The following is a 230686-nucleotide window of genomic DNA, read 5'->3' as shown; positions in this document are numbered from 1 at the left end:
GTCGTGGTTTTGACCAATATGTGAATTTACGTCCAGTGCGCTTAATGCCAGGTGTGAAATGTCCATTAGTAGGTAAAAAACCAGGCGACATCGATTTTTACGTAGTTCGTGAAAACAGTGAAGGTGAATACTCAGCCATTGGTGGTAAAGCTTTTGAAGGAACAGACCGCGAGTTTGTTTTACAAGAAGCCGTATTTACACGTCATGGTGTAGACCGAATTTTGCGTTATGCATTTGAGTTTGCAAATCAGCGTGATGCGAAAAAAATTACCGCAGCGACCAAGTCAAATGGTATTGCAGTGAGCATGCCGTACTGGGATGAACGCGTTGATGCGATGGCAAAACAATATCCACAAATTCAGGCTGATAAACAGCACGTTGATATTTTAGCGGCTCGTTTTGTTTTACAACCTGAACGTTTTGATGTGGTTGTGGCATCGAATTTATTTGGTGACATTCTTTCCGATTTAGGCCCTGCATGTACTGGAACTATTGGTTTAGCGGCATCGGCAAATTTAAATCCTGAAAGAAAATTCCCATCGTTGTTTGAACCTGTACATGGTTCAGCTCCAGATATTTACGGTAAACAAATTGCCAACCCAATCGCTGCAATTTGGTCGGGTGCCATGATGTTCGAATTCTTTGGTGAAGAAGATGAACGCTGCATTCAAGCAGGTCAGGACATTATGCAGGCGATTGAGAATGTCTTAATTAATGGGCCAAAAACAGCCGATATCGGCGGTCAGGCAAAAACTTATGAGGTAGGAAATGCAATTGCATCGTGTGTAGCCCAAATTAAAATGGACGTGTTCGCTATGGAATAACGCCATCCAAAAATGGATGTATGGATATGGATAATCAAAACACAAAAATTTATACGGATAAAGTTCTTGCCGTAACCAGCTTACTGTTTGTATTTATTTCAGTTGCTGGTTTGGCGATTTATTCGCAAGAGTCGATCAAGATTGCTGCAACATGGATGCAGTGGACGACATCGGTATTTACAACCCCAGTATTACTGTTTGCTTTTTTAGCTATCATTTTTACTTTTGGTCTGGCCTTTAGTAAATACGGCAAAATCAAACTAGGTGAAGGGAAACCCCAATACACCACGATGTCATGGATTTTTATGTTCATCTTGTCAGGTATTGGGTCTTCTACGCTGTATTGGGGCTTCTTGGACTGGGCTTACTATTATCAAACTCCGGGTTTGAGCTTACCGCCTGAGTCAGCAGAAGCATTGAAATATAGTGTGGCTTACTCGTTTTTTCATTCAGGTTTAAGTGCTTGGGCAATTTATGCATTAGCATCAATTTCTTTGTGCTACAGCTACCATGTGAGAAAAAACAAAGGGTTGAGTTTAGCTTCCGTGATTGAAGCGGTAACAGGCTTTAAATCAACTGGCGTGGTTGGACGTTTAGTTGACCTTATGTTCTTGCTTTGTATGTTTGGTGCATTGACCATTTCGTTGGTACTCACCGCCGTGACATTTACCAATATTTTGTCGCAGCTCACAGGTATCCCAAATACCTTTATGACCAAGGTCATCATTATTTTAGGTGTTTCGGTTCTGTTCGCACTCAGTTCGTATGTGGGTATGGATAAAGGCATGCAACGTTTAAGTCACATGGTGTGCTTGGGCGTGGTGTTATTTGCAATTTATGTACTTTGCTTTGGTCCGACTCAATTCATTTTGAATAATTCATTAATGAGTTTCGGGTTAATGGCAACCAACTTTGTTGATATGAGCCTGTTTACCGACCCAATGGGTGATGGCAAGTTTACCCGTGAATGGACTGTATTTTACTGGTTGTGGTGGATTTCATATGCACCGGGTGTGGCACTGTTCGTAACGCGTGTTTCTAAAGGCCGTACGATTAAAGAGGTCATCTTTGCCATGGTAATTGGCGGCAGTGTTGGTCTTTGGTTCATCTTTGGCGTGTTTGAAAGCTACAGTGTTTATAGCTTTATTCATGGAGCTGTGAATGTACCGCAAATCTTAAGCCAACAAGGTGGTGAGGTTGCGATTGGTCAATTACTCAGTCTGTTACCTGCCGGAAAGCTCATGATGTGGATTTTCCTAGGCATTATGGTGGTGTTCTTAGCGGCACACATGGATGCAGTAGGGTATGCAGTTTCAGTAACATGTACACGTGGTTTAAGTGAAGGACAAGATCCATCACCAAATGCTCGTTTGTTCTGGTGTGTCATGCTGACTTTAGTTCCAATTGCTATGATCTTTAGTAAAGCACCTTTGGACACCATGAAAACAGCAACCATTGTGACAGCTTTACCATTCATTGTGATCATTCTGATTCAAACCTATGGCTTAGTGAAATGGTTGATTCAGGATTATGCCAAAGTCCCATCGCATTTAATTGAGCAACAAGGTTATGATGATTCGGAAATTGGTTTAAACCAGTCTCAAGATGAACATGCAAAAAGGATGCAGCTTGAGCTTGCAAGCTCAATCAAACTGGATAGAAAAACCAGCTAGAGGGAACGGTAATGACGACACATGAACAGACCACTTATGCCTTAAGTGAAGAAATGCAAAGCCTTGTGTATTGGAACAGCATTTATTCACCAGCAGATACCGATATTGACTCAGTCCGTGCGGCTTATGACGCGATGTGCCGACACTACACTTTGCCACGTGATGGCAAGATTGAAGTGGAAGATCGCTTTGTTGCAAATGATGAGCATCAAGTTCCTGTTCGTGTGTATTTACCAAAAACAAATCGACCTGAGTCTGGTTGGCCATGTGTGTTGTATCTACATGGCGGCGGTTGGATGGTTGGTGGGCTCGATTCACATGAGTTTATTACCAGCTATTTGTGTCATGACTTAAATGCAGTTGTCATTAGCGTAGATTACCGCATGGCACCAGAGCATCGCTTTCCAGCAGCTTATGAAGATTGTTTAGCAGTTTATCAATGGCTTAAAAAGCATGGTTCAACTTGGCAAATCGATAGTGAAAATATCGTTCTAGCAGGGGATAGTGCTGGCGGTAATTTAGCAGCAGCCCTTGCAGTGCATCTACAGCATAGTGGTATGCAAGCTCAAGGACTGGCTTTGGTTTATCCGTGTTTAACTACAGCGCTTGATACACCAGCCGCACAAAAGCATGCCCATGCGCCGTTGTTAACGACAGAAGATATGCATTTTTATTTAAAGGAATATGCACCTAACTCTCAAGATTGGCAGGATTTACGTCTAGCGCCTTTATTGGCAACGGACTTTTCAGATATGCCGGCCAGTTTTGTTGCAGTTGCTGAGTATGACCCTTTAAGTGATGACGGTTATTTCCTTACCCAAAAATTGGAACAAGCAGGAATTTCGAGTGAGTTCCATTTAGGCAAAGGTTTATTACATGGCAGTTTACGTCTTATGCGTGACTGCCCAGAAGTTCAACAGTTATATCAAAACATGCTGAGTGCGATACGTCGCATGTTTGGCAGTGTCGAAAAGACATCAATTTAATATCGAGTCATTTGGACGAAAAGAATTTAATGGAGTAATAACATGAGTGCAGTTGAAAAATTACCTGAAGATTTTTGCGCAAACCCAGATGTTGCATGGACTTTCCCTAAAGTTTTCTATACTTCATCACAAGTTTTTGAGCACGAGAAAGAATCAATCTTTGCTAAAAGCTGGATTTGTGTTGCACATGGCAGTGAATTAGCACAACCGAATGACTATATTACCCGTAAAGTAATTGGTGAAAATATTGTCATAATTCGTGGTAAAGATAGCGTTTTACGTGCGTTTTATAATGTGTGTCCGCATCGTGGTCACGAGCTTTTAAGTGGCAGTGGTAAAGCAAAAAATGTAATTACCTGCCCATACCATGCTTGGACTTTTAAGCTAGACGGTAGCTTGGCTTTGGCACGTAACTGTGACCACGTTGAATCTTTCGATAAAGAAAACTCAAGCATGGTGCCTTTAAAAGTTGAGGAATATGCTGGTTTTATTTTCATTAATATGGATGAAAATGCAACTTGTGTCGAAGACCAACTTCCGGGCTTTGCAGAGCGTTTAAATCAAGCATGTAGCGTAATTAAAGATTTAAAATTGGCAGCACGTTTTGTGACAGAAACGCCAGCAAACTGGAAAGTGATTGTTGATAATTACATGGAATGTTACCACTGTGGTCCGGCACATCCTGGCTTTGCTGACTCAGTACAGGTTGATAAATATTGGCACACAACGCATCAAAACTGGACATTACAGTACGGTTTTGCGCGTTCATCAGAAAAGTCGTTCAAACTTGATCCATCGATAACAGATCCTGAGTTTCATGGTTTCTGGACTTGGCCTTGTACCATGTTCAACGTACCACCGGGCAGCAATTTCATGACTGTGATCTATGAGTTCCCAGTGGATGCAGAAACGACTTTGCAGCATTACGATATTTACTTCACGAACGAAGAACTCACTCAAGATCAGAAAGACTTAATTGAGTGGTATCGCAATGTATTCCGCCCTGAAGATTTGAACTTGGTCGAAAGCGTACAACGTGGTTTGAAATCACGTGGTTATCGTGGTCAAGGCCGTATTATGACGGATAAGCAACGCTCTGGAATTAGTGAGCATGGTATCGCTTACTTCCAGCATTTAGTGGCGCAGCATCACAAATAAAACAAATGGATTTATTCAGGTGTAAAGATGACTTGCACCTGATTCTTCAGTTAGGAAGATGATATGTCGAGTTTACAAAGTACTGAATTATTTCAGCAACAAGCCTATATTAACGGACAATGGCTAGCTGCACAGTCAAATGCAACGGTTCCAGTGACTAACCCTGCAACAGGCGAAGAAATTGGCACAATTCCAAATATGGGAGCGGCTGAGGCTACTCAAGCAGTTGAAGCTGCTTATACTGCTTTACAAAGTTGGAAAGCTTTAACGGCTCAAAACCGTGCAGATATTTTATTGGCTTGGCATAAACTGGTTCTCGATCATACCGATGAACTTGCTCTCATTATGACTATTGAGCAAGGCAAGCCTTTAGCAGAAGCGAAAGGTGAGGTGCGTTATGCTGCATCCTTTATTCAATGGTTTGCAGAAGAAGGCAAGCGTATTTATGGCGATGTGATTCCAACCGTCAATAATCAACAGCGATTTATTATTAGTAAAGAACCTGTTGGTGTGGTGGCTGCAATTACGCCGTGGAATTTCCCAATTGCCATGATTACCCGTAAAGCAGCGCCAGCTTTAGCAGCTGGATGTACGATAGTGATTAAGCCAGCAAATGAAACACCTTACTGTGCTTTAGCGATTGCGAAACTTGCAGAAAAAGCAGGTATTCCAGCTGGTGTAATTAATGTTGTTACCGGTAAATCTCAAGAAATTGGTTCTGTATTTACTTCGCATGAAAAAGTGAAGAAATTGACCTTTACTGGCTCAACTCCAGTGGGCCGTTTACTGATGCAACAGTGTTCAAACACTATTAAAAAGTTAGCACTTGAGTTGGGCGGAAATGCACCTCTGATTGTATTTGATGACGCCAATTTGGATAAAGCTGTACAAGGTGCGATTTTTGCCAAGTTCCGTAATGCAGGCCAGACCTGTGTTTGTGCTAACCGCATTTATGTACACGACAATATTTATCAAGCTTTTGCCGAGAAGTTTGTACAAGAAGTACAGAGGTTTAAAGTCGGTAATGGACTTGAAGATGGTGTACAAATTGGTCCATTAATTAATGAAAAAGCAGTTTTGAAAGCACAGCAGTTGATTGATGATGCAGTGAGCAAAGGCGCTAAAATTGCTTGCGGCGGTAAACAGCATGCTTTAGGACAAACCTTTTATGAACCATCAGTTTTAACTAACGTTGACCGTACAATGGAAATTGTCCAAGAAGAAATTTTTGGTCCAGTTGCGCCGCTTATTCGCTTTACAGATGAAGCAGATGTGGTTGCTCAAGCCAATGACACCATTTTTGGTTTGGCTGCTTATGTTTATAGCGAAAATATTTCACGTTTATGGCGAGTGTCAGAACAGCTTGAATATGGAATGGTCGGTATGAATGCCACAGCAATTTCAAATGAAGTTGTACCATTCGGTGGTGTGAAGCAATCAGGTGTTGGGCGTGAAGGCTCAAAGTATGGTCTTGAAGAATTCATGACCATTAAATACATGTGTTTAGGGCTTTAAGGATAAGCCCTAACAACAAGAATATGCGGTAAAAGAAGGATTCTAATATGGCTAGTCATTATGAAATGTTCCCGGCAGTTGTTACTCATGTGGAACAGCTAACCCCTTTAATCAAACGGTTTACGTTCAAACGTCAAGATGGGCAGAACTTTCCTCGATTTAGTGGGGGAAGCCATATTATTGTCAAAATGAATGAACAGCTTTCAAATGCCTATTCATTAATGAGCTGTACGCAAGATCTATCGACTTACCAAGTCTGTGTTCGTAAAGACGTGGAAGGTAAGGGCGGTTCGGTTTTTATGCATGATCAATGTAATGAAGGCTGTGAAATTCAGATTTCAGAACCAAAAAATTTATTTCCATTAGCGGAAACAGGCAATAAACATATCTTAATTGCAGGTGGTATTGGCATTACACCATTCTTGCCTCAAATGGATGAGCTTGCAGCACGTGGGGCAGACTTTGAGCTACATTATGCTTATCGCTCGCCTGAACATGCGGCTTTGTTAGATGAATTAAAGCAGAAACATGCCGAGCATGTATTTAGCTATGTTGACTCAGAAGGTTGCTCATTGAAGCTGGATGAACTGATTTCATCACAACCTAAAGGCACACACGTGTATGTTTGTGGGCCGAAACCCATGATTGATGCTGTGATTGATTGCTGTAATAAGCATCGTTATCGCGATGAGTACATTCACTGGGAACAATTTGCTTCAACAGTTCCTGAAGATGGGGAAGCTTTTACGGTTGTACTTGCTAAATCTAATCAGGAAATTGAAGTACAAAGTAACCAGACTATTTTACAAGCCATCGAAACATTAAATATCGATGTGGAATGTTTATGCCGAGAAGGGGTTTGCGGTACATGTGAAACTGCTATTTTAGAAGGTGAAGCAGAGCATTTTGATCAATATCTCAGTGATGCCGAAAAGGCTTCACAGAAGAGCATGATGATTTGTGTATCAAGAGCAAAAGGCAAAAAATTGGTATTAGATCTTTAATATATTTCTGTGGCCGATCAATTGTTTAAAGTAAGAATTTGCTAAAAAATGAACAAATAATGATGATCTGAATCATATTTGTTCATTTGGTGGACATTAAGAGTTTTGAAGTATTGACCTGCTATACAGAACTATAGATAATGCGCACACAGTTTACGGCTATGTAGCTCAGTTGGTTAGAGCACCGCACTCATAATGCGGGGGTCACAAGTTCAAGTCTCGTCATAGCCACCATTTTAAAAACCACGCTCCTGCGTGGTTTCTTTTTATCTATTTTTTACTCATTAAAATGTTTTTCAATCATATCGAGTGTTTTTGAGCTTTGATAAAAAGGAGCTAAGAGCGCTTGAAGTAATGGTTCTAAAATACCGTGCTCATTGAAGGCATCCATAACTTTCGGATAAAAGCGTAAAGCTTCAGTTTGCAAGTCGGTTTCGGTTAAACCAATCTCACTTAAAACTTCAAATAAACTTTGATCTTTATAAAAATCATAAAAAACTTCGACGCCATACAAAATAAGATCTTGCATAAATTGCGACTGGCGTAGCTCTTTCCAGTACTCATAAATTAAAACAAAGAACTCCTCAACATCGAGAGGAGTGAGCTGTTTCATAAACTCATACATTTTTTTATGCCTAATATCTTCCCAGATATGACGTACTAGGCTTTCTAAATCTTCAGCCGATAAAAGGCTTAATTCTGTAAGTTGTTCATGAATAAAACTGGCAATCCACGTTTCAAGTTTATGTTCGAGACGTTGCTGCTGTAAAAAAGAGAATTTTTTGAGTTTATGTTGCCATTCAAAATGGTAGTCATTTACTGTCGAGGTAGTTAAAAATTTTGGTAATTTTTGTTCTAGAGTTGATGTCGCAATATATTGGCAAAGCTGTTGAACAGAAGGGCTGGTTCTTAAAAACTCATTCAGATAATGAGGGATATGCTCCATTTCCAAAAACTTGGAAAGCCACATTTCAAACTGGTGATCAGAGACCAAGTCTTGTAGCTGAATTGGAGATTTCATCGCAGATAAATAAATACGCTGTGCAATTTCCCCAATAAACTCAAGTAAGCCAGCGCCAAGCTGCATTTCAAAAGCATAACGTTTCACAACGGCTTGTAATTGTTCTAAATCTACAACTTCATGAAGCTTGATTTCATCAGCATGTTGCATAAATAACTGAATGAACTGCTGGAAATAAATAGGTGAGTTTTCTATCGATAATTGTTTTTTGAAAAATTCCACCTGCTCAAGCAAAAGTGCTTGAGCAAGTGCTGTGGTTTTTGATGAGTTTTTCTGCTCAGTCATTCGCTGTCCAACCGTTGACAATCGGATAACGTCGTTCGCGACTAAATGCACGAGAAGTAATTCTCGGGCCAATCACACCTTGACGACGTTTATATTCATTACGATCAACTAAACGGATGACTTTTTCAACAACTTCTTTATCAAAACCTTTGGCAATAATGTCGGCTTGACCTAAATCTTCTTCAATATATGCATAAAGGATAGCATCCAATACATCATATGCTGGCAGAGAGTCTTGGTCTTTTTGATCTGGACGAAGTTCTGCTGAAGGTGGGCGAGTAATGACACGCTCAGGAATAACAGGTGTTTCACTTAAGCTATTACGGTATTTTGCTAGTTCAAACACGATTGTTTTATAAACGTCTTTTAGAACAGCAAAGCCACCGACCATGTCACCGTAAAGTGTGCAGTAACCAACTGAAAGTTCAGACTTGTTGCCAGTAGCGAGTACTAAATTACCAAACTTGTTAGATAAGCCCATAAGCAATGTGCCACGAGCACGTGCTTGTAAATTTTCTTCAGTTGCATCGGCTGGTGAATTACCAAAGAACGGATAGAGCGTTTGCATGAAGCTATTTACGATTGAGTGAATTTCAGCAATACCAAAAGTTACACCCATACGACGAGCTTGTTCAGCCGCATCTTCTACACTAATTTGAGAAGTGTAAGTATATGGCATCATTACAGCTTGTACTTTTTCTGCACCAATTGCATCAACCGCAATTGCAAGTGTGAGGGCAGAGTCAATACCGCCAGAAAGACCTAAGATCACACCAGGGAAACCTGAACGCTCTACATAGTCACGCGTTGCCATAACTAAGCCTTGATAGATCTCTGCAAAAGTTTCTAATGCAGGCGCAGACTCGGTAACTTTATAGAGTTTTGTGTCACGGTCAAATTCAGCAATGTAGAGGTCTTCTTTAAAGCTTGGTGCTTGTAAAGCAATTTCACCATTTTGGTTGCTGACAAAACTTGTACCATCAAAAATTAAATCATCTTGTCCACCAACTTGGTTGACATAAACAATATTTAAATGAAGCTGTTTTGCAAGTTCACTTAATGTTTGTATACGATGCTGTGGTTTGCCCACTTCATATGGCGATGAATTAAGCACAAGTACAGTATCAACATTTAATTGGCTTAATTGTTTAACTGTATTGATTGACCAGATATCTTCACAAATAAGTACACCAAACTTATGGCCTAAGTATTCGAACACCAAGTGCTGATGGCCTTTTTGGAAATAACGTTTTTCATCAAAAACGCCATAGTTTGGCAAGTTGTGCTTATTGAAGACACCTAAAACCTGACCGTCTTTCATGACAGCAGCTGAATTATAACGTTGGCCGTCTTCTGTTTGGTTTACGAAGCCGAAAACCATCACAATATCTTTAACTTCACTAAGTTGAGCAAAAGCTTTTTGCATACGTTTATTTAAATTTGGACGTAACAATAAGTCTTCAGCTGGATAACCAATCACAGAAAGCTCAGGAAAAATAATCAGGTCAGCGTCTTGTTTTTTCGCCTGATTTGCTTGCTCAATCATCTTTTGGGTGTTTGAGTCAATATTGCCAATATGCGGAGAAAACTGAGCAAGGGCAACTTTAAAACTTTTCATTCAAACCTAATCCTAGATCATAACGAATATAAATACACATAGTGTTGATTTTTATGAATATAATTTTTCAACGATGTGTATGGCACGATAATAAACAAGTAAAATAGTAAACAAAAATGTCAAGATCAATAATATATACCAATCACATATTTTCTGCGTAAAAATAACGAGATTTTCTGTATACAATAGAAACAAGCTTCATTATTTTTATTGTTTGTATACTGCCTTAACACTCCAAAATTTGGAATAAGTTTTTATACTTATTTTCAATAATTTGACATTAATAAAATTAGATCTCAACTTTATTTTCATATTTTTTTGTTTATAAATTTTCTACCAGTAAGTTAGCAAAAAAATTACGTAGAAGACGATCTTGATTATTTAGTTACAAATCAAAGTGAGGTGAACAAATAATATTTGGCAGTTTACCTGAGCAGATATCTCTAGCAATTTCTCCTTGCTGCTCAATATTGTAAGAGCTAAAAGCTTTCTGAGGATGGTAAGTGTATTTATATGGGTTGTAATATTTAAAACTCAGATAGTAGGCCGTTTGCAGTAAGGCACCTTTTAGTAGTACATGAATACCTCGTTGGTATTGCATGACATGAGCCAACTCATGAATAAAAATGCCTTGAATGAATTTAGATTCTAGCGCGTAATTACTACTGTAGTCAGAAATGTTGACATAAATATTTCCATTTGGCGCCATCAAAATTCCATGAGATTGCCAAGGTAAGTAACGAGTAGCAATAATTTTAGGTCGTTCGCAATCTAGCAAATCCCCAAACACCCTTTGCGCCAAAACCTTTTCTTCAGGCGTAAGAAATCGAATTGGATAGCTTTTTAAGTGACGAAAAATAAAAAGGGTGAAAATAATAAATTGTCGATATATGACAAGTTTAAAAGCGTTGAGAGTGAACATAGTTTTGCTAGTAAATAAGTTCATCTATTGATTTGTAGCATAACATACATCAACTATGTTGAAAGACAGACACAAATAACTGTCATTCGTTTATCATGCGGCAGTTAGGCTGTTTTACTTGGTAAATCTTCCATTTTTAATATCATCATAGGCTTGTAAAATCTCATCATAAGTATTCATTACAAATGGACCATGACCATTAATCGGTTCTGTGATGGGTTGTCCAGTCAAAATAAGTAATTTGCAGCTTTGCAGGGCAGTAATAGAGAAATGCTCTCCTTGGTTTGACATGACTGCTAGGCCTTGTTCCTCTAAAACGTCTTCATCTTTTTGAAATTGTGCCCGACCTGAACGTAAATAAACTAAAGCTGTTTCACCAGATTGAGCAGGGAAGGCAGTTTGTTGACCTGCCTGAAGCTCTACATCTAATACGGTAATAGGAGTATGAGTAAGTGCAGGGCCCATAACATGCTTAAACTGCCCTGCAATAATACGTACAAATCCAGCCTCATTTTCCAGTTTCACCATCGGTATTTCAGCTTTCTTTAAACTTTGATAGCGCGGAGAATTCATTTTATTTGCTGCTGGTAAATTGACCCAAAGTTGAATCATTTCAAAAGGACCACCAGATCGAGAATACTCTTCACTAAACAATTCCCGATGAATCACACCAGAGGCTGCGGTCATCCATTGCACATCACCAGCACTTATAAATCCACCTCCACCAGATGAATCTTTGTGTTCCAGTTCACCTGCATAAACAAGTGTTACCGTTTCGAATCCACGATGGGGATGATCATTAACTCCTCTACGTTTCATAGAAGGTGCAATTTTTCCGGGACCTAAATGGTCGAGTAGTAAGAAGGGGGAGAGGGTATTGCCTAACTCATGGTAGGAAAAAACAGAAAGAACTGGATAAAAATCACCGACCGCAAAGCGAGTATCGTTACGATGAATAAAAGCCAGACTTTTCATGCTTTATCCTTTCTGTTGATTGAATTTATAAAAAAGATCAGATGTTTTTATAAGAATGTATTAAGGGTGGTGTAAAAGTCTTTTGCTCTGAATAATAAATTATGAATAGGTTGGGTCAGTAAAATGCTTAAGAGAAGGAGATGAGAGTCCTAGATAATAAAAAACCCCAGTTAAAACTGAGGTTTTACAACAACTAAAATCACAACAGCAAATAAAATTAAGGTTGGCATTTCATTGAAGAAGCGCCAGAACTTATGTGATTTATAGTGAGCATTTCCAATAAGCTTTTTGCGATAGTAACCACAAACAAAATGGTAAACCACTAATAAGGCCACTAATCCAACTTTTAGATAAAACCAAGTGGCTTCATGGTAATGTCGAGTTGCATCGCCCCACTCTACAAGAAAGTGTGCGGTAATTAATGTGGCAATCATAGACGGCCACATAATACCTCGATACAACTTACGTTCCATCACTTCAAAGCGCTGATGACTTGCCGCATCATCACTCATTGCATGGTAAACATAAAGACGTGGTAAGTAGAACAAAGCAGCGAACCAACAAACCACAGCAATAATATGTAATGCTTTTACCCACAAAAAAGCATCAGAAGGTGCATCCATTGTTAATCCTAGGTGGGATTATGCATCCCACTTCTTGAAAATTAGGCAAGCGTTTACACCGCCAAAGCCAAAACTGTTACTCATTACAGTATTCAATTTTGCATCACGTTTTTCAAGCACAATATCAAAGCCTTCAGTACCTTCATCAAGCTCAGTCACGTTAATGTTTGGAGCAATAAAGTCATTTTGAAGCATTAATACAGAGTAAATTGCTTCATGAACACCAGCAGCACCCAAGCTGTGACCAGTCATAGATTTAGTTGAGCTTAAAGGTGGAACTTTACCTTCACCAAAAGCACGTTCCATTGCTTTAAGTTCAGTAACGTCACCAGCTGGTGTAGAAGTACCATGTGTATTTACATAGTCAATTTTTTCTACGCCGTGTTGTTTAGCTTCTTCAAGAGCCATCAAGATACAACGAGTCGCACCTTCACCGCTTGGAGCAACCATGTCTGCACCGTCACTGTTCGCAGCATAAGCAACAACTTCAGCAAGAATTTTTGCACCACGTGCTTGAGCGTGTTCAAGAGATTCAAGAACAACGAAACCGCCGCCACCAGCAATAACGAAACCGTCACGGTCTTTTGAATATGGACGAGATGCAGTTTCAGGTGTGTCGTTATATTTAGAACATAAAGCACCCATAGCATCAAACAATAAGCTTTGAGACCAATGATCTTCTTCACCACCACCAGCAAGCATAAGATCTTGTTTGCCTAATGCGATAAGGTTATATGCATAGCCAATTGCATCTGCAGAAGTTGCACAAGCACTTGCAATTGAGTGAGCAATACCTTGAAGTTTAAATGCAACACCAACGTTTGCAGTAATTGTGTTCGTCATGTTGCGTGGAACGAAGAAAGGTCCAACTTTACGAGCGCCTTTAGTTTCTAAAAGCTCAGTCATTTCTACAACAGAAGCAGTTGAACCACCACCTGAACCGCCAGCAATACCATAACGTGGATTATCTGCTAAATCTTCTGCTTTTAAGCCAGCATGTTCAACAGCGGCAACAGCAGAGTTATAAGCGTACATTGCACATACGCCCATGAATCGTTTTAATTTACGATCAATATTGTCAAAATCTTGTTCTGCAGCAGCGCTGACATGACTCTTAAAATTGAGTTCAGCATAAGTTGGGTTAAAACGTGTCCCGGAGATTCCATTTTGAAGTGAGTGAGTAACTGCTTCTAAAGAGTTACCGATACATGAGTTAATACCCATACCAGTGATTACAACACGTTTCATCTACAGGTCCCTTTATGGTGATATTTAAAGTCTATGAACATAAGCAGCTATTAAATGATAGGAGAATATAGCTGTAAGAACATTAGACATATGTTTTCGTTGTTACCATGATAGCAGAAAGGTTTTTTATTTCTTATGGCAAATCTTTATGTCAATTTTGCATTTAAAAAAAATAACCAAATACATAGTATGTTGCATTTAGGGTTAACTAAAATACACACATTCAAGTTGAGATAAATCCACATTCCACCTAGTATTTATCTCTAATTAGATAAATTAAAAAATCGAGGTACTGGATGACAAAATTTAATAATAATCAATCTGACAATTTGTTTTCTCAGGTCTTCGGAGTGGCTAAAAAGCTCAGTTCTACTGGTTTAAACATCTTGCAGCAAAGCCAAATAGGTGAGGTTAGTAAGCTAGTTGAGCCACTTGCAAGTGGTAAAACAGTAGAAGGAAATGCTAGAAGTAAAAGTCCGTTTGAAGTGGAACAGTATGAAAGTCCACAACAAATGTTACGTGAACATTTACCTAAAGTTACTCGTCAGGTGTTTGGCCGTCATTTTAGAAAGGTCAATGGTATTGCGACATTTATTTCGCCTGACTGGAATGAAAAAATATCGAGCTATTTATTTGATTGGCTAAATGACTTTAGTTCAAAAAGCACGCTGACTGAAAAAATCTTAGAAGAGGCGGGTGCAAAAGACCTATTTGAGCTGACTAAAGACACTTCACGTTCACAACGTTTAAGTCAGGCTTTAATTGAACAAAATAAACTAATTGCAAGTATTCAAGGTGCGATTACGGGTGTATCGGGTATGATTGGTGCAGCCGTAGATATTCCAGTTTCTTTAGTATTGGTTTTAAGAACAATTTATCAAACAGGCAGATCACACGGTTTTGATTTAACTGAAGCCACTGACCAAGATGTCGTTGAATTTATTTTTAAAGAAGTTGATATCAGCCTAATTGCAGAGAAGCAGACGGTGCTTTTAGCACTTAAAGCTTTACGTAATATGTTAGAGACCCAAGACATTCAACAGTTTCAGCAGGTACTTGGGTCTTCAAATGACATTGAGACTTTAAAAAGCTGGTTAGTCGATGAAAGTGGTGAGTTCAAATGGAGCTGGTTAAATAAAGTTCCTCAACTTGCTGCGGTGGGTAAGTTTACTCCAGTAGCAGGTGCAATACTTAGTGCTGTTTATAGCTGGAAGTTACAAGAAGATGTAGGCCATAAAGCACAAGCTATTTTTGGTGCAGCACGACATTATTTAAATGAGCACCCAAGTGAACATTTATCACCATTACAAGCTTATTATGCTGCGGTAACTCTCATTCAAAAGGCGAGTCCTCGTCTGTTAAATGTTGGAGAAAATGGCAGTGTTCATGCAGCACAACATCATAAAATTGAAAATCATGATGTAATTTCAAAAGTATCTGTTGTGGTTAAGTCGAATACTTCTGAAAAAAGTGAAGAAAAAGTGCAAGAAAATGTTCATCAAGGTATCGAACAGCTTGCAGAAAAACATGTTGTCGAACATGAGCACAGTGAACAAAAACCAGCATTAGAAATTGAAAATGATGATGTTGTAGAGGATCAGAAGTACTCTTAACAATACAATTACAAAGATAGGGTTTGAAAATTAAGTTTCACCCTTATTTAAATTTGTAAATCATCCTGTCAAACATTGATATGGTCAACATTTGGTAAGTATTGCCATGTTGACCATTTTTGCATCTTGGCTTACAATTATGTGCCCTTAAAAAGAGGTGTTTTCTTTTTAAGGTTTTTTAATAACGGGAGAATTGCCATATGGCAACAACGAATCAGTTGATCCGTAAGGGTCGTACGACTTTGGTTGAAAAATCCAAAGTTCCTGCGTTGAAGGCTTGTCCACAACGTCGTGGTGTTTGTACACGTGTTTATACAACTACACCTAAAAAACCTAACTCAGCTATGCGTAAGGTTTGCCGTGTTCGCTTAACTTCAGGTTTTGAAGTATCTAGCTACATCGGTGGTGAAGGTCATAACTTACAAGAGCACAGTGTTGTTCTTATCCGTGGTGGTCGTGTTAAAGACTTACCAGGTGTACGTTACCATACCGTTCGTGGTTCTTTGGACTGTGCTGGCGTTAAAGATCGTAATCAATCACGTTCTAAATACGGTACTAAGCGTCCTAAGAAGTAATTCTAGGAAACTAGTCTAAAAGCCCTTTAGCGTTTCGCTTGTTTGAATTCTTCATAGATTTGTAATTCAAGCGACGTATAGTAAGGCCAGCGTCGTGTACATGACACTTGTACAAACTGCTGGATTATCCTGAAGTGTCATATTATTAGGTGTATTAAAATGCCAAGACGTCGCGTAGTCGCTGCTCGTGAGATCCTTCCAGATCCAAAATTTAGCAGCCAAACAATCGCTAAATTCATGAACCACGTAATGCAAGATGGTAAAAAATCTATTGCTGAAAGTATCGTTTACGGTGCTTTAGAACGCGTTCAAGAAAAAAACAAAGTAGACCCAGTTGAATTTTTCGAGACTACTCTTGAAAAAGTTCGTCCTATGGTCGAAGTAAAAGCACGCCGTGTTGGTGGTGCTACTTATCAAGTACCTATGGAAGTACGCCCATCCCGTCGTACTGCCTTAGCAATGCGTTGGTTAGTAGATGCTGCTGCTAAGCGTTCTGAAAAAACTATGGCTTTACGTCTTGCTGGCGAGTTGCTTGATGCAGCTGAAGGCAAAGGTGCCGCGATCAAAAAACGTGAAGACGTGCATCGTATGGCAGAAGCTAACAAAGCCTTCTCTCACTACCGTTTCTAAGCGGATAAAACAGTCCCTAATCAGGAGAATACTCATGCATACAGTAGCTAGATTCAACATTGCTCTCTACCAAAGTGGGGGCTTTGCGGGTATTTAAGTTGCCCCGTTTGAGTATTCGTGCGCATCAATTTAATTGATGCGTCCTGTTTTAAAGATAACATTTAGGAATGTAGACATCATGGCTCGCCAAACCCCAATTACTCGTTACCGTAACATCGGTATCTCTGCGCACATTGACGCAGGTAAAACAACTACAACTGAACGTATTTTGTTCTACACAGGTGTATCTCACAAAATTGGTGAAGTACACGACGGTGCAGCAACAATGGACTGGATGGAACAAGAGCAAGAGCGTGGTATTACAATTACCTCTGCTGCTACAACTTGTTTCTGGTCTGGTATGGCTAACCAATTCCAACAACACCGTATCAACGTAATTGATACACCGGGACACGTAGACTTCACAATCGAAGTTGAACGTTCTATGCGTGTTCTTGACGGTGCGTGCATGGTTTACTGTGCAGTTGGTGGTGTACAGCCTCAGTCTGAAACTGTATGGCGTCAAGCAAACAAATATAAAGTGCCTCGTTTAGCATTCGTGAACAAGATGGACCGTACTGGTGCAAACTTCTTCCGTGTTGTTGAACAAATGAAAACACGTTTGGGCGGTAACCCTGTGCCAATCGTTGTGCCAATCGGTGCTGAAGACACATTCCAAGGTGTTGTTGACCTTATCGAAATGAAGGCAATCATCTGGGATGAAGCTTCTCAAGGTATGAAGTTTGAATACGGTGATATTCCTGCTGACCTAGTTGATACTGCTCAAGAATGGCGTACTAACATGGTTGAAGCAGCTGCTGAAGCTTCTGAAGAATTAATGGACAAGTACCTAGAAGAAGGTGATCTTTCTAAAGAAGACATCATCGCTGGTTTACGTGCTCGTACATTAGCTTCTGAAATTCAAGTAATGCTTTGTGGTTCTGCGTTCAAAAACAAAGGTGTTCAACGTATGTTGGACGCTGTAATTGAATTCTTACCATCACCTACAGAAGTTAAAGCGATCGAAGGTATCCTTGACGACAAAGACGAAACTAAAGCGTCTCGTGAAGCATCTGACGAAGCTCCGTTCTCTGCGCTTGCGTTCAAAATCATGAACGACAAATTCGTAGGTAACTTAACATTCGTACGTGTTTACTCTGGTGTTCTTAAACAAGGTGATCCGGTTTATAACCCAGTTAAATCTAAGCGTGAACGTATCGGCCGTATCGTGCAAATGCACGCGAACGAGCGTCAAGATCTTGAAGAAATCCGTGCAGGTGATATCGCAGCGTGTGTAGGTCTTAAAGACGTTACAACTGGTGATACATTATGTGATGAGAAAAACATCATTACTCTTGAGCGTATGGAATTCCCAGAGCCAGTAATTTCATTGGCTGTTGAACCAAAAACTAAAGCAGACCAAGAAAAAATGTCTATCGCTTTAGGTCGTTTGGCGAAAGAAGATCCATCGTTCCGTGTACGTACTGATGAAGAATCTGGTCAAACAATTATTGCTGGTATGGGTGAGCTTCACCTTGACATCATCGTTGACCGTATGAAGCGTGAATTCGGTGTTGAAGCGAATATCGGTAAACCAATGGTTGCTTATCGTGAAACGATTAAGAAAACTGTTGAGCAAGAAGGTAAATTCGTACGTCAAACTGGTGGTAAAGGTAAATTCGGTCACGTATATGTTCGTTTAGAACCGCTTGACGTTGAAGCTGCTGGTAAAGAATACGAATTCGCTGAAGAAGTTGTTGGTGGTGTAGTACCTAAAGAATTCTTCGGTGCAGTTGATAAAGGTATTCAAGAACGTATGAAGAATGGTGTCTTGGCTGGTTACCCAGTTGTAGGCGTTAAAGCTGTTCTTTTCGATGGTTCTTACCACGATGTCGACTCTGACGAATTGTCGTTCAAAATGGCTGGTTCTTATGCCTTCCGTGATGGTTTCATGAAAGCGGATCCTATCCTTCTTGAACCTATCATGAAAGTTGAAGTAGAAACTCCAGAAGACTACATGGGCGATATCATGGGTGACTTAAACCGTCGTCGTGGTATGGTTCAAGGTATGGACGATCTTCCTGGTGGAACAAAAGCAATTAAAGCAGAAGTTCCTCTTGCTGAGATGTTTGGTTACGCGACTCAAATGCGTTCTATGTCTCAAGGTCGTGCGACTTACTCAATGGAATTTGCTAAATATGCTGAAACTCCACGTAACGTGGCTGAAGGCATCATTGCTAAATTCCAAGCTGGCGGTAAAAAAGGTGACGACGAGTAATCTTTCGATTACTATAAGCCCTAACTAATTCTTAGTTGAAAACCAAGTGCTCATGGGGTGACCCTCCATGAGTAGTTAATAAAGGAAGATCATCATGGCTAAAGCCAAGTTTGAACGTAATAAACCACACGTAAACGTGGGTACAATCGGTCACGTTGACCATGGTAAAACAACTTTAACTGCTGCGATTGCAACTATTTGTGCAAAAACTTACGGCGGTGAAGCGAAAGATTACTCACAAATCGACTCAGCACCTGAAGAAAAAGCACGTGGTATTACAATTAATACTTCACACGTAGAATACGATTCTCCAATTCGTCACTACGCACACGTTGACTGCCCGGGCCACGCCGATTACGTTAAAAACATGATCACTGGTGCTGCTCAGATGGACGGCGCGATCCTTGTATGTGCTGCGACTGACGGTCCAATGCCACAAACTCGTGAACACATCCTTCTTTCTCGTCAGGTTGGTGTACCTTACATCATCGTATTCTTAAACAAATGCGACCTTGTTGATGACGAAGAATTACTTGAATTAGTAGAAATGGAAGTTCGTGAACTTCTTTCTACTTACGACTTCCCAGGTGATGACACTCCAGTAATCCGTGGTTCAGCTCTTGCTGCTCTTAACGGTGAAGCAGGTCCTTACGGTGAAGAATCAGTTCTTGCTCTTGTAGCAGCTCTTGACTCTTACATCCCAGAACCAGAACGTGCTATCGACAAAGCATTCTTAATGCCAATCGAAGACGTATTCTCAATCTCTGGTCGTGGTACAGTAGTAACAGGCCGTGTAGAATCTGGTATCGTTAAAGTTGGTGAAGAAGTAGAGATCGTTGGTATTAAAGATACAGTTAAAACAACTGTAACTGGCGTAGAAATGTTCCGTAAACTTCTTGACGAAGGCCGTGCAGGCGAGAACTGTGGTGTATTACTTCGTGGTACTAAGCGTGAAGACGTACAACGTGGTCAAGTACTTGCTAAACCAGGTACAATCAAGCCGCACACTAAATTCGATGCAGAAGTATACGTACTTTCTAAAGAAGAAGGTGGTCGTCACACTCCATTCTTAAATGGTTACCGTCCACAGTTCTATTTCCGTACAACTGACGTAACTGGTGCGATCCAGTTGAAAGAAGGCGTTGAAATGGTAATGCCTGGTGACAACGTTGAAATGTCAGTAGAATTAATCCACCCAATCGCAATGGACCCAGGTCTACGTTTTGCGATCCGTGAAGGTGGTCGTACTGTAGGTGCTGGTGTTGTTGCGAAAGTAACTGCATAATCACTTTTCAGTGAAAAAAGCGCTCCTTTTGGGGCGCTTTTTTTATGCTTAATTGTTCGACAATTCAATAGAAAGCTGGCCTTAACTGATACTTCAATGTCCCTATTTGCACTTAAGCCTTTTTATTAAGTTTGTATGATAAGAATCAAGAAAACGAACAATAAAGTTTAAGTAACTATGGTTACTAGCAAGGAGCTTTCACTATGAACGCTAAAGTAAATATTACGAATCGTGCTGGAGCAAGCTTTCCTGTACGTCGTATGAACTTTGACTTTAATGATGTACCAGAATACTGGATGGATGGTTCTGCTGGGCTTACGCATTTTATGACAGCATTATCGGCGCTATTTCCTGCTGGTGAGAAGTTCTTTATAGATAGCGTACGTGCGGTGCGTTATCACCCAGCGATTAAAGACAATGAAGAGCTACAAAAAGAAATTAGTGCTTTCATTGGTCAAGAGGCGATGCATACCCAAGAGCATGTCAATTTTAATGCATCTGCACAAAAGTTTGGCCATGATGTCGAAACGTTGGAAAAATTTACTGATACAGCTATTCAGACTGCGCGTAAGACTTTTGCAAAGATCGTAAAACCATTTGGTATGACGCAAGAAATGGTAGATTTAACTGCGACTACGGCTCTTGAGCATTTTACTGCAACGATTGCATCTCAGCTTTTAGTTAATACCCATATTCAAGAGCTTATGACAGATAAAACAATGTCAACCATGTGGTATTGGCATGCAATAGAAGAAAATGAGCATAAAGCCGTTGCTTTTGATGTGTACGAGGGTGTATTCGGTAAAGGTGTTAAAGCTTATGCATTACGCACAAGCTCACTTGTATTTGCGATGGCGCTTATTTTCGCAATTCAATCTTCGTTTGTGCTACGTCTTTTAAGACAAGATAAAAAATTAAACTTAGACGAATTGTCTGTGATTTATAAATATGGTTATAGCCCATCCAAAGGTATTATTACGGGCATGGCTAAAGAGATGTTGGCTTATTTTAAACCAGGCTTTCATCCTAATGATTTAGACACAGTGGGTCTATTAAAAACATGGAAAGCCAAACTGGGGCTTTAAGTGAAAAACAACGTGAAAAGGACTGTTAGCAGTCCTTTTTTGTTGTCTTGAATCTACTGCTCATTTTTAAAAATGATAGGTATTCATTTTGCTCCAGAAAGGGGCTAGTAATGACCTCATCTGATAATTTGCTGTCCTCATCTGCACTTAAATAGCGCTTTTAAAGGCGTATTATTATAAATATTAAGAAAATAAATAAGGATATAAGTGAATTGATGGTTCACTTAAAGGAGTCTGACATGAATGCTAAAGTAAATATTTCTAATCGTGCTGGAGCAAGCTTCCCTGTACGTCGTATGGACTTTGAATTTGCTCAAGTCCCACGCTATTGGGCAAATTACGATGCAGGATTAACTCACTTTATGACAGCATTATCGGCTCTTTTTCCTGAAGGCGAGCAGTTCTTTGTAAATAGTACGCGTGCAGTGCGAAATGATCCTAAATTAGCTGACCCAGCTCTTCAAAAAGAAATAAGTGCTTTTATTGGTCAGGAAGCTATGCATTCTAAAGAACATTTAGCTTTTAATGCTTCTGCGCAAGCATATGGATATGATGTTCGCAAAATGGAAAAGCAAACAGGTACAGTCATTAAAATGGGGACAGCAGTTGTAACCAAGTTAATGAAACCTTTTGGTTATACTAAAGAGATGATTGATTTAACCGGTACTTGCGCTTTAGAACATTTTACATCGACGATTGCAGCTGAACTTTTACAAAATCCTGAAATTCAAGCCATGTTCCAAGATGACACCATGTATCACTTATGGATGTGGCACGCGGTAGAAGAAAATGAACATAAAGCTGTGGCATTTGATGTGTATACAAGTATGTATGGGCAAGGGCCAAAAGCTTATTTTATGCGCTCAACTGCTTTAATTATTGCAATGGCTTTAATCTTCGCAACTCAATCTTATTTTACTGCTAAATTACTCAAGACTGATGACAAATTAACTTGGAAAGACACCAAGTACATGCTTAAGTTTATGTATGGCCGTAAAGGTTTTATGACACGTCAAATTCCAGAGTTACTTGATTTCTTAAGACCAAAATTTCATCCAAATGATTCGGATACAACGGCTTTATTAGCAACTTGGCGTGAAAAGTTAGGGCTTTAACAAACGTATTAAAAAAAGAGCAATTTAATTGCTCTTTTTTTTGCTCGTTTTTTCTATTTAAGTTTCTATAATACGTTTACTTTGAAATCTGAAAGTGTGTTGAAACTCATGATTCGTACTATGCAAGCCTCCGATATTGATAGTGTTGCTCAAATTGAGAAGCTTGTTCAGACACATCCATGGTCTAGGCAGCAATTTGTAGAGTCTGTGAACTCTTATCAATGTACGGTAATTGAGTTAAATAATAAGGTTGTTGGTTTTTGTATTTTACAACCTGTGTTAGATGAAGCGAATTTATTGCTTATGGCAATTCATCCTGAAATGCAAGGTAAAGGCTTGGGATATCAATTGTTAGATGCATCGATTGAGCGCTTAGAAAATCAACCTGTACAGATTTTTTTAGAGGTTCGTGAAAGTAATAAAGCAGCCATTGGTTTATACGAAAAAACAGGTTTTCATCAAATTGATGTGCGTCGCAATTATTACCCAACTCAAGAGGGTGGGCGTGAAAATGCCGTTATTATGGTAAAAAGCTGTACCGACGATTTTGCGTCTTTATTTTAAAATGGCTGTCTTGCTGCGGACTTAACAACAAGACAGAATCGAGCTATTTAATAATTAAATTATTCCACTCAGAAGGTAATGTCGTCATGAGTGAATTACCTAACTGGTTGATCTCTTCAGGCGATAATGATCGATTTAAGCGGCGCCATTGTCCGTCTAGTAAAAGTTCTAGGGGTGTATATTGAGATTTATAATTCATTTTGGCTGAGTGTGGCACCCAATAGCCTAAGTAAAGATATTCTAAACCAAGTGATTTTACATATTCGATCTGATTCAGAATCGAATAAACACCTAAAGATCTTCGGTGTTCATCAGGATCAAAGAATGTATAGACCGCAGATAATCCATCATCCATTAAATCACAAGTAGAAACGCTAATAAGACGGTTATCTTTCCATAGTTCCAAGAAGAAACTATCTGTACAGCTATGAACTAGAAATTTTTCAAACTGATCTAAACTTGGTGGAAACATATCACCATCGGCATGGCGCTCGTTAATGTAACGTTCATATAAATCATAATGAATTTGTGCAGCTTGCCGTGTTGGCAGAACAGTCATGGTAAGGTCTTGATTTCGTTTCCATGCTTTTTTTTGCATACTGTTCATTTGGAAGTCGGCAACTGGTACACGACAAGACAAACACTGTCTGCATAAATGACATTCAGGACGATATACAAAGTCACCACTACGACGAAAACCTAATCGCGATAACTCTGAAAGAGTCACCACATCAATTCGGTGAATCGGGTCTAAAAAGACCATACGTGCTGACTTATTTTCTAAATAGCTGCAATCGTGAGGTGGGGTAATATAATATTGCAGATCATTTAAAAGGGACTTCGGGTGATATGATTTCATGATTGGTCCCTCCTGTTATCATTCCATTAATTTTGCATTTAATGCTATTGTTTTACTTGAAAATACACGTTCTTGATACTTTTTCCAATTGATAGAGGGGTGAATAATTACATCTTGTAACGATTTAAGATATTCCTGCCGAGAAAGTGTACAAGCCCCAAGACTAATTAAGTGACTATTTACAAGTTGGCAGTCAACCCAAGGAAGCTGATTTTCTTTACCAATTAACATTAAAGTATAAAAAGCCATTTTAGAAACATCGGTTTGGGTACTAAACATAGACTCGCCAAAGCAACCCTTACCGATCGTTACCCCATATAAACCACCTACGAGCTGTTCGTCTTGCCAAACTTCTACGCTATAGCCATAACCTGCATTAAACAACGCACAATATCCCTGAATAATATCTTCGCTAATCCAAGTTTCATTGGCATAACTTCGAGGTAGTGAACATGAACGTATGACCTGTTCAAAAGCACGATTTACCGTAATAGTGTAATCATACTTTTTCATATTCCGAATGAGCGATTTACTTGGTTTATAGTTTTGAGGATAAATCACACAGCGTGGTTGAGGGCTCCACCAACAAATAGGTTCATCTTCATTAAACCAAGGGAAAAGTCCATGGGTGTATGCTTCATAGAGCGTAGAAGGGGAGAGGTCAGCACCAATACAAATTAGACCATGACCATCTGGATCGGCTTCCTCTGGATCTGGGAAAATATATTGAGATAGAGGTAGTGTGTTCATAAGACTAAAATAATGTGTGCTTAAGGGTTATGCTATAAAAATTAATTTGACGCAGCCACTAATTATTATAAATTATAAAAAAACAGCCGTTTTAAAACGGCTGTTTGAAATATCTAAACTTAAAGATTATCTAGATATTTTTCTGCATCTAATGCTGCCATACAGCCTGAACCAGCTGAAGTAATGGCTTGGCGGTAGATACTGTCAGCCACATCACCCGCAGCGAAAACACCTGCTACAGAAGTTGCTGTTGCATTACCTGAAGTACCGCTTTGTACTTGAATATAACCATCACGTAAGTTTAACTGGCCTTCAAACATTCCAGTATTTGGCTTGTGACCAATGGCAACGAATAAGCCTTGAACTTGTACATCTTGTTTGCTTTCATCTTTTGTAGATTTTAAGCGAACACCTGTTACACCAGTATTGTCGCCAAGAACTTCTTCAACTTCATGGTTCCAAACGATGCTGATTTTGCCTTCTTTTTCTTTAGCAAATAAGTGATCTTGCAAAATCTTTTCAGAGCGTAAAGAATCGCGGCGATGAACTAGCGTTACATGTTCAGCAATATTTGATAAATAAAGCGCTTCTTCAACAGCGGTGTTACCACCACCTACAACCATTACTTTTTGGTTCTTATAGAAGAAACCGTCACATGTTGCACATGCGCTCACGCCTTGGCCCATAAACTTTTGTTCAGACTCTAAACCAAGGTATTGAGCTGTCGCTCCAGTTGCAATAATTAATGCATCACAAGTGTACTCATCCATATCACCTTTAAGAACAAAAGGACGTACATTTAAGTCCACTTCATTAATATGGTCATAGACGAGTTCAGTACCGAAGCGTTCAGCATGTGCTTGCATACGGTCCATTAAAGCAGGACCAGTCAAACCTTCAGGATCGCCCGGCCAGTTGTCAACTTCGGTTGTCGTTGTAAGTTGGCCGCCAAGTTGTAAACCAGCAATAAGTGTTGGTTTAAGATTTGCACGTGCTGCATATACAGCTGCACTATAACCCGCAGGACCAGAACCGAGAATAATTAACCGAGAATGACGAGCACTCATTGAGGGTATCCTTATTTATTTCGAGAATTTTGAAAATTATACGTGAAATTGCCGACCAATAGCGTGAAATCAATGTGGATAATATTGATCAGGACAATCGAATTAAGTTATATAACAATATAGAAGAGCCTTATGTTAACAACAACTGTAAAGAATCATGCACCTTTTTTGTAAGAACAGGTGCATAATATAAAGTTCATTCGTTGAAGATCTGAAATGTAGATCTTCACATCTCTAAACCAATAATTAAATGGGTTACAGGACAGTATATGACTGCGGTGTCAAGTGTTTATGCACAGCGCTTATTGATGACATTATTCTTGGTCTCTTTTGGTATTTATATGTTTCTGGCGACAGTAACATATACGCCATTTGATCCGGGCTGGATGCATATTTCAAGTGATACTCAGCAAGTATCCAATGCAAGTGGTATTGCCGGTGCATGGATTGCAGATTTGCTGTTTGGCTTTTTAGGTTGGGCAAGTTTACTTATTCCAATTTTTCTATTTGTTGAAGCCATCCAAGTATGGTGGCCGCATAGTTTTCTAAACCGTCCATTCCGTTATGCTGCTCAATTCTTCTTAATTCTTGTTGTGTCGAGTTTGCTTTACTTACATTGGAATGTACCCGCAGATACTTTAGATAATGCGGCAGGCGGGATTATTGGTTATGAATTGGGACAAAGCTTATCTCAACTGTTAACGATTTATGGTGCGACCTTATTTTTATTGGTTTTCGGAGTGGTATTGTTCACTTTGGCATTTGGGGTGCAGTGGAGCAAAACATGGGTTACGCTCAAAGCGATGCCAAGTTATTTACAAGATTTATTCTATAAGAACGTATCGCCAAATGAATCTGCTTATGACTTAACTACACAGCCTGCAAATAAAACAGCAACGGTAAAAGTTGCCGAGATGCCTAAAGCTGAAGTTAGTGATGAAGCAGAGCTAAATGTTCAGTCAGAAAAAACTCAAGCCAAAGCTAGCTCTACACGACACGATGAAATGGCGGAGCGTTTATTTGCCGATGTGTTAGCGAAAGAGCAAAGTCAGCCTGAAACTTTTGAAGAAAAACCAGCTCCTCAGACAGAAAACTTTGAGCGTACACTTGAACAAGCTCAACAGCTTAAAAAAGACAGTGAGCGTTTAGTGGCGACAGGTGAGGTTTGGCGTGCTTTACAGCGCGATGATGCCAGTCATAAGCAAGAAATTGATGCGTTGTTAAGAGCTGCGGATGATTCAAACGAACATCCAAGTCATGAGCAATTCCAAGAAATGGCTTATCAGGCTAAACAAGCACAACCTCAAGCATCGAATAGTCATCAAGGTTTAGATTGGAATGATGATGAGATTTTTGATGAATTACTTGCTGCAGTTCCAAACAGTAAAACTGCTACCGATGTGCATACGCCGTTCGTTCAAGATCATCATGTTGAATCAGCAGTAGCACCGCAAACACCTCATCCATCAGTTGAAACATCTGTACCTGTATCAAATTTAAATCAGTCACCTAAAAACTTATCAAATGAACAGGTGTTTGATGATTTCGATGACTTATTAATTGATGAAGATATCGCTCCAGCAACTCAACCGATCAAAGCAAGTAGCTATGCGCAGTCTTCAGCATTTGTAAAAGCACCTATTCAAACTACGATTGGTGCAGAGAAGCTTTCAAAAGAAGAATTTATTGAAGCTTGGCAAGAAACTGCCGGAAAGCCAGAAGACAATCTTGAAGATGAGTTCGATTTTGATGCGCCATTAACTGATGCATCAGGCCGACCAATGTCTCGTGCAATGCAGGTAGCCAAGAAGCGTTTAGATTTGCCAACATTACCGGGCTTTGAACTGCTTGATAAGGTTGATCCAAATAAGAAAGTTAACTTTACTGAAGAGCAGCTTTCTCGTTTGTCTGAATTGCTTGAGATTAAATTACAAGAGTTTAATGTTAAGGCTCAGGTGGTTGAAGCTCAGCCAGGACCAGTTGTTACGCGTTTTGAATTAGATTTAGCACCGGGTGTTAAAGCATCTAAAGTGACTAATATTTCCCGTGACTTGGCGCGTTCAATGTCTATGGCTTCTGTGCGTGTTGTAGAAGTTATTCCGGGTAAACCATATATTGGTATTGAAGTACCAAACAGTGCCCGTGAAATGGTACGTTTGATCGAGCTATTGGAAACTCCAACATATCGTGACCCAAGTGCACTCATTAGCATGGCAATGGGTAAAGATATTTCGGGTAATCCAGTATTAACCGATTTAGCAAAAGCACCGCATATGTTGGTTGCGGGTACTACAGGTTCGGGTAAATCTGTTGCAGTTAACTCGATGATTTTGTCGATGTTACTTAAGTATACGCCAGACCAATTGCGTCTGATTTTAATTGATCCGAAACAGCTTGAATTGGCTAACTATAACGATATTCCGCATTTATTAACGCCTGTAGTCACTGACATGAAAGATGCAGTTAGTGCATTAAACTGGTGTGTAAATGAAATGGAACGCCGTTATAAACTTATGTCGTTCCTTAAAATTCGTAAGTTAAGTGACTACAACCGAAAAGTTGAAGAAGCAATTGCGAATGGGGAAGACTTGATTGATCCAACATGGAAGCCAAGTGATTCAGCGACACAAGAGCGTGCACCTCGTTTAACGCCGTTACCATCAATTGTAATTGTGGCGGATGAGTTTGCCGACATGATCATGCAGGTAGGTAAGAAAGCAGAAGAAATGATTACGCGTTTGGCGCAAAAATCTCGTGCTGCCGGTATTCACCTTTTACTTGCAACTCAGCGTCCATCGGTAGATGTTATTACGGGTCTTATTAAAGCCAATATTCCAACGCGTGTAGCTTTACGTGTAAACAGTAAAATCGACTCACGTACTATTTTGGATGCAGGTGGTGCAGAAGACTTGTTAGGTCATGGTGATATGCTGTTCTTAGGGCCAGGTAAGATTGAGCCAGAACGTGTACATGGTGCATTTATTAGTGATGATGAAGTTAACCGCATTTGTGACGCATGGCGTGAACGTGGTGAACCAGACTACGTAGATGAAATCTTAACGCCATTTGATGAAGAACCTGCATCTCGTGGCTTTGAAGAAGGTGAGGGTGGTTCAGACCGTGATGCACTTTATGACCAATGTGTATCGTTTGTCCTAGAAACTCGCAAAGCATCTACATCTTCATTACAGCGTAAGTTTAGCCTAGGTTATAACCGTGCTGCCCGTATTATCGACCAAATGGAAGAGAACGGTATTGTGAGTGCTATGGGTGCCAATGGTAAGCGAGATATTTTAGTTTAATATCTTCACTTGAAATTAAGCCTCTTCGGAGGCTTTTTTTGTGGTTAAAAATAATAGCTCTGAACTGAGAGTTTGAGATTTTATCAAATAGTAAAAAATGCTAATGTGTGCTTCTAAATAAAAAACAATGAAACAAATCAGGAGGACAACATGTTAGTCGCGTTAATTACGTTAGCTTTTATTCATTTTTGTGCGCTTATTACTCCAGGGCCTGATTTCTTTCTGGTATCGCAGACCGCAGTGAGCCGATCTCGTAAAGAAGCCATGCTGGTTGTTGCAGGAATAACAGCAGGCGTTATGTTTTGGGCATCTTTAGCACTGATGGGCTTAAATATTATTTTTGAGAAAATGGCTTGGTTAAAGCAAGGTTTACTCATCGCAGGTGGTTTGTACCTATGTTGGTTAGGTTATCAAATGTTGCGTTCAGCATTTTCAAAAAATCAGCAGGAAGAGGTTACGGCTGTTGAGTTGCCTAAAGCACCTTACTTATTTTTTATGAAAGGATTACTCACCAATTTATCGAATCCGAAAGCTGTGATTTATTTTGGTAGTGTGTTCTCTTTATTTTTAGCTAACCCTCAGCTTGATCAAGTTCATTGGTTGCTTTTTATTATTGTGTCAGTTGAAACGATTTTATGGTTTTGCTTTGTGACGTTTATTTTCTCGTTACCGAGTTTCAGAGTGGCTTACCGTAATTTTTCAAAATGGATTGATGGTATTTCCGGTGGTATTTTTACTGTATTCGGTATTTTCCTGATTGGAAACCGATAAATCCAGACAATAAAAAAAAGCCTCTTTAAGAGGCTTTTTTTAATTACTAAATTTTAGATCACTTATATAGGAATGATATAACAAAACCGATAAAAATCAGTAGCCACATAATAGAACCTATAATAATTAAAATGATTTGAGAGGTATTGAATTTCTCTTGCTCAATTGTCGTTACTATTTGTTTTTGTGCATAGTTCAGTGCTTTAAATGCGGGTATTAAAAATATAATGTCGCAGAGAGAGATGAGCCAATAAGGATCAGGTAAGTAAACCAGTAAAGTTGTAATGAGATATGCTAAATACATCCAGCCTGACGAGAAGTCATTAATATACCCTTGTTCTTTTGCATAGTTTTTTATGCGATTAAATAGTGAATATAAAAAGAATATAGAAAAAACTGCACGAGCAGCAGGCATAATATTTAATTTATCTTTGATTAGAAAAAATCGCCATGCTTTAAATATCCACCAAATTTGGTATAGACCAAAAGAAATAAAGGATAGAAAGATAAACTTATTAACGCTAATAACTTTTAAATTTTCTATATGATTTGATTGGATAGATTGTGTTTGATTTAAATTAATAGGTTCTGGATTCATGAATTTATATTTGGAATGAAATAGTGCTGATGACTTTAAGATTATTTTTTATAAAAGTAAATAATTTAGATATTTGAATAAACCACATAATCTATCTACTAAGTTTTACAAGATAGATTATGCAGTCTTATTCAAATAAAAAGCTTAAGCAAACTTTGCTAAAACTTCTAAAAATGGGGCTGATTGACGCGGAAATTTAGCAATCACGTCATGAATACGTTCGCCTTCAGGGTTTGTTGCATTAATGTCTCGTCCATCTGCAACAAATTTAGTCAAAAGACGCTCATAGTCATTTGGACGCATATGTTTGAAAGCATGGTAGAGCACGTGAAAATCTGCGTTCACACCATTTGGAGGAAGTTGGTTGAGGTAGGCAAAAACACGCTCATCGGACCATTCTTCATTGAAAGTTGCTGGCTGTGATAATGCCATGACAATCTCCTCATTTTAAAAAAGGCAAAATAACTTGCGTTATTTTGCCTTGATTCTGATTTGTTGAATAGTCAGAAATAGAATTATCGTTCTTCAGGTAAATTGATATTCATTTCTAACATTTCGATATTTGCTTCAGAACGAACTTGCATTTGGATATGCTGTTCGCCTACACCGCTTACATAACGACTTACCACCTGCATGATTTCTTTCTTCATTTGGTCAATCTTGTCTTGGCTTAAACGACGGCCTAAACCTTGTTCTGATGCAACAATAACTTTTAAACGATCTTTGGCAGTTTGAGCACTTGATGGTTTTTCTTCACTGCTAAATAATTTACTCCAGAATCCTGCCATATCTACGCTCCAAATAGTCGTGCTAACCAGCCTTTAGGTTGAGCTGTGATGTGTCGATAAGGGCGGTCTTCGCCAAGAAAGCGAGCAACCAAGTCATCATACGCTTGTCCAGCTTTAGTTTCTGAATACAGAATAACTGGCTTACCTTCGTTTGATGCTTGTAATACACTTGGACATTCCGGAATAACACCTAATGTCGGTACGCGTAAAATATCTTTAGAAATATCATCAATCGTCAGCATTTCCTGACGGTCAGCACGTTCAGGGTTAAAACGTGTAATACATAAATGCTTACGTATACGTCCTTCGTTGTGTTCAACTTTTTTAGTTTTGCTGTCTAACATTCCGATGATGCGGTCAGAGTCACGTACTGAAGAAATTTCAGGGTTTGTCACAATGATTGCTTCATCTGCATGGTACATTGCTAAAATTGCACCACGCTCGATCCCCGCAGGTGAGTCACAAATAATGTAATCAAATTCTTGAGCAAGCTCATCAATTACACGAGCAACACCTTCGTCGCTCAAAGCATCTTTATCACGGGTTTGTGAAGCCGGCAAAATATAAAGGTTTTCGATATCTTTATCGCGAATAAGGGCTTGTTGCAGACGTGCTTCATTGTTAATTACATTGACGAAATCATAAACAACACGACGCTCACACCCCATAATTAAATCAAGGTTACGTAAGCCTACATCAAAGTCAATCACAACAGTTTTATGACCACGAAGGGCTAAACCTGTTGCAAAAGATGCACTCGTTGTAGTTTTACCTACACCACCTTTGCCTGATGTTACGACAACAATTTTGGCCACCGAATCCACTCCTATTATGGTCATACATACACCCTTAAAAGGGCTGTTTTTTGGTGATTTGTTTAATAAACTAAAGTTCTAGAGCTTCAAATTCAAGCTCTTGCTTTTCATTTAAATAAATATGTACTGGCTTTTTTAGCACATGTTTAGGGATATCATCTGCGACACAATATGTTCCGGCAATGGAAACGAGTTCAGCCTCTAAAGATTGGCAAAAAATGCGTGCAGCAGCGTGCCCACCCGCACCAGCAATGACTCTACCACGAACCGTGCCATAAATATGTATATTTCCTGAAGCAATCACTTCAGATCCACTATTCATGCCAGCTTTTAAAATAATATCGCCTTGGTCTTGTACAAGAGATTGGCCTGTACGCAAAATTTCATCATGATAAGAGGTAATATGGGCAACTGCATTATTATTTAGTGGTTTTTTTGTTTCTGGTGAAGCTTGAGCTGGTGCTGGTTTCTCTACAATTGCAACTTGCTCCGCAGTTGCTTTAATGCGTTGTAATGGCTGGTCGGCTGGTAATACAGGGAACTGAATGGCGCGTGCTTCATCACCTAAAATGCCGTCAATGACCGCCATAGGTTGCAAACCTAAGCTAACTAACAGCTGAATTAAAGCAATAAGCTCTTGCTCAACTGTACTATCTATAATAACGACAGTTCCCTGATAGGAACCTTCATTTAGAATATTTGATAATTGCTGGCGGATCACATCATGATCATTCGTATCGAAGGTTATCCTGCTAAAGTTAACCATTCTGCCGGTAATCCGGATATCAGCCATAAGTCTTCCTTCAAGGCGTTAAAACGAGCTGTAATATCGTTAAGTTTATTGTAAATAGAGCAAATGCTAGAACAAATCGTGCCAATTCTCTAGCGTGTTTCATAAAAAATTAAGTAAATGCTTATTCTTTGATTCGATCACGCTCCGCAAGGGTTTGTTGCCATTGTTTGACTTTAACTTGTTTACGAATTGCTTCAAGACTTTCAAATACCACAGACTCGACAAGTTGCTCAAGCTCACGGTTATTAATATTCACGTTACTTATTTTTTCTGAAATTAATTGATACGTCGCATTGGGCTGATCTTTTGATCCTTCAATTAAAGGTTCAATTAAACCGGCACTGATATTTTCACCGAGTCGCTGACCAATACTTTGAATTTGCTGTTCGATACGGCTACCCACTAAAGGAATTAAGCGTAATAATTGGGTTAACTCCGGCGTATCTTCTATTGCCTGATCAACAATTTGTCCCACACCTTTTGTGATTACAGGTTTTTGTTCTTTTAGAGCAGTTGCTAAAGATTCTTGCAATATAGAGGTTAGGGTAATCGTAAATTGTTCGCGATGATGATTAACCAACTCATGAATAATTTGCTTATGTGTTGAGCTAGTTTGAAGCTCATTACGAATGCCATCAATAACCGTAATAACAACACGGTCAGATAGCTCTTCCATAACAACACGATAATAAAATAGCCCAGTTTTTCTCCAGCTTTCCGGAATAACAGGATAGCCTAGTTCATATAAGCGATACGCGATAATGCCAGCACGAAATAAACGTAAAAAACGTAACTGAGGAATGATGGCTAAAATTTCATACCAGTGAATGAATGGAAAGAAAAACCAACGTTTATGATGTTTATAAACAATAGAAATGCCCCAGCGGACAACAAATTCAGTGATTAAAAAGCCAATAAACCAAGCTTCAGTTGTAATTACCCAAGGGTGTAAATAAGTTTTATAAAAGATGAGTACTTGGGGCAGGTGAATATGTTCAAAAAACCATGCCCCAATACTGCTCATTAAAAAGAAATTTGCTGCAAGACAGAACAGATTGAAAATAATGATAAACACCATAAAGATGTCATAAATCAAAAACAGCTTAAATGAAGCGCTGCTTGGGTCCATATGGTAATATTTTGCTTGTTTTCTGGAACTGTTTTGCATAGCTATAAATGCTTTTAATGAGTTGAAGTAGTATATCGAGCTTTCATTTGTTCGATGAGTTGATCTTTTTCAGTCCAGAGTTCATGTACCCATTGTTGAAAACGTTCACGGTACACTGGGTCATCTTCATAGTTACCACCGAGTACCCAAGCTGGTATTTCAATTTTACGAAGATTTACCGCAATTTGTGAAACATCACCTAACCAGAAATCACCATAACCCGGTACACCGTCAGGGTAGACAATGGTCATATCAACTAAAGCATCAATTTTGTCGCCCAAAATATTTAGAGCCAGCGCCAAACCACCTGCTTTAGGTTTCAATAAATGTTTATATGGCGAATTTTGTTGGTCATGTTTTTCCTGAGTAAAACGTGTACCTTCCAAATAGTTTAATAAAGTAAAAGGTTGGCTCAAGAGCTGTTCACACGCTTTACGTGCTTCCATCATATCGCGGTCTTTAAGCTCAGGGTTTTTCGCAATTTGCTCTTTGGTATGACGCTTCATCATTGGGAAGCCTAAAATTTTAAAGGCTTGACCAACGAAAGGAATAAAGATGAGTTCCCACTTGGTAAAAAAGCGGGTAAGGGGCATACGGGTTAAACCGAAATACTGATTTACGGTAGTATCAACCCAGCTTTGATGGTTACAGGTCATTAAGTAACGGCCTTGCATACTTAAATCAAGACCTTCGTCAATCGTAATATCCCATTTTAAATTAGGTAGAACATGGTCAATTAGCCAATTATTGACACTGAGCCAGCTGTTTGTAATTTGAATGTTGGTTTCATCTACTTTGGATGATTTTTTAAATAACTTGGTTAAGCCCAAAGCCAATACAGGTGGTCCATGAAAAAAGGTGCTACCTGTGATGACTGTACCTACAGTGAGTCCACGTGTAATTTTTTTTAGCGCAGATTGCTTATTGGGTGCAGTTGACATATAAATGGCCCCGAATATCCAAAATCCATAGAAAGTTGTTCAACTATAACTATCGTGAAATGAAATACAACGATATCTTAGACAACAATGAAGAAATTGTGATGAGTGCACGTCTTAAAGTGCATCAAAATATTACAAAAAACTAACTAAACTGTTTATTATTAACAAAATATCAATGTTTTATACTTCCTTTTTGTTTCATTATTCACTCAACAACAAAACACTCAAAGTGAGGAGGCATGCAATGCGTGCATTAGTTATTTCAACAGTGGTAGGGGCAGCAGTAGTACTTTCTGGTTGTCAAACAACAGGTAACAACCTTGGTGGCGTTGAATACGATAAAGCCGCATTAGGTACATTAATCGGCGCAGCAGCTGGTTACGGTATTTCTAAATCAAGTGCAAACTCTAGCCGTCAAAACAACCGTGCTGCGGCAATCGGTGCAGTTCTTGGTGCAGCTGGTGGTTTATACCTTGACCAAAAAGAGAAAAAATTACGTCAACAAATGGCTGGTACTGGCGTAGAAGTTGGTCGTAACCCAGATGGTTCTGTTCAATTGATCATGCCTGGTAGCATCACTTTTGATACAAACAAATCAAACATCAAGCCAAACTTCTATGCAACTTTGGACAAAGTAGCGCAAACATTGGCTGAAGATAACAAGAGCGCGATTTTGGTAACTGGTTATACAGATAACACTGGTAATGACTCTATCAACATCCCATTATCTCAATCACGTGCTCAATCAGTTAAAAGCTATTTAGCTGGTAAAGGCGTTCCATCTAGCCGTATCGATGCACAAGGTTATGGTTCTTCTAACCCAATCGCAGACAACTCAACTGCTTCTGGTCGTGAACAAAACCGTCGCGTAGAAATCAGCATTTATGCTAAACAATAAAATTTAGTTTATTGTTTCAAAAACCACCTTCGGGTGGTTTTTTTATGGGTGCAGTACAAGAAATAATCACGACATTCTGCGGCGCATAAATTGCATTATTAGACATCATTTATACATATCCGTAGATTTACTATTGGGATTCTAAAAAAGAGATGACTATAATCATGCTCGAAAAATTAAGAGGTAATACACGATGTCATCTGCCAGTCAACTGAACAACAAGCAAGAAGAAGCCATGAAATATACTCAAGGCCCTTTATTGGTGCTTGCTGGCGCTGGTTCAGGTAAAACATCGGTAATTACGCGTAAAATTGCCTATTTGGTGCAACATTGCCGTATTCCTGCGCATCGTATTACAGCGATGACCTTTACCAATAAAGCTGCACGTGAAATGAAAGAGCGTGTGACCAAGCTTTTATCACGTGAAGAAGCAAAAGGTTTATCCGTTTCGACTTTCCATACTTTTGGTTTAAATCTTTTACGTTTAGAACTTAAAAATTTACCTTTAAAAGCTAATTTTTCGATTTTGGATGCAGATGACTGTAAACGTATTTTGATGGATTTGATGCATCGCGATAATTTGTCGGGTGCAGAGAGTAAAGAGTTAATTGCCAAGGCAATGAAGAAAATTTCGGATTGGAAGAACGATCTGATTTTGCCTGAACAAGCACATTCGACGTGTGAAACTCCTGAAGATGTCCAGTTTGCACACCTTTACCAACTTTATGAACGTAATTTACGTGCCTACAATGCTGTCGATTTTGATGACCTCATTGTTATGCCAACGCGATTATTGCAAGAAAATGCAGAAGTACGTGACAAGTGGCAAAACCGTGTTCGTTATTTATTGGTCGATGAATATCAAGATACCAACACCGCGCAATATATTTTAGTGAAACTGTTGGTTGGTGTAATGGGGCAGTTTACAGCTGTGGGTGATGATGACCAGTCGATTTACGCATGGCGTGGAGCGAAGCCTGAAAACATGGCTTTGCTTAAACAGGATTTCCCAAATTTACATATTATTAAGCTTGAGCAAAATTACCGCTCAACCAGCCGTATTTTGAAAGCTGCAAACTGTGTAATTCAAAATAACCCGCATATTTTTGATAAGAAATTGTGGAGTGATAAAGGTCATGGCGAGGTCATCCGAATTATTACCTGTCGTAATGATGATGATGAAGCAGAACGTGTAGTCAAAGACTTACTGACTCATAAGCTCATGAACGGTAAGAACTGGAAAGATTACGCTGTGTTATACCGTGGAAACTTTCAGGCACGTGTATTAGAAACCCAGCTTCGCCAAATGCAAATCCCGTACAAACTCTCTGGCGGTACATCGTTCTTCGCTCGTGCAGAAATTAAAGACGTGATGAGCTATCTGCGTTTGATTATTAACCCTGAAGATGACAGTGCTTTCTTACGTATTATTAATACCCCTAAACGTGCGATTGGCCCAGTTACTCTTGAGAAGCTAGGTTTATTTGCCCAAGAAAATAATTTGTCTTTACTTGGTGCTTCTTCTGACCAACGCTTAAGCATGGTCCTTCCTAAAAAAGCAGAAACTCAATTGCATGAGTTTGCGGACTTTATCGCGACGTTTACGCGTGAGTTGCTAGAAGATGATGAGCCTGTGCCTAAAGTTCGTCAAATGATGAATGAAGCGGGTTATATCGACTATATCCGTGAACAGTCAGCAACACCTGCTCAAGAGAAAAGTAAACTCGATAATATCGAGAATTTATTTACCAGTATTCAAAATCTGATTAATCGTGCAGAAGATGTTGATGAAAAGAATATTGAAAGTGTTATTCGCAAACTGGTTTTACTTGACCTGTTAGAACAGCAGCAAGAAGAAGAGGACACTGACAAAGTAAATCTACTTACTTTGCATGCAGCAAAAGGTTTGGAGTTCCCATATGTGTACATTATGGGACTTGAAGAAGAGCTTTTACCACATAAAAACTCGATCGCAGCTGAAACCATTGAAGAAGAACGCCGTCTTATGTACGTGGGTATTACCCGTGCACGTCAAGGCTTAACTTTGACTTTGGCAGAACAGCGTAAAAATGGTGGTCAAATGAAACAAATGACCCCAAGCCGTTTCCTTGATGAGCTTCCACAAGACGAACTCGAATGGTTAGGGCGTAAAAAGAAAATTGCAGCAAATGTTGATCCTAAAGAACAGGCTCAACAATATTTGGCAAATTTAAAGGCTTTATTAAAGCGTTAATTTTTTTAATTTTTAGGAAATCCCATGAAAGTTCAAGTTAAATTGCTCGATCCGCGTTTAGGTAAAGAATGGCCTTTACCTTCATATGCAACAGCAGGATCAGCAGGTTTAGATTTACGTGCCTGTTTAGATGAAGCAATTGAAATTGAACCAGGCCAAACTGTATTAGTTAAAACAGGTATGGCAATTTATATTCATGATGTGAATTTTGCTGGTTTAATTTTACCGCGTTCAGGTTTAGGCCATAAACACGGTATTGTTCTTGGTAATTTAGTTGGGTTAATTGACTCGGACTATCAAGGTGAATTGATGGTTTCAGTTTGGAACCGTGGTCAGACGACATTCCGTTTAGAGCCAGGTGAGCGTTTAGCACAATATGTTTTAGTTCCAGTTGTTCAGGCTGAGTTTGAACAAGTAGAGGAATTTGAAGAAACTTTACGCGGTGCGGGCGGCTTTGGTCACACTGGTAAACAATAATTAACTTATAAAAAATAATGAAAAGAAACGCCTGTTTTACAGGTGTTTCTTTTTATACCTTGAATGTTACAATGAATTATATTACAACACGCTTTACTCATACTCTTTTAACTTTTTTAGCAAATACCCTTTTGAATACTCTATGTTTTTGCGATAGATCAGATTGATCTTTAAATAGAAGATACGCTATGAATGTAAGACACTCATTCCCAAAAAATATTTTCCGTGCTTACGATATTAGAGGCAAACTTTCTTATTTAACTACGGACGTCGTCCGTTCAATTGCCTATGGATTGGCACAACAATATAAACAAGCAGAACAAACTCAACTGGTCATTGGTTATGATGCCCGCCTTACCAGTCCCGCTTATGCGCATTTAATCGAAGAGATATTAGTAGAGCAGGGTTTAACTGTTACAAACATTGGTTGCTGCTCGACTCCGATGATGTATTACATTGCACGTGAGTTTGGTGGTAACGGAATTATGGTAACCGCTAGCCATAATCCGAAATCAGATAATGGTATTAAATGGATTTTAAGAGCTGAACCTCCGTCTCCTGAAATGATTCAGCAAGTCGGTGAGTTTGCCCAAACTTATGTTCCAACTCATCCAATTTCATTATTAGAATTATCAACTCCTCAATTTAAATCAGAATTTTGCAAAAAATACCAACAGGCTCTCTTTAACGATATTCAACTCAAACGCCCATTAAAAGTCGTATTAGATGGTTTACATGGTTCGGCAGGGCATTGTGCGAAACTGGTACTTGAAAAAATGGGTTGTGAGGTAATTGCCTTACGTACTACTCCAAATGGCGAGTTCCCTGACCATGCGCCAGACCCTTCACATGCTGCCCATTTAAAAGAATTACGAAAAACGATTATTGAGCAAGCTGCCGATATTGGTATTGCGCTTGATGGTGATGGCGATCGTGTCGTATTACTTGATGAGAAAGCCAACATACTTACAGCTGACCGTTTATTGTCACTATTTGCACAAATGTGTCTGGAACAACAAAGAGATAAAGAAATCGTCTTTGATGTGAAATGCTCGTTGATGGTTCAAAGAACCGTAGAGCGACTCGGTGGTAAACCGAAAATGATTCGTACGGGTAGTAGTTTCCTCCGTTCTTATTTATCTAAGTCCAAAGGGCAAGCCATTTTTGGTGGTGAATATGCTGGCCACTATGTGTTTAATGACGGACGTGGTTTTGGATATGACGATGGTATATATGCTGCACTACGTGTAATGGAATATTTCACCGAGTCTAGTGCGGCAACAGTTTCTGATTTATTTTCTATTTATCCTGAAAGATGCTGTACCGAAGATACCTATATCAGTACTCACCAATCAGACCCTAAGCATGTATTGCAAGATATTGAAATTTTGAGCCATCGTTTAGGCGCTCATATTAGTAAAATTGATGGAGTACGTCTTGATTTTGATGATGGTTTTGGCATTATTCGAGCATCAAATACGGGTGAGTATTTTACCGTAAGATTTGATGCTGATAGTCCTTTGCGTTTAAAGGAAATTCAGCAAAAATTTATTGATATGTTGCAAGAGCGTTACCCGCAAATTGCACAAGAACTTTCTGAGGCCTAATAAGGAGAGGCGCAATGCCACAACATCAGCATCTTGGCGTCGACAAAGCAAAAATCTTGATTGAAGCTTTGCCATATATTCAACGTTTTTCTGGTAAGACGCTGGTGGTGAAATACGGTGGTAATGCAATGACTGATCCGGAATTGGAAAGTTCATTCGCTCGCGATATCGTTTTACTTAAAACTGTGGGTTTAAACCCGGTTGTTGTACATGGTGGCGGCCCACAAGTTGACTCTTTCTTAAAACAATTAGGTCGTGAGTCTGATCGTATTGATGGTATGCGTGTGACCGATCAAGCTACTATGGAAGTGGTTGAAATGGTATTGGGCGGTAGCGTAAACAAATCTATTGTTAATTTAATTAATAAACACGGCGGCCGTGCGATTGGCTTAACAGGTCAAGATGGCAATCTATTACGTGCCCGTAAATTATTAATGGAAAAGCACGAAGAAGACGGTTCTATCAAACATATCGACTTAGGTATGGTGGGTGAAGTGACTGGGGTAAAAACAGACGTATTAGAGATGTTTACTCAAAGTGACTTTATTCCGGTTATTGCACCATTAGGTGTCGATGAAAAAGGTAATACCTACAACATTAATGCTGACTTGGTCGCTGGTAAGGTTGCTGAAGCATTAGGTGCAGAAAAATTAATTCTGCTTACCAATATTACTGGCGTATTAGATGAAAACAAAAATCTTTTAACTGGTTTAACTACACAAGAAGTTGACCGTTTAATCGAGACAGGCGTGATTTACGGCGGAATGATTCCTAAAGTAGGTTGTGCGCTTGATGCTGTAAAAGGCGGTGTTGTGAGTGCACACATTGTAGATGGTCGTGTACCACATGCGACATTACTTGAAATCTTTACAGATCACGGTGTGGGTACACTCATTTCTAACCGTTCAAATGCATCTCACTAAAGTGAGTATTTTGATTAAAAGACCACGCTAAGTGGTCTTTTTTTATGTCATTTAATTTTGGTCATTTTTTTGTCATGAGCTTTGACTAGTGTAAGGGGAGTCACTAGGAGCGTTCATTATGCTGGAAAAATTTAATCAATATCGCCAAACGTGGACTTTACCTCTAAATCGTCATAAGACTACGAATCAAACACAATTTCGCTTTGAATGGGTTGATAATTTAAAAGAATTACAAGATGTACAACGGTTTCGCGCACAACAATTTAGTAAACAATTCGGCATTCATTTTGAAGATAACTTAGATCAAGATATTTACGATTTTAGCTGTGAGCATGCAGTATTACGTGAGAAATGGACGGGAGAGATTGTGGCTTATACACGACTCAAGCTCTTCCAAGGCCATGAAATAGCGCAAAGCTATAGTGCTCATGAGTTTGATATTGTTCCTCACTTATCGCATTTGCCAAATGTATTAGAAATAGGGCGTACCTGTGTACATCCACGTTTTCGTAATGGTAAGGCACTTTCAACGTTATGGCTGAATCTAGCACCTAAAGTGTTGTGGTCAATGCGAGCTAAATACTTGATGGGCTGTGTAAGTATTCACCTGCAAGATAATTTGGCCAGAGCGTACTATACGCACAGCCAGATTCAACAATTACCAGACAGTAAAACCATCGATATTCGTTCTAAAAAGATTTATGAACCAGAATATCCAGAGTTCAGCTTTCCTCAAGATGAACGTATGCCAAAACTGTTCCAAATGTATTTGAGTATGCAATCTAAACTGTCTAAAGATGCCTTTTTTGATGCTGAATTTAACTGTCTCGATTATTTTGTATTTTTGGAAGTAAATAAAATTGCCACTTCCTTTGTAATGAACAAAATGGCTCAACGATAAAGATATCTTATATTTTGTAATAGCGAGCGCATATTGGGATTTACAAGCTATTTTACTCTCATGCACAATAGTATGTATGAGGTAATGAAGCAAAAGTTTAGAACAATATGTGCCAGCTATTAGGAATGAATTGTGCAACACCAACGGATATCACTTTTTCTTTCCGTGGTTTTTCACAGCGCGCAGGAATTACCTCTGACCATAGTGATGGTTTTGGTATAGCCTTTTTTGAAGACAAGGCATGCCGTTTATTTGTAGACAACCAATCTGCGGTTGAATCTCCAATAGCTGATCTTATTCGTAACTATCCCATCAAATCACGTAATGTAATCGCCCATATTCGTAAGGCGACCCAAGGCAAAATCACGCTTGAGAACTCACATCCTTTTATTCGTGAGTTATGGGGACGTCACTGGATTTTTGCCCATAATGGCGATTTACATGATTTTAATCCACCTTTGAGTGGACGTTTTACACCTGTAGGAAATACAGATAGCGAAAGAGCATTTTGTTATTTACTCGATCAACTGGTAGAAGTATTTGGCTATGAAGAGCCAAGCCTTGAACAGATATTTGAAGTATTAGAGAAAATTTCTCCGCAAATTGCAGAATATGGCACATTTAATTTCTGTTTATCTAATGGTAAAGCTTTATTTAGTTATGCCATTACTAAATTACATTGGTTAGTTCGCGAATATCCATTTAATAATGCACATTTAATTGATTTAGATGTCGAAGTTGATTTTAGTCAGGTGACTACTCCTGAAGATCGTGTGGCAGTAATTACTACTGAGCCTTTAACACATAATGAAACTTGGACAGCTTATCAACCCGGTGAAATGATTTTATTTCAACATGGTCAGCCTATAAAAAAATCAATAACACATGTTGAAAGATTAATACGTGAAGAGAAAAACCCTGAACTTAAACGTATTACTCGGGCAGACCAATATTAATTTTTAAGTAAATGAGTGTAAATGCTTAATTAATATATATATTTACTTAATTAATAATAAAGTATTTTGTTTAAAAAATACTTTATTGTTTTAGTCGGTTAATATTAATTAATTTTTTAAAAATCATATACTTAATTCATTATCTATTTTTATTTATATAAAGCCGACGAAATAGGTTTGTTTTTATTTATACCCTTTAAAGATAAGATGCGGCTTATGCAACAGTCATTGAACATCATTGGGGGTGGTGTATGAAAATGAAATGGGCTTCAGAATATAATACGGGTATTGATGTTATTGATGAGCAACACAAACGAATACTTGATTATATTAATGAGATTGATGATGTAAAAGATGATGAGGATAGACGTCGTATTAAGGATGTTTTAGATAATATTATCGATTATACGCAGTCACATTTTACCTTTGAAGAAAGTTTGCAAGAAGAAGCTGATTATAAATATAGAGTACCGCATAAACGTGTACATGACTTGTTTATTAAGAAAATAGAGTTATATCGTGAACGTTTTGAAATGGGACATACAATTGAAGCTGAATTACAAGAGATTTTGGCTAAATGGTTAATTAATCATATTCAACATGATGATGCTGATTATGTGGGGGCAGTAAAAGAAAATATGATGGGGATTATTAGAGAAAAAGAAAAGAAGAAAGGAAAGAACTGGTTCGCCCGTTTTTTCTCATAACTTTAAGTCGAAAAACTCTAATATACAGTTAGCGCGGCAAACTATCGTTTCGGTGGTTTGCTTTTTTTTATGGCGCAAACTTTGATTTTCATGCATGAGACGGGCAAAATATCTAAAGACTTTTTCAAGGAATGCATAATGCAGGACATACCTATGTCACGTTGGTTATCGCCTCTTATGGCGTTTTGCTTATCTTTTGTCATCATGGCCACTTTGGCACCAACCATGGGCATCCAGATTGATCGTCAGCTCGATTTCTGGTTATTGTGGTTTGGCACAATGTTGTTATTGGCATTACCAGTTTGTTATTTGGAAATTGCTTTAGCAAAACGATCTAAAACAACCGCTTTAAATGCGTTATCGAGTTTAACTCGTGAAGCAGATAGCTCGCCTAAATGGCGCGTGGTTGGCTGGCTTGCTGTTGTTTTTATTCCTTTCTTGGCGGGTAATGTGCTGAGCACTGCAAGCAATATATTAGTTGCGCAGTTTGCTCCAAGCATTTCAGGTCAAATCATTTTTGCAGGCCTTGCAGTTGCTGCCTTGGTCTTATCATTTATTCCTCGTCAAATTCTTGTTTTGTTAATGACCTTAGGGGTAATTGCTTCTATTGTGTTAGCAAACATGATGGGTACGACTTTACAGCCTTGGCATTGGACCAATGTAGAGTTTAAAGAGTGGGGTAATGCAACCGTACTTGCGCTTGTAGCGAGTGGTTTAGGTTTAGGACTTTACTGGCAAAATAGTGTCGGCACTGTTCAGGCTCAAGATGGTGCAACTAAAACTGTTCTTCCAATTTGGTTGGCTCAACTCATTGCTGTAATTGCTTTTGGTTTCTTCTCGCTTCAAGCTCAATTACCTGTCCTTACGTGGATATTTACAGGTGTGATGACATCAGCGTTATTTGTGCAATTGGCAAGAGAGCAACTTGCTCAGCGTCAGCTCATGCCTGTTTTACAATGGCTGATTCTTGTTGTTGCGATTGCAGTTTGGGCGGTACCTGAACTTCATCACTTATTTACGCTTGTTCTTATGCTTTGGGGCTTACTCATTAGTTTGATCTATGCAATTTTTGCAGGTTGGATTATGAAAATTAGTCACTTACGTAAATCAATGAATTTCAGCAATGAGCTTTTCTATAATTTATGGCGTATTGCTGTACGTATTGTATTACCACTTTCAATTATTGTGGCAATGATTGCTGTAATTGGGCAAAGTATCTAATGGAACGCATTCAACAAGTTTGGGTGGCATTTGCGGCGCCAGAGCAACAGTTTCTAATCTCTGTTCCATTTGAACAGGGAATGACTGCTTCACAGGCAGTTCAAGTCAGTGGTTTATCAAGTCAAGTTGATTTGCCTGAACCACTTCAGCTTGGTGTTTTTGGTGTAAAAGTAGAAGCTGATGCAGTACTACATGCGGGTGATCGAGTTGAGGTTTATAGACCTTTAACGATTAATCCAAAAGACATTCGCCGGAAACGTGCCGCGAAGAATCCTGTAGGCAGATACATTAAAGGCAATCGCTTTAAGCAATCAGCTCAATAAGCAAAACCCCTCAAGTTTTTTCACTTGAGGGGTTTCTTTTTATTAGAAAAAACGATTATAGTGGTGGGGCAGTTAAGATCGCTTCTTTAGAAGCAGGTAAACCTGGTTGCGATTCTGGAATAGTTTCTAAACCTTCAATTTTAGTTACAGTTCCAGTTCCATCAAAGTAAATTTTTAAATGCTGACCATGTGCTGCGGGGATTTTCGCTTTTTTAGCATATGTTCCCGGGATATAGTTGTAGATATAGTCCCAACGTTGTGGATTGAGGGGATCAGTCACTGTTGGGCTACCAAGCAAAAAGCGCACTTGCTGGAAATTCATGCCGACTTGTACTTGAGAGGCTTGAGCTTTAGTCAATGGAGTCCCTTGAGGAATATCAACCTTATATACACCAAAGATTGAACAACCAGCTAGGAGTGAAGTGACGAATAACGTCAGCACGAGTTTTTGCATTTTGCTACACTATCCCAATAAATTATGATGCATTTGATCAAAGGATAGATCATACTTCATATAAATTCTATTGCCTATTCCAACTTGAGATTTGTTGAGAGACCTTTTTTCATGCCTATTTCCAATCAAGATTTGCGCAAAGCTGGACTTAAAGTTACCCTTCCACGAATTAAGATTTTGGAATTATTAGAAAATTCAAAACAGCATCATCTTAGCGCTGAAGATATTTACAAGACTTTGTTAGAGCAAGGGGAAGATGTCGGACTTGCGACAGTTTACCGTGTGTTAACACAATTTGAAGCTGCGGGCATTATTCAACGTCATCATTTTGAAAATAACCATTCTGTTTTCGAAATTATGCAAGAAGATCACCATGATCACTTGGTTTGCCAAAACTGTAACAAAGTTATTGAATTTACTAATGATGTTATCGAGAAAGAACAGCATTCTGTAGCAGAACAACATGGGTTCACCTTAACAGGTCACTCATTAAATCTCTATGGTTACTGTAATGAACCTGAATGTCAGGATGCACTGCGCAAGAAATAATCGTTTTCACATAAAGAAAACAAATAAAAAAGGAAGGTTACGTTTAACCTTCCTTTTTTTATGAAGAAATTACTGACGGTCAAAAGTTAAATGCTGTTTTTCGTCTGTAATTTGATCAGGGCCTTCATTTGCAAGCTTAATCGTTAAACGTAAATCGTTTGGTGAGTCGGCATGCTTAAGGGCATCTTTATAAGTAATTTGGCCTGCTTTATATAAATCAAATAAAGCTTGGTCAAAGGTCTGCATACCAAGTTCACGTGAGCGTTTCATTAAATCTTTAATTTCATGAATTTCGCCTTTACGGATATAGTCTGAAATTAATGGTGAGTTAATTAAAATCTCAATCGCTGCACGACGTGAATTACCATCCGGCGTTGGAATAAGCTGCTGAGCAATCATGGCTTTTAAGTTAAGCGACAAGTCCATGTAGAGCTGGCTATGTCGGTCACTTTCGAAGAAGTGGATAATACGGTCGAGCGCTTGGTTGGCATTGTTGGCGTGCATGGTAGCTAATACAAGGTGACCTGTTTCAGCAAAGCCAATTGCGTAGTCCATCACTTCACGAGAACGGATCTCTCCAATTAAGATGACATCGGGTGCTTGTCGTAACGTGTTTTTTAAAGCAATTTCGAATGAGTCAGTATCAATACCGACTTCACGTTGAGTAATAATGCAGCCTGCATGTTCGTGAATAAACTCAATCGGGTCTTCAATGGTAATGATATGGCCTTTAGAGTTATGGTTACGATGGCTGATCATTGAAGCCAATGAAGTCGATTTACCTGTACCTGTTGCACCTACGAAAATAATAATGCCACGTTTGGTCATCGATAAATCTTTAAGTACAGTGGGTAACTGTAAGTCATCAATTGAAGGAATTTTAGTTTCAATTCGACGTAGAACCATGCCAGGCATATCGCGTTGCTGAAAAGCACTCACACGAAATCGCGCCGTTTTATCGCGGTTCATAATGGCAAAGTTACATTCACGAGTGTCTGCGAATTCTTTACGCTGTTTGTCACTCATGATGGAATGTAAGAGTTGACCAATTACTTCGCCTGAAAGACTATTTTTTGAAATTGGAACAATTTGCCCGTTAATCTTCATCGATGGTGCAACGCCATCTGTAATAAAAAGATCCGATGATTTTTTCTCAACCATCAGGTTGAGCAAGTCATTAAAATCCATAATTGTATTCTCGCTATTTTGTTATTTTTATAGGAATGATTCAGGCTGTTTCGCCGCTGTACGAGCCGTTTGCGGGCTAATTACACCACGAGACACCAAGTTTTTTAAGCTTTGGTCGAGGGTCGTCATACCATGGTTGGCACCTGTCTGAATAGCTGAATACATTTGTGCGACTTTGTTTTCACGAATTAAGTTACGAATGGCAGGAATACCAATCATGATTTCATGTGCTGCCACACGACCACCGCCATTCTTTTTAAGCAGGGTCTGCGAAATAACGGCTTGTAAAGATTCAGACAACATGGCACGAACCATGTCTTTTTCTTCGGCCGGGAATACGTCAATTACACGGTCAATGGTTTTTGCAGCTGACGTGGTGTGAAGCGTACCAAATACCAAGTGACCTGTTTCGGCAGCAGTAAGTGCTAAACGGATAGTTTCAAGGTCACGCATCTCGCCGACTAAAATAATATCGGGGTCTTCACGCAGTGCCGAACGAAGTGCTTCGTTAAAGCCATGTGTATCACGATGTACTTCACGCTGGTTAATCAGGCATTTCTTGGACTGATGTACAAATTCGATTGGGTCTTCAACCGTTAAAATATGGTCATAACGGTTTTCATTAATATAGTCCATCATTGCCGCAAGCGTGGTTGATTTACCCGAACCTGTTGGCCCTGTCACCAGTACAATCCCGCGAGGATAGTCGCAAATATCTTTAAAGATTTGACCTAAGCCTAAATCTTCCATGGTGAGTACTTTAGACGGAATGGTACGAAATACTGCGCCAGCACCACGGTTTTGGTTAAATGCATTCACACGGAAACGTGCAACATTAGGTACTTCAAAAGAAAAGTCAGTTTCAAGTTTTTCTTCATAGTCACGGCGCTGTTTATCGTTCATGATGTCATAAACAAGACGGTGGACATCTTTATGTTCTAAGGCTGGTAAGTTAATACGACGAACTTCACCATCGACACGAATCATTGGTGGCATGCCAGCAGATAAGTGTAAATCGGACGCGCCATTTTTCACAGAGAAGGCGAGTAGCTCTGTAATATCCATAATTTCCCCAAGTAAATCAAAATATGTCATTATTTTGTAGAATAATATACGGCTTTCACCGAGGCTTACCAACACTTCGCTTTAGGTGAAAAGCAAAAAAGTTTTTTGAAAATGAGAACCTTGTCAATGAATTACCTGCAAGATGCGCGACAGCACGTATTACAGCAAATCAGAACTGCTTGTGAACATGCTCAGCGTGCGCCTGAAACTGTGCAACTTTTAGCCGTATCAAAAACACATCCAAGTGAAAGATTGCGTGAAATGTATGCAGCAGGGCAAAGGGCATTCGGCGAAAATTATTTACAAGAAGCTTTAGATAAAATTGAAGCTCTGCATGATTTAGACATTGAATGGCATTTTATTGGGCATGTTCAACGCAACAAAACTAAGCATTTGGCTGAAAAGTTTGATTGGGTACATGGTATAGATCGTTTGATTATTGCAGAGCGATTGTCTAACCAGCGTGGTGATGACCAAGCTGCACTTAATATTTGTTTGCAAGTGAATATTGATGGGCAAGACAGCAAAGATGGTTGCGCACCAGAAGAAGTTGCTGAATTGGTTGCTCAAATTAGTCAACTGCCGAAAATTAAACTACGTGGCTTAATGGTCATTCCGGCACCAGACAATACCGCTGCTTTCGCAGATGCCAAAAAGTTATTTGATGAGATGAAAGGGCAACATGCTCATGCGCAGGACTGGGATACATTAAGCATGGGAATGTCGGGCGATTTAGATGCCGCAATTGCCGCAGGTTCAACCATGGTCCGTGTAGGTACAGCTTTGTTTGGTAAGCGTGACCCGATTGAGAAAAAATAACTTTTAAGGGTTAGTTAAATATTTTGTGGTGGAACTGTAATCAGTTAATTTAAATTTAATTTTCCTCATTTATAAACCAGATATTTTAATATTTGAGTGTGTAATGTATGGATTTGTTGCATGTTTTCATTCTGGCAATCATTCAGGGCTTTGCTGAATTATTGCCAGTTTCTAGTTCCGCACACGTTATTTTAGCTGAAAAGTTAATGGGGTATGATCCATCTGCACCTGACATGACATTCTTACTTGTAATGTTGCATACAGGTACGATGTTTGCAGTGATCGTTTACTTTTGGAAATCTTGGCGTAAGACCTATTTTTCTTCTTGGGAAAGTTTTAAAAAACAAGCCTTCTATATTATTTTGGCAACCCTAATTACTGGTGTACTTGGTTTAGCGCTCCAATCTATTATTAAACATGTATTCTTCGGCGGCGCGAGCAGTTTCGAAATTGAGCATTTGTTTAGTAACTCAAAACTCATGGCAGCTGCACTAATTTCGGCAGGTGTTCTGATTATTTTATCTTCGCGTTTAGATCGTGGTCAGCAGGGTGAAATCAGTTTGCGTAGTGCTTCTATTATTGGGGCAGTGCAGGCGTTATGTTTACCTTTCCGTGGTTTTTCACGTTCAGGTGCAACCATATCTACAGGTTTATTTTTAGGTGTATCTCGTCAAAAGGCTGAAGAGTTCAGTTTTGCGTTGGCTGTGGTATTAACACCAGCAGTGATTTTAAAAGAATTATATCGTTTAGTTCACGCTCAAGGCTTACAAACAGTTGCTCATGGGCAAGTGTTTCATTCGATAGTTCCAAGCTTGTTGGGTATGTGCTTTAGCTTTGGTGCTGGTCTTTTGGCATTGAAATGGTTGTCTTCATGGTTAGAACATGGCCGCTGGCATTTATTTGGTCTGTACTGTATTGGTTTCGCAATTGTCGTACTCTGTGTGAATTAATTTTTTGATGTTTTAAAAATAAAAATTATTGCAATACCATACAAGAAAGGGGTGTAAATGATACGCCCCTTTGTTATATAAGATTCAATCAAATTTAAGATAAGTACCTACATTAAATTAACCTACGACTTCAATGGTGCTCGCACCAGCACCCAGTGGTTTCACTTGTATTTGTACAGGAATACGTTCATGCATTTCTTGAATGTGTGAAATGAGAATGACCTGACGACCCTGATTTTGCAATTGATCTAAAGCATTCATAACCATGTGCAAAGAAGAAGCATCCAAAGTACCAAAGCCTTCATCAATAAACAGCGATTCAATTTTCATTGAACCCGAGGCCATATTGGCAATCGCTAAAGACAAGGCAAGGGCAGTTAAGAACGACTCACCGCCAGATAAAGAAGCAACAGAGCGGGTTTCTCCATCCATGTCATGGTCAATAATCGCAAGACTTAGAGACTGATCTAGGCGTTTTAGTGTATAGCGTTGAGACAGCATTGCCAGTTGTTGGTTGGCATGCTCTACTAAAATATCTAGGTGATATTGCTGGGCATAGTCGCGGAACTCTTTACCTTTTGCATCACCAATCAAGCCTGAAATTTTGCTCCAGCGATGTTCTTCTTGCTGAATATTTTGAATTTGCTCAGCGTATTGTTGCTGTTTAACCAGATTTTGCTGATGGACTTCAAGCTTAAGCTTAAGCCGATCACGTACTTCAAGCTGGGCTTTGAGTTCTGCAATATTGTCTTGAATAAGGCTAACAAGCTTTTCATATTCAATATCTGGCTGAGTTTGTAAGTGCTCGCTCAATTGCTCTTGCATGGTTTTAAGGGCAGAAGAGGCTTCACTTAATAAACGCTCGGCATGATTAAGACGGTTACGAATGTCTTGCTCTTGGGCGGAATTGATTTGCATGAGCGCCGTAAGATCAGATGCCTGAAAATCAGCATGGGCTTTTAACCAGTTTTGAATTTGCCCATCAATTTGCTGCTGGTACTCCGCAGTGTGTTGATGTTGATGCTTGAGCTGATCGAGCGCCTGTTTTTGCTGCTCAAAGTGCTGTCTGGTTTGTTCAAAACGTTGTTTAGCCTCATGATACGCCGTTTGTTGTTGCTGACGTTTAACGTCATGCTCAATTAGCCATTCGTGCGGTTTAATGTCAGCGTGGCCCGTCATTTGCTGAATGAGCGACACCGCTTTTTCATTATTTTGTTGGCCTTTAAGCGTAATCTCTTGGAGATTTTGATCGATCTCATCAATTTGCTTGGTCATTTGTTCAAAGTTAGCAGTCAACATTTTAAGTTCTTGTTGCTGCTGTTCAAAACGATGTGAAAGCTGTTCTTGTTGCTCAAGCTGCTTAGCGCGTGCATCAAGAATAGTCCAAGTCTGCTTAGCCGTTTGGCTACTCGACTGCTGCCATGCATGCTGTTCGGCTTCAGATAAACACTCAACAATATGTTGAACTTGTTGTTGCCATTGCTGTGCTGTATTAAGCAAACTTTCATTACGTTGAATCGTTTGAACAAGCTGATTGTGTTGTTTAATCGCTTGGGTTAAACGCAAGTTTTCTGAGTCAAATGAACTTATAGCAGTTTGCGCAGCTTGTCTAAGCTCATTAAGTGTTTGCAAGATCTGCTCAGGAGCTTGATTAAGCTCAATGTGTAACTCATTGAGGCTGAATTGCTGCTCAAGTTCTTGCTGTAAGTGCGTCTGTTTTGCCTGAAGTTGAGCTAGGTATTTCTGAACTTGTTCAAGCTCGGCCCGGCACTGAGTAAGTGCATGTTGCTGGGTTTGCCATACATTAAACTTAGTTTGCTCGAGTGCAATAGCTTGGTGCTCTTGCTGTTGCTGTAAATCGAATAAGGCCTTAGAAACTGCACTGTCATCAATACGGTAAGGGTGATGGGTGCTTCCACAGACCAAACACGCTTCACCTTCTTTAAGATTGGCACGTAACTGTTCAATATTTTCGGTGTGTAGTAAACGTTGCTGTTGCAGGATGTGCTGTAACTTTTCACGTTCAGTTTTTGCTGTTTGGTAGTCTTGTTCAGCTAACTGGCAAATGGTTTTAAGTTGCTCTTCTTGCGCGGAGGCTTGAGTATGTTTTTCGGTGAATTGCTGAAGCTCAGCATATAGCTCATGATAAATTTTTATTTTCTGTTGAATCAGATCTAACTGCGTGACTTGAACAAGTTTCTGATCTTTATCTTTACGCTGCTGTTCAAGCTTTAACTCAATTTGTTCAACTGTGCCGAGTGAAGCTGTGAGTTGTTCGAGTTCACTTTTAGCTTCCGATAATTTTTGGCGGGCAAGGGTAGGATTGCCAAGCTGTTGTTCAATCGCTTGGTAATTTTGAATAAATTGCCCGAGCTGATGCAGATGTGCTGAAAGGCCTTTGTCTAATACCGCATATTGCTGAGTCTGGATCAGCTGCTGTTGTAAATGAATTTTGTTCTGCTCAAGCTGTGTAATCTGCTGTTGCACAGTATTTTGCTGCTGGTGCAGTGGACTCAGTTTTTGTTCAAGTACATGTCTTTTTTCTTTGCACTTTTTATATTCATCGGCAATAAAAGCACGTTCTTGAATGGACTGTCGAACTTGATTTAAAGCGTGTTGATGCTGTTGCTCAAAGTCGAGCGTTTGTTTGAGCTCTTGCTCTGCAAGTTGATATTGTTTTTGTCCCGTTTCAAAAATTTGAACCAACTCATTAAACTTGGTTTGAGCTTGCTGAATTTGAGGCTCAAGCTGTTGTAGTGTTTGTAAATTTTGAGCTTGCTGAAAAACTTGTGGTCGTATTTCAGAGAAAACTTCGAGTCGTTTTAATTGCTCACGCTCACCAGCCAATTGTTGATGATGATTTTGCTGTGCTTGAAACTGTTGCTGTTTAGCTTGAACTTCTTGCTCAAGTTTTGCCTTACGCTCAAACCATTGTTGCTGTTTGTCTAAGATATTTTTTTGTTGTTCTAAATGTTGATGATTTTGTTCAGCTTGCTGATATTGTGCAGTAAAAGCTGCAATCTCTTCATCAGACAAAATTTCAATGTGGCCTAAGAACTCTTCAAGCTGTTTACGCTGCTTTGCAATATCTGCGGTTTTACGAAAAGCCAGCTCACCAATTTTGGCGAAAATGCTGGAGTTAGTTAGGTACTCGAGTAACTCACCGCGTTCGCTATCTCGTGCTTTTAAAAATGCGGTTACTTCTGATTGGGCAAGTAATACGGCACGCGTAAATTGTTCAAAAGAAAGCTGTGTAATTTGTTTAACTTTTTCATCAACTGCTTTGGCTTTGTCGGCAAGTACCACGCCATCGGTCAGGCATTTTAAGTGGCGCTGTACACTTTGTAATTTACCATTTGGGTTTTCACGGGCACGTTTAATTTCCCAACGTGCCAAATAGCGTTTTTGATCTTGTGCAATAAAGCAAAGCTCAGCAAAACCATGTCCTGTACCACGGCGTAATACAGTCAAAGGTGAGTTAGTGAGTAACTCTGAACCATCAACATCTTTTAATTTGCCATCACTGTCTTTCAAGCGAGGCACCCGATTAAACAAAGCCAGACACATGGCATCTAAAATGGTCGACTTACCTGCACCCGTTTTCCCCACAATCGCAATGAGACCCGCATGGGCTAGAGGGGCACTTTCAAAATCAATAAAGTGTTCATCAGAAAGAGATGCCAGATTTTTTATTCGAATGGATAAAATTTTCATGACATATCCTTAAGGGGTTGCATCATTTTCAAGATTTTTTTGTGCTTCTTGTACCAGACTCAGAAAATCTTTTAAGACCGCATCATCGGCGCTGTAACCTTGTTTTTCCCAGATATTTTGAAAGAGTTTTTCTGGTGTTGGTGGTTCAAGAGCGATTTGCTGAGTGGTATTTGAATCGGTGGTGTCTTTATTCACATATTGACGTGAAATACGTACTAAACGGTAGCGGTCAGGTGGTAGAGCCGCTTCAAACTGCTGACGTAAATTCGGCTGTGGTGGCGTTAAACTATAATATTCAATATCGACATATTCACGGTGGTCAATATTCTCAATCACACCGTTTGGCAATGCTTTGAGTTGTTGCAGCACTTCGTTTAATTCACCACGAATACGGTGCAATTGTATGCAACGTGGAATTTCGACAGCTTCAAATTGCAAACGGTTGTCTGTCTCTTGAGCTGGGTCAATTTTGACTTCAACCACTTGGTGTTTATAGTTAATTTCACTAAAAGAAAGCGGAATTGGCGAGCCACTATAACGAATGTGCGGCTGACCCACTTTTTGTGGTTTATGTAGATGCCCTAAAGCCACGTAGTCAACAGCATCTTCAAACAACGTCGTTGAAAGTGCCTCTTCATTACCAATAATAATTGGACGTTCAGAGTCAGATGTTTCTCCACCTTGCATGTGGGCATGCGACATTAAAATAAGGGCTTGGTCTGGTGTTTTACGACGTTTGGCTTCTGCAATGAGTTGCTGGTGCAAATAGGCAATCGCATTTTTACTGTTAGTGGTATGTTCATTAAAGCCCGTAATTTCGGCCGAGCGTAAAAAAGGCAAGGCAAGGCACCACGCTACAATATCTTGATTTTGATTATAAATAGGTAAAAGTAGTCGATCGAGGTCTAGGGTTTTGTCTTCATTCCAGCGAACCACGCCCACGGTTTTTGCGTTGTATTTTTCTAATAGTGGCTCGACCTGTTCAATACGGTAGCCTGAGTCATGGTTACCCGCAATCATGAGTGTTTGCATGTGTGGTGCAATACGGTGTGCATCTGCTAAAAATTGGTAGAGTTGTTTTTGTGCTTGAGAACCTGGGTTAATGACATCAAAAATATCGCCAGCAATGAGTAGGGCATGCGGTTGTTTTTCTTGAATTTGAGTGAGTAACCAGCTTAAAAATTGTTGGTGTTCGTAGTGGCGTGAATGATTATAAAAAAACTGCCCCAAATGCCAGTCAGAAGTATGTAGAAAATGTACGGACATAGAAACAGACATCAAGCCAAAATAAACACAGATACGTTAGCATAAATTGGCAGGAGATTTTATCAAGACATTTTAAAGTGCTCGTTATTTAAGCCAGCAATGAAATCTGAATTATTTTGTCTCCTTAAGCTCTGCTTTGTTACTATCGACTTAAACCATGAACTTTGAGAACAAAATGACCATTCATAAATATGAAGTAAAAATACAGTGGGAAGGCAATACGGGTACAGGTACTTCATCTTATCGTTCATATAAACGCGATTTTAGTATTCAACATCCTCAAAAAGTTACTATTCAAGGTTCATCAGACCCTGCTTATTTGGGCGATGTGACCAGATGGAATCCAGAAGATTTATTGGTGGCTTCTGCTTCAGCTTGTCATAAGCTTTGGTATTTACACCTGTGTGCAGTCAATCATATTCATGTGTTGAGTTATGTCGATCATGCACTTGGCTTTATGGAAGATGTAGATCCAGTTAAACGCGGTCACTTTACCCAAATTATTTTAAGGCCCGAGGTTGTTTTAGAAAAAGGTGCTGACCCAGAGCTTGCTGCAAAATTGCATGAAGAAGCGCATCATGAATGCATGATTGCCAATTCGGTAAATTTTCCAATTACATGTGAAGCCAGCTTTAGCTTTGCCGAATAATCAATATGAAATAGCCACCGATAAAAAGGTGGTGGCTATACATTAAAAAATAAATAGAGCCGTTAAATAAGATCTTTAGGCTGCATTTTCATCGACCTGAAAAATACCAAAAACGTTGTGATCCAAATCGACAAAATAACCATGCCAAGCACGACCGGGAATCGCGAATTTATCCATCGCGACAATACCACCTTGCGCTAAAATTTTTGAAGCTACTTCATCGAAGTTTTTGACTTGAATCGAACAGGTAAATGCATTGGTGCCATATTCCATTGGAGGCGTTTGGGCAGGGCGTTTTAATAGTCCACCCATTATTGATGGCGTTTCGATACGGTAATATTCAATCGGTAAATTTTCATCGAGTTTAAATTGCCAGCCAAACACAGCTTGGTAAAACTGCGCATCGCGGGCAGGGTTTGAAGACTGGATTTCAAAATAGGCAATGTTGTTCATATTATTTAAAACATATTTTTATGGTGTAAAAAGTATAGGCATGGCTTTCATGGCTATGAAATAACGATTGTGTATGTTGAGCGTAAAATGAACGTGCTAGAAAATAAAAACCGACGATTCGAGTGATGAGAGAATCGTCGGTCAAAGACTTCATCAAGGGTTTGGCTGCTAACAAAACCTAATCTGAAGGAAGAAAGAGTCGTAATGAAAGGTCACCGAAACAATTTTGCGGATGCCGTGCAAAGGAAGTATTCGGTTGCTGCGACCTTGTTACCCTATATAACGTCGAGAGATTCGGATTGGTTGACAGAAAAATGAAAAAAAATCGAAAAAAATTTATAATTATTTTTTGAACCCATAAATTAGGCAAAAATATGACCAAATTACGTTCTTACTTTCTCTGGTTTTTTGCTATATGCATCGTACTTACCTTAATAGTCGGTGTAGTTGCAGCACTATTGCCAGCGAGTGTAGGTGGTATTTTAACAGCCGTTCCATATTTAGGTGCAATGATTTTTGTCTTGTTTAGATTTTTAAAAAAAGAACGCCGTGCTCCGACTGTACCAGAAAAAAAGAAATTTACTTTAGGCTTTACCCTGATTTTTTGGGGCTATAACTTGTGTGGTGTTTTGTTTGGTCTGTTTTTATTTTCAAGACAAGACCCTGAGATTTTGCAAAACTTTATGCTTTACCTCAAGCAGCCTCAGTTCTTAAGTATTATGGTGATTATGATTTTAATGTTGGCTATTCCGCTTTATTTAATTACTTACTGGTTCTATGGCAAACAGGCACAGCGCATGGCAGACAAAATGTTGAATGTGCAATAGAACACTACAAAAACAGCTAAGATTAGATCTAAATGATCCTTATATAATGAAATAAAACTGCCGTCCTCGTTTTGGAGGAAATATGAATAAGAATGTATTAATCACTGGTGCTAGTGGTTTTATCGGAACACATTTAATTAAGTTCCTATTACAAAAAAATTATAACGTGATTGCTGTGACACGGCAGGCTGGAAAGGAATCTGACCATCCTGCCTTACAGTGGGTACAAAAGTTTGAAGATATTTCGACACGTCAAATTGACTATGTAGTGAATTTGGCTGGGGCAAATATTGGTGAGAAACGCTGGACCGAGTCACGTAAAAAACAACTCATTGAAAGTCGAGTAAACACGACCCGAAAGTTATATGCATGGCTCAAACAATCTGAAATTTTTCCAGAAGTGATTGTCTCGGGTTCGGCCATTGGTTATTACGGTATAGACGATCAAGAAAAGTGGGCAGAGGTGTGCACCGAACAAAGCCCACCACAACCTATTTTTATATCTCGACTTTGCCAAGAATGGGAACAAGCAGCTTTAGCAGACGCTCAGCAAAACACTAAAATTATTCGCTTAGGTGTAGTGTTTGGTAAGGGTGGTGGCATTTTGCCTAAAATGTTATTTCCTATTCGACTCAATTTAGTGGGGCAAATTGGTCACGGACGTCAGCCTGTGGTTTGGGTACATATTGAAGACGTATTAAATGCCATCGAGTTTATATTTAAGCATCCTCAATCTGCTCAAATTCATAATGTCGTGGCACCAGAAAACGTGACTCAAAAGGTATTTGTTGAGCAAGCTGCTGCGGTACTCAATAAGAAACCAATGTTGTCAGCACCAAGCACAGTTTTTCGCTGTTTGTTAGGGGAACAGTCGCAATTGATTTTGAATGGGCAATACGTTAAACCCGCTGCCTTACAAGCAGAAGGATTTGAGTTTGCTTATCCTCAATTAAAAATGGCTTTAGAGAATATATTGGCGTCAGGCTAAGATTTTATTTTGCAAACGCTCTGGAGAATATGCTTTGGCATCCACTAATGTCGGTTGATCCAGCATAAGCTGACGGAGCAATTGCGCAGAGCCTGCGCCCATACATAACCCATTTCTAAAATGACCAAAGTTTGCCCAGAGGTTATCCATTTCAGGCATTTTGCCAATGTAGGGAACGCCATTTGGTGAACTTGGTCTGAGGCCTGCCCAGCGCTGTACAATCGGGAAATCGGCCAGTTCAGGCACCATTTCTAAACACGCTTCTAAAATATTGTGCTGGGTGGTTTCGTCGGTAGACGTGTCAAAACCACGATGTGCCATGCTTGATCCACACACAATATGACCGTCCATACGTGGAATCAGATACATGACTCGATTCATACACATGGTCGGTAGCCAGTGAGCAGGGGTTTTAAATAACAGCATCTGACCTTGCACAGGTTCGACTGGAATTTCGAGTTGTAATTGTGAGTTCCAGTAATGGCTCCAAGCGCCTGAAGTTATTACAAAATGGTCTGCTGTATGTTTGCGACCGTCTTCGGTTTGGAGTGCTTGTATGGCATCACCTTGTTGAATCAGTTTTTTAACAGCAGAGTGCTCAAAAAACTCAACATTTGGATGTTGTTTTAAATAGCTAATCAGGGACTGTAATACACGCGGGTTGCGAATATTAGACAGTTCAGGAAAATAAATGGCTTCTTGAAAATGATCAGAGATATGCGGATTGACTTGCTCTAACGCATCTCGCTGTAAATATTCGCAGCGTTGCATCGGTTCTTGATGTTGCTCTGCGTAGGACAAACCAACGTCAAAATCTTCTTCATCAAAAATTAGCATGCCTGTGTCATGGATTTCAAAATCAATCCCTGTAATAGGGTAGAGCTTTTGGTTCCATGCTTGATAAGAGGCTTTACCAAATTGAGCAAGTTGGTTCACTGCATGCACATAGCGCCACGGGTACATCGGAGAGAGAATGCCTCCGCCAGCCCAAGAGGCTGCTTGTCCCGCTTGTTGTTGATCAAAAATACTGATGGTACAGCCTTGTTCAACCAACTCCAGCGCAGACATTAATCCACTTATGCCCGCGCCAATGATTGCAATATGCATGCAGTGTTATCCTTTCTCTGCGAACTTAGTTCATTTCCTTGAGTTTTTCAGCAGCGGTTTCTGCAAAGTAAGTCCAGATTCCGTCTGCACCAGCGCGGCGGCAGCACATCAGTGATTCTAAAATCACAGAGTCTGATAACCAGCCATTTTGAATTGCGCCAGCTAACATTGCGTATTCACCACTCACTTGGTAAATGAATGTCGGAATACCAAAGGTATCTTTCACTTCACGTACCACATCCAGATATGGCATGCCCGGTTTTACAATCACCATGTCAGCGCCTTCTTGAATATCAAGCGCGATTTCATGTAATGCTTCGGCACGGTTGGCAAAGTCCATCTGGTAGTTATATTTATTACCACCTTTTAGGTTGGATGCAGAGCCAACAGCATCACGGAACGGACCATAGAAGCTAGATGCATATTTTGCAGAGTAGGCCATGATGTTGGTGTAGATGTGACCATTGGCTTCTAAAGCTTGACGAATTGCGCCAATACGGCCATCCATCATGTCACTTGGAGCAATCACTTCGGCACCTGCTTCTGCGTGACTTAAGGCTTGTTTAATCAAGCATTCTACAGTCTCGTCGTTTAGCACATAGCCAGTTTCATCAATAATGCCGTCTTGACCATGCGTCGTGTATGGGTCGAGAGCACCATCAGTGATTAACACCATTTCTGGTAATTCTTTTTTAAGCAAACGGCAGGTGGTTTGTACTAAACCATCTTCGTGCCATGCAGCTTCTGCGGTGAGGCTTTTATCTTCTTGCGGGGTAACTGGAAAAAGAGCCAGTTTTGATACGCCCAATTCTAGAAGTCTTTCAGCTTTTTTCAGTAACAAATCTGCCGACAAACGCTGAATGTTCGGCATACTTGGAATATCTTGGGTCTGATTTTGTCCTGGTAATACAAATACTGGATAAATCAAGTGATTGGTAGTGAGCTGTGTTTCGCTGACCATCGCACGCAACTGGTCATTTTTACGGATACGGCGCATGCGAGTAGCTGGAAATGCAGGACGATTGAACGTATAAGTCATAACAATCTCGATGTTCGGTATTACACTAGGATAGGTTGGCGGATATTCCATTACTGTCAACCGACTGCTGTATTGTAGCCCCATAATGCTGTATTTGTACAAAATTATGGGTGTTTATCATGCTTTTAAATTTAGGCAACGTATGAGTGATGAAAAGAAAAATTGGACGGGGAACATACAATTAGGTGCAAAAACTGACCTAAATGTGGTGCTCAGCCAATTATGTAAGGCGTTTAATAGCTCTCCTTTTTTTAAGCATAGTGGAATGATTATGCGTGTGGTAGATGGCCACATTGAAGGCTATATCGAGATGCAACCTAACCTGATTGGTAATCTGGCATTTCAGATTTTGCATGGCGGCGTTGCTGCAACTTTGCTCGATAGTATTGGTGGAATTGTGGCAATGGAACATCTCTATCGCCGTTCAACACCTGAAACTCTGCCTGAGACTATTAAGCAAGTATCGCGATTGGCAACCGTTGATATGCGTGTAGATTATTTAGCGCCGGGACGCGGTAAGTATTTTATTGCACGCGCGGAAGTGTTACGTTTAGGTCGTAAGGGCTGCACTATGCGTATGACGATGGTCAATGATGAAGATAAAGCCATCGCTGCGGGTATCGCTTCATATGCCTATTAGGCGATGAATTGAACACTTTAAAAGCGCCATGTGCGCTTTTTTTAGTGCTTGAAAAGCTGGAATTTTCATAAAAATCTTGAGATAAACATTAATTTAATTAGAACGAACGCATGAGTTATATTTTTTTATTCTCATATCATGAGGTTTTAGCGTTAAAATTGACTGCTTTGACAATGCGATATGTCTTGTTCATAGAATAATAAAAACTCTATAACAAGGTGTAGTGCGAGATTGATGGCAAAGCCAACTCATCTTTAGGAACATACCATGACTGATGCACAAAGCAATGTACAAGAAACAGTGCCAACAACATCTGCCTCGGATGACAACAACCAAAACAAGCGCAAAAAATTTCTTGGTTTTTTTGCGCTGATTTTATTGATCGCCGCTATTTTATATGCAATTTGGGCATTATTTTTAAATCACTCGGTGAGTACAGATAATGCTTATGTCGGTGCAGAAACCGCGCAAATTACCTCAATGGTGAGCGGTCAGGTCGCTCAGGTTTTGGTAAATGATACTCAAACAGTACATCGGGGTGATGTGCTGGTTCGTATTGATGACCGTGATGCCAAAATTGCATTGGCTCAAGCCGAGGCTGAACTTGCTAAAGCAAAACGCCAATACAAACAGACTGCGGCAAACAGTAGTTCATTAAATTCTCAAGTTGTAGTTCGTGCCGACGAAATTAACAGTGCCAAAGCACAAGTTGCACAAGCACAGGCCGACTACGACAAAGCTACTTTAGAGTTAAACCGCCGTGCGCAGCTTGCTGCTTCTGGTGCAGTGTCTAAAGAAGAACTGACTAAAGCACAAAGTGCGGTTGAAACAGCTAAAGCAGGGCTAGAGCTTGCCAAAGCTGGTTTAGCGCAAGCGTCTTCAAGCCGTAAAGCTGCTGAAAGTACTTTAGCTGCAAACGAAGCTTTAATTCAGGGTGTAAGTGAAACATCGACTCCAGATGTACAAGTTGCACAAGCGCATGTTGAACAAGCTCAGCTTGACTTAGAACGTACGGTCATTCGTGCCCCAGTCGATGGTGTAATTACCCGTCGTAATATTCAAGTTGGACAACGCGTTGCACCGGGTGCCAGCATGATGATGATTGTGCCGCTGAACGAGTTATATGTAGACGCTAACTTTAAAGAAAGTCAGTTGAAAAAAGTCCGTCCAGGTCAACCCGTGACACTGACTTCAGATTTATATGGCGATGACGTTGAATATCACGGCAAAGTGGTAGGCTTCTCTGGTGGTACAGGCTCTGCCTTTGCCTTAATTCCGGCTCAAAATGCAACAGGTAACTGGATTAAAGTGGTTCAACGCTTACCGGTTCGTATTGCACTTGACCCGAAAGAACTTGCTGAACACCCACTACGTGTTGGCTTGTCGATGGAAGCAAAAGTCGACTTATCTGCGAAGTAAACGCTTATGAAAACGCAAACACCTTTTGCCGAGTTAAGCGGTGGCCGTTTATTACTGGCAGCGTTTGTTATTGCCTTGTCGAACTTTATGGTCGTGCTTGATACGACCATTGCCAACGTCTCTGTACCACATATTACCGGTAACCTTGCTGTTTCAAGTACACAAGGCACATGGGTCGTTACTTCATATGCAGTTGCAGAAGCGATTTGTGTACCTTTAACAGGCTGGCTAGCAGGCCGCTTTGGAACGGTGCGGGTCTTTATATTTGGTTTAATTGGCTTTACGGTCTTTTCTTTCTTGTGTGGTTTAGCAACATCTTTAGAAATGTTGGTGTTTTTCCGTATTGGGCAGGGCCTTTGTGGTGGTCCACTTATGCCACTCAGCCAAACCTTGCTTATGCGTATTTTCCCTCAAGAAAAGCATGCACAGGCAATGGGTCTATGGGCAATGACCACAGTCGTCGGACCAATTTTAGGACCAATTTTGGGTGGTCTGATTAGTGATAATCTGTCTTGGCACTGGATCTTCTTTATTAACTTACCGGTTGGTATTGTCTGCGTATTAGCAGCAATGCGCTTGTTAAGAGTGGCTGAAACAGAAACCATTTCTTTAAGAATTGATACCGTTGGTTTAGGTCTGTTAATTCTGTGGATTGGTGCACTACAGCTCATGCTCGATTTAGGGCACGAACGCGACTGGTTTAATAGCACCAGTATTGTGGTATTAGGCTTAACTGCCGCCATAGGCTTTGTGGTGTTCCTCATATGGGAGCTGACCGATAAGCATCCTGTCGTGGATGTCAAAGTCTTCAGGCATAGGGGCTTTGCAATTTCAGTACTGGCCTTGTCGCTCGGCTTTGGAGCATTCTTTGGCAGCATTGTACTGATTCCACAGTGGCTGCAAATGAACCTTTCCTACACTGCCACGTGGGCCGGATATTTAACCGCAACCATGGGCTTTGGTAGTTTGACCATGTCACCGATTGTGGCAAAGCTTTCGACTAAACATGACCCACGCGCACTGGCGAGTTTCGGTTTAATTTTACTGGGTATAGTGACCTTAATGCGGGCATTCTGGACCACAGATGCCGACTTTATGGCACTGGCTTGGCCGCAAATTTTGCAAGGTTTTGCTGTACCATTCTTCTTTATTCCATTGTCGAATATTGCGCTTGGTTCGGTACTCCAGCAAGAGATTGCATCTGCTGCGGGCCTTATGAACTTCTTGAGAACCATGGCAGGGGCGATTGGCGCTTCAATTGCAGTGACCGTATGGGACGACCATGCCAAAGTTGCACGTAGTGAAATGGTATCAAACCTGAACCCGACTGAAGTACAAAACAACCTTCTGCAAAATGGTTTTACGACTGACTCGACCTTAGGAATTATTTCTAACCTTGTCGATAAAGAAGCTATTACCATGTCGGCAAACCATGTATTTTTGCTATTTGCGATTGTGTTTGTCTTTGCGGGACTGGTCATTTGGCTGTGTCCAAAACCCAAACAGGTCAGCGGTATGCCTTCTCACTAATCATCAAAAAGCATCTCTTCGGAGGTGCTTTTTTTAGGCCTGCTAAAAAATGAGTGGGTTTATAAATAGCAGATTTTGCCTGTATTTAAAGAAATAAAGCATGCCAGAATTGGGCAAATCAGTTATAAAAGAGTGTGATATCAAGCAAGGAGACATAACACAGGGCACAAAATAAACACCCTTAATCATTTAATATTATTAAAACTTTATTTTTATCAAAGATTAAAAAACTGAAGACCTGAAAACAAAGAAGCTTGCATGGCAATTGCATGGATAGGCAGGCGTATATATTGGAGTTATCACGTGAATAAAAGATATTCATTTTTGTTCAGTAGTTTATTAGCAGTCGGTTTATTACAAGGATGTGGAGATGACTCCTCGTCAGATCAGCCCAAGGATGATTCAAATACAACCCCGCCCAATTTAATTGTAGATAATGACCCGACCAGTTGTAACAAACTGGCCCAAGACGGTTCAAGCGTGGTGGTTGGTTCAAACCAAAATGGTGACCCCGCCGCGCCAGAGGGTGCTTCGGGTTATAGACTCGGTAACACGGTTAAATACGCAGATAAATATATGGTGGTGGCAAACACGCCACTTGCGGTAAAAGCAGGTTGTGATGTGTTAAAAGCAGGCGGTAGTGCAGTCGATGCAGCCGTAGCAGTACAAGCCGTACTTGGTTTGGTCGAGCCACAGTCGAGTACCATTGCCGGTAGTGGTTTTATGATGTATTACGATGCCAAAACCAAACAGGTCACGGCTTATGATGGCCGTGAAACCGCACCAGCAGCAGCCAACGAATTTTATTTAATTCGCCAAAATATATATGACCCCAATTCACCTCCGCCTGTACCAAGTGCGCGCCGTAGTGGTCGCTCGATTGGTGTGCCGGGTGTGATGCGTTTGCTTGAACAAGCACAAAAAGAACATGGCAAGCTTGAATGGAAACAGCTTTTTGGTGAAGCGATTGGTTTGGCTGATAACGGTTTTCGTATTCCGGGGCGTTTGGCAGATGCCATTGCAAGTAATGCAAGCAATTTAGCACTTGATGCAAATGCGATGGCAACCTATTTCTACCCAGATGGATCACCACGTAAAGTCGGCGAGACCATGACCAATAAAGCCTATGCCAGAACACTTGAAGCACTGGCTTCACAGGGAGCAAATGCATTACACACTGGGCCGATTGCGCAAGCCATTGTGGCAAAAGCAGGGCAAACCGTGGGTGATGACCCAGCACGGACTCCAATTACCCCAAGTTTGATGACCTTGCAGGATTTATCGAACTATCAGGTTAAAAAACGCGACCCGATTTGTACGACGTACCGTGACCGTTACTATGTATGTACCATGCCACCTCCATCTTCGGGAGGGATAGCAGTTGCGCAAACGCTGGGTATTTTAGAAAACTTTGATATGTCGCTCTATCCACCTAAAAACCCTGAAAATGAAGGTGGTGTACCTGATGTCATGGGCGTGCATTTAGTGTCTGAAGCAGAGCGTTTGGCCTACGCCGACCGTGACAAATATGTCTCAGATACCGACTTTGTTCGTTTGCCGGCACAGGGTATTGCAAGCTTTATTGATAAAAATTACTTAAAACAACGTGCAGCACTAATTAACCCGAACCAAAGTATGGGCGTTGCTCCAGCGGGTAATTTCAATACAGCAGCAGGTGTCGACACGACTGTTGAACATGGTACGACTCAGTTCACGATTGTAGATGCCTATGGCAATGTGGTTTCAATGACATCGACTGTTGAATCGAGTATGGGTTCATTCCACATGGTGGATGGTTTCTTGCTGTCAAACCAGTTAACTGACTTTAGTGCGAACCCTTATGACAGCACTGGGGCACCAGTTGCCAACCGTGTAGAAGGGGGCAAACGCCCACGTAGTACTATGGCGCCAACTTTAGTGTTTAAAGGCACCACGCCAGATGAGTTTTATATGGCAACAGGTTCACCAGGTGGCGGCACGATCATTCAATATGTGGTTAAAACTTTGGTGGGTGCACTGGACTGGAATTTAAATGCACAGCAGGCCACTTCACTTGTTAACTTTGGTGCGACCAATAGTAAAAACACCAATGTAGATAGCTCGAATGTGCAGCTTTCCTTAGTTGACCTGATTGAAGGTTTAAAAGCAAAAGGGCATGGCATCTCTAACACTGCGCAAACCAGCGGTATTTCAACGATTATGAAAGTAAATATAAATAATCAAAGTAAATACGCAGGTGGAGTAGACCCACGCCGTGAAGGGATTGTGTTAGGCAATGGTGCTTTATAGAGCAAACTTTAAAAAAAGCTGTCATTTTTGGCAGCTTTTTTATGTGGCCCTTGAAAAAAACAAAAGGCTCTCCATTATGTAAATATGTTCATCAGTAGCAGACTGTTGATAAATTGCACAGCATTTTATTTTAGTTATGCTATGATGTTCAGACATTCATGGGGATGTTATTGGCTTCGACGCCGGTGATGAAACTCATAGATGCATGCCGAGAGCGCATTTTCTCTCGTAAATAAAATTTGCATTTTAATAGTCGCAAACGACGAAACTTACGCTCTAGCTGCCTAAGGGCAGTTTGTCCGCTTCCTAGAATACTTGTGGTTTAGGAACCCGACCGTAGCGCACGCACACAAGTCCGTATAGAGTCAAGCCTCGGGGCTTTATACCAAACTTAGAGGATCGCACCTTGTACCCTGTTCGTCGGGTCACTTGGTGTTAAAACAATAGACGATATCTAAGCATGTAGTATTCTCGAGCGTAGTGCTGGCGGACGCGGGTTCAACTCCCGCCATCTCCACCAAGATTCGAAAAAGCCCTGAAACGTAAGTTTCGGGGTTTTTTATTAGCATTTTAAATAGCATTTAAATTGGTTTTTTTATTTAAATATATCCTCAGTTTTTAAATTAAAAATTAATAGTGATATCATTATCTTTAATACTTTATAAATCTTAAAAGAAGAGGTTTACGTGCGAAAGTTTAATGAAGATGCTCGTGTAAAAATTCCAACAATTCTTCATTTAACAAGGCTGGGTTATAAATATCTTTCTTTAAAAGAACATATATGGGATATGGAATCTAATATTTTTCCAGACATCTTCATTGAATCAATTAGTAGGATTAACCCCTCTTTTGATAAGGATGATATTTATAGGGAATTACAAGATCTTAAGCTAAATTTGGATAACGAAGATCTAGGTAAAGGCTTTTTTAATAAGTTGGTTAATCGCTCTGGAATAAAGTTAATTGATTTTGAAGATATAAATAACAACACTTTTAATGTTGTTACAGAGCTAACTTGTCAAAATGGAGATGACGAATTTCGCCCTGATATTACTATTTTATTGAATGGTATGCCTTTAGTATTTATTGAGGTCAAAAAACCAAATAATAAAGATGGTGTCTTAGCTGAACGAGACAGAATAAGTAAGCGATTCCAAAATTCTAAATTTAAAAGATTCATCAACATCACACAGTTTATGATCTTTTCAAATAATATGGAGTATGACGATGATGCTATTCAACCAATTATGGGTGCCTTTTATGCAACACCGTCTTATCACGAACCGAGTTTTAACTATTTCCGAGAAGAAGAGATATTCAATTTAACTCATTTATTGAGTCCTTTAAATGAAGCAGAAGAGATTCGAGTCCTTAAGGATAATAACTTAGAAGTTATCAGAAATAGCCCTGAATTTATTACAAATAAAGATCATAATCGCCCTACTAATCGAATCTGTACTTCTTTGCTTAGTAAAGAGCGTTTAGTGTTTATGCTGCGTTATTCAATTGCTTATGTAGAAGCAGAAAATGGTGTGCAAAAGCATATCATGCGCTATCCACAACTATTCGCAACTAAGGCAATTGAAAGAAAACTTGATGAAGGAATTCGGAAAGGAATTATTTGGCATACCCAAGGTAGTGGTAAGACAGCACTAACTTATTATAACGTAAAGTTCTTGACTGATTATTACCAACGAAACAACGTAATCCCTAAATTTTATTTCATTGTAGATCGCCTTGATTTACTTCAACAAGCACAGAGTGAATTTGCTAGTCGTGGGCTGGTTGTACACACTATTAACTCTAGAGATGAATTCACTAAAGATATCAAGGCGACTAAGGTCATTCACAATAATAGTGGGAAGCCAGAGATTACTGTAATCAATATCCAAAAGTTTGCAGATGATCCATCAATTGTTTCAACAAAGGATTATAGTGTTGAGATTCAGCGTGTTTATTTCTTAGATGAGGTACATCGCAGCTATAATCCCAAAGGTAGTTTTCTTGCAAACTTAGATGTATCAGACCGTAATGCAATCAAAATAGGTCTCACAGGCACACCATTACTGGGAACAGATTATAACTCTCGTTCGTTGTTTGGAGATTACATCCATAAGTATTACTACAATGCTTCGATTGCTGATGGTTATACATTGCGTTTGATTCGAGAAGATATCCAAACAAACTACAAAATTGCATTACAAGAGGCATTGGCGCAAGCAGAAGTTAGGCAGGGGGATGTAGATAAAAAAATAATTTATGCACATCCAACTTTTGTAGAACCAATGCTCGATTACATTATTCAAGATTTTGAGAATAGTCGTGGGGCTTGTAACGATTCAACAATAGGTGGAATGGTAATCTGTGACAGCTCAGAACAAGCAAAAAAAATGTTCGAGATATTTAATACAAAATATAAAAAAGAGAATGATGCTGTTATCACTGATATAGCTTATACGGAGCATATAAGAGAAAAAAATAAAGTTAAATCTGCTGCACTTATTTTACATGATATAGGTGATAAACAAGAGCGTAAAGATTGGATTGATGCTTTTAAAGGAGGGAAAATAGATTTACTGTTTGTCTATAACATGTTGCTAACAGGTTTTGATGCTCCCCGCTTAAAGAAGCTTTATATTGGTCGTGTGATTCGAGAGCATAACTTACTTCAGTCACTAACTCGTGTGAACCGTACATACAAAGGTTTTAGGTATGGTTATGTTGTTGACTTTGCAGATATTAGACAAGAATTCGATGCAACAAATAAGGCCTATTTTGAGGAGTTACAGGCAGAATTAGGTGATGAGATGGAAAGTTATTCCCATCTGTTTAAATCTAAAGAAGAAATTGATGAAGAAATTAATCAATTAAAAGATTTGTTATTCCGTTTCGATACGGAGAATATGGAAAATTTCTCAGAGCAAATCCAAAAAATTGCTGACCGTAAACAAGTATTAGAACTTAAGAAAAGCTTAGCTGATGCAAAAAGCTTATATAACCTCATGCGGTTACAAGCGGACTATGAGCAACTTCGATCTTTAGATTTTGAAAAAATTAATATCATGTTTAGAGAAGTAAGTAATCATTTAGATATGCTCAATTTAAAAGAAAGTATTGAAAATGGTGAAGACACAACGAATCTATTGAATTTAGCTCTTGAAGACGTGATTTTTAAGTTTAAGAAAATTGCTGAAGAAGAGTTGGTTCTAGCAGATCAACTGAAAGATACTTTGCGTAAAACAAGAGAGGCTTTAGCTAGTAATTTCGATCAGCAAGATGAAAAATTTATCAGCTTAAAAGAAGAGCTAGAGCGCTTATTTAAAAAGAAAAAACTGAGTGAAGTTACTCAACAAGAAATGGTGACTAACATAGGCACACTCGAAAAGATTCATGAAAGGATTAAAGAACTAAATCGTGCAAATAAGCAATTGAGTGATAAGTATAAAGGGGATGTTAAGTTTACTCGGGTTCATAAAAGATTGCATGAACAAGGGGGGATTTCTAAATCAGAAAGGCAAATCCATGAAGCTTTGATTGGACTTAAACAGGATGCAGACGAACGTGTTTTAGATAGTGAAAACGTATTAGATAATGAAGCATATTTTGCTAGAGTGATGATGCCAAATATTATCAAGCGATTTAAAAATGAACAGAACATTGCATTAAATCCAACGACAACAAGGTATATTAATCGACTTGTGGTAAATGAGTACCTCAAAGAGTTCAATGGTGGTTCAGGGCAATGGTAGAAATTCAGTTTCAGCAAAAAGTTAGAGAACTTATTGATGGTTTAAAAGCTATCTGTGCCAACTATGGACTTGGTAATGATGGTAATGAATTTAAAATTATCACGCAGACTTTCTTGTATAAGTTTCTAAATGATAAATTTGCTTATGAAGCAAAAAAAGTTGATTCTAATTTAGCCCAAGCTAAAAAATGGGAAGATGTGCTCTCAAGAATGTCTGATGACGAGTTAGAAATGCTTGCATTACAGATGCCTGCAGATACTGCGATTCTTAAGCCTCAACACTTTATTAGTTATCTATTTAGCCAACAGAATGAACCAGATTTTTCTAAACTCTTTGATGATACGTTAAGAGATATTTCTATTCAGAATAATGAGATTTTTGCAGTCCAAACAGATGGTAGCGTAAAAATTAAGTTATTTGATGAACTTAGCCAATTTATTAGTAATCCTTCAAAACGTGATGAGTTTTGTAAGGCTATTATTAACGAGTTAGTTGAATTTAGTTTTGAACGTATTTTTGATCAGAAGTTCGATTTTTACGCTTCTATTTTTGAATATTTGGTTAAAGACTATAACTCAAATAGTGGTGGTAAATATGCTGAATATTATACCCCTCATGCAGTAGCACGAATTATGGCAGAGATTCTTGTCCCTAAGGATCAACAGGGCAAGGTAAAAAATGTGACATGTTATGACCCAGCAGCAGGATCAGGCACACTGCTAATGAATGTAGCCCATGTTATTGGGGAAACACGCTGCGCTATTTATACACAAGATATTTCACAAAAGTCATCTAATTTGCTACGACTAAATTTAATTTTAAACAATTTAGTACATTCAATTCCTAACGTTGTACAGGGAAATACAATACTTCATCCTTATCATAAGGAAGGGACTGAGCTGAAAAAATTTGATTACATTGTTTCAAACCCTCCTTTCAAACTAGACTTTAGTGACTTTAGAGATGATTTGGATACAAAGGCGAATAAAGAGCGTTTCTTTGGTGGTCTCCCAAAAATTAAGCCAAAAGAAAAGGACAAAATGGAAATATACCAATTGTTCTTGCAACATATTATTTTCTCGCTAAAAGAAAATGGAAAAGCAGCTATTGTAGTACCTACAGGTTTTATTACGGCTCAATCAGGAATTGATAAGAATATTCGTAAATATTTGGTTGATAATAAAATGTTAGCAGGGGTTGTATCTATGCCCTCTAACATTTTTGCAACTACAGGGACTAATGTTTCAATTTTATTTTTAGACAAGAAAAATAAACATGAAATTATTCTAATAGACGCTTCTAATTTAGGTGAAAAGATTAAAGATGGAAAAAATCAGAAAACTGTTCTGAGAGAGTATGAAGAACAAGAAATAGTGAATCTATTTAACTCGAAACAAGAGGTAGAGAATTTCTCCATCAAAGTTACTTACGATGAGGTTTCCAATAAAAACTATAGTTTTAGTGCAGGTCAGTATTTTGATATAAAAATTGAATATATTGAAATGACTCCTGAAACATTTAAGTCTCAACTAAATAATTCAATATCAAATATTAAAGAGCTATTTATTCAGTCTAGTAAACTTGAAGCTAATATTGAAAAAAAATTGGAAACTTTGAAGTATGACTAATTCAAACCAATATAAATTTAGGAAATTTTTAGGAAAAGTAGTAAAGCTAGAAGATCTCTGTTTATCTATTACTGATTGCCCTCACTCCACACCAAAATGGACAGATAGTGGAAAAATTGTAGTAAGAAATTTCAATATAAAAAATGGGGAACTCGATTTACATAGCCCATCTTTTACGGATGAGGATTCATTTAAAAATAGAATATTAAGAGCTAAACCTGAGGCAGGAGACATTATTATTACCCGTGAAGCTCCAATGGGCGAAGTATGTATAATTCCAGAGGGTCTAGAGTGTTGCTTAGGGCAACGAATGGTTTTATTAAAGGTCGATAGTTCTAAAATCACTAGTCAATATTTAGTCTTTGCCCTCCAATCTGAATTTGTACAAAAACAGATTAAAAAGAGTGATAAAACGGGGTCTATTGTCAGCAATTTATGCTTGCCAGATCTTAAAGCTCTTCAAATTCCAATTTTTAACGATATGGAGCAACGTGCTGAGGTCCTAAGGACTATTGTTGAGAAAATACGCATCAATAATAAAATTATTGATGAGCTGGAAAAAATGGCTCAACAGATTTATCAATATTGGTTCATCCAATATGATTTCCCTATTGAGAGTAATCAGCCTTATAAACTTTCAGGTGGTGAGATGGAATTTAACTCTATCTTGAAGAACTATATTCCCAAAGGTTGGTTGGTAAAGCAGCTATCTGAAATTGCGAATATAACGATGGGGCAATCACCTGATGGAAGTTCTTACAATGATTATGGTGAAGGAACAATTTTCTATCAAGGTTCTACAGATTTTGGTGATGTTTTCCCAAAAGTGCGTCAGTACACTACAGAGCCTGCTCGTATGGCAAAAAAAGGCGATATTCTTTTGAGTGTACGTGCACCAGTCGGGGATATGAATATAGCGAATACCGATTGTTGTATTGGACGAGGTTTGGCAGCACTCAATAGTAAAGATGGGTTTAATGGTTTTCTTTTTTATGTGATGAAATACTTCAAACAGGTGTTTGATAGAAGAAACTCAGAGGGAACAACTTTTGGTTCAATTACGAAAAATGATCTTTATTCTTTAAAGTTAGCTTATCCTCCAAAAGAGCTTCTTGAGAAATACGATAGTATCGTCTCAAAATACAATGAGATGATATTTGTCAGGAGTATGGAAAATCAGAAGTTGGAGGAGTTAAGAGATTGGCTCTTACCGATGTTGATGAATGGCCAGATTTCTATTCGAGATGCAGAAGAGCATATAGCTAAAACTTCTGAGCAAGACGAATAAAGATTCATGCGTCAAGTTGTGTCTCTTTATGCTATGAAATGGGATAAAAATTAAGCACAATACACTTTGACTGCAGATGGAGATTTAGCATGAAACATGTATTAAATATAGTTTTGACTGCTATTTCCATCGCCTTAGCAGGATTAATTTTCATTATCTTTACAGCTACCTCAACTCGATCTTTATCTTATCCGACTTTAACATAGCTCTTACCTCATCTATTGAAAATGCAGGTTTACGTTGATGAATGATAAAATGGCAATTAGGGCAGACAGGAGCCATATCTTTTATTGGGTTAACAATATATTTTTTTCCAATAGAGCTAATCTCGACCAAATGATGGACATGAATACAATTTTTACCAACGGAACCATAAGTTTTTTCAAAATCAAAATTGCATACAACACATTGGTAACCATAAAATTCTAAGCATTTTTTTCGTGCTTCTTTATTACGCTCATAAGCATTAACTACAATTTTTTTAGCTGCCCCTTCTGTTAAATTATTAAAATTATCTTCATCGTATTCTTCAGCGAAAATAACAGGGCTTTCTTTTAATTTCCAGATACTTCGTCCAGATATATCTGGTTTTTCAATAATACCTTCACCAGCTAATTCTTGGCGTGCCCAACGAATTTCATTCTCAAATAACGCTCGGCCATGGCGCTTCATAGCCATTTCTTTATTTGTGAGTTGCCATAAACTAACGAATTCAGTGTATACATCTTTAACTTTCATAGGTCCTTTACTAGAAAGTAAATCAACTAACTGAGTTTTTATAACGTTACGATGTGGTATAGGCATTTCACTCTCAATAAATCTATTTTTAAATTTGATAGGAATTAATAGTCTATGAATATTAAAGATATTTTTAATCGATAGGTAGTGTTAGGTGTTGGTACTAAACTATACTTTATTTAATACTTCGATTATCTCTAGGTATCCGTGCATAACGAAGTTTAATTTTGTATGGGTTTAAAGTAGAAACCATTGCAACACAAATTAAAATAGATATTCTAAACAGCCATAAGTTTTGGGACATTATTGAACAGCATGTGAAAACATACTCTGAAATTTGGGGAAATTTCAAAAGATGATTACTCCGCTGGGGAGCGGTTTAAGAAAAGGGTAATCATCGATTCTTAAATAATTTATAAGATTTGGTTAGATCAAATGAACAACTTAATAACGAGATTTTTAAATAATCTGGGGCAGTGGCATGAAACAGCACTCGCAACGACTAAAGCCATTATTGCTATAGGTGTATTATGCTTAGTCGCATATTTAGTGACGATTAGCTATATCCCTTCGGAAATTAGCTTTGGTGATACGCTCATTTTTTTACTAATTTTTGTAGCATGTTCTATTATTTATGCGGGGCTAAGCACGATTTTGTTTTTCTTTGGTATTTCCTTAGTTCCATTGACATATATCATCTTTAGTGTGGTTGATAAGTACTTACCACCCCATATTAGAATTGGACAAAAACTGCCATTTCCAAAGATTAGCATTACCACATTGGCTGCATCCCTTTATCTCGTATATGTTATTCATAGTTTGTTTTTACTGCATTGGAAAATCAATCTTTACATAGGTATTACCGTATTTTTTATTGCCTTTACTTATTATCCTTTTTATATCAACCGACAGAAGATTAAAGAATTTCGTATAAAGTTTGAAAATTTGCAAGATATTATTGATGACCCAGAAGCAAGTGATCATCTTAAAACATTTGCGATAAAGAAATTCAAAAGATTAGAAACGCATATTAATGATAGCTTACAAGTCGCCATTATTTTGATCTTGATACCACTTGTTCCCATGTTTTTTATTGAAGAGGTTGGTAACACGTTTCTAAATTATGCCATGCAAAAAACTGGTGTGAGAGTAGAAAAAGCGACTTTATATATCAAAGAACCATATGCAGATTTAATTGAATTACCAAAAACGACTAATAAAGAACTGAGTCAGTATAAAACCTTTATTTTTAAAGATGTTAAAGTGTTATTTCAGGGTATTGGTAAAAGTACTTTAGTTTCTTACAAAGTGAAAGATATGGAAAAGCAGTTAGTGATTCCTAATGAATATATTACTGTAGAGCGAACTCAGAAGGCCGATAAGTAAAGTTATATCTTAGTCATTATAATCAGTTAGCTTTCCCCCAAGGCCCCCGTGCCACAACAGAACTTTAATTTTTTGCGCTGATTTAAAGTCATCTACCATTGCGGCACAGAGATAAGGGAGCTAAGCCAAAAGCTTAGCCTATGTCTTCTTTATCGCACCGCCGCATCACACTAAAAAAAGTAAGGGCAAAGTCCTGTGGGAGAGCAGTGATTTTCTTGGCCAGATAAGGAGCAAATATCATGGCAGAGAATATTTATAATTTAATCGTTTACGTAAATGTAGTTATCAATAAACGTATATGTTTGAGTGAGTTGAGAATTAATTTTTAGAGATGAAATACCTACTTGGTCTTATGATTATGGCTTTGGCGTTATGGAGAAGTGAAAAATTTTGTATGAACTCCCTACTTAAATTTATTTTAATTATCGATTGTTAATAATTAATTTTTATTTTAATTATTTCTTAATGAATTTCTATATATGGAGAATTTGTTGGTGGTAAAATATGATTTTGTGAGTAAATTCATATTTTTTTATTATTAAAATTATCTAAACTATTTATTGTAAATTATTTATCTACTATTTTAAAAATATACTCTGTAGTTTAAAAATATCATTAAAACTTGCTAGAACAATGCTTTATTTAAATATAAAACATAATTATATATATTAATATGTAACATTATATTTCTTTTCTTGAAAACAAGAATTTTAAAGGATATAAAAACTATACAGATTTGTCTGTATATCTGTATCTAACCATTTATAAAAGGAAGTATCATCATGAAAAATCGTAAAAAAAATGCTGAATACCTAGGCACTTTGCTAGGTTAATTTAGTAACTGAAACAAAAACTATCAATCTTAAAAAGGAAGTACCATCATGAAAAATCGTAAAAAAAATGCTGAATACCTAGGCACTTTGCTAGGTTAATTTAGTAACCGAAACAAAACTACTAATTTTAAAAGGAAGTATCATCATGAAAAATCGTAAAAAAAATGCTGAATACCTAGGCACTTTACTAGGTTAATACAGTATCCTCGATAAAAATAGTATGTCTATATCCATAGACATACTATTTTTTCAACTTAATAAAAAATAATAATTTAAAGGAATATAGCTATGGAAGTTATTAGCATTCGTCCAAACTTTATTAAAACTTTTAATAATCCAAATAATGATTATTTCTGTATAGTAACTAATGAATCTTTGGAGGATAAAATTAAAATCACTGATGATTCTAACTATATTGAAAGTAAGATTATTTTATATAAACCTAATGATAAGTTTGAAAATTTACTGGAAAATGTAATACCTGAGAATTCTCACGTATTAGTTATTTCTCCTGATGTTTTCTTTCAATCACCAGATCAGAAACATATTGGAAGCAAAAGGAAGTTGATTGCTATGGCATGCAATTCGACTCCAACCGATATAAATGCCATAAAACATTTTATGGAAATAATTGAAAATACTGATCCAGATAGCCAACAGGAATTTGCTGATAGATTCTTTGGTATTGGTGAAGATTCAGATTTTTTAAGCTTTGTAGATCCAGTGAACAATACGTCAGCAACATTTAATCATTTAGATGAAAGTTATCTATGGAGTGAACAAGCTGGTCATTTGGGTTATGGGGAACAACAATTAGCTCCTGCAGGGGAAATTAGTGTTTTACCTTTGAGAATTCAAGAGTTTGATGAAACTTTACGTTTAGATTTTAACGGAACAATTGCATTACATGGAGTTCCAATTTTACATAATGGAACTGTTAGCTTCTTGCGAGAGGATCAAAAAAGAATATTTGATCAACTTATTGAAATCAAACATAACCCGATTATTGCTACTGTTGAAAATGGTGTTATCACTGCTCTCAGTGATCCAACTGGCAAATGTCCAAATGCTCTAAATATGTTAAACAGTATGTTTAATGTGGATTCCAGATATAGAATTCTTTGGGAAATTGGATTTGGTGTAAATACACACAATAAAATACTCGATGGAAACCAAGCTATGAATGAAACCTTTGGTAATACTGATGGTGCTATACATTTTGGTTTAGGTTTAACACCATATACACAATACCATTTAGATATAATTTGCCCAAATACTGTGGTTAAAAATAATAAGAATGAATACTTGATTGGAAAAGAAGGGAAAAAGATATTACGAAATAAATCAATTGGATGCCCTTGTATAGAATGATAACTAATACATCATTGCTAAGCAGAAGTATACCTGTTTGCTTAGCATTAACACCTATCGGTTTATTATTTGGTATTCTTGCTGGCCAACAGAACCTTCAACATTATGAGGTTCTATTATTAAGTATTTTCGGATTTTCGGGGAGTGGACAGTTTGCGCTCTTAAGTTTTTATCAGAATAACTTTGTAGATATTGGATATTTAACAGCATTTTTACTTATATTAAGTATGAATGTTAGATATATTCCAATGACATTAATAAGTACTCCAAAAGATATTAAACTAAGTTCAAAAATTGTTTATTGCCATATACTTTCTGATGAATCTTTTGCTACTGAGAGATACACAGATACATATCATGATCATCTCAAAATCCGATTATATATTTTCTTTACATGGGTTCTATCTACTCTAGCTGGTCAGATATTATCGTCATATATACCTAATTATATATTAGGTTGTTTAAATGTATCATTTCCTATTTCTGCAATTTTGTTTACTTTAAGCTTTATTAATATAAAACTTAAAACTACGAAAAAGAATATTAAAGTTATATTTGTTCTATTTTTAGTGACTGTTTTATCCTTCTTTATTTTTGGAGAAAGATTTTTTTGGATACCAGCAATTCTAACTAATTATATTATTTTTAGGAAATTTAAATGAATACAAAACTATTAATTGGTGTTGTAATATTATTTTCTATAAGTGTTATTGTCAGAATAGCACCTGCATTTGTCAAAAATAGACTGAATAGTGAAACATTAGACAATATTGAGCAAGTTTTACCAATATGTGTTTTTATACCTATGTCAGTCTATTTTTTTATAACTGAAATACAGAAAAACTTTTTACCAGCTATTATTTCATTCATATTTATATTTATCTTGTTGCAGATAAAAAGTAATAATCTTGTGACAATTATTGGTTCGATACTGTTATTTATTTTTATTAAGAATTTTACAAACCTGAGCTAATCATTCTCTTAAAACTGCTTCAATATTATTACCATCCATATCAATTAGAAAAGAGGCATAATAATTAGTACTATAGTTCAATCGGTATCCTGGTTTTCCATTATCCTTGGCTCCAACTTCTAAGCCCATTTTATGAAAAGCAATAACCTCATCTTTTGATTTAGCTGAAAAAGCAAGATGTACTTTACTGCGGATGCCGTCTTCTGAACTACTCGCTATCCAGAAATAAACTCTATTATTCATTCCAAAACCATAAGCAATTATATTTTTATTATCATCTTTTCGTTTTTTTAAACATTTATATCCAATACTCTCTAATAGATAAGTATAAAAATTATAAGCTAAATCTAAATTAGTTACTTTTAATTCAATGTGATCTATCATAGTTATATATGTTAATTATAAAATCAGATTTAATCTAACATGAAATTTATATAATTAGCTATAACTGTTGTACTTTTAAAATATTATCTCTTGTTAATGAAAAATAGTTTAGTTTCTTATGGAGTGATGACTATTGAAAAGAAGATAGTGATTCCAAATGAATATGTTACTGTAGAGCGAACTTTGAAGGTTGATAAGTAATATATTTAAGTTATCATCGGTTGTCTTTTCCCGAGACCCCTGTGCCAAAGCAGAACCTTAAATTTCTCTAATGGATTTTCTGAAAGTGTCAGACTCTCAAAATTTGAACTGGTATATTTATCGAGTATTCTCATAATATGAATGACTTAGTTTTTTACTTTACAAATTAAGTAGTTATTAAATTCTATAAAAAGGGTGGATGTTGTGTTTATCGTTGAAATTATAAATGCTGGGGTTAAGAAAAAAGCAAAAATAAATAAAATGTTCTTAGATAAGGGGCCTTTCTGTATTTACTATATTCATGATGAACATGGTTTTCCTAAGCCTATTGCTCGATGTGACCATATAGAAGAAGTTGAAGTCATAAGAGACTTAACTACAAAAAAGGTAACAACAAAAGGTTATGAACTTTCGGAAACGACAACCTCTACTTCAGATTTAATAACTCGAACCTTGTTGGGTGGAGCATTGAAAGGTACAACTGGAGAAATAATAGGAGGTGTAACAGCAGCTAAAAAAACTCAAACTGTGCAAGTGAGTCAAAGTACAGAAGAAATAGATAAGCATTTATTACAGCTAAAAGTTAAATTCTTGGATGGAAATACTTTAATAATTAACACGGATAATCCAGAGGTCATGGAGTTACTATTTTCTTATGTTGGTGTTCAGTCTATTGATGAGAGTGATTTACAAGAGCTAAGAAAATTATCTTTACAACAAAGAGATAAAGAAAAGTTAAGAGATTTTAAATTTGCCAGCGATCAAGAATCTTATGAACAGGCAAATCAAATAGCTACTGAAAAGCTTGCTCAATTTAAGCATGCTAGCCAGCAATCTTTACTATGGCGGAGCTTATTTATATCTTTTTTAATTTCTTTTATCGTTGCTTTTCTACTCAAAAACTTTATAGGTTTACTAGTCTCTTTTATAGTTTTCCTAATTTTAGGTCTAGTTATTTCAAAGGTTATTTATACCAAACTTAATTTTCATAATGAAAGTAAAAAAGCTAAATACCATGCTTTATTTGAAGAAGAAGTGTTTAAGCAAATTACTTCAATAAGAGATAAAAAGTAGAAGCAAAAGATTGTAAGATTTACTCAGGTTTTTCTATGATTGATAAAAGTTTTTTTTGGGATTTTTTAGAAGAGTTATCTCCCTTTAGGAGTAAATCTTTCTTTTTTGTTTTCATTTTTATTGTTGTTTTTGTAGCAATTAATATTCCAATAAATAGCTATTCTGGAATAACGCTAAGTTCTAGGTCAGATCTTCTAGATGTTCAACATCGGATATTGTTTGATATATCTTTTATTGTGACTTTTGCTGTAAATATTTATTTATTAATGGTCTATTTCTTAAAAGGTATTTCAGCTAAATTAAAGAGAAATTTAATAAATACAATGGGAAAAGCTGTTAGTAAGAGGGAACAAAAGAAAAATTCAAGCCCTAAAGAAATGGTTTTGTTCCATATGATTTATTTAATCTCTTTTTTGGGTTTTTTTCTGACACCACCTTCAACTTCAGTTAAATATAGTTGGATAAACCAAGGGAATATTTATTTAGACTTTATAATTCTTTATATATTTTGTCTTGGTTTTATTTTTTTAAATTTATTTTCCATTATTTCAAGAGAAGCAAATAAGAATGATAGAACTCTAAACTTTTGATTTTTCAGATATTTTTCGGATAGTTTCAAATACACATAATATAACTTTCCCAAGGCCCCCGTGCCACAACAGAACTTTAATTTTTTGCGCTGATTTAAAGTTATCCACCATTGCGACACAGAGATAAGGGAGCTAAGCGAAACGCTTAGCCCATGTCTTCTTTATCGCACCGCCGCATCACACTAAAAAAAGTAGGGGCAAAGTCCTGTGGGAGAGCAGGACTTTGCAAACTGACATGTTCTAACCGTTGCATAAGCTGATGCGAATACACTTGTTCAAGCCGTTGGTAAATACAGTCGCAACTCGCGAGGGTGTGCCCACCCGACAGGCAAATTTTTTCAAAATCCTGCTGAGTGTGTATGTCACAACCAGAAACGCTGTAATCGCCTACAACAAGGCCTAAAACCAAAATAGTTTTATAAAATTTCATATTATTCTCGTGATGATTTGGGGATTTATCAGTGAGAAAAAATAAATCGTTATATTTAAAGTTTTAAAATCATTTTTTTAGGATGTAATTAATCCACCTATAAAATAAGGAAAATAAAATGATTTAAATTTTAAAATAAAAATAATTTATAAATTAAAAACTTTAGATAATAAAAATTCTAAGTTTTAAATAAATAAAAAGTTTATAAGGGAGAGGGGATAAGTTTATATAGTGGCATGGTCAACTCCTTAGAATGTATGGAGTCCTACCACCGAAAATCACCGTCAATTGATTTGGGTGGTAGAACGAAAAGGGGTTAGCAGACTGGGATCCAAGGAACCAGCACGCGCAAGCGCGTCCCCCTCCCGTCCTACCGCAAAGAAAAGGGACGCAAGGGTCTAACGACTTATAGTGGAACTATAACCCGCCATGGATCTACGGTCTGCTAAAACCGACTGGCAATGTAGGCCAGCGGGACCATAATAATCATAAGTTTTTAACAGGTCAATTCAATTTAAATAAAATATTATAAAAATTTTAATTATAATTTTATATTTTAATTAAACTCAAAAGTTAGTCCATTTAAATAGGTAAATTAATAAATATAATAAAGTTAAACTAAACCAATATATAAATTTTAAAATGCATGAAAGTAACTCATAAATATAAAGTTCGGGTCTTTATCTTTATAAAGTTAATTATTTATTTTCTCTATAAAAATGAGTATCCTATTTCGAAATTAAAGAACTTGATGATATGAAAAAATTACTTTTATGTGGGGTCATTGCGGTTTGTACTACATTACATGCTGAAAATTTAACTTCGGTTAATGATATCTATAAATTAAGTGATCCAAGTGATCCCGCTTATAGTCGTATTAATCAGAATTCTAATAGATCTGTTAGAGAACTTGGACAAAATACTGTAGGCCCAAGTGAAGAAACTGTGTTTCAACTGCGGCACAAGAAGCGCGAAATCGAAAGAAAAGATGCATTGTGTAAAGCTGCTTTCGAGATGGCTGCTAATATTATGAATGAGCGTCAAGCCGGAGTGAGTAAAGCAATCCAACTACAATCAAATTTGCAGACGGCTTATAGATCTCCTGAGTACACAAAATATCAGGTGTATTTAATAAATAAAGCCTACGATGAGCCTGTTTATGCAAAAACAGTGGCAACATATTATGTGAGTCAGGAATTTGCCTATAAATCATTTTTTGAATGCAAAAAAAGTGTATATAGCTTAATTCCATAAGCTGAAAGGCAGTTTTTAAAAGCTAAGCGTTGAGCTTAGCTTGAACTTAAAACGTATAACGGTAATTAATTAATACACGGTGCTGGTCCCAATCTTTACGGGTCATGCCATTTATTTTTTCACCTGGGTTTGCATTTTCAAACTTTGACTCATAATGCAAAAATGAATAACGCACATCTAAGTTTTTCACCCACGGCAAGGCATAACTCACCGTAAAGTCAAAGTAACGCTCTTTACCCTCAATATCACTGCTAATGTTACTTTGGTGAGCGCCAAAGCCATAAATATACTTCGTCTCGGTTTTTAAACCTTTCACATAGTCTTTCCAGTTATATTTCAAGCGCACGGCAACAGCGGTTTCATCATTATTGGTAAAGTCTGGGCCAATGGTCGCAGAAGTCGGAAACGGGTTGGTGCCGTGGTCTTGCGTTAAAACCGAATTGCGGGCCGAGTGCACGGCAAAGTTATCTTCAATCCAAAAACCATCAAACTTTGAAACGGCAATGCCGCCTTCAATATTATTCTTGGCTACATTTACATCGACAAAATAACCATTACCACGGTTGTTAATATCTTGGTCTTTGACACAGTCCAGCTCGGTTTCGGCTCCGCATTTAAACAGTTTGCCATCATCACGCGAGAAAAAAGCCCCTGTGTTGAATGTCCACACAAGGCCATGCAAGGGCAATTTATATTGAGCAATCGCCCCGTACTTTTTTAAATAATCTTTGCTATTTAAATATTCGGCATTCACGCTCCAGTTTTTGTACTGATACTTGGCACCAAGTAAACCGACATAATCAATGCGCTCGTCATTTTCAGTCACCAGTTTTTCAAATGAGTCCATGCTGCGTGGTTTCCAGCGGTCATAGTAGGCGATGTAAGTCTGTAGCTGATCATTCAGTTGAAACTGACCACTCGCTCCCGAAAAAGTGTCGGGCACTGCGCGGTTATTGGTGCTTTTAAGCAACAGCGAATCTTGCAACTGGCGACCTAATTTAATTTCACCTTTGTCGCCCAGTTTTGCTTTGATGTAGAGCTGCCCTAAAGTTGCAAAGTTTTGGTCGAGTTTGCCGTTATTTTCCACTTCTAAAAGCTGAGCGCTCGGCTTGCCAGAGTCAAATAACTTGGTGACTGCATAGAGTGAGCCATCCACCCCAAGCCAGTCCCACAAGTACGGTGACTGATAATTTAACTCAAGCCCTAAAGCGCTTTGTTCATATTCACTCGACGAAGGTGAAGGGTTAGCAAGCGTGGGGTGAGCAGTACCTTCATCGTTCCAGTAACGGGTGTTAAGTTTTAATTCTAACTTGCCAAATTCTTGAGGAAGCTCTGCATAAGCGTTACTTACGCTGCCTAAACCAATACAGCCCCATAGCAAATATTTATTCATTTTAAATTCCTTTTTTAAGCATGAATAAGCCCTTTGCCTAACGCTGTGGTTAGGCAAGCTTTTTATGAAATGGATGAATTAAGGAGAGAGTTTTTCGAGCACTTGGCCTTTGGTTTCAATGGCAAACAAGAATGTCACCAGACCACCAACGAGTGCCACAACGGCAAGCACACTAAACACATATTGAATGCCGTAACCACCAACAACCAGACCAACCATAACAGGTCCAATTGCAGAGCCAGCACGTAACCAAGCGGTACTAAAACCAATACCCATCGCACGTAGGCGAGTTGGGTAAAGTTCGGCAGCGTAAAGGTATAAAGAGAATGAAATGGTTTGCAAAATGGCATAGCTCAGCGTTGCTAAAATTACAACTTGCATGGCCGATTTTGCACCTAAAACCGAGAGGCTCATGAGTGGAATAATCGCCAAGAAAAACGCTGCACTGTACCAAGGGCGGCGGCCGACTTTATCAATCATTAACGCACAGATAATAGAGGCAATCACACCCACGCCCGAGGTAATCCAGCCATAACCTAAACTGGTTTGAAGCGACAGGCCAAAGTGTTGTTTGTAGAGAGATGGCAGCCAAGTCACCATGGCATTGTTCACCATATACACGCAAAACCACATGCCCCATAGGGTAAAGGTCCGTTTGCGGTAAATGCCACGGAACAGCTCGCGCCAATCGGTTTTTGCCATGCCTTGCGGGTTAATTTCTTTAACCACAGGTTCAGGCAAAGTTTTACCGCTTTTGATGGCACCGTCTTCAAAGCTTTTGACGACTTGATCCGCTTCTTTAAAACGACCTTTTGAAGCCAGCCAGCGTGGTGACTCAGGCAAGAAAAACCGTAAAGGAATGACTAGTAAAGAGGGAACGAGGCCCACAATAAACATGACTTTCCAGCCGTAAATTGGCATCAGGAAAAATGCCGCCATGCCTGCAAACATAAGACCGAGGGGGAATAAAACTTCATAGAGCAAGAAAAACTTACCGCGCTTTTCTGCACCAATAAACTCGTTAATGTAGGCACTCGCAACAGGCACTTCGCCACCTGTGCCAACACCTTGCAAGAAACGGAAAATTAACAGTGACATTCCGCTCCACGCAAACAGACAGGAAATGTCCATTGCCACAAACAGTAAAATGGTAAAAGACAGCACTTTTAAACGACCGACTTTTTCGGCAAGAGAACCAAAAAAGATCGCACCGACCAGTTGCCCGACATAGCCCGCAGCAATGATCGCACCGACGTAGGCAGGCGTCAGATGCCATTCGGTAATAAGTTGGGGTAAAGCAAAGGCAATCGCAAGAACAGTATAAGCGTCAAAAAAGGTCGCTATACCAATGGTAATACGCATAAATTGCAATCGTCCGGTGACGGGTAGTCGTTCGAGTCTTGCAATAATTTCCGCATTTTTTTGATGATGACTAATTTGTTCTACATCCGCTAGATTTGTCATCTTATATCTCCTTATCACTACATTCCTCGTAGTTTTGTTGTTCTATTTCGCACTACCTGTTCACCACAGTTTGCATGCTTTTTATTATTGTTTTTAAGAGACATGCCCGATGTTTGGCCTCAGGCAGCGTACAGGAAAAAAAGGCTAGCGTACATGCTAGCCCGAATGGAATTTAAGCAACGGCTTGGGTTAAATCGACCTTGCCAATTCCGGCTTGACGCATTGCATCATGAATTTCTTGTTCAGCACCATCTGCTAGTGGAAGCAGAGGCGAACGCACAGTGGCATGGTCCAAAATTCCGCGAGCAACCAATGCATGTTTAAGCGCGACGGTGCCTTCCATGTGTGAACCGCGGTGATAGACATTACGAGTCACTGGTAATAATTGGTCGTGAATCGCACGTGCTTTAGCATAATCTTTGGCTTTACCTGCCTTAATCATTTCAATTAACAGTTCAGGGGCAATGTTGCCATAGCCAACCAAAGCGCCGTCTACATCAAACATGGTATGAAGCAAATATTCATCGTGGCACGTCAACACCTGTAAGTCTGGACGTTCACGGCGAATAATCGGAATTTCAACATCCCAGCGACGCATATTACGCACACCATTTTTCATGGCAAATACACCTGGCTGTGCAGAAATATCGAGTAGAGTGTCTAGGTCATAAGTGGCCTTCGTTGCATCTGGATATTGGAATAAAATAGATGGCAACCCACTTTCTTCATAAATCGCTTTATAGCGGTCTTGTGGTGCACCTTTTTGATAGCCAAAACGCAACCAGCCATGTGAAGGGTAAATCAAACCTGCCGAAGCACCTGCGCTGACTGCACGTTTTGCTTCTTCTGCTGCAACCGAAGTACCTTCGAGTGTAATACCAGCGATTACCGGAATTTTGTCATCTACCGATTTAACAAAGCTTTCGATGACCTGCATTTGTTCTTTTTGCGACAAGAATGTTCCTTCACCTGCATGCCCAAGAACAACCAAGCCTTTCACACCATCAATACTGCCTAACCATGAACCTAAACGTTGAATTGCATTATGGTCTACTTGTCCGTCACGGGTAAAAGGAGTCACAGGTGCTGGGGTTAATCCACGTAAATCTAAACTCATAATCGTACTTCCTATACAGTGTAATTAAATATTCTCTGGTTCTTAATCTGACTTAAATCGTGTTGTAGAGAACATGATTGGAGTATAGAAATAGGTGAGCTATGTAGGAATTACCAATTCTTGAATTTCAGTTATACTGAAAATGTATGGCTCAAAATGCTGCCTATTTACGATTTAGGAAGAATCGATGAATTATGAATTATGGAAAATATTTTTAGATGCGGTGGAACTCGGTAGCTTAAGCAAAGTCGCGATGCTGCATAACACCAACCAACCGCAAATTAGTCGGCAAATGAACGAGCTTGAGGCTCAATGTGGCGGTCGTTTGTTTAACCGAACTGGCCGCGGCGTAGAACTCACCGATTTAGGCCAGCATTTACTTCCTAAAATTCGTTCATGGCTGAACGTGACCGATCAACTCAATAATGAAATTTTGCACTCGACCGATACCCCAATTGGTACGGTGCGCATAGCTAGTTTGCCGTCTACTGCACATCCGTTGTTATCGACCCTGTATAAAGTGCTTCAAGAGAAATATCCCTTAATTAAACTGTCGGTGCGTGAAGGGCAAGGGGTGCATTTAGAAAAATGGCTGGAAGATGGCAGCGTCGATTTAGCTATTCTTTATCGCTTTAACCCGACACCTAAACAGGGCGATGTTTATCTTACTGAAGCGGATACTTACTTGGTAGGCTGCGAAGGAGATACGCTCACTCAGGCAAATGAAGTCGAATTTAAAGCAATCAATCAGTTACCGCTGGTCACGTTTTGCAGGCCAAGTAACTGGCGCAATTTTTTAGACCACATGGCCTATGAAAATGGGGTAGAGCTAAACATTGTGTTTGAAGCCGACTCGATTAGTTTACAAACCCATTTGGTTTCCGAGTCTCGCATGTATACCATGCTGGGGCCGCAAGCGTTAAAAAAAGCCAGCCAATACACCTCAATTCAAGCCGCAAAAATTATTAACCCAGCACTCAAGCGCTATATTTCTTTGTCTATTTCTAAGCACGGCTATTTAACGCCTGCGTGTAAGGCAGTGATGGAAGAAATTAGGAATTTGGCTGATTTGCTTTAATCAACCCGTAACTTTATAACTGATACTGTTGCATGGTGAGCATCATAATTATTGTTGCTGTTTTGAAGACAGTGTTGCGACATTAAACAGTCTATGTTTTTACATGCTTTTTTGTTTTGATAAATGCTTTAGCTTTGATTTGTTTTTAAATATTTAAAACATCTTTGTAGTGAATTTAATGACTTTAAAAGAACAGGATGCTGTTTATGCCAGAGACCTCAATTCAACAAGAGACACAAAGTACATGGGCGCTATGTCGAGATCCTGTTTTATTGACTATGGTGGGCGGGGCAATTGATACCATTGGCTTTATCGCGTTATTTGGTTTTTTTACCGCGCATGTAACGGGCAACTTGGTACTGGCAGGAGCGGCTTTGGTGAAGGGCGGTACAGGTGTCTGGATTAAACTTGCTGCTATTCCATTGTTTATTTTGACGGTGGTGATTACCAAACTGTTAATTGACCGTAGTCAGGCCAAACACAAAACGCTGTCTTATTTATTTTTGTTTGAAGCTATTTTCCTGTGTGCCTTTATGGTTGCAGGGCTTTATTTCGAGCCATTTAAAAATGCCGATGCGATTACCGTTGCTATCACGGGTGGCCTCGGTCTAATTGCCTTGGCGATTCGTAATACTTCAAGTAAAACCCTTATTAAAAATATTAGCCCAAGTACTATGATGACAGGCAACACCACCCAGCTTGGGATTGATATTGCCAACTTGTTAAAAAACAATAATGAGGCTAATCGGGCAAGTTTGCTTAAAAGTGCCAGTATTGTGATTGGCTTTGTGATTGGTGCTTTTATGGGGGCTGTGCTTTATGTCTATTTTGACTTTTGGAGCGTAGCGCCGTTTATTTTACCTATCCTTTATTTTTCTTATTTGGCTTCACAGCAGAGGTTTAAACAAGCTTAAACAGAGCTGTTGAAAGAGCCTGAATTTAAAAAAATTCGGGCTTTTATTTTTTCAATAAAGCACCATTGAAGTTGAGCTGAAATTGTTCGTTCACAGCTTTACAGGCATAATGACGAATGGGGAAATACATTCGCGAAAGGAATGCACAATGACAAAGTCTGGCCATTATTTAGTGCTTGCAATAATGGGACTGCTGAGCGGTTGTCAGGTCATTCATTTAAAAGAAAGTAACTTAAGTAGCGCTTTAAAAAGTAAAAATGAAAGCATTTTGACTGACAATACTTTAAGCCATCAAACCCAAAACTTGCTGTATTTGGTCAAAGAAAATGAAACGTCTTGTCTGCAAAATTTTGATGATTGTTTAAAGAAAATTCAGGGACTGTCTGAAAATAGTAGCCGAGAAGAGCGTTATGCTGCGCTCAGTGAAATTTACTTGGCAAAAGCTTTAGATGTTGGTCGTAGTAGCCAATGTAATGTCACTCTTAAAAGTAACAGTTGTGTCGAGCAAGAGTTAGCACTGTTTGATAAAAGCTTACGTTATAGCTATGTCTATTTGTTTGACTCTGAAGAATCTCCTTTTGATCGAGTGTTTGACCATCGCCAAAATCAGGTGCGTATTTTTTATAACGTGGCTTTGTCAAAGCTCATGACCACGTATTTTAATCATTTAAATACGCTTCATTTCCCACCGTTACTAAAAGCAGATGGGCATGAGTACCACGTCAATTTTGATCATGCAGTAGATGTACAAAACATTGAAGTCGATACCTTTCGCTCTAGCTATAACATGAACTTTTCAGGGTTTAATACCGTCAACCGTAAGGATGGTTTAGGCGCCGAGTTTATCGTTGGGCGTAAGGAGCATGATGTAAATCATGGTTTCATTTTAGACCCCGATGCTTTTTACGCTCACCAGACTAATCCAAATATTCATTTACCACGCTTCTTTCCAGTGACGGCTATTGCCTACCCAAAACAAAAGGCCACAGCCGATCAGGTCATTGCTGGGGCAGATTTGGAAATTTCCATGTTCGACCCATATCGACAGGACCGTGTAAAAGTTGAAGGTGTGGACTATCCACTCACGGCAAACTATTCAGCACCTTATGGGCTTTGGCTGTCGAAATATAATTTAGGTGCAGCAGGTTATTGGTCTTTAATTAATAAAGAAGCCAATTTGATTATGCCGCATTTATATATGCTGGAACCCTTTAACCCGAATAAGAAGATTATTGTGTTTGTTCATGGCTTGGCAAGTAGCCCAGAAGCGTGGGTGAGTCTAACCAATGACATTATGGGCGATGCCGAATTAAGGAAAAACTATCAAGTCTGGCAGGTGTTTTATTCAACCAATATGCCGATTTTTGAAAGCCGTTTTCAGATTTATTCTTTGCTGAATCAGGCTTTTCAAAACGTTGCTAAAGACAGCTATGCTGCTCATGATGCTGTACTAGTGGGGCATAGTATGGGCGGAGTAATTAGCCGTTTATTGGTAAGCGATGCCGATATTTCAGAGCAAGCCATGCAAAAAATGAATGAAGCCCAGTTAAACCGTTTAAAAGAAAATCCGGTGGTGCTAGAGCGTTTTCAGTTCAAAGCTTTGCCTTATTTTAAGCGGGTTGTTTTTGTTTCGGCGCCGCATCATGGCACAGATTACGCTGACCGATGGTTTACCCAAATTGCTCGCCGTGTTATTCGTTTGCCTGCTGACTTTTTTATTGCGGTCGAAATGAGAGATGAAAAAAATACCAAACTCAGAAAAGGCTTAATTGAAAATGGAGCGAGTAATTTAAGTCGTTCATCTAACTTTATAAAGCTCACTCAAGCCATTCAGCCATCGTCCAACGTGGTGTATCACTCGATTATGGGCAATATAAATGGTACGACAGATAAGTCAAAAATGAGCGATGGGATTGTGCCGTATCAAAGTTCACATTTAGGTGGAGAGCAATCAGAACTGATTATTAAAGGTGGGCATTCAATACAAACTAGCCCTGAGGCGATTTTAGAATTACGCCGTATTTTAAGGTTGCATTTAAAGCAGTCACAGCCTTCAAAATAGAAAATTTTATTTTTAGAAAACCACTGCTGACAGGCTCAACAGTGGTTGAAATGATTAATTAAGCTGATTTTGTTTAAGTGATTTTTTATGCTCAAAGTAGCTAATTGAAAAAATAACCAAGCCGACCAAATACAACACACCAGACAACAACAGTAAGTCTAAACCTGCGGCATAGAGCAACCAAAGCGCATAAATTGAAGCAACACTTGCAATGGCAATATGCGGTGCGCGTTTATGGCGAATCGATTCTTTAAGATAAAAAGCCGACACCAGAAAATAAGGCAGCAAAATCATCACCGATGAAATCAGTAAAAGCTGAGTGTAGTTTTTATTGAAAAAATACACGGCAATCAGGGAGCCTTGTACCACAATAGTAGTGAGCCAAAGTGATGAAATCGGTACATTGTTTTGATTATTCTTTAAAAATAATTTAGGGAATGCACCATTTTTTGCGGCTAAAAATGGAATTTCGGTCGCAAATAACGTCCAGCTTAAATAAGACGATGAAACTGAAATAATCAAGCCGATGGTTATAACGATAGTACCTGGCAAACCGATCAGTTGCTGCAAAATGGTCGCCATAGATGGGTTATGCATGCCTGCAAGGGCTTCACGACTTGCCACACCATAAGCCAATACCGTCACCATCACGTAAAAACTTAACGCCAGTAACACACCTAATATAGTCGCTTTACCAATGTCATGACGCTTTTTTGCACGTGATGATAAAACCACCGCACCTTCAATACCGGTAAATACCCAAAGGGTAATCAGCATCAGGTCTTTTACTTGCTGCCAAAGCGGAACTTTTAAAGAGAAGTCATGTAAGTTGAGTTTGAACAAATCAAACTTAAAGGCAATAAAAGTAAAGAAGATAAAGACCACCATTGGAATAATTTTGGCAATGGTTGCCAGTAAATTCACAATGGCAGCTTCCTTAATACCTCGGCTTACTAACCAGTGCACCAGCCATACAAAAATGCTTGATCCAATCAGAGAGTAGAGCGTATTGCCTTCACCAAAAATAATGTGGTCTTTGCTGTCGGTAAACATGCCAACGCCTGAAAAGGCAATGACCACATAGCCGACAATACCAATGGTGGTACATAACCAATAACCCCACGCCGAGCAAAACCCGATGAGGTCTCCAAAGCCTTCCCGCGCATAGTTATAAATACCGCCATCTAGATCTGGTCGTTGACGGGTTAAATGCAACAATGACAGGGCTAAGAAAATAATGCCGACTCCGGTAATGAGCCATGCAACAAGAAGGGCAGAGCCGTTGGCAACTTGAGCCATATTTTGGGGAAGGCTAAATACGCCTGACCCCACCATAGAGCTAAATACCAGCGCTGTAAGAGACAATAGTCCGATTTTGGCAGCAGACATGGTATTTATTCTTTAAAAAATTGAGAAAGTTCAGCAATGTGTTCTGGTCCAATACCGCAGCAACCACCCACTAAACTTGCACCTGCTTGCTGCCATTGTTTCGCAAAACCAAGATAAGCTGGAGCATCTAAGTCTTTACGAATTTCATCCAGACCATCGTTGGCAGTAGCGCTTTCATCTTGCGGTGGGAAAGCGTTGGCATAGGCACCAATTTCTACAGACTCAGGAATGAGTCCTTTAATTTCATTAATTGCTTGCAAGATCACTTCAGGCTGGCAGCAGTTAAACAACACTGCTTTGGCATTGGATTGCTTGATGAAATCCGCCACTTGCTGCATGTTTTCGCCTGAACGAAGTAACGCTTGTTCTTGTTTAATTTCATCTTGCAGCGTAAATGATACCCAATAGTCCTTACCATCTTGTGGCAATAACGCGTGTACTGTTTCAACTTCTTTTAAGCATGATTGAGTTTCAGCGAGCCAAAAATCAACTTCTGGTGCCAATGTATTAATAATTGGCTCAGCTAGGTTCTTAGCCTGTTCTGGTTGGAACAAGTCGGCGCGGTAAGAACCAAATAACGGCGGTAAGCAGCCTGCAATTTTGACATTTTTGCCGCTTTCTTTAACTGCATTTTTTGCTTGTTCGATGGCAACTTTAATTAAACGTACGCCGTCAGTTTCAAAGCGTTCTTGTCCAATATGAAAGGGCACAACCGCGTAGTTATTGGTGGTAATAACTTCTGCACCAGCATTGATAAAGTCGAGATGAACTTCTTTTACTGTTTCAGGTGCTTCAATCAGTGCAAGTGCAGACCACTCTGGTTGACGAAACGGAGCGCCACGACGGGCCAATTCACGGCCTAAACCGCCATCTAAAATCTTCATAAATTACAACATAACGGGAGAAAAATAATTCAGTTAATCTAGCGTGTAGACGAGCCGTGTTCAATCGCGAATATGCTCGATATATTTCTAAATAAATTAGATTGTTATGAATATTTTTTCTTAAAAGGAATTCTGTAAATGATGTTCAGTTTTACTGATGAACTTCATGTGAAAAAGAACACGTATTTAGTTGAAAATATAGAATAAAAAATGATCTTACAACGCACCATATTGTTGCCAGCTTTCGCCTGTATGCTGTGTTTTATAATAGGCTTGAAGTTGTTTAAGTTGTGAAAAATGTATACCTGACCACACCAATAAACTAATAAATATTAAAACTTTAGATAAGCTGCGAATTTTACTTACGTGAGTAAAAGCCAACAAAACAAAAAACAGTGCGGGTAAAAATATAAAGAACTGAATAGGTGAGAAAAATAGATGAGTCGTGCTGAAATATAATGCGGCTGCGCTCATGAGCACATTTAAAACAGCACATAGTTTTTGATACTTACCGAGCTTAAATGCATAAGCGGTTATGGCAAATAATACGGCTGAGCTGACATAAATGGCTGTACCGCCAATCATCCACATATAAAACCCGCTTAACAAAAGATAAGCCAGTAGCAAAACAAGTGCGAGCTTAAAACAAAATGACAAGAGGCGAGGTGATGAGTTTAAAGGCGTCATAGCTAGTCTAAATATCTCAACTGAGGTCTTAAAAAACAAAAGGACGAATCGAAATTCATCCTTTTGATATTTTACTTATACATCGTCAAACTTAGTTTGCTTTTGCAACAGGGGCAGCAGCAGTTTCATCGTTTGCAGCTTTGAACGGAGATGTATAGTTCAAGCCAAGCGTAGAACTTGTGTACTGACGTACTTTGTCGAGTAACACAGGGTCTTTGCTCAAGTCTTGCTTATAAGAAACTACAATTTCATGAAGTTTCTGGTTCCACTTACCTTCAGTTTGCTGAGGGAAAGCTTTTTCAAGCAAGTTAAGCATGATGTATGGAGAAGTCGAAGCACCCGGAGACGCGCCTAACAATGCAGTTACAGCACCATCTTTAGAAGCAAAGATTTCTGTACCAAATTGAAGTGTTGCTGGTTTACCTGGTTCTTTTTTGATGATCTGAACACGTTGACCACCTTGGCTTAAACGCCAGTCTTCAGCTTTCGCATCTGGGTAGTATTTACGAAGTTCATTTAGACGGTCTTGGTCTGACATCATCACTTGGCTCACCAAGTATTTAACAAGATCAAGGTTTTCCAAGCCAACAGTGGTCATTGGTAAAACGTTGTTTTTGTTAGTAGATGCAAGCAAGTCAAGCTGCGAACCATTTTTCAGGAACTTATTTGAATAGGTTGCAAATGGGCCAAACAATACATATTTTTTACCGTCGATATAACGTGTATCAATATGTGGTACAGACATTGGAGGCGCACCAAGTTCAGCACGGCCATATACTTTCGCTGTGTGTTGAGACGTAATTGCTGGGTTATCAGTAATTAAGAACTCACCACCTACAGGGAAGCCAGCATATTGTTTTGCTTCTGGTAAACCAGTAAGTTGCAATAATTTAACCGCTGCACCACCTGCACCGATAAATACAAAACGTGTTTTAACGTGATCTGTTTTACCAGTTTTCAAATCTTTGAAAGTTACAGTCCAAGTTTTGTCATCATTTTGGCTGATGCCAGTCACTTCAGTTGAAGTCTGTAATTTGAAATTTGGGTTTTGGTTTAAATGTTTCACTAACTGGTTCGTGATTGAACCGTAGTTTACGTCTGAACCAACTTCCATACGAGTCGCTGCAACTTTTTGAGTTGGGTCACGATCGTTCATCACTAAAGGTGCCCATTGCTTAATCACAGCTGGGTCTTCAGTAAATTTCATACCTTTGAACAATGGACTTTGGATCATGGCAGCATAACGTTTTTCTAAGAACTGAACGTTATCGCCCCAAACGAAAGCAATGTGTGGAACAGGGTTAATGAATGATTTTGGTTCAGCTAAAACGCCTTGTTTTACCTGATATGACCAGAACTGTTTAGCAACTTCAAATTGAGAAGCAACTTTTTCAGCTTTGACAATTTCCATCTTACCGTTTTTTTCTTCGGTATAGTTCATTTCCATAAAGCCAGAGTGGCCTGTTCCGGCATTGTTAAAGCCGTTTGAACTTTCTTGAGCAACTTGGTCAAGACGTTCATACATACGAATTTGCCAATTCGGTTCAAGCTCAGTGAAATAAGTACCGAGAGTGGCACTCATGATGCCGCCGCCAACAAGAACAGCATCAACAACTGGCTCATCTTTTGCAGTTTGTACTTGTTTTGACGCAATTGGTCTAAACAAGAAAACAATACCTGCAATTAAAATAAGAATGATTAATACCAGAAGGTATTTCAAAAACTTTTTCATGTAAGGGGGACCTTAAAATAAGTTATTTGAGTCACTTAAGGTGTGAGGAAACCTAGACAGCGTATCCAGACAAAATGGATATAAATGCGAAAGTAAAATTCTCCAAAACAGAGAACTTTAAAAAAAGAAAAATTACTTGGGATTATCGCAAACACTCTATATTTTAGACTAATTTTGCATTGACAAGACAATTTTTATAATAAATGGGTTTCATCAAAATCATAAATATGATTTATATTTGATCAAATTAAGCTTTTATAAGATTATTTTTAGCTTTTATTGTGGTGTAAGTGTTTGAAAATTAATGATTAAAATAATTTTGGTTAAACTTGAATCATTTGAGGATAATTTGCCTATAAAAATAGATTAATTTTTATTTCATGCGATATTTGTGTAAATGTTTAGCTTATAGCCGCTTATTTTTTGTCATACATAGTTCTTATTAATGCTTGTGCAGTACCTATTAAATTAAGGGCATATCTCTGTATAAGAAATATGCCCTTAACGGTTTTATGACGCGACATAGAACGGTGCAGTTGAACGTGGCAATGCTTCACGCCCACGAATTTGGTCTGCAATTTTCTCGGCAATCATAATGGTGGTTGCGTTTAAGTTACCGGTAATAATGAGCGGCATAATTGAGGCATCAACCACACGTAAACCATTCATACCGTGTACACGGCCTTGACCATCTACAACTGCCATCTCATCTTCACCCATCTTACAGCTACAAGACGGGTGGTAAGCCGTTTCTGCATGGTTACGAACAAAGTCATCAAGCTCTGCATCGGTTTGCAAATGTTTGCCCGGGCTAATTTCATCACCACGATATGGGTCAAGCGCAGGTTGCTGCATGATTTCACGTGTAATACGAATTGCATCACGGAACTCACGCCAGTCTTGTTCAGTCGACATATAGTTAAACAAGATACTTGGGTGCGCAAACGGATCTTTCGATTTAAGTTTGATACGACCGCGTGAAGGCGAGCGCATTGAACCGACATGGGCTTGGAAGCCGTGTTCTTTTACTGCATTACTACCGTTGTAGTTAATAGCTACTGGCAAGAAATGGTATTGAATGTTTGGCCACTTAAACTCATCCGAACTACGGATAAATCCACCCGCTTCAAACTGGTTACTTGCGCCAATACCTGTACCATTGAATAACCACTCGGCACCAATCGCAGGTTGGTTATACCATTTTAAAGCAGGGTATAAAGAAACGGGTTGCTTACATTTATACTGTAAGTACATTTCCAAGTGATCTTGCAAGTTTTCACCTACGCCCGGCAAATCATGAACCACATCAATGTCCATTGATTTTAAGAAGGTACTTTGACCTACGCCTGAGCGCTGTAAAATTTGCGGTGACGCAATTGCACCTGCACAAAGTAATACTTCGCGTTTAACTAAGGCGCGTTGCAAGTTGTTTTGATCAGCACCAATAATATATTCAACACCAATTGCTTGCTTTTGATTAAACAAGATTTTGTTGGTCGTCGCATGAGTTAAAATAGTCAGGTTTGGACGACCTTTTGCCATATCCAAATAACCACGTGCGGTACTTGAACGACGGCCTTTAGGCGTAACGGTACGGTCCATTGGACCAAAACCTTCTTGTTGATAACCATTTAAGTCGTCAGTACGTGGGTAACCAGCCTGTACACCTGCTTCAACCATGGCATGGAATAGCACGTTGTTGCCATTTTTCGGTGTAGCCACTGATACAGGACCGCTATCACCATGGTAGTCGTTGCCACCAATGTCACGAGTTTCGGCTTTTTTGTAGTAAGGCAAACAGTCGGCATAAGTCCAATTTTCAAGGCCTTTATGGGTTGCCCATTGTTCTAAATCCATGGCGTTACCGCGGATATAGCACATACCATTAATTAAAGATGAGCCACCTAAACCTTTACCACGACCACACTCCATACGACGGTTGTTCATGTGTGGCTCTGGGTCAGTTAAATAAGCCCAGTTATAGCGACGACCTTGAAGAGGGTAGGCCAAAGCTGCCGGCATTTGTGTACGGAAATCCAAGCGATAATCTGGTCCACCTGCTTCTAGCAGTAAAACAGTGGTATCTTTGTCTTCAGTAAGACGCGCAGCGAGTACATTTCCGGCAGATCCTGCGCCAATAATAATGTAATCATATTCTTTAATATTCATAACTATCCTTTTTTTACTAACAGTTTGCCTGAGCAATCTATAAAGACTGCTCGGCATATGTGATTTAGGTTGAAGTGTTTAGAGCGATAGGGGCATTAAAAAATGCTTTGATAATCGCCAAGTTCAACTTGAATAGATTTGATACGGGTATAGTGCCCAAGCGTGGTTAAGCCATTTTCGCGGCCCACACCAGATTGCTTGTAGCCACCAACTGGCATTTCGGCAGGCGATTCGCCCCACGTGTTAATCCAGCAAATACCAGCTTCAATTTGGTGAATAATGCGATGAGCGCGGCTAATATCTTGAGTGACCACACCGGCAGCTAGACCAAAGGTCGTGTCGTTGGCACGTTGAATCACTTCTTCTTCGGTTTCATAGCTTAAAATGCTCATGACAGGCCCAAAAATTTCTTCTTGAACAATCGCCATCTGGTCAGTGCAGTCGCTGAATACAGTTGGTAGTACATAAGCGCCTTTGGCAAGCTCGCCTTCTGTTGCACGACCACCACCAATTAATACTTTAGCGCCTTGTTGTTTGCCTGACTCAATGAAAGACAACACTTTTTCCATGTGTGGGAAGCTGGTGAGTGGACCGAAGTTCGTATCTTCAGCCATTGGGTCGCCAATGCGAATACGTTTTACGCGCTCTACAACGGCTTTTTCAAATTCGGCTAAAAGTGATTTTGGAACAAATACGCGCGTACCATTGGTACATACTTGACCTGAGCTAAAGAAGTTTGCCATGACTGCAATATCTGCGGCACGGTTAAGGTCGGCATCTTCACAAATAATCAGTGGTGACTTACCACCAAGTTCCATGGTCACTTCTTTAAGCGTAGAGCCAGCAGCGCTTGCCATGACTTTTTTGCCAGTTTCCACACCACCAGTGAATGAGATTTTTTCAATCACAGGATGTTCAGTGAGCCACTGACCGATTTCACGACCAGCACCTTGCACCACGTTAAATACGCCGTCTGGAACGCCTGCTTCTGTATAGATTTCTGCAAGTTTAAATGCAGTAAGTGGAGTGGTTTCACTTGGTTTGAAAATCATGGCATTGCCGGCAGCAAGGGCAGGGGCAGATTTCCATAGAGCAATTTGAATTGGATAGTTCCAAGCCCCAATACCAGCAACCACGCCTAAAGGTTCACGGCGTGTATAAAAGAAACTTGATTCGCGAAGCGGAACTTGGTCACCCTGAATGGCGGTTGCAAGTCCTGCATAATATTCGAGTACATCTGCGCCAGTCACGATGTCGACTGTAGATGTTTCGCTAAAAGCTTTACCTGTGTCGAGTGTTTCAAGACGGGCAAGCTCATCATTTCGTTCACGAAGAATGTCTACAGCACGACGCAAAATACGTGAACGCTCCATGGCAGTCATGGCAGCCCAGATTTTTTGTCCTTGTTGGGCACTTTGTACAGCAGCTTCAATATCTTGTTCAGATGCCTGTTGAAGAGTCGCGATTGTCTCGCCGTTGGCAGGGTTAATACTATTAAATGTTTTACCACTGGTTGCTTCAACGTAGCGTCCATGGATATACAGTTGATAAACTTGTACATCACTCATTTTGTCTCTCCTGCAAAGGCTTGTTCGCAAATTGCAATTGCGTTTTTACATAATCGTAAGCAATGGAACGGGCTAGTTCGCTATCAAATTCGTTATGACGGCTTAAACTGCCGCGTAGCCATAATCCATCAATCAATGCTGCCAAACCTCTTGCGGCAACACTGGCCTGTTGTTCATCTATTAACTTGAGAAAATAAAACTTCAAGTTGGAGTACAGGCGTTGATCATTAATCTTTTGCAAACGGCTCAGGTCCGGTACATGCATACTTGCAGACCAAAAGTCTAACCAGACCCGCATTGCTTTTTCATTTACCTGACTAATGTCAAAGTTAGAGTCAATAATTGCCTTAATCTGGCTTTCCGGATGCGCATCTGCTTCTGTTCTGTATTGTTCGGTTTTCCGACGTAAAACATTCAGCATTTCTTGCATACAGGTATTTATTAACCCTTGTTTGTCGCCAAAATAATGGCTAACAATACCGGTCGACAGCTCGGCTTTTTTTGCAATTTGTGCAATGGTGGTATTGGATAACCCCACTTCATAAATTACGTCGAGTGCAGCGTTCATAATCTCTTCACGGCGCACATGCTCTGGTTTTACTCTGCGTTTTGTCATGATTGTCCACATCAGCACTTTTACGGGTGCTTTAAATTCAGCATGTTAACTTGCAGAGCATCATAGCACTTTTTTTATCATACTTGTTATTGATTGAACGTTCAATCAATAACAAGTATGATGTGTAAAAATCAATGAATTTTTGAATCTGACTTCGGGGTAGAAGAGATAGAATCAGAAGTTCTTACGGATAGGATGATGCGCATAAGTCCAGTACTTATCACGTTATTTTGGAAAAATACACCGATTGCAAGGAGCAATAAGATGGTGTTGAAAAGTGATGGATATTCTTCAGACCATATTCGGTTAAATCGTTTTGTATTTTGGAGTTCGGCAGTCAGTATCGGCATTTTTGGCTTGTTATTTGTGCTGTTTCCAGAAAAAAGTCAGTTTTGGCTGACCTATGTGCAAGAGCAGGTAAACCACTTTTTCGGGTGGTATTACATGTTGGTGATTGTGCTGTGTTTAGGCTTTGTGGCTTGGCTTGCCTTCTCAAAAGTGGGACAGATCCCTTTAGGAAAAGACCACGACAAACCTGAGTTTGGCTATTTGGCTTGGACCTCAATGCTGTTTTCGGCAGGGATTGGTATCGCGCTACTTTATTATGGTGTTGCTGAACCTGTTGACCATTTTCTAAGACCACCCGAAGGTGAGGCAGGTACTATTCAGGCCGCCCGAAATGCCATGACCTATAGCTTTTTGCACTGGGGTATTCATGGCTGGGTGCTTTATGCCTTGCTCGGCGTGACCTTAGGTTACTTTGCTTTTAGACAAGATTTACCGCTCGCATTGCGCTCGGCACTCTATCCAATTTTCGGAGAGCGAGTTCATGGCTTAGTGGGTGATTTTGTCGATGGCTTTGGTATTTTGGCGACCGTTATTTCACTCGTGACCAACTTAGGTATTGGTGCTTTAGTGCTGGTTTCAGGTATTTGCTATTTAATTCCTGAAATACCGCATAGCTCTGCAACCTTAATTACAGCTGTTCTCGTCATGATGAGTGTTGCGACCATCACAACAGTGGTCGGCATTGAAAAAGGCTTGGCATGGTTATCGCGTATTAATTTGCGTTTGCTCTATGCTTTACTTTTATTTGTATTTTTAACAGGACCAACTAACCATTTGTTAAATGGTCTTGTGCAGAATGTCGGTGATTACCTCAACAATTTTATAGGTAAAAGCTTTGATATGTATTTATACAATCAAAAAGCCAGTGGCTGGTTGGGTTCATGGACTGTGTTTTATTGGGCATGGTGGATTGCTTGGGCACCTTTTGTAGGAATGTTTATTGCCCGTATTTCCAAAGGCCGAACTATTCGAGAAGTGGTTTTGGGGGTATGTCTCATTCCATTAGGTTTTACCTTGGCTTGGATTTCGATTTTTGGAAACACCGCAATTCATTTTATTCTCAACCAAAAGCAGAAAGCTTTAGGTGATATGGTTTTAAGTGATCCAGCGTTGTCATTATTCAAATTACTCGAATATCTCCCGTTTAATCCGTATATTGCCGGGATTGTTGTTGTAATTTGTTTCGTTTTATTTTTGACCCCTGTTGGGTCTGGTACACTAATGATCGCCAATTTGTCCTCGAAAGGGGGCACCAGTGATAGTGATTCACCGATCTGGTTACGCATCTTTTGGTCTGTGGTCATTACCATTGTAAGTATCGGCTTATTATTAGCAGGTAGTTTTAACTCCATGCAAAGTGCAGTGGTGTTATGTGGTTTACCATTTTCTGTGATTATTTTGCTTTATATGTTTGGTTTAGCCAAAGCCTTAAAGCAAGATGATTTTGACCCGAATGTTGCGAAAAAGCAGTTAGCTATTTCAAAAGACATTTCTATTCCATCGAATTGTGACCAGAACAAAGTAACCGAGGTTTTATAATCTTGGTTCATCACATTTATTTATATTTTTTGCGTTCAAAGCAGTCTTTTCATTATGGTTAAATAGTGAAAAGACTAAATTGAATATTTTATTTTTCTTCTATTCCTTGAGGATTGTATGGCAACAGATAATCCAAGAGCAGTTGATGATTTAACATTATCTAAATCTAAAAAAGACCCGCTTAACCGTGTGGTTTTTTATATTTCAGCTCTAATCATTTTAATCTTTTCTCTCGTTACTTTTTTATTTAACGATTTCGCAAATCGAACCATTAACACCGTTCTTGCGTGGGTAACGTCAACCTTTGGCTGGTATTATTTACTGGCTGCAACGCTATATATGGTGTTTGTCATTTTCATTGCCTGTTCAAGATATGGTGAAATTAAGCTTGGTCCTAAACACTCAAAGCCTGAGTTTAGTTTACTGAGTTGGTCTGCCATGCTGTTTTCGGCAGGTATTGGTATCGATTTAATGTTCTTCTCGGTGGCCGAGCCATTATCTCATTATATGCAGCCGCCTGTTGGTGTAGGCCAGACCTATGAAGCTGCACGCCAAAGTATGGTGTGGACGCTGTTTCACTATGGTTTGACCGGATGGTGTATGTATGCCTTGATTGGTATGGCACTTGGCTATTTCAGTTATCGCTATAACTTACCGCTTACCATTCGTTCTGCACTTTACCCGATTTTCGGGAACAGAATTAATGGGGCCATCGGCCATAGTGTAGATACTGCTGCCGTCATTGGGACAATTTTTGGTATTGCGACCACCTGCGGGATTGGCGTAGTACAGCTGAACTATGGTTTACATGTTTTATTAGGACTGCCAGAGAATATCTGGATGCAGTTTGCACTCATTGCCATTGCAGTCGGTATTAGTATTATTTCAGTGACTTCTGGGGTGAATAAAGGCCTTCGGATTTTGTCTGAAATCAATATTTATGTATCAATTGGTCTTTTACTATTTATTTTATTCTTGGGCAATACCGAGTTTTTACTCAATGCACTGGTACAAAATATTGGTGATTATTTAACTCGCTTCCCAACCTTAGCCCTTCAAAGTTTTGCCTTTGAACAACCTAAAGATTGGATGAGCAGTTGGACTTTGTTCTTCTGGGCATGGTGGATTGCATGGTCACCATTTGTAGGTTTGTTTTTGGCCCGCATATCTAGAGGCCGTACTATTCGTGAGTTTGTGTGCGGGACTTTAATCATTCCTCTGTTATTTACCTTAACGTGGTTATCCATTTTTGGTAATAGCGCATTACACAGCGTTATTTTTGAAGGCAACCAAACTTTGGCTGCAACGGTATTATCGAATCCGGCACATGGTTTTTATGACCTGTTAGCGCAGTATCCAGGTTTTACCTTCATTGCTTCAATTGCGACAGTGACAGGTCTCTTGTTCTATGTGACTTCTGCCGATTCGGGTGCATTGGTTTTAGGTAACTTCACCACTAAGCTTACCCATATTGATAATGATGCGCCGCGTTGGTTAAGCGTGTTTTGGGCAATTGCCATTGGTTTATTAACGCTCGCCATGCTCATGACCAACGGGATTACCGCTTTGCAAAATGCAACCATCATTATGGGATTGCCGTTTAGTTTCGTGATGTTCCTTGTCATGGCGGGGCTTTATAAGTCGCTCAGACTTGAAGACTATAGGCATGCCAGCCGAAGTATGAATGCAGCACCTGTAGTGGGTAACGTCGATATTCTCAATTGGAAGCAGCGTTTGACTCGAGTTATGCATCATCCGGGAACAACTGAAACCAGACGAATGCTCGATACCGTTTGCAAACCTGCCGTTCAAGCCGTTGCTGATGAACTTATTAAGCAAGGTATGAATGTAGACGTGCAGCAAACACCACTTGAAGATGAAGAGGCGCTATATCACCTCGATATCACTATTCATTTGGAAGAAGAGCAAAACTTCGTTTATCAGATTTGGCCAGTCCGTTATAGCGCGCCTAACTTTAGTCAGCGTGTAAAACGAGGCAAACAGTTCTATTACCGTCTCGAAACTTATCTTTATGAAGGTTCTCAAGACAATGACCTTGTGGGTTACAGTAAAGAACAGGTTATTAATGACATTTTAGATAAGTATGAAAGACATATGACATTCTTGCATATTAATCGTATTAGCCCTGGGAACCGTCCATTATTCCCAGATCCGCAAGCTTAAGGGGAATATGCATGGTTTCACCATATCTGCATTCTTTTGCTTTATTTTTCTCTTTGCTCAATCCATTTTTAATGAGCATTTATATGATTGGCCTAATCCGTCATTCAGAAACCAAGGTATTTAACAAAGCCTTAATTCAGGGCAGCTTGATTGCCTATATCGTCTTTATGCTGTTTGCATGGGGTGGTGAAGCAATCTTTAGTAAATACTTGAACGTACGCTTTGAGGCTTTCCAGATTTTTGGTGGTCTTATCTTTTTAGTGATTGGTTATCGCTATGTGTTTCAGGGTGCCGACACCATTGGTGAAATGCGCGGTGCACCAGAACATTTGGCTGGCACCATCGCTATGCCTTTTATGATTGGGCCGGGCACCATTAGTGCTGCTGTGGTTACAGGCATTGAAATGTCGATTGGTGCTGCGGCACTTGTTATTGGGTTTACCATGTTTTTAACATGCAGTATTTTGATTTTGATGAAATTTTCACATGATCATTTACGCTATAAACATGCAAAATACATCGATCGCTATTTTGATATTGTCGGGCGTCTATCTGCTTTGTTAATTGGTACGATCGCTGTTGATATGATTATTAATGGTATTACCGGACTGATCCATAAAGTATAGTCAGGCTCATATAAAACGATGCTGTGTCATTTAAAATGGAACAAAATGGCATAGCATCTTTAATTTATTTTTGGCTGATTCTCAGCTTTTTATTTAAGAAAAACTAAAAAATAATTAAAAATAATAGCTTAAAAAATATTCGTTCAAAAAAAGAATTAACAATATTAAAAAATACGATGCTATGTTGTGGATTTAAGCATGTTTTTTTTGTGAATTATCAACCATAATGTTTTCTGAGCTTGTTTTGAGACAGAGTTGAGTCATGCCTACATTAGATGAAATGACAACAGTAACTGATGATCAGTCAGAATTAACCATGTCAGTGTTAATGACCCCAGACATGGCAAATTTTTCAGGTAATGTTCATGGTGGAACAATTCTAAAGCTGTTAGACCAAGTGGCCTACGCTTGTGCAAGTCGTTATTCAGGCAGTTATGTCGTAACGTTGTCTGTAGATAAAGTAAATTTTAAAGAACCGATTTATGTGGGCGAACTCGTTACATTTTTAGCGAGTGTGAACCATGTGGGTCGTACTTCAATGGAAGTGGGTATTCGTGTAGAAGCACAGAATATTCAAAAGCGTACCGTGCGCCACACCAATAGCTGTTATTTCACGATGGTTTCGGTTGATGAGCATGGTAAACCACGTGAAGTGCCTCAATTAAAACTCGATACTGAATGGAAACGCTGTCGATTTGAAGCAGCAGAACACCGTAAGGTGTTGCGCCTACAAGAAAATCATAATCCTTCTTGCAGCATGTATAAGAAAACTTCTTAAACAACAAAGAAGACTAAATTAAAAAAAGATCGAACCGCAGCATGGTTCGATCTTTTTTTATTCACTGAAATTCAACGTCCTGTTTCGTTTCAGCAAAATTATCTCTGAGCTTGGAGGAGAGTACAGAGGTAATTATTGAGCAGCAGGAGCAGCTTCAGAAGCAGAACCTACCGCTTCAGATGCAGCATTTGCAGTGTTTGCTTGCTCTTGAGTTGAAACTACAACTTTATCTTCTGCTGGAGCATGAACTTTATCATGTTTAGAAGCAGCAAAAGTTGAAGCAGCAGTTAAAGCTAGAGTAGTAGCGAGTAAAGTTTTAGCTAATTTCATTTTATGGCATCCTTAAATTCATTAAAAAATAAATCAAACCTAATCGTTCATGCCTACCTGATAAAACATGTAGGACTGAATGACTAAGCTAGGACACATGCTAAGCCGAGCTTTGGATTACATCAATTAACTTAACAATCTATTACGCCTATCTTAACAATATGAAATATACGGGCCGTTTATGTGCGTCTACTGTAAAATTGGAGCGCTTGTTGAGCGCTAAAAATGTGAAAGAATATTTCTTGTTGAGTAAAAAAAAGCCAAGTTGGTTACGCAAACAAAACACTCTGGCATGAATTGTGAATACTCATAAATAGAATATTCCGTTTAATTATTTATTATCTAAAGTTAATTTAGATTATTGATGAGAGGTATGTCATAAAAATGCTGTTTTAGCCGGATAATTGAAAACTATAGCTTCAAAATGAAAAATGTTTTCCATGCCACTTAAACAGTGATATACCTTTCTTAGTTTTTAAAACCTTGTTGATTTGAGCCGCTTGTGAAACTTATTGCCCCAAAAACTGTGCCTACCCATATTATCTCAGGTTTTTTAGGTGCAGGAAAAACGACATTATTGCAGCATTTATTAAGTCAGAAACCCAAAGATGAAGTGTGGGCAGTCTTAATGAATGAGTTTGGGCAAATTGGAGTCGACCAACAACTGTTACCTCAAGATGAAGGTTATGCTGTAAAAGAATTATTAGGTGGCTGTTTATGTTGTAGTAGCCAACTCCCAATGCATATTGCTTTGGCCCGCTTGTTAAGTGAACAAAAGCCAGACCGACTCTTTATTGAACCTACGGGGCTTGGACACCCTTCGCAATTATTTGATCAGTTAACTGAACCGCATTGGCAAAACAGCTTAGCTATGCGTGCACTGGTCACGGTTGTTGATGGTAGTCGTTTGCATGACATCAATTGGGTTAAACAAAACTTGTATGAAGATCAATTAAAAGCCGCGCAAATTGTGGTGGTTTCTCATGCCGATACCATGACTTTTGAAGATGATCAGGCGCTAGATAAGCTTAAAGAAGAATATCAGCCGTATGGGCAGCAATGGCTAAAGACCGAGCATGGTCAACTTGAACTAGCACAAATTGATGTCGCTGCTCGTTTAACCGAACGCTCTATACAACCTTTACTTAAGCTTCAAAAACAAATGACCGAAGCCGAAGTTGTAAAAGAAATTCATCAATTGCCTTATCACTATGTTGAGTCTGCACAAGGTTATATTGTGGCGGGTTGGAAATTACCTAAACGTTGGAAATTTGAGTTTTATGCTCTGCTTGATGTGTTGTGTGCACAGCAAGACTGGTTACGTATTAAGGGAATTTTTAATACAGATCAGGGATGGAAGACCTTTAATTTTAACCCTGACCAATTTAACTATAAGTCTGGTGAAGAGGGCATTGATAACCGTATTGAAATCATTAGCCAACATGAACATGACTGGCTGGCATTTGAAACTGAATTATTAGCTTGCAGAATTGATGAATAGAGAACATTGAAAAGATAGCTCAATGTTCTCAAAAATATTCATCTATTTTTTGATGTCGAGTACAGCTTTAGCTTGAGCATGGTCAATGTCTTTTTCCCAATGTGCAACGACTACGGTCGCAACACAGTTACCAATTAAATTGGTGCAGGCACGGATAATCCCGATAAACCAATCTACAGACAATAAAAGCACTAAGCCAATTGCTGGTAAGCTTGGAATAACTGAAAGTGTAGCCGCAAGAATGACTAAAGCTGACCCTGGAATACCATGCGCGCCTTTAGAGGTAATCAGTGAAACCAGCAAAATAGCCAACAAGTCATGCATAGAGAGATCGATATTGCAGGCCTGTGCAATAAAGATCACCCCCAAAGTTAAGTAAATTGAAAAGCCGTCTAAGTTAAAAGAATAACCGGTTGGGATGACCAGACCGACCGTTGAATCTTTAATTCCCAAGTTTTTAAGCTTTTTCATGACTTGAGGAAGAACTGAGTCGGAAGATGCGGTACCTAAAACAATTGCCAACTCATCTTTAAAGTAGCCTACAAATTTGAAGATGTTGAGGCCGGTAAGTTTTAGAATTGAACCTAGAACAATCACAACAAATAAAATACAGGTGATATAGAACAGCAGCACTAAGTAACCAAGTTGTAGAAGTGAGTCTGATCCGAATTTTGCAGTGGTATATGCGACTGAACCGAATACACCAATTGGAGCTAAACGGATAATCAGTCCCATAATTTTAAAAAAGACTTCAGAGAAAGCCTCAAGTGCCTGACGTACCAGCTCTGCTAAATGTTTAGGAATTAAGAGTAGCGAGACACCAAATAAAATCGCGATGAGTAAAATCTGTAAAATATCACCGTTAGCAAAAGCAGCCGTAAATGTTTTTGGAATAATATTAAGTAAAAAGTCCGAACCTGTATGCATGTCATGAGCACGGTCAGTATAGGTACTTAAATCTTTAGCATCTAAATGATGAATATCAATATTCATGCCGACGCCCGGTTTAAAGACATAAGCAACAATAATTCCCAAAATTAAAGCAATACTGGTGACTACTTCAAAATAAAGAATCGTTTTTGCACCGACTTTGCCCATTTTTTTAATGTCGTTTGCACCATAGATTCCCAGTACCACCACACAAAACACAATAGGAGCAATCAACATTTTAATGAGCGAAATAAAACCATCACCAAGAGGTTTTAAAGCTAGGGAGAAATCATGAAAACCAAGACCTACTGCAATACCGAGGAAGAGAGCGCAGAGAACTTGTAGGAATAAACTACGTTTAAGTTTTTGCCACATAAGTCATCAAATCAAAAAGAGAGGAATACAACCCTCTCAAGCAAAAAGCCCGCCAACTTTGAAAGTGCTTAGATGTTTTGGAATAAGATGCAAATTTAGAGTGAAAGAAGTTTTGGGTTACTGCGTTTTTTCTATAATTTTTTAACTAAAATCGAGTATTCTTAGCGCCAAATTTTTGGACATATCAACTATGGCGCTTAAAGCAACAATTTATAAAGCGGATCTGAACATTGCCAATATGGATGACCATATTTATGGCGATTATCAATTGACGCTTGCCTTACATCCTTCAGAAACTTTAGAACGATTAATGGTTCGTGTTATGGCATTTGCACGTTTTGCCAGTGATAGCCTTGAATTTACCAAAGACCTTTTTGAAACTGATGAGCCTGCACTTTGGCAAAAAGACTTAACAGGGCAGTTAGAAACCTGGATTGAAGTCGGTTTACCTTCTGAAGATAAAGTGAAAAAAGCCAGTGCCCGTTGTAAAAATGTGGCAATTGTTGCTTATGGTTCACAAGTTGAAGACTGGTGGAAGAGAAACAGTAAAATTAAAACTTTAAGTAATGTTCAGGTATGGCAAATTGCGCCTGAAAGTACAGCAGAGTTAGAACAGCTTTGTGAACGCACTATGCAGTTACAGTTAAATGTTATGGACACAGAATGGACTTTGCTTGGTGAAAAGGGCCAAGCAAACGTGGTGTGGACACAATTACAGTAAAACTGGAAAGCGAAACAAATTTTACAACTTCACTTGCTAGACTAAAGATTGAGTCTGAGCTGTGAATTTAAATGAAACGGAAATGTTATGATCACTGAATTAGAAATTATCGATTTAAAAGTAGGCGAAGGTAAAGAAGCGGTTAAAGGTGCTTTAATTACCACGCACTATACAGGGTGGTTAGAAGACGGTACTAAATTCGACTCTTCAATTGACCGCGGAAATTATTTTGAATGTGTCATTGGTACAGGCCGTGTGATTAAAGGTTGGGACCAAGGCATCATGGGAATGAAAGTGGGCGGAAAACGTAAACTTATTGTTCCTGCGCATTTAGCTTATGGCGAACGCAAAATGGGTAAGATTATTCCGGCAAATTCAAATTTGATTTTTGAAATCGAATTATTTGACGTAAAAACTCGTGATGAGTGATATCAAATTCTTTGGGGTTTGATTTTATATATAAGCTTTAAATATAAATACATTCACTATTTATATTTTAGCTTTTTGAATATTTAAGATTATTTTCAGTTTATTTGATTATAAAGGTGAACTGAAAAACTGTTCTTTTGGGACAGTCTGAACCTAAGGGCTAAATTGACATAAGGTTTAGTTCTTAAGTTTAAATTTCACATAAATAATCTATATTGCTATTGAGACGCTATTTCATGATTACCCGTTTTGCATCTCCTTTGTTGAATCTAACGCTTGGCTTGGCTTTAGCAGGCTTGTCAGGTATGGCATTAGCTAAGCCTCCTAAAATAGATGCTTCAGAACTTACTGTTATTGGCTATCATGAAATTACCGATACTAAAAATGCCTTAATTCCTCAATATGCAGTGACCACGAAACAATTTAGTGAGCATATTGATTGGCTGCAAAAAAACGGTTTCCATTTTATTACTGTAGACCAGTTGATTCGTGCTCATCAGGGCAAAACTGCACTGCCGACCAAGCCAGTTTTATTAACTGTAGATGATGGTTATCAGTCTTTTTATCAAAATGCCTATCCAGTCATTAAGGCTAAAAAAATCCCGGTAGTACTTGCTGTTGTTGGTTCATGGTTAGAGCCTAAAGAAAGTCAGAAAGTTGATTTTTCTGGCGAAGAAATTTCACGTGATAAAATCTTAAGCTGGCCTGAACTTAAAGAAATGCAAGACAGCGGTTTTGTTGAAATTGCAAGCCACAGCTATCATTTACACCGTGGTATTACTGGTAACCCACAAGGAAACTCTGAACCTGCGGCAACGACTCGTTTTTATGACGTAAAAACTAAAACGTATGAAAACGACAGCCAATATCAGGCCCGAATTTATAATGATTTAAAAAAGAATAATCAGTTACTTAAAGAACATGGTATACGTTCACCGCGTATTATGGTGTGGCCATATGGTCGCTATAATATGCAAACTGTTCAAATTGCTAAAAAGCTTGGTATGCCAATTACCATCACACTTGATGATGGGGCGGATCACGCTAAACAGTCTCTACAAAATATGAGCCGTATTTTGGTAGAGGGCGGAATGAGCACAAATGATTTAGCTCAAGAGATTAAAAACCGTGAGTTAAATTTAACGGATAATAACCGTCCGCAAAAAATCATGCATGTGGATCTCGACTATATCTATGATCCAGACCCGCAACAGCAAGAGCGTAATTTAGGTAATTTACTCGACCGTATTAATGCGATGGGTGTAAATACAGTTTATTTGCAGGCTTTCTCTGATGCAGATGCGAATGGTTCTGCCGATATGGTATACTTCCCAAATCGACATATTCCTATGCGTGCTGATTTATTTAACCGTGTTGCATGGCAAATTCAAACACGTACTCCTGTAAGCCGTATTTATGCGTGGATGCCATTATTGGCGTGGGAACTACCAAAAACTGATCCTGTATCAAAAGATTTGGTTGTAACCCAACAGGATAAAACGAGTGGACACCTTAATATGGGATACATTCGTTTAAGTCCTTTTTCACCTGAAGCGCGTCAAACTATCCGTGAAATATATCAAGACTTAGCGAAGTCATCGTCTTTCAATGGAATTTTATTCCATGACGATGTGACGCTGTCTGATTATGAAGATGCAAGCCCAGATGCTTTAAAAGCTTATGCAAAACAAGGCTTACCAACAGACTTGGCAAAAATTCGTGCAAATGACGAAGATTTGCAAAAGTGGACTGCATACAAAACCAGATATTTAGATGATTTTGCGATGCAGCTTGTGGATCAGGTTCGTCAATATGAGCCATTCCTGTTAACAGCACGTAATTTATATGCGCAAGTGGCTTTAAAACCATATGCGGAAAATTGGTACTCTCAGTCACTTGAAGAGTCATTAAACCGTTATGATTTTACTGCTATTATGGCGATGCCTTATATGGAGCAAGTGAAAAACTCAGATCAATTCTATAAAGATATGGTTGATCGTGTTAAGCAATATCCAAATGGCATTAAGAAAACAGTTTTTGAGCTACAGGCAACGAACTGGCGTAATAACGAAAAGGTACCTTCAACTGAAATGGCTGCGACAATTCATTCTCTCTATGAACAAGGCGTAATGCATGTCGGATATTACCCTGATGACCCAATCAAAGATCATCCGGATGTGAACGTGATGCATAAAGCATTTGCTGAAAAATCATCTCGTCTTGTGCCGTAGTCGAGGCTGAAACATGACAATCTTTGCTGCAATATGGTCGCACGCCCTAAAATTCGTTTTTTATTATCCATTGTTTATGTCATATCTATGGATGATAGGTGCGGTCATTTTCTATTGGAAGGAACGTAAGGCTCCACCTTACGATCAACCAGCTCCATTAGAAAGTTATCCGAAAGTTGCTGTACTTATTCCTTGCTTTAACGAAGGCGATAACGCAGAGGAAACCATTAGCCATGCTTTAAAACTGGACTATCCTAATTTTGAAGTGATTGCGATTAATGATGGCAGTTCGGATAATACGGGTGAAGTGCTGGACCGTTTAGCTGAACAATACGAAAAGCTTCGTGTTGTTCACCTTGCGCAAAACCAAGGTAAAGCAATGGGCCTACAGGCAGGCAGCCTGATGACTGATGCCGAGTTTTTAATTGGTATCGATGGCGATGCTTTGCTCGACCCGCATGCAGCAAAATGGATGATTCGTCATTTTCTTCAGAACCCAACAGTTGCAGCCGTAACTGGAAACCCACGTATTCGTACGCGTTCAACTTTGTTAGGACGTATTCAAGTCGGTGAGTTTTCTTCGATTGTGGGAATGATCAAACGTGCACAGCGTACATTTGGTCGTTTGTTTACGGTGTCTGGTGTAATTACCGCTTTCCGTAAAAGTGCTGTTCACCAAGTCGATTATTGGTCTCCAAATATGTTGACCGAAGACATCGACATTACTTGGAAATTGCAGCGTGCAGGCTGGGACATTCGTTTTGAACCGAATGCCTTGGTCTGGATTTTAATGCCTGAAACCTTAAACGGTTTGTGGAAACAGCGTTTACGTTGGGCAATGGGTGGAGCACAGGTTTTAATTAAAAACATTGATGTGTTCACCAAACCAAAATTGAATTTTTTATGGCCTCTCATGTTTGAGCTTTGCTTAACTTTAGTCTGGTCATATTTAATGCTGGCAATGGCTGTGTTGTGGTTGGTACATTTTATTTTACCGGTCCCTGCTTTAGCCGTTGTGAGTTCCCCATTTTTACCGTATGGTAGCGGTATTTTATTGGGGGCAACCTGTCTAATTCAGTTTGCTTTAAGCAAATGGATGGATAGTCGCTATGAACCGCATCTAGGAAAAAACTATTTCTGGATGATCTGGTATCCATTGGTCTTTTGGCTAATCACCATTTCGGCAACCATTGTGGCATTTCCAAAAGTCTTACGACGTGGAGATGAGAAACGAGCACGTTGGGTGAGCCCGGATCGGGGCATTCGTTAGATGAAATGCAAGAGTCATGAGATTTTAAAGATCGTGCTGTATTGATGTCTGGGGAAAACCGCAGCACTTCGTTAGGTAAAGAGAAATGAAGACAAATTCGTTGATTATTGATTTACGTCGTCAATTACCATGGCACAAACGCTATGTTTCTACAACAAGCACAGCCATGATGTGGGGCGGTTGGTTGTTGTTGTGGCGTCCGTTCGTGTTTGTATGGCTATTGGTTGAACTACAAAAAACACATTTGGTACACCGTTTATTTAGTGCCTTTGGTATGGGAATTGAGCATGGCTTTACAGCACTTATTGCTTGTGCAATTGGTTTGTTGCTATGGAGTCATGTATTGCCTGAACGCCGTGTTGGGGGGAGTGCACTTAACATGAAACAGACAGATGATTATGCACGCTACTTTGATTTGCCAGAGCAAGAAATTGAACAGGGCCGTAGCCAAAAAATTACGGTCGTTCACCATGATGAATTTGGTAAAATTGTTAGAGTTGAATAAACCTAATAAATAAAAAGAAAGCCCACATGATGTGGGCTTTCTTTTTGCATATATGCTTAGAGAGTAATAAGTTTTAAACCGCGAAGTATAAGTTTGAGTAGGTTTTATTTACCTTTAAAAACAGGCGGTCTTTTTTGCAACATGGAAAACACACCTTCTTGAACATCTTCTGTGGTGAGTAATGGTTGAAGATGGCTCTGTAATTGGCTAAAAGCAGTTTCATAACCTTCATTAATGGCTTCACGGGCAGAAGCGAGGGTCGCTTTTACAGCAAGTGGTGCAGCTTGCGCGATATTTTCAGCCAGTTCTATTGCACGTTTAAGCTCCGTACCTTCTGAGCAAACTTCTGTAATCAGGTTCATATCAAAGGCGGTTTTTGCATCAAAAGAGTCACCTGTAAGCAAATAGCGCATCGCTTTGGCCCAACCTGCTGCCTGAGTAAAGCGGGCAGTTGCACCGCCAAAGGGTAAGATGCCACGTTGGACTTCCATTTGAGCAAACTGAGTATTTTCACTCGCAATTGCAATATCTGCATTAAGAAATAGTTCTATGCCAGCGGTATAGCAATAACCTTGTACAGCTACAATTAATGGTTTACTTAGTTTTCGACCAACTGTACCCCATGGGTTAATTTCTTCATCACTAAAATCAAAAACACCTGTAGCGAGTTTAGGTTGTAACTCAACTAAATCTAAACCCGCCGTAAAATGGTCACCATGTGCAAAAATAATTGCACAGCGCAGAGCATCATTATTTTCATATTCGGTCAGTGCTAGTGATAAGTCTTTAATAAGGTGGCTATCAAAGGCATTGCGTTTTGCTGCCCGATCTAGACCAATTAAAAAAATATGTCCTCGAGTTTCACGGCTGACTTTCCCTTCTTGATTTGACATATTCTCACGCTCTTTATTTGTCTTTAATTATCTTTTAAACAATCATTTAAAAACGATCAAATACAATTTGTTGATGACTTGGTAAGTGAAAATAAAATGATGCTGTAAATATGAGTTAAAAGTGCAACCTGACTCATAGATGAGTCAGGTTGTATAAGCTTAGGCAGAGCGCCTTGAATACATCAATAGCCCTAGGCATAACATGATTAAACCTAAAACTAGATGTGAGCTAAGTTGTTCATAGTTGAACCATGTTCCCCAAAAGGTGGCTAAAACAGGGGTAATAATTGTAATAAGTAGTACCGTCGTCGGCTGTAGTACCTTAATGAGCTGATAATAAAAAATCATGGCAAGTACAGAAGAAAAGACAGCACTATAGAAGATCGCGAGTGAAATTTTCAGACTTGGAACTTCAGTTGGAAGATGTGACCAGAAGAAAGGCAATAAGCATACATAACCCACCCACGAGACAAGGCTAGAACCCGTCATTTGTATAATCGGGTGAATATGCGCTCCGACAGATTTTACGGCAAAAGTCGACAATACATAAAACAGCATAGCGATCAGCTCTAGCATAATACCAATACTGTTGAGCTGAAAACCTGATGAAGATAGCCCTAATGTAAAACTCATCCCGACAAGCGCAATACCGAGACCAAGCCACTGCCATGATGAAAAACGCTCGCGTCCTAATATAAAAGAGCTAATGAGCCCAGATACTAAAGGAGAGGTGCCGTAAATAATTGAAATAATGGCCGAAGGAACTTTATCTGCACCCATATAGCAAAAAGCCATGGAACCAAATAAACCAATGGCTCCTGCACAGTAGCTTAAAATTGCTTTTTTACTAAAGATCAGTTTTAAACGGAAAAATTTTAGACACAGTAAGGCAATCGGAATAGCGATGCTAAAGCGAAGGAATAATCCCCATGCCCAGTGAAGTTCTTGTACTGTCCAGACGGCGGCGAGTGGTGTAAGCGACCAAATAACAATGACCGCAATAAATTGGCCGGCTGTAGCGAGTCGAGTCGGAGATGATGGTAATGCTACAGCCGGCTGAATCTGCGGGCTGGACGTACTCTGTTGTTCAAATAAAGGCTTCATATAGAGCTCCAGTGATGTTTTGTAGGATGAACGAACATAAAAAAAGCCGCGTTTTATGGCGGCTTCTTAAGAAAAATCAGAGAATATATTATGTAATTAACTTCTTGATTTTTTTATTCAAAGCGCCAAATTGTCCAAAACCAGGACGTCGCCAAATGACCACACAGAACTTAATCTCTGGGGCGTAGAATTGACGCGCTAGACAATAATGGGCTTTAGATAAAAACATGATAAGTATATTAAAAATATAGATGATATTTTTATAACATATAAACAGAAAAGTACAAATTAGATTCAAGCGTGGAATATAGATTTTTTTGAATACGTTAAATTAGTTGTTTGCTTAGGCCCATATTTTTCTCATAATACCTCGTCAAATTGATCTCAATAAGCAGCTGCTCTTATGTCACCTCTAGAAATCTTTGCGGTCTTAATTAGTCTAATTGGAGTCGGATTAACTGTAATTCGCAATATGTGGTGCTGGCTGTTTAATTTCTTTGCCTTTGTTCTATACGCATATTTGTTTTACGAATTTAAGCTTTATGGTGAAACGATTTTGCAGTTCTTTTTTATGGCTGTAAATTTTTATGGTTTTTACTATTGGCTCAAAGGAAAGCAGCAAGATCATGACATTCATATAGAACCAATAGCTCCTAAAGTTGCAATTTTTCAAATGATCATTGCTGCGGTAGGTGGCTTGCTCTTTGGTTTGGTTCTTAAAAACTTTACCGATGCCGCGGTGCCTATGCTTGACTCACAGCTTGCGGCATTTAGTTTACTTGCAACTTACTGGACCAGTCGAAAGCACATTGCGACATGGATACTTTGGGTATTTGTCGACATTATTTATGTGGGCATGTTTATTTATAAAGATCTATTTTTAACTTCTGCCTTATATGCAGCCTTTGTGTTAATGGCAGCTTATGGTTGGTATCAATGGGAAAAGGTGAAAAGAAAACAAGTTAATCATATAGATTTGAAAAAAACGATTTAATGTATGAGAAAATATTAAAACAATAATCCTGTTTGGAAATTATTTGATGACTCATACTTTAAAAAAACTTTTATTTTGTTTATTTCTTTGTTCTGGTTATGCAAATGCTCAGATTAACGCTGTTCCTTTAAAGCAGCTTAGTAAATTACCGGATTCATGTCAGAAAGATGAAGCTGCTGAAAATAATAAATTAGCTATACAGACGGCGCAGGTAAAAATACAAAGCTATTCTTGCTTTAAGCCTGATATAGCTGATGCGCTAGGCTATAATGTATTTGCTATTAATTTAGATAAAAATAAAACCTATTATTTTAAAGCGCAAAGTCGGGATATATCCGCAATAGCTGGCCAGACTATACATAAAATTGATTCTGAAACTTTTGCAATAGACAATTATCAGGAGCGTGGTGGAAATTTCATTATTTTTTGGGTAGCAGACTGGTCAAATATTTATACACAAGATATTTCTTATTATACGGATGATGAAACTTCCATAGATACCTTTATTAAAGACAAACTGATTTATTTACAGAAGAAAAAATATTTGGATAATACCAAAACTAAAAAAGTTGGATCTCCTTTAATCATTATGAAAGACAAACAAAAAGGTTTGATCATTAATAAGACTAAGGCACAAAACTTTTAAATCATTAATTTCTGGATTTTTATGAAAAATTTAACTCATATATTTTTATTTTGTATTGGCTTTTTAGTAGCAACTACCTCTTATGCGCAAGTAAATATTAAACCTTTATGGCATGGTAAGGTATTAAACAGTTTTGATATTCCCTTAAATAACCTGAAAAAGCCAAAGCAGGTCATTAAAGGTGAGGCTGATGAATGCAATGGTGGTTATTTTCCAGATCAATGGGTATATGAAGATGGAGTGATACTCTCTACGGGATCTTTAGATAAGGTATATGTAAGCCAGCAAAATGGTCTAAAGTATGGTTCTCGATTATTTAATCATTTGACTACCGAGAATGAGTTTAAAAAGTTTTTTGGTGAACAGATCTATATGACTAAAAAACATGTTTATTCTTTACAACCTTGGGAAGGTGGTAATGATAGTCTAGACTTTTATTTCCGTAATGGAAAATTACATTATTATACGTACTCTATTGATGACTGTTAATGATTAACCTTTAAGAATAGCCATGATCCTGAATTTAGTCCTATATAAACAGCAACAGTTTGATGCGATGGCCCAAAAAATTATGGCTGAGCCTTCAAAATATATAGATTTTAATTCAGTGTCAGATTTCTATAAGGCTGCATGGCTCAAGGATTTTCCACAAGGTACTCAGGTCTCTGCGACAGGTTTAGATGATGGTGCTGAAGAGTTTTATGCAGTGGTGCAATTTAAACATCAGTACTTAAAGTTTGATATTAAAGAAAGCCATTCGACACTGAGTTTTCAGGACATGAATGGTGAAATTTTTAAGCGTAATTTTTAATTAATGAAATAAAAGTACAAAAAAAGCGACTTAACGTCGCTTTTTTTAATAAATAAATTTTGAAATTTTATCTGCGGTTGTGATCACCATAGCGGCGATATCTTCTTTAAAGGTCTTTTCATCATAAGTGGTAATTGGGCAGCTCACCGAAAGAACCGCCACCATTTTTCCATTAGATTGTTTGAAAATAGGGGCAGCACAAGCAGCCATATCATGGTTGTAATGACCCCAGCTCACCATCGATTTTTGAGTTTTTACATAACTCAACTTTTGTAAGAGTGCTTTCAAACTGGTTGGGGTTAGTTCAGAGTAACTATCCCACTCATTGAAATTACGGTAGCGTTGTCGTACTTCTGCCTCTGGTAAATCTGACAATAACATTTGACCAATGACGGTTGCATGGGCAGGCCAGCGAGTACCTAAACTAATATTGCTGGTAAACGTTCCCATAGATTGAACGTTATTTACAAAAACAATGTGTGTACCTTCTAAAACAGTCAGATGCACTGCCAGTTTGGTCTGATCGCGTAGTTCTTTCATTAGAGGCGTCGATAAATCGAGTAATGAAAGCTTCGATAAACTGTTAAAACCAAGCTCCATGACTTTTGAATCGAGAGCATAGGTTTTTTGTGAAGCTTTTCTTAAGTAACCGCAAGCTTCGAGTGTGTAGATTAGACGAAATGCACTAGAACGGTTCACTTCCAAAATTTCGGCAATTTCTGTAATCGTCATTTCTTGTGCTTGTTGATTAAAAGCTTGCAAGATGGCTAAACCACGCACAAGCCCTGGTACTAAATACCGATCATCATTTTTTGTTGTTTCTGATTCTTGCGAATCTTCTTCAATCTCTAGGCTCATTCGTGTTGTTTTCCTATAAATAAAACAGGGTTCGAATTAGGGCATTATGCTTTATTTTAGAACTATTGTAATTATAAAGATCGCATAAAACAATTTTTATATTTAAAACAAAGTTTTTATTTTGAAACGTAACAAATTATTTAAAATTAATTAATAACATGATTTATATGGTTATTTTTACTTTGACAAAAATTAACCAAGAGTATTATTCTTTGCTTGTGTTTTGAAAATGAAATTAAGTTTTGTATATAAAACAAAACGAGGACGCAAGATATGAGTTGGATCTCAGTTTGTCAGCAAGGTGACGTTAGCGAAGATGAGCCGAAAGCCATCGAAATTGAAGGGAAAAAAATAGGCGTATTTTTCGTCGATGAAAATTACTTTGCTATCGAAAATGTTTGCCCTCATGCGTATGCCTTATTAACCGAAGGATTTATCGAAGATCAGACTGTTGAATGTCCATTGCACGAAGCAATTTTTGACATTCAGACAGGTGAGCTAAAAAGTGGACCCGGGTGTAGAAACCTATGTACGTACCCAGTTCGTGTTGAAGGACAGGATATTCAAATTCAACTCTAGTCCTCACATGTACAAGGAAGCAGAACAATGAAGACATTTAATGAAAAGTTGGCAAGCTGGATTCATGCAACGCCAGCAACCGAAGCAGGTATCAACAATATTCAAATTCCTGGTCAATCTGAATTGTTGGTTTGGCAAACACGTTATAAAGAACCGACTCTCTACGAACAAGACTTTGTAAAGAACTTGATTCAGGCATTTTCTGCGGGTGCAACAGAGTTAGATGACGTTGTTTCTGCACTTAATCAGCAAGGTTTCCGCTGTGAATCTGGTGATGAATGGACTTCTGAGAGCTTTACAGAAGAAATGCAACGTTTAGGTTATTGATTCAGGGACGAATTAAATGAACGCAATCGTATCAACTTCACAAAGTGCTGAAGAATATTTAGAACTTGGTTTACGTGACCAATGGCATCCGGTTTTAGCAAGTTGGGAAGTCGCTGCTAATCCAGTTGGAATTACTCGTTTAGGCGAAAATATTGTGGTTTGGCGTGATGCCGAAGGACAGGTTCATGCACTTGAAGATCGTTGTCCACACCGCGGTGCACGTCTTTCACTTGGATGGAACTTGGGTGATCGAGTTGCTTGCTGGTATCACGGTGTTGAAGTTCGTGCTGATGGTGTGGTTGCCGATGTACCAGCTGTTCATGAATGTCCAATGACTGGAACTAAATGTTTAAAGAACTACCCAGTAATTGAGCAACATGGCGCAATCTTCATCTGGTTTGGTATTGATGCAAATGAACAACCCGCACCGCTTGAGTTCCCAGAACAACTGGCAAGCGAAGAGTGGAGTTCATTTCTTTGCCAAGCAGACTGGAAAGTAAACCATCAATACGCGATTGATAACGTGATGGACCCAATGCACGGGACATATTTGCACGCGACATCGCACTCTATGGCAGATGGTGAGCGTACCGCCGAGATGAAGCACCGTACCACCGATAACGGCTTTGTTTTTGAAAAAGAAGGTCAAACAGGCGTGAACTTTGACTGGGTTGAATATGGTTCAACAGGTGCAAGCTGGTTACGTCTTTCAATTCCATACCGTAAACAGTTTGGTCCGGGTGGTGAGTTCTGGATTGTGGGTTACGCAACGCCAATTGATGCCAACAATACTCGTGTATTTTTCTGGCGCTGCCGTAAGGTGAGTGGTTGGCAACGAAATGTATGGCGCTTCTTGTATCGCAATCATTTAGAACAGTTGCATTGGGATGTATTAGAACAAGACCGAATTATTTTAGAAAACCTTGCGCCAAATGCGCGTGAAAAAGAGTTCCTCTATCAACACGATGTTGGACTTGCACGTTTACGCCGTTTAATGAAGAAAGAAGCTGAAAAGCAATTAAAGAAAATTGCTGCGCTAAATGCATCAAACCGTATCGAGATGCAGGAAGAAGCTCATGGCTAATGTAGCGTTGTTGCAAGGCAAAAAAGTTTTAGTGACTGGTGCTGCACGTGGTTTAGGCCGAGATTTCGCTCAAGCCATTGCCGAGGCAGGTGCTGAAGTTGTGATGGCAGATATTTTATCTGACTTGGTGCAACAAGAAGCACAAGCTTTACAGAAACAAGGGCTAAACGTTCATGCTGTCACCGTTGACCTTGCCAATGCAGACTCTATTGAAAATGCGGTTGCAAAAAGCGTGGAAGTATTAAAAGGACTAGATGGCCTTGTGAACTGTGCGGCACTAGCAACCAATGTCGGTGGAAAAAATATGATTGATTACGATCCTGAGCTTTGGGATCGGGTCATGAATATTAATGTGAAAGGTACATGGTTAATTACAAAAGCGTGTATTCCACATTTAAAACAATCGGCTGCTGGCAAAATTATTAATGTTGCTTCCGATACAGCACTTTGGGGCGCACCGAACCTGATGGCTTATGTGGCGAGTAAAGGTGCAATTGTTGCCATGACGCGTTCAATGGCAAGAGAGTTGGGACAGTTCAATATCTGTGTCAACACCTTGTCACCGGGCCTTACTCTGGTTGAAGCAACCGAGTATGTGCCTCAAGAACGTCACGATTTATATGTCAACGGAAGAGCGATTCAACGTCAGCAACTTCCACAAGATTTAAATGGAACAGCATTGTATCTACTGTCGGATTTGTCCTCTTTTGTGACAGGTCAAAATATTCCGGTCAATGGCGGTTTTGTCTTTAACTAAGGAGTAGTCAAATGATTACAGGGATCGAGATTTTAAAGTTTGGAGTTGAAGATAGAGCTGCTTCAAACAAGTTTTTGGCAGATTTTGGTTTAAGCCAAAGTACTTCGGATATTGAAGGCGCAGATTTATACCAGACTCAAAACGGCAGCAAGATTTATCTATTTAATTGTGATGATAACCGTTTGCCGCCTGCTATTGAGCAAGGTTCAACTTTACGTGAAGTCACTTGGGGTGTTGAAAGTGCTCAAGACCTTGAAGACTTGGCAGCTCGTTTGGCCGATGTAGACGGTTTTAAACGTACTGAAAATACAGTTCAGTGTCTTGACCCAAATGGCATGACCATCTGTTTTGAACAAAGCTTTGTGAAAGATGTTCAAGAACTTAAAACGGAAGGCATTAACCAATACGGCAACATTCAACGCGTTAATGCAGCAAGTCCCGTCTATGAAAAAGGTCAGCCTGTTGCGATTGGACACGTGGTGTTCTTTACACCAGATTTGGCAACAACCGAAAATTTCTATATTGAAAAAGTAGGCTTTCATTTATCGGATGCCTATAAAAATCGCGGTGCATTCTTACGTTGCCGCGGTGAAGGTTATCACCATGATTTATTCTTGCTCAGTGTTCCAAATAAACCTGCTGGTCTAAATCACGTTGCGTTTGTAGTACGTGATATCCATGAAGTGATTGGGGGCGGTTTAAATATGAACCGTTCAGAGTGGTCAACCTTTATTGGACCGGGACGTCATCCAATTTCTTCTGCTTATTTCTGGTACGTCAACTCACCATTGGGCGGTGCATTTGAATATTACACCAACGATGATTATTTGACTGAAGAATGGCAGCCACGTGTAGAAGAACATCGTCTAGAGCTTTTCACTGAGTGGGCGATTGAAGGTGGTCTTGATGACAAAACCCGCCGTCAGGTAAAGCCTGTGTAACAGGTATTGCTTTACAAGGAAGAAAGGCTATGGAAAAGATTGTAATTGTAGGGGCGGGGCAGGCTGCAGGTTGGGCAGTTAGTACCTTACGTCAAAATGGATATGTGGGTGAAATTCATGTGGTCTCAAATGAAGATCAGGTGTTTTATGAGCGTCCGCCACTGTCTAAGCAAGTACTTTCAAAAGAAGCAAGTTATGAAAGTTTGAATCTGTTCTCTCCAGAACAGGTTCAAGAGTTCAACATTCAATGGCACAAACCAGAAATTGCAACAAAAGTCGATCGCGAGCAAAAGCAGGTTCATTTAGAAAGTGGTCAGATTTTGCCGTATGACAAATTGCTGATTGCAACTGGAAGTCGTGCACGTGTACCCGTCAATACATGGCAGTTCATTCCTAATGTTGTGACTTTACGAAATGTGCGTGACTGTGAACGTCTGGCTGAAATTTTAAAGAATGCAAAAAATGTTGCTGTGATTGGCGGTGGCTGGATTGGTTTGGAAATCGCTGCAACTGCACGTAAGCAAGGGAAAGATGTTCATATTTTTGAATATGGCGACCGCTTATGTGCAAGAAGTGTGAGTCCGGAAGTTTCTGCATTTTTAAAAAATATGCATGAGGCTCAAGGCACAAAAATTCATTTAGACAGCAAGAGCCTTCACTTAGTGGAAGCACCAGATCAAAAAGTTGAAGTGGTGAACCATCCTCAACATAGCCAGTTATTTGATTGTGTTGTAGTGGGTGCAGGTGCCGAAATTGCTAAAGAGTTAGGCGTACACGCAGGGCTCGATGTGAAAGATGGCATTGTAGTGAATTGTTTTGGACAAACCTCGGATCAAGACATTTATGCCGCAGGCGATGTCGCGATTCATCCGGGTTTGGGCTATTGCATTCAGTCTTGGGCAAATGCACAAAATCAGGCGATTGCAGCTGCGAAATCAATGCTCGGAATTGAAACTGAATATACCGATATTCCTTGGCTTTGGTCTGATCAATATCACTTTAATATCCAGATTTTAGGCACGTATCAACCTGAAAAAACCAAAGAAGTGGTGATTCGCCAAGGTGGTGAAGATCAGGTGAGCTATTTATATCTGGACCATGAAAATCGCTTGCTGAATATGATTGCCATTAATGACTCGAAGTTAATCAAGCTGGCAAAGCGTTGGATGCAAGCCAATACCGGTTTAGATCCAAAATTATTAGCAGATGCTGAATTTAATGTCATGAAGTTAAAACCGTAAACATTAAATCTGGTTCTCATTACCAAATCGAAGGAATGACACATGAGTAATGAAGAAAAAAGTGGATTAAAGCATTGGGTACCTGCTTTTGTCCTTATGGTGTGTGTAGTACTGGCATTTTTCGACAAGATCAGTATTGCGGTTTTATTTTCAGACCCACATTTTCAAAGCTCGATGGGAATTGCTGAAGATAAAGCCAAGCTCGGATGGCTCATGACAAGTTTTTTACTTGCTTATGGTTTTTCATCAGTCTTTCTAAGCTTTTTAGGCGACATTTTTAACCCAAAGAAAATGCTGTTCTGGAGTGTGACCTCTTGGGGCTTACTCATGCTTTGCATGGGCTTTACCTCCAGCTACTCAGGCATGTTGATTTTACGGGTTCTACTCGGTTTGGCAGAAGGTCCGCTATTTGCTTTGGCGTACACCATTGTTAAGCAGACTTATACAGACCGTCAGCAGGCACGTGCCTCAACCATGTTCTTACTGGGTACACCGATTGGTGCATTCCTTGGGTTCCCAATTACGGCAGCCGTTCTGGCACACCACGACTGGCACACCACTTTTTTTGTGATGGCTGCGCTCACACTCATTGCAATTTTAAGCATTGTTTTTGGTCTGCGTAACTTACAGCTCAAGAAAACTGTTGAGCTTGAAGGTGAAAGTAAACGTACTAACTTCAAAGGCCATATCGCCAACACCAAAGTACTTGTGAGCAATAGCGCGTTCTGGTTGGTGTGCTTATTCAATATTGCCTTAATGACTTATTTGTGGGGCCTAAACAGTTGGGTTCCTTCTTATCTCATGCAAGACAAAGGATTCAACCTCAAAGAGTTTGGGGTGTATTCAAGCTTTCCATTCATTGCCATGTTAATTGGCGAAGTGGTTGGTGCGTTTTTATCTGACAAATTAGGTCGCCGCGCGATTCAAGTATTTAGTGGTTTATTACTCGCGGGCATCTTCATGTATGTGATGGTCATCATGACTGAGCCACTATTGATTATTGCTGCCATGTCTTTAAGCGCGATGGCGTGGGGTTTTGGAGTAGCAGCTGTATTTGCTCTGCTTGCAAGAGTAACGACCTCAAATGTAGGGGCGACTGCGGGTGGAATATTTAACGGTTTAGGTAATTTTGCAAGTGCAATTGCACCTGTTCTTATCGGTTACATCGTGATGCAAACACACAGTTTTAATTTAGGAATTACCTTCTTGGCTGCTGTCGCTGTCATTGGGTCGTTGTTTTTGGTTCCTCTTTTAAAACGTTATTAATTCACTGTATAGGAGTTTAAAAATGACTACACAACAATTCGAATCGTGGGCACAACCAGAGGGTACTTCTTTAGAAGATTGGTTAAACACGCGTATTGCTCGCTTTGAGACACGTAAATACGACTTCGATGCTTTGAAGTTCCAAGCAGATTACGACCCGAAATATCGCCGTGCACAAATGCGTTACATGGGTACGGGTGCAACAGGTGTTGCAAATGACGGTAACACCGTTCCAGCAGAAAACTTCACGTTTTCAACCATGGTTCTACCACCACAGTGTGAAGGTCCTTTGCACATTCACCACGATGTTGAAGAAGTTTTCTTTATGCTCCGCGGTGAAATTGATTTGTTCATTGAGCACAACGGCGAAAAATTTGAAACCCGTTTAAAAGAGCGTGACCTGATTTCAATTCCACCGGGTATTTACCGTGGTCTATTTAACCCAGGTCAAGAAGATGCCTTGATGTGTGTGATGTTGGGAACAGGTAAACCAACAATTCCGAACTATCCACCAGAGCATCCGTTGTCTCAAATCAAACGTTAATTGTTTGATGAAGTGAATGAAAGGAAAGAATTAAAAATGATGACACTCATTGAAAAGTTAGCAGAATTTCCGGTGAAAACCGTTACTGTTCAAGGCCAGCAGCAAGCCTATCGGGAAGCCGGTCAGGGCGAGTACCTTGTGCTGTTGCACGGCATTAGTTCAGGTTCTGCTTCATGGGTAAACCAACTTGAAGTGTTGTCTCATCATTTTCATGTCATTGCCTGGGACGCACCGGGCTATGGCAAATCAGATGAACTTTTAACTGATCAACCCAATGCTACCGACTACGCAAAGCGTTTGGCTGCGTTGTTTGATGTTTTAAAAATTGAGAAAGCAATTGTGGTCGGACACTCATTAGGTGCCTTACAGGCGAGTGCATTCGCTGCACTTTACCCAGAGCGAGTGAAGCATTTGGTTGTAGCTAATTTGGCGCAAGGCTACCAACGCCACGATGAACAAACACAAATTCAGGTTTTTGAAAAAAGACCAAAAATGTTGAAAGAACTCGGTGCTAAAGGAATGGCCCAAAGCCGTGGACCTCATTTGATTTATAGACAAGAGCCACAAGCCTTAGCTTTAGTTTCAGAGGTGATGCAACAGTTGACCCTACAGGGTTTCACACATGCATCGTACTTACTGGCATATGACGAAATACGTAATTACTTAACCGATTTAAAAGTCCCATGCACAGTGATTGCAGGGCAGCAAGATCAAATCACTCCTGCGTTAGGTATACAAGCGCTTGCTCAGGAATTGCAGTTGGAACAGCACTTCGTCATAGAAGATGCAGGACATCTAAGTTATGTCGACCAACCGCAAGCATTTAACCAAATTATGTTGACGATTCAGGAACAATCGTAAGAGAGATTAGGGATTATGAGCTTCCAAGTTGAAGGAAAAGTTGCAGTTGTTACCGGTGGCTCATCTGGGATTGGGCTGGCTGCTGTTGAAATACTGGTTGCAGAGGGTGCAAAAGTTGCTTGGTGTGGTCGCGATGAAGAACGTTTAAATGCTTCTAAGCACTATATTTTAGAAAAATTTCCACATGCCAATATTTTTACCAAAGCATGTAATGTTTTGAAAAAAGAAGAAGTTCAGCAATTTGCCAAAGAGGTCAAACTCAATTTGGGCAATGTGGACATGCTTATTAATAATGCTGGACAAGGCCGTGTTTCAAATTTTGAAAATACGCAAGATGAAGACTGGATGAAAGAAATTGAGCTGAAATATTTCAGTGTTTTACATCCGGTACGGGCTTTTCTTGACGACTTAAAACAGTCGGCAAATGCCTCAATTACCAATGTGAATTCGTTACTGGCATTGCAACCGGAACCGCACATGATTGCGACTTCATCTGCACGTGCTGCACTGTTGAATTTAACCCATTCGTTGGCACATGAATTTACTCAATATGGTGTTCGTGTGAACTCGATTTTACTCGGAATGGTCGAATCTGCGCAGTGGAAACGCCGTTATGAAACCCGTTCAGATTTAAATCTGTCATGGGAAGAGTGGACAGGCAATATCGCAAAAAATCGTGGCATTCCTATGCAGCGTTTAGGCCGTCCAGAAGAGCCTGCACGTGCTTTAGTTTTCTTGGCATCACCATTGGCATCTTACACCACAGGTTCGGCAATAGATGTCTCAGGTGGTTTTAACAAACATTTATAAATATTAGGTGCTGTCATGAAAAAGTTGATGATGATTGGTTTTGGCGCAATGGCAGCAGAAGTCTATGCCCATTTGCCTCAAGATCTGCAACTCAAATGGATTGTCGTGCCATCTCGCAGTATTGAAAAAGTGCAGTCACAAGTCTCTTCCGAGATTCAGGTGATTTCAGATATTGAGCAATGTGATGGTACGCCAGACTATGTCATTGAAGTGGCAGGTCAAGCAGCAGTGAAAGAGCATGCTCAAAAAGTTTTAGCGAAAGGCTGGACCATTGGTCTGATCTCGGTAGGTACTTTGGCTGATAGCGAATTTTTGGTTCAGCTTAAAGAAACTGCCGAAGAAAATGATGCACATCTGCATTTACTTGCAGGGGCTATCGCAGGCATTGACGGTATTTCTGCGGCTAAAGAAGGTGGTTTGCAAAAAGTCACTTACAAAGGCTGCAAAAGCCCAAAAAGCTGGAAGGGCAGTTATGCAGAGCAATTGGTCGATTTAGACCATGTTTTAGAACCTACAGTCTTTTTCACAGGAACTGCCCGTGAAGCTGCGACCAAATTTCCAGCCAATGCCAACGTTGCAGCAACGATTGCACTTGCAGGGCTTGGAATGGACGAAACCATGGTTGAGTTAACTGTTGATCCAACTATCAACAAAAACAAACACACCATTGTGGCAGAAGGTGGCTTTGGGCAAATGACCATTGAACTGGTGGGCGTGCCGTTGCCAAGTAACCCGAAAACATCAACTTTGGCTGCGCTTAGCGTGATTCGTGCTTGTCGCAACAGTGTAGAAGCAATACAGATTTAAGAAGGATTTGATCATGGCAAAGGAAATTTATATTGCAGGTGAATGGCGATTAGGCCGTGGTGCAGTCATTCAAAGCCTGTTTCCGGCAGATCAGTCGGTTAATGCAGAGCTTTCAACGGCAACGCTTGAAGATGTAAATGAGGCAATTGAAAAAGCAGATCAGGCTTGGCGTCAACCGAGCTGGAGAAACAGCTTGCCGCATGAACGCGCACGTATTCTCTACAAAGTTGCAGACATTATTGAAGCGCGTGTAGATGAATTAGCGAAACTACAAACCCGCGATAATGGTAAGCCTTTAACCGAAACTCGTGGTTTAGTGATGAGCGCGGCGGCAACTGCGCGTTATGTTGCGGCGGCTTGTGAAACGCTAAACGATGAGCTCACCACTCAGCGTGCTCCAGACTTTATGACCATGAGTGTGCATGAACCTGTGGGTGTTGTGGCAGCTATTACCCCGTGGAACTCTCCAATTGCGAGTGAGGTTCAAAAGCTTGCTCCAGCTTTGGCAGCAGGAAATGCCGTGGTGTTAAAACCAGCAGAAGCAACTTCACTGATTGCTTTAGAACTTGCCAAAATTTTTGAAGAAGCTGGCTTACCAAAAGGTTTACTCAGCGTGCTAGTTGGTCGTGGTTCTGTGATTGGTGATGCAATTGCTCAGCACCCGCTGGTTCGTAAAATCTCTTTTACGGGTGGAACAACTACGGGTCGTCATTTGGCACACATTGCCGCTGACAAGCTTATTACTACTTCACTTGAGTTAGGTGGAAAGTCACCAACCATCGTTTTGCCAGATGCAGACATTGAACTGGCTGCTAAAGGTGTCGCGTACGGTATTTTTAGCTCGGCAGGCCAAGCGTGTATCGCAGGTTCTCGCTTGTTTATTCATAGCAGTCTTTACGATCAGTTTTTAACGCGTCTGGTTGAAATTACTAAAGGCTTACGTGTGGGCCATCCGGAACAGGTTGGTGTGCATTTAGGGCCACTGGTCAATGACAAACATTTGCAGTCAGTTGACCGTTATGTGCAGCTTGCTAAAAGCGAAGGTGGTCAGGTTCTGATTGGTGGTGAAGCGCTTACCACTGGTGACTATGCCAAAGGAAGCTATTACTTACCGACCATTATCACGGGCTTAAATAACAGTGCTCAAACCTGTCAGGAAGAAATTTTTGGCCCTGTTTTAGTCGTTATGAAATATGACAACGAGCAAGATTTAATTGCCCAAGCCAATGACAGTTGTTTTGGTCTGGCCGCAGGCATCTGGACTGAAAGCTATCGCAAAGCTTGGCGTATTGCACGTGCATTAGAAGTAGGAACGGTATGGATTAATACCTACAAAAAATTCTCGATTAGTGTGCCGTTTGGTGGCTTTAAAGACAGTGGAATCGGGCGCGAAAAAGGCCGTTTGGGCATTTTATCGTACATGCAACAAAAGAGTATTTATATGGGGCTGAATGAACAGCCTAACCCTTGGTGCGATTAATAAATTCAAGGACTGAAAACAAATTTTGAGGAACAGACATGACTGAACGTGTAAATGTAGGCGAAGCAATCGCAAGAGTTTTAGAAGCGCACCAAGTTGATAGTATTTATGGTGTTATTTCCATCCACAATTTACCTATTGCCGATGCAGTAGGGCGCCGTGAAAAAATGCGCTTTGTTGCAGCACGTGGTGAAGCGGGTGCAGTCACCATGGCAGATGCACACTCACGCTTTAAAGGTTTAGGTGTTGCGTTGACCAGTACGGGTGCTGGGGCAGGTAATGCGGTAGGTTCACTGATTGAAGCAATGAATGCGGGTAGTCCTGTATTGCATTTAACAGGTCAAGTTGAGCGTGAATATCTCGACCGTGATGCAAGCTTCATTCATGAAACCAAAGACCAACTTACATTCTTGCGCGCATCAAGCAAAGCGGCGTTCCGTATTACCAGTCCAGACAATGCTGTTGGTGTGATTCGTGAAGCCATCCGTGTCGCAACTACAGTTCCAATGGGACCGGTAAGTGTTGAGCTACCCATTGATGTACAAGCAGCAGAAATTGATTTACCACTTAATCTTGGGCCAGTGAAAGCACTTGAATTGCCACAGGCAGAGCAAGCTGAAATTGATCTTCTTGTAAGCGAGATCAAAAAAGCAAAACGCCCGATTTTCTGGATTGGTGGTGGAACTTTAAATAGCATTGCCGAAGTTAAAGCAATTGCAGATTTAGGTATTCCAGTTGTTTCCTCGACTCATGCTCGTGGGGTGTTGGCAGATGATCATCCACGTAGTTTAGGTGCCTTCCATAACTCAGCAGGTGTTGAGCAGTTATTAAAAGATGCTGACTTAATGGTTGTTGTGGGTTCTCGTTTACGTAGTAATGAAACCAAAACCTATTCGGTTGAATTCCCTGAAAACATTATTCAGATAGACGCAAACCCAGTGGCTCAGCAACGTAATTACAAAATCCGCAACTTCATTTGTGGCGATGCCAAAGATGTCTTAACACGTGTGTTAGAACAGCTTCAAGGAACTTCAAAAATCGATGCTGATTATGATGATGCTGTAGTGGCGGCTAAACAAGCTGCAATTGATGCACTTCGTAAACAAATCGATCAGTACGCTTTAATTTGTGATCACTTACGTGCAGCTTTACCTCAAGACGGCATTTTTGTACGTGACATCACTATGTCGGGTAGTACATGGGGTAGTCGTTTATTCCCGGTACAAGCGCCAAACCAAAACATCCACTCACTTGCGGGTGCAATTGGTTTAGGTCTTGCAACAGCAATTGGTGCTTCGGTTGCTAACCCTGACAAAAAAGTAATTGGTTTAGTCGGTGATGGCGGCTTAATGCTTGGTATTGGTGAGATTGCAACTATGGTGCAAGAAAACACTAATATGGTCCTAATGATTATGAATGACGGTGGTTATGGCGTAATGCGTGGCATTCAAAATAACTACTTTGGTGGTCGTCAGTATTTCAATGAACTGCATACGCCTGACTACAAACTTCTTGGCGAATCAATGGGTGTGAAAAGTTGGAAAGTCGGTAGTGCAGATGAGTTTAAAACGGTTATTCAAGAGGCTATCGCTTTTGAAGGGCCAACTGTAATCGAGCTCGATATGAACTCGATTGGACCATTAAACTTCGCGGGTCCACCGCAAAAGAAACTGTATTAACCAGTTTGGATGGTTTAGTACATATGCGATGGGAGCTGCTAAGCCATCCTTTTTTTAGATAAATTTTTTTGTCTAAAAAATAATAAAAACTAAGTTTTACAGGTAAAACAAATAAAGTTCCAGCAGGACGCTGGAACTCAATCAAGGATGTAGAGATGAAAAAGACTTCATTGATCATGGCATTCATTGCACTGCTTACGCTGGGGGTAAGCGTCAATGCATTTGCAAAAGACTCATTGCTTGAATGGAAAAGTGATGACGGTACGGATTCATTAAAGTTAGGGGGAGTGGTTCGGTTAAATCAACGTTATGAAGATTGGGAAGGGCCAAACCGTGGTTTTGGAAAACTTCATTTTGATATTTTCAGGGTTGATCTAAAAGGTAAGTTTGATGATGCTTACATCAACGCCAGCTATCTATTTCAAGATCAACAAAAAACGTCCATTGAAAAAGCATATGTCGGCTATAACTTAAATGCCAATAACAGCATTGAAGCGGGTCTGGTTTATAAACCATTTACGATTTATCCCTATCCGCAGAATGGCTGGACCTATCACATTCCATTCTTTTTAGGGTATGGAAATAATATTGCGCCGGGACTTAACTGGAATTATCACGACAAAGATTGGGATTTAAAACTCGGCTATTACCCGCAAATGCTTGAGACCAATTTGCGTTATTCACCTGAGAGTGCAACTTATGATGACTTGGCAGGAAATGCATTTCCATCTCAAAAAGCCTATCAAAATGAAAAACGCAATCAGGTGAATACCCGTATTGTGCGCAAGTTAGAAACTGATTTCGGTAAGCAAGAGTTTGGTGTTTCTGGTGCAATTGCCCAGCTACATAACAAAGTGACCGATAAAGATGGTAAATATTATGCAGTCGGCTTACATACCGAAAACAACTACAAACGCTTTAATTTACAAAGTTCGGTCATTCACTATCAATACGATGCTAAAAATCCGGACGGTGTAAATAGTGACATGACCTTAATGGGCAATAATGGTTTTACACCGGCTTATTTCATTGCTTCAGAAGGGACTATAGCCAGTTTAAACCTTGCTTATACGTTGCCTGTCACCAATATGGGCAAGCTAAAAGCCATTAAGTTTTATAATGATTATAGTTATCTCGATAAAAAACGTGATGATTGGTCGGATTCGCAAATGAACACAACAGGTATGATGTTTATTGCTTCACCATTTATGGTTTGGGCAGATTATACGTGGGGTAAAAACTCCAACATTATTGGTGGCTCGACCAACTCAACGGGTTATACCTCTGCCACTTCGCCAAATAGCGATAAATGGCTATACCGCATTAACTTTAATATCGGCTTTACTTTCTAAAGTAAGCAGCAATAAAAAACCACGCAATCGGTGTGGTTTTTTATTTAATAAGTTAAAGCGTTTAATATCTGTTTTTTTCAAACTTATTCCAAAATACAAAAGCAGTCGTAAAAGCTAAAATAGTCAGCGCGAAAATATAATACATCGCACCAATATCACTATATTGACTAAGCCAATGAACGAGAGGCAGTGTCATACCACCAACAATCGCATAAGACAGATTATATGAAAATGAAATGCCCGAGAAACGCACAGGCGCGGGGAACATTTTGACCATACTGCTCGATACCATGCCAACTGTACCTGAGCATAGACCCAACAACATATATAAACCAAAAATGGTTGAGTGTGCCGCGTGCCCCAAACTGTTATAAAAAACTGCTGCTGTGAGTGCCACGGCAAGCGCACCGACCATCATGACTTTGCCACAACCAAAACGGTCAGCAAAATAGCCAGCCAAAATACAACCCACCATTTGCATAACAATGGCCGCGCTTTGCATTTCAAAAGTCTGTGCGCGCTCAAAGCCAAATGAACCAATCAATAAATTCGGCATGGCTAAAATCACCACCACCACACAGCCCGTTAAAAACCATGTAAATAACATGCCAATTGCAACGGCTGTTTTATGCGTTTTTAACACTTGTTTTACAGGCATTTCTTTTGAGATTTCTTTACGGGCCTGCATGGCTTTAAACACAGGTGTTTCTTTTAAATAAGTTCGTAAATAAAGTGCGACTAAACCAAAAATACCACCTGCAATAAAAGGAATCCGCCATGCCCAGTCATGGATTTGTCCTTCATTAAAATTCAGTGAAATCCATAAAGACATCAGTGCACCTAGTAAAATTCCTAGAGACAGCCCAGCGGTGAGTAAACCATTGGCTAGTCCGATTTTTCTTTCATGTACATGTTCAGACACAAATGTCCACGCGGCTGGAATTTCACCCCCAATTGCAATCCCTTGCACCACACGCATAAGCAATAAAAGTAGCGGTGCCAAATATCCGATATTTTCAAAGGTAGGCAATATCCCGATAAACAGGGTAGGCAGTGCCATCAGTAAAATAGAAAGTGAAAAAAGTTTTTTACGCCCAACCAAATCACCAAAATGGGCCATAACAACTCCGCCTAAAGGGCGGAAAAAGTAACCTGCTGCAAAAATACCGTAAGTGTTGAGCATGGCCCAAAACGGACTAAGTGTGCTGGGGAAAAAGAGGTCGGAAATGATTTTGGCGTAAAACACATAAATCACGAAATCGTAAAATTCTAAAGCACCGCCCAATGAAGAAAGGGCAAGGGTTCGTTTATCTTCTTTGTTAAGATAGTTCGCATCCTGCAAAGTTAAGTCCTGATCCATTTTTTACTTAATTGTTGTAATTGAAGTTTGGATATTAATGGAAAAGTGAAGTAAAAGTAAATGGAGGAAATTTGTTCTATGAAGAGGTGTAGATTTTCATCACTCAAATAAAAAAGCTTTAAAACAAAAAACGCATTAGATGAAACAAAAACAGATGTAGGAATGACTTTTCTTTTGAGTCGTTCAGCGAAATAATAAAACTCGTCATAGCCAATTTAATGAGAGATTCAAAGGATGAGTGTAGTTTTACCAGTCGCAAAGCGTGGTGAAGATATCTTAAAACTGATTGCGGCTCCTGTCTCAGCAAATGAGTTAAACAGTGATTGGCTTTATCAGCTTGCTGCTGCTATGCAAGCAACCATGCTTGAGCGTAATGGAGTAGGGATTGCCGCACCGCAAGTTTATATCTCTAAACGCGTCATTATTGTGGCTTCCAGACCAAACCCACGCTATCCCGATGCACCTGAAATGGATGCTGTGGTGATGGTGAATCCTGAAATTTTAGAGTTTTCGAGTGAAACGCTTTTGGGTGAAGAAGGTTGTTTAAGTGTGCCAGACGAACGTGGACAAGTGGAACGTGCAGAAATGGTCAAGGTCAAATACTTAACGCTTAAGGGAGAGGCTGTTGAAACAATTTTTCATGGTTTTCCTGCTCGTATTGTTCAACATGAAGTCGATCATTTAAATGGAATCTTGTTTGTAGAAAGAATAAGCTAATCTTCAGTTTAAAGTTTTGAAAAACCTATAATGAGCTTGAAATGAATAAGACATAGCAATTACAATACTTATAGCGTGATATTTAAATCATTACAAAAGATATAATTTTAATATTATCAGCAGGTTGTGCTGAAATTTTGCGCGATGTTGTGAATCTCCTCATTTAAGGTTACTGACCATGAAAACCCCTCTCCCAGAATATTTGGCAAATGTTATAGAAGCCTGTGACATCGACAACAGTGGTCATCTCGCCGATTATATTCCTGAGTTGGCAAATGCAAACCCAGATCGATTAGCTTTAGCAATGTCTACGGTAGATGGCGAAATTTATTCGGTTGGTGATGATGATGTCGAATTCACCATACAGTCGATTTCTAAACCTTTTGTATATGCCTATGTTTTACAACAACTTGGCATTGATGCAGTACTTACGAAAGTAGGGGTAGAGCCTTCGGGGGAAGCCTTCAATGAAATTTCGTTGGGTAAAGACGGACGCCCGAAAAACCCGATGATTAACTCTGGTGCAATTACTGTACATTCCTTGATTCAGGTCAAGCATGGTTTACATAGTGCAGAAATTCTACGCCGTTTTATGAGTGAGCTTGCAGGGCGTGAATTAAGTTTTGATGAGTCTGTTTATGATTCGGAAGTCAAAACAGCCTACCGTAATCTTTCGATCGGTTATATGTTGCGAACTGTCGGAATTTTAGAAACTGACCCTGTCGATATTGTGAATGGTTACATTCGTCAATGTGCGATCATGGTTACAGTTAAAGACTTGGTACGTATGGGCAGTGTACTTGCCAATGGCGGGGTCGACCCGAAAACTGGAAAGCGTTTGTTAAACCGATCTGTGGTTAGACAAGTGCTCAGTGTCATGATGAGCTGTGGTATGTATGATGCCGCAGGTGACTGGCTGTCGACTGTAGGTATTCCTGCTAAGAGTGGTGTAGCTGGCGGTATTTTAGGTGTGCTGCCGGGTCAGGTCAGTATTGCTGCTTTTTCTCCTCGTTTAGATGAGCATGGTCACAGTATTCGAGGCATCGATATTTTAGAGCGATTATCTCGTGACATGGGATTACATCTCATGGAAGGTACACCTTCTGCACAAACGATTGTACAAAGCCATTACCGCACAGGAAAAGATGCTTCATTAAGCGTGTATGTGCTTCGTGGCGTATTGAAATTTACTGAAGCTGAAATGTTGTTGCGCATTTTACAAGATGAGACAACTGACCAAAGCACGATCGTTATTGATTTAACGCAGATTTCACTTATCCACGATGTGGGTAAACGTATGTTCTTAGAAGGGGTAGATCGTCTGATTGATGATGGTCATACTCTTGTTTTAGTCGACCCTGAACAGCGCTTAGATCATGCCAGAACAGCTAAAGATCGTGAGCTACATGTTTATCATGATTTTGATGATTTACTAGAAAAGCATGAGATCCGTACTAAAAAAAAGACCTATAGCGACATCGCGGCACTTCTAAACTGCTGAGGTGTTTTTCCTAGATGTCGCTTAAACATCGCACTGAATGCGCTGGGGTTTGTGTACCCCAGCGACTCTGAAATTTGAGCAATAGATTCACCATTCGCGATTTTACTCAAGGCGAGTGCAATATGCATTTGTTGCAACCATGCCCGATACGACAGCCCCGTTTCTTTTTGGAACATACGCATTAGGGTTCTAGAACTTGCACCAATCTCATCAGCCCAATCTGTTAAGTCTTTTGAATGGTCAGGAGTATGTAATAACTCTTGGCAAATTTTTAATAGCCGTTTGTCTTTCGGCCATGGAATCTGAATAGGCAATAAATTGGCCCGATGAATTTCTTCAAAAATCAAAATTTGTAAAGAACGGGAAAGCTCTTGAGAAGTCGCCGTATTTGGTGTGTCTTCTCGTTCAATTTCATTTAAACGAATCAAAAGCTCATGCAACAAGTTGCTTACCCGAATAATAAAGCAATGTTGCCCCATTAGAGCTGCTGCATTTACTTCAACTAACGCCGTATTTAACTTAACGTGACTCAATGAAATCACGCTGTGTTCTACATTTGCCGGAATCCATAATGCACACATCGGCGGCACAATCCAGACATGATTAGGTGTAAAAACCTGAATATTTCCTGTAGACGCATACAAAAACTGCGCACGTGTATGCGTGTGGGTAGGGGTGATTTCTCGGTAAGAATGCTCAGAAGATAGCCCAATCACAAGTTCAGATAAATCAGACTGAATAAGAGAATCGGACATAAACTATCCTAAAAATTGTCACTTATACAATGATTATTGGAAGATAACTTTATAAGCGACAATTTACAATAAGCATCTTACTTAGAATATTGGAGTTTTTCAGGTATGACGTCTTCAATACAATTGAAAGATGGTATTGCCAATACCGTTGCAAATGATCAGCCTCAAGGAATGATTATTAAAATTGTAGGCGCCGTGGCAGTCGCACATTTACTGAATGATTTAATTCAAGCAGTGCTACCAGCCATCTATCCAATGCTAAAAGCAAACTTTTCACTGAGTTTTGCGGAGGTTGGCCTGATCTCGTTTGTATATCAAATAACAGGTTCACTGCTCCAGCCTTGGATTGGACTTTATACCGATAAACATCCAAAACCATATCTTCTCCCACTCGGAATGGTCGTCACATTCTGCGGCATTATTTTGTTGGCATTTTCACCAAGTTTTGCTGTGTTGTTATGTGCATCTGCGCTGATTGGGGTAGGGTCTGCAACCTTTCATCCTGAGGCTTCTCGGGTGGCACGAATGGCATCGGGTGGGCGCTTCGGTACGGCTCAATCGACTTTTCAGGTGGGCGGAAACACAGGTACAGCCATTGGCCCATTGTTGGCAGCTTTACTGATTGTCCCGTTTGGACAGCATGCAGTTGCGGGCTTGGTTATCATTGCACTTTTAGCAATTTGGGTTTTATTTGGTGTAAGCCGTTGGACGGTAAGTCATGCAAAAAGTCAGGTGGTTGCACGTGCTACCCAAGCACATACTAAATTGCATGGTCGTAAGCTCATTATTGCTTTGAGCACAATTAGTTTATTGATGTTTGCTAAATTTACTTACATTGCTAGCATTAGTAACTACTTTACTTTTTATCTTATTCAAAAGTTCCATATCAGCATTCAAACAGCTCAGTTGCACTTGTTTGCCTTTTTGGCAGCCGTTGCCTTAGGTACATTTGCAGGTGGCCCAATTGGAGACAAAATTGGCCGTAAAGCGGTGATCTGGGTTTCATTTATTGGTATGGCACCGTTTGCATTAATGATGCCTTATGCAAACTTATTTTGGACAACAGTTTTCTCAATTATTGCAGGTTTGGTGTTGTCATCAGCTTTTGCTGCAATGGTGGTTTACGCACAAGAAGCTGTTCCGGGCCGTGTTGGTATGATTGCAGGTTTAATGTTTGGTCTTATGTTTGGTGTAAGTGGTATTGCCGCAGCAGGGTTAGGGCATTTAGCGGATATTAACGGCATTGAATGGGTATTTGGTTTATGTTCATTCTTGCCATTACTTGGTTTTGCAACAGCACTTCTACCAAACACAAGAGTTAAATAAATGAAAAGACTCTCGGTCATATTCAGCTGAGAGTCTTTTTTAGATAAATATAGCTCCAATTAAAAAGACTATTTTTGAATACCAAATTTAAATACGGTGACACTGTTATAAGTTTGATTTGTGTTCAAACGTGTAGAAGGGAAGGATGGTTGATTCGGGCTATCCGGAAAATGCTGCGTTTCTAATGCTAGCGCATCTGCTTGACGATAAAGCACGCCATTTGCACCAACAACATTTCCTAATAAATGATTGGCTGTATACATTTGAACGCTTGGTTCAGTAGTTAAGACTTGCAGTGTCCGTTTAGATTTCGGATCAAAAACATGAGCTGCAAGATTTAATTTTCCTTGAGACTTTTGATTAATTACCCAAGTTTGATCATAGCCATATCCATAGGCCAATTGCTGATGATTCGCTCGAATATCTTTCACAATTGCTTTAGGCGTCCGAAAATCAAAAGGTGTACCTGCAACTGAGGCAATCTCACCTGTTGGTAAAGAGTTTTGATCGGTTACCAATACACGGTCTGCATTAAGTTGTACAACATGATCCAGTACGCCATAAGGGTTATTACCAGCGCCTGATAAGTTGAAATAACTGTGGTTGGTGAGATTGACGACTGTTGGTTGATCCGTTTTTGCCTTATATTCAATTTGGAATTCATTTTGATCTGAAAGACTGTAGATCACCTCTACATCTAATTTTCCGGGAAAGCCTTGATCTCCATTTGGACTGGTTAACTTCAGAGAAGCTTTAACGGTTTCGCCTTTGGAAACGAGAGGCTTAACTTGCCAAACACGTTTATCAAAACCTGGATTACCGCTATGCAATGAATTCGGGCCATTATTTTTTTCAAGGTTATACGTTTTTCCATCTAAGCTAAATTGAGCATTGCCAATACGGTTTGCATAACGACCAATCAAACCGCCAAAATGGATGCCTTCCTTGGTATCAGTGACTTCATAGCCTTTTAGATCATCAAAACCCAAAACAATATTATTTTGTTTACCTTGGGCATCGGGAGTCAAAATCTGTGTAATTACACCACCGAAGCTAATAAAAGATACCGAGACTCCTTTGTTATTGCTCATGGTGTATAAATCAACTTTTTGACCGTCTTGAGTTGTACCATATGGTTTTACATTTAATGTGGCTGCATTGGTAAGTTGTGCAAAGCTATAAATCGTAATACCTAAAATTACTAATTTTTTCATGTTTATACTCTATTTTTTAATAGTAAGACCGGACGAATATAAGATTGAATTTTCGTCTTTTTAAAGAGTTTTTTATTATATATAGTGTTAATGATGATTAGCGCTGTTAACGCTAAGTATTGAATAAGCTAGCACTAATCCTATTAGTAAAACTCAACGATAAGCTATTTTTATGACTCATCCTGACTCGGTTTTAAAATTTTCGCTTGGTCTTAATGGCTTGTCATTTGACTTAGACAATCAGCACATCCAACTCGAACAGGGCTTGGGTTTTGTTGATTCAAGAAGTATTCGTTATGGTGTTATTGATGAACTTGCTATCGAAAAGATGATTTATTTCATTGAAGAGATCATCGAGTCCCAGCCACTCAGAAATTTAAATATAAGTGGTGTAGCTGTTACGTCTGACGCAGCCATGACACAACTGAGTGAGTTATTTTTTAGTGCAAAAAAGCAAATCAGCCGTACTGAGCTTGAGCATGGATTCAATGATTTTATTGAGCGTTTGAGTTACTACACAAACCATGTGGCTCCAGATCAGCTTTATATTTTTACCTACTTTGTATTTATTCGAGAGATGATGCATCACTTAAGAGTTGAGGAAATTCAGATCCTTTAAGAAATGACACTAAAAGCGTAAAAAATAGGGAATAACGGATAGTAGAGTACCAATGCCACTAAGCAAGACATTACTTTCAATAAAATAAGGAAAAATCATTAAAACTAAACCCGCAGTAAAAGGCACAGTCATTTTTTGCTTTTTCCCATAGAGAAAATAGCCGAGTCCAATGGAGCTAAAGATTACGCCGAGAAAAAGTTGTGTTGTGTTCATAAAGAATTTCTAAATATTCGAATAAAAAAGAGCTACACATGTAGCTCTTCTCAAAAATTACATAAGCTTAAACAATCGAATCATCTAAATTCGGCCCTAACCAACGCTTCGCCTCATCAAGTGTCCAACCTTTACGTTTTGCATAATCTTCAAGTTGGTCTTGAGAGATTTTGCCCACGTTAAAGTATTCGCTTTGTGGATGTGAATAATAGAAACCACTTACCGAAGATGGCGGCATCATTGCAAAGTGTTCAGTCAGTTTAGTACCAATTTTGTCGGTAGAGCCTAACCAATCAAATAACACTGCCTTTTCAGAGTGCTCTGGGCAAGCAGGGTAGCCCGGTGCAGGGCGAATACCGACATATTTCTCTTTAATTAGTTCTTCATTACTAAGCTGTTCATCAGCTTTATAACCCCAGAACTCTTTACGAATGCGTTCATGTAAGTGTTCTGCAAAAGCTTCTGCAAAACGGTCGGCTAGTGACTGAACTAAAATTGCAGAATAGTCATCACCTTTGGCTTTGTACTCATTTGCCAGTTCTTCTGCACCAAAAATCGATACAGTGAATCCACCTAAGTAGTCTTGTTGCTCACGATCATTACGAATGTAATCTGCCAAAGACAAGTTTGGTTTACCTGTCACTTTGTCAGATTGCTGACGTAAGTGCTCAAAAGTATGTGTAACATTTTTGCCAGCTTCATCAAATACGCTGACAGTGTCGGCGTCAGTGCGCTGTGCAGGGAACATACCAAATACGGCACGAGCATCAAAACGGTTGTTGTCGATAATATCTTTCAACATCGCTTGTGCTTGGTTGTACAAATCTGTTGCAGCTTCACCAACCACTTCATCTTCTAAAATTTTCGGGAATTTACCTGCCAAGCTCCAAGAAATGAAGAATGGTGTCCAGTCAAAATATTCTACAAGCGTCGCAAGCGGGTAGTTGGTTAAAACTTGTGTTCCCAAAAGGTTTGGTTTTGGTGGAACATAGCTTTCGTCAATTTTAAAACCGTTTTCAACCGACTCTTTATAAGTCAATTTGGCAGCTTTTGGTTGTTTGTTGGCTAAGCGCTCACGGATTTTGGCATATTCAGCACGGTGCTCTGCAATAAAGTTTCCACGCATTTCTTTTGAAAGCAGGGTGGTTGCAACACCTACAGCACGTGAAGCATCTGCAACATAAATCACTGCATCGTTTTGATACTGAGGGTCAATTTTTACTGCTGTGTGTGCTTTCGATGTGGTTGCGCCACCAATCAATAAAGGAATGTTAAAGCCTTTACGCTGCATTTCTTTCGCAACAAATACCATTTCATCTAAAGATGGAGTGATCAGACCAGACAAGCCAATGATGTCACATTTTTCATCAATAGCAGTTTGCAAGATTTTCTCGCAAGGGACCATTACTCCAAGGTCAACAATGTCGTAACCATTACAGCCAAGTACCACGCCCACAATATTCTTACCAATATCGTGTACGTCACCCTTAACAGTTGCCATGAGGACTTTACCTTTAGATTGTCCTTCAGACTTTTCAGCTTCAATGTATGGGTTGAGCCATGCTACAGCTTGTTTCATAACACGGGCAGATTTTACAACCTGTGGTAAGAACATTTTGCCTGAACCGAACAAGTCACCGACAACGTTCATACCGTCCATCAGCGGTCCTTCAATCACATCTAAAGGACGTTTAGATTTTAAGCGAGCTTCTTCGGTATCTTGGTCAATATAAGTGGTAATACCTTTAACCAATGAATATTCAAGACGTTTTTCGACTGACTCATTACGCCATTCAAGGTTTTCGGCTTCTTTGGCAGCGCCGCCTTGTCCGCGGTATTTTTCTGCTACTTCAAGTAGTTTCTCAGTCGCAGCTTGACCAGATTCACCTTGGTTTTGGTTTAAGATGACATCTTCAACTGCTTCTTTTAGCTCGGCTGGAATATCATCATAAATTGCCATTTGACCAGCATTCACAATACCCATGGTCATGCCTTGCTTAATGGCATGGTACAAGAACACAGAGTGAATCGCTTCACGAACGGGTTCATTACCACGGAATGAGAATGAAACGTTCGATACACCACCAGAAATCATGGCATGTGGTAAGTTCTGTTTAATCCAACCTGTCGCCTCAATAAAATCGACCGCGTAGTTGTTGTGTTCTTCAATACCTGTTGCCACTGCGAACACGTTAGGGTCAAAAATAATATCTTCAGCAGGGAAGCCCACTTCATTCACTAAAATATCGTATGAACGCTTACAGATTTCGCGTTTACGTTCAGCAGTGTCAGCCTGTCCAGCTTCATCAAAGGCCATTACAATAATTGCGGCACCATATTGACGGCACAGGCGAGCTTTTTCGACAAACTCGTCGTAACCTTCTTTTAAAGAAATCGAGTTAACAACGGGTTTACCTTGTACGCATTTTAAGCCAGCTTCAATGATTTCCCATTTTGATGAGTCAATCATGATTGGCACACGTGAAATATCAGGTTCAGATGCTACAAGGTTTAAGAAATGCACCATCGCATTTTGCGAATCGAGCATCCCTTCATCCATATTAATGTCGATAATTTGTGCGCCAGCTTCAACTTGTTGCTGTGCAACTTCTAAAGCTTCGGCAAAGTTTTCTTCACGAATGAGACGTAAGAATTTCTTAGAGCCTGTAACGTTAGTACGTTCACCGACATTTACGAAAAGTGAATCATCATGAATATTAAATGGCTCTAAACCACTTAAACGGCAAGCAGGTACTGTTTCAGGTACTTGGCGAGGCGCAATGTCTTTTACTGCATTGGCAATGGCGCGAATATGATCTGGTGTCGTACCACAGCAACCACCCGTAATGTTAATTAAACCGCTTTCAGCAAATTCTTTTAAGAAAGCAGCAGTTTGCTCAGGCGTTTCGTCATATCCACCAAATGCGTTTGGTAAGCCTGCATTTGGATGCGCTGAAACAAAAGTATCTGCGACATCAGAAATGGTCTTTACGTGAGGACGCATAGCATCTGCACCAAGGGCACAGTTAAAACCAATTGAAAGCAAATCACCATGGCGAACAGAGTTCCAGAATGCTTCAGCAGTTTGACCTGTTAAGGTACGGCCTGATGCATCGGTAATGGTCCCTGAAATCATAATTGGTAACTCACGACCAATTTGTTTGAAGACTTCTTTAACTGCAAAAATTGCTGCTTTACAGTTTAATGTATCAAATACGGTTTCAATCAAAATGATATCAACACCGCCTTCAATCAGTGCATGAGTCGCTTCAATGTAGTTTTCTTTTAACTCATCAAAGGTAATGTTACGAAAAGCGGGGTCATTTACATTCGGTGAAATTGAACAAGTACGCGATGTTGGCCCAAGTACACCAGCAACAAAACGCGGCTTGTCTGGAGTTGAATACTTTTCACAAGCTGCTTTGGCTAAACGAGCTGCTTCACGGTTAATCTCTGGAACAAGGTCTTCCATGTGGTAGTCGGACATTGAAACACGTGTGCCGTTAAAGCTGTTGGTTTCAATAATGTCTGCACCAGCATCAAGATAAGCTTCATGAATGCCTTGAATGATTTGAGGTTGTGTCAAAACTAAAAGGTCATTATTACCCTTTAAGTCATGTGCCCAATCGGCAAAACGCTCACCACGGTAGTCGGCTTCTTCTAATTTATGGCGTTGGATCATCGTTCCCATAGCACCATCAATAATCAGAATGCGTTTAGCAAGAAGCGCTTTTAGGGTGGCAAGCGTAGACATAGAAAACCCCGATCTTTTATATGAATTTAAAAATGCGGCGCTATTGTAACAGAATAGCAGCACAAATGATGACCTACGAAGGTCATGAGTTGATGAGAGAAAAATTAAAAAAAGAGGGGGTTTTATGACAAAAACGAAAGAATTTTCATGAAATATTCATCAAATGATCATGATATTGAAATATTTCATGCTCAATATGCCGAAATATTACAGTTGTTCTGTGTAAAAAATAGACATGTGGGTCATTTTATTTGTTTTTTTGCTGTAAAAATAAGCACAAAAGGAGCTTGTAAATAATGATTTAAGTTATTGTATTTTAAAAATAAAATAAAAATGAGCGAGGAAAGGTGCATCAAATGAGGTCAAAATATAAAAATTTGACTTCATCAGGCGGCTCTTTGTCATATAATTGTCATAATTTAATTTAAGAATACAGAGGATTTTATTATCCTCTTACCGTCTGCATGAATTCTAATCTACCCCCTGTTTCGGATTCAAAACTTGCGGCAAACCTGCAAGCAAAATCGACGAATGTACACGTCCCAACACCGAAATTTTTTATGCCGGTGTTTCTGACGATTATTGTTGCAACACTTATTTATATTGGGTTTCAGGTTAGTGCTGATTTAGCGCATGTTCCACCTTTGAGCCTTTATTCGGTTATTCTTTTATCGACTGCGCTTTTCATTGCATTGGGCTTTGAATTTGTTAACGGTTTCCATGACACTGCGAATGCAGTAGCAACAGTCATTTATACAAATGCATTGCCTGCACCAGTTGCAGTCATGTGGGCTGGTTTTTGTAATTTCCTTGGGGTAATGGTCGCAAGTGGTGCTGTTGCTTATGGCATTATTGCATTGCTTCCTGTTGAACTTATTATGAATATGGGTAGCGGTGCTGGCTTTGCAATGGTTTTTGCATTGTTAATCGCTGCAATTCTTTGGAACCTTGGTACTTGGTTCTTAGGAATCCCAGCTTCTAGCTCTCACACCTTGATTGGTTCAATCTTGGGTGTGGGTATTATGAACCATCTGTTGAGTGCATCGACTGGCGTAACGACCAGTGGTGTAGATATGGATCAGGTGATTAAAGTAGGTAAGGCATTATTATTTTCACCTTTAATTGGTTTTGCTTTTGCAGCAATCTTATTCTTGTTGGTTAAAACTATTTTCAAACGCCAATTAGAATTATTCCAGCCACCTGAAGGTAATAAGCCACCACCAGCAATCATTCGTGCAATTTTAATCTTTACCTGCACAGGTGTAAGTTTTGCACACGGTTCAAATGACGGCCAAAAAGGTATGGGTCTCATCATGCTTATTTTGGTTGGTTTAGTACCATTAGCTTATTCAATCAATAAAAACCTTGATACACAACAGGTTCAATCATTCCACCAGCTTTCTTCTCAAACTGCTGTTTTGTTAAACCATAATCAGCAAGAATTGACTGATGAAAAAGCGCGTGAAGTTTTAACTAAATATATTCAAACCAAGCAACAAACACCTGAAGTTGTACCTGCATTGGCAAGTATGACTGACCACTTAGGTGCTCGTGTTTCTAGCTATCGCGACTTAAAAGATATTCCTGAAGCTGCGATTAGCGAAATTCGTAATGACATGTATTTAAGCACCACGACGTTTAAACGTTTGGACAAAGCAGATGCTTTACCAAAAATGGATGATTCACAGAAAAAGCTTGTGAAAGATTATCGTGGTAGCTTGGACTCATTCTTACAGTACATTCCAAACTGGGTGAAAGTTGCAGTTGCATTAGCGCTTGGTCTTGGCACTATGGTTGGTTGGAAACGCATTGTGGTGACTGTAGGTGAGCGTATTGGTAAGAACCATATGACTTACGGCCAAGGTATGTCTGCTGAGCTTATTGCAATGAGTACAATTGCAGCAGCAGATGGTTTAGGTATGCCAGTTTCAACTACACATGTTTTAAACAGTGCGGTTGCAGGTACCATGGTTGCAAATAAATCAGGTCTAAACTTTAATACTGTTAAAACAATCTTATCAGCTTGGATATTTACTTTACCTGCGACCATCTGTTTGTCAGGTGGTTTATATTGGTTGTTCTTAAAGTTCATTTAAGTTGTCTGTTTAAATCTAAAAAGCCACTATTATTAGTGGCTTTTTTATTGGCATATTTAAAAAAAGATCGCTTTTTTCAGGTAAATTCAGTAAAGAGTTAATAATAATTGCGAACACTTAGTGCTAAGTGATTGGCTCAAAAAATTTATGAAAGGATATAGGATGAAAACGGTTCAACTTGATCAGCTAAAACAACAATTCCCACTCATTCAAACATTACAAGATTACCAAGAAACATTTTGGTTTAACCCGAATCGTTATCCTTTAAAAGATGCACTCGCGAAAGTTGGTCTTAGCGAGCAAGATGTAAAAGACGCCGAGGCTCGGCTAGACCGTTTTGCTCCTTACTTGGCAAAAGTCTTTCCTGAAACTCAAGCACAACATGGGAAAATTGAATCAGAATTAGTAGAAATTGCAGATATGCAGCAAGCCCTATCTGTAACAAAACAACAGGAGCTTACGGGAAAGCTTTGGCTCAAAAAAGATAGTCATTTACCTATTTCAGGTTCAATCAAGGCACGTGGTGGTATTTATGAGGTTTTGGCTCATGCTGAAAAACTAGCAATTAAGGCTGGGCTTCTCACGTTAGAAGATGATTACAGTAAACTTGACCAAGATGCATTTCGAACATTTTTTTCTAAATATCAAATAGCGGTAGGCTCTACAGGTAATCTTGGTTTATCTATTGGTATTATGAGTGCGAAGCTCGGGTTTAGAGTGTCCGTGCATATGTCTGCCGACGCAAGACAATGGAAGAAAGATAAATTACGCTCGCTAGGTGTCAATGTCGTGGAATACGCCAGTGATTATGGCGTTGCTGTAGAGCAGGGACGAAAAGCCGCAGAACAAGATCCAAATTGCTTTTTTATTGATGATGAAAATTCAACAACATTATTCTTAGGTTATGCCGTTGCGGGTTTACGTTTAAAACAGCAGTGTGAGCAGAAACAGATTGAGGTCGATGCTGAACATCCATTATTTGTTTATTTACCTTGTGGCGTAGGTGGTGGTCCTGGTGGTGTAAGTTTTGGATTAAAACTCGCTTTTGGTGAGCATGTACATTGTATATTTGCAGAACCGACTCATTCTCCGTGTATGTTGTTAGGTGTTTATACAGGTCTGCATGATCAGATTTCCGTAAATGACATTGGTTTAGATAATATCACTGCGGCAGATGGGTTAGCTGTTGGCCGTGCTTCTGGATTCGTAGGGCGGGCTATGGAGCAGTTAATTGACGGCTATTACACGATTCATGATGAATGTTTATATGAGCTCATTGCGCTTTTAAATCAAACTGAAAATATTCAAGTTGAACCCTCAGCTGCGGCAGGCATGATGGGGCCATATTATGTGCAAACTACTCCTGATTATTTAGCTTTGCATCAATTGTCAGCAGAGAAATTAAAGCAGGCGACACATGTGGTCTGGGCGACTGGTGGTGGTATGGTACCACCGGATGAAATGCATAAATATTTAATGCATAGTCAAAATAAATAACTGAAGCTAAAAAAAAGCCCAATTTTAAAATTGGGCTTTTAATTTCATTATTTTTTAGAAGATTTTCTAAATGGAAGTTTTTCGGTTGCAAAACCGTAAATAGCAGCAAAAGGAAGGGCAGTACGGGCTAAATAAGCCACACGCCATAGTCCACCGTGGTTGGCACCTTCCATCATCAACTCAAGAGGGTGATCCAATACAGTTTCAGGGTTTGCCACAGAAGATTCATTTCTTAAATCGTGAATCCATAGCGCCGCCATAATGGCATTGGTGGTTTCTGGGTTAAATGCTTCTACATCAAACAGTTCGGCACCATTAAAAGCAGCTTTAAGTAGCGGATTTTTAGTCACCGAGTGAGTTGTGGTAGAAGGGGCAATATTAATACTTACACGTTGGCCTTGATGACGGGCAAGTGTTGCACGCCATTGTTGAATACGTTTTGCCAAAGCATAGTTTGGCCCTTGTTCAACCACTAAACAGTCTGCAATACCATAAGTTTTACCATTTTCGCTAGTAATCAAATCTTGATATGGCGCTTGGAAAAAACGTTTGAGCGAAAGTGCAGAAACCCCTTTTGCAGCCATTTTTTGTAGTTGTGAACGCGATTTAAATTTCTCTTGAGCAGCATCTGCAACTTCTTTGGGTACTGCGTAGACATCGGTTGGGGTGCACATAAACATTAAGCTGGTATCAGGTTTATGTTCACTCACATATTGCATAATGCTGTCCATTGCCATTGAGACACGGACATGCTTTTCTCCATCTAAATAAGCAATAGCAGCCAAATCTAACTTTTGTGGAAATTGAACTAACCACTGTGCAATTTCTGGTATTTGAGTTAGTAAATTGGCACCTAATTTATCTCTTAATTCTGAAGCTTTTGCCGATGAGTCAACTGATTCAATCGTAGGTGCAATCAGCGTCGCATTTCCTTGCTGAATAGTATGTAAAATTTTGCCCCAAACTCTTGGGTTCGGTAAATCTACTGCAACAATATTAGCCTTCCACTTTGCTAACCAAGGTAAGGGGCCAGCTTCTGATGCTGCACCAAACAGGACCATAGTGCGGTCAGATAAATCAAACCATTCAGGGTGGGCAACAGCTTCACGTAATGCTTTGGCGTGGCTAGGCTCAATAATGCCTGCACTTTCCCATTTTTGAATTTGATCGAGTAAGCTTTGTCCACTCAGTTTTTGACCTTTATATGGCACATACCATTCTGGTGCAGATTCACTTTCGCCTTTAAACCTTACTGTATTTAAAGGTCTAGAAGAGGAGATATGCAGAGCATCTTTTAAAAGATAGTGTTTACCATCGCGGAAATAGTCAAAGAGATGATGAGCCTTATGTAAACCCTGTTTTGCAATGGTAATCGGATTGTTGTTATTAGAGAGACCATGCTGAACAAGTGATTTAAAATATGTTGGATAATTTTTCCGCCAGTTTTTTTCAGTCAAAATCTGTTGAGCAGTTTTATTATCTACAATAGATAAAGCTTCTGACAAAATCTCTTGGCCTGTGCGAGAAGTACTTTGCCTTTTGGTTGAAGCGTGTATCGGAAATTGTAGACCTTCATCTGGACTCTGGCTGGACATAAAATATCTCACTTGTACGGTAGCATTAATATACAGGTGTATACATTATCTATGCCAATTAAAAGAAACGAGTGGCAATAACTGACAAAATGAAAATTAAATTATTTTTGTGATAGAGGTAGTTTGAGTGATTTTTTATGATAATTCGATCTCATTTTTACCTCAATTTTTTTCACATTTTTAGAACATTTTTATAGACTTACGTTACATAAATGATTATTTTGTATAGAGCGAAATCATCAGATTTAAGCTGAAGATAAAATGTTCAAAATGTATCAATAAAAAAGATACGATGATGAGTAAAAACTAGACTTTTTTATGAAACGATAAGACAAGTCAAACGGAATAAGAAAGAATTGGGGTGAAACTAGATGAAAGACAACGTAAGATTGTCTTTTAAAAATCTTGGGGATATGGTGATTTTTTTACACCATAATTTTCTAGTTTCACCCCATCTAATTTTGGGTGAAACCCTTCACATGAGCTGTAAGTCATCTTGCTAAAGAGCAAGGTCAATTCGATTACAGTCTATCTAAACCTTTAGCAACGACCTTTCTTAGCTTGTCCTGGTGGGCAAAAATCACCTGGATGATTGTGATAAGGCGAATCCGGATCGACCACAACACTACCAGCTGGGGTATAAACTGCACAAGCAGATAGTGATAGTGTGAAAATTGCTGCTGCACAAACTAGTAATGCTTTCATATTGTTCTCACTTTTTATCATTCTCCCTTTTACTATCTACTATAAAAATTATTAGATCGTTTTTCGATCTACTTTTGGTTAAGAAATATCAACACTACAAAATAGTTTTAACTTGTTAAGGTGTACGTAAAATTGTTCGAAAACCGACGTGGGTAGCTGCTAAATCAAAATCTTGAGGGTAACGGCTACTATTTCGATAACGTGAACAGTAATTCTCAGCACACAAAAATGAGCCTCCTTTAATGACATATTGGGTACTGCTCATTTTTTTTTGTCTTAAATCAGAATAATTACCCATATGTTGATCATGCGCGCCTTGGTAGGGAGAGGATGTCCATTCCCATACATTTCCAATCATATCGAATAGCTTAAAGCCATTAGGCTTAAAGCAGCCGACAGGAGCAACACCAGTAAAATGGTCTTGATTTAAATTTTCAAAAGGGAATGCACCTTGCCAGTAATTGGCTTGGGGATGCTGATGTTCATCGGTAGGTGCTTGGTGTAAAGGCGTGTCAGTTTGTGAGTTCGCTTTAGCGGCATATTCCCATTCAAGTTCAGTGGGTAAATCGCGTCCTAGCCAAACTGCATAATGCTCAGCATCATTTTTTGTCACGTAGCGTACAGGTTCATGAGGGTTGGGAAGTGCACCATTTTTGCCGTTTGGTGTTTTCCAGGTATATCCAGATTTAAGTTGCCACCATTGCTGTGGATGATGTGAGTCAGGAGAAAAAACAGCAGCCTGTTTTTGTTTTTCAGCATCGGTAATATAACCAGTGGCTTTTACAAAACTTGAGAATTGAGCAACAGTAACTTCAGTTTGATCAATCCAGAAACCTTTAGCTTCCCGTTGTTTCTTTCCAAAATTAAGTTCATCAGGATAAGCTTTTTCAGAGCCAAAATTAAAATGTCCATCTGGTATGAATACCATTCCGGCAGTTGTATTTTTAAGCCAACCTGCAGGAAGGCCTGTATAGCTTTTACATTGTTCAATAGAACCCAAAGCAGCCGATGAGTTGGCTTGCTTTGGTAAAACTATTTTCGTGTCAGAGCTATGTTCAGACTTACTACAGCCTGTGATGAATAGCAGGCTGATTGTAGTGCTTAGAACCAGTTTCAATTTCATTTGGCGTTATATTCCTGTACGCCATTTTGCTCAGTGTATTTTTGATAAACAGAGAGCAACTCTTGTACTTTTGCTGGGTAAAGCTGCGCAACATTGTGATTTTCACCGCGGTCAGTGGCAATGTTATAGAGCTCCCAAGTACTCGTACCTAATTCAGGACGACCTTGAAGCGCAATTTTCCATTCGCTTTGTTTCGCATATTTACTGCCATGGAGTTCATCGGCAAAACTGAAATTTGCTGGACGGATGGTTTGTGATTTATTTTCAAGTACAGATTTCCAAGAATAACCGCTCGGTGTATTAATGGTTCGACCTTTATATTGGCCTTGAGGGACTGGAATATGAGCATAATCTAATAATGTTGGAAAAACGTCGAGTACAGATGCAAAGCTATGATTGGTTTCTTCAGCTTTCTTCTGATTTGGTAACTTCACAATGGCAGGTGCTGTAGTTGCGCCTTCGCCAGCGGTATCTTTCCATAAGTGGAAAGGTGCTGCACTGACCTCGGCCCAACGTGGTCCAATATAGTGGTATGAAGTAGGGGTACCTACGTTTGCTACAGAGTTATCAAAACCAGATTCACTGCCATATCCACCGCGAATAAAACCTTCTGCACCATTGTCAGAAACAAAGAAAATTAAAGTATTTTCATAAAGATTATTTTGTTTTAGATATTGGATAATTCGACCTACGTTGGCATCAAGATTTTCTACCATACCTGCGTAGATTTCCATTTTTCGGGCTTCAAGTACTTTCTGCTCAGCCGTTAACTCATCCCATTTTCCATATTTTTGTGGTGCATTTTGCGTAGCAATTGGTTCTGCAGCCTCAAAGTTTGCCGGAATAATTCCAAGCTGTTTTTGGCGAGCTATACGCGCTTTACGAATAGCATCGTAGCCAACATCATAAACGCCACGATATTTGTCACGGTATTCTGCTGGAGCTTGTATAGGCCAGTGAGGTGCAGTATAGGCAGCATAAGCAAAGAACGGTTTGCCGCTATTTTTGCCTGACTCTAAGTAGTTCAGCAATTTGTCGGTAAAATAGTTGGTCGAGAAGAAGTCATCAGGCAATGCTGAAACAGGAATAATTTGTCCATCTTCGGTATAAGTTGAGTTTCGCTTAAAAGCGTTTGGAGCTTGTTTAAAGTGATGGTCTAGACCTTGTAATAAAGTAAATGAATGATCAAAACCTTTGGCATGTGCATTGGTTTCAGGGGTTAAGCCTAAATGCCATTTACCACTAATATATGTCCGATAACCATTGTCTTTGAGTACTTGAGCAATTGATAAAGAGCGTTCATTTAAATAGCCTTCATAGCCTGGCTGTCCTTTTAAATGGTCAGGGGTAAGCTCTGCCATAGCACCTATACCTGCTAGGTGGTGGTCAGTCCCTGAAATGAGTTGCGAGCGAGTAGGGGAACAAGTGGGAGCAGTATGATAGTCCGTTAAAAGTCGGCCTTCTTGTGCCAAACTATCAATATTAGGCGTATGAATTTCACCACCAAAGGCACCTAAATCTGAATAGCCTAAGTCATCAGCCATAATGAATAAAATATTGGGCTGCTTTGGAGTACTTGCTGCAGTTTCTTGTGAGTTATTATCGTTACAGCCAGCTAAAGATAAGCTAAATAAAGCAATGGAAAGACTAGATAAAAGAGCTTTGTACTTCATTGTATCATCTGAATTATTAAAAGAATTGTGCTTGAGTTTAATCAGATGGTTTTTGCTATCCAAACAAGGAATTGATCAAAGAAAATCAGAAAAATGTCTGAGAATTTATGCTGATAAATAAATGAGAAAAAAAGAAAAGCCCATATCGGGCTTTTCAAAAATATTAAGTTTAAAAAGGTAGGCGAGTAAGTTGATCTAAGAAATGTGGAATCACTCGTGGCTCAATCAAAATCGTTACGACTACACCATAAGCTGCACCCCATAAATGAGCACTATGGTTAATATGCGTATTGCCACGTTTACCAGCCCAAATACTATAAGCCACATATAAAACCGCAAAAATAATGGCTGGTACTGGAATAAAAAATACAAAAATCAGCTTCCATGGCTGAAACAGGATATAAGCAAATAGAACGGCAGATACAGCACCAGAAGCTCCTAGACTTGTCCAATTGGCATCATTTTTATGCTGTAAATAGGTTGGTAAAATCGCAAAAATTAATCCGCCTAAATAGAACAAGACAAAACCCATGTCATAAAAATATTGGCGATAAAAACTTTCAATAATACTGCCAAAGAAGAACAGGGTAATCATGTTAAAAAGTAGATGTGTTCCATCGGCATGAATAAAACCATGGGTGATGAAACGATCAAATTGTCCACGTTGCATTGCAGGCGGCCAGAAGATCAGGCGGTTCATAACGTTTTGATTGCTAAAAGCAAGTAAAGAGACGACGACCGTAATAATAATAAGGGTAATAGTATGGTTAAACGGCAAATGCAACATAAGAAATATTTAAAAAATGATCAATACTAAGGTCAATAATGCCATTAAAAATACAACTTGAAACCCTGTTGTGTATAAATCCGACAAATTTAGTTGATTTTTTTTAAATCCCCCTCATCTTCGGTTAATATAAAGGCATCAGCTTGAGGAATATTGTTATGTCGACTGAGAACACCAACACTGCTGTTGCAGAAGAAATTCCGAACCTTTTGATTACACCATCTGCACAAGAGTATTTGCACGAATTATTGGCGAAGCAAAATACTCCGGGAATTGGCGTTCGAATTTTTGTTGAACATCCGGGTACACCACGTGCAGAGTGCTGTATGGCATATAGCGCACCAGACGAAGTGGTACCAACGGATTATAAACAGGACTATCCTGATTTTCCCGCATACATTGATGCACCGTCTATTCCATATCTTTTAGACGCTGTAATTGATTACAACAAAGACCGTTTTGGTGGTCAGTTAACCTTCCGTGCACCAAACTCTAAAGTGCCACGCGTAGGACCAGATGCTTCAATTGAAGAACGTATTACTTACATTCTTCAAGCAGAAATTAACCCAGGTCTTGCAGGGCATGGCGGTAATTGTAGCTTGGTAGAAGTGCAAGATGACCCAGAACATGGTTTAACTGCTGTATTGAAATTCGGTGGTGGTTGCCAAGGTTGTTCTGCAATCGATGTGACTTTAAAACAAGGCGTGGAAACAACCTTGAAAGAAAACATTCCTGAGCTTCAACGTGTGGTTGACCAAACAGACCATACGCAAGCAGAAGGCGCTTACTTCAAATAATAAAACTATTTGAAAAGTGAAATAAAAAAGCCTCTTCATGAGGTTTTTTTATTTTTAGTAATTGAAAATAATTATCAATATTATTTATTTTATTATTTAAATTTGTTACATTTGTTTAAGTAAAACTTAATATTTATTCATAATTTAATCTGTTGGAGCAGGATATGACTAAGCGTATTTTCCAATCTGTACTATCAATTTCGGTACTTACAGGAATGTTTCCTGCGGCTTATGCCGCTGAAAGTGAAAATATTTTAGTTGATTCTTCCAGAAAAAATGAAAAAGATAGTGAGGTTGCACAGTTAGAAAAAATAGTCGTGACAGCAAGTGGTTTTGAACAAAATATAAAAAAAGCAGCTGCTTCTATTTCCGTTTTAACTCAAGATGAAATTAATAAAAAAGCATATCGTGATGTTACCGATGCACTTAAAGACGTACCTGGTGTTGTGGTTACAGGCGGTGGTAGTTCATCTGATATCAGTATTCGTGGAATGGGGAGTGCCTATACCGTTATTATGGTCGATGGTAAGAAAGTAAATACACGTTCTGTACGACCAAATAGTGATAATTCAGGTATTGAACAAGGTTGGTTACCGGGAATCGAAAGTATCGAACGTATTGAAGTTATTCGTGGTCCAATGTCTGGACTCTACGGTTCAGATGCGATGGGCGGTGTAATTAATATTATTACTAAAAAAGTTGCAGATGTTTGGAGTAGCTCGGTTAAGTTAGATACAACCATTCAAGAAAACAACAAATCTGGCAATCTTTACCAAGCCAATACATATGTTTCAGGGCCATTAATTAAGAATTTACTTGGGTTAAAGGCCAACGGGACATTTTCACAAAGAGATGAAGATGAAATTATTGGTGGTTATAGCAAACAAAAAATCCGTGCTGGTGGGGCTACTTTAAGTCTGACTCCGAATGACCAACATACCATTGAACTTGAATATCAGCGTTCTATTCAAAATCGTAATGCTACAGTTGGAAAATCAGTTTCGCCTATTCAAACTGGACGTAATCCACCAGTGGATTCAATAACGGATTATTATCGTACCGAATATAGTTTGACCCATCGTGGTGACATTGGTCCTGTGAAAACCCATTCTTATATTCAACGCGAAGAGAACAAGAACCCATCTAGAAATATGGAAGCGGTAAATACTACTTTTAATACGCTTAACCAGATCACACTCGCAAATCATGCACTGAGCGTTGGAGGCAGTTATTTAAAAGAAGAATTAGATGATTTAGGAAACCAGTTAAAAGTGGGCGGGTCACAACCTGTTTCTAATTTAGATCGTTATAGCTGGGCATTATTTGCAGAAGATGCATGGAATATTATTGATCCTTTTACTTTAACAATGTCACTGCGTATGGATCAGGACGAAAAATTTGGAGATCATTTCACTCCTAAAGTTTACGGTGTGTGGACTTTAAATGATAACTGGATCATTAAAGGTGGTGTATCAACAGGCTATAAAACACCTGCGCTAAGAGCGACAGTAGCAGAATGGGGACAAGCTACGGGAGGAGGACGTTCGGCAGGGGTAATTGTTGGTAATCCAAATCTAAAACCAGAAAAAAGTACTAACTATGAGCTGTCATTTTCTTGGGATAATTTAGATAACTTGAATGCTGGCCTAACGATTTTTAATAGCGAATTTAAGGATAAAATTACAGAAGTTAGAACCTGTTCAGGAGATGCAGGTACTTATAATTGTGATTGGTTAGGTACAAAATTTGATTTTGTCAGTCAACGTACGAATGTAGATAAAGCCAGTATGAGAGGGGTTGAAGCGACGTTTGGTTGGCTCATTTCACCTGACTTAAAGTTGAATGCTAATTATACCTATACTGATACAGAGCAAAAGAGTGGGGAGTTTAAAGGCCAACCTTTAAATGAAATGCCGGAACACATGTTTAATACCACTTTAGATTGGCAAGTGAATGATTTGGTGGGGATGTGGAGCCGTTTGAATTTCCGTAGTAAAACTTCTGAATATTTAAGCCGAACTTCAATGGCTGAAGGAAAGCCTGCTTATGGGTTGGTTGATATTGGTATGAACTATAAACCGACTGACAAAATCCAAGTTGCAGCAGGTATTTATAACTTATTTGATAAAGATATTGATGTAGCAACTTACAATTATGTTTTAGACGGACGCCGTTATAATTTAGGAATTATTTATAAATTTTAAATAGTTAAACAACAAAGGTGTTTTAAGCGCCTTTGTTGTTTAGAATATCTAATGTTTTTTTAGAATAATAAAATTTCTCTAGATACACGCGAGCACGGCGTCTTAAATGTCCTGTTGTTACTAATTGCTGTAATACTGGTACAAGTAACTGAGTGAGTTCGTGTCGTACTAGACTTTCATCAATATTAAGGTCACGCAGTAATAAGTCGAAGTTACGTTCCTGATTACGGACGTACCAAGTGTAAATACCATCATGTACTTGTTGTTTCAGGTAATCAGTTTGACGAATATGGTCCCAAATCTCATGTCCTAAGCCCACTGTTTTTGTTAGATCTTGGACTTCTACATAATTTTTCAAAACAGAAAGAGGCATCGTTTTAACTTTGTGCCAAACATTTGCCTGAAAATGGTAGAGCTTATCATTGTCAAAATGTTGGTTTAAAACACGCTCACTCATTTGGCTGAGTTTTAAAATATTCTTTTGCAAATAATGGTTAATGGTATCGTCGAGATTAGAATCGGTGACTGTTTCTAATACCGATTTACCCATTTTCATAAAACGGCCTACACCTGGTACGCGTTTTGACATAGATTCATCTAAATAATCATGCATTGTTTGCTGAATCAGTTGCGTTAAAAGGGCAGAAAAGGCCGGATTATTTACAATTGTTTTAATGAGTTTTTTACGGTGCTCTTCTTTACTTGCAACATACTGCGCAATGCGGTCAATGGTTAAAACAGGAATAACGTCTTCAACTGTTGCCGTGTCATTTGCAGGATGAATGAGTGCAAATCGAATATGCTCGGCAATCTGTTCAATCAAAAAATCAGAAGCAGGTGTATCTAAAATCTGCTTTTGAATGAGCTGTTGAATTTGGTCAAAGGTCCAAAGGTGTTGTAATTGTCGACTGCCGAACCAATGATAAAATTGTTCAAACTCTTGTTGGATCACCTGAGTCTGAGCAAATTGCTCATCTAAAAAATCTAGATGAGCTTCAATAAGTTTTTCTATGATTGGTTGGGTAGACATAAGGTCTCACAAGTCCGAAGTTTTATTTAAGGTGCGGTCGTTTTTGACGTCTGATCTGTTTCTACTTTTAGTAAAAACGGTACATATTGTTGAATAACTAACTGCTCAGCTTCCAATATTGGCATATGGCCTACGTTTTCTAAAATAACTGGAGGCTGTGCGTTTTTCAAAAGTCGTTTTAGTTCACTCGCCACTTCTACATTAATAATCTTATCTTGTTTGCCCCATAAAATGAGTGTGGGTGCGTCAATGGTTTTGGTGAGTACTGCAAATGAGTCTGGAGTATAGACTTTATTGAGTGCAATCAGTTGGTCGACCAATTTTTGAGTTTGTGGTGCCTGATTAATCATCAGTTTTTCTTGAGCTTGTAAGAACTCTTTAGGAATAAACGGAGGATTAAACATGGTTTGTTTTAATAAATAATTAAAGTCACCTTTTTTAGAGACTAAAAGTTGTTTTAAGTAGGCTGGGTCTTTTAGATAAATTGTATTGGCAGAACGGAAAATACCGCCGCTATCAACTAAAAATAGACTTTTGGTTTCAAATGGATACTGTCCAGCATATAGTAGGGCAATAGAACCACCAAGTGAGTGCCCAGCAATATGGATAGGTCCTTTCAGATTTTCAGCTTCAACAAAACGGCGTAATTTTTCAGCAAGGTTCGGAACCGAATAGTCGAAGTCTGGAGCAACAATAGTTTCGCCGCTACCTGGTAAGTCTGGAATAATGACGTGGTAATTCGTAGTTAAGTAATGCGCCATGCGATTCCAATTGTCACGACTGCCACCTAAACCATGAATAAGTAATAAGGTTGGTTTTGTGGTCGAACCACCTTCACTATATGACCAAGTGATATCACCTACTTTTAATTTTTTGCTTTGAAGGCCAGCCCAGCTACGTTCTTGCTGTAAGACTGTTTGGAACGTCACATCAAGATTATCGGTTGCCTGTGCTTGAGAAATGCTCATAACCGACCATAAGCTACAAGCTAATGTCAGTGCAGTAGCAGTTTTTTTCATAGAGGCTTTAATTGATGCAGACAGCCTGGTCATAGATTTCATCCTTGAAGCTTAAGCGAGTTTGAAAAATTATTGAAAAACTTTGCCAATGAGTCATTTGTCAAACGTTTGGAATGAAGAAAATTATAGTCAATCTACAAACTAAAGTATGTCTATTTTTTCACTAAACAGTAGGGAATATGCAGTAATAGCTATCTTAAAATCGTTTGAGTATTTTTAAATTTTTTCATGAAAAAGGATTTATTTTTTGTCAGTGACATTCAAATTTTGACACATTAAAATGATTTCCAACCTTGAAAAAACAATGGAAATATACAATGCCTACTGCGCAAGAAGTTTTGGATCGTCTGAAAGCTGGTAATCAACGATTTGTAAATGGAAATACTTCCCTTACAAAAACCTTATCGCATCATGAACGCGCTGAAATGGCAAAGGATCAAAATCCGTTTGCAATTGTATTAGGCTGTTCAGATTCTCGTGTACCAGCAGAAATGGTATTTGATCAAGGTCTTGGTGACTTATTCGTCATTCGCGTTGCTGGTAATGTAGTTGCACCTTCACAAGTTGGTAGTGTTGAGTTCGCAGCAGAGCGCTATGACTGTCCAGTTGTAGTTGTATTAGGACATAGTCATTGTGGCGCGATTCAAGCAACAATTGATACATTAATGAACCCTGATCAACCTCCTTCATCTAATTTGATGTCGATTGTGAACCGTGTTCGTCCATCTGTTGAAATTTTAATGCAAACTGACTTAAAAAATGATTTGAAAAAATTATCATGTCATGCAGTACGTTCAAACGTTTTTGCTTCGGTAAATCAGTTACGTCATGGGTCGGCAGTACTAGAAAATTTAATTGCACAAGGTAAATTAATTGTTGTAGGCGCTGAATATTCACTAGAAACTGGTGAAGTTACTTTTTTTGACTTCTGATCAGTCTAAAAGATTTAAAACTAAAAGGTGCCTATAGGGCACCTTTTATGTATGGATAAGCTAAATTAAGTAGTTTCGATTGTGCTTGAGCATTTGGATGAATCAAGTCATTTTGCATAAAGTGTTTTTGACCAGCGACTCCATCAAGGAAAAATGGTAGTAATTTCACCTGATATTTTTGACTTACAGTTTTGTAGCTGTTTTCGAAAGCTTTGCTATAAACGGCCCCATAATTTGGCGGAATCTTCATACCAAAAAGAATAACCTGCGCTTTTTGTTTTTGGCTTAACTGGATGAGCTGAGACAGATTTTGTTGAATCATTTGTGGCGGTTGACCTCTTAAACCATCATTCCCACCTAACTCAATAACAACAACCTCGGGTTTATAAGTTTGTAAAAGTTTAGGTAATCTTGCCAAAGCCCCACTTGTGGTTTCACCACTCGTACTTGCATTGACCACTTTATGTTGTTTGGGATACTGTTGGTCTAAACGTTTTTGTAGTAATTGTACCCAACCTTGTTTAGGGTCTATTCCATAACCGGCACTAATACTATCTCCTAAAATTAAAATAGTTTTGGCCGAGACGAACATAGGCAATATGCTCAATGAAATGAGCAAGAGACTTTTAGAACTAAACAAATAAGATTTATACATTTGTGTTTCGACCCGAATACTAAATATATAGGACTGTCCACATCATGCCACAACCTATCATTGCTGCCCATCAAGTTACACAAACTATTCAGATTAACCAAAATCAGTTTACGATTTTAAAAAATATTGATTTAGAAATTTATGACGGGGAGCAGGTAGCAATTACGGGACGTTCTGGTTCTGGTAAATCAACCTTACTGGGTATTTTAGCGACTTTAGATCAGCCGTCTGAAGGAGAAGTATGGTTATGTGGACAGGCGGTTCATGAGTTAACAGAAGAGCAGCGCGCTCAAATTCGAATGCAGCATATCGGCTTTGTATTTCAGTCTTTCCAACTTTTACCGCAGTTAAGTGCGCTTGAAAATGCAATGTTACCGCTTCGGTTGCGTAAAGATTTTGATTATAAAGTTGCTGAACAAAAAGCCTTAGATTGGTTGCATCGAGTAGGCTTAAGCCGACAGGCAGAGCAAACCCCTAAAGTCTTATCTGGAGGAGAGCAGCAACGTGTGGCAATTGCTCGGGCTCTCATTGCCGAACCACAAATCATTTTTGCCGATGAACCTACTGGGAACTTAGATGGACAAACAGCTCAAGAAATTGAAACTCTACTTTTTGATTTAAATAAAGAGCTCGGTACAACGCTTATTTTGGTTACACATGACCGTAACTTGGCAGCGCTTTGTCAACGTCATGTTGAGTTAGATGATGGTCGACTAAAGACGGTACAGGGTGGTTGAATTATGCGCAATCTTCTCAAACCACTTTTGCTACAAAGCTTTCGTACCGGAGGGTTATATTTACTCATTATTGCGCTTTCACTTGCCATTAGCGCAACCACGGCCCTTAAGTTTAGTAATGATCAAGTTAAAAATGCGGTAAGTCTACAAGCAGCGCAAATGTTAGCGGCCGATTTAGTTTTATCGAATAATGAACCTCTAGACACTAAATGGCAAAAAAGGGCGGAACAGATTGGATTAAAGCAGACTCATGTGACCATGTTTAGTTCAATGGCGCATACTCAAGATCAGTTTGTCATGGTCAATGTCAAAGCAATAGAACCTGCTTTCCCATTAAGAGGAAAGCTTGAGATTGCACCCCGTGCTCATAGCATTCAACCAAGCCAAGTGTGGTTAAGTCAAAGAGCAGCCGATTTACTTAAAGTTAAACTAGGCGATACGGTTTCTATTGCAGATGCCGAATTCCGTTTTAGTGGTGTCATCGTACGAGATTCAAATCAAGAGTTAGGTTTTTCTGGTTTTTCGCCTACTGTGATTATTCATCAGGCAGATATTGCTAAAACGCATGCAATACAAACTGGCAGTAGAATTGATTATCGACTGTTAATGTCTGGTCAACCGAAACAGGTTCAGAACTTTAGTCAGCAATTTAAACAGCAACATAAACCGGTAAATGATCAGGAAGAACCCACAGGTTTACGCTTACGCGATGCAAGTGAATCCAATAGTAGATTATTACGTCCGTTAGAAAACTTAGATACCTTCTTACAACTCGCGAATATTTTAACGATTCTATTATGTGGCATTGCCATCGCGTTAACGAGTCAACGTTACGTTCAGCAAAACCAAGACCATATTGCTTTAATACGTTGTTTAGGTGCCAGTAAGTTTCAAATTTTATGGGCCTATATCGGGCTACTTTGTGTAGTCAGTGCGGTTTCGATTGTGATCGGTAGCCTACTCGGAATAATGATGGGCTATGGCTTGCTTGAGCTTATGTTACAACTGATACCACAACTAGAGTTAAGTTTCTCTGTAGTCGGCTTTTTAATCGGCCCCTTACCAATTGCCATTTTTACGAGTGTAATCGTGTTACTTGGATTTATTTTGCCAAGTATTTGGGAGCTGTTAAATACACCTCCAATTCGAGTTATTCGAGAGCAGGAAAAATCTCGAAAATCACTATTTTTTATGCTCTTTGCAGGTATTACCAGTCTTGTTATTTTTAGCTTAGTTTTAAGTGAAAACTTGATGCTCAGCATTTGGGTATTAACAGCGATTATTCTACTTTGCATTTTACTTTACACTGTTGTCTGGCTATTGCTTCGTGCTTTAAAAAAGATGAAAACTCGTTTGTCTTTTTATATTCGTTCACCATCGCAAAGTGCCTTACAAATTACAGCACTGGCTTTGGGGTTAAGCCTCATTACCGTGTTAAGTGTATTAAGAACAGATTTATTAGAGCGTTGGCAACAGCAATTACCAGAGGGAACACCAAACCAGTTTGTTTATGGCCTACCTCCATTCGATTTAAAAGCTTTTGAGCAACAGTTAAAGCAAAATGGTTGGCAAAGTACACCGTTATATCCAAACATTCGTGGGCGTTTACTTGTCAAGAATGATGTGCCTTTTTCAGAAGAAGCCATAAAGCAAAATAATGCTTTACGCCGTGAATTAAATTTAACTCAGTCGAGTGCTTTACCAAATGACAATGCCATTACAAAAGGTCAATCAGGGTTCAACGCTGTAGGGCAGGTTTCAGTAGAGGCAAAAACTGCTGAAAGTCTAGGTATTCAGATTGGCGATAAGCTGACTTTTAGCCTGCCAGATGGTACTTTGCAGGCTAAAGTTGTGAATTTTAGAAGTGTTGAATGGGAAAGTTTTAGTCCAAACTTCTTCTTTATTTTTTCGCCAAAAACTTTAGATGAAAATGCGGGTAGCTACTTGGGTAGCTTTTATGTGCCTAAGCAAGATCAACCTAAAATGATCCATGTGATTCAGCAATTTTCAAATACAGTTTTTATTGATGTTGACCGTATTTTGGATGAAGTAAAGCGTTTAATGAATGTATTAGTCAAAATCGTGACTGTACTTGCGGCATTAGTTGGCTTTTCTGGAATACTCGTTTTAATTGCTTGTTTAAACCTGTTAATGGATGAACGCCGTCGGGAAGTTGCTTTATTACGGTCATTTGGTTTGTCTAAAAATAAAATGAAGCAAATGCTGAGCTTAGAAATTGGATTTTTAGGTCTGTTAGCAGGCATTGTTGCCTGCTGCTTTGCCGAGGTGATTAGCGCGATTGCAAGTTATAAAATGAATATGGCTCTACAGTGGCATATTGAAATATGGTTGATTTTACCCCTTGCTATGATGCTCATTTGCGCTCTCATTGGTCGATATCGACTAGGATATCTTTGTAATTTGCCACCATTACAAAGTTTGCGAGAGCTGAACCAGATTTAAGTTAAGGTAGTATTTCTGGGTTCTGAATTAAAACCTCATGCCAAAGCGGAAGTAATGGTGAGTTGAGCTGATTACAGTAAATATAGAAGCCGACTGTTATTAAAAGGCCTCCCACCAACCCTAAAAATTTTAGGAGGCTTCTAAATTGAGTGCGATAGCTTAAATACCAAATCAGTGCGAGTAATGCACCCATAATCATGCCACCAACATGTGCAGCATTATTAATACCTGTGGCAACCAAACCGAATATAAGGTTAATCGCCATAATCATTAATAATGCTTTTTTATCAAGTATGTAGGCTTGGTGCGGTAAGGGTGGAAATAAAGAAAGAACAGTTAAAGCTGCACCTAGTCCCATCACGGCACCCGAGGCACCCGCACTTACGTGAGGAAGTAAGCTTTGATCGAAATGTTGTAGTAATTCATGTCCATTTTGAATATTGATATAACTACTTAAAAGGCTGCCAAACAGACCAGCAAGCAAATACAGACCAATAAAATATAAACGACCAAATAAAGCTTCAGCGACATTACCGAAAATATATAAGGCCCACATGTTAAGCATAAGGTGAATAATACCAAAGTGAAAAAACATGCTGGTAAATAAACGTTCTGGCTGTCCAGAGAAAGTAAGTGGTGTAAAATCTGCTCCCCAGTGAAGAGCATCTTTTATGGCTGGGTCACTAATGTCGACCCCAGATATAATTTGCCAGATGAACAAACCTACATTGATTGAGATCAGTAGGGCGGTCAGCCACCATGCTTGTACATTGAGTTTACGATTAATGTGCGGAGGCTGAGATTGAGTCATGCTATGCTTTTGTTATATATGAACATGCTTTACAGCTTAACATGAAAAAAGTTGAATACAGGAGATCAGGACGAACATGAAAGCTTTTATTGTTCGCGTGTTGTTAATTTTTATTGGGGCAATTCTCTTAATTCAGCTTTGGATCTTCTCAAGTTTGGTTTGGTGGCGTACACATGAAGTTGATACTACCATGTTTATGCGAATTGATTATTGGTCAGATACATCTCGGCCAATCGTTCATGAATGGCTCGACTATGACGATATTAGCGATAATTTCAAACATGCGATTTTAGCTGGTGAAGATGCAAAATTTATCCATCATCATGGTTTTGATTGGCAAGGTATTCGTTTTGCCCTTGAGCGTAACAATGAAGAGGGTGAAGTTGTTGCGGGTGGTTCTACCGTGTCTCAACAGCTTGCAAAGAATTTGTTCTTATATAATAAGCGTTCATTTATTCGTAAAGGCCAAGAAACAGTAGCAACATGGATGATGGAGCGCATGTGGTCAAAACGCCGAATTCTTGAGGTGTATATGAACTCGGTTGAATTTGGCAAACATTTATATGGTGTTGAAGCGGCTTCCCAATATTATTATGGTAAAAGTGCTAAAAGCTTAACGCGTGAACAAGCTGCTTTTTTAGCCGCGTTATTGCCTGATCCAAAATATTATCAAGATCACCGTAATGACCATAAACTACAATATCGAAAACGCGTTATTTTACGTTATATGAATAGCACCCAGATTCCTGAATAACTCTGTCTTAAAGATGTGTTATTTTTTTAGTTTTTATCAAATTGACATAAATTTGCAGCATACTATTTTGCAGAGATTTTGGTTGGAAAGAGATTAAGTTAGACATGAATACAGCGATTACAGCAACGACCCCAACAGAATATAGTTATAACGACCGTTATATTAATCGTGAATTGTCTATTCTTGACTTTCATTTGCGCGTATTGGAGCAGGCAGTCGACCCTTTACATCCATTACTTGAGCGAATGAATTTCTTGCTCATTTTTTCGCGTAATTTAGATGAGTTTTTTGAAATTCGTGTGGCAGGAGTCATGGAGCAATATGCTCTAGGCAATGAAAGTCGAAGCCCTGATGGTTTAACACCAAGACAAGTCTTACAAAAAATCTCTGAGACTGCTCATGCGGCAATTGAACGCCAATATCGTATTTTAAATGAAGAAATTTTGCCTAAACTTCGTGAAGAAGACATTTGCTTCTTGCGTCGTGGGGAGTTAACACCCGCTCAATCGGCTTGGGTTAAAAAATATTTTCAGGAACAAGTCGCACCTGTTTTAACACCAATTAGTCTAGATCCAGCTCATCCATTTCCGCGTTTAGTCAATAAAAGCCTGAACTTTATTGTGACCTTGGAAGGTAAAGATGCGTTTGGTCGTCAAATTGATTTAGCCGTTGTACCAGCGCCGCGTTCATTACCACGTGTTGTACGATTACCAGATGAGTTAACAGGCGGTAAAGAGCATCATGTCATGCTGTCTGCAATTATTCATGAACATGTATCAGACTTGTTCCCTGGCATGACTGCAACAGGTTGTTATCAATTTCGTGTAACTCGTAATGCCGATTTGGCGCTCAATGAAGACGTTGAAGATTTAGCTAAAGCTTTAAAAGGTGAATTAAGTTCACGCCGATTTGGTCGTGCAGTTCGTTTGGAAGTAACTCATAACTGTCCACAACATATTTATGAATATCTGCTTGAAGAATTCGACTTAAACGAAGAACAACTATATAAAGTTGATGGTCCTGTAAACTTGGCTCGTTTGGTTTCAAACTTTAAACGTCCTCATTTGCGTTATGACTCACATACGCCAGTCGTACCGAAAGTGTTTAAAAAGACCGAGAGTATTTTCTCGGCCATGCAAAAGCAGGATATTTTACTTCATCATCCATTTGAATCTTTTGCTCCAGTTATTCAGTTACTTCGCGAAGCAGCACGTGATCCACAAGTACTTGCAATTAAACAAACGCTTTACCGTAGTGGTGTTGATTCGGAAATTGTACAAGTCTTGGCTGAAGCTGCACGTAATGGAAAAGAAGTAACGGCAGTTATTGAATTACGTGCCCGTTTTGATGAAGAATCAAACATTGAAGTGGCGAATGTACTTCAAGAAGCAGGAGCGGTAGTCGTTTACGGTATCGTGGGTTATAAAACCCATGCCAAAATGATTATGGTGGTACGCCGTGAAAATAATAAATTGGTACGTTATGTTCATTTAGGAACAGGTAACTACCATGCGATGAATGCCCGTATTTATACCGATTATGGTCTCATGACGACTGATAAAGACTTATGTGAAGACGTACATCGTATCTTCCAAGAGTTAACAGGTATGGGCAAAATGGCAAAACTGAAAAAGTTGCTCCATGCACCTTTTACTTTGCATGCTCAGCTTATCAACTTTATTGATGAAGAAATTGCCAATGCAAAGGCTGGTCGTAAAGCTCAAATTATTGTGAAAGTGAATGCTTTAACGGAAGTTCAATTAATCAATAAATTGTATGAAGCTTCTCAAGCAGGGGTACAGGTAGATCTCATTATCCGTTCTATTTGTTGCTTACGCCCAGGATTGCCAAATTTATCGGAAAATATTCGAGTACGTTCAATCGTAGGACGATTCCTTGAGCATACACGTGTTTATTATTTTAGTAATAATGGTGATGCACGTATTTACTGTTCAAGTGCAGACTGGATGGATCGTAACCTATTTAATCGTGTTGAAGCATGCTTCCCAATAGAAGATCCTGCATTGAAAAAACGTATTTATCAGCAAGGTCTTCTTAATTATTTGCAAGACAATCAGCAAGCTTGGTTATTACAAGGTGATGGTACTTGGGTTCGTGCCCAACCTACTGAAGGTGAAAAACTACATAATGCTCAAAGAGAATTATTAGAAACATTTAAATAAAACTTAATATTAAAAAGCCGGCATCATGTCGGCTTTTTAATTGTTTGAAATTCATAGTAATTTAATCTGGTTTCTTAAATGGTTGCAGGATATACGATAATAGTTTGAATCACCGCAATATGTTTTAAAAATATGTGATTCTTTACATAAAACATTGAATTTTAAAAATATACAAATTATGTGAAATCTACTTTAATACGCTGCATTAAATATACTTAACTTTGGTAAGTGAATAATATGCAATGCTTTATTAAAAGTTTATTTATTAGAATATTTTTAGGGGTAATGCCAGTGACTGCGTATGCAGATCAAAAGTGCTATGGAGATATTATTGTATTTCATAAATATGATGATCAAATGATATATCCCTACTTTATACAACCTTCTAAGGAGAAAAATAAGAAAAATGAAATACAAAATAAGGTAATAACGGTTCAGAAAAGAAAACCTACTCAAGATGAGTTGGTAGCACAAAAGAAAGTTGAAGATACTCAATCAAAAAAAATAGAAGAAAAGAAAAATCTTGAGAATAAAAAACAGCTTGATGCAGCAGTGGCTAAAGAAATTTTAGAAAATGGCGAAAAAAAATGGATGGTACAAGTTGCGTTGGCACCTAATCAAAATAAAGCAAATATGATCCAGTCTCAATTGCAGGCGAAAGGATATAAGATTGTGACTAGCCCAACCACAAAAGGCATACGGGTTATGGTAGACCCCGCCAATGATTTTGCGATTGCACAAATTATTCGAGAAAAAATAATTTCAGATGAGAGTTTGGATCTGAAATCAGCTTGGGTCTTTAAATGGGCATCTTTAACAGCACAGTAAAAGAAAAAGGAGTCCGAAGACTCCTTTTTTTATTCATGTAAATTTGTTGTGATTTTCTGCATGATTTGCAGTAGTACATCAAACTCGCTTTGCAATGGCGTACTTTTACGTGTAACGAGCGCTAGAGTACGACTTGGTGCATCTTCAATTGGTTTTGCAGTAATCTGATCATTAAACTTGATCATACTGTTTTCAATTGCGATTTCTGGTAAAAGCGTAAAACCTAAATTAGAAGAAACCATTTCGACTAATGTTGGTAATGAACTTGCTTTTAAGCGGTTATCGTTTTTACGTTCACCAATTGGACAAGCACTTAATACATGGTCACGTAAACAGTGGCCTTCTTCAAGCAAAATAAGACGCGATAAATCAAGGTCATCGAGAGAGTTTGCTTGAAGTGCATTTGTATCTTGCTTACTACAAACAAGATATAAATTTTCTTTTGAAATTTCAGCTACTTTTAGACTTCTTGTGTCAAAAGGTAGGGCAAGGACAATCATGTCCAAATTACCGTGTTCTAAGCGCTCTACAATTTTCTCACTTTGAGCTTCATGTAAATGCAACTGAATCTTTGGTAATTGTTGATGTACTTCATCAAGTAACCGTGTCAGGATAAAAGGTGCAATGGTTGGAATAACACCCAAATGAAGATCACCAGTTAATGGTTCACTCATTTCACGGCTTAAACGCATTAAATCCTGAGCATCTGCTAGCAATACACGGGCTCTAGCAACGACTTGTTCACCTAATGGTGTTAAGCGCACATTCTGACGGTCACGCTCAACCAGAACGCCACCTAATAGCCTTTCCAGCTCCATGATACCGCCCGATAAAGTCGATTGGGTAACAAAAGAGCGGCGTGCTGCTTCAGTAAAATGCAAAGTTTCCGACAACGTAACTAAATATGATAGCTGTCTTAGTGAGGGTAATGCAGCCATAGTGTCCTAGTATGATGATTTAAAATGATGCGCAAATAAACCGCTAAGCTGTGGAATAAAATGGGCAGGGATATCATGCCCCATTCCATCAATTAATTCAAACTTAGCACCGGAAATTGCTTTTGCTACAGCCTTACCGTGGCTTGGTGGAAGTAAGCGGTCACGAGAGCCATGTAAGACTATGGTGGGTTGCTTAATTTCACGGTCCAGTTGCAGTAAGGAACCTGTACATAATATTGCTAAAAACTGTTGAAGTACACCAGCAGGATAATAGCTACGTTGATAAAGTTTTCGTGCAGTTTGAACGGCTTCAATATGATTAATATAACCAGGAGAACCAATCAATTGGAATAATTTTAAGCTGTGGTTAACAATCCCTTCTTCATCACGTGATTCGGGCTTGCCAATCAAGCTTAAAAGTTGTTTAGGAAACGGTGGTGGTAAAAAAGGTTGGTTGTTACTGGTAAACATCAAACCTAATTTTTCTACTTTTTCTGGATATTTTGCAGCAAGAATCTGGGCAATCATACCACCCATTGATGCACCCACCACATGTGCTTTACTTACGCCTAAACGGTCGAGAAGCATCGATACGTCGTCTGCCATATCATACAATGTATAAGGTGCGCCCTGATTTTTTAGCCCTAATGCAAAGCGTCCCATCAACATCATGGTATTTAAACGTTTACCCTGATGACGAACTTTTGAAGAAAGGCCAATATCACGGTTATCAAAACGAATAACACGAAAACCTTGATCAATGAGCGATTTACAGAAAAAGTCCGGCCAAAATAGCATTTGGGCACCTAAGCCCATAATTAGCAAAATGGTCGGATGCTCTGCTTTTCCACCTACTTCTACATGCAATTCAATACCATTGCCTAAGTTGACTTTGGTTTCTTGCATAAAAGGAGTGTAGGGTGAAATACTAAATTGTAAGGCGCTATTCATGTTATGCATTCCTTGAAGGAATACTCTTGAGCGAGTATTCCCAGTTTAAACCTTATGCTTGGGCAGGAATAAGATCTGGAACAAGCTTAGTTAACGTTAAACGTTGCTTGCCTGCTGTTGCACCTAACAATACGAAACCACGCAATGTTCCTTCATTGTCAATTGCTTTAGCAAGCATACCATCGTCGAATTCTTCAGTTTCCCAATTTACATCGACATCAACCGGTGCAGGTAAAACTGTAAGTGGTGCAGCCGGGGTTTTTACCGCAACTGGCATTGCAGGGTAATGTACATTTGTTTGTTGGCCGCTTAATGTTTTTGCTAGAGCACGCGCTTGTTGCATAATTGGCATTACATATGGAAGCAGGGTACCGTTCACTTCCGCACAGTCACCAATCGCATAAATATCTGCTTGATTCGTTTCAAGCAAGCTATTAGTAATTACACCACGGCTGGTTTGAATTTTTGCGCTTTGAGCAAGAGAAATATTTGGTTGTAGGCCAATTGCTGAAAGCACGATATCAGCAACTAAAGTTTGACCATTTGCTAATGTAACGGCGTAATCTTCACCGTTATTGATTTTACTTACTTTTTCAACGGTTGTGCCTAATGCAAATTTAACTCCTGCTTCTTCAAGATTTTCTTGGAAAGCTGAAGCAATGTGTGACGGTAACAAACGGCCTAATGGTTGAGGTGCTAAATCAATTACCGTTACATCATATTCACTATGAAGTAAGTCGTTGGCAAATTCGCAACCAATCAAACCAGCACCCAAAATCACAACACGTTTATCTTTGCGCTGAGCAAGGTTTTCGCGGAAGGTACGATAATCAATCAGTGAGTTCACTACATGAATGTCATCACTGCCATCACCTGCAATTGCAAGACGAATCGGGTTAGCACCAACGGCTAAAATCAGTTTTGAATAGGGTTGATTTGAAGTTACCCCATCTTTCTCTAGAACAAGCTCATGACGCTCAGCTAAAATTTCTTTCACCCATGTAAAAGGTTCAATACGCATATTGAGCTGTGCACTCATTTTTGCAGCATCACCTAACGGAATTTGTTCCGGAGCCTTTTTACCTGCAAAAGCGTTAGATAACGTTGGTTTTGCATAGTTCACCGCATCATCCGCACAAATCATCACAAGTTCTTGCTCTGGGTTAAGCTTACGGAACTCACGTGCTAAGGTATAACCCGCCATGCCTGATCCGATAATGACGATTGGATGCATTTTTTTCTCCAGAATTAGAATTGTTCATTTAATACGGTGATTGGTGATATATAAAAAAGACCATGTAAATCATGGCCTTTTAATTTAAGACATTAGATTTCGATCATTTCAAAGTCAGCTTTTGAAACGCCACAATCAGGGCAAGTCCAATCATCAGGGATATCTTCCCATTTTGTTCCAGCTGCAATGCCGTCTTGTGGCCAACCTTCTGCTTCATCGTAAATCCATCCACAAACGATACATTGATATTTTTTCATGAGACTCTCCGCACTGATAAGTTTGCTCAAAGCTGCCTTTCAGTAAAACTATTCCATCTATTAATAATGTAACTACGATCCGTTCAATAATAACTAATGTAGCTTTGATCGGGTATCAAATTTTTACGCAGTTCTACATTTAAAGTAAAGCACATAAGGGAGTTTAATCATTCGTAAGCAAAGGTGAATGGCATATCGAGACAAATAACTGGTTATTTAGGCAAAACTTCAACATAAGCACATAATAAATCATATGTTTTTATTCACTTATTAATGTAATAAGGTTTTAAGTGATATGAAGGGTTACAAAAAGAACAAAGCATTTATATAAATAAAGTTCTTAAAAACATAAGCTGATTAATAAATAGACAGATAAATTGATGTTTATATAAAACGAGAAAGTTTATTGAACACTTGAGTAACAGAGATAAGGAAATTGGATATGGAAATTCTAGTATATGAAGTAGAAATTAACGCGCCTATAGAAAAAGTATGGAACATACTCTGGAATAGCGATACATATAATGCATGGACGAAATTTTTTGCGCCAGATTCTTCAATGCGTACTGATTGGAAGATTGGTGGTAAAACATATTTTCTAGACGGAGAAGGAAATGGAATGGTTTCGACCATTGAAGAAATGAAAAAGCCTGAAGTGCTAATTTTTAAACATTTAGGAATGATTAAAGAAGGTAAGGAAGACTTAGAAAGTGAAGAGGTGAAAGGCTGGAGTGGTTCGTTAGAAAAATATTTTTTAAGCCAAAATGGGAATACTACAACTTTAAAAGTTGAATTGGCCACCTTACCTGAATATATCGGTATGTTAAAAAGTGGCTTTGTTCAAGGTTTTGAAGTTGTAAAACATATTGCAGAAGGGAGCTAGTTCATCTTGCTCAGTTGGTTGTTTAGGCAAAGTATTTTTTATGAATTTTAGAAATCAGATCATTGAGACGAGAAGGATAAGCAAGACGATGATGGCCTCCGTCATATGTTTCTACTGTCATATAAGGTGAAAGCTTTTCCTGTACTTGATACATATCAAGTTGCTCGTCTCCTAATTCTAAATAAGCCATTTTAGGATTAGAGTGATCAAGATCTTCATCACAAAGGTCGGGATAATCATTACGAAAACTAGGATTAAGGCTTGGATTGGCAACAACAACAGCTAATTTATGTTGAGCAGCTGTTTTTAAAGCCCAGTAGCCACCAAGGCTATGGCCGACTAATAAATCTGGTTTAATCGTTTCAATTGCTTGATGATAAAAGTCCTTCACTGAGGCATAACTTAAGTTACGATAATCCACATCAATACAAAATTTTTCAGGATGTAAAATGGCATGGAATTTTGTTGATTCACGAGAAGAATCCAAGCCATGTAAAAATAGAATTTTCATTATTTGCTACACAATCTCATAGATAAAATAAAAGGCAAAATAGGCCTTTTAAAAATCGAGGTTATTTGGATTTTTTTATATTTTACTTAAAGCAAAAAAAAATGATCTTAGCGATTGGTCTAAGTAATTTTCTTCATTTAAAACGCCTTTAGTTTGACTGCTTTGACTTTTTTCATTTTTGTTTGATTGAAATCATTCGAAAAACCTCAGTAATCTGTTAAGCTATGCCACTTCATTTTTACTTAAATCGAGGCAGAGATGACGCAACAAAACGCTCAATCGACTTCTGAACCAACTATTTCCGAAAACGATTTAATTGCACAGCGTCATGCCAAATTAAAGCAAATCCAAGATGTTGCAAAGGATACTGGAAAAAGTCCTTGGCCAAATACATTCAAACGTGAACACTACGCTGCTGATCTACAAGAACAATTTAAAGATCAGTCGAAAGAGCAGATTGAAAGCGCTGAACATGTCTATGTAAAAGTTGCTGGTCGTGTCATGTTGAACCGCGGTTCTTTCATGGTAATCCAAGACATGACTGGTCGTATCCAGTTATATGTTGACCGTAAAGGTTTACCAAAAGATATTCTTGAAACCATTAAAGGTTTAGACCTAGGCGACATTATTGCTGCTGAAGGTTATATCGGTCGCTCTGGTAAAGGTGATTTGTATGTGCACCTTGAAGGTTTTGAACTTCTTACAAAATCACTTCGTCCATTACCAGATAAATTTCATGGCTTGAACGATACAGAAGTTAAGTACCGTAAACGTTACCTTGACTTAATCGTGAATGAAGAAACGCGTAAGACTTTTGAAATTCGTGCCAAAGTTGTTGCAGGTATTCGCGCATTTTTAACAAATGAACGTTTCATGGAAGTTGAAACGCCAATGATGCATGTGATTCCGGGTGGTGCATCTGCACGTCCGTTTGAAACACATCACAATGCTCTAGATATGCCGTTATTCTTGCGTATCGCACCTGAGCTTTATTTAAAGCGTTTGGTTGTTGGTGGTTTTGAGCGTGTGTTCGAAATTAACCGTAACTTCCGTAATGAAGGGGTGTCAACACGTCATAACCCTGAATTTACAATGATCGAGTTTTATCAAGCATATGCTGATTATAAAGACTTGATGGCTTTAACTGAAAACATGCTTGAAAAGTTAGCTCTTGATATTTTAGGTACAACAGATGTGCCTTACCAAGGTGAAGTGTTTAGCTTTAAAGGGCCATTCAAGAAAATCTCTATGTTTGATGCGATTTTAGAGAATAACCCTCAGTTCACGCCAGAAAATGTGGGTGATCGTGAATTCCTCGCAAAATTTGTGCGTGAAGAGCTGAAAGAAGAAGTTAAACCTGGTTTTGGTTTAGGGAAACTTCAAACGATTGTCTTTGAAGAAACAGTTGAGACTAAACTTCGTCAACCTACCTTTATTACTGAATATCCAGCCGAGACTTCTCCACTTGCTCGCCGTAATGATGACAATCCGCACATTACCGATCGTTTTGAGTTCTTCATTGGTGGTCGTGAATTGGCAAATGGTTTTAGTGAGTTAAATGACCCGATTGATCAGGCTGAACGTTTCCAAGCTCAGGTTGCTGAAAAAGACGCAGGCGACGATGAAGCAATGCATTATGATGCAGAGTTTGTTGAAGCGCTTGAGTACGGCTTACCGCCAACAGCGGGTGAAGGTATTGGTATTGACCGTTTGGTTATGCTTTTTGCAGACGCACCAAGTATTCGTGATGTAATTTTATTCCCGCATATGCGTCGTAAAGAAGGTTAATTTAATCTTTAAAAACAGAAAAAGGCAGTTTATACTGCCTTTTTTATTCACTATTTATATATAAAAAACACTTAAATTATAGAAAACTTAAGAGCACGTTAAAAAATGTAATTGCACAGTTTAACAATTGCAAATTTGCGATAAAAAAATTAATGTGTTGCTCATAAATAACTTTGAGAATTGTGCTGACATGTTTTTAAGAAAAACACTTTCGATTGCATTATTGGCAACTGCTTCATCGGCTGTTTTTGCCCAAGGTTTGGTGCTTAATAATGATGATTTACGTACAGATTTAAATTGGTTGAATCAACAAGGTGTTATTAACATCAGCACTTCTACTTGGCCTTTAAGTGGTGATGAAATTCAGCGTGCACTCTCTCAGGCTAAAGTAACGCATCCAGCTCAACAAAAAGTTATTAACTCAGTTCTCAATGCATTAAAAGCAGATAACGATACAGTTAAAGTAGGTGCTTTTGCGGGAACAGATATCAAAGATATTCCTCAAGCATTTGGGAATAATCATAAATCACAGTATCAAGGTTCTGTAGAATTTAATGCGGGTGGTGAAAACTGGGATGCAAAAATCCGTGTAAACGCAGAAAAAGATCCACAAATTGATAGTGGACGTGATGTTAATGTGGAAGGTTCGTATGTCGCTGGCAAACTCTGGAATCAATGGGTTGTTGCAGGTCAAATTCCAACGTGGTGGGGACCTGGACATGATGGTAGTTTAATCCGTGGTGATGCAAGTCGTCCTGTTTATGGGGTAACCATGCAGCGTGCTGTACAAGACGCTTTTGAAAATAAATGGTTATCTTGGATTGGGCCTTGGCAATACCAATTATTTGCAGGTCAGTTAGATGATTATAAAGCTGTTCCTCATGCTAAATTATTAGGTATGCGTGTAACTGCGCGCCCAGTTCCTGCTTTAGAAATTGGTGCTTCAAGAGCAATTCAGATTGGTGGTGATGGGCAACCAGATAGTTTTAAGGCGTATTGGAATGCCGTTATTGGTAAAGATAATGGTTGTACTGAAAATAGTTGTGTGGGTGAAGACAATGCATCTAATCAGCTAGCAGGTTTTGATGCTCGTTTACAATTACAACCTTTGTTTAATATTCCAGTTAGCGTGTATGGACAATATATAGGTGAAGATGAAGCAGGTGGTTTGCCATCGAAGAAGATGTATTTAGCTGGTGCTGATTATTCTTCTATCGTTAAAAATATGCCTTACCAACTTTATGCTGAATGGGCAGATACGCGTACTAATGGCGATGTAAAAGGCATTTCATATAGTCATCACCAATATACTGACGGTTATTATCAGCATGGTTTCCCTCTAGGGCATGCAATGGGTGGTGATGGTCAAATGTACTCTGTTGGTGGCGATATTCGCTTTGACACGATGAATCGCTTAAGTGGCCGTGCAATGGTTGTGAAGGTGAATGAATCTAACTTGGCAATCAATAAAGCCTTCCCTAAAGAAGATAAAATTAAAGCGCTTGATTTAACTTGGACGCATTACATCAAGCCAGATCTTCCATTAAAAATTAATGGTTGGATTAGTGACTCTGATTTAGAGGGTAATGATTCAGGGGCATCTATTGGTATTGAAATTCCGTTAGAACGTAAAATGTTTGGTTTCTAAGAATTAAACAATGCTATAGAAAGAGAGAAGCTAAAATGGCTTCTCTTTTTTTATGGTATTTAAAGAAATCTAAAGATGAGATCGTGATTTGCTTCGGTTAACGATGCGAGCTAGGATGGACATGTTATCTATGCGAATCAGTATTTTACATTTATATGATGAATTTGAATATCAATATGAAAAAACAAGCAAAAGAAAACAGTTTTAAATCACTATAATGCATAACTAATGCTATAAGCCTCATAAAGGCTTGTAGTTGGATTATTTATCACAAAAAATTGGAGTTGTTATGGCACTCGTTCCTCCACATGGTCTTCTAAGTGGTGGTTTAATACCACTTCTAGATTTTATGGGCAAAATGGATAGAGAAGGACGTGTTCATGACTGAATCAAGACTTACACATCTCAAGCAACTTGAAGCTGAAAGTATTCATATTATTCGTGAAGTTGCGGCAGAATTTGAAAATCCAGTCATGCTTTACTCAATTGGTAAAGACTCGGCTGTAATGCTTCATCTTGCTTTAAAAGCATTTTATCCTGCGAAACTTCCATTTCCTTTATTACATGTAGATACAGGTTGGAAGTTTAAAGACATGATCGCGTTTCGCGATAACATGGCAAAAACCCATGGTTTTGATTTAATTGTTCATCAGAACAAAGAAGGCCGTGAAGCAGGGATCAATCCATTTGATCATGGTAGCTCAAAATATACAGATATTATGAAAACCCAAGCTTTAAAACAGGCTTTGGATAAATATCAATTTGATGCTGCTTTTGGTGGTGCACGCCGTGATGAAGAAAAATCACGTGCGAAAGAGCGTGTGTATTCATTCCGTGATAGTAAGCATCGTTGGGACCCTAAAAACCAGCGTCCTGAACTTTGGAACCTTTACAATGGTAAAGTGAACAAAGGCGAAAGTATTCGTGTATTCCCATTATCAAACTGGACAGAGTTAGATATTTGGCAATATATCTATTTAGAAAATATTCAAATTGTTCCTCTTTATTTCTCTGCTGTTCGTCCTGTGGTTGAGCGTAGTGGTACGCTTATTATGGTGGATGATGAACGTATGCGCTTAAAAGAGGGTGAAGTTCCGCAAATGAAGTCTGTACGTTTCCGTACGCTTGGCTGTTACCCATTAACAGGTGCAGTTGAGTCTGAAGCTGATACATTGCCAGAAATTATTCAGGAAATGTTATTGGCAACAAGTTCTGAGCGTCAAGGTCGTATGATTGACCATGATGAAGCAGGCTCAATGGAAAAGAAAAAGCAAGAAGGCTATTTCTAAGACAGTTTCTAAATTTGTGGAGTTTGAGCAATGTCTCATCAATCAGACTTAATCAGCCAAGATATTCTGGCTTATTTAAAACAACATGAACAAAAAGACCTTTTACGCTTTTTGACTTGCGGTAACGTAGATGACGGTAAAAGTACCTTAATTGGCCGTTTACTTTACGATTCAAAATTGATTTATGAAGATCAATTACAAGCAGTAACGCGTGACAGTAAAAAAGTAGGCACCACTGGTGATGCACCAGACTTGGCACTACTTGTAGATGGTTTACAGGCTGAGCGTGAGCAAGGTATTACCATTGATGTTGCGTATCGTTATTTCTCGACTGAAAAGCGTAAATTTATTATTGCTGATACACCGGGGCATGAACAATATACCCGTAACATGGCAACTGGCGCATCGACTGCAGATCTTGCAATTATTTTGATTGATGCGCGCTATGGGGTACAAACTCAAACTCGTCGTCATACGTTTATTGCAAGTTTGCTTGGTATTAAAAATATTGTTGTTGCCATTAATAAAATGGACTTGGTTGAATATTCACCTGAGCGTTTTACTGAAATTCAGATTGAATATGATGCATTCGTGAGCCAGTTAGGTGATCGTCGTCCAGCCAATATCTTATTTGTTCCAATTTCTGCTTTAAATGGCGATAACGTTGTAAATCCATCAGCTCATACTCCTTGGTACAAGGGTCAAACCTTAATGAGTATTCTTGAGTCTGTGGAAATTAGCCGCGAATCGAATAAACACGAATTCCGTTTCCCTGTTCAATATGTGAACCGTCCAAACCTCGATTTCCGTGGCTTTGCAGGTACTGTTGCTTTAGGTGAAATCAATGTTGGTGATGAAATTGTAGCTTTACCTTCTGGTAAGCGTTCTACAGTTAAAGAAATTGTTACTTTTGACGGTAACCTTGAGCAAGCAGTTGCAGGCCAGGCAGTTACATTAACGTTAAACGACGAAATTGATATTAGTCGTGGTAACGTTCTGGTGCGCGCTGGCGAGCAACCATTAATTTCACGTAGCGTTCGTGCTTCTGTGGTATGGATGAATGAGCACCCGCTTGTAAAAGGTAAGTTGTACAACATTAAGATTGGTACACAAACTGTTCCAGCAAAAGTGACTAATATTCACTACCGTGTAAATGTAAATACACTTGAGCATACTCAGGTCGAAGAGCTTGAGTTAAATGCAATTGCGGATGTTGTGGTTGAGTTCGATGCTCCAGTCGTGTTTGACCGTTATCAAGATTCGCGTTACACAGGTTCATTTATTTTTATTGACCGTTTAAGTAACGTGACTGTTGGTGCGGGCATGGTAGAAGCCGCGGTAGAGTGGACTGCTCATAGCAATGCTGTTACTGCCGAAGACCGTGCTGCTCGTTTAGGTCAAAAACCTGCTGCTATTGGTGTTTCTGCGCAATTAATTGAAAAAGCTCAAGTCTTAGAAAGTTTGCTGATTCAGCAAGGTGTAGTTGCGATCGCGAAAGCAAACTTAACAGCTGAGCAATTGATTCTATTACGTGAGACGGGTGTTGTAATTATCACAACTTCTGTGGAAGGTATAGATACAGAGATAGCTGCTGAAACTGTAGAAGAAGCATTAGAAAAAATCGTGGAATTGGTTCGTCTTTAATAGATTGAAAATGAGTTCTAAAAAACCCGCGTAAGCGGGTTTTTTATTGAGTTTAGAAAATATTTTGAGCTTTTAAAGTTAAATATTCTCTTAAATCTTTAGGATAGTTCTGAATCATCTTTAAAAATGTATCTCGATCACCTTGATATAAAGCGCGTGTTGCTTCCTCATAATTTGGCATATTGCCTAACATGGCAGACATAAAACGGTCGATGGCTTGTTTGGTGAGCATAATATTGCCTTCAGAATTTGGGTTATTTAACTCTTTATCAATTAACTTACGAATTATTGCTGATGCACTCGCACTTTGTTGATCTAACCAATCCCAATGTTTTTTCTGTAAAGTGATTTCACGGGAAATTACACCAAGTTTAGGTCGTCCAACTTTTTTAATTTCTTCCGGCTCAGCATAACGTTGTTGAAATTCTTGTTCCGAACCAGAAAGATCAAGATCAATTTGTTGACCTGTTTGCTCATTAAAAATCAGAATATTTTCCGTTGTTTTTGGAAGATCTTTGAGTTTTTTTGCAAGTTCAACAAGAGAGTCACTCGCAATAAGCGTGCTTCCAGAGAAAGCAGTATAGGTGATTTTGGTATTCATTTTAGCCGTATATTTTTATCAGGGTAAAATAATATTATCAGGGTAAAACTAATTTGGCAAATAATTAAAATCATAACCAAAGAATGATCTGGTTTTATGAGGGTGGTATCAGAAGTTAGGCCTACAAAAATAGTCAAGGTAATAGGCTATTTAAAATTTTGTTCTGCTTTAATATCACTTTTATGAGAGAATGTGCCTTTAGTTGTATGTATAAGGACTCCTATGTTTGAGCAATCTCCTGAATCTTTAAGCGATATCGAAATTTTAGACATTTTACAGTCGATGAAAAAAGATAAGCTTGATACGGAAGCAAATGAGATTATCCGTAGCGGGGGGAAAGCAGGACGTCAGGAAGCGCATAAACAAGCTTTGGTGGCACTAAATACAAATTTTGAAGAGAAATTTGTAGAGGCAGTTACTCTTGCATTAGGTTTAAATGCAGCTCAAGCTAAAAAAATTCGCTATAAAAAAGATCGAATTCGTATTTTAAAAGCACGCGGTATTGATTATTTAGCTATTGATGGTGCTGAAACAGCGCAAGTTTTGGCACAAATTTCACAAGCAATTGTGCGAGAAGATGCAATAGTTACTCATGACTTACATGACATCTTCCCATTTTGGAAAGAAGGTTGGCCAATGGTGCAATTTGATAATGCCTATAAAATTTTAGAAGAAGATATTAGTTTGCACTTTCATGCGTTCTTAGATGCCATGATTGAGTATGTGAATAAATAAAAATAAAAGCCCCAATTGGGGCTTTTATTTTTATAGCAAAATGTGATTAAACTGCACTAAAAAGTGGGAAAACACCAATCACTAATGCTGTACCCATCAACACCATACACGTAATAAATGCCCACTTAAAAGTGAACTTTTGATGGTCTGCAAAATCGACTTTAGCAAGACCACATAACAAGTAAGTTGATGGAACAAGTGGTGATAATAAATGTACAGGTTGGCCTACAATTGAAGCACGCGCAATCGCTTCTGGGCTAATACCATAATGTGAAGCAGCTTCAGCAAGAATAGGTAATACACCATAGAAGAATGCATCATTTGACATAAAGAAGGTCAATGGCATGCTTACGAAAGCTGTAATTGGTGCGAGATATGGACCCATACTTGCAGGAATCATTGCGACGAATTCTTTAGACATCGCTTCAACCATGCCTGTGCCAGATAAGATACCTGTAAAAATACCTGCCGCAAAAATTAAGCCTACAACAGCCAAGATACTATCTGCATGCATAGCGATACGCTTTTTCTGCATATCAACATCAGGGTAGTTGATGAGCATTGCAATACAGAACGCCAGCATGAATAACACTGACATAGGTAAAATACCTTTGATCAATGCAATCATAAGAAGAATGGTGAGCACCATATTTACTTTACGTAAATGTGGACGAGTCGCTTCTGGATCTTTTGAAACTGTAATGTTGTCGCCATGGTGACTTTCAAGCTCAATCACGCCTAAACGTTTTTGCTCATATCGACCATATAAATATGCCAAGAAGAATAACCAGCCAATACTAATCACCATTGGAAGGATCATTGGTACAAAAATATGGCTTGGATCAACTTGAAGCGCACTCGCTGCACGGGCAGTAGGACCACCCCATGGTGTGAGGTTCATTACACCACTACATAACAACATAAGTGCTGTCATGATGAGTGTATTCATACCTAGGCGTTGATAGAGAGGAAGCATCGCTGCTACACAAATCATATATGTAGTTGAGCCATCACCATCAAGAGAAACTAATGTAGTTAAAAAAACGGTCCCTAATGTAATTTTTAAAGGGTCACCTTTAACTTTTTTCAAAATCCATTTAACCGGAGGATCGAAAAGACCTGCATCGATCATTAAGGCAAAATATAAAATTGCGAATAATAGCATTACGCCAGTAGGCGCAAGTTTTTTGATGCCTTCTAGCATCATTTCGCTGAGACCCTTAAGCTCAATATGACTTAAGCTTTCAAAGTAATGACCTAGGCCCCAAGCGATAAGAGAAAAAATAAATGGGATAAGAATTAAAGCAATAATAGGGCTTAAACGTTTGGACATGATTAAATACATGAAGCATAAAATCATGCCAACACCAAGTAATGTCAGCATACAATCAATCCTTTGCCTTTAGTTTTACTGAACAAGTTTATTCAAAACTCTGACTTTGATTATTCTTATGAATTTTTATTAAAAAGACAAATAATATATTTAGTTTATTTGGTTAATATATATTCACTTAGAAAGGTATATTCTGGGGAAATACTGAACATATATATTAATGGTATAGTCTATTTATAATATATAGTACTTATTATAAGAACTTATAAAGCCTTTATCATATTTAAAATTATCATGTATTTTTGTATTTTATATTTGGTTTGAATGCTGAAATGAGAAGTATACCCATTTACAATGCTTGTAATGCTTACGTTACATAAGAAAGAGACAGCTGTAAATCTTTTATATGCAATTTTTTATTTCAATTTAATTAAAAAATTTTATTTTAATTAAAGGGTTAATTTATATATTTGAAAATATGATTAAGATTATAAATTAAACTTTTAATATGAGTATATTTAAATTAGTTGCTAATTTAAAAGAGATATATTGTATTAAAAAATATCCTGCTTTAATTAGCAGGATATTTTGCACCAAAATAAATCAATTTTCATCTAATGGAGGTTGTAAATCAGATTTTTCTAATACGCGGGTTACTAATAACTGATCAATTTTAAAATGGTCTACATCGACAACTTCAAATTTATAACCACCGAATTCCACAAAATCTGCTGGACGAGGAATTTTGCGTAAACGATACATCATAAAACCTGCGAGCGTCTCATAGTTTTCTTCATCAGGCATTTCATCAATTTCAAGCGCATGCTTAAGATCTTCAATAGGTGTACTACCGTCAATCAACCAAGAGTTATTGTCGCGTTTAATAATTTGCTGTTCTTCTTCAATAGGGGTAACCCAGTCACCCATAACGGTAATCATGATATCACTTAGTGTAATTACACCAACCACAAGCGCGTATTCATTAATTACAACGGCAAACTTTTCTTTTGTTGAACGGAAGCGATCGAGCAATTCTGATAGTGTTAATGTATCTGGTATCATCAGAACATTACGAATAGTAGACTCATTTAACTGTGTAGGTGATTGATTATTTAAAATACGAACCAGAAAGTCTTTTGCATCTACATAACCAATGACCTGATCAATATTTTCATTACACACCAAAAATTTAGAATAAGGATATTCTGCCAGTTTTTGTCGAATGCTGTCTTCGTGTTCATTTAAAGTAAAGTAAACAACGTTTTCACGCGTGGTCATACTTGATGGCACTGTGCGTTCTTCAAGTTCAAATACATTTTCAATAAAGTGATGTTCTTGTTTTTGAAGTACGCCTGCTTGGGCACCAGCATCCATAACTGCTGAAATATCATCAAAAGTTATATTGTCTTCACGTGTTGTATTTACTTTAAATAAGCGGAATAACAAGTTTGCAATTGCGTTGATTCCCCAAGCTAAAGGCTTGCAGATTTTAATAAAAATCTGAATAGGGTTAATGACACTAATTGCGATTTTTTCAGGTGCAATCATAGCCAAGCGTTTTGGCATGAGATCGGCAAATAAAATAAATAAAGAAGTTACCAAGGTGAAAGATAGGACAAAACCAATTGTTTGTGTCCAAGGACCTTGGTAAAAGCGGTCAACTAAGTTGACAAAGAAAGGACGAAATGCAGCTTCACCTAAAATACCGCCTAAGATTGCGACAGCATTTAGGCCAATTTGGGATGCTGCAAAAAAGTCTGCAGATTGTTCTTGTAAATCAAGTACCTGTTGAGCACGTTCTTCGCCAGCTTCGGCCAAAATTTTTAACTTTACTTTTCTGGCACCAGCTAGCGCAATTTCAGTTAAAGATAAAAAGCCTGCTGCGATGATGAGCAGTACGATGATAATGATATTTTGAAAGAGACTCACAAATCACCCGAGGATCATCATTATTATGACTATGTTTTAACACAAAAAAGCGCTGAGGTAATCAGATTGATTGCTCAGCGCTTAAGATAATGTTGGAAAGAGACAATTAAATTAAAATTTATTTAATAGTGGGAAAATTGTGAATTATTGGTTAGAAACTCACGATTTTCCTCTTCGATCATTTGGCGAGCAACGAATAGGATAAGTTGGCGTAACCAGCGATGAGCTGGGTGATGGTGTAATAGTGGACACCATGCCATTTTAAGTTCGAACTCAGGAATATAAAACGGTGGATCTTTAATGACTAATTTTGGATTTTGTGCTTGCAAGCGCGCCATTCGAGTTGGAAGTGTTGCAATCAAGTCAACATTTTGAGCAAGCAATGCTGGCATTTGATAGTGACGCGTAAATACAGAAATTTTACGACGTTGACCAATACGTTCTAATGCTTGATCAATCCAGCCTAGGCCACCTTGTTTGTCTGGGTTTACCCCAAAACCAACACCCATACCAGTTTTAGATACCCAAATATGTTGAGCATCTAAATAGCTTTTTAAATTTAAATGAGTAACAGCAGGGTGTTTGTCATTTAAAATACAGCTAAAGCTATCACGCCAAACTAAAACTTGGTGGAAACTTTGTGGTATTTCATTGAAGCGGTTAATAGCTAAATCAACTTTACCTTGTTCCATGTCTCTATATGACACATCACTTGGTGTAAGAAAATCGAGTACAACATTTGGTGCTTCAGAGCGTAGGGCTTTAACAAGACGCGGGACTAGGGTTGCTTCTGCATAGTCAGAAGTCATAATACGGAAAACGCGATTACTGGTATAAGGGCGGAATTCGGTACGCGGTTCCAAAATCATGGAAAGATCAGAAAGGGCATCACGAATACGTGGTTGTAATTCAAGTGCACGTTCTGTCGGTGTCATCCCTTCAGATGAACGGATCAGGAGAGGGTCATTAAATAAATTACGCAAACGGCGTAAAATATTACTCATGGCAGGCTGAGTAACACCAAGCTGTTCGGCTGCGCGAGTAACGTTTTTTTCACGAAGAAGAACATCAAGATATATTAATAGATTAAGATCTACCCGCTCCAGATTCATAAAAAAAATACCGAAAATAAAACCCTAAAATTGTTTCAAATTATGCCATATTTAAAGAACATTGTGTGAAAAAATGATGAGAAAAACGACATTTTTTGTTGAAATTAAGTATGCTTGAAAAGCGCCTCAAATGCTCTATTTTGTTATCTTTGATCTGTTTTTATATTTGTGGTTAGGGAAGAAATATTTTTAATTAATATTTAGTATTGTTCTAGCATGTTGATTGACTTTTTTCATTGGCAAAAGTCGCCTAATTTACAATTGACTTTTAACACTAAAAATGAATGGAAAAATCTCAAAAATTGTATAAAAATAAAACTTGGAGAGTTTTTTGATCAAAATACTATACTCTTTTAGGATTATTTTGTTTTTATAAACAAAGTGTTATGTTTTTTAGTTTTACTTATAATATCGATTTATTGGTATATTTTTTAAATAAATACTGAAGATTAACCAAGGATATTGGATTAATTGATTGGCTAAGTCTAAGCTGTGTACATGAAGAAGCAGCTGGTGTCATAAGAAATTTAAGTAACATGACTCTAGGCTTCGATCGATGAAATCCTAAAATGAATACAGGACAATATCATGACTACATATCAAACAGCGATTGATGCAGTACGTGAATTAAAATCAAAATTCGGCAACACTTGGGCAGACATTAGCCCAGAAGATGCTGCTCGTATGCAACTTCAAAACCGTTTCAAAACTGGTTTAGATATTGCTAAGTATACAGCTGCGATTATGCGTCGTGATATGGCTGAATACGATGCTGATTCAAGCAAATATACTCAATCATTAGGTTGCTGGCATGGTTTCATCGCTCAACAAAAAATGATTGCTAATAAAAAATACTTCGGTACTACTAGCAAACGTTATATCTACCTTTCTGGTTGGATGGTTGCTGCACTTCGTTCAGAATTCGGTCCACTTCCTGACCAATCTATGCACGAAAAAACTTCAGTACCTGCTTTGATCGAAGAAATCTACACTTTCTTACGTCAAGCTGATGCAAAAGAATTAAATGACTTATTCCGTGCTTTAAACAAAGCAAAAGAAGCGGGTGACTCTGCGAAAGTAGCTGAAATCACAGCTCAAATCGACAACTTCGAAACTCACGTTGTGCCAATTATTGCGGACATCGATGCTGGTTTCGGTAACGAAGAAGCAACTTACTTACTTGCTAAGAAAATGATTGAAGCTGGTGCTTGTGCGCTTCAAATCGAAAACCAAGTATCTGATGCAAAACAATGTGGTCACCAAGCTGGTAAAGTAACTGTTCCACATGCTGACTTCATCGCTAAGATCCATGCTCTTCGTTATGCATTCTTAGAATTAGGTGTAGAAGAAGGCGTTATCGTTGCTCGTACTGACTCTGAAGGTGCTGACCTTACTCAAAGCATTCCAGTAGTTAAAGAGCCAGGCGACATCGCATCTAAATATATTAGCTACTTAGACACTCAAGAAATTGATATCTCTGAAGCAACTGATGATGAAATCTTAATTAAACGTGATGGCAAGTTACACCGCCCAACTCGTTTAGCTTCTGGTTTATATCAATTCCGTGAAGGCACTCAGATTGACCGTGTTGTACTTGACTGTATCACTAGCCTTCAAAATGGTGCTGACTTACTTTGGATCGAAACTCCGACTCCAAACGTAAAAGAAATTGCACACATGGTTAACCGTGTTAAAGAAGTAGTTCCAAATGCGAAGCTTGTTTACAACAACAGCCCATCATTCAACTGGACTTTAAACTTCCGTCAACAAGCGTATGACCGTTGGGTTGCTGAAGGTAAAGATGTGTCTGCTTACGACCGTGCTAAATTAATGAGCGCTGAGTATGACAACACTGAATTAGCTGCTGATGCTGATGAAAAAATCCGTACTTTCCAAGCAGACGCTGCGCGTGAAGCTGGTGTGTTCCATCACTTGATCACACTTCCTACATACCATACTGCTGCTCTTTCTACTCACGAATTAGCACAAGGTTACTTCGGTGACCAAGGTATGTTAGCTTATGTTGCTGGCGTACAACGTAAAGAAATCCGTGGCGGTATCGCATGTGTGAAACACCAAGCAATGGCTGGTTCAGACATCGGTGATGACCACAAAGAAATCTTCGCTGGTGAGAACGCACTTAAAGCTGGTGATGATTCTAAAAACACAATGAACCAATTCTCAGCTCACTAAGAATTGACTTCATAAAAAAACCGCTCAAATGAGCGGTTTTTTTTGTTTATATTGAAAAATTCATTAATCTTCTTTTTTCAACACATAATGTTCAGCCAAAGAACCTTCAACTTTTTTACCTTCCATGTCTAATGCAGTCGCTGTATTTTCACCAATAAAGAATTTACGGTTTTGAGCTTTATCATCTAAGGTAATAACAGAAGTATTGTCTTTATCGAAAGCAAACTTACCATGGGTTTCAAATGGGTTTGTATCGCCTTTACCTAAATAAGTTTCAGTCAACTCATAAGTTTTATCATCTTTTAACTTTAATTCGGTTTTAATGCCTTCACAGTCTGCACATGGAAGTGTTCCTTTATATTTACCGTTCCAATCTAGTGAGTTCTCTGCTGTATGCTCAGTATCTACGGCAACAGCATTACTTGCTTCAGTAGTTTGCACAGGGGTAGATGCATCAGAAGTTGTCTCTGTTTTATTTTCGTGTTTATTACATGCGACAAGAAGAGTACTCATAAGTGCAATCGCTAATAATGATTTTTTCATAATGACCAAAACCTCAAAATAAAAATAAAAAGTAGTTAAAGCCTAGGAAAAAATAAAAGAAAATAAAAGCGTTACTATGTTGCTTAATTTTATCAAAAGGTAAAGTGAATACTTATTGGACGCTTTGAAATAGTAATTTTTAAAATTAAGTTGGTGGGGTAGAGGTATCCATTTAAGTGATTTAATGGATACCTTTTTTAAATTATGGTTGTGCAGAAACTCCACCTAGAGAGTCGCATGCTGCTTTATAAAGTTCATACTGCTTCTTTACCACTTCATCTAAAGGCATAGCGAATAATTCTTCACCTTCTTTATAGCTTTCTACATAAGAGGTCGCTTTATCTTTACTCACCGCTAAAGTTTGTTGGTAATAAGAGTTGATAGAGCTTGTAGGCATTTCACTTGTTTCAACATTTTTACATTGAAAATTATTTAATAGTTTTTCTGCGCGTTTGACCTCACTAGATTGGCCAAAAATACACCCAGTTAAAAATACAAAAGGTACTAACACGAAAAAGATTTTCATGGAAAAAATTTATAAGAGCGAGGATGGGCGCTATTGTATAAATAATTCCATGCTTTACTGTGGTTTTATGTTAGACATTGCTTGTTTTTTAACTCATTAAAATAAAAAAATTGTTTCTAAGTTTGTAATGACCTCTTTTTGTATTTGGTGCATATTTTGCTTATTAAAAAAGCCATTATTAAAAATGAGCCAAAATGAATCGGATTCAACAATTTTCTCAGAGTTCTTCAGCACCATTTTGGTATGCCCAATTAGAGCTTGGTTTCTGTTTTAAAAATTCTCGCACCATAATGAGTCATCGTAAACATTATGGCCCTGTTCGGGTGCAAAAAATGCTTTGGCCAGAAAAAACAGGAGTTTGCCACGCAATTATTGTGCATCCACCAGCAGGTATTGCAGGAGGTGATCATCTTACTTTCCAAATTGAAACAGCAGAGCAGGCACATGCGGTGATTACCACACCTGGAGCTGGGAAATGGTATAGAACCAATGGTAAACAAGCTTTTCAGCATATTTATTTGACTGTAAAAAATGACTCTATTTTAGAGTGGATGCCACAAGAAACGATGTTGTTCGATGGTGCTGTAGCACATTCGGAAACACATATTCACCTTGAAGAAACAGCAAGTTTTATTGGATGGGATATGCTGGTATTGGGCCGACAGGCTCGGGCCGAAAATTTTGTTCAGGGAAGTTATCACAACCAGTTTAAATTATGGCGTGAAAATAAATTATTAGTTGCCGATACTTTGTATTTTGAAGGTGGAGATCGCTGGTTAAGCTCATGTTTAGGTATGAATAATCAAGCCGTGATGGCAAGTTTTTGGGCTGTACCTCCTGAGAAATTCCGTTCTTCATTTTATTTAGAGCAACATGTTGAACTCATCCGTGAACTCATTATGCGTATGGATGTGCCTGTGACTTTGACGTTACTAGAAGATGTACTGTGTGCGCGTTTTTTAGGAAATGATGTACGGCATTGTCATGATGCTTTTGCCGCTATAAGAGCAAGATTGAGACGTTATTGGTTTGATTTAGATGAAGAATTTCCAAGAATTTGGAAAACCTAATTTACGTTAAATTGCGTATTTAAAAAACGATTAAAACAAGTATGCTGCTTTTGAGCACGCATTTTGCTTAAAGAAAACTAGATGCTATTAGGAAAGAGATATGGAACTCAATCCAACAGAAAAAGACAAGTTACTCATTTTTACCGCAGGCTTGGTGGCTGAGCGTCGTAAAGCGCGAGGTTTAAAGCTGAATTATCCAGAAGCAGTTGCATTTATTTCCGCAGCCTTACTTGAAGGTGCACGAGATGGAATGACAGTCAGTGATTTGATGCATTACGGTACTACTTTATTAAAGCGTGAAGATGTCATGGATGGCGTAGCGGAAATGATTGCTGAGGTTCAGGTCGAAGCAACTTTTCCTGATGGTTCGAAATTAGTCACTGTTCATCAGCCAATCGTATAAAAGGAACGCTTATGATCCCCGGCGAAATCATTACTCCAGATACTGACATTGAACTGAATGTCGGACGAGAAACTTTAAAAGTTGTAGTGGCTAATCTTGGCGATAGACCTATTCAGGTGGGGTCGCATTTTCATTTTTATGAAGCCAATGATGCACTACAGTTCGACCGTGAAGCAGCAAAAGGTTTTCGCTTAAATATTGCAGCGGGTACTGCAATACGTTTTGAACCGGGGCAAAGCCGAGAAGTAGAACTAGTTGCTTTAGCTGGTAAGCGAGAAGTATATGGTTTTGCAGGCCGAGTCATGGGTAAGCTGGATTAAACATAACAACCATAATGAAAGATATGAGTAAAAAATTATGAAAATGTCACGTCGTGCATATGCTGAAATGTTTGGTCCAACGGTTGGAGATCGTATTCGCCTAGCTGATACAGAGCTTTTTATTGAAGTTGAACAAGACTTAACGACTTACGGTGAAGAAGTTAAGTTTGGCGGTGGTAAAGTTATTCGTGACGGGATGGGGCAATCGCAACTTTTAGCTGATGAAGTTGCCGATACAGTCATAACCAATGCTTTAATTGTGGATTGGTGGGGAATTGTTAAAGCCGATGTAGGTTTAAAAAATGGGCGAATCTGGAAAATAGGAAAAGCCGGTAACCCCGATATTCAACCTGACATTACTATTCCTTTAGGTGCTGCAACAGAAGTGATTGCGGGCGAAGGGCAAATTTTAACGGCAGGTGGTATTGATACCCACATTCACTGGATTTGTCCTCAACAAGTTGAAACCGCGCTGATGTCGGGTACAACAACAATGGTGGGTGGTGGTACAGGACCTGCAGCTGGTACTTCGGCAACGACAGTGACCCCAGGGCCTTGGCATATTGCGACCATGTTGCAGGCGATAGATGATTTACCTATGAATATTGGCCTGCTAGGCAAAGGTAATCTGAGTTTGCCAGACCCAATTCGAGAGCAAATTAAAGCTGGGGTAATTGGATTAAAACTACATGAAGACTGGGGCTCAACACCAGCAGCGATTGATAACTGCTTGAGTGTGGCAGATGAGTTCGATGTACAGGTTGCGATTCACACGGACACTTTAAATGAAGGTGGTTTTTTAGAAGAAACGCTGGCCGCATTTAAAGACCGTACCATTCATACCTACCATACCGAAGGTGCAGGTGGTGGACATGCTCCCGACATTTTAAAAGCAATTGGGCAAAGTAATGTCTTGCCATCTTCAACTAATCCAACGCGACCTTATACCATTAATACCATTGATGAGCATTTAGATATGCTCATGGTTTGTCATCATTTAGACCCTGCAATTGCTGAAGATATTGCTTTTGCAGAAAGTCGTATTCGCCGTGAAACCATTGCTGCCGAAGATATTCTGCAAGACCTAGGTGCAATTGCCATGATGTCTTCGGACTCTCAGGCGATGGGGCGCGTAGGTGAAGTGATTTTACGTACTTGGCAAACTGCCCATAAAATGAAAATTCAACGTGGTCCTTTAGAGGGAGACAATGAGTTCCATGATAACAATCGCGTTAAACGCTACATTGCTAAATATACGATTAACCCAGCAATTACCCATGGTCTAAGTCATGAAATCGGTTCGATTGAAGTCGGAAAACTTGCTGATTTAGTATTATGGAAGCCAGCCTTTTTTGGTGTGAAACCTTCGATGATTATTAAAGGTGGCATGATTGCAGCAGCACCGATGGGTGATATTAATGCTTCAATTCCGACACCTCAACCAGTGCATTACCGTCCCATGTTTGGTGCCTATCCACGTGGTGTACATAACACTTGCATTACCTTTTTATCTCAATCAGCAATCGATGACAAAGTTGCTGAAAAATTAAACCTTAAAAAGTTAATTAGTCCGTGTAAGAACACGCGTGCAATTACCAAAGCTGATATGAAACACAATACATATTGTCCAGTCATGCATGTTCACCCTGAAACTTACGAGGTGCGGGCCGATGGCGAGTTATTAACGTGTGAACCTGCTGATGTGTTACCCATGGCACAGCGTTATTTCTTGTTTTAATGAATTTTATAGAGGTGATTTGCCTCATTACCTTGTATATGAAAGAAATAAGTAAGGAGAGAAAAGCTAAATGAAAATTTATATCCAACGTCTTGAAGATATTTCTCCTGATCAGACATTTGAAACGGTTGAACTCACGTTTGATACCCGTCAAAAATCCCGCTTTCGAGCGGCTTTAGCGAGTGGCATCGATATTGGAGCTGATTTGCCACGTACTGGCATTTTGCGTAGCGGTTCATATATTGCAACACAAGAGGGCGACGTACTACGTGTTGATGCCAAACCTGAGCGATTAATGCAAGTTACTGCTCAAACCGATTTTGATTTACTTAAAGCTGCCTATCACTTAGGTAATAGACATGTGCCATTAATGCTGACACCTACAGCTTTGTATTTTGAGCCCGATCATGTGCTTGCAGAAATGGTAGAAGGGTTGGGGCTGACAGTGACAGAAACAGATCATCCTTTTGAACCTGAAAGCGGTGCCTATGCTCAGCATAGCCATGATCATCGTTTAAGCCCAATAAAAGCTTTACACCATGTCCATGTATAACGCAGCACAATTACTGCAACTGCTGACATTGTCTTCTACGGCACTGCCAGTTGGAGCGTATTGTTATTCACAAGGTGTAGAAACAGCCATTGATATTGGCTTAATACACGATGAAGCCTCGGCAATTGCTTACTTTGAAGAAGTGCTGGAAATGCTGTTAGTACGCTTTGAGTTACCTGTACTTAAGCGTCTTATGCAACATTATGATGACCCAGATCAGTTTCTAATTTGGGCACATTTGTATAAGGCGAGTCGAGAAAGTAAAGAGTTACTTGCTGAATCTCAACAGCTCGCATTTTCTTTAAATGCATGGATTAAAGATGTTTTGAAAAAGCCAGTTGAGGTTAAAAAGCAGTTTGGTTTTGTGCCTGTCTATGCGCAGCTCTGTGGTCGTTTAGAACTTAAAGAAGAGAATGTGCTTACGGCATATACCTTTACCGTTTTGGAAAATCAGGTTTTAGCAGCCGTAAAAACCGTCCCATTGGGCCAAATGGCAGGTCAAAGAATTTTGTGGCATTTGCATGGTCTAGTACCACACGCTGTAGAGAAAGCTTTAAAACTTAAAGATGAGCAATTGAGTAGTGCTTTACCTCGCTATGCCATGCTGAGCATGAAACATGAGACTCAATATTCACGGTTATTCAGATCTTAAAAATTAGGAAATAAAAGGATAAAAATCATGACAGAACGTAGCCCGTTAAGAGTTGGAATTGGTGGACCGGTGGGTTCAGGTAAAACAGCACTTACGCTTAACTTATGCCGTGCCTTGCGTGATAAATACAATATGGCTGTAGTGACAAATGACATTTATACCAAAGAAGACTCAAACTTTTTAACCCGTAATGAAGCGATGTCGCCAGATCGTATTGTGGGTGTGGAAACAGGTGGTTGTCCACACACAGCAATTCGTGAAGATGCCTCAATTAACTTAGCTGCGATTGATGATCTATGCGAAAAATTTGATGGCTTAGAACTCATTATTATTGAAAGCGGTGGCGATAATTTAGCGGCAACATTTAGCCCGGAACTTTCTGATTTAACTTTATATGTTATTGATGTAGCAGGTGGTGAAAAGATTCCACGCAAAGGTGGACCGGGTATTACTAAGTCAGATTTACTGATTATTAATAAAACTGACCTTGCACCTATGGTTGGCGCAAACCTTGATGTAATGGATCAAGATGCCAAACGCATGCGCGGTGAAAAGCCATTTTTATTTTCAAACATGAAAACACAAGATGGGCTTGAAGAAATTATTCAATTTATTGAGAAGCAAGGGCTGTTTAAGGCTTAAGGAGTAAATATGAACTTCATTAAGAAATGGGGCATTGGGCTCCTTAGTATGTTACCGGCATTAGCCATGGCGCATCCGGGACATGATCATGCACATTCAGGGTTTATGGCAGGTTTTATTCACCCTTTTACTGGTCTCGATCATTTGGTGATGGCTTTAGGTTTTGGTGTCCTGTTATGGTCAGCAGCTAAACAGTGGAAAATTGCCGGAGTCATTACTTTAAGTATTACTTTAATTATAGGCTTTTTAGTAGGTGCTGAAGGCTTGGTGCCAGCGAGTATGGCTGAATACGGAATTATTGCTTCTTTGATTGTTACAGCAATTGCACTATGGACAAAATCAAATCGGATTTTGCCTATTGCTGCTGCATTACTCGCAAGCTTTCATGGTATAGCGCATGGTGTTGAACTCGCACATGCGGGGCATATTGTTGCATTAGTAACAGGTATGATTGCTGGCATGGCATTTATCTATTGCGGTGGCTTAGCACTAGGTGCCGTGTTTACGCGATATGTACCTTATGGCAAAAAGATTGTGGGTACTTGCGCAGCAATTGTTGCAGTCATTGGTTTAAGTTAATTAAAACTTGCAGAAAAAGGTAGCTTTAAGCTACCTTTTTTGATTTGCAAAATAAAATGTGTGTGCATAAAAATATTTATACTGTTTTTACAGCGATGGTTATCTTTTATAGTGGAGATGTTCAGGCCTATGATTTTTTTCAACTAGAAAGTGATGATTCTGCTTTATTAAATACAGATCAGTTGTTAGATCAATCAGATTTAAACTTGGAACAAAGGCGTTTAGCTATTGAGCATGATGATGAAATTAATAACTATAATGTGCTTAAAAACGAATTTTATTCAAATGAGCATTGGGTGATTTATAATTATACAGCCTATGATACGGGGCAACTTCACAGCAAAAGCATCACTGGTTTAACGAATCATATTAATATTCAAGATTTATCCATTTCAGTTGGGTATGGAGTTAACTATAGTGTTAATCCAAGACTGAAAATTGGTTATGAATATATTTCGAGTTTTCCTTACGATCGAGGTCAACTCATACGATTTTTTACGATCTATCTATTCTGAAATACAAAATTAAAATAATCGAATTCAAATAAATAGATCAGGTAAGTAATTCATCATAAAATGCTAAATGATTAAATTTTCTGATAAAGCCCAGCGTGGACTGTACCTGCCTTAGTTGTTTTCACCTGTTGCCATGATGCAGGAAGGTGAAGCTGAGATAAATCTCGGTCAGCCTCAACATAAATGTATCCATTCTTTTTAATATGCAAATCTGCCAATTGAGCGAGCTCTTGCCATAGATCGAGACTATAAGGCGGGTCTAAAAAAACGACATCAAACTGTTCTTTTAAGCGCGGCAACGCTTGCTGAGCAGTTGCATTAACTAAATGACAATTCTGCGCTTTTAAAAGCTGGATATTATCTTTTAAAAATCTTGCCTGAGTCTTATCTGGCTCAATCATATAAACAGATGCAGCACCGCGCGATAATGCTTCAAAGCCTAATGCCCCAGAGCCTGTGCAGATATCGAGAACCTGAGCGTTTTGAATGTCCCACATGAGCCAGTTAAATAAAGTTTCGCGGACACGATCGGGAGTTGGTCTTAATCCTTCAATACTGGCGAATGGTAAAACTCGTCTTTTCCATTCGCCCCCAATAATGCGTAATTGATTTTTCATTATTCATCGACCTCGTTTGTAGCAGGACGAGTTGGTGTTGCCTGTGGAGTAGATGTTGCTGCTGCGGTAGTTGTAGCAGCTGCTGGAGTAGAGCTAGCAGTTTCGCCGCCACTTGGAAGCTCACCTGGTTTAATTCCGGCTGTCATAAGGCCACCATTAACTTGATGGTTGGCTGGACGAATCGGATTTTTATTGCGGGTTAATAACCAGTAATCAAATATCGGCTTAGCAAGTTGAGCTGCGGAACCACCATGACGACCATTTTCCCAAATGACTGCGATTGCGATTTCAGGTTTATCGGCAGGTGCAAATCCAACAAAAAGACCATGGTCAAGTTGGCGTTCACTAAGCGCAGCTTCGTTGTAGCGTTTACCTTGTGCAATACTCTTAACCTGTGCAGTACCTGTTTTTCCGGCAATTTGATATAGCGATGTACGGATACCACGTCCAGTACCTGATTGAATTACATCAATCATGGCTTCTCGCATTTTTACCCAATCTTCATCTGTACCATTGAAATTAATTTTTCCATCAGGTGCATTACGAACTGTAAAAGGTTTTGCACCATGTGATGCACGTAAAACATGTGGAACTACATGTGAGCCGTGATTCGCTGTAATAGCAGTTGCCATTGCAAGTTGTAATGGGGTTGCAGTAAATGCACCTTGACCAATACTCACGGAAATAGTTTCACCTTTCATCCATTTAGTTTTGCGTGTACGCATTTTCCATTCAGGACTTGGGTATAAACCTTCACTTTCACTTGGTAAGTCGACACCTGTTTTTTGACCAAAGCCAAATTGGCGCATCCATTGGTTCATCTGGTCGATGCCCATTTGATTTGCCAAAATATAAAAATAGGTATCGCAAGACATGATAATGGCTTTGTGCATGTTCACGATGCCATGACCAGTTTTTTTCCAGTCACGGAATTTGTGAGAGTCACCAGGTAAATGGAAGTAACCTGGGTCAGAAATAGCAGTAGACCAGTCGACAATACCATAATGTAAACCGCCCATCGCTTCCATTGGTTTAATGGTCGAACCAGGAGGGTATGCCCCTTGAACAGCACGGTTATAAAGAGGTTGGTCGATATTGTCACGTAGCGAGCTATAATCTTTATGATTAATACCCGTCACAAATAAGTTTGGGTTAAAGCTTGGGCTTGAAACCAATGCAAGAATTTCACCAGTACGTGGGTCTATCGCAACAATTGCACCACGACGCCCAGCAAGTTGCTGTGATGCTACAACTTGTAAACCATAATCTAATGATAAATAGAGGTCATTACCACGAGTTGGGTCTTTACGTCCCAAATGACGCAATACATTACTATGTGCATCGGCTTCTACAGATTCATAACCCGGTGTTCCATGAAGTAAATCTTCATAGCTTTTCTCTACGCCAATTTTACCAATCAGGTTTGTTCCAGCGTATAAATCTTTATCAATACTTTTTAATTCTTTATCGTTAATACGGCCAACATATCCGATCACGTGAGCAAACAATTCACCATGCGGATAATAGCGCGTCATTTGGGTTTCAATTCTCACCCCAGGGAATTTGTATTTAACTTCACTAAACTTAGCAATATTTGTCTCGGTTAAGTTGAGCTTAATTGCTACGCGTTCAGTTTTACGCGCCGTTTTAATACGGCTTTTAAAGCGGTCTACATCTTCTTGAGTAAGCTCTAGAATTGGTTGTAATTGTTCAATAACTGCATCAGGATCTTCAACGTCTGCCTTACTTAATGTTGCGGTAAAAACCGGGTAATTATCTGCCAGTAAAACCCCATTACGGTCATAAATATAACCACGAGCAGGGGGGAGCGGTTGTAAGCGAATACGGTTTTTATCCGATGCAGTTGAGAACTCATCGTAATGAAAAATTTGCAGATAAGCGTATCGGCTGGCTAATACCAATAGACAGATAATCACAAGACCTACGGCAAAAAATATACGACCTCGATAAATGCGCTTTTCTTGCTGGATATCTTTTAAAGGAAAGTGCTGTTTCATACGGATCGACTTAATGACATAGGGTGAGAAAAATAGCTGCTTATTCTAACGCAAGCGCAGTTAAAATATTGCATAATTTTCAAAGTTTCAGTGAAGAGGAAAATTGGCTTTTTTGACTTTGTAGACAACAAAATTGTAGAGTCTTGTATATAAGAAGCAAAATAATTCTGTTAAAGTCTCTCATTCAATAGAATAGGGTTGTTCTCACTATACGATTAGGGAAAATGGAGAAAATAATGAGAAAAATTTATCCCTTACTTGCAGTTTTGACAGTAAGCAGTTGGGCGCATGCTCAAGATTACTCATTTCTTCCAGAAGCAAAATTAGCAGATCATAAAGCAGCGACTTGGAATGTAGGCGCAGGTTTTACTCAAAAATTGTTACATCTCAATGGTGAGTGGGTAAATCCTTATGGAATTGCTTATGCAAAAGTCGGTGCATTTTTAAATGGTGATAAAACTGCCGGTGGACAAGTTGGATTTCGCTATCCTTACTACCTTACCGGAACAGATAAAAATGGTTACTATATTGGCTTTTATGCTGGACATCTTGATAGCAAATCGGTAGACGGAGAGTATAAATCTCGCTTAGGTGCTGGTGTCGATTTGGCATATGTATTGTTGAATTCAGAAAGAATTAGTACGTTTAGTGTGGGTATTGGAGCAGCTGAAAAATTGACTGACCAGAATGGAGCTGTTGCTGCCGATACGAAACCGCAAATACAATTTTCTTATTCTCTAAGTTTTGGTTTATAAAACAAAGCAGCTTATCGTTAACTCGCCATAAGCAGAGCACAAATAAATACGAGAGTCTTACATGTTAGAGTACGTCAGCGGATTGTGGCAGACCTTTTTACACAGACCTGATTTTTGGGCCGTTTTGAGTATCATTCCGGTCACTGCCTTTGTCACATGGGCACATGTGTGGATGGCTTTAAAAATGGTGTTTTACCCAATTAAATTTTGGGGATTTCACTTAGGTCCTTTGCCAGTCGGCTGGCAAGGTATTGTGCCACGTAAAGCAGGGCGTATCTCAGGAATTATTACCGATAATACTCTATCCAAATTAGGTTCTTTGCGTGAGTTTTTAGAGGCAATGGACCCTGAAGACATGGCACGTATTATTGGTGAACAAGTCGGATTTGAACTTGAGCATTTGATTGATGAAGTGATGATCGATCGTAATGCAGTGCTTTGGGAAAATTTACCTTATTCGATTAAGCGCCGTATTTATGCACAAGCGCATAAGCAGTTACCTGGTGTGCTGAGAGAATTAGTGACTGAGCTGACCATGAATGTCGAGTCACTGGTTGATATGCGTGAAATGGTGGTAAGCCAAATGGAAGGTGACCGCCGTTTAATGGTACGCATGTTCTTAAAAGTTGGGCAAAAAGAAATCAACTTTATTTGGCATATTAGTGCTTTAATCGGGATGTTCTTCGGTATTTTCCAGATGGTTGTTTGGTTCGTTGTGCCATGGCATTGGACTGTACCGTTTTGGGCATCTATTTGGGGCTTTTTAACCAACTGGATTGCAATCTGGATGGTATTTAACCCAATCGAGCCGCATTACATCCGTTATCCGCAAATTTTTAGATTAACAAAAGATCGTAAGTTCCCTTGGATTGTGCCTGTTTTACGAATTGGTACCTATAATTTCCAAGGTGCTTTCATGAAGCGTCAAGAAGAAGTCTCTGAAGTCTTCTCTAGTGTAGTGACAGAAGATCTGATTACGTTAAAATCGATTATGACAGAAATGATGTATGGTCCACGCAAGGACAAAACACGTCGTATTGTTAAACGTCATATTAACGAAATCATGGAAACTCCACTTGTTCGAACATCTTTACAGCTTTCTTTGGGTCCGAGAGAGTACGCAAGATTAAAGACGGACTTGATTGATCGTTCAATTGAAATTACGATGGGACCCGTATGTGACCCTGCACTGAATGCAAGCCGGGCACAGAAGATTTTTCAAATGTTTAAAGAGCGTATTCGTGAACTAACACCAAAAGAGTTTCAGAATTTGTTACGTCCAGCATTCCAAGAGGACGAGTGGATTCTTATTGTACTAGGTGGGGTAACCGGATTTATTGCTGGTACAATACATTTGTTTGTGGCTTTCTTATAATTCGAAGTCGGGCAGGATCTATTGAAGATCAACGAAATTAAATCTGCCGGACCTCACATTCATTGTTTTAAATGAGGATGTTTTTTATGCGCATTATCTTACTCGGACCACCTGGGGCAGGCAAAGGGACTCAGGCTCAGTTGATCTGTAAGCGCTACAATGTCCCACAAATTTCAACCGGTGATATGCTCCGTGCTGCGATTCGTGAAGGTACTGAATTAGGTTTAAAAGCTAAAAGTGTAATGGAATCTGGCGGTTTAGTTTCAGATGAACTCATTATCGGTTTAGTAAAAGAACGTATTGCTCAACCTGACTGTGCAAATGGCTGCATTTTCGATGGTTTCCCACGTACTATTCCTCAAGCAGAAGCATTGGAAAAAGAAGGCATCAGCATTGATCATGTGATCGAAATTGATGTGCCTGACGAAGAAATCGTAAAACGTCTTTCTGGTCGCCGTCAGCACCCAGCTTCTGGTCGTGTTTACCACACTGTATATAATCCACCTAAAGTGGAAGGTAAAGATGACGAAACTGGTGAAGATCTTGTTCAACGTCCAGATGACCAAGAAGAAACAATCCGTAAGCGTCTAGCGTCTTATCATACTGAAACAGAGCAATTAGTTGGTTTCTACCAAGGTCGTGCTGCTTCTGGTGAAAATGCGCCAACTTATGACAAGCTTGATGGCTTGCGTACTATTGAAGATGTACAAAAAGATTTGTTCAACATCTTAGACAAATAATTTAATATTATTTGTGATAAAGAGCCCTCTTTGTGAGGGCTCTTTTCTTTCATTAAGTGCGGGAGAACGATATGAAAATCATTTTGATTTTAGTGGTATTGCTGAGTCTGGCACTATTGTTATTTTTACTATATCAAAGTCAAAAAATGCTGCGTCATGTGCAGAAACAACAGGCTTTGGAAAATAAAAAGAATGGACGAGAACGTCAACTACATCCTAAATTACAGCAGATTAAAAAACCTCAGGATTAACTGAGGTTTTTTGTTGGAATCGTTTTTATTGCACCAAATTCAAAGCGGTCTGGCCAGTTACATACATCGGAAACGACACATTCTGAACATTTTGGTTTACGTGCGATACAGCAGTAACGGCCATGTAATATCAACCAATGATGTGCATCTACAATAAATTCTTTCGGAATTACCTTAACTAGGCGATGTTCAACTTCGAGAACATTTTTGCCTACTGCTAAGCCGGTTCGATTTCCCACACGAAAAATATGTGTGTCGACAGCCATAGTCGGTTGTCCGAATGCTGTATTTAAAACCACATTAGCTGTTTTACGTCCTACGCCTGGTAGAGCTTCCAAGTCTTTTCTGTTGCTTGGAACCTCACCGTTAAATTGTTCCATTAAAATTTTACAGGTCTTAATGACATTTTCAGCTTTCGCATTATAAAGGCCAATGGTCTTTATATATTCTTTTAAGCCGTCTACACCTAAGTTATAGATTTTTTCAGCAGTATTGGCGACAGGATAAAGCTTATCTGTTGCTTTGTTTACGCTAACATCGGTCGCTTGTGCCGATAACATGACGGCAATTAACAATTCAAACGGAGATGAATATTTTAATTCGGTTTCTGGAGAAGGTCTTTGTTCACGAAGACGTTCAAAGAAAATTTGAATCTGCTTTTTCGTCATGTTTTTGACGGCCATTCAGACCTCCTGTAATTGAATGAGTTGCTTTTGTAGTTCATCAAGTTGAAGACGTTTTTTTGCATCTTCTCGAACACTGAGCTGCTTTTCCAACTTTTTAATTTGTGTGCGAATTTTAGCTAATTCAATCGTAGTTTTTGCATCATTTACAATTGCTTCTTTCGGCTTCTCAATGAGTTGAATTGAAGGCAAATCATCAAGTGCTTGAGAGAACTGTGCAAAAAGTTGCGTATCAATTTCAGCACGTACCACAGGGCCTTTACGATGTATACGACGTTTCTCTTCGCGTTGAATATGCGCGTAGTAACGTTGTCTTAAATCATCTTGCTCTGCAATGCGTTGTTGTTCGCTTGGCAATGTTTGAGTGTCTTCGACCAGATCAATACAGTCAACTGGGCAGGGTGGAATACATAACTCACAACCTGTGCATAGATCAGTCAAAATTGTATGCATAAGCTTACCACTACCAATAATGGCATCTACAGGGCAGGCATTAATACATTTTGTACATCCGATACATTCGTCTGCGCGAATAATCGCTTTCATGCGTTGTGGGCGTCCATCGGCTTGTACAGGCCAAACACTTGTTTCAGCAGGTAACGATGAGCGATTTAATAATTTTGCGAGCGCATCAGCCACTGGCTGTCCACCAGGAACACATTTATTTGCTTCTTCACCTTCAGCAATGGACTTTGCGTAAGGTAGACAACCGTCACGGTGTCCACACAAACCACATTGTGTTTGTGGTAATAACGCATCAATCTCGCGTATGAGAGAAATAGATGGATTCATAGAGGAAAATAGCTTGCTTAAAACGATGCGATAATGAAGAAAAACCTAAGTAAGGTCAATGGATTTTAACGAATTTATTGGCTTTTTAACTGACCTAAAATGTAGCTAATGTTGCACAATAATAGATCAATAAAAGTGAAAAGATAAATGACTATTTCTGATTTTTAGGAAGTTTTTCTAAAATTAAGTTTATGATAATTAAGTAAAATAAAATAATTTAAAATAACTATTGTTAAAATTGATGGAAAGGGATTTAATATTTTGCTGCTAAATGATGCATTTTAAAATGTATTGCACCAATTTAATTCATTACTATGCTGAGGACCGTGCATTGAAATATAACAATCTGAATGAATTCCTGAATTACGTGCAAGCGCGTGATCCGCATCAACCTGAGTTTTTACAAGCTGTCGAAGAAGTCATGACAAGCTTGTGGCCATTTATTGAAAAAAATCCGGAATATGCAGAGCAGGGATTATTAGAACGCCTAGTTGAACCAGAGCGTGTGATTCAATTTCGTGTTTCATGGATGGACGATCAAGGCCAGACTCAAGTTAACCGCGCTTTTCGCGTTCAATACAATTCAGCAATTGGTCCATTTAAAGGTGGAATGCGTTTCCATCCATCGGTCAACTTATCTATTTTAAAATTTTTAGGATTTGAGCAAACTTTTAAAAACTCACTGACGACTTTGCCAATGGGTGGAGGAAAAGGTGGTTCAGATTTTAACCCTAAAGGTAAATCTGATGCTGAAATTATGCGATTCTGTCAGGCACTCATGATCGAGCTTTACCGTCATTTAGGTCCAAATACTGACATCCCAGCTGGAGATATTGGTGTGGGTGCGCGTGAAGTGGGTTATATGGCTGGCATGATGAAAAAACTCAGTAATGACACGGCATGCGTGTTTACTGGTAAAGGAATTTCATTTGGCGGTAGCTTAATGCGTCCGGAAGCTACAGGCTATGGTACGGTTTATTTTGCAGAAGAAATGCTAAAAACACGTGGGCTATCTTTTGCTGGTAAAACTGTTTCAGTATCTGGTTCTGGTAACGTTGCCCAATATGCGGCAGAGAAGGCAATGTTCTTAGGTGCGAAAGTGGTTACTTTATCGGACTCTAATGGCACAGTTTATTTAAAAAATGGCTTTACAGATGAATTGCTGGCAGAAGTCATGGAGCTCAAAAACGTTAAACGTGGACGTATTTCGGAGTTTGCTTCTAAACATGGTTTTGAATATTTTGAAGGTAAAACACCTTGGCATATTCCTGTAGATATTGCTTTACCATGTGCAACACAAAATGAACTAACTGGTGAAGATGCTAAAACACTGATCGCCAATGGTGTCATTTGTGTAGCTGAAGGCGCTAACATGCCATCTACACTTGAAGCTGTTGAACATTTTATTGAAGCTAAGATTTTATATGCTCCGGGTAAAGCATCTAATGCGGGTGGAGTAGCAACTTCTGGTTTAGAAATGTCTCAAAATGCAATTCGTTTAGGCTGGACACATGCTGAGGTCGATGAACGCTTACATGCAATTATGAAAGATATTCATGCCAATTGTGTTAGATACGGTACTAAAGAAGACGGTACTGTGAACTATGTAGATGGTGCCAATATTGCAGGCTTTGTAAAAGTTGCTGATGCGATGCTTGCACAAGGTATTTATTAATTGTAGAAATAAAAAATCCGATGCAAAAGCATCGGATTTTTTTAGTCTAAAAATTATTTTTTAGGCTTTTTAACCATTTCTTGCTCTACAACCATATCTAAAACATCTGCTTGGCTAGATTGATCTGCTGCTGGGTTTTTCACTTCAAAGCGTTTTACACGTAAGATTACGCGTTGGTTTGGATTGTGTTCAAAACCTTCGATTTGACCATAATATAATGACCAGTTTTTGTCGGCATAAGTTTTTACGCCTTTGTCATCATATTTAACTTCACGAACTTGCAAGCAAGTTTGTGGCGCAACACCCGTACAAGATTTAGTTTCTGGCGCTACTTCAAGGAAAACAGTTTTACCTTCAGACTGGTATTTTGCTTCAGGTGTCATTTTACCTGTAAACGTATATTTCTGACCTTGAGCATCAACGATAGTTAATGTTGGTTGATCAGTATTTGTTGTATTAAGTTCGAATGGAATCGCACGTTTTTGGAACAGGCTGCTAGAGAATTGTTCCTGTTTCATTAAAGCAGGTTCACACGCCATCATAGTCGACATTACATCAGCAGTTACGATGGTATTGTTTTCAACTTTCCAAGTAGTACCTTGGCGGTTACAACCTGTTGCGATCGATAAACGGTCGTTTGTGAAGTTAAGAACGATCGGCTTTTTAGTATTTTCAGGTTGGTATGACCATGAATAATCAGTTAAAGCTTGAGTATTAGTTGCTTTTACACCTTGGAAAATATGCTTTTGACCTGCTTTATCTGTCACGCTTAAGATTACCTGACCATTGCTATTACTAATTTCGATTGGCAATTTTGCTTCACTAAAGATGCTATTAGACAATTGTTCTTGTTTCATTAAATCGTCTTGGCAAGCCATCATTGTTGATGCAAGAGGAGAGGTTACAAGTTGGTTGCCTTCAACTTTCCAAGTACCACCTTGACCATTACAACCTGTGTTAATTGCTAATTTACCATCTGCATTAAAGTTAAGAACAAGTGGCTTAGATGCTTTTACATTTTGATAAGTCCAAGCATATTCACTTAAAGTTGCTGCAAGATTTTGTTGTTGCTCAGATACAATTGGAGCTTGAGTATTTGAAACTGTTTGACACGCCATCAAAGAAAAAGGTAACAACGCAAGAATTAAATATTTAATTTTCATTTAAAAAACTTCAAGTAAAAAAACAACAGCACTAAGCTTAAAACATTCTTAAAAAAAGAAAATGTAAACATATGATTGTTTCGGTTTTCAAAATGTATAAGTTTGTAAATTATTCGAATTTTTCATAAAAATAATGGTATACCCCGCGAAGAACGGGGTATTTCCTAAAAATTAATCAAAACGATATATATCCATACCCAATGAGCCCATTGTGAAGCTACTGTGAACAATCGTAAAACGATGACCAGTTCCCATAGCAAAAAACAAAGGTGCAAAATGTTCAAGAGTTGGATGATTACGTTTTATATAAGGTAGTGATTGCCATTCCAAAACGCCATCGTAATCTTGATGTGAAAGTTTATTAACGACAGTATTTCTAAAAGTTGAAGCCCATTCAGGAACTTTAGAGTTATCTCCTTGCCAAGACAACTCAGCAAGATTATGGGTAATACTTCCAGAACCAATCAATAAAATTTGCTTTTCACGTAAAGGTGCAAGCGTTTGTCCAATTCGATAAATTTCTTGTGCGCTTAAGGTCATCGGCAAAGAAATTTCAACAACGGGAATATCCGCATCTGGATACATGTGTAAAAGAGGCATCCATACACCGTGGTCGCGAGGACGAGTACTATTGGCATGTGCAACAAAATGAGCATCTGCCAATAATTTCAATATTTCTTCGGCAAGTTCTGGTTGACCAGGTGCGCTATAGCGAATCTCGTACAACTCTGGTGGGAAACCACGAAAGTCATGCCATGTTTCCGGACGAGTCGAACTACTTACTTCAAGTGCTTTACTTTCCCAGTGAGCAGACATCACGATGATTGCCTTTGGAGTAGGTAGATTTATACCAAGACGGTGTAAAGCAGGACCCACTTGTTCTGGATCAAGTGCAAGCATGGGTGAACCATGTGAAATAAACAGTCCGGGAAGGGTTTGTAGTTCCATTTCATTACACCTGAGTTGAAAAGCAGAATAATAGTCATTATGCCAAAATCAGGACATGTTAAAAGTATCCTGATTTCAACGGATTGTTCTTAAAATGAAACGTTTGTTCTTTTTATGCACGGTGATAGGGATGATTATGATTAATGCTCATCGCTCGGTAAAGCTGCTCGATTAATAAAACACGTACTAAAGGATGGGGCATGGTAAGTTTTGAAAGTGACCAATGCCAAGCAGCCGCTTTACGTACTTGATCTGACAAACCATCTGGGCCACCAATAGCCAATGCAACATCATTACCTTCAAGCATCCATTGTTTCATGGTGTCAGCCAGTTTTTCTGTACTGAGCTCACGTCCACCCACTTCTAAAGCAATGAGCGTCTCGTTTGGTTTTAAAGCATTTAAAATACTTTCACCTTCAAGTTGGCAGTATTTCAAAATATCTGCTTCCGAGTCGTTTTTTCCCCGTTTTGCCATTGGAAGTTCAATCACTTGAGTCTGGACAAAAGGTTGGATGCGTTTGAAATAATCTTCAAAACCAGTAAGTACCCAAGCAGGCATTTTTTGACCAATGGTCAGAATACGAATTTTCATGTGGTCTATTCAGTCAAAACAGCTGACATATTATACCTGAGGAGACAATAACTGCGGGGCAGTAAGTGGGCATAAAAAACGCAGTCCAAAAAATGGTGTTGGACTGCGATCAAATGATCATCTGTCTGGAGTTCAGATGACCATAGAGAATAAAAACAAGGCTATCTGTGACATAAGATAGACAAGAGCAAATAATAAAATTAATTACTCTCACTTCTTATTATGAGGGAGGTTGGATATTTTTCAATCAAATTATGTAACAAAAAAAAGAGAGCCAAAGCTCTCTTTTTTCTATTTTATAAATTAGTGACGCGCTGCTTTTGAGCCTTCTACCGGTTTTACAATCGGTGTTTTAGGTAAAGGCTTTGGCATTGAAGTTAATGCTAAAGGTAAGATTTCATCAATGCTTTTCACAGCTTTAATTTCTAATCCTTCTTTCACATTGTCAGGAATCTCTGCCAAATCACGAACGTTATCTTGAGGAATAAAGACCAGCTTAATTCCACCACGATGTGCAGCTAGAAGTTTCTCTTTCAAGCCACCGATACGCATCGCACGACCACCAAGACTTGTTTCACCTGTCATTGCGATATCTGGACGAATCGCAATACCAGTAAATGCTGATACAAGTGCAGTTGTTAATGCTAAACCAGCAGATGGACCATCTTTTGGAGTTGCACCTTCAGGTAAGTGAACGTGTACATCAGTTTCTTCAAAACGAGATGCTTCAATACCAAGTTCGTCAGCACGTGTACGTACTACAGTCATTGCTGCGGTAATTGATTCTTTCATTACGTCACCGAGTGAACCGGTTGTAATAAATTTACCTTTACCTTTAACAGCTGCAACTTCAATAGTAAGTAACTCACCACCAACAGAAGTCCATGCTAAGCCATTTACACGGCCTACTTGTGCTTCATCTTCAGCCATACCAAAGTCAAATTTGTGTGGACCTAGGTATTCAGGAAGATTGGCAGAGGTAACGTCAAGCTGTAAGTTTTTAGACTTTTTACTTACCGCTTCTTTTACCACTTTACGCGCAATTTTAGAAACTTCACGTTCTAAACTACGAACACCAGCTTCACGTGTATAGCGTTGAACAATGTCACGAATCGCTTCTTCATGAATTGTTAACTCTTTTGCACGTAATCCGTTGTTCTTAATTGCTTTAGGAACAAGGTAACGCTCAGCAATGTTTACTTTTTCATCTTCGGTATAACCCGGTAGACGAATGACTTCCATACGGTCCAGTAATGCTTCTGGAATATTCATACTGTTTGCGGTACAGATGAACATGACTTCAGAAAGGTCAAGATCAAGATCTAAATAGTGATCGTTGAACTTACTGTTTTGTGATGGATCAAGTACTTCAAGCAATGCAGAAGCTGGGTCACCACGGTAGTCTTGCGCCATCTTGTCAATTTCGTCGAGTAAGAACAATGGGTTCTTCACGCCAACTTTTGTTAAAGACTGCACAATTTTACCTGGCATCGCACCAATATAAGTACGACGGTGTCCACGAATTTCTGCTTCATCACGTACGCCACCAAGCGCCATGCGAACAAATTCACGACCTGTTGCTTTAGCTACTGATTCACCGAGTGAAGTTTTACCAACCCCCGGAGGACCTACTAAACAAAGGATAGGGCCTTTGAGTTTTTTCACACGTGATTGAACAGCTAAATATTCAACAATACGGTCTTTAACATCATCAAGACCATAGTGGTCAGCATCAAGAATTTCTTGTGCTTTGGCTAAGTTAATACTGACTTTGCTCGCTTTGTTCCATGGCGTATCTAAAATTACTTCTAGATAGTTACGTACAACGGCAGCTTCACTAGATGCTGGCTGCATTGCTTTAAGTTTACGGAACTCAGCTTCAGCTTTTTTGCGTACGTGTTCAGGTAAATCAGCTTCAGCAAGACGTTTCTCAATTTCAGCAACGTCATCTTCAGCACCGCCATTCATATCAGAAAGTTCACGTTGAATGACTTTCATTTTTTCATTTAGAAAGTATTCACGTTGGTTCTTTTCCATTTGGCGTTTTACGCTGTCATGTAAAGTTTGCTCAATTTGCTGTTCAGCAGATTGATTCATCAAGTAGTTCATTAACTCTTGCAAATGTGCTTCAAACTCATCGTGCTCTAAAAACTTCTGTTTAATTTCAATATTTAGAGGTACACGAGTTGCTACGAAGAACATAAGTTGCAATAAGTCTTCGATTTTATTGGCAGCTGCAACTAGTTCACGTGCATTACGTAATTTTGCTTCTGCATATTGAGCAAATAAGTTACGTAACTCTTGTAAACGAGTTTCTTGAGTTGCCTTATCTACATTAATAGTCATTGGACTTAAATCGTGTTCAGCAGTCAAATAACTATCTTCATCGATAATTTTTGTGAGCTTAGAACGATGTAAGCCTTCAATAAGTACTTTAATGCAGTTTTCATCATTTTCATGATTAACTACTTGTACAATCTTAGCGACTGTACCGTACTGGTATAAATTGTCGTGATCAATTTCTTCTGTAAGCGAATCTTTTTGCGCAACTACAAATACTAAATTGTCACTGTTACGAGCCACATCAACTGCATTGATCGATTTTTCACGACCCACGAATAGCGCAATTTGCATGTGTGGATAAACCACCACATCACGTAAGGCTAATAGTGGTAATACACTTGGAACCTGAGGCTCTAAGTCAGTTTTTTCATTCATAATAAGTTCAGACATGGGCACTCCTAATGAGTGACAACGAGGTTGCCATGTTTTTTATAGTGATGTGTATTTTAAAAATTACAAGGGCATGACAATAGAAAATGTTGAAAAAAGGACTAATTTAGTCAACTTTTTTTTTAAAATGTTATGAATCAATAGATTAATTCTTAAGAAGAATAAAATTTTGTAGTGAAGCTAAGCATCTTTACTTAATAATTAGTCTTTGCCGTACAAGTAAGGAGGTCAGTTTTCGAAACACATGCTTTATTTAGTTTTATTTTATAATAATTGTTTTTGTTAAGTATATTTAAAATTTTATTTATTTTATAATTTATTGTGAGTAGAATAAATACACTATTATTTATAATATACAGCTGTATTTAAAATGGGGATTTTTGCTGAATAATTATATTAATAATGATATTTATTTTAGAGTTAATGTTCTATTTTTATAATATACATATGTATTTTAAAACGTATTTATTTTTATTAATTTCATAAAAATTAAACATATATTTAGGGTTATTATTCTATTTTAAAATAAGTTTACTTATTTTTAACAAAAACAAAACACTCTGTCGTTAATTAATTTTTTATTTATTAAATTCAATAATTTAAAATTAATTATAAAAATATAATTTGTGATTAAAATCACAATCTTCCTTCTCGTTATTTTATTTTTATATTTACCCTTTAAATTTATTCAATTAGGATGCCGCCTCTTTTTTTGGGGCTGAAAATTTTAAAAATGTATTTGTACATTTTTATTGGCCTTTGAGTTTGGTATTTGTCTGAGAAGTTTTATGAATAAAGTTTATAAGGTCATTTGGAATGCTTCGATTGGAGCATGGGTTGCAACATCTGAAATTGCAAAAGGTAAAACAAAGACTAAATCAAAAACTTTAAATGTATCAGCGGTAGTTTTAACTGGTGTAATTAGTTTTGCTCCAAATACTTTCGCAGGGACAAATACCGACGGAGGAGTAGGCCAAGGAACATCTATTTCAGGTACAACTTCTTGTCGTGAAGGGAATGCAAGTACTGCTAATGAAAAAGATGTCGCTATTGGTTGTGGAGCCCAAACTCAAGACAGAACAGGCTCTAACATCGCAAATCGTAATAATCCTTATAATAATTCTACTGGTGCTTATGCTGGCGCAATGAAACAAGGCGGGGCGATCAGTGTGGGTACTGGCGCCGTAGTTGAGAAAGGTTTAGGTACAGCAATTGGTTCTTATGCGACAACTCAAGGTATTTCAGGTGTCGCAATTGGTACAGGTGCTTTATCTTCTGGAAATACCGCTCTTGCACTTGGGCGCCAATCTGCCGCGACTGCCGATTTTTCTCAAGCCATTGGTAATGTTGCAGCAGCTACAGGTAAAGGCTCGTTAGCAATTGGTCACTCGGCAACGGCAGAAGGTTACCGTTCAATTGCAATTGGTTCGCCAGATATTGAAAACGCTGACCCAGTTGCGGGGCAAGCAGGCGCTGCTTATCAGCCTAAAATGGCAACAAAAGCAACGGGTAAGGACTCGATTGCGTTTGGTGGTGGCGCAGTTGCCACTGAGGAAAATGCTTTAGCGATTGGTGCATTTTCAGAATCTAAAGGTAAAAAGTCTGTTGCGATTGGTACAGGCGCAAAAGCACAAAAAGATAATGCAGTTGTGATTGGAGACCAAGCTGAGGCTACTTTCGATGGTGGTGTCGCAATTGGTAAAGGTGCGCGTTCAGAAGCTGAAAATAGTATTGCTGTAGGTAAAGATTCAAAAGCAGTCCAGGCTACGGGTGAAAGTTTCTTAACTAAACAATCCGCTCCAACTGGTGTTTTATCAATTGGTGACGTGGGAAGTGAGCGCCGTATTCAAAACGTAGCAGACGGCGCTGCAGATTCTGACGCTGCTACTATACGCCAGTTAAAAGCTGCTCGTACTCACTATGTCAGTATTAATGATAACGGTCAGCAAGGTGGTAACTTTGAAAATGATGGGGCAACTGGACGTAATGCAATTGCTGTTGGTGTGAATACTTCTGCTGCTGGTCGTGAGGCAATGGCGATTGGTGCATATGCACAGGCGATGGGTTCTGGCGCAATTTCAATGGGTAGTAGCAGTCAAACGATTGGTCGTGGGGATGTTGCTATCGGCCGTAATGCATCGACTAAAGGAGCAGAAGGTACACCGTCTGGCTATAGCAATCAGTCGATTGCGATTGGTGATCAGACAAAAGCGATTGGAGATCAGTCGATTGCGATTGGTGCGGATGTCATTGCAAGAGGGAACTCTTCTGTTGCAATTGGTGGTGATGATGTCGATAAAATCGCCCAAGATGCTGAGCTGAGTAAAACTTATACAGAAATTACGGGTGGTGTGCTTAAAGCAGGCAGCTATCCAACAACTGAAGCAAATCACGGCTCAACGGCTGTCGGTACTCAAGCTGTAGGTACAGGCGCATTTTCTTCTGCATTTGGTATGACCTCTAAAGCAACAGGTGACGCTTCATCAGCTTTTGGCGTCATGTCAAATGCTTCGGGTAAAGGGGCTGCTGCATTTGGTGCGGTTGCTCAAGCAACAGGTGATGGTGCATCGGCAATGGGTATTAACTCATTGGCATCGGGTACAAATTCAACAGCAATTGGCTCTGGTAACAAACCAGGTGAAGGTGCAAAAGCAACTGGAAACAGTGCTGCTGCAATTGGTAGTGGTGCCCAAGCAACAGGCGATAACTCGGCTGCAATTGGTAAAGGGGCTGAGGCTACAAATGAAAATGCTGCTGCTGTAGGTGGCGGTGCAAAAGCAACGGGTAAAAATGCTGCAGCCATTGGTGGTGGTGCAATTGCTGACCAAGAAAATGCAGTTGCAGTTGGTCAAGGTGCCCAGTCTTTGGTTGAAGGTGGTGTAGCTTTAGGTGCACGCAGTAAAGTAGAAGCTAAAAATAGTGTTGCTTTAGGCCAAGATGCTGTAGCAACCGAAGCGACAGGAAGTTCTTTCCTGACCAATCGTGATGCTTCTAAATCTAATGGTGTTATTTCTGTTGGGTCGGCTGGAAAAGAACGCCGTATTACTAATGTTGAAGATGGCTCAGCTGACTCAGATGCGGTAACAGTACGTCAGCTTAAAAATGTTGATGGACGTGTAAATCAAAACGCGAGCAATATTAGTAAAAATGCTCAGAATATTACCAATCTAAATCAAAAGTTAGATGATACAAAAACTGACTTGGGTAACCAGATTACGGATACAAACACCAAGTTAAACAATACCAAAGATCAGTTAACAACTCAGATTAATGACACTAAAACTGAGTTAAACAACACGATTGGTAATACGAAAACTGAACTGAATAGCAAAATCGACAACACCAAGACCGAGCTTGAAAACAAAGGCTTAAACTTTGCTGGTAATAGCGGTGCAGATGTACACCGTAAACTTGGTGACAAGCTCACCATTATAGGTGGTGCGGATGCTTCAACTCCAGCGTCAAAAACAAGCGGTGAAAATGTTATTACCCGTACCACTCAAGATGGTATTCAGATTGAATTGTTAAAAGACTCAAAATTTGACAGTGTGACTACTGGTAACACCACTTTGAACAACAATGGTTTGGCTATTAAAGACGGTCCAAGCATTACTAAAGACGGTATTAATGCAGGTGGCAAACAAATTACCAATGTTGCAGATGGTGTAAATGCCAAAGATGCAGTGAATGTTGATCAGCTCATCAAAGTAAAAGAGAGCTTAAATGGCAAAATCACTGATACAAATAATCAGTTAAATGATGCGAAAAAAGATTTGGGTAATCAGATCGCAGATACCAACAAGAGTTTAAATGATGCTAAGAATGATCTTGGTAATCAAATTACCGATACCAACACCAAGTTAAACAATACCAAAGATCAGTTAACAACTCAGATTAATGACACTAAAACTGAGTTAAACAACACGATTGGTAATACGAAAACTGAACTGAATAGCAAAATCGACAACACCAAGACTGAACTTGAAAACAAAGGCTTGGATTTTGCTGGTAATAGTGGTGCAGACGTACATCGTAAACTTGGCGAGAAGCTTAATATTGTGGGTGGTGCAGCTGCTTCAACTCCGGCGGCTAAGACCAGCGGTGAAAATGTTATTACCCGTACCACTCAAGATGGTATTCAGATAGAGTTATTAAAAGACTCGAAGTTTGACAGTGTGACTACTGGCAATACCACTTTAAACAATAATGGCTTAACCATTAAAGAAGGTCCAAGCATTACTAAAGAAGGTATTAATGCGGGTGGTAAACAAATTACCAATGTGGCTGATGGTGTAAATGCTAAAGATGCAGTGAATAAAGGTCAGTTAGATGATCTTGCTGCCAAGCAAAATGCAACTGATGATGCTGCGGTGAAATACGATGATGCTAAAACTAAAGATAAAGTCACCTTAAAAGGTAAAGACGGCACAGTTTTAGATAATGTGAAAGCAGGCAACATTTCAGCGACTTCAAAAGAAGCAGTAAATGGTAGCCAGATTCACAATATTTCAAACAGTATTAAAAACAGTATTGGTGGAAATACAGTTGTAAACCCAGACGGTAGTTTAACCACGAATAACATTGGTGGAACAGGTAAAAACAACATCAATGATGCAATCAAGTCTGTAGATGACAAAGTTACAAACGGTATTAAGGATGTTGAAAACAAAGGCTTGAACTTTGCTGGCAACAGTGGTGCAGATGTACATCGTAAACTTGGTGACAAGCTCAATATCGTGGGTGGTGCAGCTGCTTCAACTCCGGCAGCTAAGACCAGTGGTGAAAATGTCATTACCCGTACCACTCAAGATGGTATCCAGATTGAGTTATTAAAAGACTCGAAGTTTGACAGTGTGACTACTGGCAATACCACTTTAAACAATAATGGTCTGACGATTAAAGATGGTCCAAGCATTACCAAAGAAGGTATTAATGCTAGCGGCAAACAAATTACCAATGTAGCAGATGGTGTAAATGCTAAAGATGCAGTCAATAAAGGTCAGCTAGATGATCTTGCTGCCAAGCAAAATGCAACTGATGATGCTGCAGTGAAATACGATGACGCTAAAACCAAAGACAAAGTTACTTTAAAAGGTAAGGATGGTACGGTTTTAGATAACGTGAAAGCAGGTAACATTTCATCGACTTCAAAAGAAGCAGTAAATGGTAGCCAGATTCATAATATTTCAAACAGTATTAAAAACAGCATTGGTGGAAATACAGTTGTAAATCCAGACGGTAGCCTGACGACCAATAACATTGGCGGCACGGGTAAAAACAATATTAATGATGCAATTAGTGAAGTGAAAAATACTGCAACTAAAGCAAAAACGACTGTAACTGAAGGTGACAACATTGTTGTAAAACAAACTGTAAATAAAGATGGCAGTACTAACTACGAGGTAGCGACCAAAAAAGATCTGACATTAGACAGCGTAACTGCGGGCGATAACGTACTTAATCATAATGGTTTGACTATTAAAGATGGTCCAAGTATGACTAAAGATGGCATTAATGCTGGCGGTAAGAAAATTACTGATGTCGCGAATGGCGTGATTACACAAAATTCTAAAGATGCGGTAAATGGCAGTCAGGTTCATAACATCTCAACAAGTATTAAAAATAGTATTGGGGGAAATACAGTTGTAAACCCAGACGGTAGCCTGACGACTAATAACATTGGTGGCACGGGTAAAAACAACATCAATGATGCTATCAAGTCGGTAGATGAGAAAGTTACCAACGGTGTAAATGACTTGACCCAAAAAGGGCTGAATTTTGGTGCAAATGACCAGAAAGCAACTCAGGGTAAAGCTGTCCATCGTAAGCTTGGTGACACCATTAATATTGTGGGTGGGGCTAATCCAGAAACTGCTGAAGATAGAACCAGCGGTGAAAACATTATTACTCGTACTACACAAGATGGCATCAAAATCGAGATGCTAAAAGATGTGAAGTTCGACAGTGTAAATGTTGGTGGTCATGTCTTGAATCAACAAGGTCTTATCATTAAAGGTGGTCCAAGTATTACAATTAATGGTATTGATGCGGGAAGTAAGCAAATTACCAATCTTGCAGATGGTGTTAATGCAAAAGATGCAGTGAATAAAGGCCAGTTAGATAAGCAAATTAATGAAGTTAAAGATCAAATTGGTAAAGATATTGGCAAACTTTCTGATCATGCGGTGCAGTATGACAAAGATAAAAATGGCAATGTTGATAAAAACTCAGTCACTTTAGGTGGTGGAGATAAAGGTACCAATTTGAAAAATGTAGCTGATGGTAAAGTTGCTGAAGGCTCTAAAGACGCCGTAAATGGTGGTCAATTATGGAATGTTCAAAATCAAGTCGATAAGAACTCGAATGATATTAAGAACATTCAAAACAACATCGACAACATTTCTAATGGTAAAGCTGGGTTAGTTCAACAGCAAAAACCAAATGGTGAAATCACGGTTGGTAAAGACACGGGTGGTACTAGCGTAAATATGGCTGGTAAGGACGGTGATCGAGTTGTCCAAGGTGTCAAAGATGGCGAGATTAAAGCTGGTTCGAACCAAGCCGTAAATGGTGGCCAAATCCATAATATTTCAAACAGTATTAAAAACAGTATTGGTGGAAATACAACTGTTAATAGTGATGGTTCAATCACGACTAAAAACATTGGTGGAACGGGCAAAGACAATATTAACGATGCAATTGGTACGTTAAATCAGTCGAACCAAGAATTGGGCAACAAAATTACCAATCTGGGTGATCAGTTACAACAAGTCTTCTATGACACCAATAAACGCATTGATGACGTTGAGAAAAAAGCCAATGCGGGTATTGCCGCTGCTATGGCTTTAGAAAATGCGCCGTTTGTCGCAGGTAAATATACCTATGCTGTTGGTGCTGCATATCATGGTGGTGAAAATGCTGTCGGTGTGACCTTACGTAAAACATCTGACAATGGTCGTTGGTCAATCACAGGTGGTGTGGCAGCTGCATCTCAAGGTGAGCCAAGCGTTCGTATTGGTATCAGTGGTGTTATTAACTAAGAAACTGGTTAGGAGAGTAGCAATGCTCTCCTTGCTCGACAGATTAAAGAGATTATAGAAATGAATAAAACAATCCAAAGCTTAGTCGTAGCAGCTTTTGCTGGTTTCGCGGTAACAACTTATGCAAATGAACCAGCTCAGCCACAGGAAATGCATTTTCCAGCGATTGAAAAAAGTTACTTAAAACAAGTAAAACGCTATGAATACCAAGACGTTGCTCGTTTAGACAAAGGCCTAAATAAAGATCAAATTCGAGCTTTACTGGGAAATCCTCAGTTTAGTGAAGGGCTTTTTGCAGTAAAAATCTGGAACTATGTACTTGATGTTCGTATTCCTAATACGAACCAGTACCAACGTTGTCAGTTACGTGTTGATTTTGATAAGCGCTATTTAGCAGAACGTTTATCTTGGAAAGGTGAAGCGTGTGAAGGTTTGGTCGCTTGGGGAGAAAATAATCAGGTGCCAGCACATAACGCTGTAATTGCAGATCGTACAGCGAGTGTCTTATTTGCCTTTGATCGATTCGATGTTAATGCTATTGAAGAGGGTACTGACAGCATTACTAAAATTGTCGAGCAGATCAAGAAAAGCCAAACAACGAACCCTGTTATTGTTTCAGGTTTTACGGATCGGTTAGGTAAATTTAGCTATAACCAACAGTTGTCTTCACAACGTGCTAATACTATTGCCAAATTATTGGTGCAACAAGGCATTGAAGCGAGTCGAATACAAATACAGGCGAATAGTCAGACTGATTTATATAAGCAGTGTAGCGGTAACAATAGTTCACAACTTATTCAATGTTTAGCACCGAATAGACGTGTTAATATCAATTGGTGAAACGGTCTGTCAGGTAAAAGTAACCACCTTTAAAGTGGTTACTTTTATTCTTTTAGTAAACTGAAAAATAAATCAATCAGCTACATTTTGAATCATATAATCCTTTAATTACCTATAAAATTATAAAACGAATGGGATATTGATCCCCACCTAATATTGACTCTAGCTTTAATCTTCAAATAAACGCTTCTAAACAATAAATCTTTAAAAATGATTATTTATCAAATATAATTAAACTTTTTTAATAAAAATAAAACGATAGTTTTTAACTATAAATTCAAATTCAATCTTTTATTTTTATTAACTTTTGAATCGAAAAAAGTCTGACTTTACCTGCAAAGTTTTATTTATAGTAAAAAAATCATAATATGTTTTTTGTATTTATTTGATCATATATTGTCCTTTTTTCTTGTTTTTCATCGCATTACAAGATTTTTTTGTGATTTACCTCTCATTTTTTCTTTGGTATATTTCGCGAAATTTGCCACACCTTTTGTTTTTTTGAAACTTTATGTAACTTAAGGTAAGCATTGTCTATTTTTTGTAAAAATGCGAGTAAGTATATGAATAAAATATACAAAGTAATTTGGAACGCTTCATTAGGAATTTGGGTTGCTGTTTCAGAAATTGCAAAGGGTCATTCAAAAACTCGTAGTCAAAGAACAAATAATGCTTTGATGCCTTCTACTGAAGCCACCGATTTTCTACAGTCTTCAACTTCAATTAATTTTAAAATTAAACCACTTACTTGGGGAATATTAACTGTACTCGTTCCGTCTATTACTTTTGGTGAAGTTGGAGTGTCAGGAGGTTTTGCTACTGGAAATAATGCCACGGCAATTTCTGCATGTACTGGAACAGGAGTGGGGGGAACTGGAGACCGAGCTACTGCAGGAGGAGAACGTGCACTAGCAATAGGTTGTGGTGCAGTAACAGATTCAGATAGAGATATTGCAATAGGAAGCCAGGCTTCTACTGCAAATCCAGCAAATGCTACAGGAACTTATAATGAGTCGATAGCTATTGGTGCTGAATCTAGAGCAAGTGGATCTCAGGCTCTTGCAATAGGTGGTCAGGCTACAGCAACAGGTAATTCATCTGTAGCGATCGGTGCTGACGATATGGATAAAGTTGCTAGTACAAACCCGCCCGCTTATAACTACACACCAACTGCCGGAGATAACGCTCTATATAATAATACTGCTACAGCGGCTGCATATAAAAATTTGACAGGCGATTACTTAGTTGACTTTGAAAAAACAAATGGCGGTGCATCTGGGGTAGGAAATCGTTATACCAGAGTACAAACAGGTGAAGCTGCAGTTGCGGTAGGCCCTAAGGCTACAGCTACTGATTTGGGTACAGCTTTGGGTCCTGTAGCGACAGCTGGGTCAATCGCTTCAGTTGCGGTAGGCGTAAAAGCAGAAGCACGTGGACAAGGTAGTTTATCTATTGGTTCACTAGCTTATACCGCAAATACAGGTGATGTTGCTGTAGGTATTAACTCTGCTGCTACAGGAGGTGATTCGATTGCTATTGGTGCTGGAAGTGACTTAAAAGGCACTCCCTATGTTCAATCAGGTGCATCAGCGAGTAAAAAGGGTGCCAGTGCGTCTGGGGCAAATTCGATATCAATAGGTACTAACACTGCGGCGACTGGCACAAATGCAGTAGTTGTAGGTACGCAATCAACCGCTTCAAATTTGGCTGTAGCGGTTGGTTCGGTTGCTACAGCTGGAGACCAAAGCGTTTCTATTGGTTCAAATAGTGCAGCTTCCTCTCAAACATCTGTAGCAATTGGTGCAAGAGCACAAGCCTTACAAGCTAACTCTGTTGCTCTAGGTAGTGATTCAGTGGCTGATCGAGCTTCAGGTTCACTCGGATATGATCCTTTAACTGAAACAAGCACTACAAGTACGAATAGTATCTGGAAGGCGACAGATGCTGCTGTTTCAGTTGGAAATGGAACGACACGAACTCGTCAGATTACTAGTGTTGCGGCTGGAACAAATGATACAGATGCAGCCAACGTCGCACAGTTAAAAAAAGCAACTTCTAAAGTTTTAGCTGGAACAGGTACAACTGTTGCTCAAGGAACTGATAGTAACGGTATAACGACTTATACTGTAAATGCGAATACATTTACGGTACGTCAAGGAACAACAAATAAAGCAACTATTGGCGATAGTACCACTGATAAAGTTAGTTTTATCAATGGTAAAAATACTGTTGCTAAAGTAGCGGACGAATTAAATAGCAATACTGATGTTACTTTTGATTTAGCCGATGATATTTCATTAAATAGTGTAACAACTGGTAATACGACCCTGAATAGTTCAGGAGTTACAGTTAATGGTGGAGCGAATGGTCCAGTAAAATTAACAAATACTGGGCTAGATAATGGTGGAAATAAAATCACCAATGTCGCGGCAGGAACAGTTTCTTCTACCTCTACAGATGCAGTGAATGGTAGCCAGTTAAATACCACGAACCAGAATGTAACGACTGCTCAGAACACCGCAAATACAGCGGTGACGAATGCAGCTGCAGCACAAAATACGGCAAACACGGCAGTCAGCAATGCCGCAACAGCCCAAGCGACAGCAGACAAAGGTCTGAACTTTAGTGTGAATGGTGGTACAGCTGACAATGTGAAGTTGGGTGAAACGGTTAACTTTGCAGATGGTACCAATACCACAGTAACCTATGACCCTGCAACCAATACCTATAAATACAGTGTCAATGACAACATTGCATTAACCAATGCAGGTAGCTTAACAGTAGGAAATACTAAAGTTGATAACAGTGGATTAACCATTACTGGTGGCCCAAGTGTAACCACAGCAGGGATTAATGCGGGTAATCAGAAAATTACCAATGTTAAAGCAGGCACTAATGCGACTGATGCAGTCAATTTTAGCCAGTTAAATGCAACCAACCAGAATGTAACCACTGCACAAAACACTGCAAATACAGCAGTGACCAATGCAGCAGCAGCGCAAGCGACGGCAGACAAAGGCCTGAACTTTAGTGTCAATGGTGGTACAACTGACAACGTGAAGCTGGGTGAAACGGTTAACTTTGAAGATGGGACGAACACAACAGCAACCTATGACCCTGCAACCAATACCTATAAATACAGTGTGAATGACAACATTGCATTAACCAATGCGGGCAGTTTAACGGTTGGTAACACTAAGGTTGATGACAGTGGCTTAACCATTACAGGCGGTCCAAGTGTAACGACTGCAGGTATCAATGCTGCTAACCAGAAGATTACTAATGTCGCAGCAGGAACCATTTCATCTACATCAACAGATGCAGTGAATGGTAGTCAGTTAAATGCAACCAACCAGAATGTAACGACTGCTCAGAACACCGCAAATACAGCGGTAACGAATGCAGCTGCAGCACAAAATACTGCAAACACAGCAGTCACCAATGCAACTGCTGCCCAAGCGACGGCAGACAAAGGCCTGAACTTTAGTGTGAATGGCGGTACGGCTGATAATGTGAAGCTGGGCGAAACAGTTAACTTTGCCAATGGTACCAACACCACAGCAACCTATGACCCTGCAACCAATACCTATAAATACAGTGTCAATGACAACATTGCATTAACCAATGCAGGTAGCTTAACAGTAGGAAATACTAAAGTTGATAACAGTGGATTAACCATTACTGGTGGCCCAAGTGTAACCACAGCAGGGATTAATGCGGGTAATCAGAAAATTACCAATGTTAAAGCAGGCACTAATGCGACTGATGCAGTCAATTTTAGCCAGTTAAATGCAACCAACCAGAATGTAACCACTGCACAAAACACAGCAAATACCGCATTGACCAATGCAGCAGCAGCCCAAGCGACGGCAGACAAAGGCCTGAACTTTAGTGTCAATGGTGGTACAACTGACAACGTGAAGCTGGGTGAAACGGTTAACTTTGCAGATGGGACGAACACAACAGCAGTGTATGACCCAGCAACCAATACCTATAAATACAATGTGAATGACAACATTGCATTAACCAATGCGGGTAGTTTAACGGTCGGCAACACTAAAGTTGATAACAACGGATTAACCATTACTGGTGGCCCAAGTGTAACAACTGCGGGTATCAATGCTGCTAACCAAAAGATTACTAATGTCGCAGCAGGAACGAATGCAACTGATGCTGTTAATGTAAGCCAATTAAATGCGACCAACCAGAATGTAACCACTGCACAAAACACAGCAAATACCGCATTGACCAATGCAGCAGCAGCGCAAGCGACGGCAGACAAAGGCCTGAACTTTAGTGTCAATGGTGGTACAACTGACAACGTGAAGTTAGGTGAAACGGTTAACTTTGCAGATGGGACGAACACAACAGCAGTGTATGACCCGGCAACCAATACCTACAAATACAATGTCAATGACAACATTGCATTAACCAATGCCGGTAGTTTAACAGTTGGCAATACTAAGGTTGATAACAATGGCCTGACCATTACAGGCGGTCCAAGTGTAACAACTGCTGGCATTAATGCGGGTAACCAGAAGATTACCAATGTTGCTGCAGGAACTATTTCTGCTACATCAACAGATGCAGTGAACGGTAGCCAGTTATATACCACCAACCAGAATGTAACCACTGCGCAAAATACTGCAAACACAGCAGTCAGCAATGCAGCTGCAGCCCAAGCGACGGCAGACAAGGGCCTGAACTTTAGTGTTAATGGTGGTACACCTGACAATGTGAAGTTGGGTGAAACAGTTAACTTTGCAGATGGTGCCAACACCACGGCAGTGTATGACCCAGCAACCAATACCTATAAATACAATGTGAATGACAACATTGCATTAACCAATGCGGGTAGCTTAACGGTAGGTAACACCAAGGTTGATAACAGCGGATTAACCATTACTGGCGGTCCAAGTGTAACAACTGTGGGTATTAATGCGGGTAATCAGAAGGTTACCAACGTGGCAGCAGGAACTATTTCTGCGACCTCTACAGATGCAGTAAATGGTAGTCAGTTAAATACCACGAATCAGAACGTGACCACTGCTCAGAACACCGCAAACACAGCGGTGACCAATGCAGCAGCAGCCCAAGCGACAGCAGACAAAGGCCTGAACTTTAGTGTTAATGGTGGTACGGCAGACAACGTGAAGCTAGGTGAAACGGTTAATTTTGCAGATGGTACCAACACCACGGCAGTGTATGACCCGGCAACCAATACCTATAAATACAATGTGAATGACAACATTGCATTAACCAATGCGGGTAGCTTAACAGTTGGGAATAGCAAGGTTGATAACAGTGGCTTAACTATTACTGGTGGTCCAAGTGTAACCACTGCAGGTATTAATGCGGGTAACCAGAAAATTACTAATGTAGCAGCAGGCACCATTTCATCTACATCAACAGATGCAGTGAATGGTAGTCAGTTAAATACCACGAATCAGAACGTGACCACTGCTCAGAACACCGCAAACACGGCAGTGACCAATGCTGCTGCTGCCCAAGCGACAGCAGACAAAGGCCTGAACTTTAGTGTCAATGGTGGTACGGCTGACAATGTGAAGCTGGGTGAAACGGTTAACTTTGCCAATGGCACCAACACCACTGCAGTGTATGACTCTGCAACCAATACCTATAAATACAATGTAAATGACAACATTGCATTAACCAATGCCGGTAGCTTAACAGTTGGTAACACCAAGGTTGATAACAGCGGATTAACGATTACCGGTGGTCCGAGTGTAACCACTGCAGGTATTAATGCGGGCAACCAAAAAGTTACTAATGTAGCTGCTGGAACGATTTCTGCGACATCAACAGATGCAGTGAATGGTAGTCAGTTAGATGCGACCAATCAGAATGTAACCACTGCCCAAAACACTGCAAACACAGCAGTCACCAATGCAGCGGCAGCCCAAGCAACGGCAGACAAAGGCCTGAACTTTAGTGTGAATGGTGGTACAGCTGACAACGTGAAGTTGGGTGAAACGGTTAACTTTGCCAATGGCACTAACACCACTGCAGTGTATGACCCTGCAACCAATACCTATAAATACAATGTAAATGACAACATTGCATTAACTAATGCGGGTAGCTTAACGGTCGGCAACACCAAGGTTGATAACAGTGGCCTAACCATTACAGGTGGTCCAAGTGTAACCACTGCAGGTATTAATGCAGGCAACCAGAAGATTACCAATGTTGCAGCAGGAACCAATCCGACTGATGCTGTTAATGTAAGCCAGTTGGGTGCAGTAACTACAGCCGCGAATACCAAGACAGATGCTTTAGGTACAAGTACAGCAAGTAATCTGGGTGGTGGAGCAATTTATAATCCGGTTACAGGTGCAGTCAGTTCACCAGTCTATAGCGTGAATGGCAACAACATGAACAACGTTGGTGACGCGATCACAGCACTGGATAAAGGCTGGACCTTACAAAGCAATGGTGCCAATGCAGGTGCAGTGAAAGCTGGCGATACAGTTGACATTGGTACGGTTGCAGGCGAAAGCAACCTGAAAGTAACCAAGACTGGTAACAAGATCCAGTATGGTTTAAACCGTGATCTTAATATTGACAGCGTAACGGCAGGTGACAGCAAGCTAGACACCAATGGTCTCACCATTGCTGGTGGTCCAAGCGTGACCAAGTCTGGCATTGATGCAGCGAACCAGAAGATTACTAATGTAGCTGCAGGTACCATTTCTTCTACATCAACAGATGCAGTAAATGGTAGCCAGTTAGATGCGACCAACCAGAATGTAACGACTGCCCAGAATACTGCAAACACAGCAGTGACCAATGCAGCGGCAGCACAAGCGACGGCAGACAAAGGCCTGAACTTTAGTGTGAATGGTGGTACAGCTGACAATGTGAAGCTGGGTGAAACGGTTAACTTTGCAGATGGCACCAACACCACTGCAGTATATGACCCTGCAACCAATACCTATAAATACAATGTGAATGACAACATTGCATTAACCAATGCGGGTAGCTTAACGGTTGGTAACACCAAGGTTGATAACAGTGGTTTAACCATTACCGGTGGCCCAAGTGTAACGACTGCGGGTATTAATGCAGGCAACCAGAAGATTACCAATGTAGCTGCTGGAACCAATCCGACTGATGCTGTTAATGTAAGTCAACTTGGTGCAGTAACTACAGCAGCGAATACCAAGACAGATGCTTTAGGTACCAGTACCGCGAACAACTTAGGTGGTGGAGCAATTTATAATCCGCTTACAGGCGCAGTCAGTTCACCAGTCTATAGCGTGAATGGCAACAACGTAAATAACGTGGGTGACGCGATCACAGCACTGGATAAAGGCTGGACCTTACAAAGCAATGGTGCCAATGCAGGTGCAGTGAAAGCTGGCGACACAGTTGACATTGGTACAGTTGCAGGTGAAACCAACTTGAAAGTAACCAAGACTGGAAACAAGATCCTGTATGGCTTAAACCGTGATCTGAATGTGGACAGCGTAACCACAGGCGACAGCAAGTTAGACACCAACGGTCTCACCATTGCTGGTGGTCCAAGTGTGACCAAGTCTGGCATTGATGCAGCTAACCAGAAGATTACCAATGTAGCTGCAGGTACTATTTCTTCTACGTCAACAGATGCAGTAAATGGTAGCCAGTTAAATGCGACCAATCAGAATGTAACCACTGCCCAGAACACTGCAAACACAGCAGTGACCAATGCAGCAGCAGCACAAGCGACAGCTGACAAAGGTCTGAACTTTAGTGTCAATGGTGGTGCGGCTAAGAACGTGAAGTTGGGTCAAACGGTTAACTTCGCAGATGGCACCAACACCACTGCGACGTATGACCCGACAACCAATACTTATAAATACAGTGTCAATGACAACATTGGTTTAACCAATGCAGGTAGCTTAACGGTCGGCAATACTAAAGTTGATAACAGTGGTTTAACGGCTGGCAATACTAAGGTTGATAACAGTGGATTAACCATTACTGGTGGTCCAAGTGTAACGACTGCGGGTATTGATGCAGGTAACCAGAAGATTATCAATGTTGCAGCAGGTACCAATCCGACCGATGCTGTTAATGTAAGCCAGTTGGGTGCAGTAACTACAGCAGCAAATACCAAGACAGATGCTTTAGGCACCAGTACCGCGAACAACTTAGGTGGTGGAGCAGTTTATAATCCTGTTACAGGCGCAGTCAGTTCACCAATTTATACTGTAAATGGCAACAACGTAAATAACGTGGGTGCTGCAATCAGTGCATTGGATAAAGGCTGGACCTTACAAAGCAATGGTGCCAATGCAGGTGCAGTGAAAGCGGGTGATACGGTTGACATTGGTACGCTTGCAGGTGAAACGAACCTGAAAGTAACCAAAACTGGTAACAAGATCCAGTATGGTTTAAACCGTGATCTTAATATTGACAGCGTAACGGCAGGCGACAGCAAGCTAGACACCAATGGTCTCACCATTGCTGGTGGTCCAAGCGTGACCAAGTCTGGTATTAATGCAGCTAACCAGAAGATTACTAATGTAGCAGCAGGTACGATTTCTGCGACATCAACAGATGCAGTGAATGGTAGTCAGTTACATACCCTTGATAGTCGTGTGACTAAGAATGGTGATTCTACAGCCAATATTTTTGGTGGTGGTGCTAAAGCTAATCCAGATGGTTCAATTTCTAACCCGACTTATAATGTTGCAGGTACAAGTGCAAACAATCTAGGCGATGCTTTAACGGCATTGGATAAAGCAGTCACTGATGCAGGTACAGCAGCAAATGCAGGCTGGACTGTTTCAGCCAATGGTGATACTGCGACTGCTAAAAACATCAAGCCAAATGGCAAAGTCAACTTTACAGGCGACGATAACTTAACCGTTGCTCAGACGAGCGATACGACCAATGAGGGTAACATTAAGGTTGCGCTGAATAAAAACTTAAAGGTTGATAGCGTTACAACTGGTACTACAGTAATTGATACGACTGGCGTAAAAGTTGGAGATAATGTTCAGTTAGGAGCAACAGGCTTAACTATTGTTGGTGGTCCAAGTATCACGACTTCTGGAATCAGTGCAGGTAACAAGGTCATTACCAATGTAGCTGCTGGTGTTAACACGACAGATGCAGTGAACAAAGGCCAACTTGATGGTGCAATTACGAACATTAATAACAATGTTGGTGCATTGGCTAATAGTGCCGTTCAGTATGACAAAAATGCAGATGGTACAGTCAATAAAGACTCTGTCACTTTAGCAGGTGGTGCTAATGGTACAGCACTTAAGAATGTTGCCAATGGTACTGTAGCAGCAGGTTCTAAAGATGCTGTAAATGGAGGCCAGTTGTGGAGTGTTCAGCAACAGGTTGACAAAAATACAGGTGATATCTCGAACCTTCAAAATAACATTAACAATGGTAAAACCGGTCTAGTTCAACAGGCGGATAAAGATGCTGCGATTACTGTTGGTAAAGACACGGGTGGAACACAAGTTAATGTTGCTGGTAAAGCCGGTGACCGTACGGTGACTGGCGTTAAAGCAGGTGCAGTGACTAAGTCTTCAAAAGATGCAGTAAATGGTTCTCAGCTTAATACCACAAACCAAGCACTTGTAAGCGCACTAGGTGGTGGAGCGGGTTATAACAATATTACCGAAAGCTTCTCAAATCCGACATATAACGTAGGTGATAAGTCTTACAACAATGTCGGTGATGCGTTAGGTGCATTGAATCAAGCTGATCAAACATTAAATAACAAAATTGATAATGTGAACAACAAGCTTGAGCAAGCGTTCTATGCAACAAATCAGCGTATCGACAACTTGGAAGAAAAAATGTCTGCTGGTATTGCTGCAAATGCTGCACTTGAAAATGCGCCATTTATTGCAGGGAAAGTCACTATGGCTGTTGGTGCTGCTTACTATAATCAGCAAAATGCTGTAGGTGTGACCTTACGTAAAACTGCTGATAATGGACGTTGGTCACTTACAACAGGTGCAGCGCTTGGCAGTCAGGGTAGTCCATTAGTTCGTGTTGGCGTAAGTACAGTAATTGACTGAGTGCCTAACTAAGGAGAGTTTATCTCTCCTTTAAAATAATATTGTGAGTATGAAAATGAAACAAAATATTCAAATTTTGGTAATGGGCATCTTGGTAAGTTTAAGTATCACTGGATTTACGGATACTGAAGTAGCAATTCAACGAGATGAGGTGAAATTTCCAGCAATTGAAAAGAGTTATCTTAAACAAGTAAAGCGTTATGAGTATGACGACGTTGCTCGTTTGGATAAAGGATTGGATAAAGATCAAATTCGAGCTTTACTAGGAAATCCACAATTTAGTGAAGGGGTTTTTGCAGTAAAAGTATGGAATTATGTATTGGATATCCGTATTCCTAACACTAATCAATATCAACGTTGTCAATTACGCATTGATTTTAATGAAAAATATTTGGCTAAACATTTATCTTGGAAGGGGGAGGTGTGCGAAGGTTTGGTTGCTTGGGGTGGGAATAATCAGTCACCAGAGCATAGTAATTTAATTTTTGAGCGAACAGCAAGTGTGTTATTCCTCTTCGATCGATTTGATGTTAACGCTATTGAACAAAGTATTCATAGTGTTGAGGAAATTGCTGAAAAGATCAAAAAAAGCCAGACCACAACACCAGTTATTGTTTCAGGTTTTACCGATCCATTGGGTAAATTTAGCTATAATCAAGAATTGTCTTCACAGCGTGCTAATACAGTTGCCAAGTTATTGGTTCAACAAGGTATTGATCCTACACGTATACAAATACAGGCGAATAGCCAGACTGATCTATACAAGCAGTGTTCAGGGAAAAATAGTTCACAACTTATCGAATGTTTAGCGCCAAATAGACGCGTCAATATAAGCTGGTAAATAATCTGCCACATAAAAGTACTCCTATTTCTTAGGATTACTTTTATGTGTTATGAAAAATAAGAAAAATTATAATAAATATTTTTAGTTGTTTGAATTTTAATGATTTTTTATAAATATTTTCGTGTTTAGAGCTTTTTAATATTTCTGTGGAAGATATTAATATATTGAAAATATTAAATTTTTATCAATACAACTTGGCTAAATATATTTTATATTTATGTAAAAATAGTATAAATATCAATATCTTGTCTTTTATTTTTAGCAATTAAAGAATTTGACTGACGAAAAGCATTTTGATTGTAAAAAAATGTAACAGAAGTATTTTTAATGTTTAACCTTAAGAAAAATTAATAAATTGATTAAATTACTATTTTTTTCTAAATATAAAAAAAGTTAACAATATTTATTACTTGTTGTGACTTTGTTTGATTTTAATATTTAAAAATGTGATTTACTTCTCAAAATAAAAAAGATATTTTCACAAAAAATAAGCAATTTAATTGGATTGATTGCAAAAGTTTACAAATGTAAGCGTTAAGTTTACGGGTGGGAATATGAATAAGATATACAAAGTGGTATGGAACGCTTCTATTGGTACATGGACTGTTGTATCAGAATTAGCTAAAAGCAAAACGAGAACTGGTTCTGTTTCATCCTCTTCCGAAATAACTGGTTCGCAAAATGAGATTGTTTCTAGAGAAAAGAAATTTAGACCTAAGGCACTTGTATTATCTATCATCTCCTGTTTAGCCGTTTCACATGTGTGGGCCGACTACACAAACTCGTATGGTTCAATTATTGATACAAGTCCAACCATTAGTAATGGTATTGCCATAGGGGCAAATACGGGTACTCCAGCGACTGCAAATGATTCTAACGGATTAGCAGTTGGATCAAGAGCAAATGCCAGCGCAGCAGATTCAACCGCATTAGGAAATTATGTAAATGCGACTGGTGTAAATTCAACAGTAGTTGGTGGACAAGCTAGTGCTGCTGGTGCGCAATCAATTGCACTTCAAAATAATAGTGATGCAGATCTTGTCGCAGAAGGTTTGGCAACAGGCTCATCTTTTACAGCAGTTGATAGTGCTTCTAGTTACAGTGTCGCAATTGGTGCGATGAGCCAAGTTGTGGGTTCAACAGCTGCAATGGCAATAGGAAAAAATGCTCAAGTTAACAGTGGCGCAAATAATGCTACTGCTATTGGTAATACAGCGACTGTAGACACAAATGCGGTTGATGGTGTTGCTATAGGTACTAACAGCTTAACCTCAGCAGCAAATAGTGTAGCTCTCGGGCCAAGATCAACTGCGAATGTAACAAATTCAGTTGCTTTGGGTGCAGGATCAACAACTACGGTACAAAGTGGCAACTCATATATAACGAATGTTGCAGCGTCTACGACAAATGGTGTTGTTTCGGTGGGTTCAGCAACAAATACTCGACGTATTCAAAACGTAGCCGATGGTGCGGCCGATTCAGATGCGGTTACGGTTGCTCAGTTAAAGGATGTAAATAATCGTGCTGTAGGTAATACGACGGCATTAGGTGGTGGCGCAGCATATAATCCTGCAACAGATGTATATACACCACCAAGTTATACAATAACAAAAACAGATGGAACGACTTATACTTCTGTTAATACCGTGTCTGGTGCGCTAACTAATTTAAATAATGAAGTTGTTAAACCTATTACTTTTGCTGGTAATACAGGGAGTTCAGCAAATAATTTAGGTACAACACTTAATATCACTGGAGGAGGTTCAACTGCTGGAACCTATTCTGGAAATAACTTAAAAACGGCTGTGACTGGTAACACAGTTAATATTCAAATGGCTGATGCACCTGTTTTCTCTGGGACAGTTACGGCTGGAAACTTAACTACTGGAGGTTCATTAAATGTTACTGGTGCAAGTAACTTAAATGGCGGTGCTAACCTTAATAATCAGAAAATTACCAATTTAGCAGCAGGTACGATTTCTTCTACCTCTACAGATGCAGTGAATGGTAGTCAGTTAAATACCACGAATCAGAACGTGACCACTGCTCAGAACACCGCAAACACAGCGGTGACCAATGCAGCAGCAGCTCAAAATACGGCAAACACGGCAGTCACCAATGCAGCAGCAGCACAAGCGACAGCAGACAAAGGCCTGAACTTTAGTGTGAATGGTGGTACAGCAGACAATGTGAAGCTGGGTGAAACGGTTAACTTTGCCAATGGCACCAACACCACAGCAGTGTATGACCCCGCAACCAATACCTATAAATACAATGTGAATGACAACATTGCATTAACCAATGCGGGTAGCTTAACGGTCGGTAACACCAAGGTTGATAACAGTGGCTTAACCATTACCGGTGGTCCAAGTGTAACGACTGCAGGTATTAATGCGGGCAACCAGAAAATTACTAATGTAGCAGCAGGTACTCTTTCATCTACATCAACAGATGCAGTCAATGGTAGTCAGTTAAATACCACAAACCAGAATGTAACCACTGCTCAGAACACCGCAAACACGGCAGTGACGAATGCGGCAGCAGCACAAACTACTGCAAACACAGCAGTTACTAATGCAGCTGCTGCACAAGCGACGGCAGACAAAGGCCTGAACTTTAGTGTGAATGGTGGTACAGCAGACAATGTGAAGTTAGGTGAAACGGTTAACTTTGCAGATGGCACCAACACCACTGCAGTGTATGACCCTGCAACCAATACCTATAAATACAATGTAAATGACAACATTGCATTAACCAATGCGGGTAGCTTAACGGTTGGTAACACCAAGGTTAATAACAGTGGTTTAACTATTACTGGCGGTCCAAGTGTAACAACTGTGGGTATTAATGCAGGTAACCAGAAAGTTACCAATGTAGCTGCAGGCACCATTTCATCTACATCAACAGATGCAGTGAATGGTAGCCAGTTAGATGTGACCAACCAGAATGTAACCACTGCGCAAAATACAGCAAACACAGCAGTCACCAATGCTGCAGCAGCACAAACTACTGCAAACACAGCAGTGACCAATGCTGCAGCAGCACAAGCAACGGCAGATAAAGGTCTGAACTTTAGTGTGAATGGTGGCACGGCAGACAATGTGAAGTTGGGTGAAACGGTTAACTTTGCAGATGGCACAAACACCACTGCAGTGTATGATCCTGCAACCAATACCTATAAATACAATGTAAATGACAACATTGCATTAACCAACGCGGGTAGCTTAACAGTTGGTAACACCAAGGTTGATAACAGCGGATTAACGATTACCGGTGGTCCGAGTGTAACCACTGCAGGTATTAATGCGGGCAACCAAAAAGTTACTAATGTAGCTGCTGGAACGATTTCTGCGACATCAACAGATGCAGTGAATGGTAGCCAGTTAGATGCGACCAACCAGAATGTAACGACTGCGCAAAACACAGCAAATACAGCAGTCACCAATGCAGCGGCAGCACAAGCGACGGCTGATAAAGGCCTGAACTTTAGTGTGAATGGTGGTACAGCTGACAACGTGAAGTTGGGTGAAACGGTTAACTTTGCAGATGGTACGAACACGACTGCAGTGTATGACCCTGCAACCAATACTTATAAATACAATGTGAATGACAATATTGCGTTAACCAATGCGGGTAGCTTAACGGTTGGTAACACTAAGGTTGATAACAGCGGATTAACGATTACCGGTGGTCCGAGTGTAACCACTGCAGGTATTAATGCGGGCAACCAAAAAGTTACTAATGTAGCTGCTGGAACGATTTCTGCGACATCAACAGATGCAG

General features: G+C 39.2%; 193 protein-coding genes, 1 tRNA gene, 1 other RNA gene and 1 pseudogene (1 of these 196 cut by a window edge). 120 read left to right on the top strand and 76 right to left on the bottom strand.

The annotated features are described in order from the left end of the window. The 7 genes from ACIF8R_RS06325 to ACIF8R_RS06295 form a co-directional block, all read left to right on the top strand. A protein-coding gene (locus tag ACIF8R_RS06325) for a tartrate dehydrogenase (protein ID WP_396479768.1) crosses the window boundary here: on the top strand, positions 1 to 824 show its 3' portion. Its footprint begins 289 nt before the window's first position; the window shows 824 of its 1113 coding nt (coding positions 290–1113); its start codon lies beyond the left edge, outside the window; its stop codon occupies positions 822 to 824. Between the two features lie 20 nt (positions 825 to 844). Further along, positions 845 to 2497, top strand: a complete 1653-nt coding sequence (locus ACIF8R_RS06320) for a BCCT family carnitine transporter (RefSeq protein WP_396479766.1) — start codon at positions 845 to 847, stop codon at positions 2495 to 2497. An 11-nt stretch (positions 2498 to 2508) separates the two neighbouring features. Then, the gene (locus tag ACIF8R_RS06315) at positions 2509 to 3483 is read left to right on the top strand and encodes an alpha/beta hydrolase fold domain-containing protein (RefSeq protein WP_396479764.1); all 975 of its coding nucleotides are present in this window, start codon (positions 2509 to 2511) and stop codon (positions 3481 to 3483) included. A gap of 42 nt (positions 3484 to 3525) precedes the next feature. Continuing rightward, the gene (gene cntA / locus ACIF8R_RS06310) at positions 3526 to 4641 is read left to right on the top strand and encodes a carnitine monooxygenase subunit alpha (RefSeq protein ID WP_396463616.1); all 1116 of its coding nucleotides are present in this window, start codon (positions 3526 to 3528) and stop codon (positions 4639 to 4641) included. Positions 4642 to 4704: 63 nt separating this feature from the next. Continuing rightward, complete coding sequence (locus tag ACIF8R_RS06305) at positions 4705 to 6156, top strand: NAD-dependent succinate-semialdehyde dehydrogenase (protein WP_396479762.1); 1452 nt, start codon at positions 4705 to 4707, stop codon at positions 6154 to 6156. Between the two features lie 47 nt (positions 6157 to 6203). Continuing rightward, positions 6204 to 7160: a carnitine monooxygenase, reductase subunit CntB gene (gene cntB, locus ACIF8R_RS06300; RefSeq protein WP_069029974.1), complete on the top strand. Its 957-nt coding sequence runs from the start codon at positions 6204 to 6206 to the stop codon at positions 7158 to 7160. Positions 7161 to 7317: 157 nt separating this feature from the next. Beyond that, positions 7318 to 7394 (top strand) — tRNA-Met (locus tag ACIF8R_RS06295). 43 nt (positions 7395 to 7437) lie between these two features. On the opposite strand, the gene ACIF8R_RS06290 is transcribed toward ACIF8R_RS06295, so the two are convergent. The 6 genes from ACIF8R_RS06290 to ACIF8R_RS06265 all read right to left on the bottom strand — a co-directional run bounded on the left by ACIF8R_RS06290 (position 7438) and on the right by ACIF8R_RS06265 (position 13852). After that, complete coding sequence (locus ACIF8R_RS06290) at positions 7438 to 8466, bottom strand: hypothetical protein (RefSeq protein WP_396479760.1); 1029 nt, start codon at positions 8464 to 8466, stop codon at positions 7438 to 7440. Further along, positions 8459 to 10084, bottom strand: coding sequence for an NAD+ synthase (locus ACIF8R_RS06285; RefSeq protein WP_396479758.1), 1626 nt, complete (start codon positions 10082 to 10084; stop codon positions 8459 to 8461). The genes ACIF8R_RS06290 and ACIF8R_RS06285 overlap by 8 nt, the downstream gene beginning before the upstream one ends. Before the next feature lie 385 nt (positions 10085 to 10469). Beyond that, the gene (locus ACIF8R_RS06280) at positions 10470 to 11030 is read right to left on the bottom strand and encodes a hypothetical protein (protein ID WP_396464224.1); all 561 of its coding nucleotides are present in this window, start codon (positions 11028 to 11030) and stop codon (positions 10470 to 10472) included. A gap of 90 nt (positions 11031 to 11120) precedes the next feature. Beyond that, a complete protein-coding gene (locus ACIF8R_RS06275; protein WP_396479756.1) occupies positions 11121 to 11981 on the bottom strand; it encodes a pirin family protein in 861 nt (286 codons plus the stop codon). Between the two features lie 170 nt (positions 11982 to 12151). Continuing rightward, positions 12152 to 12604: a protoporphyrinogen oxidase HemJ gene (gene hemJ, locus ACIF8R_RS06270; RefSeq protein WP_004738397.1), complete on the bottom strand. Its 453-nt coding sequence runs from the start codon at positions 12602 to 12604 to the stop codon at positions 12152 to 12154. Positions 12605 to 12622: 18 nt separating this feature from the next. Continuing rightward, positions 12623 to 13852 (bottom strand): beta-ketoacyl-ACP synthase II, encoded by a 1230-nt coding sequence (locus tag ACIF8R_RS06265; RefSeq protein ID WP_004738399.1) that lies wholly within the window; start codon positions 13850 to 13852, stop codon positions 12623 to 12625. Between the two features lie 296 nt (positions 13853 to 14148). Here ACIF8R_RS06265 and ACIF8R_RS06260 point away from each other — a divergent pair, with 296 nt between their 5' ends. The 8 genes from ACIF8R_RS06260 to rimI all read left to right on the top strand — a co-directional run bounded on the left by ACIF8R_RS06260 (position 14149) and on the right by rimI (position 23036). Then, positions 14149 to 15465 carry an EcsC family protein gene (locus ACIF8R_RS06260; protein WP_396479754.1) on the top strand — a complete coding sequence of 439 codons (1317 nt, stop codon included), beginning with the start codon at positions 14149 to 14151 and terminating at the stop codon, positions 15463 to 15465. Positions 15466 to 15665: 200 nt separating this feature from the next. Then, positions 15666 to 16040, top strand: coding sequence for a 30S ribosomal protein S12 (rpsL, locus tag ACIF8R_RS06255; protein WP_002050319.1), 375 nt, complete (start codon positions 15666 to 15668; stop codon positions 16038 to 16040). Between the two features lie 159 nt (positions 16041 to 16199). Further along, entirely contained in the window at positions 16200 to 16670 is a 471-nt protein-coding gene (rpsG, locus tag ACIF8R_RS06250; RefSeq protein ID WP_001138055.1) for a 30S ribosomal protein S7, read from the top strand. Positions 16671 to 16848: 178 nt separating this feature from the next. Then, complete coding sequence (fusA, locus tag ACIF8R_RS06245) at positions 16849 to 18987, top strand: elongation factor G (RefSeq protein WP_263613080.1); 2139 nt, start codon at positions 16849 to 16851, stop codon at positions 18985 to 18987. A gap of 94 nt (positions 18988 to 19081) precedes the next feature. Continuing rightward, positions 19082 to 20272, top strand: coding sequence for an elongation factor Tu (gene tuf, locus ACIF8R_RS06240; protein WP_002157016.1), 1191 nt, complete (start codon positions 19082 to 19084; stop codon positions 20270 to 20272). 203 nt (positions 20273 to 20475) lie between these two features. Further along, positions 20476 to 21357: a metal-dependent hydrolase gene (locus ACIF8R_RS06235; RefSeq protein WP_311086473.1), complete on the top strand. Its 882-nt coding sequence runs from the start codon at positions 20476 to 20478 to the stop codon at positions 21355 to 21357. A gap of 239 nt (positions 21358 to 21596) precedes the next feature. Continuing rightward, positions 21597 to 22472 carry a metal-dependent hydrolase gene (locus ACIF8R_RS06230; protein WP_002052039.1) on the top strand — a complete coding sequence of 292 codons (876 nt, stop codon included), beginning with the start codon at positions 21597 to 21599 and terminating at the stop codon, positions 22470 to 22472. Between the two features lie 108 nt (positions 22473 to 22580). After that, on the top strand, positions 22581 to 23036 hold the full coding sequence (rimI, locus tag ACIF8R_RS06225) for a ribosomal protein S18-alanine N-acetyltransferase (RefSeq protein ID WP_396479751.1): 456 nt from the start codon (positions 22581 to 22583) through the stop codon (positions 23034 to 23036). A 43-nt stretch (positions 23037 to 23079) separates the two neighbouring features. Here rimI and ACIF8R_RS06220 read toward each other — a convergent pair whose 3' ends face one another. The 3 genes from ACIF8R_RS06220 to trxB all read right to left on the bottom strand — a co-directional run bounded on the left by ACIF8R_RS06220 (position 23080) and on the right by trxB (position 25712). Further along, complete coding sequence (locus tag ACIF8R_RS06220) at positions 23080 to 23895, bottom strand: arginyltransferase (protein WP_002052085.1); 816 nt, start codon at positions 23893 to 23895, stop codon at positions 23080 to 23082. A gap of 18 nt (positions 23896 to 23913) precedes the next feature. Continuing rightward, positions 23914 to 24645, bottom strand: coding sequence for a leucyl/phenylalanyl-tRNA--protein transferase (gene aat, locus ACIF8R_RS06215; protein WP_396463405.1), 732 nt, complete (start codon positions 24643 to 24645; stop codon positions 23914 to 23916). Between the two features lie 119 nt (positions 24646 to 24764). After that, a complete protein-coding gene (trxB, locus tag ACIF8R_RS06210; RefSeq protein ID WP_396479748.1) occupies positions 24765 to 25712 on the bottom strand; it encodes a thioredoxin-disulfide reductase in 948 nt (315 codons plus the stop codon). Positions 25713 to 25981: 269 nt separating this feature from the next. On the opposite strand from trxB, the gene ACIF8R_RS06205 reads away from it, so the two are divergent. After that, positions 25982 to 29014: a DNA translocase FtsK gene (locus ACIF8R_RS06205; RefSeq protein WP_396479746.1), complete on the top strand. Its 3033-nt coding sequence runs from the start codon at positions 25982 to 25984 to the stop codon at positions 29012 to 29014. A 150-nt stretch (positions 29015 to 29164) separates the two neighbouring features. Next, positions 29165 to 29785: a threonine export protein RhtC gene (rhtC, locus tag ACIF8R_RS06200; protein WP_087606707.1), complete on the top strand. Its 621-nt coding sequence runs from the start codon at positions 29165 to 29167 to the stop codon at positions 29783 to 29785. A gap of 58 nt (positions 29786 to 29843) precedes the next feature. Here rhtC and ACIF8R_RS06195 read toward each other — a convergent pair whose 3' ends face one another. From ACIF8R_RS06195 to ACIF8R_RS06165, 7 genes are all read right to left on the bottom strand, one after another. Beyond that, a complete protein-coding gene (locus ACIF8R_RS06195; protein WP_396479744.1) occupies positions 29844 to 30383 on the bottom strand; it encodes a hypothetical protein in 540 nt (179 codons plus the stop codon). A gap of 144 nt (positions 30384 to 30527) precedes the next feature. Beyond that, entirely contained in the window at positions 30528 to 30815 is a 288-nt protein-coding gene (locus tag ACIF8R_RS06190) for a PA4642 family protein (RefSeq protein ID WP_001218560.1), read from the bottom strand. A gap of 83 nt (positions 30816 to 30898) precedes the next feature. Beyond that, a complete protein-coding gene (gene minE, locus ACIF8R_RS06185; protein ID WP_000896934.1) occupies positions 30899 to 31171 on the bottom strand; it encodes a cell division topological specificity factor MinE in 273 nt (90 codons plus the stop codon). Between the two features lie 2 nt (positions 31172 to 31173). Continuing rightward, positions 31174 to 31986, bottom strand: coding sequence for a septum site-determining protein MinD (gene minD / locus ACIF8R_RS06180; protein ID WP_134262941.1), 813 nt, complete (start codon positions 31984 to 31986; stop codon positions 31174 to 31176). 70 nt (positions 31987 to 32056) lie between these two features. Continuing rightward, on the bottom strand, positions 32057 to 32779 hold the full coding sequence (minC, locus tag ACIF8R_RS06175; protein ID WP_396479742.1) for a septum site-determining protein MinC: 723 nt from the start codon (positions 32777 to 32779) through the stop codon (positions 32057 to 32059). Positions 32780 to 32900: 121 nt separating this feature from the next. Continuing rightward, positions 32901 to 33947 (bottom strand): preprotein translocase subunit SecA, encoded by a 1047-nt coding sequence (locus tag ACIF8R_RS06170; RefSeq protein WP_396479740.1) that lies wholly within the window; start codon positions 33945 to 33947, stop codon positions 32901 to 32903. A 14-nt stretch (positions 33948 to 33961) separates the two neighbouring features. Beyond that, entirely contained in the window at positions 33962 to 34888 is a 927-nt protein-coding gene (locus ACIF8R_RS06165) for an acyltransferase (RefSeq protein ID WP_002051994.1), read from the bottom strand. Positions 34889 to 35132: 244 nt separating this feature from the next. Between ACIF8R_RS06165 and ACIF8R_RS06160 the strand changes: the two genes are divergently transcribed. From ACIF8R_RS06160 to ACIF8R_RS06115, 10 genes are all read left to right on the top strand, one after another. After that, entirely contained in the window at positions 35133 to 35786 is a 654-nt protein-coding gene (locus tag ACIF8R_RS06160) for an OmpA family protein (protein ID WP_263613087.1), read from the top strand. Positions 35787 to 35979: 193 nt separating this feature from the next. Further along, the gene (rep, locus tag ACIF8R_RS06155) at positions 35980 to 38019 is read left to right on the top strand and encodes a DNA helicase Rep (RefSeq protein ID WP_263613088.1); all 2040 of its coding nucleotides are present in this window, start codon (positions 35980 to 35982) and stop codon (positions 38017 to 38019) included. Between the two features lie 24 nt (positions 38020 to 38043). Next, positions 38044 to 38496: a dUTP diphosphatase gene (gene dut, locus ACIF8R_RS06150; protein WP_000868152.1), complete on the top strand. Its 453-nt coding sequence runs from the start codon at positions 38044 to 38046 to the stop codon at positions 38494 to 38496. A 188-nt stretch (positions 38497 to 38684) separates the two neighbouring features. Next, the gene (locus ACIF8R_RS06145; protein WP_396479738.1) at positions 38685 to 40103 is read left to right on the top strand and encodes a phosphomannomutase/phosphoglucomutase; all 1419 of its coding nucleotides are present in this window, start codon (positions 38685 to 38687) and stop codon (positions 40101 to 40103) included. A gap of 14 nt (positions 40104 to 40117) precedes the next feature. After that, on the top strand, positions 40118 to 41026 hold the full coding sequence (gene argB, locus ACIF8R_RS06140; protein ID WP_263613091.1) for an acetylglutamate kinase: 909 nt from the start codon (positions 40118 to 40120) through the stop codon (positions 41024 to 41026). A gap of 118 nt (positions 41027 to 41144) precedes the next feature. Beyond that, positions 41145 to 41927 (top strand): GNAT family N-acetyltransferase, encoded by a 783-nt coding sequence (locus ACIF8R_RS06135; RefSeq protein WP_396479736.1) that lies wholly within the window; start codon positions 41145 to 41147, stop codon positions 41925 to 41927. A gap of 107 nt (positions 41928 to 42034) precedes the next feature. After that, the gene (locus ACIF8R_RS06130) at positions 42035 to 42883 is read left to right on the top strand and encodes a class II glutamine amidotransferase (RefSeq protein WP_032047991.1); all 849 of its coding nucleotides are present in this window, start codon (positions 42035 to 42037) and stop codon (positions 42881 to 42883) included. A gap of 251 nt (positions 42884 to 43134) precedes the next feature. Continuing rightward, positions 43135 to 43590: a bacteriohemerythrin gene (locus ACIF8R_RS06125; RefSeq protein WP_000782976.1), complete on the top strand. Its 456-nt coding sequence runs from the start codon at positions 43135 to 43137 to the stop codon at positions 43588 to 43590. Positions 43591 to 43743: 153 nt separating this feature from the next. After that, complete coding sequence (locus tag ACIF8R_RS06120; RefSeq protein ID WP_396479734.1) at positions 43744 to 44811, top strand: hypothetical protein; 1068 nt, start codon at positions 43744 to 43746, stop codon at positions 44809 to 44811. Then, entirely contained in the window at positions 44811 to 45134 is a 324-nt protein-coding gene (locus ACIF8R_RS06115; protein WP_311072223.1) for an RnfH family protein, read from the top strand. Before ACIF8R_RS06120 ends, ACIF8R_RS06115 begins: the two co-directional genes overlap by 1 nt. 55 nt (positions 45135 to 45189) lie before the next feature. Here the strand turns inward: ACIF8R_RS06115 and ACIF8R_RS06110 are convergent, their stop codons facing one another. Then, positions 45190 to 45588: an outer membrane protein assembly factor BamE gene (locus ACIF8R_RS06110; RefSeq protein ID WP_001170994.1), complete on the bottom strand. Its 399-nt coding sequence runs from the start codon at positions 45586 to 45588 to the stop codon at positions 45190 to 45192. Positions 45589 to 45699: 111 nt separating this feature from the next. Between ACIF8R_RS06110 and fur the strand changes: the two genes are divergently transcribed. Beyond that, complete coding sequence (gene fur, locus ACIF8R_RS06105) at positions 45700 to 46137, top strand: ferric iron uptake transcriptional regulator (protein WP_002052029.1); 438 nt, start codon at positions 45700 to 45702, stop codon at positions 46135 to 46137. 69 nt (positions 46138 to 46206) lie between these two features. Here the strand turns inward: fur and ACIF8R_RS06100 are convergent, their stop codons facing one another. Further along, complete coding sequence (locus ACIF8R_RS06100; protein ID WP_107972266.1) at positions 46207 to 47325, bottom strand: PilT/PilU family type 4a pilus ATPase; 1119 nt, start codon at positions 47323 to 47325, stop codon at positions 46207 to 46209. 27 nt (positions 47326 to 47352) lie between these two features. Then, complete coding sequence (locus ACIF8R_RS06095; RefSeq protein ID WP_107972265.1) at positions 47353 to 48390, bottom strand: type IV pilus twitching motility protein PilT; 1038 nt, start codon at positions 48388 to 48390, stop codon at positions 47353 to 47355. A gap of 126 nt (positions 48391 to 48516) precedes the next feature. Here ACIF8R_RS06095 and ACIF8R_RS06090 point away from each other — a divergent pair, with 126 nt between their 5' ends. Continuing rightward, complete coding sequence (locus tag ACIF8R_RS06090) at positions 48517 to 49209, top strand: YggS family pyridoxal phosphate-dependent enzyme (RefSeq protein ID WP_396479731.1); 693 nt, start codon at positions 48517 to 48519, stop codon at positions 49207 to 49209. A 107-nt stretch (positions 49210 to 49316) separates the two neighbouring features. Continuing rightward, positions 49317 to 50159 carry an undecaprenyl-diphosphate phosphatase gene (locus ACIF8R_RS06085; protein WP_114271866.1) on the top strand — a complete coding sequence of 281 codons (843 nt, stop codon included), beginning with the start codon at positions 49317 to 49319 and terminating at the stop codon, positions 50157 to 50159. Between the two features lie 117 nt (positions 50160 to 50276). Here ACIF8R_RS06085 and ACIF8R_RS06080 read toward each other — a convergent pair whose 3' ends face one another. Both ACIF8R_RS06080 and ACIF8R_RS06075 read right to left on the bottom strand, forming a co-directional pair. Continuing rightward, complete coding sequence (locus ACIF8R_RS06080) at positions 50277 to 53873, bottom strand: AAA family ATPase (RefSeq protein ID WP_396479729.1); 3597 nt, start codon at positions 53871 to 53873, stop codon at positions 50277 to 50279. Positions 53874 to 53882: 9 nt separating this feature from the next. Next, positions 53883 to 55151 carry an exonuclease SbcCD subunit D gene (locus ACIF8R_RS06075; RefSeq protein ID WP_192834604.1) on the bottom strand — a complete coding sequence of 423 codons (1269 nt, stop codon included), beginning with the start codon at positions 55149 to 55151 and terminating at the stop codon, positions 53883 to 53885. Positions 55152 to 55314: 163 nt separating this feature from the next. On the opposite strand from ACIF8R_RS06075, the gene ACIF8R_RS06070 reads away from it, so the two are divergent. After that, positions 55315 to 55788, top strand: coding sequence for an OsmC family protein (locus tag ACIF8R_RS06070; RefSeq protein ID WP_396479727.1), 474 nt, complete (start codon positions 55315 to 55317; stop codon positions 55786 to 55788). A 75-nt stretch (positions 55789 to 55863) separates the two neighbouring features. Here the strand turns inward: ACIF8R_RS06070 and ACIF8R_RS06065 are convergent, their stop codons facing one another. Continuing rightward, on the bottom strand, positions 55864 to 56241 hold the full coding sequence (locus ACIF8R_RS06065; protein ID WP_396479725.1) for a VOC family protein: 378 nt from the start codon (positions 56239 to 56241) through the stop codon (positions 55864 to 55866). Between the two features lie 374 nt (positions 56242 to 56615). On the opposite strand from ACIF8R_RS06065, the gene ACIF8R_RS06060 reads away from it, so the two are divergent. After that, positions 56616 to 57068 carry an ABZJ_00895 family protein gene (locus ACIF8R_RS06060; protein ID WP_107972257.1) on the top strand — a complete coding sequence of 151 codons (453 nt, stop codon included), beginning with the start codon at positions 56616 to 56618 and terminating at the stop codon, positions 57066 to 57068. A gap of 82 nt (positions 57069 to 57150) precedes the next feature. Further along, a complete protein-coding gene (locus ACIF8R_RS06055; protein WP_396479723.1) occupies positions 57151 to 58056 on the top strand; it encodes a TIGR01777 family oxidoreductase in 906 nt (301 codons plus the stop codon). On the opposite strand, the gene ACIF8R_RS06050 is transcribed toward ACIF8R_RS06055, so the two are convergent. Next, complete coding sequence (locus ACIF8R_RS06050) at positions 58048 to 59163, bottom strand: NAD(P)/FAD-dependent oxidoreductase (protein WP_396479721.1); 1116 nt, start codon at positions 59161 to 59163, stop codon at positions 58048 to 58050. The two genes, ACIF8R_RS06055 and ACIF8R_RS06050, sit on opposite strands and share 9 nt — an antisense overlap. Positions 59164 to 59188: 25 nt before the next feature. Further along, positions 59189 to 60202, bottom strand: a complete 1014-nt coding sequence (gene hemB / locus ACIF8R_RS06045) for a porphobilinogen synthase (protein ID WP_005075335.1) — start codon at positions 60200 to 60202, stop codon at positions 59189 to 59191. Between the two features lie 142 nt (positions 60203 to 60344). Here hemB and ACIF8R_RS06040 point away from each other — a divergent pair, with 142 nt between their 5' ends. From ACIF8R_RS06040 to ACIF8R_RS06005, 8 genes are all read left to right on the top strand, one after another. Continuing rightward, positions 60345 to 60842 carry a thioesterase family protein gene (locus tag ACIF8R_RS06040; RefSeq protein ID WP_396479869.1) on the top strand — a complete coding sequence of 166 codons (498 nt, stop codon included), beginning with the start codon at positions 60345 to 60347 and terminating at the stop codon, positions 60840 to 60842. A 267-nt stretch (positions 60843 to 61109) separates the two neighbouring features. Beyond that, entirely contained in the window at positions 61110 to 62261 is a 1152-nt protein-coding gene (locus ACIF8R_RS06035; RefSeq protein ID WP_280043984.1) for an EmrA/EmrK family multidrug efflux transporter periplasmic adaptor subunit, read from the top strand. Between the two features lie 6 nt (positions 62262 to 62267). After that, complete coding sequence (locus tag ACIF8R_RS06030; RefSeq protein ID WP_032010880.1) at positions 62268 to 63791, top strand: DHA2 family efflux MFS transporter permease subunit; 1524 nt, start codon at positions 62268 to 62270, stop codon at positions 63789 to 63791. Positions 63792 to 64094: 303 nt separating this feature from the next. Further along, entirely contained in the window at positions 64095 to 66080 is a 1986-nt protein-coding gene (gene ggt / locus ACIF8R_RS06025) for a gamma-glutamyltransferase (protein WP_396479718.1), read from the top strand. Between the two features lie 160 nt (positions 66081 to 66240). Beyond that, positions 66241 to 66600, top strand: a transfer-messenger RNA (tmRNA) gene (ssrA, locus tag ACIF8R_RS06020). A 166-nt stretch (positions 66601 to 66766) separates the two neighbouring features. Then, positions 66767 to 69829 carry a type I restriction endonuclease subunit R gene (locus ACIF8R_RS06015; RefSeq protein ID WP_396479716.1) on the top strand — a complete coding sequence of 1021 codons (3063 nt, stop codon included), beginning with the start codon at positions 66767 to 66769 and terminating at the stop codon, positions 69827 to 69829. After that, on the top strand, positions 69823 to 71457 hold the full coding sequence (locus tag ACIF8R_RS06010) for a class I SAM-dependent DNA methyltransferase (RefSeq protein WP_396479714.1): 1635 nt from the start codon (positions 69823 to 69825) through the stop codon (positions 71455 to 71457). Before ACIF8R_RS06015 ends, ACIF8R_RS06010 begins: the two co-directional genes overlap by 7 nt. Next, entirely contained in the window at positions 71450 to 72745 is a 1296-nt protein-coding gene (locus ACIF8R_RS06005) for a restriction endonuclease subunit S (protein ID WP_396479712.1), read from the top strand. The genes ACIF8R_RS06010 and ACIF8R_RS06005 overlap by 8 nt, the downstream gene beginning before the upstream one ends. 165 nt (positions 72746 to 72910) lie before the next feature. Here ACIF8R_RS06005 and ACIF8R_RS06000 read toward each other — a convergent pair whose 3' ends face one another. Beyond that, positions 72911 to 73549, bottom strand: a complete 639-nt coding sequence (locus tag ACIF8R_RS06000; RefSeq protein ID WP_396479710.1) for an HNH endonuclease — start codon at positions 73547 to 73549, stop codon at positions 72911 to 72913. 369 nt (positions 73550 to 73918) lie between these two features. Between ACIF8R_RS06000 and ACIF8R_RS05995 the strand changes: the two genes are divergently transcribed. Next, positions 73919 to 74869 (top strand): hypothetical protein, encoded by a 951-nt coding sequence (locus ACIF8R_RS05995; protein ID WP_396479708.1) that lies wholly within the window; start codon positions 73919 to 73921, stop codon positions 74867 to 74869. Between the two features lie 133 nt (positions 74870 to 75002). Here ACIF8R_RS05995 and ACIF8R_RS05990 read toward each other — a convergent pair. Further along, positions 75003 to 75077 (bottom strand): annotated as a pseudogene (locus ACIF8R_RS05990) (hypothetical protein); the annotation flags it as partial. A 913-nt stretch (positions 75078 to 75990) separates the two neighbouring features. On the opposite strand from ACIF8R_RS05990, the gene ACIF8R_RS05985 reads away from it, so the two are divergent. From ACIF8R_RS05985 to ACIF8R_RS05975, 3 genes are read left to right on the top strand one after another with little or no spacing between them, the layout of a single operon-like run. Then, positions 75991 to 77073: a hypothetical protein gene (locus tag ACIF8R_RS05985; RefSeq protein WP_107973871.1), complete on the top strand. Its 1083-nt coding sequence runs from the start codon at positions 75991 to 75993 to the stop codon at positions 77071 to 77073. Continuing rightward, positions 77070 to 77735 carry an AzlC family ABC transporter permease gene (locus ACIF8R_RS05980; RefSeq protein WP_396479706.1) on the top strand — a complete coding sequence of 222 codons (666 nt, stop codon included), beginning with the start codon at positions 77070 to 77072 and terminating at the stop codon, positions 77733 to 77735. Before ACIF8R_RS05985 ends, ACIF8R_RS05980 begins: the two co-directional genes overlap by 4 nt. Then, entirely contained in the window at positions 77732 to 78046 is a 315-nt protein-coding gene (locus tag ACIF8R_RS05975) for an AzlD domain-containing protein (protein WP_396479704.1), read from the top strand. The genes ACIF8R_RS05980 and ACIF8R_RS05975 overlap by 4 nt, the downstream gene beginning before the upstream one ends. On the opposite strand, the gene ACIF8R_RS05970 is transcribed toward ACIF8R_RS05975, so the two are convergent. Beyond that, positions 78047 to 78430 (bottom strand): VOC family protein, encoded by a 384-nt coding sequence (locus ACIF8R_RS05970; protein WP_396479703.1) that lies wholly within the window; start codon positions 78428 to 78430, stop codon positions 78047 to 78049. A gap of 405 nt (positions 78431 to 78835) precedes the next feature. On the opposite strand from ACIF8R_RS05970, the gene ACIF8R_RS05965 reads away from it, so the two are divergent. Both ACIF8R_RS05965 and ACIF8R_RS05960 read left to right on the top strand, forming a co-directional pair. Then, positions 78836 to 79705 (top strand): hypothetical protein, encoded by an 870-nt coding sequence (locus ACIF8R_RS05965; RefSeq protein ID WP_396479701.1) that lies wholly within the window; start codon positions 78836 to 78838, stop codon positions 79703 to 79705. Between the two features lie 35 nt (positions 79706 to 79740). Continuing rightward, positions 79741 to 80295 (top strand): hypothetical protein, encoded by a 555-nt coding sequence (locus ACIF8R_RS05960; protein ID WP_396479699.1) that lies wholly within the window; start codon positions 79741 to 79743, stop codon positions 80293 to 80295. A gap of 145 nt (positions 80296 to 80440) precedes the next feature. Here the strand turns inward: ACIF8R_RS05960 and ACIF8R_RS05955 are convergent, their stop codons facing one another. After that, entirely contained in the window at positions 80441 to 80725 is a 285-nt protein-coding gene (locus tag ACIF8R_RS05955) for a hypothetical protein (protein WP_317333249.1), read from the bottom strand. A 756-nt stretch (positions 80726 to 81481) separates the two neighbouring features. On the opposite strand from ACIF8R_RS05955, the gene ACIF8R_RS05950 reads away from it, so the two are divergent. After that, positions 81482 to 81979 (top strand): hypothetical protein, encoded by a 498-nt coding sequence (locus ACIF8R_RS05950; protein WP_396479697.1) that lies wholly within the window; start codon positions 81482 to 81484, stop codon positions 81977 to 81979. A 46-nt stretch (positions 81980 to 82025) separates the two neighbouring features. On the opposite strand, the gene ACIF8R_RS05945 is transcribed toward ACIF8R_RS05950, so the two are convergent. From ACIF8R_RS05945 to ACIF8R_RS05935, 3 genes are all read right to left on the bottom strand, one after another. Further along, positions 82026 to 83372 carry an OprD family outer membrane porin gene (locus ACIF8R_RS05945; RefSeq protein ID WP_396479695.1) on the bottom strand — a complete coding sequence of 449 codons (1347 nt, stop codon included), beginning with the start codon at positions 83370 to 83372 and terminating at the stop codon, positions 82026 to 82028. Positions 83373 to 83450: 78 nt separating this feature from the next. Then, a complete protein-coding gene (locus tag ACIF8R_RS05940) occupies positions 83451 to 84836 on the bottom strand; it encodes an MFS transporter (protein ID WP_000182797.1) in 1386 nt (461 codons plus the stop codon). 172 nt (positions 84837 to 85008) lie between these two features. After that, positions 85009 to 85953, bottom strand: coding sequence for a dihydrodipicolinate synthase family protein (locus tag ACIF8R_RS05935; RefSeq protein ID WP_000050876.1), 945 nt, complete (start codon positions 85951 to 85953; stop codon positions 85009 to 85011). A gap of 187 nt (positions 85954 to 86140) precedes the next feature. On the opposite strand from ACIF8R_RS05935, the gene ACIF8R_RS05930 reads away from it, so the two are divergent. From ACIF8R_RS05930 to ACIF8R_RS05920, 3 genes are all read left to right on the top strand, one after another. Further along, positions 86141 to 87031, top strand: coding sequence for a LysR family transcriptional regulator (locus ACIF8R_RS05930; RefSeq protein WP_396479693.1), 891 nt, complete (start codon positions 86141 to 86143; stop codon positions 87029 to 87031). 206 nt (positions 87032 to 87237) lie between these two features. After that, positions 87238 to 87945, top strand: coding sequence for a YoaK family protein (locus ACIF8R_RS05925; protein ID WP_396479691.1), 708 nt, complete (start codon positions 87238 to 87240; stop codon positions 87943 to 87945). 148 nt (positions 87946 to 88093) lie between these two features. Then, positions 88094 to 90007: a lipase family alpha/beta hydrolase gene (locus ACIF8R_RS05920; RefSeq protein WP_396479689.1), complete on the top strand. Its 1914-nt coding sequence runs from the start codon at positions 88094 to 88096 to the stop codon at positions 90005 to 90007. Between the two features lie 54 nt (positions 90008 to 90061). Here the strand turns inward: ACIF8R_RS05920 and ACIF8R_RS05915 are convergent, their stop codons facing one another. The 7 genes from ACIF8R_RS05915 to betI all read right to left on the bottom strand — a co-directional run bounded on the left by ACIF8R_RS05915 (position 90062) and on the right by betI (position 99052). After that, positions 90062 to 91396 (bottom strand): basic amino acid/polyamine antiporter, encoded by a 1335-nt coding sequence (locus ACIF8R_RS05915; protein ID WP_396479687.1) that lies wholly within the window; start codon positions 91394 to 91396, stop codon positions 90062 to 90064. 5 nt (positions 91397 to 91401) lie between these two features. Continuing rightward, positions 91402 to 92280, bottom strand: coding sequence for a homocysteine S-methyltransferase family protein (locus ACIF8R_RS05910; RefSeq protein ID WP_396479685.1), 879 nt, complete (start codon positions 92278 to 92280; stop codon positions 91402 to 91404). A gap of 216 nt (positions 92281 to 92496) precedes the next feature. Then, complete coding sequence (locus tag ACIF8R_RS05905) at positions 92497 to 92967, bottom strand: hypothetical protein (protein ID WP_396479683.1); 471 nt, start codon at positions 92965 to 92967, stop codon at positions 92497 to 92499. Between the two features lie 91 nt (positions 92968 to 93058). Further along, positions 93059 to 94699 carry a malate dehydrogenase (quinone) gene (gene mqo / locus ACIF8R_RS05900; protein WP_396479681.1) on the bottom strand — a complete coding sequence of 547 codons (1641 nt, stop codon included), beginning with the start codon at positions 94697 to 94699 and terminating at the stop codon, positions 93059 to 93061. 510 nt (positions 94700 to 95209) lie between these two features. Continuing rightward, on the bottom strand, positions 95210 to 96868 hold the full coding sequence (gene betA / locus ACIF8R_RS05895; protein ID WP_004888295.1) for a choline dehydrogenase: 1659 nt from the start codon (positions 96866 to 96868) through the stop codon (positions 95210 to 95212). A gap of 95 nt (positions 96869 to 96963) precedes the next feature. Next, positions 96964 to 98436, bottom strand: coding sequence for a betaine-aldehyde dehydrogenase (gene betB / locus ACIF8R_RS05890; RefSeq protein WP_396479679.1), 1473 nt, complete (start codon positions 98434 to 98436; stop codon positions 96964 to 96966). After that, on the bottom strand, positions 98429 to 99052 hold the full coding sequence (betI, locus tag ACIF8R_RS05885) for a transcriptional regulator BetI (RefSeq protein ID WP_396479677.1): 624 nt from the start codon (positions 99050 to 99052) through the stop codon (positions 98429 to 98431). Before betI ends, betB begins: the two co-directional genes overlap by 8 nt. A 264-nt stretch (positions 99053 to 99316) precedes the next feature. Here betI and ACIF8R_RS05880 point away from each other — a divergent pair, with 264 nt between their 5' ends. The 4 genes from ACIF8R_RS05880 to ACIF8R_RS05865 all read left to right on the top strand — a co-directional run bounded on the left by ACIF8R_RS05880 (position 99317) and on the right by ACIF8R_RS05865 (position 104527). Then, on the top strand, positions 99317 to 100939 hold the full coding sequence (locus tag ACIF8R_RS05880; protein WP_396479675.1) for a BCCT family transporter: 1623 nt from the start codon (positions 99317 to 99319) through the stop codon (positions 100937 to 100939). Between the two features lie 117 nt (positions 100940 to 101056). After that, positions 101057 to 103123: a choline transporter gene (locus ACIF8R_RS05875; RefSeq protein WP_191028575.1), complete on the top strand. Its 2067-nt coding sequence runs from the start codon at positions 101057 to 101059 to the stop codon at positions 103121 to 103123. Between the two features lie 11 nt (positions 103124 to 103134). Further along, a complete protein-coding gene (locus ACIF8R_RS05870) occupies positions 103135 to 103749 on the top strand; it encodes a MarC family protein (RefSeq protein WP_002054351.1) in 615 nt (204 codons plus the stop codon). 262 nt (positions 103750 to 104011) lie between these two features. Beyond that, a complete protein-coding gene (locus ACIF8R_RS05865; protein WP_004703199.1) occupies positions 104012 to 104527 on the top strand; it encodes an acyl-CoA thioesterase in 516 nt (171 codons plus the stop codon). Between the two features lie 132 nt (positions 104528 to 104659). Here the strand turns inward: ACIF8R_RS05865 and ACIF8R_RS05860 are convergent, their stop codons facing one another. Next, positions 104660 to 104857, bottom strand: coding sequence for a hypothetical protein (locus ACIF8R_RS05860; RefSeq protein WP_002054416.1), 198 nt, complete (start codon positions 104855 to 104857; stop codon positions 104660 to 104662). 502 nt (positions 104858 to 105359) lie between these two features. On the opposite strand from ACIF8R_RS05860, the gene ACIF8R_RS05855 reads away from it, so the two are divergent. Then, entirely contained in the window at positions 105360 to 106358 is a 999-nt protein-coding gene (locus tag ACIF8R_RS05855) for a CobW family GTP-binding protein (RefSeq protein WP_396479673.1), read from the top strand. Positions 106359 to 106400: 42 nt separating this feature from the next. Here ACIF8R_RS05855 and dctA read toward each other — a convergent pair whose 3' ends face one another. Further along, the gene (gene dctA, locus ACIF8R_RS05850) at positions 106401 to 107663 is read right to left on the bottom strand and encodes a C4-dicarboxylate transporter DctA (protein ID WP_396479671.1); all 1263 of its coding nucleotides are present in this window, start codon (positions 107661 to 107663) and stop codon (positions 106401 to 106403) included. Between the two features lie 190 nt (positions 107664 to 107853). On the opposite strand from dctA, the gene ACIF8R_RS05845 reads away from it, so the two are divergent. From ACIF8R_RS05845 to pgaD, 5 genes are all read left to right on the top strand, one after another. Then, positions 107854 to 108384 (top strand): YaeQ family protein, encoded by a 531-nt coding sequence (locus ACIF8R_RS05845; RefSeq protein ID WP_311072186.1) that lies wholly within the window; start codon positions 107854 to 107856, stop codon positions 108382 to 108384. Positions 108385 to 108471: 87 nt separating this feature from the next. After that, positions 108472 to 108813, top strand: coding sequence for an FKBP-type peptidyl-prolyl cis-trans isomerase (locus tag ACIF8R_RS05840; RefSeq protein WP_002054441.1), 342 nt, complete (start codon positions 108472 to 108474; stop codon positions 108811 to 108813). Between the two features lie 236 nt (positions 108814 to 109049). Beyond that, complete coding sequence (gene pgaB / locus ACIF8R_RS05835; RefSeq protein ID WP_396479669.1) at positions 109050 to 111044, top strand: poly-beta-1,6-N-acetyl-D-glucosamine N-deacetylase PgaB; 1995 nt, start codon at positions 109050 to 109052, stop codon at positions 111042 to 111044. 13 nt (positions 111045 to 111057) lie between these two features. Next, positions 111058 to 112314: a poly-beta-1,6-N-acetyl-D-glucosamine synthase gene (pgaC, locus tag ACIF8R_RS05830; RefSeq protein WP_261491610.1), complete on the top strand. Its 1257-nt coding sequence runs from the start codon at positions 111058 to 111060 to the stop codon at positions 112312 to 112314. 85 nt (positions 112315 to 112399) lie between these two features. After that, positions 112400 to 112819 carry a poly-beta-1,6-N-acetyl-D-glucosamine biosynthesis protein PgaD gene (gene pgaD, locus ACIF8R_RS05825; protein WP_396479667.1) on the top strand — a complete coding sequence of 140 codons (420 nt, stop codon included), beginning with the start codon at positions 112400 to 112402 and terminating at the stop codon, positions 112817 to 112819. Positions 112820 to 112923: 104 nt separating this feature from the next. Here the strand turns inward: pgaD and ACIF8R_RS05820 are convergent, their stop codons facing one another. Together ACIF8R_RS05820 and ACIF8R_RS05815 are read right to left on the bottom strand one after the other, a co-directional pair. Continuing rightward, positions 112924 to 113712 carry a crotonase/enoyl-CoA hydratase family protein gene (locus tag ACIF8R_RS05820; RefSeq protein WP_367592952.1) on the bottom strand — a complete coding sequence of 263 codons (789 nt, stop codon included), beginning with the start codon at positions 113710 to 113712 and terminating at the stop codon, positions 112924 to 112926. A 159-nt stretch (positions 113713 to 113871) separates the two neighbouring features. Further along, the gene (locus ACIF8R_RS05815) at positions 113872 to 114816 is read right to left on the bottom strand and encodes a DMT family transporter (protein WP_396479665.1); all 945 of its coding nucleotides are present in this window, start codon (positions 114814 to 114816) and stop codon (positions 113872 to 113874) included. 403 nt (positions 114817 to 115219) lie between these two features. Here ACIF8R_RS05815 and pnuC point away from each other — a divergent pair, with 403 nt between their 5' ends. The 4 genes from pnuC to ACIF8R_RS05795 are packed head-to-tail and all read left to right on the top strand — an operon-like array spanning position 115220 to position 117267. Further along, entirely contained in the window at positions 115220 to 115810 is a 591-nt protein-coding gene (pnuC, locus tag ACIF8R_RS05810; protein WP_396479663.1) for a nicotinamide riboside transporter PnuC, read from the top strand. A gap of 46 nt (positions 115811 to 115856) precedes the next feature. Beyond that, positions 115857 to 116456: a hypothetical protein gene (locus ACIF8R_RS05805; RefSeq protein ID WP_396479661.1), complete on the top strand. Its 600-nt coding sequence runs from the start codon at positions 115857 to 115859 to the stop codon at positions 116454 to 116456. 21 nt (positions 116457 to 116477) lie between these two features. Beyond that, positions 116478 to 116945, top strand: a complete 468-nt coding sequence (locus tag ACIF8R_RS05800) for a hypothetical protein (protein ID WP_396479659.1) — start codon at positions 116478 to 116480, stop codon at positions 116943 to 116945. A 22-nt stretch (positions 116946 to 116967) separates the two neighbouring features. After that, positions 116968 to 117267: a hypothetical protein gene (locus tag ACIF8R_RS05795; RefSeq protein ID WP_396479657.1), complete on the top strand. Its 300-nt coding sequence runs from the start codon at positions 116968 to 116970 to the stop codon at positions 117265 to 117267. Positions 117268 to 117312: 45 nt separating this feature from the next. Here ACIF8R_RS05795 and ACIF8R_RS05790 read toward each other — a convergent pair whose 3' ends face one another. Then, on the bottom strand, positions 117313 to 118125 hold the full coding sequence (locus tag ACIF8R_RS05790; protein WP_199968365.1) for an IclR family transcriptional regulator: 813 nt from the start codon (positions 118123 to 118125) through the stop codon (positions 117313 to 117315). 273 nt (positions 118126 to 118398) lie between these two features. Here ACIF8R_RS05790 and ACIF8R_RS05785 point away from each other — a divergent pair, with 273 nt between their 5' ends. The 14 genes from ACIF8R_RS05785 (at position 118399) to ACIF8R_RS05720 (ending at position 131853) form a co-directional block, all read left to right on the top strand. Further along, a complete protein-coding gene (locus ACIF8R_RS05785) occupies positions 118399 to 118704 on the top strand; it encodes a non-heme iron oxygenase ferredoxin subunit (RefSeq protein ID WP_002117586.1) in 306 nt (101 codons plus the stop codon). Between the two features lie 27 nt (positions 118705 to 118731). Beyond that, positions 118732 to 119031 carry a recombinase-like helix-turn-helix domain-containing protein gene (locus tag ACIF8R_RS05780; RefSeq protein WP_396479655.1) on the top strand — a complete coding sequence of 100 codons (300 nt, stop codon included), beginning with the start codon at positions 118732 to 118734 and terminating at the stop codon, positions 119029 to 119031. Positions 119032 to 119047: 16 nt separating this feature from the next. Next, a complete protein-coding gene (locus ACIF8R_RS05775) occupies positions 119048 to 120115 on the top strand; it encodes a Rieske 2Fe-2S domain-containing protein (protein WP_396479653.1) in 1068 nt (355 codons plus the stop codon). Continuing rightward, entirely contained in the window at positions 120108 to 120872 is a 765-nt protein-coding gene (locus tag ACIF8R_RS05770) for an SDR family oxidoreductase (RefSeq protein WP_396479651.1), read from the top strand. Before ACIF8R_RS05775 ends, ACIF8R_RS05770 begins: the two co-directional genes overlap by 8 nt. A gap of 11 nt (positions 120873 to 120883) precedes the next feature. Continuing rightward, positions 120884 to 121813, top strand: a complete 930-nt coding sequence (locus tag ACIF8R_RS05765) for a VOC family protein (RefSeq protein ID WP_396479649.1) — start codon at positions 120884 to 120886, stop codon at positions 121811 to 121813. A gap of 29 nt (positions 121814 to 121842) precedes the next feature. Beyond that, positions 121843 to 123054 carry an NAD(P)/FAD-dependent oxidoreductase gene (locus tag ACIF8R_RS05760; protein ID WP_396479647.1) on the top strand — a complete coding sequence of 404 codons (1212 nt, stop codon included), beginning with the start codon at positions 121843 to 121845 and terminating at the stop codon, positions 123052 to 123054. A 42-nt stretch (positions 123055 to 123096) separates the two neighbouring features. Further along, the gene (locus ACIF8R_RS05755) at positions 123097 to 124320 is read left to right on the top strand and encodes an MFS transporter (protein ID WP_272287054.1); all 1224 of its coding nucleotides are present in this window, start codon (positions 123097 to 123099) and stop codon (positions 124318 to 124320) included. Between the two features lie 22 nt (positions 124321 to 124342). After that, positions 124343 to 124864: a cupin domain-containing protein gene (locus tag ACIF8R_RS05750; RefSeq protein WP_014206035.1), complete on the top strand. Its 522-nt coding sequence runs from the start codon at positions 124343 to 124345 to the stop codon at positions 124862 to 124864. A 36-nt stretch (positions 124865 to 124900) separates the two neighbouring features. Beyond that, positions 124901 to 125725, top strand: coding sequence for an alpha/beta fold hydrolase (locus ACIF8R_RS05745; RefSeq protein WP_396479645.1), 825 nt, complete (start codon positions 124901 to 124903; stop codon positions 125723 to 125725). Between the two features lie 15 nt (positions 125726 to 125740). After that, positions 125741 to 126535, top strand: a complete 795-nt coding sequence (locus ACIF8R_RS05740) for an SDR family oxidoreductase (protein ID WP_000009973.1) — start codon at positions 125741 to 125743, stop codon at positions 126533 to 126535. 15 nt (positions 126536 to 126550) lie between these two features. After that, positions 126551 to 127342, top strand: coding sequence for an aspartate dehydrogenase (locus tag ACIF8R_RS05735; protein WP_396479643.1), 792 nt, complete (start codon positions 126551 to 126553; stop codon positions 127340 to 127342). Between the two features lie 13 nt (positions 127343 to 127355). Further along, positions 127356 to 128822, top strand: a complete 1467-nt coding sequence (locus tag ACIF8R_RS05730; protein WP_396479641.1) for an aldehyde dehydrogenase — start codon at positions 127356 to 127358, stop codon at positions 128820 to 128822. Between the two features lie 38 nt (positions 128823 to 128860). Continuing rightward, entirely contained in the window at positions 128861 to 130501 is a 1641-nt protein-coding gene (locus ACIF8R_RS05725; protein WP_396479639.1) for a thiamine pyrophosphate-binding protein, read from the top strand. 155 nt (positions 130502 to 130656) lie between these two features. Next, positions 130657 to 131853: a hypothetical protein gene (locus ACIF8R_RS05720; RefSeq protein ID WP_396479637.1), complete on the top strand. Its 1197-nt coding sequence runs from the start codon at positions 130657 to 130659 to the stop codon at positions 131851 to 131853. 61 nt (positions 131854 to 131914) lie between these two features. Here the strand turns inward: ACIF8R_RS05720 and ACIF8R_RS05715 are convergent, their stop codons facing one another. Next, positions 131915 to 133213, bottom strand: a complete 1299-nt coding sequence (locus ACIF8R_RS05715) for an MFS transporter (RefSeq protein WP_396479635.1) — start codon at positions 133211 to 133213, stop codon at positions 131915 to 131917. Positions 133214 to 133447: 234 nt separating this feature from the next. On the opposite strand from ACIF8R_RS05715, the gene def reads away from it, so the two are divergent. Together def and ACIF8R_RS05705 are read left to right on the top strand one after the other, a co-directional pair. Next, positions 133448 to 133930: a peptide deformylase gene (def, locus tag ACIF8R_RS05710; RefSeq protein WP_039255033.1), complete on the top strand. Its 483-nt coding sequence runs from the start codon at positions 133448 to 133450 to the stop codon at positions 133928 to 133930. A gap of 178 nt (positions 133931 to 134108) precedes the next feature. Continuing rightward, positions 134109 to 135431, top strand: coding sequence for a glutaminase (locus tag ACIF8R_RS05705; protein ID WP_100290611.1), 1323 nt, complete (start codon positions 134109 to 134111; stop codon positions 135429 to 135431). Here ACIF8R_RS05705 and ACIF8R_RS05700 read toward each other — a convergent pair. Further along, entirely contained in the window at positions 135398 to 136186 is a 789-nt protein-coding gene (locus tag ACIF8R_RS05700; RefSeq protein WP_396479632.1) for an AraC family transcriptional regulator, read from the bottom strand. The genes ACIF8R_RS05705 and ACIF8R_RS05700 overlap by 34 nt on opposite strands. A gap of 105 nt (positions 136187 to 136291) precedes the next feature. Between ACIF8R_RS05700 and ACIF8R_RS05695 the strand changes: the two genes are divergently transcribed. Beyond that, on the top strand, positions 136292 to 137512 hold the full coding sequence (locus ACIF8R_RS05695; RefSeq protein WP_396479630.1) for an MFS transporter: 1221 nt from the start codon (positions 136292 to 136294) through the stop codon (positions 137510 to 137512). A gap of 68 nt (positions 137513 to 137580) precedes the next feature. On the opposite strand, the gene ACIF8R_RS05690 is transcribed toward ACIF8R_RS05695, so the two are convergent. Then, entirely contained in the window at positions 137581 to 138726 is a 1146-nt protein-coding gene (locus tag ACIF8R_RS05690) for an aldose epimerase family protein (RefSeq protein ID WP_396479628.1), read from the bottom strand. Positions 138727 to 138898: 172 nt separating this feature from the next. On the opposite strand from ACIF8R_RS05690, the gene ACIF8R_RS05685 reads away from it, so the two are divergent. Further along, a complete protein-coding gene (locus tag ACIF8R_RS05685; RefSeq protein ID WP_396479626.1) occupies positions 138899 to 139345 on the top strand; it encodes a hypothetical protein in 447 nt (148 codons plus the stop codon). Positions 139346 to 139354: 9 nt separating this feature from the next. Here the strand turns inward: ACIF8R_RS05685 and ACIF8R_RS05680 are convergent, their stop codons facing one another. Together ACIF8R_RS05680 and metH are read right to left on the bottom strand one after the other, a co-directional pair. After that, positions 139355 to 139558, bottom strand: a complete 204-nt coding sequence (locus ACIF8R_RS05680; protein WP_034676950.1) for a hypothetical protein — start codon at positions 139556 to 139558, stop codon at positions 139355 to 139357. Positions 139559 to 139625: 67 nt separating this feature from the next. Next, complete coding sequence (gene metH, locus ACIF8R_RS05675) at positions 139626 to 143312, bottom strand: methionine synthase (RefSeq protein ID WP_396479624.1); 3687 nt, start codon at positions 143310 to 143312, stop codon at positions 139626 to 139628. A gap of 464 nt (positions 143313 to 143776) precedes the next feature. On the opposite strand from metH, the gene ACIF8R_RS05670 reads away from it, so the two are divergent. Together ACIF8R_RS05670 and ACIF8R_RS05665 are read left to right on the top strand one after the other, a co-directional pair. Further along, positions 143777 to 145408, top strand: a complete 1632-nt coding sequence (locus ACIF8R_RS05670) for an inorganic phosphate transporter (RefSeq protein ID WP_004703132.1) — start codon at positions 143777 to 143779, stop codon at positions 145406 to 145408. A 162-nt stretch (positions 145409 to 145570) separates the two neighbouring features. Continuing rightward, positions 145571 to 146905 carry a D-serine ammonia-lyase gene (locus ACIF8R_RS05665; RefSeq protein ID WP_396479622.1) on the top strand — a complete coding sequence of 445 codons (1335 nt, stop codon included), beginning with the start codon at positions 145571 to 145573 and terminating at the stop codon, positions 146903 to 146905. Between the two features lie 47 nt (positions 146906 to 146952). Here the strand turns inward: ACIF8R_RS05665 and ACIF8R_RS05660 are convergent, their stop codons facing one another. From ACIF8R_RS05660 to ACIF8R_RS05640, 5 genes are all read right to left on the bottom strand, one after another. Next, positions 146953 to 148500, bottom strand: coding sequence for a hypothetical protein (locus ACIF8R_RS05660; protein WP_396479620.1), 1548 nt, complete (start codon positions 148498 to 148500; stop codon positions 146953 to 146955). A gap of 540 nt (positions 148501 to 149040) precedes the next feature. Further along, positions 149041 to 149205: a hypothetical protein gene (locus tag ACIF8R_RS05655; protein ID WP_263613149.1), complete on the bottom strand. Its 165-nt coding sequence runs from the start codon at positions 149203 to 149205 to the stop codon at positions 149041 to 149043. Between the two features lie 115 nt (positions 149206 to 149320). Then, the gene (locus tag ACIF8R_RS05650) at positions 149321 to 150328 is read right to left on the bottom strand and encodes an SUMF1/EgtB/PvdO family nonheme iron enzyme (protein ID WP_396479618.1); all 1008 of its coding nucleotides are present in this window, start codon (positions 150326 to 150328) and stop codon (positions 149321 to 149323) included. Next, the gene (locus ACIF8R_RS05645; RefSeq protein WP_396479616.1) at positions 150325 to 152001 is read right to left on the bottom strand and encodes an arylsulfatase; all 1677 of its coding nucleotides are present in this window, start codon (positions 151999 to 152001) and stop codon (positions 150325 to 150327) included. Before ACIF8R_RS05645 ends, ACIF8R_RS05650 begins: the two co-directional genes overlap by 4 nt. A gap of 169 nt (positions 152002 to 152170) precedes the next feature. Beyond that, positions 152171 to 152788 carry a rhomboid family intramembrane serine protease gene (locus ACIF8R_RS05640; protein WP_396479614.1) on the bottom strand — a complete coding sequence of 206 codons (618 nt, stop codon included), beginning with the start codon at positions 152786 to 152788 and terminating at the stop codon, positions 152171 to 152173. Positions 152789 to 152946: 158 nt separating this feature from the next. Between ACIF8R_RS05640 and nfuA the strand changes: the two genes are divergently transcribed. After that, positions 152947 to 153585, top strand: coding sequence for a Fe-S biogenesis protein NfuA (gene nfuA, locus ACIF8R_RS05635; RefSeq protein WP_396479612.1), 639 nt, complete (start codon positions 152947 to 152949; stop codon positions 153583 to 153585). A gap of 164 nt (positions 153586 to 153749) precedes the next feature. Continuing rightward, on the top strand, positions 153750 to 155789 hold the full coding sequence (locus ACIF8R_RS05630) for a ligand-gated channel protein (protein ID WP_396479610.1): 2040 nt from the start codon (positions 153750 to 153752) through the stop codon (positions 155787 to 155789). A gap of 22 nt (positions 155790 to 155811) precedes the next feature. Here the strand turns inward: ACIF8R_RS05630 and ACIF8R_RS05625 are convergent, their stop codons facing one another. Both ACIF8R_RS05625 and ACIF8R_RS05620 read right to left on the bottom strand, forming a co-directional pair. Then, positions 155812 to 156819 (bottom strand): hypothetical protein, encoded by a 1008-nt coding sequence (locus tag ACIF8R_RS05625; RefSeq protein ID WP_396479608.1) that lies wholly within the window; start codon positions 156817 to 156819, stop codon positions 155812 to 155814. Positions 156820 to 156845: 26 nt separating this feature from the next. Then, positions 156846 to 157871 carry an alpha/beta fold hydrolase gene (locus ACIF8R_RS05620; protein ID WP_396479606.1) on the bottom strand — a complete coding sequence of 342 codons (1026 nt, stop codon included), beginning with the start codon at positions 157869 to 157871 and terminating at the stop codon, positions 156846 to 156848. 284 nt (positions 157872 to 158155) lie between these two features. Here ACIF8R_RS05620 and ACIF8R_RS05615 point away from each other — a divergent pair, with 284 nt between their 5' ends. After that, positions 158156 to 158770: a carbonic anhydrase gene (locus ACIF8R_RS05615; protein ID WP_396479604.1), complete on the top strand. Its 615-nt coding sequence runs from the start codon at positions 158156 to 158158 to the stop codon at positions 158768 to 158770. Positions 158771 to 158801: 31 nt separating this feature from the next. Here ACIF8R_RS05615 and ACIF8R_RS05610 read toward each other — a convergent pair whose 3' ends face one another. Then, positions 158802 to 159425 carry an arylesterase gene (locus ACIF8R_RS05610; protein ID WP_396479602.1) on the bottom strand — a complete coding sequence of 208 codons (624 nt, stop codon included), beginning with the start codon at positions 159423 to 159425 and terminating at the stop codon, positions 158802 to 158804. Positions 159426 to 159469: 44 nt separating this feature from the next. Here ACIF8R_RS05610 and ACIF8R_RS05605 point away from each other — a divergent pair, with 44 nt between their 5' ends. Together ACIF8R_RS05605 and ACIF8R_RS05600 are read left to right on the top strand one after the other, a co-directional pair. Continuing rightward, complete coding sequence (locus ACIF8R_RS05605) at positions 159470 to 160162, top strand: ABC transporter ATP-binding protein (protein ID WP_396479600.1); 693 nt, start codon at positions 159470 to 159472, stop codon at positions 160160 to 160162. A gap of 3 nt (positions 160163 to 160165) precedes the next feature. Continuing rightward, on the top strand, positions 160166 to 162625 hold the full coding sequence (locus ACIF8R_RS05600) for an ABC transporter permease (protein WP_396479598.1): 2460 nt from the start codon (positions 160166 to 160168) through the stop codon (positions 162623 to 162625). Between the two features lies 1 nt (position 162626). Here the strand turns inward: ACIF8R_RS05600 and ACIF8R_RS05595 are convergent, their stop codons facing one another. Then, the gene (locus ACIF8R_RS05595; RefSeq protein WP_396479596.1) at positions 162627 to 163436 is read right to left on the bottom strand and encodes a rhomboid family intramembrane serine protease; all 810 of its coding nucleotides are present in this window, start codon (positions 163434 to 163436) and stop codon (positions 162627 to 162629) included. Positions 163437 to 163512: 76 nt separating this feature from the next. Between ACIF8R_RS05595 and mtgA the strand changes: the two genes are divergently transcribed. The 3 genes from mtgA (at position 163513) to ACIF8R_RS05580 (ending at position 167201) form a co-directional block, all read left to right on the top strand. After that, entirely contained in the window at positions 163513 to 164190 is a 678-nt protein-coding gene (gene mtgA / locus ACIF8R_RS05590) for a monofunctional biosynthetic peptidoglycan transglycosylase (protein WP_396479594.1), read from the top strand. A 104-nt stretch (positions 164191 to 164294) separates the two neighbouring features. Further along, a complete protein-coding gene (ppk1, locus tag ACIF8R_RS05585; protein WP_396462653.1) occupies positions 164295 to 166373 on the top strand; it encodes a polyphosphate kinase 1 in 2079 nt (692 codons plus the stop codon). Between the two features lie 237 nt (positions 166374 to 166610). Then, positions 166611 to 167201: an SPOR domain-containing protein gene (locus ACIF8R_RS05580; RefSeq protein ID WP_396479592.1), complete on the top strand. Its 591-nt coding sequence runs from the start codon at positions 166611 to 166613 to the stop codon at positions 167199 to 167201. 29 nt (positions 167202 to 167230) lie between these two features. On the opposite strand, the gene oxyR is transcribed toward ACIF8R_RS05580, so the two are convergent. From oxyR to rubA, 4 genes are all read right to left on the bottom strand, one after another. Continuing rightward, a complete protein-coding gene (gene oxyR, locus ACIF8R_RS05575; protein WP_002054474.1) occupies positions 167231 to 168139 on the bottom strand; it encodes a LysR family transcriptional regulator OxyR in 909 nt (302 codons plus the stop codon). Positions 168140 to 168145: 6 nt separating this feature from the next. Next, positions 168146 to 169090 (bottom strand): esterase EstB, encoded by a 945-nt coding sequence (gene estB / locus ACIF8R_RS05570; protein ID WP_396479590.1) that lies wholly within the window; start codon positions 169088 to 169090, stop codon positions 168146 to 168148. Between the two features lie 52 nt (positions 169091 to 169142). Beyond that, positions 169143 to 170324: a rubredoxin reductase RubB gene (gene rubB, locus ACIF8R_RS05565; protein WP_396479588.1), complete on the bottom strand. Its 1182-nt coding sequence runs from the start codon at positions 170322 to 170324 to the stop codon at positions 169143 to 169145. A gap of 92 nt (positions 170325 to 170416) precedes the next feature. Next, entirely contained in the window at positions 170417 to 170581 is a 165-nt protein-coding gene (rubA, locus tag ACIF8R_RS05560) for a rubredoxin RubA (RefSeq protein ID WP_000760495.1), read from the bottom strand. A 442-nt stretch (positions 170582 to 171023) separates the two neighbouring features. Here rubA and ACIF8R_RS05555 point away from each other — a divergent pair, with 442 nt between their 5' ends. Next, complete coding sequence (locus ACIF8R_RS05555) at positions 171024 to 171464, top strand: SRPBCC domain-containing protein (RefSeq protein WP_016804059.1); 441 nt, start codon at positions 171024 to 171026, stop codon at positions 171462 to 171464. 22 nt (positions 171465 to 171486) lie between these two features. On the opposite strand, the gene ACIF8R_RS05550 is transcribed toward ACIF8R_RS05555, so the two are convergent. Further along, entirely contained in the window at positions 171487 to 171975 is a 489-nt protein-coding gene (locus tag ACIF8R_RS05550; protein ID WP_000697206.1) for a YqiA/YcfP family alpha/beta fold hydrolase, read from the bottom strand. 258 nt (positions 171976 to 172233) lie between these two features. Between ACIF8R_RS05550 and lysS the strand changes: the two genes are divergently transcribed. The 5 genes from lysS to cysN all read left to right on the top strand — a co-directional run bounded on the left by lysS (position 172234) and on the right by cysN (position 178344). After that, positions 172234 to 173763, top strand: coding sequence for a lysine--tRNA ligase (lysS, locus tag ACIF8R_RS05545; protein WP_263613166.1), 1530 nt, complete (start codon positions 172234 to 172236; stop codon positions 173761 to 173763). 190 nt (positions 173764 to 173953) lie between these two features. Further along, positions 173954 to 175411 carry a capsule assembly Wzi family protein gene (locus tag ACIF8R_RS05540; protein ID WP_396479586.1) on the top strand — a complete coding sequence of 486 codons (1458 nt, stop codon included), beginning with the start codon at positions 173954 to 173956 and terminating at the stop codon, positions 175409 to 175411. A gap of 256 nt (positions 175412 to 175667) precedes the next feature. Continuing rightward, positions 175668 to 175799, top strand: a complete 132-nt coding sequence (locus tag ACIF8R_RS05535; protein WP_002054314.1) for a hypothetical protein — start codon at positions 175668 to 175670, stop codon at positions 175797 to 175799. Further along, positions 175792 to 176700, top strand: a complete 909-nt coding sequence (gene cysD, locus ACIF8R_RS05530; RefSeq protein WP_000140408.1) for a sulfate adenylyltransferase subunit CysD — start codon at positions 175792 to 175794, stop codon at positions 176698 to 176700. The genes ACIF8R_RS05535 and cysD overlap by 8 nt, the downstream gene beginning before the upstream one ends. Positions 176701 to 176730: 30 nt before the next feature. Further along, a complete protein-coding gene (gene cysN, locus ACIF8R_RS05525) occupies positions 176731 to 178344 on the top strand; it encodes a sulfate adenylyltransferase subunit CysN (protein ID WP_396479584.1) in 1614 nt (537 codons plus the stop codon). Positions 178345 to 178396: 52 nt separating this feature from the next. On the opposite strand, the gene ACIF8R_RS05520 is transcribed toward cysN, so the two are convergent. Next, positions 178397 to 178945 carry a DUF2239 family protein gene (locus ACIF8R_RS05520; RefSeq protein ID WP_396479582.1) on the bottom strand — a complete coding sequence of 183 codons (549 nt, stop codon included), beginning with the start codon at positions 178943 to 178945 and terminating at the stop codon, positions 178397 to 178399. A 222-nt stretch (positions 178946 to 179167) separates the two neighbouring features. Here ACIF8R_RS05520 and ACIF8R_RS05515 point away from each other — a divergent pair, with 222 nt between their 5' ends. Then, positions 179168 to 179680, top strand: a complete 513-nt coding sequence (locus tag ACIF8R_RS05515) for a hypothetical protein (protein ID WP_004703085.1) — start codon at positions 179168 to 179170, stop codon at positions 179678 to 179680. 46 nt (positions 179681 to 179726) lie between these two features. Here the strand turns inward: ACIF8R_RS05515 and ACIF8R_RS05510 are convergent, their stop codons facing one another. From ACIF8R_RS05510 to ACIF8R_RS05500, 3 genes are all read right to left on the bottom strand, one after another. Continuing rightward, complete coding sequence (locus ACIF8R_RS05510) at positions 179727 to 181064, bottom strand: CitMHS family transporter (RefSeq protein ID WP_263613171.1); 1338 nt, start codon at positions 181062 to 181064, stop codon at positions 179727 to 179729. Positions 181065 to 181616: 552 nt separating this feature from the next. After that, the gene (locus tag ACIF8R_RS05505; protein WP_396479580.1) at positions 181617 to 182942 is read right to left on the bottom strand and encodes a hemolysin family protein; all 1326 of its coding nucleotides are present in this window, start codon (positions 182940 to 182942) and stop codon (positions 181617 to 181619) included. A gap of 122 nt (positions 182943 to 183064) precedes the next feature. Next, complete coding sequence (locus ACIF8R_RS05500; protein ID WP_001047619.1) at positions 183065 to 184054, bottom strand: LysR family transcriptional regulator; 990 nt, start codon at positions 184052 to 184054, stop codon at positions 183065 to 183067. A 588-nt stretch (positions 184055 to 184642) separates the two neighbouring features. Between ACIF8R_RS05500 and ACIF8R_RS05495 the strand changes: the two genes are divergently transcribed. Beyond that, entirely contained in the window at positions 184643 to 186247 is a 1605-nt protein-coding gene (locus tag ACIF8R_RS05495) for an isocitrate lyase (RefSeq protein ID WP_002054455.1), read from the top strand. A gap of 63 nt (positions 186248 to 186310) precedes the next feature. Here ACIF8R_RS05495 and ACIF8R_RS05490 read toward each other — a convergent pair whose 3' ends face one another. Both ACIF8R_RS05490 and ACIF8R_RS05485 read right to left on the bottom strand, forming a co-directional pair. Next, on the bottom strand, positions 186311 to 186790 hold the full coding sequence (locus tag ACIF8R_RS05490) for a copper resistance protein NlpE (protein ID WP_022575036.1): 480 nt from the start codon (positions 186788 to 186790) through the stop codon (positions 186311 to 186313). 202 nt (positions 186791 to 186992) lie between these two features. After that, the gene (locus ACIF8R_RS05485) at positions 186993 to 187316 is read right to left on the bottom strand and encodes a hypothetical protein (protein WP_188198314.1); all 324 of its coding nucleotides are present in this window, start codon (positions 187314 to 187316) and stop codon (positions 186993 to 186995) included. Positions 187317 to 187510: 194 nt separating this feature from the next. Between ACIF8R_RS05485 and ACIF8R_RS05480 the strand changes: the two genes are divergently transcribed. The 9 genes from ACIF8R_RS05480 to ACIF8R_RS05440 all read left to right on the top strand — a co-directional run bounded on the left by ACIF8R_RS05480 (position 187511) and on the right by ACIF8R_RS05440 (position 193788). Beyond that, positions 187511 to 188386 carry an urease accessory protein UreD gene (locus tag ACIF8R_RS05480; protein ID WP_396479578.1) on the top strand — a complete coding sequence of 292 codons (876 nt, stop codon included), beginning with the start codon at positions 187511 to 187513 and terminating at the stop codon, positions 188384 to 188386. Between the two features lie 100 nt (positions 188387 to 188486). Beyond that, positions 188487 to 188789: an urease subunit gamma gene (ureA, locus tag ACIF8R_RS05475; protein WP_039248685.1), complete on the top strand. Its 303-nt coding sequence runs from the start codon at positions 188487 to 188489 to the stop codon at positions 188787 to 188789. Between the two features lie 11 nt (positions 188790 to 188800). Beyond that, a complete protein-coding gene (locus ACIF8R_RS05470) occupies positions 188801 to 189109 on the top strand; it encodes an urease subunit beta (protein WP_396479576.1) in 309 nt (102 codons plus the stop codon). 37 nt (positions 189110 to 189146) lie between these two features. After that, positions 189147 to 190847, top strand: coding sequence for an urease subunit alpha (ureC, locus tag ACIF8R_RS05465; protein WP_396479574.1), 1701 nt, complete (start codon positions 189147 to 189149; stop codon positions 190845 to 190847). 70 nt (positions 190848 to 190917) lie between these two features. Then, entirely contained in the window at positions 190918 to 191400 is a 483-nt protein-coding gene (gene ureE, locus ACIF8R_RS05460; RefSeq protein ID WP_396479572.1) for an urease accessory protein UreE, read from the top strand. After that, entirely contained in the window at positions 191387 to 192052 is a 666-nt protein-coding gene (locus ACIF8R_RS05455) for an urease accessory protein UreF (RefSeq protein ID WP_396479570.1), read from the top strand. Before ureE ends, ACIF8R_RS05455 begins: the two co-directional genes overlap by 14 nt. 27 nt (positions 192053 to 192079) lie before the next feature. After that, on the top strand, positions 192080 to 192694 hold the full coding sequence (gene ureG / locus ACIF8R_RS05450; RefSeq protein WP_000140200.1) for an urease accessory protein UreG: 615 nt from the start codon (positions 192080 to 192082) through the stop codon (positions 192692 to 192694). Positions 192695 to 192703: 9 nt separating this feature from the next. After that, complete coding sequence (locus ACIF8R_RS05445; RefSeq protein WP_396479568.1) at positions 192704 to 193273, top strand: HupE/UreJ family protein; 570 nt, start codon at positions 192704 to 192706, stop codon at positions 193271 to 193273. A gap of 56 nt (positions 193274 to 193329) precedes the next feature. Continuing rightward, the gene (locus tag ACIF8R_RS05440) at positions 193330 to 193788 is read left to right on the top strand and encodes a hypothetical protein (RefSeq protein WP_396479566.1); all 459 of its coding nucleotides are present in this window, start codon (positions 193330 to 193332) and stop codon (positions 193786 to 193788) included. A gap of 71 nt (positions 193789 to 193859) precedes the next feature. Here ACIF8R_RS05440 and rsmD read toward each other — a convergent pair whose 3' ends face one another. Both rsmD and mrdA read right to left on the bottom strand, forming a co-directional pair. Beyond that, positions 193860 to 194405 carry a 16S rRNA (guanine(966)-N(2))-methyltransferase RsmD gene (gene rsmD, locus ACIF8R_RS05435; protein ID WP_396479564.1) on the bottom strand — a complete coding sequence of 182 codons (546 nt, stop codon included), beginning with the start codon at positions 194403 to 194405 and terminating at the stop codon, positions 193860 to 193862. Further along, complete coding sequence (mrdA, locus tag ACIF8R_RS05430; RefSeq protein WP_396479562.1) at positions 194405 to 196423, bottom strand: penicillin-binding protein 2; 2019 nt, start codon at positions 196421 to 196423, stop codon at positions 194405 to 194407. The genes rsmD and mrdA overlap by 1 nt, the downstream gene beginning before the upstream one ends. 236 nt (positions 196424 to 196659) lie before the next feature. Between mrdA and ACIF8R_RS05425 the strand changes: the two genes are divergently transcribed. The 4 genes from ACIF8R_RS05425 (at position 196660) to ACIF8R_RS05410 (ending at position 199544) form a co-directional block, all read left to right on the top strand. Then, complete coding sequence (locus ACIF8R_RS05425; protein WP_263613181.1) at positions 196660 to 197178, top strand: hypothetical protein; 519 nt, start codon at positions 196660 to 196662, stop codon at positions 197176 to 197178. A gap of 61 nt (positions 197179 to 197239) precedes the next feature. After that, complete coding sequence (locus ACIF8R_RS05420) at positions 197240 to 198553, top strand: hypothetical protein (protein ID WP_263613182.1); 1314 nt, start codon at positions 197240 to 197242, stop codon at positions 198551 to 198553. Between the two features lie 86 nt (positions 198554 to 198639). Next, a complete protein-coding gene (gene adk, locus ACIF8R_RS05415; protein WP_002117671.1) occupies positions 198640 to 199293 on the top strand; it encodes an adenylate kinase in 654 nt (217 codons plus the stop codon). A gap of 71 nt (positions 199294 to 199364) precedes the next feature. After that, on the top strand, positions 199365 to 199544 hold the full coding sequence (locus tag ACIF8R_RS05410; protein WP_004703056.1) for a hypothetical protein: 180 nt from the start codon (positions 199365 to 199367) through the stop codon (positions 199542 to 199544). Here ACIF8R_RS05410 and nth read toward each other — a convergent pair. Beyond that, positions 199541 to 200227 (bottom strand): endonuclease III, encoded by a 687-nt coding sequence (gene nth / locus ACIF8R_RS05405; RefSeq protein WP_209046287.1) that lies wholly within the window; start codon positions 200225 to 200227, stop codon positions 199541 to 199543. The genes ACIF8R_RS05410 and nth overlap by 4 nt on opposite strands. Then, positions 200228 to 201019: an RnfABCDGE type electron transport complex subunit B gene (locus ACIF8R_RS05400; protein ID WP_396479560.1), complete on the bottom strand. Its 792-nt coding sequence runs from the start codon at positions 201017 to 201019 to the stop codon at positions 200228 to 200230. It lies immediately after the preceding gene. A gap of 271 nt (positions 201020 to 201290) precedes the next feature. On the opposite strand from ACIF8R_RS05400, the gene gdhA reads away from it, so the two are divergent. Continuing rightward, positions 201291 to 202694: an NADP-specific glutamate dehydrogenase gene (gene gdhA / locus ACIF8R_RS05395; RefSeq protein ID WP_396479558.1), complete on the top strand. Its 1404-nt coding sequence runs from the start codon at positions 201291 to 201293 to the stop codon at positions 202692 to 202694. 53 nt (positions 202695 to 202747) lie between these two features. Here the strand turns inward: gdhA and ACIF8R_RS05390 are convergent, their stop codons facing one another. The 4 genes from ACIF8R_RS05390 to lon all read right to left on the bottom strand — a co-directional run bounded on the left by ACIF8R_RS05390 (position 202748) and on the right by lon (position 208130). Next, positions 202748 to 203857, bottom strand: coding sequence for an META domain-containing protein (locus ACIF8R_RS05390; protein WP_396479556.1), 1110 nt, complete (start codon positions 203855 to 203857; stop codon positions 202748 to 202750). A gap of 171 nt (positions 203858 to 204028) precedes the next feature. Then, on the bottom strand, positions 204029 to 204805 hold the full coding sequence (locus ACIF8R_RS05385) for a dioxygenase (protein WP_263613187.1): 777 nt from the start codon (positions 204803 to 204805) through the stop codon (positions 204029 to 204031). Positions 204806 to 204917: 112 nt separating this feature from the next. Then, positions 204918 to 205397, bottom strand: coding sequence for a 23S rRNA (pseudouridine(1915)-N(3))-methyltransferase RlmH (rlmH, locus tag ACIF8R_RS05380; RefSeq protein WP_396479554.1), 480 nt, complete (start codon positions 205395 to 205397; stop codon positions 204918 to 204920). A gap of 303 nt (positions 205398 to 205700) precedes the next feature. After that, a complete protein-coding gene (gene lon / locus ACIF8R_RS05375; protein ID WP_263613189.1) occupies positions 205701 to 208130 on the bottom strand; it encodes an endopeptidase La in 2430 nt (809 codons plus the stop codon). Between the two features lie 788 nt (positions 208131 to 208918). On the opposite strand from lon, the gene ata reads away from it, so the two are divergent. The 5 genes from ata to ACIF8R_RS05350 form a co-directional block, all read left to right on the top strand. Continuing rightward, on the top strand, positions 208919 to 215170 hold the full coding sequence (gene ata / locus ACIF8R_RS05370) for a trimeric autotransporter adhesin Ata (RefSeq protein WP_396479552.1): 6252 nt from the start codon (positions 208919 to 208921) through the stop codon (positions 215168 to 215170). A 60-nt stretch (positions 215171 to 215230) separates the two neighbouring features. Next, a complete protein-coding gene (locus ACIF8R_RS05365) occupies positions 215231 to 216010 on the top strand; it encodes an OmpA family protein (RefSeq protein WP_396479550.1) in 780 nt (259 codons plus the stop codon). A 563-nt stretch (positions 216011 to 216573) separates the two neighbouring features. Next, positions 216574 to 226059, top strand: a complete 9486-nt coding sequence (locus ACIF8R_RS05360) for an ESPR-type extended signal peptide-containing protein (RefSeq protein WP_396479548.1) — start codon at positions 216574 to 216576, stop codon at positions 226057 to 226059. A gap of 55 nt (positions 226060 to 226114) precedes the next feature. Beyond that, a complete protein-coding gene (locus tag ACIF8R_RS05355; protein WP_396479546.1) occupies positions 226115 to 226900 on the top strand; it encodes an OmpA family protein in 786 nt (261 codons plus the stop codon). A 557-nt stretch (positions 226901 to 227457) separates the two neighbouring features. Then, positions 227458 to 230686, top strand: a 3229-nt coding sequence (locus ACIF8R_RS05350) for an ESPR-type extended signal peptide-containing protein (RefSeq protein ID WP_396479544.1), incomplete at its 3' end; no start/stop codon positions are given.

Origin of the sequence: Acinetobacter sp. ABJ_C4_1 (assembly GCF_044538495.1) — a bacterium.
GTDB lineage: Bacteria > Pseudomonadota > Gammaproteobacteria > Pseudomonadales > Moraxellaceae > Acinetobacter > Acinetobacter nosocomialis_A.
This window is presented reverse-complemented; position numbering and strand designations above follow the sequence as displayed.

Bases quoted from the DNA above. Each gene is read 5' to 3' on its own strand.
- lon (WP_263613189.1), bottom strand. From the start codon at position 208,130: ATGTCTGAACTTATTATGAATGAAAAAACTGACTTAGAGCCTCAGGTT.
- ACIF8R_RS06060 (WP_107972257.1), top strand. From the start codon at position 56,616: ATGACCAAATTACGTTCTTACTTTCTCTGGTTTTTTGCTATATGCATC.
- ACIF8R_RS06090 (WP_396479731.1), top strand. From the start codon at position 48,517: ATGAATTACCTGCAAGATGCGCGACAGCACGTATTACAGCAAATCAGA.
- ACIF8R_RS05975 (WP_396479704.1), top strand. From the start codon at position 77,732: ATGAATACAAAACTATTAATTGGTGTTGTAATATTATTTTCTATAAGT.
- ACIF8R_RS05735 (WP_396479643.1), top strand. From the start codon at position 126,551: ATGAAAAAGTTGATGATGATTGGTTTTGGCGCAATGGCAGCAGAAGTC.
- ACIF8R_RS05490 (WP_022575036.1), bottom strand. From the start codon at position 186,790: ATGAAAAAATCATTATTAGCGATTGCACTTATGAGTACTCTTCTTGTC.
- ACIF8R_RS05740 (WP_000009973.1), top strand. From the start codon at position 125,741: ATGAGCTTCCAAGTTGAAGGAAAAGTTGCAGTTGTTACCGGTGGCTCA.
- ACIF8R_RS05720 (WP_396479637.1), top strand. From the start codon at position 130,657: ATGAAAAAGACTTCATTGATCATGGCATTCATTGCACTGCTTACGCTG.
- ACIF8R_RS05495 (WP_002054455.1), top strand. From the start codon at position 184,643: ATGACTACATATCAAACAGCGATTGATGCAGTACGTGAATTAAAATCA.
- ureG (WP_000140200.1), top strand. From the start codon at position 192,080: ATGACAGAACGTAGCCCGTTAAGAGTTGGAATTGGTGGACCGGTGGGT.
- ACIF8R_RS05595 (WP_396479596.1), bottom strand. From the start codon at position 163,436: ATGACTCAATCTCAGCCTCCGCACATTAATCGTAAACTCAATGTACAA.
- rep (WP_263613088.1), top strand. From the start codon at position 35,980: ATGTCATCTGCCAGTCAACTGAACAACAAGCAAGAAGAAGCCATGAAA.
- ACIF8R_RS05800 (WP_396479659.1), top strand. From the start codon at position 116,478: ATGAAAAATTTAACTCATATATTTTTATTTTGTATTGGCTTTTTAGTA.
- def (WP_039255033.1), top strand. From the start codon at position 133,448: ATGAGTGTAGTTTTACCAGTCGCAAAGCGTGGTGAAGATATCTTAAAA.
- ACIF8R_RS05845 (WP_311072186.1), top strand. From the start codon at position 107,854: ATGGCGCTTAAAGCAACAATTTATAAAGCGGATCTGAACATTGCCAAT.
- hemJ (WP_004738397.1), bottom strand. From the start codon at position 12,604: ATGGATGCACCTTCTGATGCTTTTTTGTGGGTAAAAGCATTACATATT.
- aat (WP_396463405.1), bottom strand. From the start codon at position 24,645: ATGAACACACTACCTCTATCTCAATATATTTTCCCAGATCCAGAGGAA.
- ACIF8R_RS06120 (WP_396479734.1), top strand. From the start codon at position 43,744: ATGTCACGTTGGTTATCGCCTCTTATGGCGTTTTGCTTATCTTTTGTC.
- ACIF8R_RS05470 (WP_396479576.1), top strand. From the start codon at position 188,801: ATGATCCCCGGCGAAATCATTACTCCAGATACTGACATTGAACTGAAT.
- ureC (WP_396479574.1), top strand. From the start codon at position 189,147: ATGAAAATGTCACGTCGTGCATATGCTGAAATGTTTGGTCCAACGGTT.
- ACIF8R_RS05655 (WP_263613149.1), bottom strand. From the start codon at position 149,205: ATGAAAGCATTACTAGTTTGTGCAGCAGCAATTTTCACACTATCACTA.
- rsmD (WP_396479564.1), bottom strand. From the start codon at position 194,405: ATGAAAAATCAATTACGCATTATTGGGGGCGAATGGAAAAGACGAGTT.
- ACIF8R_RS05690 (WP_396479628.1), bottom strand. From the start codon at position 138,726: ATGAAAAAATTAGTAATTTTAGGTATTACGATTTATAGCTTTGCACAA.
- minC (WP_396479742.1), bottom strand. From the start codon at position 32,779: ATGGCTGATATCCGGATTACCGGCAGAATGGTTAACTTTAGCAGGATA.
- ACIF8R_RS05625 (WP_396479608.1), bottom strand. From the start codon at position 156,819: ATGTCTACCCAACCAATCATAGAAAAACTTATTGAAGCTCATCTAGAT.
- ACIF8R_RS06055 (WP_396479723.1), top strand. From the start codon at position 57,151: ATGAATAAGAATGTATTAATCACTGGTGCTAGTGGTTTTATCGGAACA.
- ACIF8R_RS05390 (WP_396479556.1), bottom strand. From the start codon at position 203,857: ATGAAAATTAAATATTTAATTCTTGCGTTGTTACCTTTTTCTTTGATG.
- ACIF8R_RS05775 (WP_396479653.1), top strand. From the start codon at position 119,048: ATGAACGCAATCGTATCAACTTCACAAAGTGCTGAAGAATATTTAGAA.
- ACIF8R_RS05485 (WP_188198314.1), bottom strand. From the start codon at position 187,316: ATGAAAATCTTTTTCGTGTTAGTACCTTTTGTATTTTTAACTGGGTGT.
- ACIF8R_RS06005 (WP_396479712.1), top strand. From the start codon at position 71,450: ATGACTAATTCAAACCAATATAAATTTAGGAAATTTTTAGGAAAAGTA.
- betA (WP_004888295.1), bottom strand. From the start codon at position 96,868: ATGAATATTAAAGAATATGATTACATTATTATTGGCGCAGGATCTGCC.
- ACIF8R_RS05705 (WP_100290611.1), top strand. From the start codon at position 134,109: ATGAAAACCCCTCTCCCAGAATATTTGGCAAATGTTATAGAAGCCTGT.
- ACIF8R_RS05510 (WP_263613171.1), bottom strand. From the start codon at position 181,064: ATGCTGACATTACTTGGTGTTGGCATGATTTTATGCTTCATGTATTTA.
- ACIF8R_RS06035 (WP_280043984.1), top strand. From the start codon at position 61,110: ATGACTGATGCACAAAGCAATGTACAAGAAACAGTGCCAACAACATCT.
- ACIF8R_RS05750 (WP_014206035.1), top strand. From the start codon at position 124,343: ATGACTACACAACAATTCGAATCGTGGGCACAACCAGAGGGTACTTCT.
- rhtC (WP_087606707.1), top strand. From the start codon at position 29,165: ATGTTAGTCGCGTTAATTACGTTAGCTTTTATTCATTTTTGTGCGCTT.
- ACIF8R_RS06030 (WP_032010880.1), top strand. From the start codon at position 62,268: ATGAAAACGCAAACACCTTTTGCCGAGTTAAGCGGTGGCCGTTTATTA.
- ACIF8R_RS06075 (WP_192834604.1), bottom strand. From the start codon at position 55,151: ATGTCTGTTTCTATGTCCGTACATTTTCTACATACTTCTGACTGGCAT.
- ACIF8R_RS05360 (WP_396479548.1), top strand. From the start codon at position 216,574: ATGAATAAAATATACAAAGTAATTTGGAACGCTTCATTAGGAATTTGG.
- ACIF8R_RS05410 (WP_004703056.1), top strand. From the start codon at position 199,365: ATGAAAATCATTTTGATTTTAGTGGTATTGCTGAGTCTGGCACTATTG.
- ACIF8R_RS06305 (WP_396479762.1), top strand. From the start codon at position 4,705: ATGTCGAGTTTACAAAGTACTGAATTATTTCAGCAACAAGCCTATATT.
- oxyR (WP_002054474.1), bottom strand. From the start codon at position 168,139: ATGGCTGCATTACCCTCACTAAGACAGCTATCATATTTAGTTACGTTG.
- ACIF8R_RS05840 (WP_002054441.1), top strand. From the start codon at position 108,472: ATGATCACTGAATTAGAAATTATCGATTTAAAAGTAGGCGAAGGTAAA.
- ACIF8R_RS05730 (WP_396479641.1), top strand. From the start codon at position 127,356: ATGGCAAAGGAAATTTATATTGCAGGTGAATGGCGATTAGGCCGTGGT.
- ACIF8R_RS05795 (WP_396479657.1), top strand. From the start codon at position 116,968: ATGATCCTGAATTTAGTCCTATATAAACAGCAACAGTTTGATGCGATG.
- ACIF8R_RS06165 (WP_002051994.1), bottom strand. From the start codon at position 34,888: ATGTCAACTGCACCCAATAAGCAATCTGCGCTAAAAAAAATTACACGT.
- ACIF8R_RS05445 (WP_396479568.1), top strand. From the start codon at position 192,704: ATGAACTTCATTAAGAAATGGGGCATTGGGCTCCTTAGTATGTTACCG.
- ACIF8R_RS05770 (WP_396479651.1), top strand. From the start codon at position 120,108: ATGGCTAATGTAGCGTTGTTGCAAGGCAAAAAAGTTTTAGTGACTGGT.
- ACIF8R_RS05905 (WP_396479683.1), bottom strand. From the start codon at position 92,967: ATGACGCCTTTAAACTCATCACCTCGCCTCTTGTCATTTTGTTTTAAG.
- ACIF8R_RS05815 (WP_396479665.1), bottom strand. From the start codon at position 114,816: ATGAAGCCTTTATTTGAACAACAGAGTACGTCCAGCCCGCAGATTCAG.
- ACIF8R_RS05615 (WP_396479604.1), top strand. From the start codon at position 158,156: ATGCCTACTGCGCAAGAAGTTTTGGATCGTCTGAAAGCTGGTAATCAA.
- adk (WP_002117671.1), top strand. From the start codon at position 198,640: ATGCGCATTATCTTACTCGGACCACCTGGGGCAGGCAAAGGGACTCAG.
- ACIF8R_RS06205 (WP_396479746.1), top strand. From the start codon at position 25,982: ATGACTGCGGTGTCAAGTGTTTATGCACAGCGCTTATTGATGACATTA.
- hemB (WP_005075335.1), bottom strand. From the start codon at position 60,202: ATGACTTATACGTTCAATCGTCCTGCATTTCCAGCTACTCGCATGCGC.
- ACIF8R_RS05960 (WP_396479699.1), top strand. From the start codon at position 79,741: ATGATTGATAAAAGTTTTTTTTGGGATTTTTTAGAAGAGTTATCTCCC.
- ACIF8R_RS05910 (WP_396479685.1), bottom strand. From the start codon at position 92,280: ATGAAGATTTTAGATGGCGGTTTAGGCCGTGAATTGGCCCGTCGTGGC.
- betB (WP_396479679.1), bottom strand. From the start codon at position 98,436: ATGAGTGATGTACAAGTTTATCAACTGTATATCCATGGACGCTACGTT.
- ACIF8R_RS06110 (WP_001170994.1), bottom strand. From the start codon at position 45,588: ATGCAAAAACTCGTGCTGACGTTATTCGTCACTTCACTCCTAGCTGGT.
- ACIF8R_RS05870 (WP_002054351.1), top strand. From the start codon at position 103,135: ATGGTTTCACCATATCTGCATTCTTTTGCTTTATTTTTCTCTTTGCTC.
- ACIF8R_RS05725 (WP_396479639.1), top strand. From the start codon at position 128,861: ATGACTGAACGTGTAAATGTAGGCGAAGCAATCGCAAGAGTTTTAGAA.
- argB (WP_263613091.1), top strand. From the start codon at position 40,118: ATGCCACAACATCAGCATCTTGGCGTCGACAAAGCAAAAATCTTGATT.
- ACIF8R_RS05930 (WP_396479693.1), top strand. From the start codon at position 86,141: ATGAATTATGAATTATGGAAAATATTTTTAGATGCGGTGGAACTCGGT.
- ACIF8R_RS06135 (WP_396479736.1), top strand. From the start codon at position 41,145: ATGCTGGAAAAATTTAATCAATATCGCCAAACGTGGACTTTACCTCTA.
- ACIF8R_RS05580 (WP_396479592.1), top strand. From the start codon at position 166,611: ATGCAATGCTTTATTAAAAGTTTATTTATTAGAATATTTTTAGGGGTA.
- dut (WP_000868152.1), top strand. From the start codon at position 38,044: ATGAAAGTTCAAGTTAAATTGCTCGATCCGCGTTTAGGTAAAGAATGG.
- cntB (WP_069029974.1), top strand. From the start codon at position 6,204: ATGGCTAGTCATTATGAAATGTTCCCGGCAGTTGTTACTCATGTGGAA.
- cysD (WP_000140408.1), top strand. From the start codon at position 175,792: ATGACTGAATCAAGACTTACACATCTCAAGCAACTTGAAGCTGAAAGT.
- pgaD (WP_396479667.1), top strand. From the start codon at position 112,400: ATGAAGACAAATTCGTTGATTATTGATTTACGTCGTCAATTACCATGG.
- ACIF8R_RS06095 (WP_107972265.1), bottom strand. From the start codon at position 48,390: ATGGATATTACAGAGCTACTCGCCTTCTCTGTGAAAAATGGCGCGTCC.
- ACIF8R_RS05805 (WP_396479661.1), top strand. From the start codon at position 115,857: ATGACTCATACTTTAAAAAAACTTTTATTTTGTTTATTTCTTTGTTCT.
- ACIF8R_RS06285 (WP_396479758.1), bottom strand. From the start codon at position 10,084: ATGAAAAGTTTTAAAGTTGCCCTTGCTCAGTTTTCTCCGCATATTGGC.
- ACIF8R_RS06000 (WP_396479710.1), bottom strand. From the start codon at position 73,549: ATGCCTATACCACATCGTAACGTTATAAAAACTCAGTTAGTTGATTTA.
- ACIF8R_RS06160 (WP_263613087.1), top strand. From the start codon at position 35,133: ATGCGTGCATTAGTTATTTCAACAGTGGTAGGGGCAGCAGTAGTACTT.
- ACIF8R_RS05550 (WP_000697206.1), bottom strand. From the start codon at position 171,975: ATGAAAATTCTATTTTTACATGGCTTGGATTCTTCTCGTGAATCAACA.
- mqo (WP_396479681.1), bottom strand. From the start codon at position 94,699: ATGAAAAAGTTTTTGAAATACCTTCTGGTATTAATCATTCTTATTTTA.
- ACIF8R_RS06265 (WP_004738399.1), bottom strand. From the start codon at position 13,852: ATGAAACGTGTTGTAATCACTGGTATGGGTATTAACTCATGTATCGGT.
- rubA (WP_000760495.1), bottom strand. From the start codon at position 170,581: ATGAAAAAATATCAATGTATCGTTTGTGGATGGATTTACGATGAAGCA.
- ACIF8R_RS05515 (WP_004703085.1), top strand. From the start codon at position 179,168: ATGTTTGAGCAATCTCCTGAATCTTTAAGCGATATCGAAATTTTAGAC.
- rpsL (WP_002050319.1), top strand. From the start codon at position 15,666: ATGGCAACAACGAATCAGTTGATCCGTAAGGGTCGTACGACTTTGGTT.
- tuf (WP_002157016.1), top strand. From the start codon at position 19,082: ATGGCTAAAGCCAAGTTTGAACGTAATAAACCACACGTAAACGTGGGT.
- ACIF8R_RS05955 (WP_317333249.1), bottom strand. From the start codon at position 80,725: ATGAAATTTTATAAAACTATTTTGGTTTTAGGCCTTGTTGTAGGCGAT.
- ACIF8R_RS05520 (WP_396479582.1), bottom strand. From the start codon at position 178,945: ATGAATACCAAAATCACCTATACTGCTTTCTCTGGAAGCACGCTTATT.
- ureA (WP_039248685.1), top strand. From the start codon at position 188,487: ATGGAACTCAATCCAACAGAAAAAGACAAGTTACTCATTTTTACCGCA.
- ACIF8R_RS06170 (WP_396479740.1), bottom strand. From the start codon at position 33,947: ATGCAAAACAGTTCCAGAAAACAAGCAAAATATTACCATATGGACCCA.
- ACIF8R_RS05610 (WP_396479602.1), bottom strand. From the start codon at position 159,425: ATGTATAAATCTTATTTGTTTAGTTCTAAAAGTCTCTTGCTCATTTCA.
- ACIF8R_RS05385 (WP_263613187.1), bottom strand. From the start codon at position 204,805: ATGGAACTACAAACCCTTCCCGGACTGTTTATTTCACATGGTTCACCC.
- lysS (WP_263613166.1), top strand. From the start codon at position 172,234: ATGACGCAACAAAACGCTCAATCGACTTCTGAACCAACTATTTCCGAA.
- ACIF8R_RS05945 (WP_396479695.1), bottom strand. From the start codon at position 83,372: ATGAATAAATATTTGCTATGGGGCTGTATTGGTTTAGGCAGCGTAAGT.
- ACIF8R_RS05440 (WP_396479566.1), top strand. From the start codon at position 193,330: ATGTGTGTGCATAAAAATATTTATACTGTTTTTACAGCGATGGTTATC.
- fur (WP_002052029.1), top strand. From the start codon at position 45,700: ATGCCTATTTCCAATCAAGATTTGCGCAAAGCTGGACTTAAAGTTACC.
- ACIF8R_RS05920 (WP_396479689.1), top strand. From the start codon at position 88,094: ATGACAAAGTCTGGCCATTATTTAGTGCTTGCAATAATGGGACTGCTG.
- ACIF8R_RS05670 (WP_004703132.1), top strand. From the start codon at position 143,777: ATGAATTCTAATCTACCCCCTGTTTCGGATTCAAAACTTGCGGCAAAC.
- ACIF8R_RS05940 (WP_000182797.1), bottom strand. From the start codon at position 84,836: ATGACAAATCTAGCGGATGTAGAACAAATTAGTCATCATCAAAAAAAT.
- ACIF8R_RS06230 (WP_002052039.1), top strand. From the start codon at position 21,597: ATGAATGCTAAAGTAAATATTTCTAATCGTGCTGGAGCAAGCTTCCCT.
- ACIF8R_RS06085 (WP_114271866.1), top strand. From the start codon at position 49,317: ATGGATTTGTTGCATGTTTTCATTCTGGCAATCATTCAGGGCTTTGCT.
- ACIF8R_RS05500 (WP_001047619.1), bottom strand. From the start codon at position 184,054: ATGAATCTGGAGCGGGTAGATCTTAATCTATTAATATATCTTGATGTT.
- ACIF8R_RS05480 (WP_396479578.1), top strand. From the start codon at position 187,511: ATGAATCGGATTCAACAATTTTCTCAGAGTTCTTCAGCACCATTTTGG.
- ACIF8R_RS05865 (WP_004703199.1), top strand. From the start codon at position 104,012: ATGCCTACATTAGATGAAATGACAACAGTAACTGATGATCAGTCAGAA.
- ACIF8R_RS05685 (WP_396479626.1), top strand. From the start codon at position 138,899: ATGACTCATCCTGACTCGGTTTTAAAATTTTCGCTTGGTCTTAATGGC.
- ACIF8R_RS05620 (WP_396479606.1), bottom strand. From the start codon at position 157,871: ATGACCAGGCTGTCTGCATCAATTAAAGCCTCTATGAAAAAAACTGCT.
- ACIF8R_RS05425 (WP_263613181.1), top strand. From the start codon at position 196,660: ATGAGAAAAATTTATCCCTTACTTGCAGTTTTGACAGTAAGCAGTTGG.
- mtgA (WP_396479594.1), top strand. From the start codon at position 163,513: ATGAAAGCTTTTATTGTTCGCGTGTTGTTAATTTTTATTGGGGCAATT.
- ACIF8R_RS05925 (WP_396479691.1), top strand. From the start codon at position 87,238: ATGCCAGAGACCTCAATTCAACAAGAGACACAAAGTACATGGGCGCTA.
- pnuC (WP_396479663.1), top strand. From the start codon at position 115,220: ATGTCACCTCTAGAAATCTTTGCGGTCTTAATTAGTCTAATTGGAGTC.
- ACIF8R_RS05745 (WP_396479645.1), top strand. From the start codon at position 124,901: ATGATGACACTCATTGAAAAGTTAGCAGAATTTCCGGTGAAAACCGTT.
- nfuA (WP_396479612.1), top strand. From the start codon at position 152,947: ATGTCGACTGAGAACACCAACACTGCTGTTGCAGAAGAAATTCCGAAC.
- pgaB (WP_396479669.1), top strand. From the start codon at position 109,050: ATGATTACCCGTTTTGCATCTCCTTTGTTGAATCTAACGCTTGGCTTG.
- ACIF8R_RS05860 (WP_002054416.1), bottom strand. From the start codon at position 104,857: ATGAAATTAGCTAAAACTTTACTCGCTACTACTCTAGCTTTAACTGCT.
- pgaC (WP_261491610.1), top strand. From the start codon at position 111,058: ATGACAATCTTTGCTGCAATATGGTCGCACGCCCTAAAATTCGTTTTT.
- ata (WP_396479552.1), top strand. From the start codon at position 208,919: ATGAATAAAGTTTATAAGGTCATTTGGAATGCTTCGATTGGAGCATGG.
- ppk1 (WP_396462653.1), top strand. From the start codon at position 164,295: ATGAATACAGCGATTACAGCAACGACCCCAACAGAATATAGTTATAAC.
- ACIF8R_RS05600 (WP_396479598.1), top strand. From the start codon at position 160,166: ATGCGCAATCTTCTCAAACCACTTTTGCTACAAAGCTTTCGTACCGGA.
- nth (WP_209046287.1), bottom strand. From the start codon at position 200,227: ATGGCCGTCAAAAACATGACGAAAAAGCAGATTCAAATTTTCTTTGAA.
- ACIF8R_RS06040 (WP_396479869.1), top strand. From the start codon at position 60,345: ATGAGTGATGAAAAGAAAAATTGGACGGGGAACATACAATTAGGTGCA.
- ACIF8R_RS05995 (WP_396479708.1), top strand. From the start codon at position 73,919: ATGAACAACTTAATAACGAGATTTTTAAATAATCTGGGGCAGTGGCAT.
- ureE (WP_396479572.1), top strand. From the start codon at position 190,918: ATGAAAATTTATATCCAACGTCTTGAAGATATTTCTCCTGATCAGACA.
- trxB (WP_396479748.1), bottom strand. From the start codon at position 25,712: ATGAGTGCTCGTCATTCTCGGTTAATTATTCTCGGTTCTGGTCCTGCG.
- gdhA (WP_396479558.1), top strand. From the start codon at position 201,291: ATGATGCATTTTAAAATGTATTGCACCAATTTAATTCATTACTATGCT.
- ACIF8R_RS05755 (WP_272287054.1), top strand. From the start codon at position 123,097: ATGAGTAATGAAGAAAAAAGTGGATTAAAGCATTGGGTACCTGCTTTT.
- mrdA (WP_396479562.1), bottom strand. From the start codon at position 196,423: ATGAAACAGCACTTTCCTTTAAAAGATATCCAGCAAGAAAAGCGCATT.
- rubB (WP_396479588.1), bottom strand. From the start codon at position 170,324: ATGCATCCAATCGTCATTATCGGATCAGGCATGGCGGGTTATACCTTA.
- ACIF8R_RS06145 (WP_396479738.1), top strand. From the start codon at position 38,685: ATGAATGTAAGACACTCATTCCCAAAAAATATTTTCCGTGCTTACGAT.
- ACIF8R_RS06080 (WP_396479729.1), bottom strand. From the start codon at position 53,873: ATGAAAATTTTATCCATTCGAATAAAAAATCTGGCATCTCTTTCTGAT.
- ACIF8R_RS05540 (WP_396479586.1), top strand. From the start codon at position 173,954: ATGTTTTTAAGAAAAACACTTTCGATTGCATTATTGGCAACTGCTTCA.
- ACIF8R_RS05650 (WP_396479618.1), bottom strand. From the start codon at position 150,328: ATGAAATTGAAACTGGTTCTAAGCACTACAATCAGCCTGCTATTCATC.
- ACIF8R_RS06070 (WP_396479727.1), top strand. From the start codon at position 55,315: ATGACCATTCATAAATATGAAGTAAAAATACAGTGGGAAGGCAATACG.
- ACIF8R_RS06315 (WP_396479764.1), top strand. From the start codon at position 2,509: ATGACGACACATGAACAGACCACTTATGCCTTAAGTGAAGAAATGCAA.
- rpsG (WP_001138055.1), top strand. From the start codon at position 16,200: ATGCCAAGACGTCGCGTAGTCGCTGCTCGTGAGATCCTTCCAGATCCA.
- ACIF8R_RS05880 (WP_396479675.1), top strand. From the start codon at position 99,317: ATGGTGTTGAAAAGTGATGGATATTCTTCAGACCATATTCGGTTAAAT.
- betI (WP_396479677.1), bottom strand. From the start codon at position 99,052: ATGACAAAACGCAGAGTAAAACCAGAGCATGTGCGCCGTGAAGAGATT.
- ACIF8R_RS06320 (WP_396479766.1), top strand. From the start codon at position 845: ATGGATATGGATAATCAAAACACAAAAATTTATACGGATAAAGTTCTT.
- ACIF8R_RS06290 (WP_396479760.1), bottom strand. From the start codon at position 8,466: ATGACTGAGCAGAAAAACTCATCAAAAACCACAGCACTTGCTCAAGCA.
- ACIF8R_RS05365 (WP_396479550.1), top strand. From the start codon at position 215,231: ATGAATAAAACAATCCAAAGCTTAGTCGTAGCAGCTTTTGCTGGTTTC.
- ACIF8R_RS06235 (WP_311086473.1), top strand. From the start codon at position 20,476: ATGAACGCTAAAGTAAATATTACGAATCGTGCTGGAGCAAGCTTTCCT.
- cysN (WP_396479584.1), top strand. From the start codon at position 176,731: ATGTCTCATCAATCAGACTTAATCAGCCAAGATATTCTGGCTTATTTA.
- ACIF8R_RS05630 (WP_396479610.1), top strand. From the start codon at position 153,750: ATGACTAAGCGTATTTTCCAATCTGTACTATCAATTTCGGTACTTACA.
- cntA (WP_396463616.1), top strand. From the start codon at position 3,526: ATGAGTGCAGTTGAAAAATTACCTGAAGATTTTTGCGCAAACCCAGAT.
- ACIF8R_RS06010 (WP_396479714.1), top strand. From the start codon at position 69,823: ATGGTAGAAATTCAGTTTCAGCAAAAAGTTAGAGAACTTATTGATGGT.
- ACIF8R_RS05400 (WP_396479560.1), bottom strand. From the start codon at position 201,019: ATGAATCCATCTATTTCTCTCATACGCGAGATTGATGCGTTATTACCA.
- ACIF8R_RS05420 (WP_263613182.1), top strand. From the start codon at position 197,240: ATGTTAGAGTACGTCAGCGGATTGTGGCAGACCTTTTTACACAGACCT.
- ACIF8R_RS05785 (WP_002117586.1), top strand. From the start codon at position 118,399: ATGAGTTGGATCTCAGTTTGTCAGCAAGGTGACGTTAGCGAAGATGAG.
- ACIF8R_RS06050 (WP_396479721.1), bottom strand. From the start codon at position 59,163: ATGCATATTGCAATCATTGGCGCGGGCATAAGTGGATTAATGTCTGCG.
- ACIF8R_RS05555 (WP_016804059.1), top strand. From the start codon at position 171,024: ATGGAAATTCTAGTATATGAAGTAGAAATTAACGCGCCTATAGAAAAA.
- ACIF8R_RS05970 (WP_396479703.1), bottom strand. From the start codon at position 78,430: ATGATAGATCACATTGAATTAAAAGTAACTAATTTAGATTTAGCTTAT.
- ACIF8R_RS06190 (WP_001218560.1), bottom strand. From the start codon at position 30,815: ATGGCATTATCACAGCCAGCAACTTTCAATGAAGAATGGTCCGATGAG.
- ACIF8R_RS05715 (WP_396479635.1), bottom strand. From the start codon at position 133,213: ATGGATCAGGACTTAACTTTGCAGGATGCGAACTATCTTAACAAAGAA.
- ACIF8R_RS05665 (WP_396479622.1), top strand. From the start codon at position 145,571: ATGAAAACGGTTCAACTTGATCAGCTAAAACAACAATTCCCACTCATT.
- ACIF8R_RS06220 (WP_002052085.1), bottom strand. From the start codon at position 23,895: ATGAAATCATATCACCCGAAGTCCCTTTTAAATGATCTGCAATATTAT.
- ACIF8R_RS05790 (WP_199968365.1), bottom strand. From the start codon at position 118,125: ATGAGCCTAGAGATTGAAGAAGATTCGCAAGAATCAGAAACAACAAAA.
- ACIF8R_RS05980 (WP_396479706.1), top strand. From the start codon at position 77,070: ATGATAACTAATACATCATTGCTAAGCAGAAGTATACCTGTTTGCTTA.
- ACIF8R_RS05660 (WP_396479620.1), bottom strand. From the start codon at position 148,500: ATGTCCAGCCAGAGTCCAGATGAAGGTCTACAATTTCCGATACACGCT.
- fusA (WP_263613080.1), top strand. From the start codon at position 16,849: ATGGCTCGCCAAACCCCAATTACTCGTTACCGTAACATCGGTATCTCT.
- ACIF8R_RS05645 (WP_396479616.1), bottom strand. From the start codon at position 152,001: ATGAAGTACAAAGCTCTTTTATCTAGTCTTTCCATTGCTTTATTTAGC.
- ACIF8R_RS06195 (WP_396479744.1), bottom strand. From the start codon at position 30,383: ATGAATCCAGAACCTATTAATTTAAATCAAACACAATCTATCCAATCA.
- ACIF8R_RS05680 (WP_034676950.1), bottom strand. From the start codon at position 139,558: ATGAACACAACACAACTTTTTCTCGGCGTAATCTTTAGCTCCATTGGA.
- ACIF8R_RS06275 (WP_396479756.1), bottom strand. From the start codon at position 11,981: ATGAAAAGTCTGGCTTTTATTCATCGTAACGATACTCGCTTTGCGGTC.
- ACIF8R_RS06125 (WP_000782976.1), top strand. From the start codon at position 43,135: ATGAAAATGAAATGGGCTTCAGAATATAATACGGGTATTGATGTTATT.
- ACIF8R_RS05915 (WP_396479687.1), bottom strand. From the start codon at position 91,396: ATGTCTGCTGCCAAAATCGGACTATTGTCTCTTACAGCGCTGGTATTT.
- ACIF8R_RS06065 (WP_396479725.1), bottom strand. From the start codon at position 56,241: ATGAACAACATTGCCTATTTTGAAATCCAGTCTTCAAACCCTGCCCGC.
- ACIF8R_RS05760 (WP_396479647.1), top strand. From the start codon at position 121,843: ATGGAAAAGATTGTAATTGTAGGGGCGGGGCAGGCTGCAGGTTGGGCA.
- ACIF8R_RS06130 (WP_032047991.1), top strand. From the start codon at position 42,035: ATGTGCCAGCTATTAGGAATGAATTGTGCAACACCAACGGATATCACT.
- ACIF8R_RS05875 (WP_191028575.1), top strand. From the start codon at position 101,057: ATGGCAACAGATAATCCAAGAGCAGTTGATGATTTAACATTATCTAAA.
- ACIF8R_RS06280 (WP_396464224.1), bottom strand. From the start codon at position 11,030: ATGAACTTATTTACTAGCAAAACTATGTTCACTCTCAACGCTTTTAAA.
- ACIF8R_RS05765 (WP_396479649.1), top strand. From the start codon at position 120,884: ATGATTACAGGGATCGAGATTTTAAAGTTTGGAGTTGAAGATAGAGCT.
- ACIF8R_RS05700 (WP_396479632.1), bottom strand. From the start codon at position 136,186: ATGTCCGATTCTCTTATTCAGTCTGATTTATCTGAACTTGTGATTGGG.
- ACIF8R_RS05935 (WP_000050876.1), bottom strand. From the start codon at position 85,953: ATGAGTTTAGATTTACGTGGATTAACCCCAGCACCTGTGACTCCTTTT.
- ACIF8R_RS05820 (WP_367592952.1), bottom strand. From the start codon at position 113,712: ATGTCAAATCAAGAAGGGAAAGTCAGCCGTGAAACTCGAGGACATATT.
- ACIF8R_RS06260 (WP_396479754.1), top strand. From the start codon at position 14,149: ATGACAAAATTTAATAATAATCAATCTGACAATTTGTTTTCTCAGGTC.
- ACIF8R_RS05355 (WP_396479546.1), top strand. From the start codon at position 226,115: ATGAAACAAAATATTCAAATTTTGGTAATGGGCATCTTGGTAAGTTTA.
- ACIF8R_RS05605 (WP_396479600.1), top strand. From the start codon at position 159,470: ATGCCACAACCTATCATTGCTGCCCATCAAGTTACACAAACTATTCAG.
- metH (WP_396479624.1), bottom strand. From the start codon at position 143,312: ATGTCTACGCTTGCCACCCTAAAAGCGCTTCTTGCTAAACGCATTCTG.
- ACIF8R_RS05640 (WP_396479614.1), bottom strand. From the start codon at position 152,788: ATGTTGCATTTGCCGTTTAACCATACTATTACCCTTATTATTATTACG.
- estB (WP_396479590.1), bottom strand. From the start codon at position 169,090: ATGAATAGCGCCTTACAATTTAGTATTTCACCCTACACTCCTTTTATG.
- ACIF8R_RS05985 (WP_107973871.1), top strand. From the start codon at position 75,991: ATGGAAGTTATTAGCATTCGTCCAAACTTTATTAAAACTTTTAATAAT.
- rlmH (WP_396479554.1), bottom strand. From the start codon at position 205,397: ATGAAAATTCGTATTCTGACCATTGGTCAAAAAATGCCTGCTTGGGTA.
- ACIF8R_RS05695 (WP_396479630.1), top strand. From the start codon at position 136,292: ATGACGTCTTCAATACAATTGAAAGATGGTATTGCCAATACCGTTGCA.
- ACIF8R_RS05780 (WP_396479655.1), top strand. From the start codon at position 118,732: ATGAAGACATTTAATGAAAAGTTGGCAAGCTGGATTCATGCAACGCCA.
- ACIF8R_RS05950 (WP_396479697.1), top strand. From the start codon at position 81,482: ATGAAAAAATTACTTTTATGTGGGGTCATTGCGGTTTGTACTACATTA.
- minE (WP_000896934.1), bottom strand. From the start codon at position 31,171: ATGGCAGGATTCTGGAGTAAATTATTTAGCAGTGAAGAAAAACCATCA.
- dctA (WP_396479671.1), bottom strand. From the start codon at position 107,663: ATGTGGCAAAAACTTAAACGTAGTTTATTCCTACAAGTTCTCTGCGCT.
- ACIF8R_RS05455 (WP_396479570.1), top strand. From the start codon at position 191,387: ATGTCCATGTATAACGCAGCACAATTACTGCAACTGCTGACATTGTCT.
- ACIF8R_RS06115 (WP_311072223.1), top strand. From the start codon at position 44,811: ATGGAACGCATTCAACAAGTTTGGGTGGCATTTGCGGCGCCAGAGCAA.
- rimI (WP_396479751.1), top strand. From the start codon at position 22,581: ATGATTCGTACTATGCAAGCCTCCGATATTGATAGTGTTGCTCAAATT.
- ACIF8R_RS06100 (WP_107972266.1), bottom strand. From the start codon at position 47,325: ATGGATTTTAATGACTTGCTCAACCTGATGGTTGAGAAAAAATCATCG.